Genomic DNA, 230,686 nt, shown 5'->3' with positions numbered 1-230,686 from the left:
CCTTCTTTACCTGGGATTTATCCACAACACTATTTGGGTTGTATTTGACTTCTGAGCAGGTATATGCACTTATTATAATTGGTATTACCACATTATATACCATGAAAGGGGGTATGTATAGTGTTGTTAGTACCGAGGTACTTCAGTTTCTCATCATGACAGTGGCATGCATATCGGTGGGAATAATTGCCTATAACAAGGTTACACCGGAGCAACTTTCTGCTGTGATCCCTGATGGATGGACCGATTTCTGGCCGGAATGGAAGCTCGATTTGGACTGGTCGAAAATTTTCCCAGAATTGAATGATAAAATTGGGGCCGATGGGTATGAAATGTTTGGGATGTTATTAATGATGATGATACTTAAAGGGATATTTGCCAGTTTGGCCGGGCCAGTGCCTAGTTACGATATGCAACGTATTCTTAGTACTCGAACACCAGCTGAGGCGGCAAAGATGAGTGGGTTAACATCGTTGGTCCTTTTTATTCCTCGTTATCTTATGATTGGTGGTTTCGCCGTATTAGGTTTGGTATATCTGAAGCCGGAATTAATGAAGATGGGAGCAGATATTGATTTCGAAATGGTTCTTCCTCTGGCCATCCGGCAATTTGTTCCTGTTGGGATTAAAGGGTTAATGTTGGCGGGTTTATTGGCTGCTTTTATGGGTACTTTCGCAGCATTTATTAATGCTGCCCCGGCCTATTTGGTCAATGATCTATATAAGAAATATTTAAACCCCGGAGCTTCGAATAAAATTTTGGTCAGATATAGTTATTTATCAAGTCTTTTGTTGGTAATTATTGGACTTGTTTTTGGCCTATTTGCCAGTTCTTTGAACAGTCTTACCTTATGGATCACTTCATCGCTTTATGGGGGATATGCTGCTGCCAATGTATTGAAATGGATTTGGTGGCGTTTTAACGGGATGGGTTATTTCTATGGCATGCTTGGAGGCCTTGTGGCTTCAGTTATAGTCCCTCCATTAGTAAGAATGTTTGCCCCGGGAGCCATTGATATTTATATGTATCCGATAGTTTTACTTATATCAATGGGTGCTTCTGTACTGGGTACGCTATTTTCCAAACAGGAAGATATGGAAATCCTTAAGAACTTCTATAAGCAAACAAAACCATGGGGATTTTGGAAACCAGTAAAAGAAGCGGTAATGAAGGAGGATCCAACTTTTCTTCCCAATGAAGATTTCAAGCGGGATATGTTTAATGTTTTAGTTGGGGTTTCTTGGCAAATGTCTATGGTCGTTTTGCCCTTGTTTTTTCTTTCGGGAGCGTATGATAAGGCTTGGATATCACTTGGTGTATTAATGGGGACCTCCGTGTTGTTAAAGTTTTTCTGGTATGATCATATTAAAAATATAAAATAGTCATGGAGAATGTTTTGAAAAATATTATTCAATTAAGAAGGCTCTTTTTGTTGGCGTTTTTTTGTTTCAATTATCTATCAATTTGGGGTCAGGAAGTAAATATTGATACTTCATTTGCAAATAACTATTATTTAAATAAACGTGCGATGCATGAAACTGTATCGGTTAAATCTTGGAATGTCATTTTTTTGGGTAATAGTATTACTGAACGTGGATTTTGGAAGGAGTGGTTTCCTTCAATCCCAATTCTGAATCGAGGAATTGGGGGAGATAACTGTTGGGGAGTCTATGATCGATTAGATTCGATTTTGGCAGGAAAACCTGCGATGATCATTATGATGATTGGCATTAACGATCTTGGTAGGGGGATCCCTGTTCCTCTGATCGCTGACCAATATGAACAAATCATAAAAAGAATTAAAGAGGCCAGCCCATGTACCAAATTGATATTGCAGACAGTGTTACCGATTAATGAAGAAACCATTTGGTATGATTACATGAAGGGTAAAACATCTAAAATTAATGAATTAAATACCTGTGTTCGGGGATTGGGACAGAAGCATAATCTACTGGTGATTGATCTACATAAATTATTTTCTGATGCAAACGACCAGCTGCCAAAAAACTTATGTGTTGATGGACTTCATCTGAATGAAAAGGGATATCAGGTTTGGGTAGATTATTTCAAAACCAACAATATTTTTAATTAGCAGTGAGGACACTTGCTTAAGACGATTTTACAGAAAAAATAGATAATGGGATGAGAATTAAAGGGACATTTTTAGACGAGATTAGCCATGATATACCTCACCAGAATTGGGGTAGAAAGGAGTGGGAAAAAGATTTTCAATTTATGAAGGAGGCAGGGATTGATACTGTTATCCTCATCCGCGCTGGCTACGGGAAGTGGCAGACATTTCATTCTAATGTATTGACTCGGGAAGAAGGTGCTTATCGTCCTCCAGTCGATTTGGTAAATATGTTTCTGGAATTGGCTGACCAATATAATATGGATTTCTATTTTGGGTTGTATGATTCTGGAAAATACTGGATAAAAGGAGATTATCAAAAGGAGGTTGACGTAAACAAAAAATTTATTGATGAAGTTTGGTCAAAATACGGTGAGAAGTCTGCATTTAAAGGTTGGTATATTTGTCAGGAGATTAGTCGAAAAACTGGTCGCATTATTGATCTTTATGCCGACCTTGCTCATCACTGCAAAGCCATCTCCAACGAGTTGCCGGTTCTTATTTCTCCATATATAGATGGGATAAAGAATGTGAGTCAGTATTTAACCGATACTTCCAAGAAAAGTAATGCTATTTCTTTGGATCAACATGAGGCTGAGTGGAATGAAATATTTGATGGGATTAAAAATGTTGTTGATGTGGTGGCTTTTCAGGATGGACATGTGAGTTTTGATGACCTAGAAAGTTTTCTTCGGATTAATAAGTCTTTAGCCGATAAACATGGTCTTGAATGCTGGACAAATTCAGAATCATTTGATAGGGATATGCCTATCAAATTTATGCCTATCAAATGGGAGAAGCTATTATTAAAGCTAAAGTTGGCCTCCTTGGCAGGTATAGATAATGCTATCACCTTTGAATTTTCTCATTTTATGAGTCCTCAATCTGCTTATTTACAGGCAGGTCATTTGTATAACCGTTACATGGAATATTTGGAACAATTAAAAAGCAAAAATAATGGATTTCATAAAGTTGGCTACTCAATATAAGGAAGAGTTATTAACGAATGTAGTTGCTTTTTGGCTCAACAAATCACAAGATTTGGAGTATGGCGGGTATTTTTCTTGTCTTGACCGAAAAGGGAATGTCTATGATACCGATAAATTTGTTTGGTTGCAGGCACGTCAGGTTTGGCTCTTTTCCATGCTCTACAATCGAGTGGCCCAAAAATCTGAGTGGCTTGAATGTGCTCGCCAAGGTGGTGAGTTTTTGAAAAAGTATGGCCATGATGGTAATGGGAATTGGTACTTTAGTTTGACTAGGGAAGGAAAACCGCTCATTCAACCCTATAATATTTTTTCATACACTTTTGCGGCAATGGCTTTTGCGCAATTAGGACTTGCCACAGGGAACGATGAATATACAGATCTGGCTCTCAAAACTTACGATCAAATACTGGAACGTCAGGAAAATCCAAAGGGTAGATACAATAAAAGTGTGGCTGGGACCAGGAAGTTGAAAAATTTTGCCTTACCAATGATTATGTGTAATCTCAATTTTGAGATGGAACACCTTTTGGATAAAGACTTTATTGATGAATCTGCTGGAAAATTAATTGATGAGGTGATGAATGTATTTTATCGCCCTGAGGTGGGATTAATTGTGGAGAATGTGAATTACGATGGTTCTTTTTCCAATACTTTTGATGGAAGATTACTTAATCCAGGGCACGCCATTGAAGCCATGTGGTTTGTAATGGATTTAGCAGAACGTTTGAATAGAAAAGATATCATAGATAAGGCTCAGTCGATAACTTTACAAACCCTAAAACATGGATGGGATCAGGAATTTGGTGGAATATATTATTTTATGGATGTCAAAAATCACCCTCCACAACAACTGGAGTGGGATATGAAGCTATGGTGGGTGCATCTTGAAACTCTTATTTCTTTGCTTAAAGGTTATCGTCTTACAGGTGCGAAAGAGAACTTGGAATGGTTTAAAATGGTTCATGAGTATACTTGGAGTCATTTTAAAGATTCTATGTATCCGGAATGGTTTGGCTACTTGAACAGAAGAGGAGAAGTAACTCATTTCCTGAAAGGGGGGAAATGGAAAGGCTGCTTTCATGTTCCAAGAGGCCTATTCCAGTGTTGGCAAATTCTTGAGCGTATATCTTTAGGAGAATAATCCTTTTTGATAATTGATATGGGTTTGCGGCTCTATTATAATTCTACTTTCTAATTGGATTAAAAAAATTAATGCTTCAATTTTTTTAACAAAAATATTGATCGTTATTTATGAAGAATAATGTTTTTCCCTTTTTGTTTTTATTCGTTTTATTAATCGGATGCAGGGAAATTATAAGCCCTACAGAAAAAGTGGATGTGTTGATTGTAGGAGGAGGTGCCAGTGGCAGTATGGCAGGAATTCAATCGGCCAGAATGGGTGCAACAACATTGATCGTTGAGGAAGGTCCGTGGTTAGGTGGTATGTTAACTTCCTCCGGGGTAAGTGCAATCGATGGGAATTATAATCTCTATTCCGGTTTATGGGACGAATTTAGGCAGAAACTTTATGATTATTATGGGGGGCCAGACTCTGTCAAAACAGGTTGGGTAAGCAATGTTTTGTTTGAACCGTCTGTTGGTGAAAAAATAATCAAGGAGATGGCTTCTGCGGAGTCAAATCTTAGGTTGATTTTTAACACAAGACTGGATACGTTAAGAAAGATTGATGAAGGATGGTTAGTTGAGTTTGTGGGTGCCAATGGGAGACACATCGTCGAAGCATCAGTGGTAATTGATGGAACAGAGCTTGGGGATGTGGCAAAGATGGCCGGTATTCCTTACGATATTGGAATGGACTCGCGTTATGAAACAGGGGAAGATATTGCCCCTGAAAAGAGCAATGATATTATTCAGGATATGACCTATGTAGTCATCCTTCAGGATTTTGGAGAGAACGTAGACAAAACCATTGAGCGACCTTTTCATTATGATCCAACACCTTTTTTATGTACCTGTCAGGGTAAGTGTGATCCTGATACTCTTTCACGCATATTATGGCCATGTGATAAAATGATGGAGTATGGAAGGCTCCCAAATAATAAATTCATGATTAATTGGCCAATTTACGGCAATGATTATTATTTGAATGTTATAGATATGCCACCGTCTGAGAGGGAAAAAGCTTATGAGAAAGCGAAATGGTTTACTCGGTGTTATCTTTATTATTTGCAGACAGAGTTAGGTTTTAAACATTTGGGAATTGCTGAAGGTGAATTCCCCTCAGAGGATGGGTTTCCTCTTATCCCTTATCATCGCGAGTCGAGACGCATCAAGGGGATGGTAAGATTTACTATCAATGATCTGGCACAACCCTATAATCAGGAATTTTCATTGTACAGGACTGGAATTGCTGTTGGAGATTACCCCGTAGATCATCATCATGCTGCCTATCCTGATCAGTCCATGGTGCCAGATTTGCATTTTTATCCGGTTCCGTCATATACTGTTCCTTTGGGTACTCTTATTCCGCAGACGACAAAAGATTTTATAGTAGCTGAAAAATCCATTTCTGTGACCAATATTGTCAACGGAACGACTAGATTGCAACCTGTATGTATTCTTTTAGGACAGGCAGCTGGTACATTGGCCGCTTTGTCTGTTCGAAACAATCAAACTCCGGCAGAGGTGTCGGTGCGTGAAGTTCAAAAGTACCTTTTGCAAGCGAATGCTTATTTGATGCCTTATTCCGATGTAACTCCCAATGATCTTTATTGGGAAGATATCCAGAAGATTGGAGCTGTCGGGATTATTAAGGGAGAAGGAAAAAATGTTGGATGGACGAATGTTACTATGTTTTATCCCGATTCTGTTATGACAGCCAAAGCTCTTAAAAGCGGCATAAATGAAATAGTTCCAAATATGAGTATTGATTTTGAGGATGACAAAATTTTAACTGTCCAGGAAGGACTTGATATTGTCTTGAAATTGGCAAATAGTTTAAGAAACAAACCTTATAATGAGGATATAATTGAAGCAGGAAAACGTCTTTGGGCTCATTTTAATTTTGGGACTTTTGATTCTGCGGCTCCAGTAACAAGAGCTCAAATGGCAGTTTTATTGAATCGGGTAGCCGATCCTTTTTCGATTAATGTGGATATGAATGGGCGGTTTGTGTATGGCCAAGCTGGTTGTAGACATTAGTTTCAAGTGTTAACTTTAAGTAAATTGATATGAAGGAAGGGGCTTTAATTTTTTTATTAGTGTTCATGTTTAGCGCTTGGCATCATAACCAAGTGGAAGTTATTGCTCATCGTGGAGCTTCGGGGGCTGAAACAGAGAATACCCTCAAAGCCGTTAAAAAGGCTATTGAATTAAACAGCGATGCTGTTGAAGTGGATATTTGGAGAACAATAGATGATTCTTTAATCGTTTTTCACGATAGACATACAGCGAGGTTGAGCGATGATTCTCTTATCGTTCCTGAGTCTGTTTTTTCGGATTTGAGGAAAATTACTCTGAAGGAAAATGAACGAATACCAACATTACGAGAGGTCTTAGACATTCTTCCTCCGAATATAAAATTGTTTGTTGAAATTAAATGTTGTTGGGAACAGGGAAAGGCAGGAGAAGTTTTTCCAATGCTTTCAGACCTGTTAAAGGAAACCGGGAAAGCTGATCAGGTTGTAATTATCTCATTTAATCCGGCAAAATTAGTCGAGGCTTCAACTTTTTTACCAGAGGTGCCCAAATATTGGCTCGTTTGGGAAAATAGACCGGTTGATGAATTAATAGAGGCAGCTCTTTCTTATGGAGTTAATGGCCTGAATATAAATTATTCTCTTTTAAGTGACGAACTGTTAGACAAAGCGTCCAAAAATAACCTGGATATTTATATATGGACAGTAAATGATACGGTAATGGCAAATGAAGTACTTGATGAATTTGATGGAATAAAAGGGATTACAACAGATCGTCCCGATTTGATGAAACAGCTTGTCAATCAAAAATGACCAGGTTAAATAGTCGTTTTCAAGCATTAGATTTCCTGAGAGGTTTCGCTATTTTGCTGATGGTCTTTTCCGGGACAATTCCTTTTGGAGGAGTCTTGCCAGGTTGGATGTACCATGCACAGTTACCGCCACCGGAACATGTCTTTAATCCTCAGGTGCCTGGGATTACTTGGGTTGATTTAGTTTTTCCGATGTTCTTGTTTTCAATGGGGACTGCCATCCCTTTTTCAGTAGGAAAACGAATTGAAAAGAGGAAATCAAGATTAAATATTATTGGTTATCTATTCTGGCGTTTTTGGGGGTTAGTGTTGTTTGCTGTTATTGCGCATCATGTTCGACCATGGGGGTTTAATGCCTCCGAAAATGGCAAATGGGCTTTGGCACTAATTGTTATGTTAGGTGTTCTTCTTGCTTTTGCCTCACCTATTTCAGGTTGGTGGTACAGAAAAAAGAAATGGTTTTGCCTGGCCGGTTGGGTGTTACTTTCAGTTTTGTTTTTTCTTTTAGATAAGTCAGGTATACACGAGTTTTCTGTTAGAAAATTTGATGTTATTATAATGGTATTAGCAAATACATCTGTAGGAGGGATTGTTTTATATTTGCTTTATCGAAGATGGAATGATTCGTTATTGGTGGGCTTTGTGTTAATTGCCACTTTTTTTCTTGGGAGTCGGGATGGTAATAATTGGGTTGAAAAAATTTTTAATTGGTCTCCTTGTCCATGGCTAATATCCTGGAATTATTTAAAGTATCTTATAGTTCTTATTCCGGGAATTTATATTGGAAGTTTGGTAAGAGATTCTATAAATCGAGACGAGGATCGATTAAAAAAAAGTAATAACCTGTTTTATTCATTATATGTTTTTTTTGTGTCAGGCTTAGTCGTTACAGTTTCAATAATTGGTTTGTATTTTAGAGAAATGTTGATTTCTTTTCTTGTGGTAATACTATTGTTATGCCTACTTTATTTTTTGTTGAAAAGAGGACGTGTTAAGGCAGATTCGGTTGTATTAAAGGCTTTTTCCCTTGGAACCCTCTTAATTTTAATGGGATTTTTTATTGAACCCTTACAGGGAGGGATAAAAAAAGATCCGGCAACTTTAAGCTACCTGATTTTTACTGCAGGCTTGTCAATTATTTCCTTAATTGGTTTTTGGGTACTTAGTGAGGGGGTGCAACCCAAAGGAGATTGGCCAATTCTTTCCGGAGCAGGCAAAAATCCTATGTTGGCCTATTTGGTTGGAAGTAATATAATTATTCCATTTCTTGGGTTGACAGGTTTAGATTATTGTTTTGCTAATCAAGATTTTCCTGTTGGGTTTGCCTTAGGTAGGGCTGTTCTTATAACTTTGGGTGTTGGATGGATATGCTCCGTTGCAGCGCATAAAAACATTTTTATGAAAGTTTGATTCTTTTATGTGATAGGTTTTATTAATATGAGACTTGTATGATAATTGGATTGTGACGTCCATTTTGTTTTGATTTTGAGGGGGTGGTTAAAATTATTTGAGTGAAAATTTTAAAAATTAAATTAGCTTATGTTGACGACTGTCAGGTTATCTATAATTGTAATGGTTTTGTCCATATCCGGGGATTTGTTTTCGCAGATCCGCAATAACTATTTTTCCGCCTCTCATCCATACTTTAATTATATGGGGCGAGTTGATTCCTCCCAAAGAGAGTATGTCCGTTTTGACTGGCCGGGCGTGAGGGTGCGATTCAGGTTTACCGGCAAGGAGTTAAAGCTTTATTTTAAAGGAGGTCAGCGTAACTATTTCGACTTAATTGTAGATGAAAAAAGGATGGGGGTGTTTTATGCTTCAGGAGATACTGTGGTTGAAATAGAAGGGATTAAAGGGAAGGGGCCACATAGTGTTCAATTCATAAAGCGAACAGAGGGTGAAATGGGAGAAGCTCGTTTTTATGGTGCTGCATTTTACCCTGAAGGGAAACTTCTTCCTTGGATAGGAAATTCAACTCGGCGAATTGAGTTTATAGGGAATTCCATTACTTGTGGTTATGGTTCAGAAGCCTTGGGTAGAGATGAAAAGTTTGATCCTCGTACCGAAAATGTATTGAAATCTTACGCATCCATTGTTGCGAATGCATTTCAAGCCGATTACCATGTTGTGGCACATTCCGGTTTGGGTGTTGTTCGTAATTATGGTGATAATCAACCCGTATCGGTTAATTTGGCTACCATGCCACAGCGATATTCCCGAATACTAGATATGGATGACTCATCGACATGGGATTTTTCAAGTTGGTGTCCCGGTGCTGTAGTGATCAATTTGGGAACTAATGATTTTTCGACAAAGCCACATCCCGACAAAGCGATATTTCAAAGGAAGTATGAGGAGCTTATCCTGAAGGTAAGAAATGTTTATGGCTCAGTACCTGTGTTTTGTCTGGTTGGCCCAATGATTGATGAACCATGTTTCTCTTACGTTAAAGAAATGGTGGAAAATTTTAAACTTGTTTATAATGACTCAAATGTTTATTTTATTGGGATCCCAACAGAATTATTAAATGATAAAGATGATTTGGGCGCTGATTGGCATCCATCCTATATCGGACATCAAAAAATTGCAAATTTTATTTTGCCGGTAATGAGTAATATTCTTAAATGGAACTATTGAGTCAGCCAGTTGCGTTTTTAAATTAGATCATGTTGTTTAAAAACCATGGCAGAAGCTCCTATACTTCCACTATCACCTCCTAGCTCAGAGGTTTTTAAAGTTACGTACTTAAGAGGAAGTGTTAGAGCTGTTTTATTTATTCCAGTTTTAATGCTGTCAGTAAACATATGCCCTGCTTGGGCAAATTTTCCGCCAAGTATAATAAGTTCTGGATTTAAAAGGTTGATGATGTTGCCTAGGCTCATGCCTAAAATTTCACCAGTTTTTTGTAATAGGTTGATGGATAGGCTGTCGCCTGTGTTGGCGGCGTCAAGAATATCTTCATACTGAATATCACCAAGAGATTTTTCTTTAACTAATAGTGACGTTCCGCCCTCTTTAATAGCTTTTTTAAAGTTTTCTTCTAAAGCATGACCGGAAACTTCCATGCCTAAACAGCCACGTTTGCCACAAATGCATAACTTATTTGAATTCGCAAATTGCATGTGACCAAATTCACCAGCAAAGCCCATCCCTCCAGAAATTAGCTTTTTGTTGGCGATAATGGTCATGCCTAAACCTCTACTCACGTTTAATATTAGTGCATTCCGGGAATCTTTAGCTTGCCCCAAGACCTGTTCCGCAAGGCCCATGACATGGGTGTCGTTATCAATAAAAACTTGTTTTTGAAATGTTTCTGCAAGATATTGCCCAACTGGTTTTTCTGTGAAGGTAAAAAAGTTGTATGATTCCCCTGTTAGGCTGTTAACCCGTCCCGTTAATCCAATCCCAATGCCTAAAATATTGTCTTTTGGAATTTTACACTCTTCAAGAGTCTTTTTTATAAAAGAAATAGTTTTTTCCAAACATTCAGGCGTGTTTTCCAATATGAATTTTTTGTCCTGTCGTTTAAATACAATTTTTTGGTCTAAACGGACAACCGAAACACTGATGCGTTTAAATAAAATTTCTACTCCAACTGCAAAGAATTTGTTGATATTTAAAGAATACAACATGGGTTTGCGACCATTATCCGTTTCTTTTTTCCCTTCCTCTTTTACTAAGTTATCGGCTATTAATTCGTTTATTAGCTTGTTCGCAGTTGGTGGACTTATTCGTACTTGTTTTTGAAGTTCAGGAATGGTCAATGCATGTCTTGATTTTGAAAGAGTCCTTATTATTTTGTTTTTTTGTTTGGCTTGACGGCTTTGGTTGCTCACTTCGTCAGAGAAAAACAACACATTTTTTAAGTTCATGAGCGTGATTATTTATATGAGTTATGTCGATGAAAAAAACAGGTTTAAAATCACTTTTAAAAATGAGTAGGTGAATTAAAAAAAAAAAAATAAACTTGGCAAGTTTTTGGTCTTTGCAAAGGGGTTAATTAATGAATTGAATTTTGGTTGGTTGGAATAAATATGTAGACTTACCCTTTATAGGACAGCTAAAAGATAGATTTAAGATTATTAGATGTAAGATTAAAGACATCCCATCCGCTGTGCCCTGTGCCCTGTGCTATTAAACGCAGAGACGCAATGACGCAGAGGAGACGGGGAGTCCAACCCACAACATATTTCTATTTATTTCCACTTATATCCATTTATACCACAAACTTCTAAGCACCATTTTTTCCGCCTTCGGCTTGTGCACTGAACAAAAGATAGTTAGATTTAAGATTATTAGATGTAAGATTTAAGACATCCCATCCGCTATGCCCTGTGCCCTGTGCCCTGTGCTATTAAACGCAGAGACGCAATGACGCAGAGGAGACGGTGAATCCCATGCACAAGATATATCTATTTATTTCCCTTATATCTATTTATATCTAACTTATTACCTCTAGCATCTGGACTCTTGCTTCTGGCCTCTGACCTCCGGCCTCTGGCCTCTGACCTCTGGCTTCTTCTGGCCCCTGGCTTCCTGTTTTGGAGCTTTCCTGTAAAGGGTAAGTCTGCACCATGATTTTTCATGGGCACATCAAGAAGCTGAATGAAGTTCAGCGGGGATTCATCCCTTGGACTACAATGTTTAAAACAATTTCCGGAAATACCAAAATGAACCAACTGTTTCCCATGGTTTAAAGAACCGCCGTTTTCGAGACCTGTACGTACGGTGGTAGGAGAGTAAGAAACGGGAAATAATCCCGTTTCTCCTACTTGATTTTGAAAAAAATATGAAATCAGTCTTTAAAGAATCTTTGTTGACAAACTCTGGGCTGGTTTAAATTTTTGTATCCTTATTAACAATGAGTTAGTTTTGTCGCGGAAATTTAAAACGCTTTAATCTTGACAAAAAGAAGTCTTTTTTTATTACACTCAATAATACTTGCTAAAAAATCACAAAGTCAACGCCAAGGATGAGACTTTTACGATTGAGTTTGTCCAGATAAGTTAAGTCAGGGTGTTTATTTTCATGTTCATAATTGGATCGCTGAAAATTATATCCCAAATATATGTTTAGACCGGTTTTGTCTGAGAATGAAATTTCCTTCCCAATCATCAAGGCATAAACAAAGCCCTTATCTAAATTTTTAGAGAATTCAATTTGCGTACCTACTTCTGCAGAAGCAAAAAAACTGTTTTTGTTGGGTGAAAGATAGTAATTGCTCTGCACCACCAAGGGGGAGGTGTTGGCACTTGTACCCTCATACCTGTCAAGCCCAAATCCAAGATTTAAACTTAGATTTGGCGATGCAAAGTAACCGGCATAAATTCTCAGGCTTTTACCATATTGACCGTCATTTGGAAAGCTGATATCTACTTCATAATCTTCAGGGTTGGGAATCGAAACATCAGTCCATCCCAAATAACGAGTGCCAATTTTGAAGGTCAGTCCTTTTCGGTGTGCGGTGTTCTCCTGTCCGTAGATGGTTACTGCGAAAAATAATGCTGCAAATAGAATTATTGTTCTCATAATAAAAAATTTAAAATTCAAATCTTACTGCTCTCCACTCTTTCCCTTTTCTTGCAGCTCCATATAACTTGGTGCCGTTTTCATAGGTATATTTTGCAGCTGTTCCTTTAAGTTTGAAGTTGCTGATAGCAAAAACGGGGTTGCTAACGGGGGTTGAGTATTCAGCAATTCCACCTAAATCTTTTTTGAAAATATATGTTACTTTATCATCATTCCTGGAGGAAATTTCCAAATTCCGGGCAATTAGGTAAGATGTTCTTCTATCTTTATCAAATTGAATCAATCTAACTGCATAAGAATCCTTTTTGGCCTCCGACTCCAGATCCCATTTTTCGTTGGCTTTTTCTATTAGAAAGTTTAAAGCCGCTATTGCTGCCGGAGCAAGATCTTTGTCAGAAATGTTATGCCTCAAAATGTTAAAAGTCCAGAGAGGATCTTTATTTTACATATTTTCATAGGCTATAGTTTAAGTTGTTAAGGTTTATGAATAATATTAAGATTTGGGTAAAATAAAAAATGCCAAATTAGTTTTGGAAAGATTGTCAAAAATCTGACAAATAAGTAATAATATGAAGTTTTTTATTGAGTTCATCGGTTATTTTAGGTTGTTTTTGGCAAAAATATATATTAAGGTATTATGTAACAAAAAATGGTTTTAATTTTATTTTAAAATGTAATCACTATCATCCGAAAGTTTTTTGAAACAGAGAAACATATAGCTTGTATCCCTTTAGCCATTGATGTACAATGGCTCGTTTTGAGAAAAAAATAGGATGGCAGTGGTCTTTTCATTTACTTACTCTGTTTATTTATTATTTGCACCTTCGCCTATGGTATTGGACACATTTTAAGGTGATAAAAAAACATAGACTCATTTGCATTTTTTCGACAAAATTTGAAAATGCAGGAAGTTTTTTCCCATGGTCCGGTAGACTTACCCTTTATAGGACAGCTAAAAGATAGATTTAAGATTTTTAGATGTAAGATTTAAGACATCCCATCCGCTATGCTCTGTGCTCTGTGCCCTGTGCTATTAAACGCAGAGACGCAATGACGCAGAGGAGGCATTGAATTCCATGCACAACCTATTCCTATTTATTTCCCTTATATCTATCTATATCTAACTTATTACCTCTAGCATCTAGCATCTAGCCTCTAGCTTCTGGCTTCTCTGTAAAGGGTAAGTCTGCACAATGATTTTCCATGAGCACCTCAAGAAGCTGAATGAAGTTCAGCGGGGATTCATCCCTTGGACTACAATGTTTAAAACAATTTCCGGAAATACCAAAATGAACCAACTGTTTCCCTTGGACTAAAGAACCGCCTTATATGCACCTGAGTGAGAAATATCCGGTGAATATCTTTAACCAAAAATGGGAGCGTAGCTCGCGTACGTAGGGTGGTACGATAGGTGCTCCGGGGGGCTAGTGGAGCATAGGGCAGCTACTCGATTAGCAACTTGGTTTTATTTTAGAATGTCTCGTTTAATTGTCTAAACATTTCCATTGTGTTTAAGTATCTTACATTTAATGCAATGCAGGCATCTGGAATTTTAACTTTATTCTTTCTATTTGGCTCACTCGTTTCTTGTGTTACTAAGACTTTATTTGAATAATCATTTAGCACAAATGCAACAATAAAAGCATCTGCTTCATTTGCATCCAGAAATTCATTTAGTGCTTTAGGAAGGAAATGGTCTTTCTTTGAAATTGCCCAGTCAGTTACTTGTTTATATTCTGATAGTGTAGACGATGAATCTTTAAAAAAGTCGTCAGGTAGATTTTCTTTACACCATTTTTCCAATTCATCGTTATGGTCGAAAATTTCATCTTTTACTTTGTCAATACTTATTATTTTCCCTTCATGTGCTAGTTGTTTGACCTTTTGCCAGAAACTATATACTACATCCAAAGGGTAGTATGCTCGGTGAGCTTGAATAAAGAAATTGCTATCAATCACGTAAACACTCATAGATTACATGTGTTTTGTGAAAAAAGTTTGAAATGTATCCCCTTTTAAACTAGTGAGTTTATATGCGTCACGATACAATAATTTTCCAGATCTAACAGCATTGTACACATGAGTTGCAAATGTTATACTCAATCTCTTTTTTGTAGTGGCATAAAAATCACCACCAGAATTTTTATTTTCTTTTTTCTCAAATTCTCGCTGAGTATAATCGTTGTAAAATTCGAAGTATTGTTCTCTAGAGATTTTCCCTGTATCTAATGCTCTGCGAGCAATAACAATCTGACTGACTTTAAAGAATTTTGCTATCTGCTTTATGCTTGGCGTTTTATCCCATAATTTATTAAATATGTCTTCCGGTACAAGGAACTCAGCTGCTACTTTATCACAAATTTTTTCAATTGGGTCATCTGCTGGTTGAAGTTGTCTAAAATCAAATCCAGCGCTATGACCAGTCCAGATATGTGCTAATTCATGCACTATTGTAAACATTTGGGCAGCCTTGCTGTCAGAATTATTGATAAACATGAATGGTGCGACAGAATCTACCAGAATAAAACCTCGACATTCTTGGACCGGAATTTTCCTTCTTGTATTATTTTCAACAACGCCATTAAAAATTGTAATTATGCCAGCATTTTCAATTTGTTCAGATAAATGATTGAGCGCTTCTTGCCATGTTTCAAAATTACTTGCCCAATTTTCAGTTAGATTAAGAGTTTGCCTAATATCTTTAACAATGGGCTTGATATCATTGCAATTAGCAAATTTGCCGACGAAAGGAAGTTCTGGAAATTCATTATCTAATAAATAATCCCTTAACCAATCTTGTCTTTTTTGTAAAAGCAAGATAGTGTCATAAACATTTACACTGACTTTTGTTGCCTGGGGATTGTTTGTTCTAAAAAAAGGGATTGGAAGTTTTTCTTTTGGAGGTTCATTTAAAAATAGATAACCAAAAGGTAAATAAACTTTTTTAGAAAAATCTTCAAGTTGTTTTAATGTCGGTTTTTTTTCTCCGTCCAACCATTTTTGAACATTAGGAACTTTTAAAATAAATTCATGCAAATCAAATCCTGCCCGGTCTATTGCCCAAGTTAGAATGTTTGTATTGATATTTACTTCAGTTCTCATGTTGCAAATCTAATATATAAAATAAACTTAAAGAAAGTTTTTTATGTTATTGAAAAACGAATTAAATGCCTTTTTTAACCTCTTTGCTAACCGATGGCAATATACGGCGGCCGGGGTTTTGAAGCACCAGCCTGGCAAGGAGTTGCAATTTTGAGTAAACGTACAAATGCCCAAATTTCCCACATAACCCGACTTACGTATATTGCGTGTGCATGCCCTTCATGAGCAGCTGCGCACCCACACTCGAAGTTCTAGAAAAAGATTAATAAATACAAATTTTTTCAAGGAGGATTAAAGTGTGGGAGTATTTTTATCTGGATGGTAAAAGTCCCTCGTGCTCGAGGGTTTACTCCTCTGGTTAAGCTGAAACTTCCTGTAAACAGTGAGAAGAGTGGCAAACGTCGTTCTTCCCGGGTACAGATTTTAGCTTATGGCTTTGTCCCGGTTTTTCAAACGCAGAGACGCAATGACGCAGAGAAGACAGCGAGTCCCACTCACAACATATTTCTATTTATTTCCACTTATATCCATTTATATCACAAACTTCTAAGCACCATTTTTTCCGCCTTCGGCCAGTGCACTGAACAAAGGATAATTAGATTTAAGATTTTTAGATGTAAGATTTTAGACATCCCATCCGCTATGCCCTATGCTCTGTGCCCTGTTCTATTAAACGCAGAGATGCAAAAACGCAGAGGAACCGGCGAATCCCACCTGCAACCTATTTCAATTTATTTCCACTTATATCTATCCTCTGACTTCTAGCTTCTAGCTTCTGACTTCTGACTTCTGGCTTCTCTGTAAAGGGTAAGTCTGCACAATGGGTTTCCATGAGCGCATCAAGAAGCTGAATGAAGTTCAGCGCGATTACATCCCTTTGGCTACCATGTTTAAAACGATTTCCGGAAATAAGGAAATAGAACCAACTGTTTCCCATAGTTTAAAGCACCGCCGTATTTGCACCTTAGTGAGAAATATCCGGTGAATATTTTGAACGAAAGGTGGGAGCCTAGCTCGCGTACGTACCGTGGGGGGAGAGGTGCTCTGAGGGGCTAATGGCTCATAGGGCAGCTACTTGATTGTGGCGTCGTTAATTTATGGAGTTATTGGAATAATTCTTATCTGCCCACCAATGGCTCTTAATACTTTCATTATCGTTTCGAATTGGGGTTTTGAACCATCTGATAAGGCTTTATATAAACTTGGTCTGCTCAGTCCCGTCTCTTCAGCAATTTTTGTCATTCCAATCGATTTGGCAATATGTCCAATCGCTGTGATAACATCAGAATTATCTCCTTCCTCCAAAACAGCATTGAGATATTCTGCTATCATTTCTTTATTATCTAAATAATCTGCAATGTCAAATTTTGAAGTTTTCATATCTCTATTTTTTAATTTTTCTCCAAATCTCTTTTGCCTTTTCAATGTCTTTTTGTTGTGTAGATTTATTCCCTCCAATCAGTAAAAGGATTATTTTCTTGTCTTTTTCTTTGAAGTAAACCCTATATCCTTTGGCGTAGTTTATTTTTAACTCAAAAATGCCATCCCCAACAGGTTCGCAATCTCCAAAATGTTCGTCATTTTCAATTTTTTGAATTCGGAATAATATTTTGGCCTTGGCCCTAAAATCTTTAAGTTTCCTAAGCCATTTATCGAACTCTACTGTCTTTTCAATAAAGTACATTAATGACTGTATTCATTTGGATACAAACTTACAAGATATTTTCTAAATCAGAAAAATTTCATCCGTATAAATTTTATCTAAGTTATTGGCTGGATGGAACTCGCATGGCTTAGTCAAATTTATGCATGTACTTTTGTGGCAAAAGTCGCCATGCTCGTTTCATAAGTAATTTGAAGTATTATTTTATAATCTAATTATTGTTTAACGATATCAGTAAGCTATTAATAATACTCCCTTGACGCAGATTTCCAGCCAAAAATTTTGTTGCAATGTAGACTTACCCTTTATAGGACAGCTCTAAAATAGACATTTTTCTTTTTAAAATCATTATGAAAGTCAAAGCTACTAATCATTCTTTAATTGGCTATAACGGTAAATTGTATGGTGTTGTAGCGGATTACGTGAGACTTTTCTTTCAGTAAACTACTGAACACAAGCCAGTGATGATGTTTAATATCAACACTTAACCCGCTATGCACTATATATTATTGTGCTTTCGTACTTTATTTTCATTATTCATTCATTTCATTTTCCACTCGTGCGGTGGGGCATTTTTTTTAATTTATCTTTTACTTGGGTAGGGACTTGGAAGCTCTTTTGCAGGTTTTGGTCTCGCGGTGTCTTTGTGTGACCTGCAAATGTGCTTACAAGTGTGCGTTGGCTATAATATTTTTATTAATTCATCATATTCCATTGAGGTCTTTCTGAATTTTTGCAAAACAAGTTGCTTGTCAATTCTTTCAAGTTTATTATCTCTAATGATTAATCCGCTGTTTCTACATTTTTCATATACTTTTATTGCTGTATGCCTTGAAATCCCAGTATTTTGCAAAGCAATCACAATTCTATTTTGAGTACCATATTCAAGTAGAGTAGCCCAATTTTCACCAGCATTCTCTTCTCCAAGTAGGTTTACAACAATGCTATGATAATGATTAAAATACTTCTCAAACAAAAAGCGTAAAATATATTCAATATCCTCAATCACATTTTCAATCACGTAGTTTATATGTCTTTTGTCTCTAGGATTAAAAACAATTGGATTGTTATAATCATAGTCAAGAATAATTTCTTTGTTTGTATTATTATGGTATTCGATAGATTGTTGAATAATCTGGTTTAAACTAAATCCTTTGACCCACTGGGTCATTATTGTAGCATAATAAGATAGGCTATTAGGGTTATTTAATTTCTTTTCCGCATTTTTCCATTCATATAAATCGAACATATAATCTAAAACTCTTTTACAAACCTGATAAAATTTAGGTTGATTTAACGATGGAAGTTTTATGTTTATACCTTGCCTATGTCTTTTCAATAATTCATTGAAAACCTTATTCTGCACTGAGAGATTGATTGATTGGTTTGAATTAAGAATTGAAACTGGAATTGTAAAATCTTTAACTTTTGATTTCGCCAAATCAATTATGGTTTCTTTATTTTTTTCAATTAATTTTTTAAGTAATGGGCCTGGTTCTTTATTGCCTTCCAACTCCATTGTGCCAACACTAATGATATTTGCAATATATTGCAAAATTTCCTTTTCTGTTTTTGTGCCTGAAATATCCTGTTCATTAAGAATTTTCTCTATCTTTTGGAGATTTCTATCAATCTTATTTAAAACAGTTGGTTTTAACTTAATAGCATTTCTATGCAATATCTCTTTATTTTTCCATTCACAATTAGCATGCTGTACACAGTAAATATTTCCATAAAGCTCTTTTGATAACCTTCCGGCTCTTCCAGACAAATTCCAAAAATCAATTGGTTCTAACTTTGGGCGACCATTTCTATTATCAAGAATAAAGATATTTTGTGTTGGCATATTCACACCTTCAAGAAGAGTAGAAGTACAAAAAACATTTGTAATATCACCATTTAGATAAAGTTCTTCAACTGAATTTCTAATCAACTGTGGCAACCTCCCATGATGATAAGCTATTTTGTACTCTAACAAATTTGCTAAATAATAGTCTGGATGTATATATTCCTTGATTTGACTAATTGTCTTTTTTATATTTTCGCTTTGTTCATTAGCTGGTATTTTGGTTAATGATTTTGAAAAATTAAAAGCATAGTTGATTGTTCTATTCTTACTATTACAGTAAATCAGATTGTTTTTCCCTCGACCAAGTTTCTTTATTAAATCATTAATAGATTTAGTCGTAGAAAAGAAATCTTTAGATTCCATTTCTATATTATCATTTCCAACAACGTATTCAATTTTATTATTTAATAAATCTACAAAAAACAAATTCTGCGAAACAGGAGACTCATTTGTCTTGTACGAATTACCATTGCTGTTTCGATTAAATAATTTCAAAAATATTTCAGGATTGGATACATTGGGGGAGGCAAAATATAATTTAATGTTACCATATTTTTTTAGTGCCTTCTCAATTGCTTCATAGGATGTTACGCTTCGACTATCCTTGTTATTTGCAATTTTATGTGCTTCATCAATAAATAAAAAACCTATGGACGGATTATTCTCTTGAGATAAATAGCTTATCAATCGCTCTGGTGTAAGGACAAAAATATAATTATACTGTTCTTCGGTAATCAAATCACTTATACTAGAGTTTGTTACAACTCTATATTTATATGTTTCCAATACTTCTGTCAATTCTTTTTTTAAGTCAATTGCAAACTGGTTTATTAATGCACGTGTAGGAACAATAACAACTAAATTTTCTGGAGGAACATTTTTAATGACTTTTTTAATGAAAGCTTTTATAATAAATGATTTTCCCATTGATGTTGGTGCGGAAAAACTGTATTCAATTGAATTACTTAAGCTTGAAAACAGTTCAAATTGAACATCGGTAAATGTAAGTTTGTCACTTCCTGGCACTTGCTGTAAAATTTTCTTTGCCTCAACCTCTATTAAACGATTTATAGGGAGTTCTGAGTTGTTTTCGTTATATTTTTCAAGGTATTTGATTGCAGGAAAATTCCCAAGTTTTGAGTATACTGCTTTGGAAACAGTCTTGTATATCGGGTCACTCAAATAGCTTGAGTTTAAAAATGTGATAATTTGATACGCTTTATTTCTTGCTATCGAATTAGTTGAGTTTGAAAGGATATCAGCAAACCTCAAAACATCTTTCAATTCTTTCTCTGAGAGAGTATTGTTATTTAAAATATTGAACTGTTTATATGCAGACAATAAAGAGCTTTTTCTAAAAAGCTGGTTGAAATAATCATCCTTTAAAATGTCCTCTGTAAGTTTTTCAATAATTGTCATACAGTCAGTTCTTTTATAATTTCTTTACGCTTTTTCGCTAAGTCAGAAAAGGGGAGGATATATATGTAAAATTGATATCCGGTGAATTCTTCCTTTCTTATTTGATGATTAAAAGAACTAATACGGTCCAAAACCTCTTGCTTTATTCTTTCTTTAATTTTTTTTCTAAAATCAGAATTAGAAAGCTTCATTTCTTCATCCGTTATTTTTGCTTCAAAGCCCAAGAAAATACCAAATGAATAATCTAAGTAAGTTTCTTCTGCTCTCGCACTAGGCAACAAAATACTTTTCAATTTTTTATATTGATTTTCATCATAAACCTCTTTTATTAGCTGGCTATTGACTAAATCAAATTCGAAGTCAAGCTTTTTATTGTCGTCTTTCAATAATTTTGATATTGACCCAAAGGCATCATATATACCTTGTTTTAAGTCTGCATCTAATTTGGCTTCTCCAAATATTAGCTGATAATTTTCATCATCGAGTTTTAATAAATGAACACCGTCTGCACCTTTTACATAGTCATTGTTTGCTGTTTTTAATTCTAATTTTGTCAAAATTTTGGGAGCTTTCAAATGTGCTTCGAGAAGGCAGTACAGCATTACTTCACCAAGTTCCCCTTCGTTAGATGTGTAATCTCTGAATTTATTTTTTGTTCTTTTAATCAGAGTATCAAACTGATTATTATCTATAAGTTTTTGTATTTCAGTTCTTGAAAGAGCAAAGTAGTATAAATTGTTTCCAAGTAAATTCACCAAGTCATTGTATGCAAATCTGTTATTTCTTATTTTAAGCATAAATACGTTCAGCCTATTGGAATTATCTAATTTATAATCCTCAATTATTTGATGGAATAAATCCAAAAAATTACTATTTATATTTGTTTTAATCATACGGCTATTTCATTTGTTATTTCGGTCTTTTGGATGTTGGTAAAATTTGGCTCTTTTACAAAGTTTAGGATGTGTGGTAGCCTGTGTGACTTTGTAAATGTGTCAAATGTGGGTTGGCAGAGAAATTTTAAAAAATGCGAAGCGAGGGCTTTCTCTTTTTTTTCAGTTTGTCTTGCTTTAATTATACTTCTCATATTTATTTCCTGTCAAGTTACAAGAAAATTGAAGCGGGTTACAACCCTTGAATTTACAACTGTCTCGGCTATTATTTTTATATATTGTTAGGGGTTGGGGTTTATTCACTCTTCTTCCATTCTGATTCATAAAAATTATCGGTATATGAGTAATGAATATTTTGTCCAGCAATATTTTCATTTAGCTCACGAATTTTCAATTTGATATTCTCATAGGTTTTAGTTTCATAATCAGAGTCCTCCAAAATGATAAGTTTATTATACTGCTCTTTTAACCATTTATATTTCTCATAAACATCTGGATTCTCAAAAGTTGTGTCAAGTCCTTTTACAATTACTTTTCGAACTATACTTAAACTTTCAATCAATTTTTCTTTAGTCATTTCTTCCCAACTTTGTATGGCCTGATAATAAATCATTTGATGAAAACCAACGCAACCATCCTCAAATCTGTCAACGTATTGATGATAGGGATAACTATTTCTTTTTGTTTCAATTGGATAATTCAGTTCTTTTAATAGTTTGTCCGATAAAATAATTCTTGGGTATTTAGCACTTTTACTTTCAAGCTTATATGAGTCAATTAGTCCTTGTCCAAATACAATTCCATTTTCAATATGAATTAGATTACCAACAGTAAGACCTCCTCGAAATAGAATTCCTTTTTCCAGTAGAATAGCTCCGATATATGCCAAATGAACAATCAATGTCGAAGCCATTTCATTTATATTATTATCCACTTTCACAGAAACAACAATACTATCAGAAAACGCTGTAATATTTGTTTTTCCTCTTATGTCAAAATTCTCAACACCCCGTTTTTGTGCATCCCCTTCGATTTCAACCAATCTTAAATCCCATTTTTCTTGAGCTTCCCAATTTTTCAAGTAGTCAAGAACTGAATATATTAATTCAATTTTTGAAATATCCTTTTCCGACTGCTTTACAATTTCCTTAAAACCAAGTATATCAATAAATGCAACAAGTCTTTTTTCGTATTTAATCTCAGAATCATTCATGTTCAACTTTTTATTGGTTATTGCTCTGTCCTTCCCTAGCCCCTAACTGATGTCAAAACACACATTATCTTAACATCTATTAAATCGCAATTTGTCTAATTGTTAGTTATTGAGCTTTTTATATTCTATGATTCGGTCTAAAGTGCTTTTTATATTTGCAAGCGATCGTTTGCTTAAATGGCACAACATTTATTTTACGGTGTGGTGCTAACGAGAGGGTTATTTGGGGTTTTACAGGCATCAATTCATGTTTGTGTAAATACAAATATATAAAATATGTTTAAATGCAAGTGCTTGTGAATTAAATTTTTGTGGGGTAATGAAGTTACGCCCTGTCGTTTATTCCATGGGGATTTTCAGGAAAGCGTTCGGTGGTGGCTCTCATTATCTAAAAAAAGTAATGGCAATCCTAAAATGCATGCAAATAGTATGGCTATTTTACCACATAAGGAAAAAAGATACACGAAAGATATTCATCGCGAAAAAAGCAGCATCAATAGAAAATGTAGATTGTTAGATATAAGATTATTAGATATAAGATTTAAGATGCTCCATGCACTATGCCCTTTGCCATTAAACGCAGAGACGCCAAGATTAGATATAAGATAATTAGATTTAAGATTTTTAGATGTAAGATTTAAGACGTCCCATCCGCTATGCCCTGTGCTATTAAACGCAAAGGCGTTAAGTCGCAGAGGTGACGGTGAATCCCATGCACAAGATATATCTATTTATATCTAACTTATTACCTCTAGCCTCTGGCTTCCGTCCTCTGGCTTCTGGCCTCTGACCTCCGGCCTCCGGCTTCCGGCTTCCGGCCTCTGACTTCTGTTATAAAATCACCCTTGAAGGTCCACACAGCGTTTAATCTACTATCATTCTGGCTTTCTGGTAGCCATGATAAAAGCCGGGATCGCTGTGTTTAAAAATAGACATCAGCTTGTCAATTTGGTTATACAATAAATCACTGGCTTGAGAGAGGAGTTGCTCAAGCTCGCTGGTAGCAACGCTCGATTTAATTTGGTAAGCGCGCGGCAGGCCGTTGATTTCGAGCAGCTGGTTGAGGTCGTTCTGGACGTCGGTGATTTGCTCGGCCGAGAGCCCGAAGTCACTCACCAGCACCTCCTGCAATTCAGTGGCTTTGTCGATGATAGCTCTCACTTTAATATAAAAATCATTGTAGGGTAACCGATAGAGATCTGACCGGCTGTCGCTCATTTGGCGTGCCAGTTCGTCATCTCCTTCGGTAAGGGCATACGCTTCAATCACATCGTTAAGGATGTCAGCTTTTGCGGCGATGGCTTTTTTCAGCGCCAGTTTTGTTTTGCCGTAGGAGACCTGTGCTTCGGCCTGAGCCTCGGCAGCACTATTGATGGCCGCGATTAACTGGCTCAATTCCGTTTTAGCAGCAGCAAGTCTGGCTATGTTCTGCCACTTCGACGCATTCTCGTCGAGGTAGTTGTTGACTGCCTCGAGCATGTTCAATCTGTTTATTTGCGACGATTTCATGACTCTTACAGTTTTAAAAAGTTAGCAATTAAGGGTTTAAATTTATTTTTGGACCTTCAGGGTGTTTGTTTGCTTATTATTCAAATCCTTCTGCCTTTTGTGATGAGGTCTCCAACCTTTATGCGAAGGTCTCCGACCCTTATGCGGAGCTTTCCGACCTTTATGCGAAGGTCTCCGACTTTTGTGCAAAGGTTTCCGACCTTTGTGAGAAGCTTTCCGACCTTTATGCGAAGGTCTCCGACCTTTATGCGAAGGTCTCCGACCTTTGTGAGAAGGTTTCCGACCTTTGTGAGAAAGGTTCCGACCTTTATGCAGACTTGTTTGTCCTAAATTAACAAGGTGATCATTTCACCGAAGTTAGGTGGGCGGACCTGTGTTACCGGCCACAAACTGATTGATGAGGTTTCGTGGCTTCATCATATTCAACCGGTCACCCCGCAGCAGGCGGTGAACATCAACGGGTTTAATGAGCAGACTGTTGAGACGATATGTGGTCCTGAATCTCATATTTGATACGGTTTTATCGGCCGCATCGGAAAGATGGCCATGTTGACAATAATGTTTCACAAAGCGCACTATAAATTTAGTAAGAATTTGTATGAAAAAGCAAAACAAAATATTGAGAAATGATAGATGCCATTTGCCTTTCCCCATGCGCTGTGCAATCCTCTTTTAAACGCCTCAACCCGGAAACGCTTTATATCCATTACCAATACCTGCCAAGGCCTTTGAGGTATGACCCGGCGATATTATACAAACGGGCGTGTTTGCCGAATATGTTTTTTCTTCAAGGCTTGTTTCTTTTTTAGCAATACTCCTTTTAGTTTATTCTCAAGCTCTTTTTCGGCAAGCCATTGCTTAGGGGCTAAATTTTGTTATAGTTCTTATTCTATAACTTTTGCACGATGATTTATGGGACTGGTACATCTACCATGTCCGAATATCTGTAATGTGATGTGTGAATCATATCCTAATTCTATGTCTGAAAGGAACATAATTCATTGTTAGCATGGTGTCCTGTAAGTCCATTTTAATGGTAGAAGGTCTCGTTTATATTATCCTCTGATGATAAGCGTTATAATCTTTGATTATGGTGGTGAGGAATTCGATGTCTGACAATTCGCTGGACGTTTTTGTTTTTTGTTCAATGGCTTTACGGGTGTTGACAAGAAGTTGAACGTAATTGTCAGGTCTTCTGCGTGAATCATTTACAATGTTGACCACCTCTTTAATGGTTTGTACATCCTTGTCGGTTAGGCTTTCTACCTCCGGGAAGCGGGGGTGATAATCTTTTTCGATGTCAACCCATAATGTTTGTTGAAGATTATCTTTTTTGGATATTTTGAGGACCGTGGTTTTGGCCGCGATATCTCCGAGTCGCTGACCTTTCCCGTTAATAATAATAATTAACGTTGCCAATGCGCCTGATGTTAGGGAGATATCTGCCAGTCTAAAAATCCATCTAATAAAGCAACTACCCGCAGTTAGGGCGGTCCCATTTGCTTTGAATACCCGTATATGCATTATTCTTTTACCGGGTGTTTGTCCATTGAAGAATAACTCAAATAGCAGATGATAAAAAAGAGGTGGAAGTAATAGAAAAATAAATTCCCAAGTTCCGGCATCGAACCATTGGGCGATGAGAATCGCAGCCAGTATAAAATACAACCCCATAATAACGGCATCGAAGAAGAATGCCAGAATGCGATCGGCGATACTCGCAACGGGAAACTGAAGAGATACGTTTTGAGTAGTGTTTAGTTCAATGGTTTCCATTGGCTTCTGTGGTGTGTTTGGTGAAGCTATATACAAGCATTTTATTAATCCTACTAATTGATCAACAATTTTTATGTTTAGATCTGTACTTTTTATGCGTATAAAACGAATCTAAGTTGTTGGTATGTTGGAATTCGCAACATTTCTTAAATAGCTGGGTTAAGCAGAGAGGGCACACACAAATGATTATAAACAAAAGTTTTCATTAAAAACATTGGCGCTGTATTATGAAAACAAAAGTAATAAAAAAATACTTTGTTTTAATGTAGGGTAAAACGCGGCCGTTAATGATTTTCCAAAAGGGATATTAACATAGCAGTTCTTTTTAAGTTTCAAAATTGAAGAATCGGTTTTCTGAAATCGTGTTTTTTTGTTTAATTTGGTCCATTGGAAAAATGTTTTGCAAATGCGGGAGATATCTTTTATTCAACAGAACCGTGAACGTTGGCAATCTTTTGAAGAAAAAATTGCTAATCCGCATCAGATGAGCCCCGATGAGCTGGCAGATCAATACATTCAGTTGACCGATGATCTGTCTTATGCCAAAACGTTTTATCCCGAGTCTTCGATCGTCGGGTATTTAAATTCGTTGGGTAGTAAAGCGTATTATCTGATTTATCAAAACAAACCTGAAAAGTCGCGTCGTTTTTTCTCTTTTTGGACTCGTGAACTTCCGGTCGATTTATATGAAAGCCGTTATTATTTTTTATTGTCATTTATCGTGTTTGTTGTTTCTGTAATCATTGGATCCGTTTCAGCCGTCAAAAATGATGATTTTGTCAGGTTGGTGCTCGGAAATCAGTATGTTAATATGACACTGGATAACATAGAGAAAGGTGACCCTTTGGCTGTTTACCGCCAGATGGGCGAGGTTCCTATGTTTTTAGTGATAACAGGGAATAATATTTTTGTCTCCTTTGTGGTTTTTGTTTTTGGGTTGCTTAGTCCTTTGGGGACCATGTACCATTTGTTTAGAAATGGTGTCATGATAGGGGCGTTTCAGGCTTTTTTTTATCAGCATTCATTATTGACAGTTTCTTCTCTTGGCATATTTCTCCATGGAACGTTGGAATTGTCAGCGATTGTACTGGCAGGAGGAGCTGGAATTCTTTTGGGAAAAAGTTTCATTTGGCCGGGATCGCTTCCACGAAAAAGTGCTTTTATTAAAGGCGTAAGAAAAGGGACAAAAATCATGTTAGGCCTCGTACCTTTTTTTATGATAGCCGGTTTTATAGAAAGCTTTATTACCCGATATTATAATCAGATCCCTTTAATCGTTAATTTGGTGATTATAATAATATCTTTGGTTTTGATTCTTGGCTATTTTATTTATTACCCCATTTATATCCACAAGCATTACAACTCATAAAAATGGTTCAATATGAACAAACAAGAAATTGAATTAAAAAAGGAGAGGAATTTTTCCGAAGTTTTTAATGCGTCGTTTGAATTTATTACCCAGGAATTGAAAATGTTCAGCCGCGTTATAGGATTATATGCCGGAGTTCCTATAGTTATTGCGGTAATCATGAATGCCTATTTTACGCAGGATACTTTTACCTCGATATTACGAATGGTGCAGGGCAACAATATGGAGAACCCTAGTACTTCCATGGGGCTGATTTTTTTAACGATGTTTTTTGCGGTTTTAGCGCAACTGTTTATTAACGGTCTTGTTCCGGCCTATTTTGGAGAATATGAAGAAAAAGGTAAAGGAAATTTTAGTTCTGTAGACGTTTGGAAAAGATTTATTCGAAATTTTGGTGCAATCATAGGGTATAGCATTGTAGTCGGGATTATATTGGTTTTTGGATTAGTTTTTTTTATTATCCCCGGAATATATCTTTTCGTACCCTTGTCCTTGGTTCTTTATGTAAAAATCATTGAAGGAAAAGAATTTGGAGAAACCATTAGTCGCTGTTTTAAATTGATCAGAAGGAGATGGTGGATTACTTTTGGTATAATGATTATAGCTTATGTTATTGTTTCGATAGTCAGTACATTGTTTTCTTTTCCTGCTATGATTGTGGCAGGGATAGAAGGCTTTCTTGTGGGAGGTGGACATCAGGATGCCGAAAGCAGTAAATCTCTCGTTTTTATTTTAACCACAATTGTGGGCAGCCTTGGACAATATCTGATCTATCCGGCCTTGTATGTGATTATAGCTTTTCAGTATTACAATCTTAGGGAACAAAAGGATCGAGAAGTTTTAATGAGTAAAGTATCAGCGATTAATCCGGATGCCTAATGCTGAAATTCCTGCCTTTGATATTACTTTTATTTCTGACTTCTTTTTCTGCAGAGGGAGAACCAGAAGATTCTTTGTCCATATCTTCTCATAGTGTCGTTCGGGTTTGGGATGAAGGTAAGGTAAATGTCAGGTCTATCCCTCTTGAAAAGATTAATGACTGGTCGAAACAATCCCGATATAAATACGATCGGGATCAGGGACCCAATTTTCTGGAATATATATTAATGCATTTGGTTGGTTGGCTTATTTTAGTCGCCGATGGTCGCCCGTGGTTTTTTTATCTCTTTTTGGCTCTTGGTGGGTTGTTCGTTATCTTTTTATTGCTGAGATTTTTGGATGTTCCATTTAGCAGGTTGTTTATGTTGTCTCGTCGTCAGAATACAGCGACCCTGCAATTTGGGATTGAAGATCAGAAGATTTCTGCGGAAAAACTTCATGAGATGCTACGCTTGTATCGTTCCAATGGGGTTTATAGAGAAGCAGTGAGAGTCTTGTTTCTGTTATATCTTCAGGAGCTTCAAAAGAGAGGTGAGGTCGTTTTACGGAATTACAAAACCAATTTGGACTATTTTCGTGAAATAGGGAATAGGGTGGAGAAAGAGAAATTTCAAAAGTGCAGCCATCTGTTTGAGGTGATTTGGTACGGTCATATTGATATTTCAGGAGAACAGTACGAAATGATTGAAAGCTCATTCAAGGAAAAGAGAGGAGGTGAATTAAAATGAAACCTCTGTCTCGAAAGGAGAAAATCCTGACCCAATTGGTCGGAGCCGGTTTTTTGTTACTTATTGTTGCTGCTGTATTTGCACCCGCTCCCTTGGACTGGAGTTACAGTTTTTCCAGAAGTGATGATATCCCCTTCGGTGACAAATTGGTTTTTGAGTCATTGCCCGATCTTTTTCCCGGAGAGGAAATCGTTACATCCTGGACTGCTCCCCATTTTTTTCTGGATGATAAGATTCCTTTGAATACGAATTTTATATACTTGAACGGGCGTATTAAGATGGAATTAGCCGATGTTGAGGCTTTGCTTAAAACCGCCGAAGCAGGGAGTCATGTATTTATAGCTTCAGAACGCGTGTACGGGGTCTTGGCTGATACTTTTAAGTTGAGCTATAAGCCAGAATTTGTGGGTGATATGGACTTTTTTTCCAAAGATTCGGTGGGCTTTTTTTTCGCCAATAATAAATTGAAATCGGGATTTGGTTATTGGTATCCCAAATGGATGACCCGGTTTTATTTTAATCGTTATGATACTTCACGTGTTACGGTATTGGGACATGATGATAAGGGGAATGTCAACTTTATTAAGACGAAAATAGGGAAAGGCTATTTCTATTTTCATTGTAATCCCCTAGCATTTACTAATTATCATCTTTTATCGCGAAACAATGGGGAGTATATTTGTAAGGCATTATCTTATCTTCCGGTGCAATCTACGGTATGGGACGAATACTACAAGCCGGGTTCAATGCATTCTGAAGGTCTTTTCGATTATGTTTTGAATAATCGATCTCTTCGGTTGGCTTGGTATTCCATTTTATTTGGCGTTTTGTCATTGTTTATTTTCGGAAGTAAACGGGTTCAACGGCCTATTCCTGAGATTAAAAAGCCTAAGAATAGCTCTCTTTCTTTTGTGGATACAATTGCCAAATTGTATTACAGACGACAGGATCATCTGGATATTGCACGCAAAAGATTTACTTATTTTCTTGAATTCCTGAGGACAAAGTATTTTGTTAATACCAGTTCTGACGAAAGCAGGATCATTGCGGAGGTATCACTAAAATCCGGTATTTCTGAACGTTCTGTGGCTTCTCTGTTCCAGATGGGAAACCGATTAGGTGATTTGCATCAGATTTCGCAAGAAGATCTTGAGCATTTTAACAGACAAATTGATTTTTTTTACAATAATTGTAAATAGTTATGGTGTTAGATAATTTACCAGATAATGATGATAAGTCATTGTTCGAGAATCGGCTGAATGTTGAAGAACTGAATCATGCGGCATTCAAGATTCGGAATGAGATTGGAAAAGTGATAGTGGGACAGGAACGTGTCCTGGATTATTTAATGACGGCGTTGCTGGCAAATGGACATGTTCTTTTGGAAGGAGTGCCGGGCATTGCTAAAACCATGATTGCCAAATTACTTTCCAAATGTATTAATACGGGGTTTTCCAGGATACAGTTTACCCCTGACCTGATGCCTTCTGATGTTTTGGGAACCATGGTGTTTCATTCCGGTCGTTCAGAGTTCGAGTTTAAGAAGGGACCGATTTTTTCCAATTTGGTTCTAATTGATGAGGTTAATCGTGCTCCGGCTAAAACTCAGGCAGCCCTATTCGAAGTTATGGAAGAAAGGCAGGTGACTATTGATGGAGTGACGCATCCGATGGTGTCTCCTTTTATCGTCTTAGCCACTCAAAACCCTGTAGAGCATGAAGGGACTTATCGACTTCCTGAAGCTCAATTGGACCGATTTCTCTTTAAAATAAAACTGGATTATCCTTCGGTTGATCAGGAAGTAACTATTTTGCAAAATGCCCAGCAGCGTGGCAGTATAATTGAAACAGAAGAGGTGTCGCCAGTCATCACAGCCAAAGAGATTCTCGATTTTCAGGAGTTGGTCACCAGAGTAAGGGTTGACCATGATATTATTAGTTATATTGCCAAAATAGTAGACAAAACCCGTAACAACAGCGATTTGTTTTTAGGAGCCAGCCCACGAGCTTCCCTTGCTGTGTTGCGATCGGCCAAGGCTTTCGCTGCATTGGAAGGACGGGATTTTGTGACTCCTGAGGATATAAAGGAGATGATAGTCCCAGTTCTGAATCATCGAGTTATTTTAACTCCGGAAAGGGAAATGGAAGGGCTTCATCCCGAAAACGTGATCCGACGAATTGTCGACTCCATTGATGTGCCCCGATAAAGTTATGGGGTTAAGGAAGATTATAATGGTTTGAAATTTAGAAAATCAGTTGAGGTTTAAAGCTATTTTTATTGCATCAATGATTATTAAGTCGATATATCTACGCAAGAATTTTTATTATGGGGTATCCCTTGTTAGTGGGCTTTTTCTGCTGGGACATTTTTGGAACCTTTTTTTCGTTTTGGGGATAGTGGGTGTGTCGGCATTTTTTGCATTGATTATTGTTGATCTGATTATTCTTTATCGAGAGAATCATAATGTTTTAGAAGGTTCACGAAAGCATTCGGATCGATTTAGCTTTGGAGACCCCAATACAGTGGTTATAGAGGTCAGAAATTTGTTGCCACTGCGAATTCGATGTGAAGTAATTGATGAATTGCCACCACAGTTTCAAATCCGGGATTTTTTTCGAAAAGGTTGGCTTCTCCCGGGGGAAGTCTGGTCATTTTCCTATACGTTGCAGCCGTTAGAAAGAGGTGAATATGAATTTGGGAATCTTAATGTTTTCATCTCCACGCCTCAGGGGATGCTGTCTAGAAGAATAAATGCCGCCGGAAAGGCAAAAGTGAAGGTTTACCCTTCTTTTATGCAAATGCGGAAATTTGAGTTAATGGCTTTTTCTAACAGGCTTAGTGATGTGGGAATTAAAAAAGTGAGAAAGTTTGGTCATCAGATGGAGTTTGATCAGATCCGTGAATATATTGAGGGGGACGATATTCGGACTATTAATTGGAAGGCAACCGCAAGAAGAGATCATTTGATGGTCAATCAGTATCAGGATGAAAAATCGCAGCAGGTTTTTTCATTAATTGATATGGGACGGACGATGAAAATGCCTTTTGAAGGAAAATCTTTACTTGATTATGCTATCAACACTTCTCTTGTGCTTTCAAATATTGCAATGTTGAAACATGATAAAGCCGGATTGATTACCTTTAATGAGAAAGTCAGGTGTTTGCTTCCTGCCCAAAGGGACCCCAGACACCTGCAAATAATTATGGAGATGCTTTATAGTCAGCAGACAGGATTTCTTGAACATAACCTCGAGGCATTGTATGCAACTGTTCGGCACAAAATTCCACAACGAAGTCTTTTAGTTCTTTATACCAATTTTGAGAGCTTAAAATCAGCCCATCGAGAAATGCCTTTGCTTAAAAGGTTGGCCGCCAACCATCTATTGGTGGTTGTTTTCTTTGAAAATACAGAAGTCGAAAAATTGATTCACAATAATGCTGAAGATATCGAAGATATTTATCGGCAGACCATCGCTGAAAAATTTATTTTTGATAAAAAATTAATTGTTAAAGAGCTTGAGAGAAACGGAATTCAGGCGATTCTAAGCAAACCTGGAAAACTAACTGTTGCAACCATTAATAAATATCTTGAATTTAAATCCAGAGGGTTAATATAATGGATGCCTGAATGATTTATCTTTAGAAATTGAATCCGAAATTAAAGTACCATCTTAAGCGTTGATCAACATTATTGCTGCCAACGCCCAGTTGAAGGGGCCCCAGAAAGCTGTTGTATGCCATTATGAGTCCATAACCAAAGACTTTTTCCGTTTTGTAGAAATTTATATGCTCTATGACTTGTGGAAGATTTGAATCGGACATCAGAAAGCCACCTACTGCACTAATATGGATTTGTTTCATGTAGTTATAGCGGAGGTTTATTTCTCCTAAAGCAAAATCTTCTGCAATATTTTCCCGAAAGGAATAACCCATAAAATGGACCTCATTGTTTCTGTTGTTGAATGGTAGCCCACCAATAAAGGTCAGCCCGAGTAAGGGTTGAGGACGACTGATGATTTGTCCGGAGGCTCTCATTCCGATTGTTAACCTAGAGGTTAATGGGATAAATTTGCGAATATTCCCATTCAGGGTGAAAAAGTTTTGGTAAGGACATGCCGTGACGGGTGAAACCATTTCCTCCCCTTGTTCAGATCCTTTGTAGAGTTGTTGGGCATCTAGGTTAAATTTATAGCTGAGTTTAATTTCGGATCCTTTAATCGGGAAGTAGCGGCGATCGATAGAACTGTAGATAAAATCAAAATTGGATGATAAAAACTGATTTCCAAATCGTTCAACTCCGGCATTTAATATTTCAAAAAAACCGGTATTATTTTGAAGGGTAGACTTGGAGAGTCTGACGTAAATGTCCGTTTGCCATTTTGTGCCAAGTGCAGTCATAAAACCCAATCGAGCAGAAGAGAAGCTATGCTTAAAGGTTCCATACTTCGATCCATTGTCTAGATAGACAGGAAGTTTGTTCGTTTCGAATTCACCACCCAATTTAATGGCTGTGGATTGCCGTTGTCCCATGAAATTGGTTTGAGAAAAACATATTCTTGGAGACTCCGAAATGTCGGTGGTAAAAGATGTTCTGGATGCCTGTCCAATCAAATTTCTTAGTGTTAGATTTGCCATCAGGCCTGCTTTGTTTTCATTATCAAAATGGATCGAAAATTTCGCCTTCCCTTTAGGGCTCTCTTCCAGATTTAAAGAAAGTAAATAGCCTGACTTCAACGGGGTCAAATCATATGTTACGTTTTCGAAATATCTGGTTCCCATTGATTTCTTGAGCCCTTTGTCTAGTGTTTGGGGGGTAATAGAGTCTCCTGGTTTAATTCCCATATGCCCTATCAAGAATTGACGATTGGAATTTTGCAATCCTTTGATAGAAATTTGGGAAACTTTAATTTTCTTGTTTTTAGGGATGTCTATTTGAGGTCTTTTTTTATGTATTTTAAGTGAATCGGCCAATTGTCGAATTTGTGTGATTTTTTCCCGTGCAGCAATTTCACCCAAATTAATTATTTTGGGAGCATCGAAGAAACTTCCTGAATTAAAATTTTTAAGATCCGGGGAGATGAGCAAATCGGTATGTCGGATGGCTCTGCGGGTCGACACATTTCCTGCAATCGTCGCCGAAGCCATTAATATTTCAGGAAAAGTTTTTAATTCTTCATCAGGACCATCCTGAAAGCCGACATTTACACCGATGATGATGTCTGCCCCCATTTGTCGGCATAATCGGACCGGGAAATTATTCAGTATTCCGCCATCAACTAAAAGAAGCGTGTCAATTTTTACCGGCGAAAAAACGGTTGGGATGGACATGCTGGCACGCATGGCAGTAGCAAGATCTCCGTTACTGAAAATAAATTCCTGCCCACTATTGAGATCGGCAGCAACACATCGAAAAGGAATGGGCAAATGATCAAAATCTTTAATATCTGCAACGTGCCAAGTTAGATTGGAGAAAAGAGCACTAATCTGCTGGCCTTTAATGAGACCTGACGGAATTTCTAGTCCATTTTTGGATATGGAAAACTCGGCCTGGTAGCGATTATAATCTTCTTTTTCATGTGGTGAAATACTGGTAAGTGGCAGTTCATCACTAAGTAAACGCCCCCAGTCAACATGATTGACAATGGAATCAAGTTCACGGGCACTATATCCTGCAGCGTAAAGGCCACCTATGATACTCCCCATGCTGGTCCCTGTAATATAGTCAGGGATAATACCTTCTTCTTCCAGCACTTTGAGTACCCCAATATGGGCAAGCCCTTTGGCACCGCCACCACTTAATACGAGACCTATTTTTGGATCAGATTGTGGGGGTTGGGCAAAAAAATTAACGGTTATTATGCCAAGGGTAACAAAAAGCAAAAAAATTTTCTTTTTCATTGCGTCAGAAGGATTTCTACAAAAGTAAAAGAATCCTATGAGCTTATGGCAATCTGGATTTAATATTTAGTTTAAATACTGTTTCATTCTGGTAAGGAGGCGTTGAAAAGCCTTAAAATGTTAATGTAATTCTAGTGCTTTGGTTACCATGCGAAGTGTATCCGTCGGTGAAAGCGCCGATGTATCAGCAATGATATGTGATTGATGATAATATGGGGAACGTTCCGATAGTCTAGTGTTAATGAATTGTCGGAGCTCAGATTCTTCTTTTTCGGCGATTAGTGGACGTTTACTTCTTGCAGGGAGAAGACGCTTTAATAGATGTTCCGGATCAACTTTAAGATAAATGGTTATTCCATGACGGTTCATGAAAGACATATTGTCGAAAAAACAGGGTGTTCCGCCACCTGTAGCTATAACTACATTTTTCATCTCCCCTGTAGAAAGTAATGCTTTGTGTTCTTTCTTCCTGAACTCATTCTCTCCATATTTAGAGAATAGGGATGATATCGATTCTCCTTCTTGCTTTTCTATGAATAGATCAAGATCAATAAATTCCCGATTGAGGGTTTTTGCCAGCAAACTTCCAAATGTAGATTTGCCGCTACCCATGAAACCTGTTAAATAAATTGGTCTTTTCATTACCACTAATTTAGCGTAGAAATCTATTTCCAAGGATCTCATTCAATAGATGGAAACGTTCAATTTTTTTTTCAATTTTCGAGGAATGCCTCTTTCTGTTCTTCGTTCCTTGTCTTATCAGTAAACGTTCAACAGGCGTGAAAGAGATTTTCTGGATTTTAATGGGGATTAGATATCCTGTTCATAGTGTATAGTTTTTAGAAAATCGACATTTGACCTTTGTCCTCATCCTCCTCAATTTTATTATTATCATCAGAAGGCTCCGGTTTTGAGGGCTCTTTGATAATAGGCTCAAGTTCCATGATTTTTTGAACCTGGAACGTAGTTAGTCTTTTCCCTCGTGCTCTCCAGCCTTTCACATTGATGAATTCGGCGACTTCTACAATCATTTTTTCACGGTTTTTGTCTTCTCCACCAAATTTGATTTCCAAGCGTGGATAACTGACCTGGGTCAGTTTTACCAAGTGGGACTTTGGATTGTCCCCGATAAAGCGTTGTGGTTTGCTAACCGATTCCACCTGGAATCTTTTTACGTAATAATAATTCTGGTCTGCATCAAAGTAAACCGCTGACCAAACTGTGTCTGGATTAAATTTCTCGATGAACAGAATGTTGTCCTCGTAATGATTCGTTAGATCGTAGTTGGTTTGGAAAAAATAGCCGGTTTTGGTAATAATTAAAATTTGATCCCCAGGATGGAATTCTCCAAGATATTTGCCTCTTTCATCCACATTGAGACGCAGGATTTCCGGTTCGAACCAAATTTTTCGTCCGCCTAATGTACTTTCTCCTTTTTTCTTTAAAACGATTTTGTGGATGTCGTATTTAGAGAGAATATTTCCTTGTGCTCCACGCCCTTTTATGGCCTGTTCGGCCATATCAAATTCAAAGATTTGGTTTCTGAGTCTGGGACGAGGTTTAAGGGTTACTTTCAGGACTTCTGCTTCGCCATTTGGGTTGGCGCTAAAATATAGAATTTCAGAGCCGTTTGTTCCCTTGGTCAGATTGTACTCTTTGTCACGAGTGACACTTGTTACGGCAAAACGCTTCACATAAGCGTTCCCTCGTTTCCCATCTCGATAGACCACATTATATATTGTTCGGCTGTCGTTTCGTTTAAATACAGCAATATGAATGATGTTTTTACCAACAAAAGCTTTCTCTTGTACTTTTGTCACCAGATATCTTCCGTCTTTATAGAAGATGATGATATCGTCAATATCTGAACAATTGCAGACAAATTCATCTTTTTTCAGTGCAGTTCCAACAAACCCGTCCTTGCGATTAATGAAAAGTTTTTCATTTTTTACAACTACTTTGGAGGCTTCTATGTTTTCGAAGCTTCTAATTTCTGTCATACGGGGATGTTTGGCACTGTATTTCTTTTTTAATCCCTTGAAATAATCAATAGTATAGGGGATGATGTTTTGAAGGTTATATTCCACTTGTTCCAGCTCTTCCTCCAGGGATGAAATGTATTCATCTGCTTTTTTTGAATCGAAGCGTGAGATTCTTTTGATTTTAATTTCTGTTAGTTTGATGATATCCTCTCGGGTGACTTCTCGTTTTAATAATTTTTTGTAGGGTTCGAGTCCGTGATCAATGGTCTGGATAATCGCTTCATATGTTTCGCATTCTTCTATGCGTTGGTAAATTTTGTGTTCGATAAATATTTTTTCTAAAGAAGAGAGGTGCCATGCTTCTTCGAGTTCGCCCTTTCTGATCTCCAATTCCCTGGTCAGCAAATGAACTGTGTGGTCGGTGTTGGCCTTAAGGATTTCACTGACGGGCAGGAACACCGGTTTGTCATTTTTAATTACGCATGCGTTTGGTGAAATGGAAAGCTCACAATCCGTGAATGCATAGAGTGCGTCGATGGTTTTATCAGGGGAGGTGTTGGCTGGTAGGTGAACGAGTATTTCAACTTTGTCGGCTGTGTTATCGTCTATTTTCTTGATTTTTATTTTTCCTTTCTCATTGGCTTTGAGGATGGATTCAATGAGGGTGGTTGTGTTTTTGCCGAAAGGAATATCAGAAATTACCAGTGTACGGTTGTCGAGCTTGCTGATTTTGGCACGTACTTTTACTGCACCACCTCGCAGTCCATCATTGTAGCGGGAAACATCAATCATTCCTCCTGTTGGAAAGTCGGGGAAAAGTTCAAAGGGCTGACCTTTCAAATAGGCAATAGATGCATCGATAAGCTCTGCAAGGTTGTGTGGCAAAATTTTAGATGCTAATCCAACCGCAATACCTTCTACTCCCTGTGCCAACAGCAGGGGAAACTTGACTGGCAACGCTACGGGTTCCTGATTACGGCCATCATAGGATGGTTTCCATTCCGTTGTTTTGGGATTGAAGACCACCTCCAGTGCAAATTTGGTAAGACGTGCCTCTATGTATCTGGGTGCCGCGGAGCTATCTCCTGTAAAAATATTGCCCCAGTTTCCCTGTGTATCAATGAGCAGATTTTTTTGTCCTAGTTGAACCAATGCGTCCCCGATTGAAGCGTCTCCGTGCGGGTGATACTGCATTGTATAACCAATAATGTTAGCGACTTTGTTGTAGCGACCGTCTTCCATCCGGCGCATGGCATGCAATATACGCCGCTGAACAGGTTTTAATCCGTCATTGATGTGGGGAACTGCACGTTCAAGTATAACATACGATGCATAGTCGAGAAACCATGATCGGTACATCCCCTGAAGGGGGGTTATTTTGACCCCCTGAGTGTCGGATTCATTTTCGGTGTTTTTTCTATCTTGCTCTTCTTCGTTATTATTCTCTCCGTTGTTCTCTTCGGGTATTCCCGGGAATTTATTGTTTTCGTCACTCATTTCTTAAAGCATTTCTTCGTCAACCACCAGGTTATCTATGATGAAATTTTGCCTGTGGGGTGAATTCTTCCCCATATAAAATTCTAAGAGTTCTTTAAATGCATCTTCTTTTTTCATTTTCACCGGTTCTAGGCGAATGTCCTTTCCAATGAAATGTTTGAATTCATCGGGAGAAATTTCCCCTAGCCCTTTAAATCTGGTAATTTCAGCGTTTTTCCCAATTTTTTTTATGGCATTGATGCGTTCCTGCTCTGTATAGCAATAGAATGTTTTTTTGTTGTTTCGTACTCTGAAAAGAGGTGTTTGAAGAATAAACAGGTGCCCGTTTTTTATAAGCTCAGGAAAAAATTGCAGGAAAAATGTGAGCAGCAACAGTCGTATGTGCATGCCGTCCACATCGGCATCCGTAGCTATGATCACCTGATTGTAACGAAGCGCCTCGATTCCTTCTTCAATGTTGAGTGCTGCCTGTAGAAGGTTAAACTCCTCGTTTTCATACACGATTTTTCTGCTAAGACCGTAAGTGTTGAGTGGCTTCCCCTTCAGACTGAATACTGCCTGGGTGGTAACATCACGAGCTTTGGTGATAGATCCGGATGCGGAATCTCCCTCTGTAATGAAAATTGAGGTTTCCATTTTGCGTTCGTGGTTGGTGTTAAAATGAATGCGACAATCACGAAGCTTTTTATTGTGCAAACTCACCTTTTTGGCCCGCTCACGAGCAAGTTTTTGAATGCCGGAGATCGCTTTTCTTTCCTTTTCGGATTCCAGAATTTTTTTATGCAGTATTTCAGCTATTTCAGAATTTTTATGCAGGAAGTTGTCCAGTTTTTCTTTGACAAATTCCATCATATAATTCCGAATAGACACACCGTCGGGCGACATATCTTTGGATCCCAACTTGGTTTTTGTTTGAGATTCAAAAACCGGCTCCTCTATTTTAATACTTACCGCAGCAACAAGTCCAGATCGAATATCTGAAACGTCAAAATTTTTGTTGTAAAATTCCCTTATGGTTTTTACATAAGCCTCACGGAATGCCTGTAAATGGGTTCCCCCCTGGGTCGTATGCTGGCCGTTTACAAAGGTGTAATACTCTTCTCCGTATTGATTGCAGTGAGTTACAGCAATTTCCAGGTCGTCGTCTCTAAGTGAAATTATTGAATAGAGACCGGTTTCAGTCATTTGCTCATCCAAAAGATCAAGCAGTCCATTTTCTGATTTATAGACTTCGTCATTAAAATGAATGGACAGCCCGGCGTTCAGATAGGTGTAATTCTTGAGAAGAGAAATTATATACTCATCTTTGAATTTGAAATTAGTAAAAATGGAACCATCAGGAATAAATTCCACATAAGTACCATTTGATTCTTTCGAGGGTTCAACTGAAGCTTCCTCTATCAGCTCACCTTTACTGAATACTACTCGTTTGGTCTCCCCATCTCGAAAAGCCTGGATGACAAAATGTTCTGAAAGGGCGTTAACCGCCTTGATTCCAACTCCGTTTAGACCTACTGATTTTTTAAATACTTTACTGTCATATTTGGCACCGGTATTCATTTTGCTCGAAACATCCAAGACCTTTCCAAGAGGGATGCCTCTTCCAAAATCTCTCACTGAAACTTTGGTGTCTGAAAGCCGAATTTGAATTTTTTTGCCAAAGCCCATCATAAACTCATCAACAGAGTTGTCCAAGACTTCTTTGAGAAGAACATAAATCCCGTCATCAGCAAAAGTTCCGTCACCGAGCTTGCCGATATACATTCCAGGTCTTTTTCGAATGTGTTCTTTCCAATCGAGTGTGCGTATGGTTTCTTCTGAATAGTTCTGCACCATTTTGCTTCTTGTTTAGGTCTTATCTATAGTAATCAACCTTTTTCTTGTCGATCTGCTTTGCTGCTTTAAAATGCTTTCCGATTCAGACTGTGAATTACCCTGGATTGATTGATAATTGGTTCTGCATTAGACAGAAATATGTCAGGTCAGTCCGTCCGAGGCGAATAATCCTTCCCGGAAAATTCTTCCAAATATAGTTAAAAGGAAAATTCTATCGTAATGAAGTTTGAGGCAAGAAACAATTTATTGGTGCTAATCAGGTCGTTCCAATTTTATTTTATCGTATCAGTTCATGTCTGTTGGTGTCCAGTTTTAGGAAAATAAACAGCAATATCGTGAATCCCCAGAATGAAGAACCTCCGTAACTGAAGAATGGGAGGGGAATCCCGATGACAGGTGCTAACCCGATCGTCATTCCAATGTTAATGGCCATATGCACAAAGAATACTGCCACAACACTATAACCGTAAATCCGACTGAAATCGGAGTGCTGTTGCTCGGCCAGATATATGATTCGAATTAGGAGGCTGAGAAATAAAATAATCACGAATAAAGTTCCTAAAAAGCCCCATTCCTCGCCCACTGTGCAAAAGATAAAATCAGTACTTTGTTCCGGAACAAAATCGAATTTTGTTTGTGTCCCCTGTAAAAAACCTTTCCCCGAAAAACCTCCGGATCCAATGGCTATTTTTGATTGATTAACATTATAACCTATGCCCAAAGGATCGTTTTCCAGGCCTAGTACTACAAGTATTCGGTTCTTTTGATAATCAGATAGTACTGAATGGAATACATAATTTGTAGAATAGGTATAACTGATCATTAACCATAGTAACAAAAGCCCTACTCCCAGGCGCGGTAATCGTTTGAATAGTGACTGTAGGATTAGAAATAAGGATGTTATCCCAATGCTTATTACAAGGGGCCAAATATTATCTATCTCTTTTTTTAATACGATGGAAAGGCCCAGAATGATTAAAAAAGAACTTGCCGTTATTCCAATAGAGATTACTGCAAGTTTTTTCTGAATGGTATAGAAAACAAAAGCGGCAAACACTAAAAATAAAGCCACCAAAATGAAAATGGTGTCGTATAAAAGCGACAAAACAAAAACAATTAACGCCAGAATCCCGAGAACAAGCACTATCGGAGGCATCCCTTCCCGAAAAAACACAAGAAAAAAGGCAAAATAAACCAATGCGGATCCTGTGTCATTTTGAAGTAGGATGATTAATGCCGGTAAAAGAACGACGATTCCCATTTTTAGTAGGTGGCGAACTTTATTCATTTGAAAGTTGTATCGACTCATCACCCTTGCAATGGCAAGACTTGCTGCCACTTTGGTGAGCTCCGCCGGCTGAAAACGAACCATCCCTATTCTGAACCAGGCTTTTGCTCCATTTATTTCTATTCCAAAAAACAGGGCTAACAGTAGAAACAGAATCGAAAGTCCAAAAAAGATGTAAGCAAACTCTACAAAGAATTTGCTGTCGATAAGAAAAAGAATCCCAATAGTTACAATAGACAAACCAATCCATATCAGTTGTTTGAAAGGTTCTGAAGATAAGTGCCATAGATTGTCTGCTTCGGGATCATAATTGGCAGCATAAATGTTTAGCCAGCCGAAGAAAACCAGAAACACGTAGATTAATACTGTTACCCAGTCAATATTTCGATATGGTTTAATTGTTGCGTTCATGTATCAGGTCGGCTTCTATCATTCGTTTTTCTATCCACTTTCTATTATTATGGATTTTTCTTCTAAGGTACTTTTCAATGACCAGACTGGCAATAGGTGCTCCGTAAGTTGATCCAAAGGAGCCGTTTTCAACATAGACAGCAACTGCAATTTGTGGATTGTCTTTTGGCGCGAAGGCAATAAAAATGCTGTGGTCATCTCCATGTGGGTTTTGTGCCGTTCCGGTTTTCCCGCAGATTGAAATGCCGGGAATTTGAGCAATCCGTGCTGTGCTCCCTTCTCCCCCCCATATAGCCAGTTCCATCCCTTTTATTACCGGTTCGAAATAGGTCGAATCGATATTCACAAAATGCGGTTCCAGAAAACGAGATGGAATGGTGTCATTATCTATTTCTTTGGCAACATGAGGAATAAACCAAAATCCTCTGTTTGCGATGGCGGCAGTCATATTGGCCATTTGCAGCGGGGTGGTTAGCAATTCTCCCTGACCAATGGCCAGCGATACTACCGTTAAAGAACCCCAGCGACCATTATATATTTGATCATAGTATTGGCTATTTGGAACAAATCCTCTGGACTCATTGCTTAAATCTGTTTTTAAACGGTATCCAAAACCAAATTGTACCAAATAATCTTTCCAGACATCCATACCCTTTTTAACAGATCCGTATTGGGAATTGTCTAGAATATTTCTAAAAACATGACAATAGTAAGCATTACATGACATCTGTATTGATTGCGGCAGGTTCAAGGGACTAATGTGATTGTGGCAACCCACCGACAATGAGGGTGTGTGATATCCCATTTGGCAATCATATCGCATTTGGGGTGTCAAAACTCGTTCTTGTAAGCCTATCAGGGCATTGATTGTTTTGAAGGTGGACCCTGGTGGATAACCAGATTGAAGTGGTCGGTTAAATAGCGGATATAGGGTATCATTCGCCAGCTTTGGGAAGTTTTCATTTCGTTTTCTTCCTACGAGAATAGACGGATCGTAGGAGGGCGCCGAAACCATTGCAAGGATCTCACCTGTAGCGGGTTCAATGGCCACAATGCTTCCCACCTTATTCTGCATTAACAGCTCTCCGTATTCCTGAAGCTCTTGATCGATGGTTAGTATCAGATCCTTTCCCGATACTGCCGGGACATCGAATTTTCCTTCCCGGAAGGCTCCCTTTTGTCTGCCATGAACATCTACCAAAACATATTTTGCTCCTTTTTGTCCGCGCAAGGCTTTTTCATAAGATTTCTCAACGCCACTTATTCCCCAGTAATCACCCTGACTGTAATAAGATTGTTTTTTGAGTTGTTCCTCGCCTATTTCTCCAAGATAACCTAGGATATTAGCCGCAATGGGAAACTCGTAATTTCGAACAATTCTTTGTTGGGCAAAAAATCCTTTGAATTTGAAAAGCTTTTCTTGAAAGAAACCATATTGTTCGGCAGGCATTTGCTTGTAGAATACGGAAGGCTGAAAGGATGAAATTTTTCTGGTCCTAAGTTGTTTATTCATCCTTTTGAATAAAGATCTTACTTCCGCAATGTCTATTCCCATCGATTGCGCCAATGCAGCTGTATCTATTTTCCCCAATTCATTGGGAACAACCATAATGTCGTATACCGCCTGGTTTGAAACAAGTAGATTTCTGTTTCGATCATAAATGAGCCCCCTTGCCGGGAATTCTGTGATTTTTCTTCTGGCATTACTTTCAGCCGAAAATTTGTAAGAGGGATCGTACACTTGCAGCATGAAAAGCTTTATGGCAAAAACGATGGCCACAAAGATCATGATAAGACTAATTACAATGGTACGGTTGTTTATTTTTCCCACTTAGCTGACTGTTTTTAGTTGTGCCCTGATTTATTGCTGGCAAAAAGCATAGCAATAAAAATAAATATCATTGAAGCTATGGTGCTTAAAATGCTTTTCCATAAAGTAGCGAAAAAATCTTCCCTGCTAAATGACTCTACATAAAATAGAAATAAATGGTGAGTAGCAACCATAATGATAGAATACTTAAAAAACCATCCGAAACCATAATCGGCAGGGACAGGAAGAGTGCCGTTTTCGTAGCCGTCGCGAGGAGAAAAGGAACTGAGAATAAATGGTCGCAGAAAGGCCATAAATAAAGTGGCAGAGGCGTGAATGCCAGGAGTATTCATGAAAATGTCGATGACCATTCCTGTGATAAATCCTAGAACAAGCAATAACCAACGAGGCGTTGAAAAGGGTAAGGTTATTAGGAATAAAATATACAAATAAGGATTCATGAAAGCACTTAACTGAAGATTATTCAGTAGTAATACCTGAATCAGCACAAATGCTACAAAGTTGAATAAATATCGGGGCAACCAGTTAATCATCTTCAAATTGTTTTTCAAGTTCTCGTTGTTCTTTTACATCTGTCTTTTCTACAACATGAACATATTGCAATTGTTTGAAATCTACTGATAATAAAACCCTTATGTTGTAAAAGCTTTCTCCCTGGTCGATAGATATTTCATCAATGGTTCCAATTAATATATCTTCCGGAAATATGGCGGAGAATCCGCTGGTTACGACGGCATCTCCTACGGAAGGCGAAGCATGTGCCGGTATACCACTCAACATGGCGTAACGGTAGTTTAAACCTTGCCAGTTTAAAGATCCGAAGAAGCCCGTTTCTCGGATTCGTGCAGAAATGTGTAGTCGGGTATTTAATAATGAGATAACAGTGGCATAGTTGTCGGAAGCATTAAGAACAACACCCACTAAACCTCGGGAAGAAATAACTCCCATGTCGGGTTTTAATCCGTCTTTTTTCCCTTTGTTTAGTGTTAGGTAATTGAAGTGATTGTTTACTGAGTTGTTGATGACCTTGGCGGAAGTGTAATTATATTTCTGATCTCCAATGCTATCGATGGAAAACCTGGTAGCTGGTGTCGAAATTCTAGCAGTTCTTTCAAGTCGGTTTTTTAGTTCTGCGTTTTCCAACGCCAACTCTTCATTGATCTTTTTTAATTGAAAATATTGTGTTACAGAACTGAACCGCTCATAAAAAAAACCAGAAATACTATTGCATGAACTTAGATAAACACTTCGATGATATCCATTATGATTGAAAATGAATGAAAAGCTGATGATTTCCAGTACAAGAAATAACAGCAAAAAATGATTTCGAATGATGAAACGGAAAAAGTTTCTCATCAGATTAATTTAATTCGGGTCATCTCATTAGGAATGAAAACTTATGTCTGTTTTTTAAAGCAATACCGGTTCCACGGGCAACAGCATGTAATGGGTCTTCGGCTATGTGAAATGGGATATTGATTTTGTCAGTTAGACGTTTGTCAAGGCCTCTGAGCAAAGCGCCACCCCCAGCCAAATAAATACCGTTTTTCACAATATCAGCATATAGTTCAGGAGGCGTTTGTTCCAAGGCACTCAAGATGGCAGTTTCCATTTTTGAGATGGATTTTTCCAGACAATGTGAAATTTCTTGATAGGATACTGGTACTTCTATTGGAAGTGCAGTCATCTGGTTAGGTCCTTGAACGATGTAGTCAGCGGGGGGTTCATCCAGTTCAGGAAGGGCCGACCCCACACGAATTTTGATCTCTTCGGCTGTACGTTCGCCAATTTTGATATTATGCTGACGACGCATATATTCCATAATATCTGCTGTTAGGTCATCTCCTGCAATGCGTATGGATTTATTGGTAACAATACCCCCCAAAGAAATGACTGCAATTTCAGTGGTGCCACCACCTATATCTACGACCATATTTCCTTCAGGAGCTTCAACGTCCAAACCTATTCCCAAGGCTGCAGCCATTGGTTCGTAGATCATGTAAACCTCCCGTCCGCCTGCGTGTTCTCCCGAATCTCTTACTGCTCTTAGTTCAACTTCTGTACTGCCGGATGGAACACAGATGACTATGGTTAGGGATGGGGTAAATATTTGATTTTTAGGAGTAATCATTTTTATCATGCCTCTAATCATTTGTTCCGCGGCATTAAAGTCGGCGATTACTCCGTCTCGCAAAGGTCGAATGGTATATATGTTGTCGTGTGTTTTGCCATGCATTTGACGTGCTTTCTCACCAATGGCTTCCAGTTTGTCAGTGCGGCGGTTCAATGCCACAATACTCGGCTCATCCACCACAATTTTGTCGTTTTGAATGATGATGGTATTGGCCGTTCCCAAATCCATCGCCAATTCTTGAGATAAAAACGAAAATAATCCCATTTTGCTTTTGCTTAAATTTATTAGTGTTTAAAGTGTCGGGTTCCGGTAAAGACCATCGACATTTGATGAGCATTACAGAAATCAATTGAATCTTTATCGCGTATCGATCCTCCAGGTTGTATGACAGCTTTTACTCCTGCTTCGTGAGCAATTTCAACCGAATCGGAAAAGGGGAAAAAAGCATCTGAAGCCATAACGGCTCCTTCCATATCGAATTCAAAAGCCTTGGCTTTGGCAATAGCTTGTTTTAAAGCATCAATACGGGATGTTTGTCCAATTCCGCTTCCTATCAATTGTTTGTTTTTGGCAAGAACAATGGCATTGGACTTGGAATGTTTTACTATTTTATTGGCAAATAAAAGATCTTCAATTTCTTTGTCCGAAGGAGCTGAATTTGTAACAGATTTCAGGTCCTCTTTGGCTTCTGTTTTCACATCTCTTTCCTGCACCAAAATGCCATCCAAAAGTGTGCGTGAAGTGGTCGGGGACAGTGCTGAAGGTTTTTGTACCAGTATTATACGGTTTTTCTTTTGTTGTAAAACCTTAAGCGCTTCCTGTTCGTAACCGGGAGCGATAATTACTTCGAAAAATATTTTGTTGATTTCTTTGGCAACTTCTTCATCTATTTTCCTGTTGGCAATGATGATTCCTCCAAACGCAGAAACTGGATCCCCTGCCAGAGCATCCTTCCATGCATCTATGAGGTTGTCACGAGAAGCCAGTCCACATGCATTATTGTGTTTCAAAACGGCTACTGTCGTTTCGTTGAAATCCGACATTAATGAGACAGCAGCATCTATATCAAGGAGATTGTTATAGGAGATCTCTTTGCCATGTAATTGATCAAACAGCTTATCGAAACTTCCGTAAAAGATTCCTTTTTGGTGGGGATTCTCTCCATAACGTAGTGATTTGCTGTCATCATATGCCTGGCGAAAGGCCTGGATCGTATGATCTTTGCTGAAGTAATTAAAAATAGCGGTGTCGTAGTAGGATGATACTGCAAAAGCTGAGGTGGCAAAGAACTGACGGTCTTCCAGAGAGAATTCCCCCTTTTTGAGGTCCAGAAGTTCCTGCAATTTAGGATATTGCTTTTGGGATGGAACAATAACTACATCCTGATAGTTTTTGGCTGCTGCTCGGATCAAGGATATTCCGCCGATATCTATTTTTTCAATAATCTCTGTTTGTGACGCGCCTGATGCCACCGTTTGCTCAAAAGGATATAAATCGACGATGACCAGATCAATTTCAGGTATATCAAATTTCTCCATTTGACTGAGGTCACTCTTTTCTTCTCTTCTGCCAAGAATTCCTCCAAAAATTTTGGGGTGAAGTGTTTTTACTCTTCCTCCCAGGATGGAGGGATATCCGGTAAGTGTTTCTACTGATGTAACTTCAATTCCCAGTTCCTCTATAAAAGATTGAGTTCCTCCAGTTGAATAAATTTTTACTCCCAGACTATTTAATGTCTTTACTATATTGTCCAGCCCCTCTTTGTGATATACAGAGATTAGAGCCGATTTAATCTTTTTTATTCCTGTCATTATTTTTTTGTTGGTCGTTTGGATTGACGCAAAATTAAGAAAAAGAGAATATTTACCAATAATTGGGTGGTAATTTATAATTAACAAGTGTTATTTTGTTTATAATTTTTAGGGTATTTTTTCCACAATGTAGTTTTCTAAATATCTTAAAGTGGTTATTAAAAAATTATTTCTGTTTTTTGCTTTTTTTTCAAAATAATTCAATTTTTCCCTTTCGACGATGGATCCGTTGATGAAAACTAATTCCGGGGTTTTTAAAGCATTAAGGTCCAGCAGGGGGTTTTCTTTAAGAAGGAGCAAGTTCGCTATTTTACCCTCCTCAACGGTTCCAATGTTGGCCATTAATTGGTGGGTTTTGGATATATTTATCGTTGCAGTTTGGATGACTTCGAAATTGGAAAGTCCAGCCTGTTTGTAAAGAGCCAATTCCTGATGGATGGAAAATCCTGGCACTGTAATCCCAATACCGGCATCGGTACCACAAACAATGTTGACGCCGGCATCATGAAGTTTCTTTAGAACTAAAAGATGAAAGTCGTGTTGCTTTTTTATTCTTTGAATTAGTGTTGAATCCTGTTCCCTTGCTGTTGTCCATCTGTTCTGTTGAACTTTGCTGTCCAACATTTTTATGGCTGGGTTTATATAGGATATCAAGTCTCTTTCCAATATAAGATTGTCGGAGAGCATATTGAATATATTGTAAAATACTATAAGAGTGGGACAGAATGAAGTGTGCGGCGAAGATGAAAAGCTGGCAACCACTTCATCCAGTTTTAAAGTGTCCAATTTGTAGTGGAGGGGCTGTTGAACAATATCCTCTGCGTGTTCTATGGTGATTATTTGTGGGTGAAAATGGAAATGATACGGGACTTTTTGAGAGGGATGAGCCACCACTTCCATATTCTGAATTTGAGCTTCCTTCAGGATCGCAGAATAAATATCTTCCGGCAAACCATTATAAGTTTTTATGAAATCATAGCCTCTTTTTTTATAAGAGCGTACCCTTTCGATTCCCTGTTGCGGGGTGAAATTCTGTAGGTTATCGCCACCAATGTTTTCCGGACCGGTAAGCTTAGGTCCTGTGGTGAAAAACTGCGGTGAATGAAGGTTGATTTTTGATATTTGGTCTTTTAGTCTTAAATGAAAAGGCATCCCCCATACATTACGGATGGTGGTTACTCCATTGAAAAGGTATAGGCCCAGTTCGTAACGGTCCCATAAATGTACATGCATATCCGTGAGTCCCGGTAGCAGGAAACCGTTATGGCCGTCAATTATTTTGAGGTTTCCACTCACCTTATCTCCATTTGTAGCATCGTAGATGGCATGGATCAGACCATTTTTGATGTGTACCATTTTCCCGGTTAATATGGTATCAGCGGTCATCGGTATTAGCCGGATATTTTTTATTACATATGATTTTGGGGTGTTATGTTCGATACGGTTCTTTCTTAAATAAAGGGTATTTATTCGGTCTGTTAATATTATAACGGCTATGCTCACAAGCATTAAGCTGATCAATATCCCGGTTGCTGTTGTGATTCGTTTTATTATTTTCATGTTGGTGAGATTTAAATCCATTTCTACATTTGACACAGGGGAATAAGCATCCTGTGGTTAAAATCCTGAATAAAGGATTTAAGGAACGGTCATGTTATCAAAACCGGAAGTGCTTAATTGGGGATAAATTAACAAAAAAAAATTCTATTATCATTTTTTAGAGGTCTGTATTAAAGAATATTATTTGGGGAGTTGTGGGGATGTTGAGGTGAGATGTTGGCGATCTTGGGTAGTGAAATCCGAAAGTCCTTTGATTGAAAAACCGGGGTTTTGAATTTAAATCGGGTTTTCAAGTGCGTTGATTTAGGTAGTTTAAACCCGAATAATGCATTCGAATTTTGTAGTGAGAATTAAAAGTGCAATCAATCAAGAACTTGTTGAAATGAGGCATAGCACCGCTATGGTGAATGGAAACAAGTTAGCTTGCGACTTGATTGGCAGCAATTTTAATTCGTAATAGATTTTCTATTGCATTTTTCGGGTTAAACAAGCATGAAGAGTAAAATTTGTCATAATAAAAATAATAATAGGAAGGACATAGGTGATCTTTTTTTTCCTGCATCTTTATTTTTAGTTATTGTGGATTGGGCGTTCCTTAATGATATGCATCGCATCGAAGCATGCGATTATGTCGCAATGAAACGAGCATGACCAAAATCGTTGGTCACAATAAGAACATGTATAAAAATTAGGTCATGCGAGCTCCATTCGGCCAATAACTTAGGTGAAATTTATCGAATGAATCATTGTCCAAGACGGGTCGGTTTCTTATTATTCAGATATAAATGAATTGGGGTGTTTTTTGCTCATTTCCCGTGAATGATGGACGATGATTTGCATCCGCCATCTGGCCAGAACAAAAAACAAAATGGTTTGAAACCATAAAATAAGCCACTCATCGCTTGCCTGGTAAAGGGTTGTTCCCATTTGATTGATTTTTAGAAAACCACGCACGGCATGGGTAGAGGGTGCAACCTGTGCCAACCATTTCAGGGCGGTGGGAAAAGATTCCCATGGCCAGGAAAACCCAGCCATAAAAATCAGAGGGATAGAGGTGAAGAGTAGTACGATCATGGAGACTTCTCGGTTTTTAAAAAAAGAAGCCAAAAAAAGACCAAGAAAAGCTGATGCCAATAAAAAGGGAATAATGAAAGACAAAATATGCAGCGGATTGCCGTTTTGTGGAATGTGAAACCAACGTATTACCAACACCAACATATAGAACGCAAGAATGAAGTAGATGCTGACATAAGCGCTTGCTTTTCCGAGTACCACACGCACCGCACCCCCACGCCTTTCGGCAAAGGGTGCCAGATAGTGAAAGGCTTTTCTTTCACGGTCGGTTCCACCTAACATACCAATGCCCATGAGCATTGTTTGTTGTAAGATTAGTATCAGTAGTGCGGGCATAACATAGCTGCCGTATCCGCTTGCAGGATTATACAAAGGATAGCTGTTTAATCGGACCTGTTGAGCCGATTTTATCGCTGCTTCTTCGGGTATTCCTGAGGCCATCAATCGTTTTATTTGTACCCCTGCATTAAGTGTGGCCAAAGAGGTTGCAACACCTTGGTAAACTTGCTTGTAGTGTAAAAAGTAGCTGCCATCGCAAAATACCGACAAATGAGCCTGTTCCCCTCGCATGATTTCTTTGGTGAAGTCTTCTGGAATAACCAAGATGCCTTGTACTTTCCCTTCAAAGAAGGCCTGCCTGGCTTGGTTAAGGTCCTCTTTTATCATTTCAATTTTTATCTCTTGTGTGGCATCTACCATTTGCAAAAAATTACGACTGGTGGAGGATTGATCTTGATCTACCACAGCAATGGGGGTGTCAGAGAGTACTTCGGGAGCATAGGCACCAGCATAGATTAAGGGGTATGCAATGGTTGCACCTAAAAAAAGAAGCATAACCCCAAAGTCCGTGAATATTTTTTCATATTCTTCACGCCATATGTCTAACATTTCACGTATGGCTGAAACTATTTTTTCTGAATATTTTCCCATCTGATCACACATTTATAGTTTTCCCCAAAATTTTTTGTCCTGAGCCATGCGTTTTAAACGTCCTGTTACCAAAAATGGAATCAATAAAAAGAGATTCAACGCAACCAGATTAATGAATGAAGAAGTGAGCGGAGCCCCTTTGAGGGCCTGGTCATTAAAAACTTTTAAGTAATGACTGAAAGGGAAGATTTGGCCTGCCACTACATATGCCTTGTACATGGCCTGGTAGGGAAAGGTTAACCCTGAGAAGGTAAAAGCCAGAGCTCCAAATACCGAACTTATGCTCAACGCCATCCGAACACTAGGAAATATAGAAGTAATTAATATTCCTACCGATATGTAGGCAAGGACGAATAATACAGCATTGTATCCTAAAATTAGGTGACTTCCGTTTAACGGAACGTGAAAGTATTGAAACAAAATAGTATAGGTTAGGGTCATTAACAGTCCGTAAATGAAAAGATAGGGAAGCAATTTGCCTGATAAAGCATGAACCATATTTCCCTGTGCCGTAGTTAACCAATCGGCAGCGGTACCTTCTTTTAGCTCTACACCGATGGCATAAACCACCGTTGACATGATGAAAATTTGAAGCATCACCGGCAGGAAACAGGTAACCAGATAATAAAAATAACTGGTATATGGGTTAAATAAAATGTGTTTATCCAGTCTTACCGGCGATACTTTCACCAATGCTTGCAGCGGTTCTTCTCCTTTTTTAACATGCTTTGAATAACCAACCCCGGCAGCAAAAGTGCGAACGGCAGTGGTGATGTCCTTATTAATGAGTCCCCCGGCCACCAAAAAAGCATTATTATAGTAGCTTTTGACGGTTGGCAGATCACCTCGAATCAGATCTTTTTCAAATCCTTCGGGAATTATCACCATGCCATAGGCATCCAATGTTTCAATGTGGTTTTTCCCTTCTAGTGGGTCCGACACTTGAAATGCAATCTCAACTGATGGGGTTGCGTCGATCATTCTAAGCAGGGTGCGTGAGGTGCTGGTCTGATCACCATCATATACAGCAATTGGGAGATCGCGAGGTACCTGTGGGCTGAATAAGGCAACAAAGAAGGCGATGGATATCAGCGGAAATACCAGGGTTAGGAGCAGGTATAAGCGACGACTACCCATGCGCCGTAATTCTCGAAGAGTTACCTGGTACCAACCCATATGTTGTATTTGCTTTATCATTTTTTCAATTGTTTTTTAGTCAAAACAGTCGTCAGTGTTGTATATGCTATCTCTTGGTCAGCTCATCATAATTCAACAGGACGGACATGCCTGGACGCAGTCCTTCGACGGAATCGACAGGAACCGCCCGCACCTCGAATGTTTTCATATCAAAATCTCCTGATGTCTTGGTGGCATTCCAGGTGGCAAAATCGCCCATGGGATTCAGGTAGCTTACCTCAAACTCTATTTGTTGATTTCCCAGGGCGGGAACAGTGGCCGAAAATCTGGTGCCTTTTGGCATGGCACTTAATAATTCTTCCTTTAAATGGAAGGTTACCCATACATCGTTTAGATCAATGATGCTTATCACCGGGAAGCCGGCTGCGATCAATTCTCCCTGTTCTGCCAATACATTGGCTATCTCGCCGTTGATTGGGGCGACAAGGATACGCTCCCTCATGTATGCTTCCACTTCTGATACGGCACCGTCAGCTTGCTGTACGAGGGCTTGAGCTGCCATTTTGTCTTCCTCCCGGGTCCCAGTCATTGCCATGTCATAATTGGATTTGGCGGCTTGTTCAGTGAGTTGAGCTGCCTTCATTTGTGTCTCAGCCTCGTCTCTTTTTTGGGCCGGAACTACACCTTCATTGTATAAGTTGTTTATCCGTTCAAAAGTCTTTTCCATTAATTCGGCAGCGGCTCTAGCTTTGAGCCAAACGTTTCGGGCTGCACGTATTTGTTCTTCGCGGGCTCCTTTTTCAGCCTTTTGGTTTTGAGCCGATGCGGCACTTCTGGCTGCTCTGGCCTGCTGTAGTTTAGCTTCAACTTCGGGGCTGTAGAGCCAAATTAGGGTATCGCCCCGTTTTACTTCCATTCCTTTGCGAACCAATTTTTTGTCTATTCGTGCCGTTAGTTTCGATGCAACTTTTATCTCCGTAGCTTCTACTTGCCCTTGCAATATCATTGGTTCCGGACGGTAAGTGAACCAACCTATCAGTGTTAATAACGTTAAAAGAACTATCAAGGCAATTAAAACAATGACATTACTCCTCTTCATAAGTTCAGTATTATTAGTTGTTGGATTATTTTTTTAAATTCTCTATTTGTTCGGGTGGGTATTGGTTATTCATTCTGCGGTCATAAATTGATCACTACTTCCTGTAATGGCCAAAAGGCTGGCCCAAGCCAGATCATAATTGTACATGGCTTTTAATTGTTCGGTCTTTACCTTGAACAGATTGAGACGAGCATCCACTACATCTGATGATGATGCAAATCCTTCCCGAAAAGCTTTGTTGCGTACCCGGTAATACTCTTCAGCAAATTTTAATGATGCTTGCGTTGATTGGTATTCTTCCAATGCTTTCTGTAATTCCTGATGCACCTTGGTTACCAGTGTTACGATATCCTGCCGAGCTTTTTCTTCTATGGTTACCACTCTTTGTTTTTGTACTTTGGCGGCACTTACTTTCCGGAATTTGGACATCCCATCAAATAGATTGATTTGAAGCCCGACCCCGAAAAACCAATCGGGAATGTATTCCGAAAGGTCATGTTCGTACAGTTCTTTTGTTCCCATTAATGCAACATTGGGTAAAAAAGCCGCTCGTTCTTTTTTTATGCCTAAATCTGCCAGATTTTTTTTGGCATTGAGCAGCTTTAACTGTGGATTATTGGCCAAGGCTTCCACAATATAGTATTGTCTGTCTTTAATGACAGGAACGATAAAAAGCTCTGAGACAGGAACCACATGTCGGTCGGTCGCCAGCGTGTTGCGAAGAGCGGTTTCCATCAATTCAACATCTTTTAGTGCTTTTTTATACTCTCGTGTCGCTTCAGCGAAGGCCACCTCTGCATGCAGTCTCTCGGCTTCTGCCATCATGCCATTTTCCTTCATTTTATTGGCATCGTTCAGGTGTTGCGCCATGCCATCCATTACTTCTTTGCGCAAGTCTGCAACCTGACGGACCAACTGCAGTCCGTAGTAGCGTTGAACCAATTCCACATGTTGTTGTGACCAGGTGTATTCATATTCGTGGTCGGCTTCCTGCATACCTATTTTGGCTGCTTTGTTAGCCAGACGAATCCTACCACCGGCATACAAAGGCCAGTTAACATTTATATCCGCCATGCCAAATTGATCTCTTTGAATCTCTTTGACCCATTCGCCATTTTGAATTTGTTGAAGCCCATCTGATAACCCTGCTTTAATTGTGGAAGAGTAGGTGGCAGGCTCGAATGTGCCAAATTGACTAAGTGTTTCGTACAGTGGTGTTATGGCATCACGTACAGGTGTTAAGTCGAGTTCCAGTGGATCACTCATTACCGAATAGGTAGCTGAAGCACCAATGCTGGGGAAGTACATTCCCGCAGCAGCTTTTTTCTCCAAGTTGGCCCTTTTTTGGTTTAATCTCGCCGATTCAATCATCTGATTTTGAGACTCCATTAGCTCTACAGAGGCTCTGAAATCCAGATACAACGTGTCCGTACCTTGGTCATCTTCTCCGGGCATCGTTCTGGATTCTGCCAATGCCGGGAGTATCAGGAATAGTATTATCAGGCTGTTTTTTTTCATGGCTCTTTTTTTCATGAATTCCTGGTTAATGATTTTTTGATATTGAAATAGTTTGCAACCGTTGAAAATATCTTGGATGTAGGAGTTGGATTGATTTTTATGCCCGAAAGGTCAGAAAATGTTTCTGGAAGGTCGGGATAATGAGTGTTAAGCATAGTCATTTCTGTATTATTTGTCATAGTCATTTTTCCGTTTTATTCCTTCACTGATCAGTAGTACTATTTCGCGCAGCAGTTCACGTGGGTCGCCAGGTAGATTTTCCAAAAGTTTTTGAGGTATGGTGTCTTTGAAATCAGGCTCTGCAATTCGTTGAGCAGAAATCAAAAAAAACACCATTGCTATTTGCGTGCGTCGGTCGGCATGCAACAACCCCAAGCTTACGCCTTTTTCCAGTTTCTTCATGGTACGCTCGACTATGATTTCCCGTTCTGCTTTCCATAATTGGTCATAAGCTTTTGGGAAGGTTCGTTTTAAGTCGTGCAATAGTAGAGACAGTTTATTGACCCAATTACCTACTACTTCCAATTCGGTAAATACTTCATCACGGTAATCTGAGCGTTGCTCTTGCTCTAAAGCCTCCAACTGGGAGTCTATTTCTTTTTGAAAGTTTTCAATTACCATTGTGAGAAGTTCCTCTTTGCCTTTAAAGTGGTTGTAAACTGTTTTTTTGCTAATGCCCAGCTCGGTGGCGATTTCAACCACTCTGACCCGGCTGTAGCCAAACTGAAGGAACCGTTCTTGCGCTTTTCTTATAATTCGTTCTTTCATAAAACCAAATTACACCTTTTGGGTTTTTAGGGTTTCCACAAAGGTACAAAACTTTGATTTGCAGAAAAGAGGTGATCTCTTTTTTAAGCTTTCTTAATGACTCCAATTATTTATTAAGAGAGATAAACGAAATCTTTAATGGATGGATATTTTATTTGGGATGAAGGTGATATGATTTTATGTCGCTGAAGGGCATAAGTGAAGCTGTCCTTCCTCTGAGGACAGCTTTTATGTTATTTTGTTGAAAACGAAAGGTTAATCTCTTCGTCCCATAAATATCATCACATAGTAGGCCAACGTTGCCAATGCTGAAAGTGCGGCCACTACATAGGTATAGGCGGCCCATTTTAAGGCGTCTTGAGCTTGGTGATGATTACGACCACTGGTAATATTGGCAGAGTGCAACCACGCTAGTGCTCTTCGGGTCGCATTGATTTCCACCGGAAGAGTGATGAATGCAAAGAGGGTGAAAACAGCGTAGCAGGCAATGATTATTTGTAGTGCCAGGTCAAATGTTATGAAATTGGGCAACATAAAGGCCCCAAAAAACATCATGATAAATATCGCATTCAAAATTCTGGAACTTATATTTTGAACCGGAACCAACGCTGAACGTAGTTTGAGGGGCGCATAGCTTTGGGCGTGTTGAACCGCATGACCACATTCATGTGCCGCAACAGCTGCAGCTGCCACATTTCGTCCATTATAAACTGTCTCGCTTAAATTGACTGTTTTGTTGGCCGGATTGTAATGATCCGTTAAATGACCTCTAGCGGATAATACTTTTACATCATAGATCCCGTTGTCATGCAACATTTTTTCCGCTACTTCCCGTCCGGAAAGATTACTGTTCAAAGGCGTCTGGGAATATTTTTTAAATCGTCTCTTAAGCTGTGCACTCACGATTAGGCTCGCAATCATAAAGAACAGGAAAATAACAATCATAGCTCATAAAGTTTAAGTCGAACAATATCAAATTGAAAAAGAATGGATTTATTTTTTTGATCGTATTTTGCCTTATTGGCACCGGCCTCAATTCCTCAAAAATCTTGCCATGACACCGGTTCTGTAAACTGGGTATTCCAACCTGAAAATGGCATTCTGATTCAATTCAATCCTGAATCAGCAATATATTAAAACAATTCGTATGGATATGTATTTTGTCAGGGGGATTCCTTAAAATCTGAAATAGATAAAAGGTACAATGCCGATATTTCTGAAATGAAGCAGGATAACGCCGACAATGGCTGCTAGTGTCACTTTGACAGGCCACGACGCAGTGATGAACCTTCCTCTAATATTTTCTTTCAGAGAGGCCGGAAGCCAGTGAAGAATAAACCCGGAAACCAGCAGAATATATGAAAGAGGGTTGGCCGAAAGGGCCTGAAATATCAATTCGGGTCGAAAAACAATAAAAATCCTTTCTATCATAGTAAAAGCTTTTTGAAGATCAGAAACCCTAAATAATATCCAACCTGCCGCAACAAAATGAAAGGTTATTAAAAAGCCTGCCCATGATGCCATCCATTGAGGAAGTCGGGATGTTATTGGTTTTAACAACTTGTCGATGATTAACCCTGTTCCGTGCCAGATTCCCCAAAGTACAAAACGCCAGGAAGCACCGTGCCAGAAGCCACCTAAGGTCATAGTTATCATGACGTTTAATTGTGTTCGCCACTGGCCTTTCCTGTTTCCTCCCAAAGGAATGTAAAGGTAGTCGCGTAACCAACTGGAAAGGGAAATGTGCCAGCGACGCCAAAAGTCCTCGAGCGAGAGAGCCTTATATGGGCTGTTGAAATTAATTGGTAATCTAAAACCTAAAAGAAGAGCCAGTCCAATCGCCACATCGGTATAGCCGCTAAAGTCACAATAAATTTGAAGGGTATAACCATAAACAGATGACAATATTTCAAAGCCAGAATAGAGATAGGGGGTCTCGAAAATTCTATCCGATAGGTTGATTGCTATGTAATCAGAAAAGACTAATTTTTTTATCAATCCTGAAAGTATTAGAAATACCGCATGCCAGACTTGTTGTTCGGTCAGATTAAAAGAACGATACAATTGTGGAATAAATTCCCGAGCCCGTACTATTGGCCCGGCTACCAATTGAGGGAAAAAAGAAACATAGAAACCAAAGTCAAAAATATTGCGAACAGGCGCCAGCTGACGACGGTAGACATCAATGGTATAGCTGATGGTCTGAAAGGTAAAAAAGGAGATCCCTATTGGTAGAACTATGTCGGTAATATCCAACGAACTTCCCCAAATATTGTTAAAAAATTCTGCCAGCCAGTCTTTCATTTCAATGTTTTGGCCCGATAGGTCTGCCCAGGTGCCGGCAATAAACCAGGCATATTTGAAGTAGCCAAGCATTCCCAGATTGACAGACAGACTGAGGAGTAATAATAGTTTTCTTTTCCACTGTTTGGTGAAATGTTCCATCCCCAAGCCTATCCAATAATCTGTTAGGGTAGAAATTATTAGTATGAAGAAATAATATCCTCCGGCTTTGTAATAAAAAAAGAGACTGGCAAAAAATAAAAAAATACTGCGTAGGGCCCGTTTTCGATATATCAGAGAATGAATAAACAATACGAGTCCAAAAAAAATCCAGAACAGGGATGAGGTGAACATAAATGGTTCTCCCGGGGTGTAAGTTATTATATCGAGCAGCGATTTCATGAAAAATTAGTTACTGTTCATAGATTTTGGTCCGAAGAGCTTCCATTAAGTTCCAAATTTTGATTGCTATTTCGTATGCTCCTTTTCTGCTAAAGTGCATATAATCGGAGGAGATGAGCGGTGGTTTATGGTTGGCCCATAATATTGCGGCATCCACACCTCCCATAGCTTTTTGCAAATCAATAAAGCCCATGTGACATTCCAACGCTGCTGTTCGTTGAGCTTCTGAAATCAGACGGGCCCGTTGGAGTGGCTTTACTTCATTGCCAGATAACCCAGCCGCGGCCTGAACGCCGATCACCAAAACGGGTATGTCAGGGAAGAGTGTGTTAAAAATTTTTAGTTCCTTGACAAAGTGTGAATAATAAAAATGATAATCATCGGAACGGGTCGGTAAAATATTGGTCCCAAATTGAAGGATAAAGAGCCCGATGTTTAATTCGTCCGACATCGACTTTAACAGTTGGTGTTCAGCCAGACGGACCCCTGGCCAAGGACGGCCTCGCATGGCCATATTGTCTACTGCCACCCCATAATCGCCGTCAAGTGTTAATCCATGGAACGCGGGAGAGTGCCCTGATGTAAATTCAAAAGTAACTTTTTTTTCAGGCGGGATTTGGTCAATAGTTAAGGTCTGAATATCGTTCAATGGCGGTAAAACCACTGATGATAATAAGGTTGAATTATCTCTTACACGAATAAATAGGGAGTCTTTTTCAGTGGTCACGAACAACTTGGCTCTGGTGAAGTTCCCCAGCTTTTGGGATTTCCAGACAATGGGAGATACTATAAAACTAGCCGATTCTCCTTTAAACCAGGCTGCTTTGGCCGAAAAGCCAAAATTAAGATTGCCGGGGTAATTGTTTTTTCGATAGCTGTATGACAGCTGCCAATCTCCTTTATTGATTAATCGTACGGTGGCATTGACATGCTGTGGATCAAAAGGGACTATAAAACCCGGGCCACTTCCACCGTAACGGTTTTGGAATTTTTTTCGCAATGTACCTGTAATCCTGTCTGCTTCTATTTGAGAGTCGCCTATGTGCAGAATTCTGACAAGTAATCCCTGTTCTTTTGCCTTTTCCGCCCGATTACAAAAATGGGTAAAGAGTTGTATGAATTGGGGAGGCGCTATTAATGCAGAATCATTGATATAAATCGTTTTTATCCCTTCCGGAACGACAACTGCGTTATCTGTTGATGGTTTTGTCAAAACAGATACAGAATCATTTTCCTCCTTTGTTCCCGGAGGAGAATTAAGCGATATCTGCGCTGTGGGGTCACCGGCTGTGAGTGGGGGGTCCCAAATAGCAGGAACCAGAGAAATGCCCATATGGGACAATCCCCGATCAATAATCATGATCAGCAAAAGGATCAGAAAAAAGTACAGAAATATTTTTATCGGACGTATCATCCGTCATCTCTTAATGCACCGATGCCATTAGGATTTTGGTTTTATTTTTAATTTTTGTCCGGGTTTGATACTACGCGCGTTTTTTATATTATTTAAACGCAGTATGTCGGTATCTGTTACACCCGGATATTTTTTGGCAATGGACCAAACGCTGTCTCCATGGCCAACGGTGTAATAAATGTAGTCTCCATCCTTTCCGGAATCGGCCAGTTGATTGTCGGCCGATGATGAAGAATAGCCGCTCTTTTGTCGTGCTATCTCTTTGTAATAATCCACTTTATCCTTGTCCACATAAATAACCAGCTTTTGCCCAACCCGAATAATGTTTCGACGAATATTGTTCCAATAGCGTAGGCTGGAGGTATATACATCGAACCAGTCGGCAATGAGTCCTACTACGTCACCGGATTTTACCGTATAATATATTTTGGCTTTTCCGGGAGGCGGTGCTGCCGATCCGGCCGTGGTGCTACCCGGTTTTATGACCAGTTGGTTGTTGGGGAAAAATTTTGAGCGGTTGTAATTATAAATGGTGTCTTCCCGGGAGACAAAAAAGGTAGATTGGTGAAACGCTAACCGAAGCGGATACGATTGATTTTGTGCAGGTATTATGTCTCGTCGGTATTGGGGATTCAGCTGTCGAACTATGTCGATGGGTATATTCATCATTTCAGCTACCTGAGAAAAGTGAAGGGGTTTGGATATCATGACCGTATCCGTGGCTACCGGTAGCAGGGTGGGGCGTGGCTTGAGGTTATGTTCTTTATGGTAATGAAATGTATAGGTCGCGGCAATAAAGGCTGGAACATATCCTCTCGTTTCACGAGGTAGGAGGTAAAACAATTCCCAAAAGTTTCTTTTTCCACCACTGCGGCGGATAGCCCGGTTTACATTTCCGGGACCACAATTGTAGGCTGCAATAACCAACTGCCAGTCGCCGTAAATGTCATACAGATCGCTTAGGAATTTTACGGCTGCACGAGTCGATTTATGAGGATCTCTACGCTCATCCACGTAAGAATTGATTTCAAGACCATACTGTTTCCCTGTGTAATACATAAACTGCCACAAGCCGGAAGCTCCCGCCCGCGAAAAGGCCCTTGGGTTTAAGGCCGACTCAATAACCGGAAGGTATTTTAGTTCAAGCGGAAGACCTGCTGCATCCAATTCAGCTTCGAATAACGGAAAATAATAATCCGACAGGCCAAGCATGGTTTCTACCTGTTCTCGGCGTTCCAAGGTATAGAGCTTAATAAAGGATTTAACATGATTGTTGTAGGTGAGAGGAAAGGCTGAAACAATTTTGCCAAGGCGTCTGATAAGAATAGAGTCGTTAAAATCTTTGCTATGAGTGAATGCGTTTTCGTAGATGGTATCTACCACCAATCCGGGCGTGGTCGTGGCGTACCATACATTGACCAAACTGTCCAGCGATCGGGTGAAAACATCAATGTTGGGGGAGGATTTTATTGAAAGGGTGTCGGTTTCCGGCTCTTGGGATGATCCTTGACAAGGGGAAAAAAACAGTATTGCCAACAGGAGCGTGAAGTAACGTTTGTCAATGAATAAAAACCTGAAATGTTTCATCTTTTTTTCTTTTCTGACGGTTTGTGTGTACTAGGAAGCGGTTGGCAATACCGAATGACCCGGTCGGTCTGCCGAATATATCGGTTACGAGGGTAGACCAGAAAGGTTTCATCCGTATAAAAATTGGTTAATCCATTGGTCTGATGGAACTCGCATGGCGTACTTAAATTGTATACACATTCTTTTTTGGCAAGCATTGCCATGATGGTTTTGTTTGCAAAAATCCGGTCTAATTCGCGGATTGTCCTTATCTGTTAACCAATTAGACCCGATTAGTAATCCTACCCCCAAAAAAACATCATTTCGCTCCCAGAATAAGTTTAAAAATTAAAAGACAACTGTATTCCGATATTTTTTTGGGAAAAAGGTGTCGGCTCCATAATTACAGGATGCACTCTCATAGAAAGATCATCACTCACATCAAAATCATAAAAGTGAGCATCTACCGTGGCATCTATCAAGTTTAAAACATAGATGCCGGCCATAATAATGTAGCTTAAGTCTCTGTATCGACGGTAATACTCCTTTTTGTTTTCGAGCGCTTCTTCAAACCATTGGGCATATTGGCCCTCCACCTGTTCAACCGTTAGGGTTGGAGGAATGACCTCTATGTAGGATTTATTCCCCGGATCACCGATCAGGAAATCGCGATAGGCATTTTTGTATTTGGTATAGTTGGTGGTGTTGAAATGGATCGCGTAGGTCATAGAGCCTATAACCCCGTATATGATTGGAATTTTCCAGTATTTTTTGTTGTATGCCTGTCCCAGCCCCGGCAGAATAGCAGAATAAAAAGTCGCCTTATGGGGGGAATGGATCTCTTTTTCCGGAATTGGGAAAACCTCTTGCAGAGAAGTCTCAGCGTTAAAGGCAACGGTATCGGTAGTTACGATTTCCTGAGCCTGAAGCCAGTGCGTCCCGGTCCCTGCCAAAAGCAATATTATTATTATGAGCGTTCTCTCAAACCTCCGCCACAGCATAAAGTCCATCCTCCCCGTTATATTTTATTTTGTATTGGCTTTGTCGAGAACATTGACAATCTTTTCCAACTCATCGTCGTTGCGGAAAGGAATAACGATTTTCCCTTTTCCGTCATTCCCTCTGGAAAACTGAATGTTGGTTTTAAAAAAGTTGGATAATTGCTGTCTCAATTGTTCATATTCGACAGGGAGTTCCTTTTTTGCCTCCTTTTTCTTGGGTTCCTCTCCTTTTGTGGCTTTTCTAACCAGTTCCTCCACCTTCCTGACGCTCAGGTCTTCTTTTATGATCTGATTGAATATTTTCAGCCTTTCTTTTTGGTCTTCTAAATTGATCAGTGCACGGGCATGACCCATGGAGATTTGTTTCTCCCGAAGTCCCAGTTGTATTTCAGCCGGTAATTTAAGGAGTCGCAAATAATTGGATATGGTGGATCGTTTTTTTCCGACTCTTTCCGACATGCTTTCCTGCGTCAGGTTGCACTCTTCCATCAGACGTTGGTAACTTATGGCCACTTCAATGGGATCGAGGTCTTCCCGTTGAATGTTTTCCACCAATGCCATCTCCAGCATGGCATCATCTTCCGCATTACGAACATAGGCCGGAACGGTTTTTAGACCGGCTATTTTAGATGCTCTGAAGCGTCGTTCTCCCGCAATTAGCTGATATTTATCTCCTGTTTTACGGAGGGTCAGAGGTTGAATGATGCCTATTTTGCGGATGGAGGCGGCCAGTTCATTAAGTCTTTCTTCGTCAAATCGGGAACGGGGTTGCCAAGGGTTACCTTCTATTTTTTCTACGGGAATTTCGTTGATGGAGGCTTCCGGTTTTGGGGCACTCCTTGAGTAATCGTCGGGATTGTCAATTAAAGCTCCAAGTCCTCGTCCCAATGCATTTTTTCTTGCCATTGTTTTCTCCTGTATCTTTAGTTGGCTACTTTATTTTTACTGTCAATCTGTGTCATGTTATTTTTCTGTAACAACTCCCGGGCCAGGTTGAGATAGTTCATGGCACCTTTCGATGCAGCATCATACATTACAACCGCTTTCCCGTAACTGGGTGCTTCACTCAGTTTTATGTTGCGCGTGATAAGCGTTTCAAATACCATATCTTGAAAATGCTTCTTCACTTCTTCTACCACCTGGTTCGAAAGTCGAAGTCTGGAATCGTACATGGTAAGGAGGAATCCTTCTATTTCCAATTCCGGATTGAGACGATTCTGAATAATCTTGATGGTATTTAGTAATTTCCCTAATCCTTCCAATGCAAAATATTCACATTGAACGGGAATGATAACCGAATCGGCGGCTGTCAGAGCATTGACAGTGATTAAACCCAATGAAGGAGAACAATCGATCAGAATAAAGTCGAAATCATCAGTGATTTTATTGATGACGTTTTTAAGGACTTTTTCTCTGTCGGGCATATTAAGCATCTCTATTTCGGCTCCTACCAGATCGATGTGAGACGGAAGCAAATACAAGTGATCAATTTCCCCTTCCTGAATGGCTTTCCTGGGGTCTTCTCCATCTACAATGCATTCGTAAATACTTGTCTCTACTTCCCGAAGGTCGAAACCCAGCCCCGAGGTTGCATTGGCCTGCGGATCGGCATCGATGATCAGGACATTGTATTCGAGTACTGCCAGACTGGCAGCAAGGTTGATCGCTGTTGTTGTTTTTCCAACACCACCTTTCTGGTTTGCTAAAGCAATTATTTTAGCCATAGATTTAAATTTTTCAATTTTCCGGGATATGGTAATATACCCATTTTGGGCAACAGCCAAAGTTATACTTTTATCTTAAAAAAATAGCTTTCTTCTTGCTATTTATTTCATTAATAAGCAAAGATTAAGCTCGTTTTAAGGGGGTTAAGCCTTCCTGCAAAGGTATAAAAATCCGTTTACTTTTTGGGGTTATAGAGGATCCACATCTGCATGGATAGAAACATATTTCCAGCGTTGATGACTCAATAAGGTGTTGACAGCGTCGTTGATGATGTTTTTGACACGACCTGGGGAATGGGCTTTTTCAAATTTGATGAGGATACGAGATAAATATTGATTTTGAATGCGGCCCACCGGCGGCTCTTGAGGCCCAAGAACACGGCTCCCCAAAAGGGCTCGCAAATGTTCCGCCAGAGATTGGGCGGCTTTGTCCACTACCGGTTTTTGTTTATGTTTTAATACCAAATAGATCAATCTGAAATAGGGGGGATAATTGAATGCGTGCCTTTCTGTAAGTTGGCTCCGGTACATCTGATAGTAGTTGTTTTCTACCACATATTGGATGATCGGATGCTCCGGAGAGGAAGTTTGTAAAACCACTGTTCCTCTTTTGTTTTTTCGTCCGGCACGTCCACTTACCTGAGCCATCATCTGAAAACCTCTCTCAAAAGCTCTGAAATCGGGCATGTTAAGAAGGTTGTCGGCATTTAGTATTCCCACCATATTTACATTGTCAAAATCGAGGCCTTTGGTGACCATTTGTGTGCCGATCAAAATATCTACGGCGCCCGACTCAAAATCGGAGATTAAGGTTTGATACGACTTTTTGGAACGGGTGGTGTCCAAATCCATTCGGGCAACTTTGGCTTCGGGAAACAGCAATTTTACCTCTTCTTCTATTTTTTCCGTGCCAAAGCCCTGTGTGGAGAGTGCAGGGCTTCCACATGCCTGACAGGTGGTGGGAGTGGTTACGGTATGTCCACAATAATGACAAACCAATTGGTTCATTTTTTTATGGTAGGTCATGCTCACATCGCAAAAATTGCAACGGGGGACCCACGAGCAGACAGTGCATTCCAGAAAAGGTGAAAAGCCCCTTCTGTTTTGAAACAGGATGATCTGTTGCTTGTTGGCCAATGCGTTCTGAATCTCTGTAAATAATTCAGGGGTAAAATGTGATTTCATCTGTTTTTTTCGTCGGGCTTCCTTTAGGTCGGCTACCACGATGCGGGGAAGTTGTATGTCGTCGTAGCGCGTGTGAAGCTCTACCAGCCCATATTTTCCTCTTTCCGCATTATAATAGCTTTCTATGGAAGGGGTTGCCGTGCCCAACAATACCTTGGCACCGTGACGGTGTGCCAGCATTATTCCTGCATCGCGGGCATGATAGCGGGGAGCCGGGTCAAATTGTTTGAATGAATGTTCATGTTCTTCATCAACAATGATGAGTCCCAGATTCCGGAAAGGTAAAAATATGGATGAGCGAACGCCCAAAATGACCTGATAGTTTTTTTCTTCCAGGAGGTCACGGTAAACCTCGACGCGCTCTTCATTACTGAATTTGGAGTGATAGATGCCCAGCTTGTTGCCGAAATGTTTCTTCAACCGATGAGTGATTTGGGTAGTCAAGGCAATTTCCGGTAAGAGGTAGAGGACTTGTTGGCCTGCTTTCAGATATTTTTCAATGAGATGAATATAGAGTTCGGTTTTCCCACTTGAGGTAACTCCATGAAAAAGCACCACGGTATGTTCTTTGAAGGACTCCTCAATATCTTCATAGGCTTTGGCCTGAGCCGGTGAAAAAGTGTTTTTTTCTTTTAGGTTGCCTTGCCACTGTTCCAGGCGTCCCACTTCAATAGCTTGTTGTTCCAGTATCTTTTTTTTGATCAGTTCATTGAGAGCTGTCGTCGAACCAGGGTGTTCTTTAAGAAGTAATTTGCGTGAAATGGTTTTCCCCTGCAGGGCATTACCTGCCCCCCCCACCAACTGAATCAGCCTCATGAGTAATTCCAGTTGCCGTGGTGCTTTCTCAAGGTGGTTGAAAGCTTCATGCAGTTCTGTTTCATTTCTGTACGTTTCTCCTACTCTGAGGAAGTTCTCTTTTTTGGGACGATACCCTTCCTTGATCTGCTCGGTAACAAAAACGGCTTTCTCATCAATCATTTTTTGTAACAGGTTAAAGCTGTTCTTTTGTTCCAGAAAATCATTGATGTCACCGATCGTCGCGACTTTCTTTTCCGATAAGAAGAAGAGCAGCTTCACGGCTTTTTCCGGCAACTCATCGGATTGTTCATAGTCGGGATTAAAGTACACCCGGGTTTCGCTTTCCAGTTTTAATCCGGAGGGGAGAGCTGCCTTGTAGACTTCACCCAGCGTACATTGATAATATTCTGCGATCCATTGCCAGAAGTCCAGTTGTTTGGCGGTGACAACCGGACTTTTGTCGAGGACGGATAGTATGGGCTTGGTATCATAACTTTCCGGACGGTTCCGGTGGAGGCAGTAGATAATCCCGGAATATTGCTTCTTTTTTCCAAAGGGCACTACTACACGAATGCCGGGTTCCAGATGTTTGAATTCCGGCTCAGCAGGCACCTGATAGGTGAAGAGCCGGGGAAGCGGTACGGGTAATATAATGTCGGCATATAAGTCCGGTGTCATGATTGGCTTTTATTAGGGAGCATAAAGTTAGAAAAAGAAAGCGGCATCAAAAATAGACGTTTTATTTGTTCCGTTGTGTACGTGTATCTTGTTGCCCGATTGTCAATGAATTAGAAATATTAAGGTTTTGGTAATGCGTCATTAATGTTTGGATAATATTTGGACTCTTTCTTAGCCATCCCAATTCCAACATTCGGATAGTAATCATCTAAATCAAAAAATTATGGGTATGCTTTCTCTTCCCGGACAAAAGATCGTTTCTGACGATTTAAGCCGGAGCGTTGTCTCCATGTGGACGCAGGACTCCATTCCACCAAACCATTTTTATCGAACCGGTTTCGAGGCGATCTTTTTTAATAGCTCCTCTCTCCAAGCTCTCGACTGTGTGCTTTCGTCGGCAATCCCGCATGGAAAGGAGATGTTAATAACAGGGAAAGGTTTTTTGGGTGACATTGCTGAAAGAGCAGATAAGCTGGATATCTCAGCCATTTGTTTTGAGGCCGCTCCCCAAGAAATTCCTTTGATGAATACGCTTTTGCCACGCTATCCGGAGATCTCACATTTGGTTTTGGTGGTGGCTGACAATAAAGAACCGATAGCGGAATATATCCGTTATTTGTCACCCATTTTAAGGATGAGCGATATAGAACTCATTCTCTATTGCCGAACGCCGGTTCAAAAGGTAAAGGAGCGAACCTGCGGAATGGTCGATTTTATGATTGGCGGTTGGAATAACCTTCCGGATCAATCGTTTGTGGTGGCGCGCCGAAGCAAGCTGGTTCAAACTGAAGGAAATGCCCGTTCCCTGAATTTTGATCTGCATGCCCATTGGCAGGGGACGATCAAAAGTAGGGAATCCAATATTGCCCCCGTAGAGATGTAATATCCGTAAAGTTTTGTTTTCTTTGTTGATCGTTACATTTTTCATGTCAGCAAGGATCATATGAGGATACATTTTATTGCCATAGGGGGAAGTGCCATGCATAATCTGGCCATTGCTCTTCACAAAAAAGGTTATAATGTTTCGGGCTCCGATGATGAGGTGTTTGAACCCAGTCGAAGTCGACTGAAACAATATGGATTATTGCCCGATGTCATGGGGTGGAATTCGGATAAAATTACTTCCGAGATCGATGCCGTTATTTTGGGGATGCATGCCCGACCCGATAATCCCGAACTGTTAAAAGCTCGTGAACTAAATATAAAAGTCTATTCCTATCCTGAATATCTTTTTGAGCAAACCCGCCATAAAACCAGAGTGGTCATAGCCGGAAGTCACGGAAAAACCACCATCACTTCCATGCTCCTTCATGTTCTCAAGACCTTAAACAAAGATTTTGATTTTATGGTGGGGGCCAATATCAAAGGTTTTGATACCATGGTGCGTTTATCTGAGGATGCCCCTTTGGCGATATTCGAAGGCGACGAATATTTGTCGTCCCCCATTGACCGTCGCCCGAAATTTCTTTGGTATAAACCGCATATCGCCTTGGTGTCCGGTATTGCCTGGGATCACATCAATGTTTTCCCGACCATCGAGGCCTATAATCACCAGTTTGAACTTTTCGCACAATCCATCCGCCCCGGTGGAATGCTGTTTTATTATGGGGGTGATCAGGTATTGGCCGGAATTGCCCGGAAATTAAAATCGGCAACGGCAGTCTCCTATGGGGAAGTGGAGGCAACTACCGAAAAGGGTAAAACCTTGGTGAAATGTGGAGAAAGAAAATTTGTCCTGAAAATATTTGGACGACATAATTTGCAAAACTTGTCAGGTGCCTTGTTGGTGGTGCAAAAGATTGGTATTGGGGCGGAAGAATTCTGGGCTGCGATGCAATCTTTTGATGGTGCTGCCCGACGTTTACAAGTTTTGGCAGAAAATGAGGATTCAACCATCTTTTTCGATTTTGCCCATGCCCCGTCCAAAGTGCGGGCTACCGTGTCGGCCGTCAAAGAGCAATACCCTCAGCGGAAGCTGGTGGCGGTGGCAGAGTTGCATACATTCAGTAGCCTGAATCGTGATTTCCTGCCACAATACAAGGATACCTTGTCACAAGCCGATGAGGCAGTCGTCTTTTTCAATCCCGAAGTGGTGGCTCACAAAAAACTGCCCCCCATCACCCCGGAGGAGGTTAAAATGGCTTTTGGGGCACCGCGTCTGAGGGTAATAACTTCCCCCGTTCAGTTGGAGGATTTCTTGAGCGGATTAAGGATTGAAGATACCAATCTATTGGTCATGAGTTCAGGTAATCTGGGGGGTATCGATATTTCAAAAATTGCCTCACGCTTGATTTCCTAAGCAGTTAGATGTAACTTATCATTCTTTTAAGCGTCACATTATTTTGTAATGTCTAAATAGTAAATGATATGAAGCATCTTTTTTTCATTTTTTCTATTATTCTGTGGAGTTTTGTCTGCAGTGTCAATGCCCAACAATTGGTCGATCAGGTCGACGCCCGTTTTCAAAATATTGAAAGAATCCTTGTGGAAGGTTTTTTCTGTGATGTGAATGTGGAACCGGGAGGGGTGGATGAAGTACATCTAAAAGGTGAAATCAGAAGCACTAAAACGACCGGTGATTTAGCAATTAAAACATCGCAAAATGGTAATGAATTAAAGGTTTGGATCGATCATAAAGAGAGTGTTAGAGGAAATGTCCGTGGATTTCTGATGTTTAAAGTGCCCGATCATGTGGCCATTAAGGTGAACAATGTGTCGGGCAATGTGAATGTGACTAACATCGGCAGTGATAACATGAACCTTAAAACAGTTTCCGGCGAAATATTTACCTCTGGCGCAGGGGCCAATACCTATTTGAAAAGTGTGTCGGGAAATATTACCGCCTCAGTGGTGGAAGGGCCCTTAATGGTTCAGACTGTGAGTGGTGATACTAAAATTGAAAAGGTCAAAGGAGCCTTTACCGGCCAGAGTACTTCTGGAAATTTTAATTTAAAAATGATGGAAGGTCGATGCAATGTCGGAACTACATCGGGCGATGTCTCCGGAGAAAGTCTGCTGAACGGTGGGGAATTCAGAGCCACCTCGGGCAATATTCTTATGACCGGGATGAGAGGCAACCTGCTTGCTAAGACCGTTTCAGGCGATGTACGTTTGTCGGATGTCACCGGCTCAGTGGAGCTGTGGACCACCAGTGGCGATCAGAGAGGGCAGAAGATGATGATCCTGAAAACCGGCAGCTTTAATTCTGTTTCCGGGGATATTCTCATGGATCTGGAAAATTCGTTGGACGATCTAAGCTTCCGAATGAAAAGTCAGTCAGGAGATATTGTGGCAGGAGAATCAAAAGGGGAAAAAAGTTTGTTGATTGAAAAAGGTAATGTTTGGATTAAAGCCGCAAGTACATCCGGCGATCTGCTTTTTCAATAATCGGGTGTCGTCTGTTTGTCTGACGCTGGGGTTTTTCCTTCACGCTTACAAGATGTGATCGGTTGAAATCCCTAAAAGAGATTCTTGCCGTCCATTGGTAATGGATGGTGATAAAAAAACAAAACTCTGTGCTGAACCGGACAATGCTTCGTGTAACAGATGTTACGCCAAGCACTGTCCGAAAGCACAGAGTTTTTTATACTACAGCTTTAAAACTCTATTTTTTAGAAACGAAATGGAAATGAGAGCCAAAGCGATCAAAGGCAGCTTTTTCAAGCATTTCCCTATGGTCGGGATGGGCTACCGAAATGATGAGCCGGGCTCTTTCCTGCAACGTTTTACCGTAAAGATTTACGGCTCCATATTCTGTCACCAGCCAGTGCATGTTGGCACGAGTGGTTACAACACCAGAGCCTTCCAACAGGGTGGGTGAAATTTTGGAAATACCTTTCGATGTTACGGATGGCATGGCAATGATGGGCTTCCCGCCTTCAGAATAACCGGCACCTCTGATGAAGTCGATTTGTCCACCTACACCTGAGTAGTGAGTGGTTCCGATTGAGTCGGCGCATACCTGACCGGTAATGTCAACGGCCAATGCTGAGTTGATGGCGGTCACTTTTTTGTTTTTGCGGATAATTTCTACGCTGTTGGTGTGACGTACATCCATCATGGCCACCATCGGGTTGTCGTGAACAAAGTCATACAGTTCTTGAGAACCCATCAGGAATGAAGCCACCATCAGACCTTTGTCAATTTGTTTTTTCTTTCCGTTAACGACCCCTTTTTCTACCAGCGGAAGGATGCCGTCGGAGAACATCTCTGTGTGAACGCCCAAGTCTTTGTGGTTGCCCAGCTCTGCCAAAACAGCGTTGGGAATGCCGCCAATACCCATTTGCAAGCAGGCGCCGTCTTCCACCAGCTCAGCAACGTTATGACCAATTGCCCGGTCCACTTCGGAGAGGGGAGCATTGTTATGGATGAAAAGGGGTTCATCGTGCTCTACAAACAAGTCGATATCGCGCATGTTGATTTGGGCATCACCCCATGTTCTGGGTACATTTTTGTTGATCTGTGCAATGACGGTATCGGCCGTTTCGATGGCGGCAAGAGTGGCATCGACAGAAGTTCCCAAAGATACATATCCATGACGGTCGGGCGGAGAAACCTGTACCATTGCCACGTTAACTTTCAGATACCCTTCGCGAATCAGTTTTTGGGTTTCACTCAAAAAGACAGGGATGTAATCGGCATAGCCGGCCTGAGTCACTTTGCGGACGTTGGCACCTACAAAAAATGATTCAAGTTGAAAGACCCCTTCCAGCTCAGGATCTGCATAGGGGGCAGGTCCTTCTGTGTGGATGTGTTGAACTTTTACGTCCTGAAACTCTCCTCTTCGTCCTCGCTCTACCATGGCCTCAATGAGAGCATGCGGAGTAACGGCAACACTACTCAAATGAATGCGGTCGCCTGATTTGATAACTTTAACAGCCTCTTCGGCAGATACTGTTTTATACTGCATGTCGAAATAAATTTTATAATGATCTGTTAGATGTTTCGAAAAACTGAACAAAAGTAGTTGTTTTCCGCCATTTTTCCCTGATTAGTGTCACTTTCTCAGTTGGTTTACTCTGTATTTAAAATCATTCTTAAGAAATAAAGATTTATTTCTTTATTGCATTCAGCAAGTTGCAGAAATTGAGAATACATTTTACTTATTTTATAATAAAACCTAAATTTTTTTAACTTTTCAAAAAGAATGGGCCGGGTCCGCTTATTCGCATAATTCACTATCTTAGCGGGGGTAACGGTCTGGCAGCAATATTTGTAGAGGAAAACGACAATGCCCAACTCTACTGCGCCTACACCGATTACCTGGGCTCTTTGACAGCTTTGACAGACAAAGACGGCAACATCGTGGAACGCCAGGCATTCGATCCGTGGGGAAACAGGCGTGATCCGGATGACTGGACCAGTCTCATCACCACTCCGGTGAGTCACATCACCGGCCGGGGCTACACGATGCATGAGCATTTGGATGATTTTGCTCACATCAACATGAACGGGCGTGTTTATGACCCGCAGATAGCGCGTTTCCTTAGTCCCGCCCCTTATGTTCAGACACCGGATTTTACGCAGAATTTTAACCGGTATAGTTATTGCCTTAATAACCCACTTATCTATACTGACCCGGATGGGGAGTTCTTTTTTACTGCCTTCTTAGGTCCTGTTGGAGCGATAATTGATGCAGCATGTTGGGGAGCTGTGATAAATGGCGGAATCTATGCTGCATCAACAGCAATAACAGGTCAACAATGGGACTGGGGACAGTTCGGGAAATCATTAGCAGTTGGAGCAATATCAGGAGCTGCAGGGGCAGGTGCTGGAATTTTAACACAAGGGCTTCAGGTCTACGGAGCAATACCAGGTGCATTAATAGAAGGCGGAATGCAAGGAGCCGCAGGAGGACTTGCCGGAGGCTTTGGAAATGTAATCATGGAAGATGATTGGGGGGCTTTCGGAAGTGGCTTTGCTCAAGGCTTTGCAACAGGATTTATTTTAGGTGGAATTTCTGGAGGAGTTGAAGGATATAAAAACGCTCAAAGTGTTGGAGCAAATCCTTGGTCTGGCAAATTATATAGTAATCAAACAACATATTCAGCTACACCTAAAAGTGGTGTTACATTGCAGCCTAATCCAGAAAGGGATTGTTATGGTTATGCTTTAGAGTATGCTGATGATGGTCATGGTAACAGGTCTGCTTCATATTTTTTAGGCAAAGGAAATAATGCTCCAGGAGCTTATGCCGGAGATGTTGCTAGAAAATCTGGGATAAAAGTCAATTGGTCTACTAAAATTAGTGGTGCAGAATGGGATAATGTAGGAGGTTCCTTGATGCAGGGAAAAGAAATATTAGCAACAACCTCCCGAGATGGAGTAAAACACTGGGTTAACATAACTAGAGTTACAACCGCAGATAAATGGAGAGTTGTTGGAGGTGGATGGAAACGAGTATTGCTTTCGACAAGTGTGTGGAATCCAATTAAAGGACACGTTAATAGTGGCCCTACAAATTTTTTTAGTGTACTTTCATTATTCTAATTGATATGAAAAAGATACTTTTTTTGCTAATCTGTTTCTCAAGCTTAATAATACAGGCACAAGAGTGTAGCGAAATATTTATTGAGAATATAGAGAAAGCATTTACAGCTAAAGCTAAAGACTTTACCCAAAAGTCTTGCAAGAATATTACAGGGCGAGATTTTAAACAAATTGTGATAATAAATATTCCTGTAATCTTTGCCACTAAAGAAGGAGTAAAATTATATAGCAAAAAAGAAATAGAAAGAGAAAAGTTGTTGTGCTATTTAAATACTCGCAAATTACTTTTTGATGAATCATTTATTTATTCAGATACAACTATTAAGGCAGTAGTAAGCCGCCGTGCTACTTATGATGGTGTTAAATATGAATTGAGTGAGGATACTACATCTTATGTCAACTTCCTTCGCCCACTTATGATTAAAGTTAAGGACATTGCACCTGATTATATATTTAGGGTGTACAATCTGCCTCAGTGTTACTGGTATTTAAAAAACTGTCAACTTTACGTACTTTATTTCAAGCATGAAGAAACAGTAATGGAGAATTTTGAAACAATACCAGCTACTGATTTTATAAGAGATTATCTTACAGATGATGACTTGGTGTTTTTATATCACAAACGAGTTGAAGTCATTAGCGGAAAATAAAGCAAAAGCCCAGGGAAAATCCGGTGCCTATAAAGTAACGCCACAACCTCGAAATAAAACCAGTATTTATTTTTTCAATTGAAAATAAAAAAGGTGTTTTTTGGTTTTAACAAATAAATAAAGGAAACGTTCTTTGATTTTGGTTGCTCTGCGTATGCAAGGCATCTTGTTTTGGGCTTTATTGGAGTGTATCGGGAAACGCACGACTATATGATCCGGCCCTTGGTCGTTTCCTTAGTCCCGACCCTTATGTTCAGGCACCGGATTTTACGCAGAATTTTAATAGGTATAGTTATGGCCTGAATAATCCATTGCTGTATACTGACCCCAGTGGGGAAATATTCGGTTTGGCTGTAGCAGCTTGGTTATTATTTACAGAATCTGGCTATGAGGTGCAGAAATATGTTTCTCCAGTTGCAGTACATGTAGATGTAAAGTTAGGCACACACCAAACAGGACTTGGTTTTGATGTTTCATTAGGAGTGCCCAAGGCTATGCCAGTCAGTTACCGATACAATTACGGCAAGACCTATTATTCAGAAACTTATGGAGGATGTGGCGGATGGGAAACAAGAAAAGGTGGTGAATGGACATTGTTTGGTTTAGTTAATTATTCTGGCACTACGTTTAGTGGGGTTGGTTATCCAAGAGTACAAACTACTAACACAATTACGCTTGGAGGTCCATTTGTAAACCTGAAATATGAAAACGATACTTACCTTGGAAATTTTAAATTGCCAGGAGTGCCACAAGGAGACCCTAATTCTGACGCTTATCGAACTGCCGGAGCAAGAATAAAAGCAGGTCCGTTTAAAATGGGTATGATACTGCATACCGGAGAGGGAATTGGAGATAAATGGATTGATACGGATGGTGATGGTATTCAAGACACTCGTGCTTTTTATGGAGGAGATGTAGGAGACCCAAGCCAAAGTCATGGTATATTTTATGTTGGATTTGGTCCATTTAGGATGGGTAGGGATACTGAGAATATCAGACAAACCTTCCAAAATGATTTTGCTCATGATGGATTTAATGGAGGTAACCGAGGCAGTGCTTATCCGTGGATTTTAACACTAGACAGAGATCCTCGCTGATTTTTTCAATTTGGTTGGGGAAATGGAAGTACGTTATATTAAAATCTAAACAAATGAGAAAAATGAATTATATAATATTTGTAATGTTCCTTTCCTTTTTATCATGTGAAAAAAGTGAAAAGTGTGATGATAAGGATTTGACCCTTAATAAGGCTGATTTAACAGGAATACAATTACGCTTAGATGGCTTTTATTATGGCAATCCAGAATCAGATTGGGAGAATATCGTACGTTATGAAACGTTTGTATTTTATCAGAATGGAGTTTTACTAAGAACCGGTGGAATGGAGTTTTATAAAATGGAATCTGAAATTGAAGGATTAAGTAAAACTACATTGCCGCAACAGAGTAAAGATGTTTGGGGTATAATTAATATTAGTGGCAGCAATATAACAATAGAGCATTGGCTGCCCGCTCCTTGCTCAAAACCTGTTTTATTGAGATCAGGCGAAATATTAAACGATTCCACATTTGTATTTAACAAGATGGTAAGGCGGGATAGTCAGGGAACTACGGAAACAGATATTAACCAGGAGTTCCATTTTAGGCAGTTTGATATAAAGCCTGACAGTAAGAATAATTTTATAAAGTAAGATAGAAAAGCCTCGGAAGTAAGGCCCTTTTTTAGTGTGCCGTGATGCTAAATAACCTGGTGGTGAAAGTCCACTATGGGGGTTCATAGTCGCCAACCATTAGCCGTAGGCAAGGGGACCCTTCGTGAGGTGGAATCTGAAGGAAGTCAACGGAAAAGTTCTGCCCCGAGGAACACGAATCACATCAGGCACAACCGGTGGAATGAGAATGCAAAACAAGTTTTAAAACCATTGGCCAAACCACCCTCACCTGCTATTACTTCGGCGACTACGAAGAAGAACAAACCGCCGATGGAAAAACACGTAAAATTCATTACCTTAGTGGAGGTAACGGTCTGGCAGCAATATTTGTAGAGGAAAACGGCAATGCCCAACTCTACTACGCCTACACCGATTACCTTGGCTCTTTGACAGCGTTGACAGACCAAGACGGCAACGTTGTGGAACGCCAGGCATTTGATCCGTGGGGAAACAGGCGTGATCCGGATGACTGGACCAGTCTCATCACCACCCCGGGGAATCACATTACCGGCCGAGGCTACACGATGCATGAGCACCTGGATGATTTTGCCCTTATCAACATGAACGGGCGTGTTTATGACCCGCAGATAGCACGTTTCCTGAGTCCCGATCCGCAATTGCAGGCGCCGGGGTATTGGTTGAATTATAATAGGTATGGGTATTGTTTTAATAATCCATTGATTTATACCGATCCAAGTGGGGAGTTTGCTTGGTTGCCTATCTTAGCTATGGCTTATTTTGGAGGGGTACAGGCAAATTTTTTTACTGCCGATAACCCGATGAATCCTGCAGATTGGAACTGGAGCAGTCCAAGTACATATATCGGGATTGGATCAGGTGCATCATCAGGTGCAGGAATGGCCGGGCTAAATGTGCCTACACTTTTTCCTAATTTAGATGGCATGGTCACAAGAGGCGTATTCCAAGTCGGGGTGAATGTTGGGTTAAATGGTATTGGAAATGCAATTAATGGGGACCCGTTTTTTGATAATTGGGGCGGAGCTGCCCTTTCTGGCTTTGTAAATGGAGCGATAACAGGTTACCAATTGGCAGATGTTAACGGAAAGAATTTATGGTGGGGTTCAGAAATAGGGTATAATAGAAATAAATGGTCGCTTTTCAACTGGGATATTCCTGATTATTCGATTGATTTTGGAATGCCTAACGTGGGTTCGTTAGATAATGATTGTGTCCCAACTACATTTGCTGAAATTGAAACTAAAAGAGGAGGGTCAAGAACTTATGATAATTTCAAAGAAATTTCTAATTATCAGGAAAAAGTTGGTGTAGCAACAACGCATAAAGGTTATGAAACATTAGTAAATAAAACATTTAGTAACTCGCAAACATTTTCAAGAACTGACTATCATAATTTGTTTGATGCAAATTATATGCAAAATGCTGCAAACAACAACGAGGTGTTTTCAGTTCATTTTAGAGGTCATGCCGATAACGTTAGAAGTTTAAGAGTATTTACACGTGCACCATATAAAAATACTCTTACATTTCGGCAAAGCAGGTATAATTTTACATCATCTGGCCAAGGTGTAGTAATTTTGAATATTTTCCGGTTTTTCTAATAAACATTTATGAAAACAAATTACTTAGTATTAATGGGATTTGGATTGTTTTTTTGCAATAGTATATATTCGCAAGGTATTGTATACGAGTTAAAACAATTCTATCAAAATGCAGATATGGATTGTTATATTGCTAAAATTCAAAAAAATGTAAATGACTATTTTGTTTTAGATAATAAGATTTGGGGACGTGACAAACATGGCATCCCTCCTCAAAAAATTGAATTACATAAAGAAGAAATAGTTCCCATGTTAACCATTCAATTTATAAATACTGATTCATTCAATCTCAACGATGACATTTACAATTACATAGCTATTGATAGCTCTATTGTATTTACTCTTGCTTGTATTGATAAGAAAATGAATGTTACTGCGTTTGCTCATTTTTTTGAGTGGGCCAGTGGCTATTATGAAATTGATAAAGATCCTTCAATTAAAAATTCCCACGAAAGGATGAAATTTAAACATATAATAAAGAATATCAATAAACAAAAACCTGAAATGATTCTTTACAGTAATGTTTTGTGCGGTTTTCATGATGATAATGGGTTTATGTTTGTGAAGAATGGTAAAATATATGTTTATCGCGTAATTAAAAAAGATATTTATGAATTGAACGACTATATACGTAGATTTTTTAGTTTAGAGAGAATCCGCAAGTTAAATTATACTTATATCCCAATTATATATCAACTTGATCAATCACTCCGGCGTACAGGACATACTCCTGAGGATGAAAAAATGATATGTCCGTAATTCTCCCCCAGCTCGCTCGGATATGTAAATTAATTTCCTGAGTTATTCATGCGGAAATGTTTTCTGTGTAATATAACAATCTAAAAATCATATAAAAGAGTCACAATTTAAAAAGTTGTGGTTCTTTTTTGTGCACCCTGCATGGTAAATAACTAGGTGGTGAAAGTCCGCCATGGGGTTCATAATCGCAACCATTAGCTAAAGGCAAGGGTGTCCATCGCGAGGTGGAATCTGAAGGAAGTCAACGGCAAAATTATGCCCCGAGGAACACGAATCACATCAGACTCAACCGGTGGAATGAGAATGCAAAACAAGTTTTTAAAACCAATGGCCAAACCACCCTCACCCGTTACTACTTCGGCGACTACGAAGAAGAACAAACCGCCGATGGGAAAACACGTAAAATTCATTACCTTAGCGGTGGTAACGGTCTGGTAGCAATATTTGTAGAGGAAAACGACAATGCCCGACTCTACTATGCCTACACTGATTACCTGGGCTCATTGACAGCTTTGACAGACCAAGACGGCAACGTTGTGGAACGCCAGGCATTTGATCCGTGGGGAAACAGGCGTGATCCAGATGACTGGACCAGTCTCATCACCACTCCGGTGAGTCACATTACCGACCGAGGCTACACGATGCATGAGCACCTGGATGATTTTGCCCTTATCAACATGAACGGGCGTGTTTATGACCCGCAGATAGCGCGTTTTCTGAGTCCCGATCCGCAATTACAGGCGCCGGGGTATTGGCTGAATTATAATAGGTATGGGTATTGCCTGAATAATCCACTCATTTATACTGACCCTTCGGGAGAATTTATTGTTGAAGCAATTATTTTAGGGGCTTTTATCAATACATTCATACAAGGTGCAACTGGAAATATTAATAGTTTTGGATATTTTGCATTGGCTATGGGGGTTGGTGCTTTAAGTGGTGCAGCAGGATATGGAGCTGGAGCATTAGTTGGAGGGGCATTATCAACAGCTACTACGTTTGGCGGAGCTGTGTTAAATGGGGCTGCGGTAGGTGCTGCAGGTGGTTTTGCAGGAGGATTTGTTGGAGGAGCAGGAAATGTTTGGGCAGGAGGAGCTTCATTTGGACAAGGTTTCGAACAAGGTTTAATTGGAGGTGGTATTGGTGCTCTTGGAGGTGCTGTTATTGGAGGAATTGCTGGTGGTGTCCAGTATAACAGGCAAATGACCTTGTTTCAACAAGGGTGTGAAACTCTTGGTGTAGAAGGTGGAGATGCAGTACCAGCTTCAGATAAATTTCTTTCAGATGCGCAACAAGCATGGTATAAAGATGCACCTATGGATAAAGTAGGTAAGTTTACAGCGGAAAATGTTCCTGCGGAACTGCAATTAAAGATGGACCACGCAGGAGCTCCTGGAGCTACAAGATATTTACAAAGAGGTGGGGTTTTGACTGGACGTTCTAACGTCTATTTTAATAAGAATTTAGCTTTTTCAAGTGCCAAACAATTATATTTCACAATGGGGCATGAACTTGTTCATGTGTCACAATACGCAGCTTTGGCGGGGCTACCTACAAGTATATTAAAGCAAAGTTTTGTTTATAATGGTCAGATTATCAGATTTAACCATGACATGATGGAGTACCATGCCTATAGTTACCAGAATTCTATAGGAGGGTTAAAGTTAGGAATGGCATCCTTTCCAGAATCACTTGTTAACGCTATGAGGGCGCAATGGCCGAGCTATTTTAATATGCTTGGATATTCAAATTTTGGTTGGACAGGAACAAGTAGTTTTATATATCCTTTTTAGATATGGTGAAACAAATTATATTATTAATGGCAGTGTTTTTTGTCTGTGAATCGTATGGTCAGAAACTTTCGATAGAACTTTCTATCGAATGGAAATACGAAGAGTCTGATGTTTATAATGGATTAAAAATCAATGTTGTGCCATATCTTAAGATTAGGTATAATAATTTAACCAACGACTCTATTTTTCTACCAAAAGTATACAAAAACGCCTTTTTTTTGCCCCAGTTAGCTGCAAGTACTTTAGTGGCTGATTTTAAATTAAGTGACTTTGATAAAATACATCTTCCATCAATAAAGAGGAGTGTTTTTATAGGAGGCATGCCTCCAAATAACATTCAATGGGAAGTATTGCCAGATTCAATTGATTTTTATTCAGAACATGAAGTTGGAGAAATTAATCAATTATTGTCAGATATTTATGAGACTGTTTTTCGTTTTAATGAAAATAATACGTTAAGATATAACCAAAAATCAGATATAAAAGAGTCTCAAATTTTGGGAGAGTTAAGAGAGGATTTTGTTTTTTTGCTACCCTATTCAAAGCATGTTGAATATTATAATCTATTTGGTTTTAAGGTTGTTGGTGGAGATTATTCATTTGCTCTTTCAATTAATGAAATAAATGATTTTTTATTCACATTTTCAGTATGGGATAATGAAAAAGAAAAGTGGGAGTTTAAGGAAGTTAAATTACCTGAGAAAGTAGGTGGTTATCACTTATACAATGGTGATTTTTACACAAATGAAATTAAAATAACATTTTAAGCAAAAAGCCCGGCAAGTCCGGGCTTTTTTTGTGCACCGTGCATGGTAAATAACTAGGTGGTGAAAGTCCGCCATGGGGTTCATAATCGCAACCATTAGCTAAAGACAAGGGGTCCATCGTGAGGTGGGATCTGAAGGAAGTCAACCGAAAAGTTCTGCCCCGAGGAACACGAATCACATCAGGCACAACCGGTGGAATGAGAATGCAAAACAAGTTTTTAAAACCAATGGCCAAACCACCCTCACCCGCTACTACTTCGGCGACTACGAAGAAGAACAAACCGCCGATGGGAAAATACGTAAAATTCATTACCTTAGCGGTGGTAACGGTCTGACAGCAATATTTGTAGAGGGAAACGACAATGCCCGACTCTACTACGCCTACACCGATTACCTGGGCTCATTGACAGCTTTGACAGACCAAGACGGCAACGTTGTGGAACGCCAGGCATTCGATCCGTGGGGAAACAGGCGTGATTCTGACAACTGATCAAACTATTTCGCTATCAGGGCCAATTAACTCCTAACCAAATTACGTATTAGTCAACGCTAAAAATAGGTGTTGTTTTGTAATGGTTTATACTCTTTAACTAAGTCTGATCATTTTTGGAGATTTTTACAATAAAAGGGTGGTAAATTAGGCTGTTAATGGTTGATGATATCTGATGGTGTCTGTCCAAATTCTTCTTTGAATTTTTTAGTAAAGTATGCAGGAGATGTAAAACCTACGTCCAGCGCAATTCCGGATATGTTACACTTTTGGTCTTTCAATTTCTTTAAGGCCTTGTATAACCTAAACTTTCCAATATAGTCGGTGGGAGTATAATTGGTGAGGGCTTTCATTTTCCGATAGAGATGAATTCTGGACAAGCCCATTATAGCACTCAGTTTTTCAACTGAGAAATTAGGATCGGAAAAGTTTTCTTCCAAGGTACGGTGCAATTTGGATAAGAATTTCTGATCTATTGGTGATATACTTTCATTAATTGTACCAATATCAAGATTGATAATATTCTGTTGGTAATATTTTTTGAGCGTTTCTCTCCCTTCAATAAGCTTTTTGATTCTAACCTTAAGGTATTTGGGATCAAAAGGTTTTTCAATGTAGGCATCAGCACCAATTTCAATTCCTTCAGTTTTCTGGTCTTGTTCGACTTTTGCAGTTAGCATGATAATGGGGATATGACTTGTTTCAAGGTTGTTTTTAAGTTGAGAAGTGAGTTCAATGCCATTCATCACAGGCATCATTATGTCCGTTAGAATTAAATCAGGATGTTTTTCACTGATGATTTTGAGTGCTAAATTTCCATTTGAAGCAGTTTTGATATTATAATAAGGAGAGAGAAGACTCAGAAGGTAAGATTTAAGCGGTTCATCATCTTCTACAATTAGAAGAAATGGTTTATTTGTTGAGTTATAAACAACTAAGCTCTTTGTAACTTCATCTTGTTGCGACACAGCAGGTAAGTCGATTTTGTCGAGATTGCGTATTTTTTCTTCTTCATCCAATTTTTTATATTCTTCTCCCTTCGGGAAAATTATGGTAAAAATACTTCCTTTAGGATAATTGTCCCTGACTGTAATTTGTCCTTTATGTAATTTAATAAAGCTTTTTGATAATGATAGTCCTATTCCAGTCCCAGTTGAAAGATGTTCCTTTTGCTGGTAAAATGGCTCAAATATTCGTTGCTTTTTATTGGCAGGGATTCCGCACCCCGTATCTGAAACTTCCACTCTAACATTATTATCCTCTTGAATGTAAGCAGTAATTTTGATTATGCCATTCTCAGAAGTGAATTTAAATGCATTAGAAAGTACATTAAAAAGAACTTTGTCAATTTTATCAACATCCATCCATACTTCCACATTTTGTTGGGAACAATTAAAGGAAAAGTCAATGTTTTTTTGTCGGGCAAGAGGTATAAACGCTTTGTAGATATCTTGAATAAACTGAAATAAGTTAACTTTCGAAATATTAAGTTTCAGTTTACCAGAATCCATCTTTCTGAAATCCATTAATTGATTAATTAATCTTAGCAATCGATCACTATTTTGCTTTACGAGCAGAAGATTGTACTTAATCGCCTGGTTTCTTTCTATTTCAGGGGTAGAAAGAATTTCATTTAAAGGCGCCTGAATAAGAGTTAATGGCGTTCTGAACTCGTGACTTATGTTAGTAAAAAAATTTAGTTTAGCTTGAGAGGCACGTTTTACTTCTAAATTCATTTGACGAATTTGACGATTCTGACTTTGAAGTTGTTTCTTTTGCCGTTCTATGGCAATATTTTTTTGTGAAAGTTCTTCATTTCGTTTATGAAGCATATAATAATAATAAGCCAACCAAAGAGATAGAACAATCAGAAGAAAAAGACTGATTAATGCAACGTGCAGTAAGGAACGCTGATTATCAAATTGTTTTTCCTGCTCTTGAATGCGCTTGGTTTGATGATTCAGAATATCCTGAAAAGCCAGTACCTGATCTGTTTGAAGACGAAGGACGGTAACATTTGAGCTATCAACAACAGAAGTTCCCAAAATATTTTGCTTTTGAAAAGGTTGACCTATCAAAATGTTTCTTGCTATTTCAATTGCTTTTTTCCCGCCTGTAGGATAAATAAAGGATGCATGTAGAATACCTTGTTCAACTAGTTCCATCCCCAAATTTGGTAAAGCATCTATCCCTACTACAAATAGATTTTCAATTGATAACGATTCTGCAACTTTTTTTGCACTTTGAGCCATTACATCATTGTGACCAAATACTATGTCAAAACTGTTATTTTTAAATGCAATTTGGGATTTTTGAGCAGCAACATCTGGCAGCCACATCCCCTCAACACTTTCAGTTATCTTTAATTCAGGGAAATGCTTGAGAATTTCTATGAAACCTCTGTGTCTTTCCAAAGCCGGGCTAGAACCATCCCGCCCTCTTATTTCCAAAATTCTCCCTTTTCCTTTAAAAATATTGGCAATATAGGAAGCAACATCTTTCCCTATCTGATAATTATCAGCTCCTATATAGGCAGTATAAAGATCCGAATTGATTTTTCTATCTATAATTATTGTAGGAATTCCACTTAAGTATGCCTCTTCGGCAATTGGGGTTATTGGTTTTGATTCGTTAGGTGAAATGATTAACAAATCAACCTTTTGGTTGAGAAATTGCCGTATTTGATGCTCTTGACGTTTGGTATTTCCATCCGCATTGAGAATAGTTAATTCAATATCTGGATATAACGATGCCGTCATAACCATTTCCTTATTCATAGTTTCACGCCATTCGTCTTTGGCACATTGTGAAAAGCCAATATGAAATACTTCTTTTCGATTTTGTTTACATCCCGAAAAAATAACTACTGAAAAAAAGGCTATCGAAAGGAGTGGAACCAGAAAATTTTTCATATGGGACATTATTACTGATCGCGAATTTAAAAAATATTAGCATCAGTATGTTAATATTAAAAAAGAAAAATCTTTGCTTTGCCCGCCCTTGTTTTATGACTATCATTCTGGTTACACGTCATGTAACATCATTTATTATCTGACCTTTAAGCACCACATTTGGAACAAGAGTTATAATATTTGTAACAAATGCTATACCACTTAAACGGGCAACAAACATACTTTTGCATCAAAGAACATTTGTTTATTTTTTAAAATTTTCACACAAATGAAAAATAAATTCATTATTCAGCTTCTGATAATTTTTGGTTTACTGCCTTGTTGCGAAAATAACGAAAATATATCAGAAGCTTATCGTAACCCCAAAAACTTCATGAATGAAAAGTGGAGACCGCAAATTCACTTTAGTCCGGTTACTAAATGGATGAATGATCCCAATGGACTGGTTTATTTTAATGGTGAATTTCATTTATTCTACCAGCATAACCCACAGGGTAGTGTGTGGGGACCGATGCATTGGGGACATGCTATAAGTAAAGATTTAGTACACTGGCAACATCTTCCTATAGCCCTTTATCCAGATTCACTTGGAACTATCTTTTCGGGAAGTGCAGTGGCCGATATTTTTAACACAAGTGGCTTTGGGCATGATGGCAAGATACCGCTTGTTGCAATTTATACAAACCACAGTCATAAAAAGGAAAGTCATGGGGATATCGATTTTCAAACACAAAGTATTGCATACAGTTTAGACAATGGTAGAAGCTGGACTAAATATAAAGGTAATCCGGTAATTAAAAATCCAGGCATCAAAGACTTTCGTGATCCCAAAGTAATTTGGTACGAAGCAGAGGAAAAGTGGATTATGGCCTTAGCTGTAAAAGATCGCGTTTCATTTTATTCTTCTCCCGATTTAAAACATTGGACATTTGAAAGTGATTTTGGTAGCGGAATAGATCATGGCGGAGTGGTGGAATGCCCTGATTTATTCCCTATAAAAACAACTGATGGCATAGAAAAATGGGTATTGTTAGTTAGCCTGAACCCGGGAGCACCCAATGGAGGGTCAGGGACAAAATACTATATAGGAGATTTTGATGGGAAAGAATTTGTATCGGATAATCCGGTTGAGAAGGAATTATGGTTAGATTATGGGAAAGACAATTATGCCGGCGTTACTTGGTCCAATGTTCCCGGTAATGGAACCAGCCGTCTTTTTATTGGTTGGATGAGTAATTGGGAATATGCCACATTGGTTCCAACAGAGAAATGGAGGGGTGCTAACACCTTGCCCCGTCAGCTAATATTAGATGGAAGCCAAGAAGACGGTTACTTTTTGGCAGGAACTGTCATTGATTCAATTAATAAAATAGCCGGAAATTGGGAATATATCGATGGAAAATCTCATGTTTTAAAAGCATTTCCCGCTTACCAGCTGAAGATAGATCTTGAATCTTCCGACTCTTCTTCATTTAAGATTCTTCTTTCAAATTCAGTCAATAATCAAGTGGAGATAACCTTTGACCTATCTCAAGGAATGCTTTCATTGGATCGCAGTAAATCGGGTAAAGTAGACTTTCATAAGAGTTTTTCCCAAAGGGTAACTGCACCCTTATATTTTGGCAAAATTCATCGTGTAGAGCTATTTGTTGATCAAACTTCAATAGAACTCTTCGTTAACAATGGGCGGATACAAATGACAAACATAGTATTTCCAGAAACTCTTCTTAACCAAATATCTATATCAAAAACAGATCATATCAAAATTGTTTCCGCAAAAGTTCGAGGCCTGAAATCTATTTGGAATTAAAGACCGTAAATTGAAAAATGGATAGAAACAAAATGAAAATTGAAAAAAAATTAATGCTGGTGGTAATTATTGCTGTGATGGGAAGTTTAATTTTTGGAATTAATATGGCTGCCATCTCAGGCGCAGTATCTTCCCTGAAATCACAGTTTCTTTTAAGTGAGTTTGAAATTGGGATTGTGGTTAGTGCTCTTGTAGCAGGATGTATGATTGGAGCTTTTTCGGCGGGACCATTATCCGAGAAGGTTGGAAGAAAAAAAGTGTTAATTATAACTGCTGTATTGTTCGGCATTTCATCGATTTGGAGTGGATTGGCCAACAACATTGTATCCTTGTCAATAGCAAGAATAATTGGGGGGATAGGTGTAGGCGCAGTGTCAGTAATGGTTCCTACATATATTAGTGAGATATCCCCGGCAAAAGTGAGAGGAACGCTGGGAACCCTTAACCAATTGGGTGTTGTTACGGGCATATTGCTTGCTTATGTGTTCGATTATTATATGATTGAAAAAAATGAAGGATGGAGATGGATGTTAGCCAGTCCGGTTTTTGTTACAATTCCGTTTTTAGCGGCAATGTTGGTGAAATTTCCTGAAAGCCCCAGATGGTTAATAATTAAAGGGCATAAAGAAAAAGCCTTAGCCATTTTAAAGAATGTGGCAGGTCCCGAAAACGCTCTTATGGAGTATAAATCTATACTAACTAACATTGAAAAAAATCAAAACAATACCGTGAAGAAGGTTAACTTCTCTACTCTATTTCACGGAAATCTGCGAAAGGTAATTGTTCTTGGGGTAATGTTGGCTGCTTTTCAACAGATCACAGGTATTAATGCCATAATTGCCTATGCTCCTGTCATATTCGACCAAACCGGTGTAGGTAACGATATCGCTCTTCTCCAATCCATTTTGGTAGGAGTAGTTAATTTTTTATTTACTCTGGTAGCGGTGTGGTTAATTGACCGAATTGGACGAAAGAAACTTCTTTTGTTTGGAACGGGCGGAATGGCACTTTCTCTTATCTATCTGGTTATATCTTTTATAACTGACAGGGCCAACAGCTTGGGCGTAGTGATTTCTATCCTTGGTTATATTGCTTTTTTCGCTGCTTCTCTGGCCCCTGTAATGTGGGTTGTAACCTCTGAAATTTACCCCAATAAAATAAGAAGTGTCGCGATGTCTCTTTCTACCGCCGTAAGTTGGGTGTGCACATTGCTGGTAGTTCAGTTTTTTCCTTGGATGCTGAGCAGATTAGGTGGAGCGATTGCTTTCGGCTTTTTTCTCTTTTTCACTATCTGGGCTTTTTTGTTTATTCTTTTTAGAATTCCCGAAACAAAAGGCAAAGCACTGGAAATCATAGAAGAGGAGCTCAACTTACGTGAGAAGTAAAATAGAAATCAGAAGTAAATTATTGGATTAAAAAGTTGGCATCCTTATGCTTTCGTCGGGATGTCCGGTAATAGTCTTGTTTAATAATTAGGTTATGGGGAAAAAAATAATTGTAGGTATTGGCGAAATTTTATGGGATTTACTCCCAGAAGCGAAAAAACTTGGAGGTGCACCAGCCAATTTTGCATGGCATTGTCAGCAGTTGGGAGCCGCAGGAGCTGTGATCAGTGCTGTGGGGAAGGATTCAAATGGTATTGAAATTCTCAATTTCATCAAAAAAAAGAATCTCCTTAATGGAATTTCAATTAATGAGAAACCAACCGGAACGGTAGAGGTAATGCTGCAAAATGGGATTCCGGAATACCTCATTCATGAAAATGTAGCATGGGATTTTATCGATTTGAATGAAGATGGAGTTGCTCTTCTAAAAAAGGCTGATGCCATATGTTTCGGTACGTTGGCTCAAAGAAATGATGTGTCAAGAAATTCAATCCTTAAAGCCCTGGAAATGGTTCCGGATAATTGCCTCAAAATATTTGATATCAACCTTCGGCAAAATTATTATTCTCCTGAAATAATAACCACTTCTCTGGAAAAATCTGACATCTTTAAAATTAACAGCGAAGAGCTTGAAAAGATAAAAGATATCTATGGCCTTAAGGGCGATAGTCGTTCCGCCGGGAAGATGCTTCTTAAGTCTTTTAATTTGAAATTGTTGGCCATTACCTATGGAGAAAAAGGGAGCCTATTGATGTCTGACCATGAGATCAGCGAATTGGGAACTCCCGAAGTAAAGGTGGCTGATACTATTGGGGCTGGTGATTCTTTTACTGCCGCATTGGCAATGGGTATGTTGACTGGTAAAGAACTGAAAAATATACATAAAAGTGCTGTAGAAATTTCTGCTTTTGTTTGCTCTCAAAACGGTGCTATGCCTGTTTTGCCAGAAAATATTCGAAAAAAAACAGCTTATTAATCAATCTAAATCAATTTATTATGAAAAATCCAGCATTTAAATTCTTGAGAAAATTGCTGTATCTCACTGTCTTATTTTCAATGGCAGTGCAGGTATCAGGACAAGAAATGACGGTTACCGGACAAGTAACCGATCAGAATGGTGAACCCTTACCGGGGGTAACCATTATTCAAAAAGGGGATCCTTCTAAAGGAACTATTACCGACATGGAGGGAAATTACGCGCTTAATGTTCCCTCTGACGCTATCCTGGTGTTTAGTTTTATTGGTATGGAAACTAATGAAGTGCCGGTTTCAGGAAAGTCGGTACTTAATGTTACGCTCGTTAGTACCGTTGTTGATCTTGATCAAATAATTGTTACTGGATATCAATCACAAAGAAAGGCTGACCTGACCGGTGCCGTTAGTGTCGTTGATGTGGAAGAATTGGAAAAAATCCCTTCCACAAATGCGATGAAATCACTGCAGGGAAGAGTCCCAGGAATGATGATTACCTCTGATGGAAGTCCTAAAGGTGGTGCTACAATTAGAATCAGAGGCATTGGAACATTAAACAACAATGATCCGCTTTTCATTATTGACGGCGTTCCTACTAAAATGGGAATGCACGAGCTCAATCCTAATGATATCGAAAGTATCCAGGTATTAAAAGATGCGGCTGCTTCCAGTATTTACGGATCACGGGCTTCAAATGGCGTTATCGTCATTACTACCAAAAATGGGAAACAGGGAAAGATGCAGGTCACTTTTAAAGGATCGCTAACTGCTTCTTGGTACAGCACAAAAATGAGTGTACTAAATACCGAACAATATGGTGAAGCTATGTGGCAGGCTTATGTCAATAGTGGGAGAGATCCTAATAGTAATAATATAGGGTACTCTTATGATTGGGGCTATAACTCAGACGTAACACCGGTCTTAAATGATATTATTTTGCCCGAATTCATTGATGATGGACAAACCATGAGAGTTTCTGATACCGATTGGTTTGACGAAGTTACCAGAACCGGCTTAATGCAATCATATGACTTATCTCTAAGTAATGGTACAGAAAAAGGAAATTATTTTTTCTCCTTAGGATATGTTGATAATGAAGGAATTATAAAATACAGTAATTTCAGCAGGATCTCAGCCCGATTGAACTCGGAATATAAGCTTTGGGATGGAATTATCTCTTTAGGCGAACATTTCACTCTAAATACTACTGAAGAGTTAGAAGCCCCTGGTGGAATTTTAAACGCCGCCTTACAAGCATTACCAATTATCCCTGTTTATACGGAAGATGGAGGCTGGGGTGGCCCTGCCGGAGGTATGAACGACCGTCACAATCCTGTTAGACTTTTGAAATATAACAAAGATAATGCCTATCGATATTGGCGGACTTTCGGAGACGCCTATATTAGTATTAATCCAATAAAAGGATTGAACTTAAAAAGTTCTTTTGGGATAAATTATGGGAATTTTTTTCAAAGAATTTTAACCAAAAGTTATCAGTCGGGGTACTTAAAAAATGATCTTACGGCTGTTAACCTTTCTCAGGGACATTGGTTGAAATGGAATTGGAGTAATACCGTCACCTATAATGCACATTTTGGCAACCATAAGGTTGACCTATTGGGAGGCATGGAAATGTTTAATGAAGACAATATTAATTTTACGGCCTATAAAGAAGGTTTTGAGCTCGAGACAAAGGAATATATGTGGCCGGATGTTGGTACCGGGCAATCCACTACTACCGGCTCTTCAACCGGATACCGTTTACTTTCTTATTTTGGTAAAATTGACTACGATTATGGTGGACGTTATTTGGCATCCTTTACTTTACGCTACGACGGTTCTTCCCGGTTTGGTGACAATAATCAGTTTGGTGTCTTTCCGGCCTTTTCTTTAGGATGGAGATTGAGCGAAGAACCTTTCTTAAGTTCTTTTAATAATTTATCAAATTTGAAACTTCGATTTGGATGGGGACAAACCGGAAATCAGGAAATTAGTAATACAGCTATTTATACAATCTATGTCCCAGATTATGGAATGGCTGATCCCACCTGGACCACAGTTAAGGGAACTGCATATGATATTACAGGACAGGGAGGTAGCACTCTCCCTTCTGGATTCAAATTGGCGCAACGAGGTAATGATGACCTGAAATGGGAGACCACCACTCAAACTAATATTGGTGTTGATTTTGGCTTTTTCAATCAGTCCTTTTACGGATCAGCAGAATATTATATAAAAAAGACCGACGATATTCTGGTTTTGCCCCCTTATTTGGCAGCTATAGGCGAAGGTGGAAATCGTTGGTTAAACGGAGCTTCTATGGAAAACAAGGGGTTTGAAGCTACCCTGGGATACAGGGGAAGGACTGCCTCCGAAGGTTTAACCTATGAAATCAATGCAAATATCTCATCTTACAAAAATAAAGTAACTTATTTGCCGCCAGATGTCCAAAATGCTTATGGAGGGAATGGACAAGACGATAATATTCTGGGACGCCCCCTTAATTCAATGTATGGATATGTGGCTGATGGGTTGTTTAAAACCGAAGAAGAGGTTTTAGCTCATGCCGAACAGGATGGTAAAGGATTGGGAAGGATCCGATACAAAGATCTTAATAATGACGGGGTAATTAATGAAGAAGACCGAACCTGGATTGGAAATCCTCATCCTGATTTTACATATGGAGTAAATATTAACCTGGAATATCATAACTTCGATCTAAGCCTGTTTATTCAGGGTATTCAAAATATGGATGCCAATGTGTATGATGTTAAGGGAAACACAGACTTTTGGAGTGTGCTCGAAACAGGGTCCAATAAGGGAACTCGGTTGTTAAATGCATGGAGTCCATCCAATCCTAATTCTGATATTCCCGCATTGCAAAACACTGACACTAATTGGGAAGCAAGGTTCTCAACCTATTTTGTGGAAGATGTTTCCTATCTGAAAGTCCGAAATATTCAACTTGGATATACCCTCCCTTCCAAAATTAGTGACAAATTAAGAATGGATAATCTCAGAATCTATATTACCGGTCAAAATTTGCTGACCATTTCCGGAAAAAATTTTACAGGAGAAGATCCGGAAACACCGGGATTTGGGTATCCTATCCCCGCTTCTTTTACATTTGGAATTAATGCAGCTTTTTAGAAGTCATTAATATTATGAACATTAAATTTCGAAATCATGAAGAAAAATATAATTGTATTAAGTTTTTTCCTGATGTTATTGGGCGTCAGCTGTGAAGATTTTTTAGATAAAAAACCCAATGCTATCTTGAGTCAGGACGATATAATGGGACCTGAACAGATTGACAAACTGGTTATCGCTGCCTATTCAATGCTGGGAAATGATCATTATACAGAACCTATGAGCTTATGGCCTTACGGAAATGTACGTTCAGACGATGCCTATAAAGGTGGACGTGATGAGGCTGATATTCAGGACTTCCATTTCTTTGAAATCTCTGAAAACATTAATCCTGCTTTTGCTGAGCCCGATGCTTTGTGGTATAATTTATATGTGGGCATTTCCAGAGCAAATGCGGCCCTAGAAGCCTTAAATTCCATCAGTGAAGAAGATTTCGAGGAGAAAAATGCACGGATGGGTGAAATGAGGTTTATTCGTGGCCATTTTTATTTCATGCTTAAAATTTTATTTAAAAATATCCCTTACATTGATGAAACTGTCCCAGAAGAAGAGTATGGAACTATTTCTAATGTTGCGTTAAGCAATGATGAATTATGGGAAAAAATTGCTCAGGATTTTAAGTTTGCTTACGATCATTTGCCGGAAGAACAAGAGGATGTTGGTCGCGCTAATAAGCATGCTGCAGCAGCATATCTGGCAAAAGTTCGGCTGTACCAAGCCTTTGAGCAAGGAGAAAATCATGCTGTTATGGGAATAAATTCAGATTATCTGGAAGACGTACTGAATTATACAGAAGTGGTTATGGGATCACAATACCATTTGGAGGAAGATTTTTCATTTAATTTTCTTCCCGGTGATTTTGAGAATGGTCCTGAAGCCATTTTTTCGGTTCAGTATTCACATGATGATGGAACTTTATACGGACGTTTAAATTTTGGAGATGTTTTAGCAGTTCCCCAAGGGCTAGGATGTTGCGATTTCCATAAGCCTAGCCAGAATTTGGTTAATGCATTTAAAACAGAAAAGGGGTTGCCCATGTTTCAATCCTATAATGATGCTATGTATAATGACGAATCAGATAAGGTTGATCCCCGTTTATTTCATACCGTTGCTATTCCGGGATATCCTTTTAAGTATAATCAGGACTATATTTACAATGAGTCTTGGAACCGAAACCCCGGGGTTTACGGAGTTTATGCCTCTTTAAAGGAGAATGTAGATCCATCCTGTGACTGTTTTGTTAACATTGACCCGTTCTATGGCAATTCAAAAAACAGAATTGTACTGCGCTATGCCGATGTTTTATTGATGAGGGCGGAAGCGTTAATTGAATTAAACAGAGAGAATGAAGCGCTTCCATTAATCAACCAGATTCGTGAAAGGGCAAAAAATAGTACCCTCTTAATTCCTTATGCGACTAATACTGAGGTAGCTTTGTATGAGCCTGGGGTGAATTGTGAATGGACTAATTCATTTGCTAGAGAGGCCCTTCGGTGGGAGCGCCGTTTGGAATTTGCAATGGAGGGAAGTCGATTTTTTGATCTTGTGCGCTGGGGAATTGCAGATGAAGTTCTTAATGAGTTTTATAATGAAGAAAAAGACGTAGCCCCTTATTACCAAGATGCTAAATTTGACAAGAATAAAGATGAGTATTTGCCAATCCCAGAACAACAAATAAATTTTAGCAGAGGATTATACGAACAAAATATCAATTATTAATTTATGAAGTCAATTTATCCTTTTTCCAAATAGAAACACACAAAATTTCAATTAATAGCGAGTAATATGAAACACAATCTGATCAATATATTACTGATGGTCATATATTCTGGCATCATGTTTATATCCTGTAAAGAAGAATGGGAGCCAAGTAATCTTGACTTTAATGCAGATGTAAAAATTAAAAGTTTTAGTATTAATGGTATAGAAGGAGAAATTGATCAATCCACAAGTACGGTTAATTTAAATCTTCCCAAAAATACTGATGAAACTAAATTGGTTCCGGATATTGAAATAGATGAAAATGCAACCATATTTCCTGAACCAGGCACACCGGTTGATTTTAGTACATCCGATAAAATTCCTGTGACTTTCAGGGTAATAAACGGAAATCTTTATCGCGATTATTTAGTAACAGCAAAAGCTATATCTGCGAAAATCACCTCATTTGTTATTGGAGAACGTATTGGAATTATCGATCATAATTCTCAATCCATAACTATTACAGTACCATATGGCACTGATCTGACTAAATTGAGTCCCAACATAGAATTTACTAAAGGAGCTAGAATAGTACCGGCTCCTGGTTCAATTATTGATTTTTCTGTACCTGTTACATATACTTTGTATTTTAAGGGGGAGGAATTCTTTTATCAGGTCCATGTAAAAGAAGGAGAGTTGGAAATTCCTTCACTGGTAATTTATGATGGAGAGGAAAAGGTTCCGCTTTGGTGGACTGTTGGGTCAGCAGGTGATATAGAAAGTAAATATGATAATCCTTTGCCTGATGATATTAACCTAACGCCATATTGTGCATCCATATGGCGCAATCCGCAAGATGATCCTTGGACTGGGGGTGGATTAGGCGGTTTGGAAATCGATCCAGAAAAATATTCCCGTTTTACACTTATGGTATGGAAAGAAACCGGAGGAGATGTTCAGCTAGAAATCCAAGGTGAAGGGGCAGAAAATCAGTATTTAAAGGTCAATTATTCTGCTGAAAAAGCAGGTCAATGGCAAATGTTGGAGTTTTTATTACCAGTGAACCATGGACTATCCAAAATAACTACCATTTTGGTTGCACCTCACATAGATGATACCAGGGAAGATACGTCATTCTTTGGACATCGAATGTTTTGGGATCAATTGATTGCTCATCCAAAATAAAATTATTAACTAATAGCTAGCGAAGTTTACCAGGCGAATGAAAGGATTATTTCTTTTCGCCTGGTTATTTTAATAGTTTTGTTATGAAAAAAACATTTATTAAAACAGCCCTTTTCAGTTTACTTATATTCTGGGTATCCTGCGATAAATCGGAAAAGGAAGATTCGAAGCCGTCAGGAACCGATCCAGATTTGACAACAAATTGTTTTTCTACCTTTGAATCCGGGTGGTATAAGTATTTTTTTCGCCCTCAACATACTTGGGTCGGAGATCCTATACCTTATTTCGAAAACGGAACTTGGTATGTCTTTTTTCTTAATGACGAACGTCCAGCTAGCGATCAATATCATCCTTGGCATTTGGTTGAGACCAATGATGCTGTCTCTTATTGCTATAGAGGACTAGCTATTCCATGTGGTGATACTAATTCTCAGGATATAGCCTTAGGAACTGGATGTGTGATAAAGAAGGATAATTTCTATTATGCATTCTACACTGGTCATAAATGGAATCATTCACCAGACCAACCTAAAGAGGCTGTAATGTTAGCAATTTCTTCCGATTTGCAAAAGTGGAAAAAACAATCAGGATTTCTCCTATTTGCTCCAGTAGGTTATGATCAAAATGAATTTCGAGATCCATATATATTTTATGATAAAGACAAAGAGAAATATATTATGCTGGTAAGTGCCAGAAAAAATAATCGGGCTGTTTTAGCACAATTTGTTTCCAAGGATTTGTTGAACTGGGAACTTATGGAACCCTTTTATTCTGATGATTCCATATTTATGCTTGAGTGTATAGACCTTTTTTGTTTAAATGAGAAATGGTATTTTATTTATTCCAATATTAACGACCGAAGGGTTTATTACCTCGTATCGCACAATCGATATGGACCTTGGAAGGTGCCAGAAAACAACATGTTTGACGGCTCGGCTTATTATGCAGCCAAGTCTGCTGGTGATGAAAACAAACGATTATTGTTTGGCTGGTGTCCTACACGCATCGATGATGAGGACACTAATGAATATAGCTGGGGCGGTTCTCTGGTTGTTCATCAACTGAAGCAAGCACACGATGGCAGATTGTTAACAACAATTCCAGAAACATTGGATTCCTGGTTGGAGGAGGATGCTCCATGGGGAATTATTGAATATAGTGAAGATGTAGTTCCAACGACATCCGGGTTTGTACTTAATGCTAGCCAAAAAAGACAAATTGTCAAAATAAGCCGATTGAATGAGCCATTTAAAATTAGCACTATCGTTAAAGCCGATTCGGAAGCACAAAATTTTGGGTTTGTTTTTGGTGCCTGCGAGACCCTAAATTCGGTTTACGCCTTACATATCGACCTAAATGAAGAGCTTTTGAAACTTGCATATCTTTCAGATTGGAACAGTCCTTCAACAACTTACCAAGTAATTAATTCAATTCCCATTACAATTCCCTCATCCCGAACCTTTGAAATTAAAATAGTGGTTGAAAAATCAGTTTGTGTTATGTATGTTGATGACAAACGGGCGTTCACCAACCGAATCTATAAAATGAGCCGAAATCCATGGATGATTTTTTCGGATACCGGAATTGTTACTTTTGATGATTTTTCTGTAACTGTGGCAAAATCGGAATAAATTATTCTTAAAACTGGTTTAACTAAATTTCAGATAGTGTTTAAATTAGTGTGTCCGAAAAAAGATTTATCTCAGTTTAGTTAGTATTGCAAAGTTAATTTTTTTCTTTTTCCTGATTTGATAAATATTCTTATGAGATTAGGAGTTATTCTGTCAAGGCTCCCGACCGAAGGGAGGGACTTGTATAGCCTTGACAGAATAGTTACTAATCGCTCCCTTTATTTATCAATTCAGGATGCTCCATTTGCTTTCTGGGGAATAATGTTTTATCTCTGTCAATACCCGGTAATTGCCTAAAATATGCACGTTTTTCCATTGCTGTTTTGGCCATCAACACTATAATAGATTCTTCATCGGGCATAGCTCCACGCATACGCAATACCCTTCTGAAGTCTCGTTGTAATCACTCAATCCGGTTGGTGGTATAAATCATTGATTGGATTCGGTAATCATAGTTCAGGTACGTAAAGTAATAACGATATGTTGGGTCATTTTTCATTTTCTTTATCGTTTGATAATCTTTCCCCCATTTTTCGCATAATTGCTGCCAGGCATTCTATGCTTGTTCCGCTGTGTAATACTGATTGCCGGTTTGGAATACTTCCCGTAAATCTTCACTCAATTCTTCTTTATCGCTATGACGCACCTTGTTGAGCATGTTGCGCTTCAAATGCGTAACACCTTTTTGTAGCGGGGTCGTGGGATAAACCCTGGCAAGGGCATCTTCAAGGTATTTTAACCCATCTGCTACAAGCAAGCCTATGGAGTGAACGCCTCTGGATTGCAAACTCTCAAACATTTCCTGCCACCCTCCGGAACTCTCACTAGGGCGGTTGAATATCCCTAATACTTCTCGAGTTTTATCCTCTTTTACCGCTATTGTTACATAAAAGGCTTCGGTCTCTACCCTGTCTTTTCGGTGGACTTTTATGTGAATGGCATCAACAAATACTATTGGATAATTTGTCTCAAGACTATGTGATAACCACTGGTCAACATCTTCTCGAAGGTATTCTATCATACGGCTTATACTGCCTTTACTATAATGGCGTCCGTACACTTCTTCAAATACTTCCCCTACCTCTGATTGGGTAAGCCCTTTACTGTACAAACTACCCGCTAAACGCTCACATTCTATTTCCTGGTCTCGCAGTAAGGCTAATATGGTCGGATGAAAATTACCGTAACGATCCCTTGGTATACGAAACTCTAATTCTCTCCCATTTCCGTAACTCCTGCCCTGACGGTAACCATTCCATTTATTATCCGGTTGGGTATCCAAAAATTCTCGAAGTACACTTCGCATCAGGCTTTCTATCATCAATTCCATTAGGTCTTGTAACCCTTTTCCTTTGGTTAAATGTTTGCTTATTAATTCTGTTAATTGTTACTTTGTGAAATCCATTTGGTCTTCTCTTTTTAGTTATACATTTTGGTTTTTCGTTTGTAAAACTAACCTGAGAAGACCTTTTTTATTCAATTACAGACACACTTTTTTGAACAGTATCATGAGCGACACACTACACCCCCCGGCAGGGCGTTAGAATTTAAGCAGGACGGGTAAAATTCAAGCAGGGAAGCAATAATTTAAGCAGGACGGTCAAAACTTAAGCAGGGACAGCAGAATTTAAGCAGGACGACAAGATTTTAAGCAGGACACTTTCCTTTTAATCAGGAACGATTCATTGCATACAATGAGGGAAATAATCTCTTAAAGACCAATATTATTTCACAGGAGAGGCACGAAAATAGCCCTGCATGCTATTTTTACGGCAAAAAGTTTTTTAAAAGGTGCAATGACAAGGGAAAAATTAAACCAGAGTAAGGACACAAAAGCCGACGCAGTTTTTAATCAAAAAAAACCCCAAACCCGGGATTTAAAGAAATCCCGGATTTGAGGCTGACAAGCACTGTTCAACTCATTTCCAGTAACCACTTACATACCCCCTTTTGCGTTCCGGATTCCTCCAGAAAACGTATTGGCCGTGTGTGCGTATTTCATCCATTGCCTGCTTCAGATAGGTATAGGCTCTGTCGCGCATAATTTTAGACTCGGAGCTGGCATATTTTTCTCCGTTAGCGCGGGCCAGCACATCTGCCAGTTCATCCGACCAATCACGGGCCTTATCAAGCTCACTCCAATCGAATGATATGGCATCCAATAACTCTTTATTAGCTATGCCCAGATGATAAAGATCTTTCAAATCCTGAATCATATCACTATTGCTTCCTCCTTCGTCAATATCCCTCACCTTATTAATAAGATCGGGATTTTTCCGGAAAGCATGATAGAAGTGATGAATCAAAACGTCGCGAAGATCAAAAGCCTCTTTAGATCGTTCTTTCCATTCCTTCTGGGCATCCCTCGTAACCTGAGAATCTCTTCGCCAAATGGCCTGGGCATACCTACAAGCACCGGCACGGGCCGGAAGGTCTTCCACCAATTGCCAGTCTAAACCGGCTTTTACCAGCACTTCCTGGTCAGGCTGACACCAATGGTAAAGGTCCTCAGCCTCCTGTACTGCCACATGAACCGGCAAATTCGGCTCTTTTACCGTATCCGGATCAAGGGCCTCAATGGCTGGTCGTAGTGCTTCAAAATCTTGTTGGCTCATAACAACAACAATTTTAAATTACACATACAACACACCAGACTCTCGGTAACATTAATACCTTTCAAAGAACGATATAAATTTAATAAAACAACTTTTATATGTCAAAATTTTTTTTGCTCAAGTGACTTTTAAACAGTCTAAAAAGTCATCTTATTATCTTAAGTAATAATTTATGTATATCAAAAGTATTTTACTTTTCCTTCTAAAATTATCATACTTTTATAAAGATCCGCTTCTTGTATAGTATGTATCCGATAGCCCAGAAAAAGAAGACGTGGGTTAAAGCATAAAGCAACGAACCGTTCATATTTCCGGCCAGAGGCACAAAAATATTCTCATAAAGCCAGGTGCTGCCCCGCATTACGGTGCCATCGGCGGTCTCAAATTTGATGAGCATGCCCAGTGTGCGGGCCCATACCCCTGAAAGGGCAAAGATAAAGAGCGGATTCATGCCGAAAACCACAAAAAAGGAGGTCCATTTTTTACAGCCTTTGATGTCGATAATATAGATGAGCAGGGCGAATACCAGAGCGGCCAGTCCGGCAGTGTAAAGCACATAAGAGCTGGTCCAAAGCGGCTTGTTGATGGGGAATACCCATCCCCATAATCTTCCGGCAATGGTGGTCAGGAGGCCATAGAGTGCCAGTCGCCCCGGGATTTTGACTTTTTCGGTGGTCTTGATGAATACCCCTGTCAGATAGCCCAACAAAACGGTTACCACTGCCGGAATGGTACTGAGCAACCCTTCCGGATCGAAAGGAATACCAAAACCTTTGTAAAGGTGTTGTTCTCCAAGAATTGCCGCGTCGAAGGGAATGGTTACATTGCCGTTGAGGCTGTATGGGTCATCTCCGCCAAACCATCCCAAAATACCCCAATAAAAGAGCAGTATGGCCATGCCAATCCACGGAACATATTTTCGGGAGACGGAAAGAACAATCAATGAGGCAAAGCCATAAGCCAGGGCAATGCGTTGCAGGACTCCCATGATGCGTAGTGTGCTATAGTCGCGGCCCCATTGGGGAAAGGAATTGAGAAAAAGACCTATGGCAAAGATTAATAATGTTCTTCGTCCCAGACGCTTAAGCGACTCTTTGTTAAGGGTATTGCCATATTTGGCAAAAGAGAAAAACATGGAAACACCTACCACAAACAGGAAAAAGGGAAAAACCAAATCGGTGGGGGTGCAACCGTGCCAACTGGAATGTCGCAGAGGGGCATAAATGTATTTCCAGCTGCCGGGGGTGTTGACCGTGATCATTAAGGCGATGGTCATGCCTCGCAGCACATCCAGTGCCAGATATCTTTCTGATTTTTTCATAGTGTAGCTGATTTTATTGATATGCAAACATTTCTGTGTCAGAGTTTCGCTTGTCTGAAGCTTTTTCCACTTTAACGGAGCTTATTTTCAACTATTTTAGAAACCTTTTGGGAAGCTATCACTCCCACAAAAAAGAGTTATTTCTCTGTGTCTCTGTGTTTCAGCATTTAAACTTTTTTCTTTGAAAAGACCCATAGCCCAAGGAATACAAGCAGCCCGTTCAGTAGCAACAGCTCGAATCCAAACCGGTAACCACCCAGCCACGCTTCGGAGTTACTGCTTATTATATAACACACCACAGGCGACAAAATACTAATATAGGGTACGAAACGGTCTCTGGTCGAACGATTTGTCAGAATGCCGAAAGTGAATAACCCCAGCAACGGACCGTATGTATATCCGGCTGCAGTAAACACCGAGTTGACGACACTCTCATCGTTGATAATTCGGAAAAGGACGATCACCAAAAACATGATGAATGAGAAGGTCAGATGCACCCGTATTCTCTTTTTCTCCGTTGATGGCTGTTTGGGATCCACATTCAGAAAGTCGATGCAAAAGGCGGTGGTAAGAGCCGTCAATGAAGAGTCGGCACTGGAATAGGCCGCAGCGGTTATGCCCAACAGGAAGAAGACGCCAACAGCCGTACCAAAATATTTGATGGCCAGCAGTGGAAACAGATCGTCGGTTCGTTCGGGCAGGGCGATGCCCATCTGTTCGGCGTAGTGATAGAGCAACACGCCCAATCCCAAAAACAACAGATTGGCTGCCACAAACGAAAAACTAAACCAAAAGAGATTCTTCTGGGCTTCTTTCTGATTTTTACATGTCAGGTTCTTTTGCATCATATTCTGGTCCAGACCGGTCATAACGATGGTGATACCAATGCCGGCCAGAAACTGTTTAAAAAAGTTGGTGCCCGACTGCCAGTCCCAATCAAATATTTTACTGTAGGGATGATTCCATACAATGGCGAACAAATCGCTCCCGTCCATATCCAGCTGATTAAGCATAACAATAATGGTTACGATTACCGACATGAGGATAAAGAAGGTTTGCAAGGTATCGGTCCATACCACCGTTTTGATGCCGGCTTTAAAGGTATAGAGCCAGATCAGGGTAATGGTGGTGAGCACCGTCACCCAAAAGGGAACGCCCAGGGCATCAAAGAATGATATTTGCAACACTCCAGCCACCAGGTAGAGACGGAAAGAGGCGCCGATGGTCTGCGACAACAGGAAAAAGAACGAACCGGTTTTATAGGCCCGTAAGCCAAATCTCTGATCCAGATAGGTGTAAATGGAAACCAGGTTGCGACGGTAATAAAGTGGCAACAACACCAGGGCGATGATCCAATAGCCCACAAAGTTGCCAAGGATAAACTGAAAATAGCTCCAGCCACTGCTGCCCACCTCGCCCGGTACGGAGATAAACGTAACGCCGGAAATGGTGGCGCCAATCATGCCAAAAGCCACAAGGTACCAGGGCGACTTGCGGTTGCCGGTGAAAAAGGTTTCACTGTTGCTGCCCCGCGACGAAAACCACGATATCAGAAACAGCGCTGCGAAAAATCCGAGAATAACGATTAATACAAGGGTGGTGCTCATGAATGTGATAAATTTATAGTCATTGGTTCATAGTGGATAGTGGCTAGTTTATGGTGTTTCGTTTTTAGTGGATGTGGGAATCATTTGTTTCTATTCATATTTTTATATCTACTATTTCACTACCGACCATCCACTATCCACTTGTTATCTTCTGTCTCCTGTCTGTCCTCCGAAAAAATATTCAAGTACCGACTCCTGGTTGGTGGGACTCAGCGCCGAAACGACGAAATAGTATTTCCCCGGATTGGTATCACGGGATATTTCTATTGCAATATCATTTTCTCCGGTGACGGTAAAAATATTTTCGGGATTTTCGGCGTTGGCCGGTTTCCCCTTCCGAAATTTATAGATCACAAAAGCCTGGTTGTTACGGCCGGGCATCCAGGAGAGATGAATCGAGTCGCCCGTTATTTCCATGGTTGCTTTTAGAGGTACACCGGGGGTGATTTGCTCGACCCTGGGGTTCACCGGCGGAAGGGCATGGTACCGATAGGGGCCCCTGAGTAATTTTTCTTTCAGCTTTAAGGGGTTGCTCCTGAGCGATTTGGCACTAAAAAACATGCTGCCGTCAATATTGGGGTAAAAACGGTTTAACCGAAGCTGTTTTATGATCTGACGGGAAGAACGCCATTCCCGGTCTTTGGCATCGCGGTTGATACGGTAGAAGGCTTGTCCGGTGTAGAGACGGCATCCGAGAGCGTTTTTGCTCCACCAGTCGGCAATAATGGCATAGTCGGCCACCTCTTTTCCTATGTGCCAGTAGATCTGAGGCGTCACATAATCGATCCAGCCTTCCTCCTGCCATCGCAGGATATTGGCATACAAATCATCGTAGTTGGTCTGACCCGCTTTGGTTGCGGAACCGCGAGGATCGTCCGATTGGTTGCGCCACACTCCGAAGGGACTGATGCCAAAAGCGACAGTGGGGCGTACGGCTTCAATGGTATCATGCAACTGTTTGATGATCAGATCTACATTGTCTCTGCGCCAATCCTCCTTTTGGTCCGGGGTGAACCCGCGCGGATATTTTTCAAATGCTTCCTGGTCGGGGAACTCCTGCCCGGCAATGCGGTAGGGGTAGAAATAATCGTCGAAATGAAGGGCATCCACATCGTATCGACGCAAGAGATCGGCCACCACCGTCGCCACATGGTTGCGGGTCTGGGGTAAACCCGGATTGAAATAACGAGCCTTTCCGTAGGTCACAAACCATTCGGGATGCTGATGGATGGGATGATTTTCCGCTATAGAGGATTTGGCAGTATCGACCACGGCCCGGTAAGGGTTGAGCCACAGATGCAGCTCCAGCCCCCGTTTCCGACATTCGGCAATGGCAAACTGCAGCGGGTCGTATAAAGGGTCCGGGGCTTTCCCTTGTTCTCCCGTGAGCCATTGCGACCAGGGCTCCAGCCCGGACGGGAAGAAGGCATCGGTGGCCGGTCTGACCTGAAAGATTACCGTGTTGAGATGGTATTCTTTGGCGAGATTCAACAATTCAACCATCTCCTCTTGTTGCATGTCAACCGAAAGTCCCGCCCGGGAAGGCCAGTCAATGTTGGCCACGGTGGCGATCCAGATGGCCCGCATCTCCCGCTTGGGATAGTTGCGAGCCTGAAGCCCCAGGGTGATCAAAAGCTCTATTAATATGAGGGTGGCAATACGTATCATATTAAGATTATTAGATGTAAGATTGTTAGATTTAAGAAGTGGAACCGGTTGCTTCTTTAATATGTCAAATGTTTTTAATTACAATGTCAATTACTATTCACTATTTCCCCTTTTCAGCCTTTTTAATGCCAAAATGGGGATCGATCTTCAGAAACTTAATGACAATGAATCCGGGGATGGTACAGATTAATACCCATATAAAGAAATTGTGATAGCCCACAATTTCCTGTATCCATCCCGAAATCATTCCGGGGATCATCATTCCCAGGGCCATCAGACCGGTACAGATGGCATAGTGCGCGGTTTTATGGCTGCCGGCTGCAAAATAGATCATGTAGAGCATATAGGCCGTGAAGCCGAAGCCGTAACCAAACTGTTCTACGGCAACCGACGCCGATATGAGCCACATGTTTTGAGGCATGGCATAAGAAAGATAGACGTATACCAGGTTGGGAAGGTTCATGGCTAAAGCCATGGGCCAGATCCAGTATTTAAGTCCGTTGCGTGAGGCGACCCATCCGCCCAGAATGCCGCCAAGTGTTAATGCCAAAATGCCAATGGTGCCATAGATTAATCCCACATCGCCGGTGGTCAGCCCGAGTCCCCCAATTTCGCGGGCATCCAGCATAAAGGGTGAAGCGAGTTTCACCAGCTGCGATTCTCCAAGCCGGAACAACAACAGAAAGGCCAGTGCCGATCCGATATTCTTTTTTCGGAAGAAGGATTTGAAGGTGATGAAGAATTCCTGAAAGAGCCCTTCGTCATTTTCCTGTACCGCCGGCTTATCGGATGCCGGACGAGGCAATATGAAACGGTGATAAACAAAGAAAACCAGAAAAAGTACGGTCAGGATAACAAAGGTAAGGCTCCATGCCAATGGAATTTTTCCGGATCGACCTTCAAACCAGGCAGTGGAATGACCTTGCAGCTTGGGGTCCAGTTGCACCACCATCCAGGCGGTCTTGTTCCAGTTGGTATGATTCATGACGATGCGTTCCCCCTGGACCAGACTGATACTTTCGTCGCCACGCCGGAAGCCGGTATTTAGGACTACTTCTTCATCTTCGTTGGGTGCTTTGGTGAGTCGAACCCCTATGAGGCCCACATTGCCGGGATGCAAAGCAGGACCTTCTGCTTCGTGTCGGCCAAAGAGGGCTTTAAGTTGCGCTTTCAGAGGCCCCGAAATATGATTGGTCCACCATCCGGTCTCCTTGGTGGTGGTGATTTCCACTGCCGGCATTACGAATCCGTTGGCCAGGTTTTGTTCCGAAGCCCATAATTTTAGGCTGTCGATGGTTTCGGCCGTGGCTTTTTGTGTGGGAATGTGAAGTTCCTCACCGGTCAGGATGAATGCCAACTTACTGCTGTCGGCGGGTTGGTCAAAATCAGAGCGTTCTATACGTGGTGGAAGGTCGGGTTGTGCATGAACCGAAAACGCAACCGGGGGGAGGCCGGTGGAAGTCTCAAAAAAGCCGGCCAGAATGATGAGCAGGCCCTGTCCGGTGATCATGGCAATCCGGTAAAAAGTACTGCGGATACCAATAAATAAGGCCTGTTTGTGTTCGTCCAGTGCCAGCATGTAAAACCCATCGGCAGCAATGTCATGTGTAGCCGAAGAAAAGGCCAACAGCCAAAAAAAGGCCAGTGTGTATCGGAAAAAACCGGGTGCCGGTATGGTTAAGGCGACGCCGGCCAGCCCTGCACCCACCAACAGTTGCATGATGACGATCCACCACCGTTTGGTCTTCAACAGATCGACCACGGGGCTCCATAGCGGTTTTATAACCCACGGCAGGTATAGCCAGCTGGTGTAAAGCGCTATGTCGGCATTGGATATGCCTAAACGTTTGTACATGATCACCGAAACGGTCATGACAATTACATAAGGAATGCCTTGTGCAAAGTAGAGAGTAGGCACCCAACTCCAGGGGGAACGGTTGTTTTTTCCCATAAATACAACTGTTTTATTGAATCCAATCATCCTTGGAAAGGTTAGAGAAGAATAACATGCAGAGATTCTAAATCTTTTTCACCTAAGATGATTGATCATAAATTTATAATTTTTCAAAACGATATCCACGAATTCGTAGCTCATCAATTATTTTTGCAAGGTGCATATATAGTTTGTCTTTGCGGTCGGGATGAACCCCGGGATGCAGGAGGATCACGGCACCGTTTAAGTTGTGTTTCTCCTCAAAATTCCAAAGACGATCAAGCAGTGATTTGCTGCTTTTATAATTACTCATTTGAGGTATGGTGTAGTCGGCATTGGTACCTATGCCCGGAGTGAAGCAGACTACATCCAGGTTCATCTCCTGAGTCCAATGCACGATTTGACGATTGTACCACTCGTAAGGAGGCAAAAACCAACGAATGGAATCTTTGTTAACGCCTGCTTTTTTAAGCGCTTTTAAGTTTTTCTCCAGATCTTTTCGGAAGGTCTTTTTTGAGATCAGCAAAGAATCTCTTTGGTCCCAGTCGGCATACAATAAATGTGCATCGGAATGGGGCCCAAGATAATGATTATCGGTGATGATTCTTTTTATAATGTCTTGATTCTTTTTATTTCTCAGACATCCTCCGGTGAGGAAGAAAGAGGCTTTTACATCTTTTGTCGCCAATACATCCAGGATGTGAGAAGCGCCTTCGAAATGTTCATCCGCAGAAAAAATAAGATAGATTACCGGCGTTGCCTTATCAAAGCGAATGGCTGCACCAAAAGGATCACGACTCAATTCTTTGTGCTTCGAGGGGTAGGTTTCCATTGCCGATAAATAGTAAACCAACGATGCGGTTCCATCCATGGTGGGCTCATTGGTGGAATAATCCCCTATATCGTCATGATAAACGGCTTTTCCGTTCTGGAAAATGGCATATTCATCTTCTTCCAAAAGACCAACACCCCTTAGATTTTCAAAAATAGAACGGTAAACCGGTCCGTCGACAAGGCCTCCGACCGTATTTTTCCCAAGAAGTAAGGGAAAGGCCGAATGAGGATGAGTCGGGGAATCCTGAACGCCCGGCATGCCGCAAATCATTGCTGTTCCCCAAGGGTTGCATCCAAAGAGCCAGTCGCGCATGGATGCTTCTAATGAGAAAAATCTGTCATCGCCGGAAGCTTCGTAATAGAGTCGAGCTTGAGTAAGAGCCGCCGCTACCAGGTTATTGGAGCACCAAATAAAAGGAACTCCAATTCGAAATGGGTCCGATGCAGCTTCTCTTTCCAAAGCCAATAGACCTTCACGCATAAAATCAATATACTTTTCTTTCAGCTCATCATTTCCCAGTTCAGTCATGAGATAATGTCCCACATTAACAAAGGGATAGAACTGATAATGGCGTGCGCCGTGCAACTTCATCCAAGGCGTTACCGGCTCCACTTCACCCCAAAAATCGGCTTTGTCAAGCCATTGGTCCATGCTGTCGGGGGCTGCCAATGCCAATGTTGAGGCGGCCAGTTCCATGTCATCCACGTAGTTTTGTTCTTCATAAAAATAGGGCGACACAAAACATGCCGTTTGGGTAGCACCCGGAAATTGTTCGCCAAAGCGGAATGCCTCCCCTGCTTTTTTTAGCAGCTCTTCCGTCCAATCAGGATAGTCATCTTTCAATACTTTTGCAGCCAACGCAAAAGCAGAGGCAAATTTACCGGCAACGGATGCCACTCCCGTGGTGCGGTTAAGATGAGGTCCCAGACCTTGTCGTTCACCTGTCACATAATAAACAGGTCGCCCGAAAGGAACACCATAATCTACGGAGTCTTTGTTGGGGAGGCGATAACCGGCATGATCACGGTCATCGGCAATTTGGTTGTACATCTCTCCCGGTGCGGGGTTCATACGCATAAGCCATTCCAGTCCCCAAATCGCTTCGTCCAAAACATCGGGGAGCCCATTAGCGCCTGGTTCCCCTCTGGAATCATATTCATCTTTAAATGCACCCGGATTTTTGTGATAGGCAAACAACATTTGAAAAACGGCATTGGCCGAGGTGTTGGTGTACTGTAAATAATCCGAAGCATCATGCCATCCCCCGTGAACATCTATTGGCTGTCCGGAGCGGGTGGGATGATCGACAATTGTTCCATCCTCTACATGACAACTATCTTTCAAAAAAGGATTATAACCACATCGCTGCTGACGCATGTAATGAAGTAAGAAGTCAGCGGTTCCTTGATAGACATCGTTGGCAATCCTAAATTGAGGTGACCGATGCCCGTTAACTTCCAGATAATAATTCCCTGTTGTGTTAAAGGTTGAAAAATCCAGACGAGAAGCCGATTTTAATCCCCATGCTGAGGCATCCTCAATGGAGGCATCTCCTTGAAAAATAATCTTGTCTGTTTCGGCCGAACGAATCAAAAAAGAGGTTGCCGTAACCACTTCGTTGCTGATTAAGACCGCGGTTTTAGATGTTCCGGGAAGATATCCCAGTTGGTTTATCCTGATCCATACTCCGGCACTGGCTGTCGAAACAAAGAGAATACAAAACAGGACGGTGGTTGTTAGCTTTTTCTTTTTCATCCCTATAAAATTTATCTAATTCATTAGCCTGATGGAACTCGCATGACCAAGTTCGGTGTTTTTAATTAGTATCTTTTTTCCAGACGGGCCCCACGAAAATAGTGAAACAGAATATCCTGATACGAATAGCCTTTGGCACCCATGACGGCAGCACCGATTTGGCATAACCCCACACCGTGTCCCCATCCGGCGCCGATGAGGGTGAAGGAGACAGGGATTTTTCCTTCTCCCAGTTCTTTTTCAACCACAAAGGCCGAGCTGTATAAATGTGAATCGGAAAGAGCTTTTCGGATCTCCAGCTCTTTTCCAATGGTCAGTTCGCCTTTTGTCCCGACAATCTTCAGTCGTATCAGACGACCGGATTCACCTCGTTCGATGGGTATCAGATCCAGTATTTCTCCCAAATCGAGATCTATTTTCTTTTTCAACAATTGCTGAATCTTCTCCTGTGTTAGCACGACTTTCCAGCGGTAAAAGTCATCGGTTTCCTGATCGTAATCGTTTAATACCTGCGAAAGAATATGCTGGTCATGAGTATTACAGAATGCCGGCGGGTTGTTCAAAATCCATTTGCGGGCAGCCGCCTCATTGGTTAAGTCCAGGTTATATCCTTGGGGTAACTGATCGTTATCCACAACTTTCGTGAGATAGGGATGATTGATTGGTTCCCATACATTCTCAAAAAGCTCGGAGACGCCTCCGCACGATTTGGAAAAACGGGCATCGCAGATGGCGTCATTGTATACCAGTACCTCCCCAAAGGTGTCGGCAATGGCCGCTTCTACCTCTTGGGTGGATGCCCTGGTAATACCCTGATACCGTTGGCAATGATCATCGGCACAGACGTCGAAATGAAGGTGGTCTTCACGGTCGTACCATTTTATTTTTTCGCCGGGACGTTCTACGGTTGTTTCATAAGATCCCTTCTCTTTCAGCTTTTGTTCTTTCTCCTTTTGTGCGATGAGCCAGCTACGGGAAATGACCGCATGAGCCCTTAACAATTCAGGAGACGAGGTGGCACTCATTTCGGAGGAAATAACACTCACCAAATAATCTTCCAGGGGTAAACGGTTGACGGCGGTCAAATGCTCATCTTCGCGGATGATTCGCAAAGTTCCCTTAAATCGTTGATCTTCTTTTCGCTCCCAATGAAAGTTGATGCCAATGACTACGTCTTTCAATTCGAAGCTGCATTTTTTGTAGTCAACAGGTTCCAGTTCAACCGGGAGTGGTGTTTCCATTTCCTGATTGTTGAGCCAAAGTTTCCATTTTCCTGCTTCAAAGGAAGCCTTTCCTGTGCCTTCAAAAACTTCGCCGGAACTACGAAGTCGATATGGCCCTTCCAGTGTGAACGAAAATTCCGGAGCCATCAATACTCCTACTTCAATATTTGGTTGCATGTGATCAGACATTAAAAATGAGTTTAACCAGGTGCCAGATATCATCGCTCAGAGTGACCTGATTGAAAATATCTTTAACGGTGTCGGAATTTAATTTGTTAAAATCTTCTTCTCTGGGAGTAATCAATACCCCTCCAAAATCAACGGAAGCAGGACTCAATAAGATCTGTTCTTCCCCCCGGGCATAAAATTGTCGTGGTCGATGTTCCCGTCTGGGGAATAGAAAAACTCTCCAGGAGTCAGTTTCCCACGAACAAAGAATGTTAAGCATGGGTTCCGGCTCTTTTGGTTGACATTTGCTAAGAATAGTGAAGACTCTGGAAAACCATAAGTCAATGGCGTTTTCATTGCTGCTTTCAAATATCAACGTTTTTCGGAGATAGTTTTCACAACCGAGAACCCGGATATCCTTTTTCTCCATTAAAACAGTTATGTCGGGCAGGGTAAGGAATTCCTTCTCAATAGGCATAAATCCTTTGTTCCCGGCCTGGAAATGGAAATGATCCGGGGCACTGGCACCGCAACGCGGGCCATTGTAGAAAACCATAAAGTCGGGTAGTGCACGTGCCAGTTGGAGCATGTCGGTCAAACGACCTTCAATTCTCTGATCGGTATGATCTTTATGAGGGATGGTCAAATGCCGGGAAAAAATAGGGAAGGGATTCACTAGGATTTTGTAATCTCCAAAATCGATGCCTCGTTGTTCGGCCGGAAGATTTTCCGAGCACAAAAAGCATTGACGTTCCCGAATCGACTGAGCATCGACTTTTGCGGCCGAAGATCGAATGCGTGCCGGATTAAACTGAATGCGCATTTCAGATGATGGACCGATCTTGAGGGTCCGTGTCTTGACACTTTTGAGACCTTCATAATTATCGCGAGCCAGGGGCCAGTCGATTAGCTGCTCGTCTATCAGACGATGAACGTTTTCTTGTAGTTCCCTGTTTGTAGTTGTTTTATTAATCATGTTTAACGCTTGTTTTTTGCCATGCGTGCCCATAATTCCATGGTTCTCACTCTGTCCTTATACAGGTTGTGTTGATTCATTTTTACAATATCCAGTGAAGCATCCGAGTTGTCTTCCCACCGTCGGCATAAATAGAGGGGTTTGTATATTCTTCCGATCTGATAATCGCGTGAGATGGCCAATCCTACGGCATAATCTTCGCCATAGCTTACATTGGGCACCTTGATTTTTCTCAAAACCGGCGTATAAAAGGCTCGTGGTGCTCCCAGGCCGTTGATGCGTAAGGCATTGTTTCGTCCGTTGTCGGGGGTCCATTCTTTGTGGTCAATGAGTCCCGGAGGTATCTCTTCCAGTTTAAAGTTAACCATTCGGTATGTTCCGACTACCATTGCACAGTTCTGTTCGTAAAAAGCATCTACGATGGTCTGGAGCACGTTTTCATCGGCATAGAGATCATCACTGTCCAGCTGTACGGCAAACTTGCCGCAAGCGTCATGCATGATGGCCATGTTCCAGCAACCTCCAATGCCCAGATCGGTTCGTTGAGGAATGAGATGGATCAAACGTTTGTCTTCCCCGGACAGGTTGCGTAAGATTTCAGTAGTTCCATCGTTCGAATGGTTATCAACAATGATTAAATTGAAATTGAAATTTGTTTTTTGACTAAATACCGATCGAACTGCATCTTCAATGGTTTTAGCCCGGTTTCGAACGGGGATGATAACGGACGCCTCGACAGGGAACTGTGATTCTTCAAATTCGACCTTTTTAAATTGAGGTTCCAGATAGGCATTAATACTTTTCAGGTGTTGGGTGCATGCCTTCTCCATTTCGATTTGAACGTCTCTGTTTTTGGGATCTACATAATCAAAAATCTTTTCACCCGAACGCCGGTTGTCTGTCTCCATTTCTGTATAGAGATATTCTGGTAACCGGAAAAGTTTATAATGCTGGGATACTTTCAGTCGCAGATCGTAAAGACCGGCAAAACGGAACTCTTCATTCATACGTTCCACTGCCTGACCGAGTGCAATAGACGAGAAAAGCAGAAGCGATCCGAAGTTGAAATCGTCGCGCAAACTGCCATCCTGATAATCGATGACCGGATGCTGGGTGATTTTTCCTTCTTTTAAGGCATAATAATCGGAATAGACCATTCCGGCATTCGTCTGTTGAGCCGCCTGGATCATGCGTTCCAGAGAATAGGCCCCTATTTTCAACGGCAACGATTTGGTGTATAATAATACATAATCCACATTGTTGGTTCGTTGGGCAATCTCTTTCACCATAACGGTGGAGTTTATGGCCGGTATCTCGAAAGAATGGACGCCCTCAGGCAATTGGAGATTCTGGTTGTCTGGTGTTACCATTATGTATATTGCGGCAACGGCATCAGTCGCTTTCAATTCTTTAACGGTCCGGTTTAAATCGGCCTCGGGGGCAGCCGGTAAAAAGCATGCAAGTTTGTTCATATTGTTTGTGACGATTATGTTTGCAAATTAATGTTTGGATGAATTATCTGTTTAATCTCTACGGAAAAAATTCAAAATATCTTTTATTAATTGGTTTTGTTCATGGCTCCGGGGCATTGTCTCAATAGGGAACCCAAGAATAACACATTTATAGTTGCCGGAATAGGCTACACCTCCACTCACTTTGCTGTTGGCATATCGGTAAATCCGAAAAGCCCCATCGCCTACCGGTTCAATGCCATCGGGTGCTTCTACCTTGTAAATTCCCGGATGATATCGGGTGTTGTATTGCACCTTCGGAATAAAATAAGGAGATGCCGGGTCGGTTGCCGTTAAAAGACCGCCATTGTCGGCATGATTGGTCATCCAGCGGTAGTGCAAAACATTTTTGGCAAAATCAATTGCCGCACTATCATTGTTTTCCACCAAGTCGGTACCAATATAGGCGCCCGATATCAGAATGTTACCACCCTGTTCGAGATATTCTTGAATCTTTGCACGGGTGGCGGATGTTAGCACTCTAAAGTCTTTTTTCGTTCGGTCATACAAAGCCGGGGTGCCCCTTTCTTCACCATAAATAATATCTATTGCAAAATAAGGATTTACGTCAAAATTTTGATTTCCAAATCGCTCATCGCTTACCGAAACAAAGGAATAACCGGCATTTCGGAGAGCCTGTCCATGCAAAAAAATGAAATCATGATTGTTGCCGGGGATGATTTTTCCTTCCATGTCGGCAAAGCTGGCACCATGTCCGGGACTGTCATCATCGAGCCAGGGTGAAGAACGATGATAATCATATTGTCTTCCGGTATGACTCAAGTCTTTGTTCCATGGTACCCCTTCGTCTTCCCACCAGGCAACCCCTGCCATTTCTCCCTCCACAAAGGCTGGAGGGGCAACCCGATCGAAAGCATTGACCACCAATACCACTTCTTTTGAGTTTTGATCGATGGATACCGAAAGCGTTTCACCAGGGAAACTCTGCCCTCCTTCATTCACAGCTCTAACTTTAAAACTGTAGATGGTACTGTATTCATCCAATTCAACAATCATTGAGGTATCAGAGGTGAAAACACCGTTATCAAAGCCATTGTCTTCCATGCGTTGATAAACTATATATCCTGTTGGAATTGCAGAAGGCTCAACAGGATCTTTTTCAGGGCTCCAGCTGAGCTTTACTTTTTTTCCTTCAACCATTTCCAATGCCATATTTTTGGGTGCGAGCGGTTGGATTACTACCGGACGACTCTCGCGAGTGGCCAGGAATCGGGCCATGCCTTTGTAAATAGCACGAGCAACAGTAAACTGAAAGCGGGGATCCAAACCATATTTCATGTCGGCCAGATTTTGATGAGACAGGAGTTCCAGCAGCATGGTCGGCACATTGGGTCGCCACGCTTCAGAGTATTGTTTGTCCCACATGGCACGGCGAGTCCATCGTTCGTTAAAAGAAAGTCTGATGTCGGAAACAATCTGTGTTTGTATCAGATCTGTAAGGTCTCGGCTGGCCAGCTTGGATGATCCATCGGGAAATTGACCGTTGTTGCGTAGGCTGCTATAGATGCCGAGCGTTCCAATTATTGAGTCATTGGGGGTGGTTCCGGCATCGGTATGGAAGGCGAAGGCCAGATCAATGGGGATGTTGAGTCCCTCAACTTGTCGATTGCCGGTAGGTCCATTGGGATTTCCCATTAAAAAGTTGACCCATTCACCGCGTGACTGGTAATCGTCATTGTAGTCGTTTTTGTTATCGTTAAGGCTATAGACTATTGAGTCGGGTATTCCCGCATATTGTAACCAGTAACGAGCCCCTTCCATCCAACGTGGCTTTCCGCTCAGTTTGTAAGTGTATTGCTCGGTGTTGTGTCGCAATTTTTTCTCCGGAAGGTCCTTGTTGTTGTTGAGAGACCATTTATTCGGGATGTATTCCTGACTCGGTCTTCTGGCCACATTGCCCATGCCGCCTCCAAAGCGAACTGCATCCGCCGAGATGGTACCTGTTGCGTTTTCAGGGGAGGAGAGAACGACAGAGCCTGTTTCCGGATTTAGCCCTTTTTGGAAATGGAAAGTTCCAATATAGATCCATGTTCCGTAGCCCATCTGTTGGTTAAGGGTAAAGCGGGTTTGGCCACCGGAATGATTGACCGTACATGGAACGTTAGTTAGGGCTTCCTCTTCTTTTCCCCAGGAGATGTAAACGGCATACTCTCCACTTTCAGGAATTTCGGGGACGTATTTTAACCTACCTGAAACATCGGGTTTAACTTTCATTTTGAGGTAAGTCCCGAGCAAAAAAGGATTTTCACCTTCGAGGAGGGTGTCCTTTGCGGCAAAACCTCTGGTCGAGTTTTGGGTCCATGCCCCATCACCAGGATTGATGATCAGCTCACTTTTGCCGTAAGAACCATCATTATCCACTATCACCTCGCGGGTTTGCGTATCGCGCTCCCGTGGCAGAAAGACAGTGGCGCCGGCATCTTCGAGCATGGGAACCAAAAAGTTTTGGGTAAAGGAAAATGGATAAATATCTTCAACCGTACCAAATAACCGTGCTCGTTGCCACTCCCAGCGATCAAGCTCTGCATCGTAATAATAGCCATGACTGGGCCATAAAGCGATATGGTTATTGCTTAAACCTTTTGAAAAAATTGGTTCGGAATGATTTGTTACCAATTTTTCTTGGGAAGAAGGTTGTTTTAAGCGGTCGGAGTTCGGTTCCCCATTTTGGTAATAGACCGGAATAAACTCTTTCAGAGGCAGCCCTTTGCAAAAAAGTTGAATGTTATAGTTTCTGAATTTGCGCCTTAACTGATCCCGAATTTGAGTGGTCAGCTGTTCTATCCATAAATATCTTATGGGAATTCTTGTAACATTTTGTGAAAGGTGAATTTTCGCTATTTTATTGTCTGAGTCGATAAAGATGGAGTCGATATCCATTTTTCCTAAATAGTCCCATCCCTGAAACAAGCTGGCAGCAGATATGTCATCCATCGCCTTTTCGGCCAAACGCAACTCTCTGGAATTTACCTGAGACTGAATGCCGGCGAAATGAAAAAAAAGAATCGCTGACATTAAGACTTTGCAGGCTGCTGATTTGATTTTGATAACATTCTTTTTCATAAAAAAAGACTAAAAGAAACAATTCCCAGTAAAATATAATGAGGAAAAGGATTTTCCTAAAACAATTTTATCCTGATAGTTTTCCGGTCAGAAAACTGGAAAATGGGTTTAAAGGGTTGGTGAACAGTTTTTATTGATATAAAAATGTGTTTTTGTTAAAGGCCCGGACTATGTTTTTTGCTGTTCAAAAATAGAAACAATTTTTAAAGAAACAAAAATATGTAATACATGTTATATGATACGAAAAACTAAACAATTTTTAGTATCTTTGCAATCGTCAAAGCAGGAAGTGAATGTTCTTTTTAAAGCAAAACAGCATCTTCCGGATAAAAAAGAAGGGTTGGAAAACCAAAAGTATAATATATAATACATCCTTTGTGTCATGATACTTATTGCCGATAGCGGATCCACAAAAACGACCTGGGGCCTTCTGAATATCGATACCGGTGAAACAGAATATATCCAAACCAAGGGAATAAACCCTTACTACCAGGACGAAGATACCATATTAAAAACGTTAAACGAAGAATTTCGATCTACGCAGCGTCATTTTGAATCCATTTATTTTTATGGAGCAGGATGCGCCAATCCCGAGATAAATCAAACTGCACACAAAGCATTAAGCCGTTTTTTTCAAACAGATCACCTGGAAGTGACCAGCGATTTGATGGCGGCGGCTCATGCCTTATGCGGGAAAGCGGAGGGCATTGTTTGTATTCTGGGTACCGGTTCCAATTCATGTTATTATAATGGTGCCGAGGTGGTGGAAAATGTAGCCCCCTTAGGATTTATCCTGGGAGACGAGGGGAGCGGTGCCGTCATTGGCAGGAAGCTCTTGTCGGACATCCTGAAAAATCAATTGCCCACGGAAGTAATCGATCTGTTTTATCGCTTTTATAATATCGATTCGGTGGAAATACTTCGAAATATTTATAAAGAGCCTTTCCCAAATCGGTATGCGGCAGGTTTTACCCGTTTTATTGCCAAATATATTTCTTATCCATCCTTGCGGTTCTTGGTGAAAACTTCATTCGAAGAATTTTTGACAAGGAATGTATTACAATATGAAAAGGCAGGTACGCTTCCGGTTCATTTCACAGGAAGCATCGCCTTTTATTTTCAGGAAATCTTGAAAGACTGCCTGCAGGAAAGAAAGCTTATCCCCGGTAAAATTATCAAAGAACCTATGTCGGGGTTAATTGACTATCATGCCAATGTTTAATGGTTGATAAAGAGTAGTTCTGTTTTTAATATCATTCAAGTAATAAAGAATAACAATGTCAGAAAAGAATAAATTTACGCTCAGTATTACCGAATCGCCTTCCAGATTTAAGAATTTGGAGAAAATGGAAGTCGCCGATCTGATTAGGAGTATTAATGAAGAGGATGCTAAGGTTCATTTGGCTGTAAGAAAGGCTCTTCCTCAAATTGAGAAGCTGATTGAGCGAGTTGTGGGGCGAATGAAACAAGGGGGACGTGTTTTTTATCTGGGAGCAGGAACCAGTGGCCGATTGGGGGTGTTGGATGCTTCTGAGTTGCCACCAACATTTGGTGTTCCTGATACACTGGTAATAGGGCTGATTGCCGGAGGAGATGTGGCCCTCAGAAAAGCTGTGGAAAATGCTGAAGATGATCCCGAAATGGCATGGCAAGAATTACGCGAGCGAGATATTAATCAATTGGATACAGTAATCGGTATTGCTGCGTCGGGAACTACACCCTATGTGATTGGAGGGATTCGCAAAGCCAGAGAAAACGGACTCCTGACAGGTTGTATAACCTGTAATCCCGGTTCAGAAATAGCAAAGGTGGCAGAATGTCCCATTGAAGCAATTGTAGGACCTGAGTTTATCACGGGAAGTACCCGCTTAAAAGCAGGAACCGCACAAAAAATGATTCTTAACATGATCACCACCACTTTGATGATTAAGCTCGGAAAAGTCAAAGGCAACAAAATGGTCAACATGCAGCTTAATAACCAAAAGCTCATTGACAGAGGAACTCGTATGCTGATGGAAGAGTTAAAAATCGACAGAGAGACTGCCAGAGATTTGTTGATCCGTTATGGTTCCGTGAAAAAAGCTATGGATGAATACCAAAAAAGATAACTATGGTCAGGGCTGCCCGGTTGTTATTTGAAAACTTTTTTCAGATATCTTTCATAAACCTCATGGTTTCTGATGACCAATTTTTCGGTTTCAAGATAAGCCCTGTCTTCATCTTGATCCTCAACGGCCGCAAGAATTTGTTTCTGGGCATTCATGGTAAACTCCTTTTCCCCTTCCACGTTGGCATAAATGAAATTTCGCATGCGGGGCAGAAGAGAATAAATAGGTTCCAGACTAATGATCACAATGGGATTACCAGTAGCTTTTGTCAAATTCATGTGAAAGCGATTGATGGTGTCCACTTCCTGTTGGGTGTTGTCTGGGTCGCATTGTTCAAGATCAGAAATGTTATCCTTCAATATTACAAGGTCTTCTTCTTTGCGGTTACGGGCCGCCAGACGAGAAATTTCAGGTTCGAAAATACGTCGAACTTCAATAATCTGAGATATAAGATTGGAGTCAAAACTCAGGTCGTAGTAAAGATTCAAAGATTTTATGGCATCTTCAATTTTAATCTCAGAGACATACATTCCGCTTCCTTTGCGGATTTCTATGAGGCCCCGGGCATTCAGTCGGCGAAGGGCTTCTCTCAGAGCGGTACGACTTACTCCAAAGAGTTCACAAAGTTCTTTTTCGGAAGGAAGTTTGACGCCTTGCACCAGTTTTTTTTGTCGTATAGCCTCTTCAATCTTCCGCTCTATCTTTTGGCTCAAAGTCTGCGTAGTGCCTATTTTACTGAATATTTCGTCCATCAATCTGTCTTGAAAATTTAAAGAAATAACACACAAATATAGACTTTTTATTCCGTTTATGAAGGTTTTATGTTGAACTTTTATTTTTGCAATACGTCATACATGTTGTCGTGATACTTTTGATTTGAAGAAGAAAACCTCCTTCCGGTGAGAAATGTTTTTCAAATCAATGTGGTTAGTTAATCAAGTTATTAAACGTATAAAACAAATTCATATGACAAGATTAGTAGATTTTTCGAAGCAGTCCATTGAAAAGCTACCGCTTCAGGTTGTTAACAGCAAAGAGGAGGGCGCTAAATTTGTTGCGACCATAATTGCCGATTTGATTAAAGAAAAAGAAGCCCAAGGCAAGAAAACCGTATTGGGACTTGCGACAGGTTCATCACCGATCCTTATTTATAAAGAATTAATAAGGATGCATAAAGAAGAGGGGTTGAGTTTTAAAAATGTAGTGACATTTAATTTGGATGAATATTACCCCATGAGCCCTGAATGCAAACAGAGCTATGTGAAATTCATGCACGAAAACTTATTTGATCATATCGATATTCCCCGTGAAAATGTGCACATCCCCGACGGTACCGTAGAGCTTCCCCAAATGGAAGGGTTTTGTGCCGAATATGAAGAAAAAATTAAGTCGTTTGGTGGTATCGACTTCCAATTGTTGGGTATTGGACGATCGGGGCATATCGGTTTTAATGAACCGGGCTCAGCAATTAATTCAACCACACGCTTGGTAAAACTGGATCCGGTAACAATTGGGGATGCCGCCAAAGATTTCGGAAATAAAGATGCTGTTCCAACCAAAGCTATCACAATGGGGATTAATACCATTCTTAGTGCCAGAAGAATTGTTTTGGCGGCTTGGGGCAAAAACAAGTCTTTAATTGTTAAGAAGATGATTGAAGGACCTGTTTCTTCGGATGTTCCTGCTTCTTTTCTTCAGCTTCACAATGATGTTCTTGTTATTTCCGATCATGATGCGACCGCGGAATTGTCTCGTAATAAAGCACCATGGCTTTATGGTATGGTTAACTGGACTCCCAAAATGATCAAGAGAGCTGTAATATGGCTGAGTCTAAAAACAGGGAAACCAATTTTGAAGCTCACTGATGAAGATTATAAATCGGAAGGATTGACCGATCTGCTGGCCTTCTATGGGAAAGCTTATGATTTAAATATCAAAGTTTTCGGGCAGATTCGTGATACCATTACCGGATGGCCAGGCGGGAAACCGGGTGCTTTTGAAAAAAGCAGACCAGAACGTCCTGAGCCGGCGATCAAAAGGTCGCTCGTTTTTAGTCCTCACCCTGACGATGATGTGATTTCTATGGGAGGAACCTTGCTTCGCTTGGCAGATCAGGGCCATGATGTACATGTGGCTTACCAAACTTCCGGCAATATAGCCGTGGCTGACGATGATGCTCTTCGGTTCTCAACCTTTGCGGTGGATTTGCTGAAAAGCAATGATGAGGAAAGTCGTAAAATTGAGGAAGAGCATCAGAGGCTGATTCAATTCCTGAAAAATAAAAAGCCGGAAGATGTGGATACCCCATTTGTTAAAGATATTAAACGATTGATAAGACAAGGAGAAGCTCAGGCGGCATGTCGTTTCTGTGGAGTGAAAGAAGAGAACGTTCATTTTCTTTACCTGCCGTTTTATGAAACAGGAGAGATCCGGAAGAAACCTATGTCGGAAAAGGATGTACAAATCGTAATAGATCTTCTGAGAAAAATTCAACCACATCAAATATTTGCTGCGGGTGACCTCCAAGATCCACACGGAACTCATGAGGTATGCCTTCAAATCATCCTGGCTGCTCTGCGAAAGATAAAAGATGATGGCGATGAATGGCTGAAGGACTGTTATGTGTGGCTTTATCGCGGAGCTTGGCAAGAATGGGATATTGAAGATATTGAAATGGCCGTACCAATCAGCCCTGATGAATTGATGCGAAAACGCAAGGCGATTTTTAAACATCAGTCACAAAAAGATTTCCCTGTTTTTCCTGGCAAAGACAGACGTGAATTCTGGCAGAGGGCAGAGGATCGTAACCGAGCTACCGCAAGACTCTATGATAAACTGGGATTAACCGAATATGAGGCTATTGAAGCTTTTGTTCGATATCCGATCGATGATGAAGAGTCTTTTTTGAAATAATCAAGGATTTAATGTGTTGTATTTGAGTTGAGTGTAATTGTTTGAAAACTCAGCTATAAGCTTATTGATTAGAGGCTGTCCAAGTGGGCAGCCTTTTTTCTTGATGGATTTTCTTTTTCCCTTTTTGTGGGGCTGTTCGTTTGGCATAAGATATAAAAACGAAGCAGGAATAGTAATTCTTAATATTAACATCTATTTATACAATTCAGGAACAACTTTGGATTAGATTTTATAGTAAACCGCACCTTCGTTTTCTAAAAAAATGTATAGATAGAGGGGGATATTTGTTTATCTAAAAGTGGACAATTCAATACTCTTGCCTAAAAATGCTGTATAGCTCTTTATTTTTAAGCCCTTCTTGTTTTTGGTTATATTTTAAACATCCTTTACAATTTACCTCTGTATCCACTTCTTAGAATCATTCGTCCACTCAAAAATGATAATGCCAGCGTAAATTAGCAATAGAAAACAGTTTTAACCAACTTTTTAGTTCTCATCAAAATAATGAAGAATACGAATCATTCATTTGTCGAAAATAGTGTGACAATTGGCGTATCAAAATTTGAGTACAGCGACTAGAGTGAAAATGTGTGCTCAATTGGTAGTTTATTGTCAGTTCTTATACTGTGTACAATTGCTATTACATTAAAGCAAGAGTCGAAATATTAGTCTACCAAAACCGACGTAAAATACAAACAAGAATAAATAAAAATGATTTATGAAAACAACAAAACTAATGAGTTGTGCCTTGTGCGCAGCGTTAATGGCAGTATTGGGCCTAGTTGGATGCGAGAAATTAGATTCTTATTCAATAGATGCGCCTACTGACCTGCAGAGTAGAATCGATTCCATTGCAGATGCGAAAGCAAGTATAGATACAGGTGACACTACATACATTGACATTGCTAAGGCAATTGTCGGACCAGAAGATAATAGTGCCGCTTGGTGGGCTGAATTCTCTGACTATTTCACCATTCCTACCAACAAGCTTCTGCATTTGGAGTTTGTAAACCACAGCTCTGGTGATAACAATTGGAATAACTGGAGTCTTGCTTTGGTCAATGTAGCAGATCGCGATGCGGATGACTATGCAGAGTATTTTGTTCTTCGCTCGGATGCATACGGATGGGGTAACGATGATTTTGATCTGAGCATGATCTCCCATAACTACCCGGATCTTGATGGAGATGGTGATATCTGGAACGACTTTCGCAGTACCATGCAAGGAGCGTATGTTACTTTGGAAATTGACCATTCTCCTACGGGGATTGCCTTTGTAACCGCCACTGCCATTGGGATAAATGAGGTAGAACTGGTCGAGACCTATCAACAACCGGTTTCCGTCACTGAAGATATCGTGGCTTTTTTAGTTTGTGATGGCAGCCATTTTGAGATGAAAAAAGCATTTCTCCTACCTTCTAAAGTCACTTCTGTAGAAGACGTTAATCCGGTTTCAATCACTGTTGATGGAATGCCTGCATTTGTTGAAATAGGTGATGAAGACTTCTGGGGTGATGCAATAGCTACTGTTACTTTCGAAGACGGTTCTTCTACGCAGGTTGATACTGCCGATTTATCATTCAACGTTATTCCTGATATGACCTCATTGGGTGAAAAGACTGTAATAGTTTCTTATAACTTAACTAAGCAAGGTGAATACACCCAGGCTGTTTCAACCTATTATACGCTGGAAGTAACCAACTACGTATCAAGTATTGAGGTTACTACTTTACCAGACATTTCAACATACTATTTTTTTAATAGTGATTCCATTCTGTTCAACCCTAAAGGTATGGTCGTAACTGGTACTTATTCAGACGAAACAACATCTGTCTTAGCGAATGAAACGCTTGATTTCGGTAAGATTCCTGCTGTAGAAGGTTCTCAGAATGCTGTAATTTCCTATGTTGGGGCTACAAGCACGGTAACTACTACTGTTCCATTGACACTTGTAAAAGGGGTCGGTCAGGTCGGTGCTACTGACTTTTCGACCGCTTGGTGGACGGAATTTTCTGATGACTATTCAGTCGCATCAGGGGAGAGTAAAACTCTTACCATGTATTGTTACTCGGACAACATTGAAAATTGGCACAGCCCCAGCACGATACTTCGCAAAGCTGACATGACTGAATATGGGGTAGTTAGAATGGATAACTTCGGATGGGGAGATGGTTTTAGCACTGCTACCTTAACAAATGATTGGAATTGGGATGTTTTTACCTCAAACATTAATGGGTCTAAGATAGTCATCACCATTACAAACAATGGTGACAATACAGCAGATGTGCTTTATAATGTTACTTACGTATACGGAGAAGCACATTTCCAAAGTTATGAGGGGATTACAGTTGATAGCTCTGATTTAAATTGTGCACTAGTCGTAGAAGGGGCTTATATCGTGTTTGTTGAATAACCACTTGAATAAAAAAAATTAAATCATGAAATATTTCAATTTAATACTATTTGGATTATTGGTAATCTCGCCTACAATCTACGCAGAAGGCAATCACCATGCAAATCAAATATCCGAAATTCAAACAGACAATATTACAGTAAAAGGTATAATTGTTGACGAAAACGGTGAAACGCTTCCGGGTGCAACCGTACAACAAAGTGGCACAACAAATGGTACTATTACCGATATTGATGGGAATTTTTCCCTATCAGTCCCTTCAGATGGTACCCTTTTAATATCTTTTATAGGATATAAAAGTATTGAAGTAAGTGTTGGAGGAAAAAGTGATCTCGGTACCATTACATTGGTTGCGGAGATAAAAGAACTCGATCAGGTGGTGGTTGTCGGTTACGGTACACAACGCAAAGTTGACTTAACCGGTTCAGTGGCTGTTGTAGATGCCGAAGAGATGAAGAAAGTATCACATTCAAACATCTCAACAATGCTACAAGGAAAAGCAGCTGGAGTCCGGATTACAACCGATGGTCAACCAGGAGCTGATCCTGTCGTGCGTATTCGTGGTATCGGTTCATTTGGTAGTACTGACCCTCTTTACGTTGTTGATGGTGTTCCTGTTGGAACAACCATTCGTGATTTCTCGCCAAATAATATTGAAAGCCTTCAGATTCTTAAGGATGCTTCTGCTGCAGCAATTTACGGATCGCGAGCTGCCAACGGTGTTGTGATCATCACTACGAAAAAAGGGAAGAAGAATCAACCCATGAGAATAGACTATAGCGGCTACATTGGTTTCGACCAGGTAGAAGAAGGCGTGTACGATGTTATGGACTCCTACCAATATGGAGAATATGTTACCATGGCTTACAACAACAGTGGCATGGATGTTCCTGCTGGATACGATCCTAACAGTGAAAAATATATCGATCCGGATGAAGTTAATACCAATTGGCATGATGAGGCGTTCAAAACAGGTGTTCGTCAGAATCACAACATCAATCTTTCAGGAGGTGGTGCCAACAATACTTACAACATCTCCCTCGACTACTATACCCAAGAAGGAACGATGCAAGGTGCAGGTCCTAATTTTGAACGTTACACTGCTCGTGCCAACAACACTATGAGCGTTAAATTTGTAGAGATTAAGACTAACTTAGTGTTTAGCCACAGTGATCAAGACAATATGGCTCTGAGTAATGCCAACGAATATGTTCAAGGTTTGTATGGTGCACAATATCCTGTAATGGCTTCGGTCCTGCTTCAACCTCCAACAATCAAAGCGTACGATGAATCGACCTGGGTGCTGGATGACAAAATTTCGGCAGCATCGGAATATACATACGATTCCTATGGTTTTGGCACCTACTACGATGACGTGCATGGAGATTTGCGTGTCACAAACCTTCTGCTTACCAATAGTCTTTTGAAAAGAAACACTATTGTTGATCGTTTCGTCGCTTCTGGTTCGGCAAAGGTTGACCTTTTAGATATGATTGGTAACAAGAGCAGCAATCACACCTTTGATTACAATCTTAACCTTTCGTACAGTAAAACCACTGCAAAGGACTTTACATTTGTACCTGCATTTATACAAAGTACATCCAACTATTTATCAAAAAGCAATGAACGCCTAACTCAGGGATATCGTAGCTATAGTGCGGCGCTTATCGAAAACTATATTAACTATGATGGTAGCTTTGGACGGCATCATATTAATACAGTTGTGGGGCAAACATTTGAACGCAATTTATTTCACACACTTTCTGGTGAAGGTGTTAATCTTCCGGAACCATACTATCTGCAAATTGACAATGCAGAGGACACATCATCAGCAACCGAGGAAACTGAAGAGGTTCTGGCCTCCTATATTGGACGTGTAAACTACAATTTCGATGACAAATACCTTGTATCGTTAATAGGTCGTTATGATGGATCAAGTCGACTTTCTGTAGATAGATGGGTCTTTTTCCCTTCAATATCTGCCGGGTGGCGTGTTGAGCGTGAAAATTTCTTTTCCATACCTAAATCGACAATCAGTCTGTTCAAGATTAGGGGGAGCTATGGCGAGCTTGGGAATGATACGAACTTAGGTCCCTACGACTACATGGATACGATGCGGAGAGGTGACTATACATATAGCTTTGGAAATAATAAGGTTACAGGTTCTGCCATATCCAACTATGTTAACGAAGTCCTTCGATGGGAAAAAAAGAAGTCCATAGATGTTGGTCTTGACCTCGCGATGTTTAACAATAAGTTAGAATTCTCTTTCGATTGGTATAAGTCAATTTCAGAAGACCTTCATACTGATGTACAGGTTCCGGTGAGTGCAGGTGCAACCAATGCAACAGTAAAGATGAACGCAGCAACTATGGAAAACTCAGGTCTTGAGTTCTTGCTTTCCTATCGTAATCATCAACATCCTGTTAAGTATGAAATTTCTGCAAACGTTTCTACTCTCAACAACGAGGTAACAAAGCTGGGCGTTTCAAACGAACCTCAGACCAATGGTTACTGCCGTACTGAGGTTGGACGTGAAGTTGGTCAATTCTATGGCTATGTATACGAAGGGATCTTTCAGTCGCAAGAAGAGATAGATACTCGTGTTAACGCAGAAGGCGAGTACATCAATCAACCAGGAGCACAACCCGGAGATGTGGCTTATGCCGACATTAACAATGATGGAGAAATTACCAACGAAGATCAACAATTTCTGGGAAGTGGTTTGCCAGACGTTAATTTCGGTCTGAATGCCCGTCTTGAATGGAAAGGTTTTGATCTAAGCATTGCCACATTTGGCGCGGCAGGTTTTAAAGCTGTGGATTTTGTTGACGTGACATTGCGCAGCTCATATGGTTCACTCAATAAGAGCGTTGATCTGTTGAATGCTTGGACTCCGGAAAACACAAACACCAATGTCCCACGCGTTGCCTACAAGTCAACGGGCTCCATCACCAACGATATGTTCAGCGATCGTTTCATTCAGGATGCATCATATCTGAAAATTGCCAACATAGAATTTGGCTATAACTTCCCTAACAGATGGTTTGGTGGCTATGTTCGCGGAGTGCGTGTTTATGTGTCCGGTCAGAATCTGGCTACATTTTCGAAATACCGAGGTTATAATGTAGACTTTGCCGGAGGTACCTTCACCCCCGGTTACAACTATGCTTCATATCCAACGCCACGAAGTGTAATGTTTGGTGTAAACATGTCATTCTAGAAACAAAATCAAAAACAGATAATTAAAATGAAAAGGTTTAAGATAATACTGATAATATTGACGCTCATTGGCGGCATGATGGCCTGCAATGACCAGCTCGATGTCACGAACCCGAACAGTCAGACTACATACGATTTTGGTGATTCAGAACCCGAACTTGAGGAGGCTATCATTGCCTGCTACAACCGTATTCGGCTAGAAGGTACATTTGCCCGTGTGGGATACACTTTAGATGCGGTACGTGGCGACGAAGTATGGAACTCCTCACAACAGTGGTATCTGGAGTACGACAACCTCAATTCTCCTGGTACCATTGAAATAGGTGATTTGTGGCCATGGCGCGACTTGTATCATGTCGTAAACCGAACAAACTTTGTTTTGTCGAAAGTTGATAATGTTGATATGTCTGAAGAATCCTATAATCAGATATCCGGACAAGCGCTCTTCCTTAGAGCTCTGGCATATTATCACCTGGCTACCTATTATCAGACTGTTCCATTGATTACAGATTATGCAGCTTATTCAGATATCAACACGATGTATGCCTCCAATAATACTCAGGATGAGGTGTTTGATCAAATAGAGGCTGACCTGAACAAAGCTATGCAAATGCTTCCGTCACGTGATGAAGGAGGCGAATGGGCTAAGGGGCGTGCCACATGTGGTGCCGCTGCTGGATACTTGGCTCGTGCTCTTATGTTTCGTCATAAATATGAAGAGGCTTATACTATATTAAAAGATATCATTGCCGGGGAGTACGGACATTATGAATTGATGGATGATTACGGTGCTAACTTCAGAGAAGATACGGAAAACAACGCTGAAAGTCTCTTCGAAGTTCAGTATATGAACTATGGAACAGGAGGTACCGATGAAGAGTGGACGCCGGTAAATATAAGCTCGGAAGCAACACAGGGGCATGCTATTGAAAGTAATTATGCCTCTCAGGAATTGGGTAGCTGGGGCGACCTGGCCGGATCAGTTTGGTTATATAACCTGTTCAAAAAAGAGACCTGTACGGATGGTCGTCTGGATCCTCGTTTATACTGGACCCTTGTTACCTACGAGGAGGAGTATAATACTTACACCGATCAAAATACGGCAGCATATCCCGATGGAGATCCACGTAATAATGTTGTTTATCGGCAAGAGATAAGTGAAACTCCACTGTCGAACAGTTCACAGGGTGGCATATCAATAGCGAAGTTTACCAATGCAAGGTCCAACTTATACAGCTCTATAACGAATGGATTGCATTGTGGTGTTAACCTGCGTCTTATGCGTTATAGTGACGTTTTATTGCGAGCCGCAGAATGCGAAAACGAAATCAATGGTCCCACTCAAACTGCGATCAATTACATTAACGAAGTCCGTCGTCGTGTTGCTCTTGAAGATCTCCAACTCTCCGACTTCCCTACGGCAGATCATCTGTTCGAACAAATTGCTAATGTTGAACGTCCTAAAGAATTCGGATGTGAAAATGGACGTGGTATTGATCTCATCAGGTGGGGATTCTTTTATGATGAATCACGTCTTAATCAATTGGTTGAACATGGATATTACAAGTTGGCACCTAAAAACGAAAATGACGAAATCATTGTCAATACCGATGAACTTAGCGCCGAAACCGCCAGCGCTTCGTCATTCCAGTACTTCTATAAGGGACATGAATATTTTCCAATCTATCAATCTACGCTTAATGCCAACCCAAAGCTTGAAGGAAACTCCGCAAATAAGAATGAAGATAACGGGCCTGCTTTCAGAGAAAAATGGAATATTCGTCCTGTTGTTGAGCTAGAGTAGTAGATATTTGCGTAATTTAAAGACTTCCTTATCGATGCACTTCTAAATATTGATAAGGTAGTTTTAATAAAAATATCAGACATGAGAATAAAACATATACTGGTTTTATCTATAAGCCTATTGCCTCTGTCGATCGTTGGGTGTAAAGATGATGATATTGAACCTGAAAGAGATGATTCTGAAGAGGAAACCGGCTTTACCATTCCAACTTACGCCGACGACTATTCCTCGATAGCATCGTGGGCAAACAGAAATGAGTGGAATCTTGCCAATGTGCACGATCCATCGGTCGCATACTACAATGGATATTACTATATGTATGGGACCGATGCTTCGTATGGAAATGAGCATGAAGGACATGGTCATTTCCAGGGTAAACGTTCAACCGATTTGGTGAATTGGGAATGGGTAGGAGGTCCTTTTTATGAGCCGCCCTCATGGGTGGCCGATTCTCTTAATGCCATTAGGTTGCGCATGGGGCTTGAAGTTATCTCCGAAAACGATATACGTTACGGGTTCTGGGCTCCGGTCGTAAGACGGGTCAATGTTGGGGGGCAAGATATTCTCCGGATGTATTACAGCATAGTTATTGATAACTACATTAAAACCGGGAAAGCCAACACGCCAAATAACTTCGATGGAAGTTGGACCGAACGGGCCTTTATCGGCATGTGCGAATCGATCGATCCCGCCGGGGCGGTCTGGACTGACAAAGGTTTCGTTACCACTTCATCTTCTGATCGTGGGTTAGACTACAGTCGGTCAAGTTTATCTGATTGGGAGGCCTATTTTTATTATAATGCCATCGATCCTACTTACATTGTTACCCCGGAAGGAAAGCATTATCTTATACATGGCTCATGGCATAGCGGCTTTGCATTATTGCAGGTAGATCCGGAGTCCGGTAAGCCTCTTAACACACTCGGAGAACCTTATGCTAACAGCGTAAGTGAGCTAACAGCCCGTTATGGTGTGAGAATTGGAACAAGAACATCTTCGTCGCGTTGGCAAGGAAGTGAAGCGCCTGAAATAATATATAAAGATGGTTACTACTATTTATTTTTGGCCTACGATGGCTTGGATATACCATACAACACGCGAGTGGTAAGAAGCACAAACATCGAAGGTCCATACTACGATATCTCCGGACGTAACTTTACTAATGGAAGAGGTGACTGCTATCCAATTGTGACCCATCCATACAAATTCAATCTTAGTTACGGATGGGTAGGCATATCACACTGCAGTATTTCCCAAAAGGAAGATACCGATGAATGGTTTTACATATCGCAAGGACGGTTGCCTCCCAACGTAAATGGCAATCCATATTCAAATGCCATAATGATGGGACATGTACGACGCATAGTATGGTGTCCGGCCTCACAAGATGAACCAGACAATCTATGGCCGATAGCATTGCCCGAACGGTATGCCGCTGTCCCTGATTACGGAACCATAACCAAAGATTCGCTTGTAGGAACATGGGAGCATATTACCCTTCGATACACTTATGGGGTACAAAATCAAGCTTCGTCCCTTACACTAAAAGCGAATGGTACTATGTCAGGGGCATTATCCGGAAATTGGAGTTACGATGCCACAAAAAAACAACTTACATTAGGAAATGTTGTGGTTTGTGTCGAGCGCGAAGTCGACTGGGAAGCAAACCCACGTAGGGTAACATTTGTTTATGCCGGAACGGAAAAAAATCTTAATGCAACATATTGGGGCAAAATGAAAAAATAGCTAAAGTTGCAGGTATTAATAGTTTTTTAGGGTAATTTCCGACGAAGAACCATTCTGGACAAAAAAAAGATGGCGTTTAATTTAGTGTGTCCGAGCACCTAACCTGAGATATAATTCAGGCTGAAAATGGGGTATGGCTCTGGAGAATAATTCTCATGCTAAAGCCCGCGAAATGAAGATGGTACATTTTCGCGGGCTTTTCTGGTAAAAATGGTTTCTTTATTATTCTTGAAAACTCCTCATTTATTTATACCAGCCAATTAAAAAAGAAGGTGCCAATGGTTAAATAAATGCCCATGCCGATGATGTCATTAAGGGTGGTAACAAAAGGTCCCGTAGCAACGGCTGGGTCTATTTTTATTTTATTTAGGAAGAGCGGAACAATGGCGCCAAATAGAGAGGCAAAGATGATAACGGAAAACATGGCCCCGGAGACGGTCAGCGTAAGTGCTTCCTGAGATCCTATAAGGGTGTTGTAAACAAATGCCAGACCAGCGAGTACCGAAGCATTTAAAATAGCTACACTTAATTCTTTCATCAACTTTTTAACGGGGGAAGCAAGTCCCATCGTGCCGGCGGCGATGGATTGGACCACAATTGCAGACGACTGAATCCCAACGTTACCACCCATAGCAGCAATTAGCGGCATAAAAAATGCAAGTTGTGGATATACATCAAGAATGCCTCCAAAGCTACCTACCACCCTTGATCCAAACAAGCCACCAATCAGCCCGATGAAAAGCCAAGGTATTCTAGCCCTGGTCAGTAGCCAAATGCTGTCCGAGGCCTCCACATCACCGGTAATACCGGAAGCCAGTGCGTAATCTTTTCCGGCCTCTTCACGCATGAAATCCACGACGTCGTCAATGGTGATACGGCCTGCCAAGCGACCGACGGGATCTACCACAGGAAGCGCTACCAGTCCATATTTGTCCATGATATTACTCACCTCTTCGGCCGGCGTGTCTACTCCCACCGATATGACATCCGGATTGTAGATGTCGCTGACCAAGGTGCCGGAAGTGCTTAACAGCATTTTTTTCAGAGAAAGCGTCCCCTTCAGGGTTCCATTGTTGTCGACAACATATACATAATAGACTTCGTCGATGTTTTCGGCCTGACGTCGCATGCTTCTTAAGCAGGTGGGAATACTCCAGTTCTCTTTCACTTTTATCAGCTCTTTGGCCATTAGGCCTCCGGCCGTATTCTCATCATAATTAAGAAGATCAACGATATCGCCTGCAACATTAACATCTTCAATATAGGAGAGGACTTCTTGCTGTCTGGAAGGCTCAAATTCAGAGATGACGTCCGCCGCATCATCGGAGTTCATCTTGTCGATGAATCGTCGGGCAATGACTTCGCTGGGAAGGGAATCTAGAAATTGCAGACGGTCATTCTCATCCAGCTCAATCAGAACATCGGCTGCTTTGTCATCGTCAAGTAAAAAATAGATGTATTTAGCCTCGTCGATGCTTATTTCTTCGAACAATTCGGCAATATCTGCCGGGTGAAGATCTTCAAGAATCCTGGAGACCGCTTCTTTATCCTGATTCTCTATCAGGGTCTTCAGTTCCTCTACAAATTTTCTGGTAAGTTCAAAATTGGCCATACCTCAGGATTTTTATTCCACAAACAAAAAATTGTCTTACATCGACCTCTCTATTATGTTGGTTAGTTTGACAAACTCTTCCACGCCAAGTTGTTCCGGCCTTTTCTGAAACAACTCACTGTTGGCAGCAACCTGATCCCCTATATCAAAACTTTTTAGGCTGTTTCGCAATGTTTTTCGCCGTTGGTTAAAAGCGGTTTTTACCACCCGTAAAAACAGTTTTTCATCACAGTCAAGTGCTTCCACATCATTTCTGGTAAAGCGAATCACCGCCGACTTTACCTTTGGGGGAGGCGAAAAAACATGTTCATCCACCGTAAACAGATATTCCGGATGATACCACGCCTGCATTAATACACTTAAAATTCCGTAATCTCTGCTGCCCGGACCTGATGTGATGCGGCGTCCCACCTCCCGTTGTACCATCCCGGTGACATATTTTACCTGATCTCGGTTTTCAAGAACTTTGAAAAATATTTGACTGGAAATGTTATAGGGGAAGTTGCCAATGATGGAGAGTTGGCCGCTAAAAAGTTCTGAAAGATTAAGTTTTAGAAAATCGGCAGAAATGGTTTTATCTCTGAGCTCCGGAAAATGTTGGTTGAGGTACGCAATGGATTCGGCGTCTACTTCAACCAGCGAAAGATCAATGTTTTCTATTTTGGAAAGATATTGAGTGAGCACACCCATCCCTGGCCCTACTTCAAGCACCTGATTGGGTGGAAGGGGCAAGGCCTCGACGATCTTGGCAGCAATGTGTTGATCGTTGAGAAAATGCTGTCCTAGGTATTTTTTGGGTTTGACTCTCCTCATCTTCCATGGTGGGGATCTATTAATGTATAACAAAACTTTTTGCCATAAGAACCGTATTTCGTAAAATTGCATCTTATTGGCGCTGCAAAGGTAAGACTTTTTATGAGGGAAAGAGTCACCACGCCCAAACAATTTGTCTTTACTGATCAAAATAGAGAAGGGAAAAGTTGTTCCCGGATTAATCGTTGCATCGGCGCAAAATAGATAAACACCAAACAAGATGACTAAAGCAATTAGCAAAGGCCTCCGGATTTTTATATTTCTCGCTCTAGGATTGACCATTTTATGGTGGCTCTACAAAGACCAGGATCCGCAGACACTAACCAATATCATGAAAAAAGATGTTAGCTATGGGTGGATATTTCTTTCCCTGGTATTGGGTCTTCTCAGTCATATCAGTCGAACCATCCGCTGGCAAATGCTTATCGAACCCGTAGAAAAACGCCCCGGTTTGTTAAATACTTTTTTGGCAGTCATGATTGGATACCTGGCGAATCTGGCCATCCCCCGAATGGGCGAAATATCCCGGTGTGCCGTCTTGAGCCGCTATGAAAACGCTTCCTTTTCCCGACTGGTGGGGACGGTGGTAACCGAACGGGTGATTGATCTCATTATGCTTCTCTTATCATTGGTTTTGGTGGTGGTGATACAATACAATGTTTTTGCCGAGGTGGTTCAAAACAAAATGGAACTGGCCGGAGTTAAAGGGTTTTTTTCATCTTGGGGGTTTTATGTTTCTGCTTTGTTGCTTTTGGGGATGATCATACAATTCAGAAAAAGGATCTTGGCCTGGAAAATTTTTAGCAAGATAAGGGAATTGTGGCACAAGTTTAAAGAAGGCCTCTTCTCGTTTCGGGATGTAAAAAACAAACCCGCATTTATTTTTCATACGATATTTATCTATGTCCTATATTTCTTGATGATATATGTGTGTTTCTGGGGGTTTCCTTTTACTCGGCACCTGGGGCCCGGCGAAGGATTCGCTGTGTTTGTGCTGGGTAGCTTTGGAATGGTGGCTCCGGTACAAGGAGGAATTGGTCCTTGGCATTTTTTGGTAATCTCCACCTTGTTGTTTTTTGGTGTTGAGTCGCCCCAGGCTTCTGCCTTTGCCCTTTTGGTACATGGTTCTCTCAACGGAATGATCGTTGTGACAGGCCTGCTTTCCCTGATTGCAATTCCGATAGTAAATAAAAGCAACCCCACGAAATGAAACGATCCGCTCAAGGAAGAAGATTGTTGTTAGTCGGCATTGCGCTGGCTTCCTTTTCTTGGGTGGTTTATAAAATGTGGACCTTTAATGAGTGGCCACAGTTTTTTGACTGTTTTAAACAAAACACCGCCCAATTTTTCTTGGTATTGTTTTTTGTGTTTTTGTTGATGGTTGTCAATATCGGACTGGAGATCAGACGATGGCAGTTGCTGGTCAGGCCGGTTGCTTCCATTGCTTTCTGGGAATCCATGCAACAGGTTATTAAAGGCCTTCAATTGGGACTGATCACACCGGTGCGTTCGGGCGATCCGATTGGTAAGGCTTTATTTTTCGACGCTTCCATGCGTCGGGATGTTGTTTTGCTATCCCTTGTGGGGAGTATTATTCAAACAACAGTAATTTTTTGTTTTACGTTGATTGCATTTGCTTTTGCCGGAGCTCCCGGAAGGCGATTGTTAAGCCTTTTTCGGGACCACTTTTGGGCGGTTGATAACTATCTTGTTTATTTGGGGGTGTTGCTCCTGCTTTCGGGAGGCTTTATATCATTTCGTATTTTAAAAAATAAGTATGGTAGTATTATTGGCCAGTTAAATTTACTTAATTGGTTTTCAGTGTTACAGACAATTCATATTGGTGTTTTGACGGTGATTCGATATTTGGTGTTTTCATTGCAGCTTTTAATCTTGTTGCGTTTTTTTGAAGCATCAACCGCCACCACAGGATTTCTTTCTGTGTTTCTGTTTTACGGGGCCATTACCTTTTTTCCATCGATGGGAGCAGGCGACCTGGGGATTCGGTCGGCGGTTGCGTTGTTGGTTTTTGGCGAGACGGCGGTTTCGGGACCGGGGATTATTCTCTCAACCATGATTGTTTGGTTCATTAATATCGCGTTACCTGCTCTGGTGCCGGTTTTTACAGGTCATTTTGTCGAAAAAAAAATGGTTGTTGGTGATCCCAAACCAGAAGCAGCAAGAAGGCTGAAGGCGTAATGGTAATTGACCCCAAGTCCGAATTTGTCAAAACAATTTTCTATATTTGTTATTCGCAGAGCGATTTGTGAAAGAAGTAATTCTTTATATATGGACAAATCAAAAATTAAACTAAACATATTAGGATTATCCTATTCCCAAACACAATCGGGGGCTTATGCCTTGGTCCTTGCCGAAGAGGAAGGTGAAAGACGAATACCCATCATTATTGGTGCGGTGGAGGCCCAGTCTATAGCCATAAAGCTGGAAGGGTTGGAACCTCCTCGCCCGCTTACTCATGATTTGTTTCTGAATTTTTCACGAGCTTTTAAAATAGAGATCCTTGAGGTCGTGATTTACAAATTGGAAGAAGGAATATTTTTCTCAGAGTTGGTATGTTTGCACAATGATGAAATCGTGAGAATTGATTCCCGTACATCCGATGCAGTATCTCTGGCCCTTCGTTTTAATTGCCCCATTTACACCTACGAAGAGATTCTTGAAAAAGCCGGTATTGTGTTGGATGTTGGAGATCAGGATGAAGTTGCATCCGAAAAGTCAGAGCCATCTGCTCCCAAGAGTTCTAAGCCTGCCCCAAGGCCATTGGCCGATAAAAGTGTACAGGAGTTGAAGAAAATGTTGGATGAGGCCATTGCTAAAGAAAACTATGAAATCGCCTCGGAAATAAGGGATGAAATAAAGAGGCGAAAAACGTAGGTCGCTCATTTTTGAAATAGTGTTGGGAGTTTGGGTGTTTAAAGTGGAAGGTTCCCGGGTTGGGCTTTGTGCAATAGTTTTAACACCCGGAAGTATTCGTTCTTTTATATTACCCATTATAAGATAATTAATGTGTTTAAGGAAAACACGATCTAATGACCAATAAAAATCCACAAGCATGAACCCATCAAAACTCAGGATCTTATCAGCTCTGGGTGTTTTTTTTGTTTTTCCGGTTGCCCTTTGTGCTAATTCTAATTCTGTTGTTTCCTCCGGCGGAGGAATTTCTGTTGAAAGTGTCTTTCGAGGGCTTTTAGGCATGTTGTTTATCATGCTGATCGCCTGGTTTTTTAGTTCCAATCGTAAGGCGATTTCGTGGCGAGTGGTTATTACAGGGCTGATTATTCAGCTGTCACTGGCTCTGGCCATTCTTTATGTGCCCTTTGTGGAATCAATGTTCGATGTTCTGGGCAAAATATTTGTGAAGATCTTGAGTTTTTCCGATGCGGGCGCCAAATTTCTTTTTAAAAGCTTTTCGTCTGGGGAGATAGAAGAACCGCTGCTCAACTTTGCGATTACCATCCTTCCGACCATTATCTTCTTTTCCGGGCTTACCAGCATTTTGTTTTATTATGGAATCATTCAAAAAATTGTTTACTGGTTGGCCTATGGTATGACCCGTCTGTTGAAAATTTCGGGGGCCGAAAGTCTTTCGGTGGCCGGTAACATCTTTTTGGGACAAACCGAATCCCCGCTGATGATTAAAGCTTATCTGGAAAAGATGAATCGTTCAGAGATCATGCTGGTTATGTCGGGTGGTATGGCAACCCTGGCCGGTGGGGTGCTCGCTGTTTATATTAAAGTGTTGGGAGCCGGCGATCCCGTACAGGAATTAATGTATGCCAAACATCTTTTGGCAGCCTCTATTATGGCCGCTCCCGGAGTTATTGTCATCTCAAAGATGCTGGTTCCTCAAACCGAAACCATTGATAAGGAGGTGGCCATCCCCAAAGAAAAAATAGGAAAAAACGTGCTGGATGCCATCTCAAATGGGACTACTGAAGGGATCAAGCTGGCCGTGAATGTGGCCGGCATGCTGCTGGTGTTTATTGCATTAATTGCGATGGTCAACTTTATTTTTGTCAAGATTGGTGACTGGACCAGTTTGAATAACCTTATAGCTTCCGTTACCGGGGGGGAATATACGCAACTCTCTTTGGAGTTTATTTTAGGGTATTTGTTTGCCCCTTTCATGTGGTTGCTGGGGGTGGCCGCCGATGATATTGATCTGGTGGGACGAGTGCTGGGAGAAAAACTTATTATGACTGAATTTATTGGTTATGTGAGTTTGGGCGACCTGAAAGAAGCAGGGGCTTTTATGCATGAAAAATCGATTATCATGGCCACCTACGTCTTGGCAGGGTTTGCCAATTTTGCTTCCATTGGCATTCAGATTGGCGGCATCGGGGCCTTGGCGCCGGGGAAAAGAGTGCTTCTTTCACAATTGGGAATGAGGGCTCTGTTGGCCGGCACATTAGCATCTTTGCTTTCGGCGACCATTGTGGGGATGATTTTGGGGTGAGAATGAATCTTTTTTATTGGCGGCGGATAGCTGCGCCAATTAGAAGGCGGCTACGAAATATTTCACCTTCGAAAGAAATAGCTAAGGAGAAACGTATCTTCTATCTGGAATTTTTATCATTAAGTTCCAGTTGAAGGGCCACCTTTATGGCATTTACCTGCAATAATCCCTGCTTTTGCAAGTTGAGCAGGGCGGCATTGAGCTCTGATTGGTCTGCGGGTTTTAATTCCGTTTTGTCAGTATTCTTCCATTCCAAGTATTCCGGATGATTATTTCTAATGAGCACGCATCCATGATTATTCATAAAACATGATTGTCCGTAAATGGCATATGGTTCCGTCAATGAAGATGAAAGAAGGTTGTTGCCTGTCTTAAGGTATTTTGCACCCGAAAGCGAGGCGTGAAACAAGGTGGGGAATATATCTTTGTGGGATCCAAAATGGGTGGTGTTTACATTCTCGTATCCCAAGGCACGTTTATATTTTTCAGGTACGTACAAAAGGAATGAAACGCCGTATTTTTGCAACAGTTGAGAGTCTGAATAATTAAATATTTTCCGCACATTATGGTCGCCGGTAACGGCAATAATGGTATTCTCACCCAAGGGTGATGTTCGAATTTGGTGAATAAATCTTCCCAGCTGATCGTTGGCATATTGATATGCGGTAAAATTTTTAAGTAAATACTCTTCCGTTGCGCCCGAATACTTTAGGATATAATCCGGAAGGTGTAACGGGTACTTTTCATAGTGCGATGGTACCGAATGGGGTGTATGATTGGTAACGGTCAGAGCAAAAACAAATTGGGGCTTTGGGGCGGTGTTTAACTTTTTGATTATGGCGTGATAGAGATATTCGTCGTACGATCCATATTGATGAAACTCGTTCTGAGGTATTTCTTTCTTTAACATGGCCAATCCTATCACCTCATCAAAATATTGGTTTTTCAGGTAGGAGCCGGACTTTCTCCAGCTTAATTCACCACCTGTCATAAAGGCGGTTTCATAGCCTGCGTTTTGGTATGGAAAAGCCACCGATGTGGTGAGGGGAACATTCATATAGGGCGATTGGGCCAGTGGACTTTGAACATTATTCACGGCCAGATATTCCAGACTGCCGATGGTTGAAGGCGTCGAACCCAGAAAATGGTCGAATACAAAGCAATACTCTAATTCATCTTCAAGAGATCCCAGAAGATTAAAGGTGTCGCGGTCGTGAAAGGTAAGGGGATAGGCGCCCATGCTTTCGGCCAAAACAAAAATAATATTGGGTGGATTTTCTTCAAGAAAAGGGTTTTGCCCGGTTTGAGTCATAAAGCAATGTAAGAGAGATGAGGAGTCCTGATCATGAAAGGTGTGACCTCTCATGTATTCTTGTGCCAGATCATCAATGCTCTCATATCCTGCGTCTTTTAGTGTTGCCCGGTAGTCGGTCGAAATATTGGCGTCATTAAACTCCTCAATGGCATCTTTTAACGCAAACACGCCATTGCATGCCAGTGAGTTAATAAAGGGGTCTTCGGTGATGGCGGTATTATCCATCCTTAACGGATAGCCCGATACAGAACCGCGCATTCCAATAAAGTAAATGCCCAAAACAGTTAGTACATAGGCCGCTTTGAAACGTTTTCGACGAACCGGAAACTTTGGCTCACGGGCTCCAATGTTTTTTGTCAATAATGAGAACAAGGCTATGATAATGAACAACCCGGTGGCAATCAGAATAACCGGATAATCGGTCCAAAAGGTATGAAGCAAGGCGGTGGTGTCATCTTCTATAAATGCAAATATTAAAACATTGATGTGGACATGAAAAAACTGATAAAAGAAGATGTCTACTACCAAAAAGAAGGAGTAGAGAAAGGCCAGAAATACGGAATAGATCCGGAAAAATGATCGATAAAACCTTCGACTTTGCAAATCAATAAAAAGACCTGTCAGCGAAAGCAACATTAAGGGCATCAATCCATAGAAGATCACCATGGTATCAAAGCGACCTCCGGTTAAAAAGGCTTTCAGAATATCGCTGAATGCCACATGCGATGTTTCTACGGCGTCGCCATTGAAATAAAAATGGGTAATCCGGTAGATGAAAAACAAGATTAAAAATCCGATGTATAACAATAGGTGTTGAAAAGTGCTGCGCTTGAAAAATTCAAAACGTCCCGAATAGGGAGGATTAAATTTATTGCTGGTCTTAAGCATAATTATTTTCCGTATTTTATGCGGGCAAAAATAACTATTAAATGCAAATAGTTAATAGTTTGACGCAAGTAAAACAGCTGATGGATAAACAAGAGTCGTACGGAAAACTTAGAAGTCTGATAACAAAAGAGTTTGCGTATTATTTGGGGACGTTCATTTCTTCTTTTTTGCTGTTTGTCAATAAAAGATGTATTGTTTGTCAATTTTGGTTTTGGGGTTCATTATTTTTCTTGATTTGAATCGATTTCCTATTTAATTTTACTATCACGAATCAGAAATATACTGTAAACCAAAAGACGTAGAAACATGAATAGCAGGATAGGTATCCCGAAACAATCTATTGGTTGTGGAAGTTGCCATTCGTATCATGAATCTGATTATAATATGCTTTTCGATGGCAACACTCCCTTATTTTTAATGTCATCACGTTTTTACCCATTTGGAATATTGAGAAGAATAAAAAAAACTGCATTAAACCCTGCGGTGAGCAAAATGCAAAGGATATGACGCTTGATTAGTTCCTAGATGTCTCTTTTTCTGTGTGTTTTTTTCTTTTTTTTTTTGACCGTTTGAATTGTTAAACTTTAAACTTCAATGTTATGACAGTGAAATATCGAGTCATTCAAAGAGGCCAACCCGGCGTGGTTGGTGGAGGTGAGAAAAAGTATTATGCAATTCCTGTGTCGAGTGGAAAGCTATCCACAACGGATATGATTAAGTCCATTGAAAAGATCAGTACGGTGAGCGGTGCCGATGTTCAGGGATCTGTTTATGGGATGGTAGATGTGTCGATTGATGGATTGTTGGCAGGTCGGAAAGTGGAGTTGGGAGATTTGGGGAGTTTTCGCATCGGTTTCAGCTCCGAAGGAAAGGAAAATGAGGAAGATGTGACGGCTTCTGACATTAAACGTGTGAAGATTATCTTTACACCGGGCCCTCGGTTAAAAGAGGCTTTGAAGAATGTGAAATTTGAAAAGGAATAGTTGGAAATTCGATGCGCATCAAATTTTTTTTGATGCGCATGAAAAGTAAAAATGATGCGCATGATTTTTTTTTTGATGCGCATCATTTTGTTTATCGATGCGCATTCGTCGGTCAACGGATGCGCATTCATCATTGAATAGATGCTCAGATAAGAAGTCGGCAAAAAGTGCATCATATTTTAATGACTTTACCGGAGTGTTATCCCATGAGTCTCCTTCCTTAATACATTAATGTTATTGGTGGCACCTCATTAAAATCAGTTGATCATGATTCTATTTGACAAAACCGCTTCAGAACGCTTAATGGACTTTTTAGTGTTAAGATTTAAGAGGGTGAAGGTCCAAAAAGTTTTCGAATTTTAAGACGTCTGTAAAGATTGAGGTGTCTTTTTGCAGGAATGCCATTGTTGTTTATGTAGGATTCAACTGCTTGAATCATTCTAAGCGAGGATTTTCCATCGTTATATGGATGGTAGGCCTCAATAATTTGTTTTCTTTTAATCTGAAACGGGTCGTGAAGTAATGATTCTGTTATCTTTTCATGTAATTGATTTTTGTTGCCAAAATCGTCCCATAAGATTGCTTTAGAGCTTGAATTAAAAGTGATTACCGGCTTGTCGAGGAGCAAAAATTCATACACAACAGAAGAAGTGTCGCTAACCATAATATCTGAAACAACGAGATACTTCAGAATGTTAGGGTCGTCCACAATCACGGCATTCGCATATGGCTTTAACTGGTCTTTGTATTTTTGTTTCCACCCCTGATCCATTAAATCGTGAAATTTGATAAATACAAGGTAATCGGGATTTTTGTCAAGAATTTCTTTCCACTGATTCAGCAGAAATGGTGCAGAGGTAAGCGACGGGGAAAATGTAGGTGCATAGAGGATGATTTTTTGGGCATTATACTTTTCCAGGTTGTTCTTCCTGAAATTAGCAAAAAGGTCTTTTTGGCCGAAAAGAGGATCTAATTTGCACCAACCTGTTTCAACCACCTTGAAATTTTTGTGCTTTTGGGCCAGTTCATAAAACTTTCGGGTGAAATAAGGACCCTGTGTAAGGTAAAGATCGAAGTAATCTCGTATTCTGAAATGCCCTTTCTTCTCACCTGCTAAACCATGAAAAACCTGAACTTTTACGCCTCTGAGATAATGGGGAATTTCATTTCCGGGAACAAAAATGGCATCCGGAGCATACTCCTGAACTTTTTTAATGGAAGAGGTCCATTCAACCTTTTCTCTATGCGCAAACTGATCTGCAATCGACGCTCTAATATACCAGATGGTTTGGTGGTTATGCTCGGTAAGCGCATCATTCAAAGGTTTAAGGATCCCAAATGCATAAGGGTGGTAACAAAATAAAACAGCCTTCATTCAATAAATTTTATAGCATTTTATTGGCATTGTCCAGATCTTCTTTGAAATCCACTTCCATGCAGTTAAAGGCAGAGATGTCAACCGGTAAAATATTTACCTTATCTTTTTTTATCATGAGTTCAATCCCGGCCTCAAAATAGTCGTTGTCATCAACTTCTTCAAGTCGACGGATGAACGTTGGAATATCAGAAGATGAGATGAAGTTAATGCCAACCGCTTCTCCTTCACCGTCTTTTACTGTTTTGGATAAGGCGGTGACAAAACCGTTGTTATCTGTCCGGTATTTTACTTCTTCATCGCCACATTCTTCATTGTTTACACAGATGAAAGATGTGTTGTTTTTTATATGAGGTAAGATGGCGTCGAACAATTTTGCATCAAATACTACATCGCCATTCATCCATAACACAGATTCATTTTTTGCTTTTTTTAAGGCAATAAGCAAACTCTTGGAGGTGTTGGTCTGATCATATTGAGGATTGTAGACATATAACGAAGTGGGGAAGGTTTCCATTACCACTTCTTTTTTAAAACCAACAACGGTAATGATGTCATTTATGTCAAAACAAGCGGAGATATTGTCGATTTGAAGTTGCATGATTGATTTCCCATTTTTCAGGGTTGTTAAAGGTTTTGGTAATGGATTACCCAACCTGGAACCAAGTCCTGCCGCTAATATTACAATTTTCATGAGTCTATAAATTGATTGATTTAATGAAAGTGGATCCAATACTATTGAATCACGTTACGATATCTTTAAGTTGGCATTTTCTGTAAAGGGCAACTTCACTTTGTCTGAATGCTTTTATGAGATTTAGTAATAACCACTACCATCCCGGTTTGAAAATACGGAATTATTGAAAGGACCACAAAAATCAACAAGTTTGCGATCATTTCTTCTTTCACAAAAGTACAAAATAATATTAATTTAATTGGCGGAAAGAGGGGGTTTATCGGGGTATGTAATTATCTTTGCAAGATATGAATACATAATAAATAATGGCAAAAACTGGTTTTGATTTTAGAAACAAAAAAAATCATCGCACGGCGTTATTGTTTTTTTTAAAATTGGTGGACGTTTTGGATCATTTTGATGTCCCTTATTTTTTGGAAGGCGGAACGTTGCTTGGAGTTGTAAGGGATAGAAATTTACTTCCCTGGGATCATGACATTGATTTCTCTATTAATCATTCTGAATTGAAAAAATTAAGGGAGTTACGATGGCATTTTTTTTTGAAGGGCTATAAACTTTCGGTGAGAAAAAGTAGAAAGAATATTGGTCCTTTTAAAAAGGGGGATGTTACCGTTATTAAAGTGAAACCTATTTTGCCCTATTTAGCCAAGGAATGGATCTTTTTTGGGAAAAGGGACCATGTCGTCTGTGATATCTTTGTAAAACAATCCGATGGTGAGTATCATTATTGGCAGGCCAAAGAAAAGATAATGAGAGTTTCCAACAAATATCACGACCGGTATGACAGTATAGAATATTTGGGGCGTGATATTATGGTGCCGTCAAATTATAAGGACTATCTTACCGAAAAGTTTGGTGATTGGTCGGTCCCCGTTAAGGAATGGGATTGCGCTAAAAATGAAAAAACAATTGTTGACTTAGCCGAATAGCCCTGAATCAGCGTTGGTTCGTAATGATCTTATCCAGCTTCTCCACCATCGTTTGTACTGAGAAATTTTGCAAAACAAGTTGTCCACTTTGACGGCTGTTGTTTTTGATTTCTTCCATGTTATTGATTACATATTCCATGGTTTTTGCCAGCTGAGGGACATCGGCGGGTGCTACGGTGTATCCGTTGATGCCGTTTTGAATCAATTCCGAAATGCCGTTGACATTGGTCGATACCACGGGCAATCCATGAGCCATCGCCTCAAGGATGGCGTTGGGCATGCCCTCATACAGGGATGAAAAAACAAAGAGGTCGGCATTTTTCAGCAGGGGGTGGATATTCTCGAAGAATCCCAATAAGATAAAATTCCTACTAATGCCCAGTTGATTAATTTGCTGCTTAAGCTTTGCTTCTAATTTTCCCTGTCCGGCCAGAAAGAAATAGACATGAGGATGGCGCTTTATTATTTGTGCCGCAGCAGAAATAAGGTACTTAAAACCTTTTTGTTTGGCCAGCCGACCGGTGGATAAGACAATCAACGGATTCTTTTCGTCGGGAGGCAGGTGTTTTGAATAATCAAAAGGGGGAATGTTTTGGGGAATTTCTTCCACACCGTTATAGACGACTTTAACAAATCCTGGCTCTACAGGCAGAAATGAGTCATAATACTCTTTGATGGTATTGGTGTTGGTAATAATGCCGTGACAAAATGTTTTTATTGTCCACTTATACCACCAGCTGTTTTTAAGGAGCTGAAGGCCCTGCCGGGAATAGACTTTTGCATTTGAACCGATAAGTTTCAGGGCAAAAGAGGCGACTCTCCAGTCTTTATTTTGGCAACCAATGACCACATCCGGTTTGTAGGCTTTAAAGAAGCGACAAAACTGAATGCATGTCATGACGTCCAAATCGGAATTGGCCGCAATTTCCTTAACGGGAATATTTTGTTGGCGGGCTTTTTGAGCCAGTAGGGACTTTTTTCGACAAATGGTAACGACGTTATGTCCCCGGGATAGGAGGCCTGAGGCAGCCATTACCATCCATTTTTCGCCACCACCCCATTTGTTTTTACCAATAGAATTGATTAATACAATGTTCATTGGGGTGATACAATTTTATTGGTGACTTTTTTCAGAATTAATTGGGGTGTAATGCGCATCATGCAGGCAAAATCACCTCTGTGGCAAGGCTTGTTTCCGAAAACCGAGCAAGGCCGGCACTCCAAGTCTGTTTGAACCGCATCTTCGAGCTCTTGTCCAATACCGTAAAATCCTGCATAGGGGTGGGTGGCACCCCAGATACTAACAACCCGTGTTCCGGCCAATGATGCCAGATGCATGTTCGCAGAATCCATGGATATCATTACGTCAAGTTTTGCCATTAATCGTAATTCTTCGCCCAGACTCAGTTGCCCGGCAAAAGTAGTTCCTTTTTTCAATTGAGCAGCCCACTCCTCCAGCTTATTTTGTTCTTCCCCTCTGCCACCAAATAGAATAATTTGGTTGTTTCCGTTGTCTAAGCGGCTGATGAGGTCCCACATTTTGTCTAAGGGCCACATCTTCCATTGGTGTCGTGCAAAAGGGGCAATGCCTATAGTAAGGTCTTTTTCCGAACCGGTGAACAAAGCGGCGATCTCTTTAGTCCGATTGTCAGACGCATTATTTGAAATTAGTTGCTCACTATCGTAAAGTTTTTTTCCGGGAAAAGAAACCATCTCGAATACAAACCCCGCTTTTTGAAACGTCGCTTGATATCTTGATACGGTCGAGGGAAGAGGCTTGAATATTTTATTGTTCTTCCGTGTTAATGCCTCTTTTTCTTTTCGACCTTTATTTATTTGTGCCGTTTTGACTCCCGAAAGTCGAAACAGAAGGGTTAGGATGTGGGTTCTGAGGACCCCGTGAAGATCGACCACTGCTTCGAATCCTCCACTTTTTTTCAGTTCACGGAAAAGGCGAAAAAGCCCCCTAAGACCATTGTGGCGATCTTTTAAATCGATGGGGAAAAACCGGATGTTGGGAATTGGTTCTACCAAGTCTTTTGCAAAGGGGCGGGAAACAAACCATATCTCATAATCAGAATAGTGCCTTGAGAATGACCAAAGAACAGGGATTGTCATGGCTACATCGCCCAAGGCGCTAAAACGAAACACAAGAATTCTTTTATTTTGAGTCACAGGCTGCGGCATTAACGGGTTTAAGGGGTTACTTTTTGGTTTTATAAAGAACGGGATTAAGGGAAGGATCGTTGTACATTTTCATCTGTTTGTAGGTCTTCATGTATTTACGTCCGGCTTCAATATCGGCGATGAGCTGGTCGATGGCAGCACTGAGATCTTCTCTTTGCTGAAGCAACACAGAAAGTTTTAAATTACACTTTTGCAAATGCTCGGGTGAGGCATCGGTGCGCTCCACTTCCTGCTGCATGTGATAGATTTTGAGGGCCAGAATGGAGAGGCGATCAATGGCCCATGCGGGGCTTTCGGTGTTGATGGTAGCATCGGAAGCTACTTTTACATCTTTATACTTATCCATGAAGAAGTCATCAATCGATTCCACCAAGTCTGTGCGGTCTTGATTTGAGTGGTCAATGCGGCGTTTGATTTTCAAGGCTTCACCGGGTTGAATTTCCGGATCGCGAATGATGTCTTCAAGGTGCCATTGTACCGCATCGATCCAGTTTTTTTTGAAAAGCAGATAATCAATAGTGCCCTCTTTATATGGGTTTTGAGGAATGGCATCCACGTTGTCAAACTCGTGATAATGTTGCGTGGTCTCGTTAAAGATTTTGTTACAGATAGCGCTAAATGTCATGTCCATTGAGTTTTATGAAAATGCTTCGGCCATTATTGTTTTTTTTAAGCCATGCACTTCCCGGTTATTTACTGATCACATTTTACAAAAATAGGGAAACTGGGGACAAATAACAGGAAAGTGCAGGGAAAATTATTTTGCAAGACAGTCCTTGCACTCGAAAGAGATAATGTTCCGGGAATGGGATAACGAGTCTCGGCAAGAGTCATCATAAGTTACAGCATTGTGAATGGCGGCTTCAGCATTTCATGGCACCATGTGTGAAAGCGAATTCAGTCTGCTGATTGGGGGGTAGAAATTCATGAAAGCTGTGTAATCTTTGTTTTGTAGCAATAATGGTTTGATTTAGTGTGTGGAGGGGAATGATGAGTTTCGTCTGTCTCTTTTGTTCCGCTTATTCAATTTGAGAATTAATTGGCGAAATTCTTGTTTTTGGTGCTCATCGCAAAGTTGGTAAATGGAACGAAAGTGCAACCAGTTGGCCTTTTGTATTTTACTGTTTATTTGTCCCATTTCATAAAAAATAGAATCGGCTTTGTGAGTATCAAAGTCAGTACTAACGGCCAGGGTCACATAGTCATCTCTGAGCAATTTATATTGTTGTTCATATTTGCGCAATTGGGCAAAATGCTTCTTCTGCATTTTTTGAAATTCTTGTACCTGAAGATCGTTAAACCCCAATTTCCGGGTCAGAAAATTGCCGGTTCTGGAGAAGGACGCTTCGTTCCGGGGTGTGGAGACCTCCTTTTTTTGCGGGGAATCACTATGCCATAACAATCCCCATGAGAAGATATTCAACACAATGAGCACAATGACAGCAACTAAAATATATTTTTCTTTATTTTTCATTTGCAAATGTTGTTTCTAATTCATCCACTGTGAAATAAGTTTGCCAGTCGGAAGACGAAGTTAAACTGTAGTTTTCCAAAAAGAAATCGATATCCTGACTTTCTGCCGAAACGGATAGATCCTTATAAACGAACAGAGAGATGTTTATTAACAACATCACTATTGCCGCCCATCCAGCAATATTCTGAACATAAGGCGAGATGATCAAGCTGTTTTCCTGTTGGATGGTTTTTAAGATTCGTTCATCCAGTTGATCGGTTCCGCCATAAAAAGGGGGGTGGTTGAGATGGTGCATTATCTCTTCTACTTTTTGGTTTGTTTTTTCTTTTGGCTTCATGACCGGCTATTGTAATAATTGTTGAGTAATTCTCTTAAACGTCGGTTGGCACGGCTTATGAGTGATTCGACGGCGGATTCGGTCGAGTTTAAAACTTTACCAATTTCGGCGTTGGAAAGGCCTTCGTTTCGTGATAGGATAAAGGCTTTTTGTTGTCGTTCCGGCAATCGGGCAATAACCGTTGCCAGTAATTGCGCAAGCTCTTTGGTCTCCATCTGTTGCGAAGCATCCGAATCGCCAGACAACTGCCAGTGGTTATCATCGTCTAAGAATAGATTTTTCAGTCCCGACCATCGTTTTTTCCTTGTTTTTGTTCGGATAAAATCGATGCTCCTTTGCGTGGAGAGTCTATAGAGCCAGACCTTTAAAGGAACTTCGCCGTTAAATTTATCAATGGTTCGGTATACTTCCAAAAAAACTTCCTGAGCAATTTCTTCGGCATCCTGTTCGTTGCGCACAAATCCAAAGCAAATATTAACCACCCTCCTGCGGTAATGGTTCAGGAGGGTGGCAAAGGCCTGTTCTTTCTTCTCCCTAAGCTTTTTTATAATAATATCATCATTCAAAAACAGTCGGCTTTAAAGAATTAAGAACAGGGGTTTATTCTTCTGTATTTTCCGGAACAGATCGTGGTTGTCTGAGTCTTTGATCTTCTGATGGCGCATGGCGTTGCCGAAACTTTGACCTGGCCTCTTTTTGAAAGCGTTTGCGGGCATTCTCTTTCATTTCTTCATAGGCCTTAAGCTGTTCTTCATTTAGAGAAGATTTAATGTCTTCATCCAAGGCTTCTCTATTATTCTTCATTTTTTCCCGGTGCTGTTTCATTATTTCCTGAAACGCTTTGTTATCTTCATCCATGATTTGTTGATGTTTTTCCATCAGGGCTTTTATTTCGGCACTTTGTTCTTCTGTCAGGTTCAGTTTTTCGGTCATCCTATCCACTTTTTGCTGAATGATTTCTTCGGAGGAGGGTCTCTCTTTTTGAACAGGTCGCCTGGAAGTTTGTTTTTGAGCCATTAATGCGGTTGATCCCATTAAGGCCATCACCAATAATAACGAAATTTTTTTTGAAATGGTTCGGTTCAGCATCCCAATTATGTGCCAGCCTTTACATATAGCGATTTCGTTTGGCCGCGCAGAAGCAGTAATTACTTTTTTCATCATGTTATGTTTTAGTTAAACATTACTAATTGCAGTTCTCTACAGTTAGTATCGATAAAAAATCAAGGAACCTGCGCTTGTAAACCATTTTTTCTAAAAAAAAATAACTCAGCTGAGTTTGTTCGGAGGGTCTTTCTTTGCCACTAACCCGTTAATCCATGAATGTTTTTATGAAAAATGTTCAATGCGTTTTCTGAGGAAAACGAATAAGCTGCAAGGGGTAAAGTGGTGGAAGACGATTTGGAGCAGACAAATGGTTAATTATGAGTTCATCGAAAATTGCTAGGCACTCAGTGCCAATCCTGACCAGCAGATAGGGAACAGGAAATCTATGAAGGATTGGATTGAAGCTGTGCCGGGAAGTGTATTCTTTGGTAAAAGCTGGAACGATGTTGGTCTTGATGGAATGATTTTGCTTTTTTTAAGCCGAATGGCTAATTACAAATCGGCTTTATTTTCATCCGGCATCTCGTTCATGAGTATTACCGCGTGGTTGTCGTGGCATTCAATAACTCCTTCTTTGCAAGAGAACTGATGATCGTAGCCATCTTTCCCAATCACCCTGATCATTCCTCTGACCAACGTCGAAATGATGGGGGCATGGTCGCGCAGCAATACAAATCGCCCTTTGGCGCCGGGCACCTCAACCAATCCAACGGGACCATCATAGAGAATTTTCTCAGGAGTGATTATTTCAAGATAGAGATCGTCCATTGTTCATAATTTATTATTTGGCTTCTTTTAACATGCGTTCTCCTTTCTCAATGGCCTGTTCAATGGTTCCTACCAGGTTGAAGGCTGCTTCGGGATACTGGTCGGTTTCGCCGTCCATAATCATATTGAAACCTTTGATGGTATCTTCGATAGATACCAATTCTCCTTTAATACCTGTAAATTGTTCGGCCACGTGGAACGGTTGAGAAAGGAAGCGTTGGACACGTCGTGCTCTTGCGACAACCAGTTTATCTTCTTCCGAGAGTTCTTCCATCCCCAGGATGGCGATGATATCTTGTAATTCTTTGTACTTCTGCAGTATCTCTTTAACTCTCTGAGTTGTTTTGTAATGTTTATCGCCAACAATGTCCGGGGTAAGTATCCGTGATGAGGAATCCAAAGGATCGACCGCCGGATAAATGCCGAGTTCAGCGATCTTCCGGCTTAAGACTGTTGTGGCATCCAGGTGCGTAAAGGTCGTAGCCGGGGCCGGGTCTGTCAAGTCATCGGCAGGTACGTATACCGCTTGTACCGATGTAATGGACCCTGTGTTGGTGGAGGTAATTCGTTCCTGAAGGGCACCCATTTCCGAGGAAAGGGTTGGCTGATACCCTACTGCGGAAGGCATACGTCCCAAGAGGGCCGAAACTTCGGAACCGGCCTGCGTGAATCGGAATATGTTATCGATGAAGAGCAGTACATCATTGCCGCCCCCCTCTTTTTGACCACTGTCTCTAAAGGTTTCGGCGATGGTAAGTGCTGAAAGGGCCACCCGAGCACGAGCTCCGGGCGATTCGTTCATCTGACCGAAGACCATCGATACCTGGGATTGCTTTAAGGCTTCAGGATCTACTTTGTTAAGATCCCAATGACCGGCCTCCATGCTCTTTTTAAATTCATCCCCGTAATTAACAATGCCTGCTTCAATCATTTCGCGCAGAAGGTCATTCCCTTCGCGGGTACGCTCGCCCACGCCGCCAAAAACAGAAAAACCGCTGTAACCTTTGGCGATGTTATTGATTAACTCCTGTATGAGAACGGTTTTTCCAACACCGGCACCACCAAACAGCCCGATTTTCCCTCCCTTGGCATAAGGTTCAATAAGGTCGATCACTTTTATGCCGGTAAAAAGAATTTCGGTTTCGGTAGAGAGAGTATCATAGTCAGGAGCCGGTTTATGGATAGGACTTCGCATCTCGGTTTGGATGTCCGGCAGTCCGTCGATGGGGCGACCCACCACATTTAACAACCGTCCTTTAACATTTTCACCCACCGGCATGCTGATGGGATGGCCCGTGGCAATCACTTCCATTCCTCGGGTCAGACCATCTGTGGAGTCCATGGAAATACATCGAATGGTGTGTTCGCCAATATGTTGCTCACACTCGAGGATTAAGACACTATTATTATCCCTATGTACTTCGAGGGCTTCGTTGATTTTTGGAAGATGATCGTCTTTCAGATCAAAACTAACGTCAACAACAGGTCCAATAACCTGCGCGATTGTGCCTTTTATCTGAGCCATGATAAATTTTTTTTGTCTTGAATATAAACAATTCCGAGTTATCTTGACCGTGCCATCAATTTGTGTGCGAAGTTTTCTATTTCCTGCTTAATTTCCCGGTCTCCGTTTATCTTTTCAAAGTTTTCCAATGAGCGGGCAAAGTAATCGTCTCTCTTTTGGATAACAATTTCTGAGACCCCTGCTTCGTTAAAAAGACGAGTCACGGCAGATATTTTTTCATCTGCATCATACTCCTTACGTTGCATCCAGTCCAAAAGTTCCTTTTTTAATTCTTTTTCAAGCCTGTTAAGGGCCGAGATTAAAAGGAATGTTTTTTTATTATTCAGAATATCACTGCCAATTTTTTTTCCAAATGTTTCCTGATTGCCAAACACATCCAACCAGTCATCCTGCAGTTGAAAAGCCATGCCTATATCCTGCCCGAATTTATATAAGAGTCCGCAATCACGCAGGCTCCCTCCTCCCAGGATGCCTCCAATCTTCATGCTTCCCCCAATTAGAACCGCTGTCTTGAGGCGGATCATATCCAGATAGCCAGCTTCTGTTACATCCGTGCTTTTTTCAAATTCCATGTCAAATTGCTGGCCTTCACAAACCTCAATGGCTGTTTTGTTAAAAACTTCCAATACTTGTGGCAGTACACCAACCGGACTTTTACTGATCAATTCATAGGCTTTAATCAACATCACGTCACCGGAGAGTATGGCCGTGTTGTTGTCCCATTTTTTATGCACGGTAGCATGGTTACGCCTCACATCCGACTGATCCATTATATCGTCATGAAGGAGGGTGAAGTTGTGAAAAACCTCAATGCCGAGAGCAGGCATTAATGCCGAGGTATAATCGCCAAACAGAGAGGCGGATGCCAGGCAGAGGACAGGTCTAAGACGTTTTCCTCCCAATGAAAGGATATACCTTACCGGGTCGTAAAGCCCTTCCGGTCTTTTCATCCCGCCCATCATCTGAAGCTGATCTTCAACGATCTGCCGATAATCTTCAATTTTCAACATGAGCTTCCAATTTTATTTCCGGCTCTTTGATGTCTTCTTTTTTTATTTCCGGTTTCTGGATTTTCAACTCTTCCATATCAATATCTTCCTCTTCGTTATAAATGGTCAGCATCGGTTCCTTGAATGATTCATTGGTGATGAGCCTTTCAAGTCCCAGAAGTAAGGCGGGTAACAATATTAAATTGGAAAAGAGAGCCACCAGAAGTGTTAATGCCACCAGGGCGCCCAAAGCTACCGTGCCTCCAAAGCTTGACACTGTAAATATACCAAATCCAAAGAAAAGAATCACAGAAGTGTAGATCATACTTCGGCCGGTTTCTTTTAAAGCCAGTACCGTTGCGGCTCGTATGCTCCAGTTGGTGGCCACAAGTTCCTGGCGGTATTTGGAAAGAAAATGGATGGTGTCGTCTACTGAGATGCCAAAAGCGATACTAAAGACCAATATTGTGGAAGGCTTTATGGGGATGTTAAATATGCCCATAAGTGCAGCGGTGGTAATCAACGGTACCAGATTGGGGAAAAGAGAGACCAAAACCATTCTCTTGGAACGAAACATCCAAGCCATGAAAGAGGCTATGAGCAGTATGGCTAATCCAAGACTAACAAATAGATTTCGAACAAGGTAATCGGTTCCTTTAAAAAAGACAACACTCGAACCGGTTATGGCAGTTTCGTATTTGGGTGAAGGAAAGATGGAATCGACCACTGCGCTGATCTTTTTATTCAATAAGTGCATTTTGGTGGTTCCCACATCTTCCATCCTAAAACTAATGCGTGCTTTCCGGCCGATAGAATCAACAAATGAAGTGACAACACCGGGCGTTGTTTTGTTGGTTTTCGGTAGATAAGACATTATGAAATTGTGTTCCATGGAACTGGGAATCGAAAAATAGTTGGGATTGCCCTTGTAAAATGCCTGTCGGGCAAATTTTACAACTTGCACCATGGACAGACCCTGCGATATCTCCGGAAGCTTTCTCAACTGTTCCTGCAACAGATCCATCTTTTTCAGGTTCTGGGGACGCATCACGCCTTTGGGCTTTTGGGTGTCAATTACCACTTCCAGGGGCATTAATCCGCTGAAATGCTTTTCAAAAAAATGGAGGTCTTTATACAGCGTATGGTTGTGCGGAATATCATCGAGCATGAATCCGGTGGTTTTCATCTGTGAGATGCCGTATCCGCCAAAAACTATTAGACCGACCGTGCCTAAATAAACTATCTTTTTGCGGTAAAGAGATATATGCACCAGCTTGTTGATGATCCCTTGAAAAAAACGATTGTTCAGATGGCGAACATGTCTCTCCTTGGGATCAGGGAGGAAACTAAATATGATTGGGATGAGTAGCAACGAAAGAATAAAGACTACCATGATGTTGAGGGCCGCCATAACTCCAAACTCGATCAACAGTTTACTGCTGGTAAATATGAAGGTGGCAAAGCCGCTGGCTGTGGTCAGGTTGGTCAGAAAGGTGGCATTTCCGATTTTCTGTATAACACGTTGTAGCGATTTTATTTTATTGCCATGATTGCGATACTCATAGTGAAATTTGTTCAGAAAGAAGACTGAATTAGGGATGCCGATAACGATGATGAGCGGTGGAATCATGCCCGTTAATATCGTTACCTTATAGCCTATAATGGCTTGCAGTCCCAATGCCCAAATCACAGCCATCCCTACCACCAACATGGAGAATAGCACCACCTTGAACGATTTGAAAAACAAAAAGATGATGATTGCCGTTATCCCCAGTGCCAGCCAGATGAACATGTTTAGTTCTTTTTTGATCATCTCCGCAGTTTCAACTCGGATGTAGGGGAGTCCCGAAATATGAACCTCATTACCTGTTGCGGAAGAGTATTTGTCGGCACAATTTTTTATGTCTCGAATCAATGGCACCCGGGCCTCACTTTCCAGTACTTTCCGGTCGAGGGTGATCGCCATGAGGTAGGTGTTGGTCTCAGGGTTATAAACAAGCCCCTTGTAAAAACTTAGGTCATTGAATTTTTGGCGGAGTGAATCGAGATGTGATTGGTCGGGAACCTTTTCAAAGACTGGTGAAAGCTCGAATTTCTTTGTTTGATTGTTACGTGTAAGATTGTATGCTTCGGTCGCAGAAAATACAGATGTAATACCATTTATCTTTTTGAGATCACGGGTCAATTGTTGCCACGCACCAAAGTGTTGATACTCAAAAAAAGTACGATCCTGAATCCCTAGTACAATGAGGTTTCCTTCATTTCCAAATTCCTCTATGAAATTGTCATATTCCAAATTAGCGGGGTCATCCTCCGGTAATAAAGGAGCATATTGATAAGACATCTCTATTTTGCGTGACTGAATCCCCATGAATGCAGTTATCAGGACCAGAACAATCAGAATAGGGAGCCTGTTTCGAAGAATAAAGCTGGCAGTACGAATCCACATAAATCAACAGGTTACCTCAAAATTTCAAACAAAACGGTGCGAATTTAGGAAAATTTCAGGAGTTAATGGCCGATTTAGAACATCTGTTGTTTGAAGAGTCCTCGTTGGCGTCCTTGTTTCCTTCCAAAGTAGTAAGACACATCCAGAAAAGGGAGAATATTTATATGCCGGTTCCCTATATTCCCTATACCTACTATGTACCCCCCAGAGACTGACAATTTTGTGTAAGGGAAGTATTCAATCAATGCTTGATGTTCAACAGTTATTCCCGTTGAAAAGTTTCCACTTAGCATTCTGATTTCTCCCCGCCCGTATAATTGTTGCATAATTTGCCAGTCGGCTCGTACCGAGAAAGTGCTCATCCAGCCTTTACCGGCATACGACATACTTCGGGGTATTTTAAACAAATTCTCTTCAACATAGATCTCTTCATTGTTGAACGGAATACCAACATCGACAGACAGGGATGCTGATAAAATTAAGTAGGGTTGAGATGGATTGCAGGCCATATTATTATAAAATGGCCGGCTTACAATAAGTTGGTTGTGTAGGGATAAGACCAGCGGGTCGCCCGTAACAGAGTCGGCCAAAAAGTTGTCTTTTCCCCCTGCAACTTCATTTAGTCCCGGCCACGAAGAGTAAACTCCATGGAGAGAAGAAACCCATAGCTTTTTTCTTGCTATTTCATTCTTTATAAACAGGTTCGGTACCCAGTAATCCAGCCCGAGCCAAGTGGATAGTTCAAGTCCACTTGTTAACCCAAAACGTGAAGGTGTCGTTATACTGATGTTTCCTGCATTCGCATATGAAGTGGCGGCAGTACCGGCCGACCAAATCTGATCATCCCGTATGTAATTGACGGATGACCCGGTGGGCTGGAAAGGATTGAACAGATTGCCTTCCCCCGCATCTGCCTTTCTTTTTTCCAGGTCTTTCGTGGCTTTTTCTACCTGACTCTTTTTTTTAAAGGGCCATACTTGTGCTTCGGCAGTAGTGGCATAGCCGGTCAAAAGGAGAAACAATATGGTTAAAACTCGGTGTGGCATGTTAGTCGTCAAGCATAAATATTTCCCGGGTTTCTTCTTCGAAAACATTTTAGAGGATCTCTTTACTTTCGTTAATGACAGCAGAAAAAGATCTCTAAATATAATGTTAAAAACATGTTGTAACAATTTTTCCCTTAATATTTACAACGCATAACAGGGGTGGAATATTCCATTGTATCAACAATATATTTTTATTGGTGTTCTCTTATAGTGGTTCGGATCTCTTGACTTTTCTTTCTTTAGATTCAGGACGGCGAGGAAAATGTGTCATTTTCGATTTGGTGATGGATGATTTTGTTCAGTTATGAAGAATTATAATGATGTATATAAAACAATTCCCTTGATCTCTTACTGTCATTTACCGTTGTTTTTCGTTCGTTCGGCGGAAACTCGGGAAACTTTTGGGGTGAATTTAGTTTTGAGCCTTTTATCCCGTTAACTTTGCAACAATCTGGTCGAAAAAGGTACTCGAACACAGAATTTAAGTGAATTATTTTGCCTTTCCCGCATTAGTAGGATGTCAATTTATGCCTTTGCTAATATGGGGTTGAGTGTTGCAAATAAAAGCTAAAACGGAATGATGGTGGTGGCGGCTTCCGATTTCGGTATAAGACAGGAAGACAAGTCTTTACTTTTGGTTCTTATTAAGGTATTTTTAGCGAGGAAAGCCGACGTCCCGTTCGTTCTGCCCTTGAATAAACAAATTTGAAAAAGATTGATGATGAAGCTTAGAAATTTATTGTTGTTTTTTATTGCTGCATTTTGGGGTGCAGGAGTCGTTGCGCAGACCAATGCCGATACGCTTTCTTTTTCTTTGGAAGAGGCGATGAGTTATGCATCGAAGCATGCTTATCAGAAGATTAGTTCGGAGTTTGATATAAAGTCGGCAAAAAAGAAGATATGGGAGACTATCGCATCCGGATTACCGCAAATCGATTTTTCTGCAGGATACAATCACTCTATTGATGTTCCGGTAAGTCTCTTGCCGGCGGAAATCATTCCTGAAGATATGCGTCCCCCCGGAATAGGTCCCGGCGATAAGGTCCCGGTATCTTTTTCCACGGCGTATGATGGCAACTATTCTATTTCTGCTTCACAGATGATCTTTAGAGGCTCCTATTTTGTAGGGCTTAAAGCGACCAAGGTTTTCCTTGATCTGACTCGTCATCAGGATGAAAAAACGGAAATAGAAATCCGTAATGCCGTGGCGAAAGCTTACTTTCTGGTGCTGTCTGCAAGAGATAATTATAACGCATTTCAGGAAAACCTTGAAATAAACAGGGGAACCCTGAGGGAAACCGAGGCCATGTTTGAAAATGGGTTTCGCGAATCGATGGACGTCTCACAGATTAAGCTAATGGTGAGAGAAGCCGAAAAGCAAATTGTGGAGATGAAACGAAATGAAGAGGTGGCAATGGCCGTTTTGCGGTTTTCCATGGGGCTGGATGAAGATCAACCCATGGTTCTTACCGATGAACTGGTGACGCTTTCCGAGCAAATGGTTGCCGATGACACACCTGATGGTTGGAGTCCGTTGGAACATATCGAATACAAGATTGCCAATACCAATGCCGAGAGCCAAAAACTGCTGCTTAAGAATGCCAAGGTGCAGTACCTGCCAGAAATCAGTGCTTTCTATACTTTCCAGAAAACCGGGTATGGGGATGAGTGGAATATTTTTAACGATGAGTGGTATAAAGCCCAGTTTGTGGGGCTTACCATTACCATGCCTATTTTCTCATCAGGGATGCGACATGCGCAGGTACAGCAGCAAAAACTTGCCTGGCAAAAGAGTTTGAATCAACGGCAACAAGCATTAAGGAATATACAAACTGAAAGTTTAACCGCCCTAACCAATTATTACAGTGCCATTGATCAACTCGAAATTGCGAAAGAAAGCAGAACGTTGGCAAAGGATATATACGATAAGACCAGGGTCAAATTTGCCAATGGCATTATAGGAAGCTTTGAACTCAATCAACAGCAGGGACAGTATGTCCAGGCACAGATTAATTATGTCAACGCCGTGGTGAACCTGCTTAATGCCAGGATTGATTACCTCAAAGCCATAGGCATGCTGTGATGATTGATATTGTATATGTTGTGGTTATGATGGGAATCTTAAGAAATGATTTCAGGGTGTTGCGGAATAATTGTGATGAGAAATAGTATGTATGGTGAATAAGGATTTAGTCCTGTATAATAGTGTGATGTTATTGACAGATTGGGTAGACTGTTTGGCTGTTTAGCCGTCAGAGAAAGCTTTAAGGGAATAATTTAATTTGAGAATTTATATAATCTGTTTGTTATGAAGTGTTTAGTGTTTGTTTTTATACTTGTGGCTGCGGTGTTTTTCGGTGTTGGATGCAGTGCGGACATTCCGACAGATGACCGGCAAATAAAAATGGAGCAGTTGGAAGCCTACCAAAAACAATTAAAAGAAATCCAGGCCAAGATCGAAGTTTTGGAAGCCGAACTGGGGAATAACGACGAAGCCTTAAACCGGGTTAATGTGGAGGTGGCCCCTTTGAAACCCGTGTTGTTCGAGCAATTCATCGAAGCAACAGGTAATGTCTCTACCGACAAGAATATTATTGTCAGCCCCGAAACCGCCGGTGTTATTCAGGAAATAGCGGTTAAAGAAGGTGAGTATGTTCAGAAAGGGCAGGTCCTTGGACGATTAAATACCGACATCATCGAGCAGTCTATCGATGAAGTTAAAGTCAATCTTCAAATGGCGAAGACTCTTTATCAGAGGAGAAAAAATCTCTGGGACCAGAACATAGGAAGCGAAGTTGAATTCCTGCAGGCAGAATCCAATATGAAAGCATTGGAAAAACGACTTCAGGGATTAGAGGCCCAGTTGGAGATGGCCGTTGTAAAAGCCCCCATTAACGGCGTGCTGGACGATCTTATCCAGAAGCAGGGCGAAATGGCGGGCCCGGCAATCCCCTTTGCAAGAATTGTTAATCTGGATGATGTCTATATGACTGCTGATGTCTCGGAGCAATACCTGGGGAAAATTCATGCCGGGGATACGGTCTTGGTTTCTTTTCCCGTTTTGGGCATCCGTAAAGAGGCTACGATATTTCGTACTTCATCAATGATTGATCCCGACAGTCGAACCTTTTCTGTCAGAGTCAACCTGACCAATCCCGACCAGCGGCTGCAACCCAACTTAATGGGAGAACTGAAAATACGTGTCGCTGTTGTTCCCGATGCCTTGGTGGTGCCCTCTCTTTACGTTAAAAAGGACTTTAAAGGGGAGTTTATTTTTGTGGTCAGGGACGACGAAAATAACCCGGTAGCAGAGAAAAGATATGTCACCACCAGTCTACGCGATAACAACAGGTCGGTCATTGCCGATGGACTGGAACCGGGAAGCCGGATTATCACCAGTGGCTTTGCGCAGGTTGCCGACGGAATCCCATTGAAGATTAATAACTGACTTTTTTAAAAGAGTTTATTTCGTCTTTTAATTGCAAAATCAATACACAGCATAACACTGCTTTCCATTTGGCTGTGTATTACGAAAATCATGTCCAATGCAAGAATATTCCGAAAATAATCAGCAGAAATTGGTTCAAAGGAAGTTCCGGCCTACCGTGGCCGCTCTTAAAAACAAGAATACCATTTTTGTTCTGACCATATTCCTCTTTATTGCAGGTCTGGTATCTTACAATAGCATGCAGCGGGAATTGTTCCCCGAAATCGTGGTGCCATATATTATGGTATCGACCCCATATCCGGGAAACAGTCCTTTGGATATCGAGAATCTGATTACCCGTCCCATTGAGAAAGAGCTGAAAGATCTGACCGGTGTGAAACGTCTCTCTTCTGCTTCTTTCCAGGATATGAGTCTTATCCTTGTGGAGTTTGAAACCGACGTGGAGGTTCAAAAAGCCCTTCAGGATACTAAAGATCAGGTGGACAAAGCTAAAAGTGAATTGCCCGAGGACCTTGAAACCGATCCTATCACCGAAGATCTGGACTTCTCCGAATTTCCTGTTTTGAATATTAATTTGTCGGGCGATTACAGTATTTATGAATTGAAGAATTTTGCCGAAGATCTGCAAGAGGATTTCGAATCGCTGCGCGAAGTCAGAGAAGCCGATATCAAAGGGGTGGATGAAAGGGAAATAAAAGTTCATGTGGATCCCCGAAAGCTTGAAAATGCTAACCTGGAATTTAGTGATATAGAATTTGCCCTGTTGTCGGAAAATGTGACTATTGGCGCAGGTGAGATTATTGTTGACGGTACGCGGCGGTCGGTGAGAACCGATGCCGATTATAAAAATATGGACGAGATCCGCAATACCATCGTCAAGAGTGAAAACGGGAAGGTGGTATATCTGAGAGATGTGGCTGAAGTTATCGACGGTTTCGAAGAGCGTTCTTCCATTTCGCGCCTCAACAAACAGCCGGTGGTTACCTTGTCGATTGTGAAAAAAAGCGGCGAAAACCTGCTTGATGCTACCGATAAAATATTTTCTATCATTAACGAAAAGCAGGCTTCTCATTCTCTTCCACCCGACTTGAATATTACCATTACCGACGATCAATCGGTATATATCCGCGATCAGATTAGTAATCTGGAGAACTCCATCATTATGGGGATGCTTTTTGTAATGGTGGTGTTATATCTCTTCATGGGTCTACGTAATGCCCTTTTCACCGGGTTGGCCATCCCCATGTCGATGTTCATCTCATTCCTGGTGCTGGGAGAACTGGACTATACCATCAATACCATGATTCTCTTTGGCCTGTTGATGGCTCTGGGGATGCTGGTAGATAATGCCATTGTTGCGGTGGAGAACACATATCGCCATTTTGAAGAGGGCTACCCCCGCTTTCTGGCTGTACAGAAAGGGGTGAGCGAAATAGCCGTGCCCATAATCAGTTCAACGGCCACCACGTTAGCCGCCTTTTTTCCGTTGTTGTTCTGGCCGGGTATTATGGGTGAGTTTATGAAATATCTCCCCATTACCCTGATCATTGTGTTGACATCTTCACTGTTTGTGGCATTGATTCTTAATCCTGTTTTTGCACTTCAATTTATGAAGCATGATAAAGTGCAAAACGAGAAAAAGAGCCATGGTCGACTTTTAATGATCTGTGGCAGCCTGGCGGTTGTGGGAATCATTAGTTATCTGCTGGGGAATATTCTTTGGGGCAACCTGTTGGTATTGCCATTACTGATCACCCTTTTGAATTTGTATGTTCTGAAACCCTGGGCAATCCATTTTCAGCATAGATTGCTTCCCTGGCTCGAGAATGCCTACGAATTAACCCTGCAAAAAGCATTGGGACGACGCACCTCCAAGTGGTTGTTTGGCGGGATGATCGGTTTGCTCTTCTTCTCGGTGATGTTTTTCGGTATGACCAATCCCTATGTTGTGTTCTTCCCCGAGAATGAACCTAAAACCATCTTTGTTACCATGGAGTTGCCGCTGGGTACCGATATTGAAAAAACCAACGAAATATCTCTTGAAGCCGAAAAGATTATTGATGGTGCATTGGAACCCTATCGTCACATCGTTCAGTCGGTCGTGGTAAATGTGGGAAATGGAAAAGGTGGCTTCTTCGAGTCGAACCGTAGTCCCAATAAATCATTAACCACTATCACGTTTCTCGATTATCAGTATCGCGAAGGGATAAGTACCTCGGAGATTATGAAGGCTTTAAGTGATTCTCTCCGGACCTTTACGGGAGCAAAATTCTTTGTGGAGAAGGAAGAGAACGGGCCTCCTGTGGGCAAACCCGTTAATATAGAAGTTTCGGGGGACGATTTTGAGAATCTGGTGGAGCTGGCATCTCAGATAAAATTGGCCATCGACAACAGTCAGATTAGGGGGATCGAAAATTTGGAGATGGACATTAATATGGATAAACCCGAGATGGAGATTCGCATTGACCGAGATAAGGTGCGACGCATGGGGCTTTCCACACAGATGGTCGCCGGGGCGCTGCGTACGGCCCTCTATGGTACCAAGGCCGATACCTATAAAGACGGAGAGGACGAATACGATATTATGGTACGTTTGGGCGATCGTTTTCGTCACGATGTCTCATCATTGATGAACTTTAAAATTAAAGTGGAGAAGAACGGTGAGAGCTACCATATTCCCATTTCTGCGGTGGCAGATTATTCATACGGTTCTACCTATGAGGATATTAAACGTAAAGATAATACACGTGTGATTACCCTCTCATCCAACCTGATCGAAGGATATAACGGGAACCTGGTGAATGCCGAGATTCGGAAACTGCTGACTGACTATGAAATGCCTGCCGGTTATCGTTGGGAAATGACCGGTGAACAGGAAGATCAAAAAGAGACTTCCGACTTTTTGGTCAAAGCTCTGTTAATAGCCATTTCGCTGATCTCCATGATCCTGATTACGCAGTTCAATTCGGCGGCTAAACCGGCCATTATTCTTATGACCGTGGTTCTTAGTACCATCGGTGTTTTTATGGGGCTTGGCACTTTCGGGATGGACTTTGTCATCCTCATGACGGGTGTGGGGATCGTTTCCCTGGCGGGAATTGTGGTGAATAACGGTATTGTGCTGATCGATTATATTGATATTACCCGGCAAGAAAAGAAGATGGAGCTGAATCTGGGCGAAGGTGCTGTGCTGTCTCGACAAGATGAGATTGATAGCGTTATCAAAGCGGGGAAAACGCGTCTGCGTCCCGTGTTGTTAACTGCCATAACCACCGTTTTGGGGCTGTTGCCTTTAGCTACCGGTATGAATTTCGACTTCTTCGGGCTATTTACCCGCCTTGATCCGAACATCTATTTCGGTGGTGATAATGCCGACTTTTGGGGACCGATGGCCTGGACCATTATCTTTGGTCTCACCACTGCTACCTTTCTTACGCTGGTGATGGTCCCGGTAATGTATAATCTGGCGGTTAGAATACGAAATCGGTTCAGTAAGAAGAAGTAATTCCGAAGGAGGCACCAGGGCTGAGCGGAAAGCATCGACCCGAAAGTGAAAATACCTACAACCGTGTAGGGAATTTGTTTCCCAGGGAAAGAGCGCGGAAACTATATTTTACGGATGGATTGATTTGTGTAATATCAACTATACCCAAAAAGAAAAACGTCCCCGGAATCATCACTCCGGGGACGTTTCAGTTTATATCCTTCAAATAAAAACGTTACAATCTTTTCTTGATGGCTTCGGTTTCTTTTTCGAATCCCGGTTTTCCCAGCAGGGCAAACATATTTTTCTTATAGGCTTCCACTCCCGGCTGATCGAAGGGGTTCACGCCCAGGATATAACCGCTGATACCACACGCTTTCTCGAAAAAGTAGATCAACTGACCCAGGCAGAATTCATTCAACTCTGGGAGTTCAATACGAATGTTGGGCACTCCACCATCGGTGTGTGCGATACGGGTTCCCAGTTCAGCCATCTTGTTCACCTCGTCGATGCGTTTTCCTGCCAGGTAATTCAAATTATCCAGGTTTTCTTCATCGCGGGGGATCAGGACGCGATGGCGTGCTGCACCAATGCTTAGCACGGTTTCGAAGATGGTTCGTTCACCCTCTTGTATCCATTGTCCCATACTGTGCAGGTCGGTGGTGAAATCGACGGCTGCCGGGAAAATACCTTTGTTTTCTTTTCCTTCACTCTCACCGTACAATTGTTTCCACCATTCGGCAAAGAAGTGCAATTTGGGATGATAGTTGACCAGTATTTCTGTTTTTTTCCCGTTTTGGTAAAGCAGGTTGCGCGTAGCTGCATAAATGGATGCCGGGTTTTTGTCGAAGGGCACATCGGTTCCGGTGAGTTCTCTCATCGTTTTTGCACCTCTCACCAGTTCGCTGATGCTGAAACCTGCCACCGCAATAGGCAGAAGACCCACCGGCGTTAATACGGAGTAGCGGCCTCCCACATCATCGGGTATCACAAAGGTCTCGTAGCCTTCCTGAGTGGCCAGGGTGCGTAAAGCGCCTTTGGAAGCGTCGGTAATGGCAACGATGCGCTCTTTTACCTCACTCTTGTCGTATTTGGTTTCCAGTAACTCTTTCAATACCCGAAATGCAATGGCCGGCTCAGTGGTGGTTCCCGACTTGGAGATGACGATGATGCCAAAGGATTTGTCTTTCAACAGATCCAGCAATTCATAGGTGTAGTCTTCTCCGATATTATGACCGGCATACAATATTACCGGGTTCTTGCGATCACTTTTCAGATGGTCAAAGGAATCGTTCAGCGCATCGATAACGGCACGGGCTCCCAAATAGCTGCCGCCAATACCCGTAACCACTACGTAATCCACCTTCTCGCGCAGCCGGTTGGCGGTTGCTTCGATCGAATTCAACTGATCGGGCGTTATCTCTACGGGCAGGTCCAGCCAGCCAAGAAAATCGTTTCCTTTTCCGGTTTTGGCCGTGAGTGTTTCCAGTTGTTTCTGAACCTTCTCCTTTTCTGCGTTGATCTGGTCAATGGTTACCTCCGGGGCAACATTCGACACGTCAATGGTAAGGTTTTTCATAGTCTTATGTCGTTTTATATGGTTGACAATTATTTGTTCGTTGTTCCGTTGGGTTGGCATCGGCAACTGCCATGAGGCAAATGGTAGAAGTCTGAAGCAATAAGGTCAAAGAGTCCGTTTAAGCGCCTGTGTCTTTATAATGAGCAACCCTATTTTTCCTTCTGCTTTCCAAATAATAATCCTTCATTTGCATTTCTATCCATTTAATCATGAAGTTTTATTGCCTTTTGCTTTCGTTCTTTCACATGATCACCTAATTCTTTACCTCAACTGATCCGTCAAAATTTTTATCTCTATGGAAGGGGAGACCTTTTCATAGATGATTCGGTAAACGGCTTCCGAGATGGGAATGTTGACCTTAAACTTATTGTTGATTTCTATGATGCTTTTTACGGCATAATACCCTTCGGCGATCATGAGCATTTCGAGCTGTGCACTTTTTACCGAATAACCTTTCCCCAGCATATTGCCGAAGGTGCGGTTACGTGAGAACTGAGAATAGGCGGTTACCAACAAATCGCCCAAATAGGCCGAGCTTTTAATATCCCGGCTGATGGGGTGGATGGTATCCACAAATCGTTTGATCTCTTGTATGCCGTTGGAGATCAGTACTGCCTGAAAATTGTCGCCATATCCCAGTCCGTGACAAATACCGGCGGCTATGGCCATTACGTTCTTCATCACAGCCGAATATTCGGTGCCGTAGATGTCATCAATGACGGTGGTTTTAATGTATGAACAGGCCAGCCGGGAAGCAAAGGCGCGTCCTTTTTTCATGTCCTGACAGGCTATGGTCAGATAGGACAATCGCTCCAGGGCCACCTCCTCAGCATGACAGGGGCCCGAGATCACCGCTATCGACTCTATGGGTACCTGATAGTATTTGTGGAAGAAATTGCCTATGATGAGGTTTTCGTCCGGAATGAGACCTTTGATGGCGGAAACGATGAATTTGTCTTTTAACGGAACATTCAGCGGTTCCAATGCCTCCTTCAGAAAGGCCGAAGGAATGGCAAAGATCAGAATATCCGATTTTTCAACAATCTCATTGAGATCGGTCGAAAAGAAGATCTGATCAGGGTTGAAATCCACTGCGGTCAGGTAATTGGGATTGTGTCCAACTTCTTTGAAGCGTTTAATGTGTTCTTCATTGCGAAAGTACCAGTTTAACCGGTTTGTGTTATCCAATACCATTTTTGCAATGGCGGTCGCCCAACTTCCACTGCCGATGATTCCAATGGTCGAAGACTCATCCATACCTGTAACTTTTTATTTTGTGCTAAATTAGAAAGATTTACCTGCCAAGGCAACGATATTTATCATTGCCTCGACCGGTGAAGTATTATTTTGCGCACCAGGCTTTTACCTCGTCCTGTTTGGGGTTTTGCAAGCCCAGCTTATGTTTTTTGTTGAGTCCGCATAATTCCTGATGCAGTTTGTTGGGATTGGCATCTTTCAGGTCGGCAGTTTTCAGATAGCCGGCTTTGTAGATTACCGGTACCCACTCGGCGGGAATCCCTAATGCTGTAAATGCTTCCTCACTGTCGCGTTCCGGTTTTTTCTCGGGACGCATCTGGGGGAAGAAGATCACCTCCTGAATGGTGCTTTGGTCGGTCATCAACATGGTCAGCCGGTCGATGCCAATACCCATTCCTGAGGTGGGGGGCATCCCGTATTCCAGAGCTCGCACAAAATCCATATCAATAAACATGGCTTCATCATCTCCTTTTTCCGAAAGACGTAACTGCTCTTTAAAACGTTCCAGCTGATCGATGGGATCGTTCAGCTCCGAATAGGCGTTGGCAATCTCTTTTCCGTTGACCATTAGCTCGAAACGTTCGGTCAACTCCGGATTGTTGCGATGCTTTTTACAAAGGGGTGACATCTCAACCGGGTAATCGGTGATGAAGGTTGGTTGTATGTATGACCCTTCACACTTTTCGCCAAAGATCTCATCAATGAGTTTTCCTTTACCCATCGACTCATCGTGTTCGATGTTAAGGTCGTCACACACTTTGTGCAATTGAGTTTCGTCCATGCCCGAAATGTCGATACCGGTATGCTCTTTGATGGCGTCCAGCATGCTGATTCGTTTAAAGGGACGCTTGAAGTCGATGGTTTGATCGCCCACTTTTATTTGGGTGGTTCCATGGAGGTCCAGCGCTACTTTTTCAATCATCCTTTCGGTGAATTCCATCATCCACTCGTAGTCTTTATAGGCCACATAAATTTCCATGACGGTAAATTCGGGGTTGTGGCTACGGTCCATCCCTTCGTTACGGAAATCTTTGCCAAACTCATAAACGCCATCAAAGCCGCCCACGATGAGTCGCTTCAGATAGAGCTCGTTGGCGATACGAAGGTACAATGGCATGTCGAGCGTATTGTGATGCGTGATGAAGGGGCGTGCTGCCGCTCCACCGGGGATTGGCTGAAGAATGGGGGTCTCCACTTCGAGATATCCCTTTTCGTTGAAGAACTCCCTCATCGAGTTGATGATTTGAGTTCTTTTGCGGAAAGTGTCGCGCACCTTGTCGTTGACAATAAGGTCCACATAGCGCTGACGGTATCTTTGTTCCGGGTCGGAGAAAGCGTCGTAAACTTTACCGTCCTTTTCCTTCACAACGGGCAGTGGACGCAGCGATTTGGCCAGAACCTTGAGCGAAGTAACGTGTACCGATATCTCTCCCATTTGGGTTTTGAACACAAACCCTTTGATGCCGATGATGTCGCCAATGTCGAGCAGTTTTTTGAATACTCTATTGTAGAGGGTTTTATCTTCGTCCGGGCAGAGATCGTCACGGCGCAGATAGATCTGTATCCGTCCCTGCTTGTCTTTGATCTCGGCAAACGAAGCACTTCCCATAATGCGCCGCCCCATAATACGGCCGGCCAGACTAACCTCCTTGAAGGCATCCGGATTGCTTTCGAATTCCTTTTTGATATCCTGCGAGTAGTGACTCACCGGAAACGCTTCGGGAGGGAAGGGATTAATCCCTAAGTTTTGTAGCTCTTTCAGGCTTTCGCGTCGAATAATTTCCTGTTCGCTCAATTCCAGTTGGCTCATAAATATTCTATTGTTGATGTATTTATAGGTTTGTAATATCCGTCAATAGTAATAGCGCGACTTGTTCTGTTATAAATGGTTACGATCGTATGCCCGGGCATAATAACCGGGGTCTGCGGTTTGGTTGGGGGCAACTTTTGGGTAATCACTTTTTTCAAAAACAGTACAAAGATAATGATTACCTGTGAAAACCAATTTTCTGCCTTTATTGTTATTTAAAATCATTTTAATTAAACTTGCAGTTCCACCCTTTTTTCTTAATGATAATAAACAAGCAGGAGATATAAATGGACATATTATCAGAACGAAAACGAAAACCGGCCTGGTTAAAAATTCAACTTCCCGGGACCGGTGAATATCACTGGATGAATAAAACCATTCGCGATCATAAACTGCACACCATTTGCACCAGCGGTAAATGTCCCAATGCAGCGGAATGTTGGGGCAATGGAACTGCTACCTTTATGATTCTGGGCGATATTTGCACCCGTTCCTGCAAATTTTGCAACGTAAAAACCGGAAAACCCGATGCGCTCGACCTTAAAGAACCACTGAGAATCGCACGGTCCATCCAAATTATGAAACTCAAACATGCCGTTATTACCTCGGTCGATCGCGACGATCTGGAAGATGGCGGTGCAGCCGTGTGGGCCGAAACCATCCGTAAAGTGAAAGAATTGAACCCCGGCATCACGCAAGAGGTCCTCATCCCTGACTTCAATGGGCTGAAACATCTTATCCGGCAGGTGATCGATGCCGGTCCCGAAGTGGTGAGTCATAACCTGGAGACGGTACGTCGTCTGACGCCGCAAATACGCAGCAAAGCCAAATACGACTTGAGTCTTAAGGTGCTTCAATACATTTCCTCGGCCGGTGTGGTTGCCAAGTCGGGAATCATGGTCGGATTGGGTGAAAAACCGGAAGAGGTGCTGCAAACCATGGACGATCTGATTGCTGCCGGCGTTAACGTGCTGACCATCGGCCAGTATCTTCAGCCCTCTCCCAAACACTGGCCGGTGTATGAATATGTTACCCCCGAACAGTTTGAAATCTATCGTCAGGAAGGCCTGAAAAAGGGATTCAAATATGTGGAAAGCGGCCCACTGGTGCGTTCGTCCTATCATGCCGAAAAGCATATTCATGCCCTGTCCGAATCATCGGATCGTTAAATCTTTTTGATGTAGTATCATCCTTGCTGAGGGGGTCTTGGGCATCGTGAGTAGAATTGATGTTAGAGGAGGAATACCCTGATGACAAGGTGTATGTAATAGTTTAACAGCGTTTTTAGAATGACCAGTTTCGATACCATTTTTGAAGATCTTGGATTAATTGATTACAAAAAAGCCTGGGATTATCAAGAAGATAACTTTCAACAGATCGTCGATGTCAAACTCTTTAATCGCGAACACCCCGACGACCAAAAGCCCGTTATCCATCGGTTGATATTTTGTGAACACCCTCATGTATATACGCTTGGCAGAAGTGGGGAGGCGGGAAACCTTCTCATCACCGACGAGTTTTTGAAAAAGATTGACGCTTCCTTCTACAAAATCAATAGAGGTGGGGATATCACGTATCACGGACCGGGACAGATAGTGGGGTATCCCATTTTCGACCTGGAACAACTGAAGTTGGGGGTAAAGGAATACATTCACCTTTTGGAGGAGGCGATTATTCTTACCTTGTCGGCCTTTGATATAAAAAGTGAACGTCTGGACGGAGCTACGGGTGTGTGGCTCGACACCGGCACTCCCCATGCCCGGAAAATATGCGCCATCGGAGTTAGAGCCAGTCGCTTTGTTTCGATGCACGGCTTTGCGCTCAATGTGAATACCAACCTGGACTATTTTAACTACATTAACCCTTGTGGATTTGTGGACAAAGGGGTAACCTCTTTCCGGAAAGAAAAGGGAGAAGCCATGGATCTGTCGCAGGTGAAGAGGGTTCTGAAAAATAATCTGCAAACGGTTTTCGGGTTGAATTTTGTATAAACCCAGTTGATTTTGTTAAATACAAGAGTTCAGTAAGTTAGCAATGGTTCGTTTGCAGGTGTTGAAAACTTTTTAAGTTTAAAACGTTCTTAATTGTTTGAAAACAGGTATCTTTTGGGAAATTTAAGATCTCAGGAGTGAGAAATACAGAATGGAAAAACGATGGAGCATTAAAGAGAATCCCGATTCTGATATAGAAGCGGAACTATCCGCTTTTGAAAATGCAGGAACGATTATCGGGCGACTGTTAGCCGGACGCGGCATCAGAAACCAGGACGAAGCACGGGCGTTTTTTTATCCCCATATAGAACATCTTCACGATCCTTTTCTGATGAAGGACATGTCTGCGGCCGTAGATCGCATCTTGCTGGCTCTGTCCCGTGATGAGAAGATCCTGGTTTATGGGGATTATGATGTGGACGGTACTACCAGCGTTGCGTTGGTCTATTCCTTTCTGCGGGAATTTCATTCAAGGATTGACTATTATATCCCGGATCGAAATGATGAGGGATACGGGATCTCCTATAAGAGTATAGACTTGGCGGAAGAACGAAAGGTTTCACTGGTGATCGCCTTGGATTGCGGCATTAAAGCCGTTGAAAAAATTGCCTATGCCAAAGATAAGGGCATAGATTTTATCATCTGTGATCACCATACCCCCGGGCATGTTCTTCCCCATGCGGTGGCATGCCTCGACCCCAAGCGGGCCGACTGTGCATACCCCGAAAAGAATCTGTCGGGATGCGGGGTGGGCTTTAAGTTCATGCAGGCCTTTGCCATGCGGAAAGGAATCTCCCCCGAACGGCTCATGCAATATGTCGATTTGGTGGTGGTTAGCATCGCCTCCGATGTGGTACCTGTCATCGGCGAAAACCGAACCCTGGCAATATCGGGCCTTAAAAAACTCAATGAAAATCCATGCACCGGGTTGAAGAGCATTATTGACGTGGCCGGAATTGGGGAGCGTCATCTCAAGGTCAGTGATATCGTTTTTAAGATTGGTCCGCGACTGAATGCTGCGGGACGAATTGAATCGGGAAACGATGCCGTCAGGTTGTTGATCAGCACCGATGAAGCCGCTGCCCGCCGTATGAGTCGATCCATCAACGAATGCAATGAGACACGAAAGGATCTGGACCGCAACATCACACGCGAAGCCCTTAGTATCATTGCTGCCGATCCCGAACTGAAAAACCGTAAGTCGACCGTTCTGTACCGGCCGGAATGGCATCAGGGGGTGATTGGCATTGTAGCGTCGCGGCTGACGTCTATTTTTTGCCGACCTGCCGTGGTGATGACCCGCACCAATGGATTCATTACGGGCTCTGCACGTTCGGTCGACGGGTATAATGTTTATCAGGCCATTGAAGCTTGTCAGGATTTGCTGGAAAACTTTGGGGGGCATACCTATGCGGCCGGACTAACCCTCAGACCCGAGAATGTGGCTGCTTTTTCCGAAAGGTTTGAACAGGTGGTGGCCAACACCATTCAACCCGGACAACTTATCCCTCAAATTGAAGTGGATGCCGAGATCGGGCTGAAGGATATTACCCCCGACTTCTTCAGGCACCTTAAGAGGTTCCGCCCGCACGGACCGGGAAATCCCAAACCCGTTTTTGTGACCCGCCATGTTTATGATTTCGGAACCAGCAAAGTGGTGGGAAAAAATAAAGAGCATCTCATGCTCGAACTCATCGAAAGCGATTCCCCAAAGATTATTAAAGGGATTGCTTTTGGTAAAGGGCATCTGCTCGCTAAAATCAAGAAATCTCAACCTTTCGATATTTGTTATACCATCGAAGAAAGTGTATACGACAAACACCTCCCCTTGCAGTTGATGGTGACGGATATTCAATTCGGCAATGAATCTCTTTAGTCGTTGATGCCGAGTGTATAAAAGGTGAAAAACAGGACAAAATTTTCTGTCGAAAAGGGTTGTATTTTTTTTAGGGTTGTATTATTTTAGTACCAATGTTAATCACAAAAAGTTATTTGTTATGGGTACACTTCATGCAATTAAGGCCCGCTTGTATGATAATCCTTTAACAGAAAATCCAAATGACTTTATTGCGCGGGTCGACTCAGAAAGAACCCTGAATACCAGGGAAGTTTGTGAATCAGCAGTGACACGTGGTGGTGCCGACACCACAGCTGACCGTATGGAACACGACGTAGGATTGTTCTTTAAGGAGATGAGCTATCGTCTCTGTGACGGTTTCTTCATCAATACGGGTTATTTTTCTGCCGGCACAGGGATTCGGGGCGTCTTTAATAGTCCTCATGAGACCTTTAATCCTGACAAGCACTCCCTGTTTATTAATTTTAATCAAGGCGCTTTGTTACGTCAGGAGCTTTCCAATATCCAAGTGGAAATTATTGGTCTTGGGGATACGGATGCCAAAATACTGGAAGTGGAGGATGTGAAGACGGGGTCGGTAAATGACGTTATAACTCCCAGTCGAAATTTGCGTATAAGAGGTTCCAGGATTAAACTGGCGGGCGACAATGAGCAAGTGGGAGTAAGCTTTGTCAGCGAATCCACAGGTGAGGTAATAAAGGTTGATTCGGCAGATGTTGTGGTTAACAAGCCCGCTGAGCTGATTATTTTAACGCCCGATTTGCCTGCCGGAGCTTATCGGCTGCAAATTGTTACGCAGTACGGTAAAAACGTATTACTAAAAGAACCACGGACTGCCCTCTTCGATGAGGTGCTGACGGTGGTGAGTTAAGCCCTCTTCTTTTTTTTATATAAAAACTTCCAACGATGAGACGAAACTTCTCACGTTGGAAGTTTTTTTTTGGGAAAAGCTGTTTCTCTTCCATGGGAAAGCGATTCCCACGGTAATGGGAAAGCGATTCCCACGGTAATGGGAAGGTGATTCCCCCGGTAATGGGAAAGCGATTCCCATGGTAATGGGAAAGTGATTCCCCTGAACTTGAAAATAAATATTCATTGTATAACATGGCGTTGTTCCAGGCACTTGTCTATTAATTTTGAACTCAGGTTTTTTGGTGCTATTTTGATGGCCTAATGCCTTTAATTTTCGCATTAATGATTTATATTTGTAGAAACAAAAAATAAACTGATTACCTATGAGAATTCTACAAAAACGGACACTGGTATTAATGTTTTTGTCAGTGGCAATGGTATTTCCCGCATGCCAGTCAGGAAAGAAAAAAGATAAAGGTGGTAAAGAAGAACCGACAGCCACCAAGCCCCGGATAGAAAAAGAAGAGTTGGAAAAGGATGTGAAAGAGTTTGTATACCCTCTGCCCACCTCGTTTGAAGTCACCGAAATGTTGAACCGCATCGGAGCAGCCTATATTCTGACGCTGTCCAATTCGACGGAAAATGTGGATAAATATCTGACCGAGAAAAAACAAGCCCTCAACCTTGGGGTGTATGGTGCCGACCTGAGTTATGCCAGCACTTACAATCAGAAGCAGCAAACCATGGATTTCATGGAAGTGTCGAAGAAGCTGATTGATGCCTTAAATATCTCCGGTGCACTACCGGCCGATATCGTTGATCAGATAGAACAAAATGAAGATAATAAGGATCAGTTGGTGCGGATCATTACCAATACCTTTTACGACACTTATGAGTATCTGAATGCCAACGGACGGGGAGCCGTTAGTATGTTGGTTCTTGCCGGTAGCTGGGTAGAAGCGTTGTATATCACCACCAACATTTCGGAAAATACCTATCAGAATAAGGAAATGGTGAAGATCGTGATGAAGCAAAAAGCCTCGCTCAACAAGTTGTTGGAACTGATGAATATCCACAAGGATGATCCCAATGTTCAGGAAGTGATACAACAGTTATCACCACTGGCAAAAGTCTATAACATGGTAGAGGAAAACGCTATTTCGGAAGATCAAATGGACATTATCATTGAAGAGACCCGAAAAGTGCGCTCCTCGTTTGTTGAGTAGTTTCAACTTACCATAGCATTATTTCGACCAAAGGACCAACCTTTTCAGGTGGTCCTTTTTTGTGATCGTTTGGTCAATAAAAATCACCGCTTGTTTCCTTTTTTTTTCAGAAGTTTTGTGCTTTTGAGGAGGACGAATCGAAACGAGAGGGGGTGAATCGTTAGAGTGAAGGGATATTTTTTTTATCTTCACTCGAAGAAAAAGCAATTTCACTAAAACCGTGCAAGTCATGGAACAAACAATGAGCGAAGCACTTCTGGAATCATTGATGAAACTGTTTGCCCTGCTTACCGATTTGAAGAAGGAGAGTAAAACCGGACGCGCACGTTTTTTGGTGGAGGACTTTCTGGGGCGTCATTTCAATACCGAGTACGTACAGAAGTATCTGGTTAAGTTCGATGAATTTCTGAATCGATATCATTCTCATGTATACAGCAACGATCAGGAACTGATAGAAAAGCAATCGTCGGACAACCGGACGCGCATTCTCAATATCTGCGATCAGATCAATCAGGAGTTGGAGCAGGAGCCAAAGATTATTCTTTTTGTTCAGTTGCTCGACTTTTTGCGAAAAGAGGATACCATCAGCGAAGAGGAGCATTACTTTGTGGATATTTTGGCCGAGAACCTAAAGATAGACCCTCAGGATTACGACAACCTTAAAACCTTCATCCTGGAATCGGCGGAAAATGTTACGGATAAAAGTTCTCTGCTGTTGATCAGCAGTGATAAGGCTCCTTCCGATGCGCGCATCAAGCATATTTACAATCCACGCCAGCAGGTGGTGGTGTGGGTGTTGCGGGTTCGAAGCACCAAAACGTTTATTTTTCGATATGCCGGGTCCCGAAACCTCTATTTGAATGGTCATAAAGTAGAGCAAAACAGGCCTTATGCCTTGGCTGTGGGCGCGGTAATAAAGACCTCGCGCATGGCACCGGTATATTATGGTCGGATCGCCGAAAAATTCATTCATCGTATCGAGAAGGAAAGAATCATCTATCGGGCGGTGGATGTGTCTTATAAGTTTAATAACAATCAGATTGGGATTCACCGTTTCAGCTTTACGGGCCGATCGGGGCAACTGGTGGGGATATTGGGAGGAAGTGGAACGGGGAAGTCCACCCTGCTGAATGTGTTGAATGGCAATTATCGTTTGAATAGCGGAAAAATAACCATAAACGGTCACGATTTACATCTTGATAAAGAGAGTCTTGAAGGGGTGATAGGATATGTTCCGCAGGACGACCTGTTGAAAGAGGAACTAACGGTATTTGAAAACTTGTATTTTAATGCCCGTTTATGCTTTAGTAATCAGAGCCAGGATGAGATTGTTCGGCGTGTGGATAATGCCCTTCAGGATTTTGATCTGGTAGAGGCGCGCGACCTGGTGGTAGGGAATCCGTTGAATAAGATCTTAAGCGGAGGGCAACGGAAACGACTGAATATTGCTCTGGAGCTCATCCGGGAGCCCTCGGTGTTGTTTGTGGATGAGCCCACGTCGGGGTTGTCGTCGATGGATTCGGAAAAGGTCATGTCGCTGTTGAAGCGTCAGGTTTTGAAAGGGAAACTGGTTATCATTAACATCCACCAGCCTTCCTCCGACCTGTATAAGATGTTGGATAAGCTTCTTATCATTGACAAGGGTGGATACATCATCTTTAACGGGAATCCCATGGATGCCATTGTCTATTTTAAGAAGAAGGCCAATTACGTAAATCCGGAGGAACGGGAGTGTTACGTTTGTGGAAATGTTAAGACCGAGCAGGTGCTGCGTATTGTGGAAGCCCGTATGGTGAACCCTTATGGTAAGCTCATCCGCAAGCGGAAAGTGAAGCCTGAAGAGTGGTATCGATCTTACCTGGAGAATTTTGAAAGCAAATTTCAGTGGAAGGTGAAACGGAGGATCGACCGTAAGGAGCCCCTTCCGGAGAACCTTTACAACATACCTAATCGTCGGAAACAGTTCTGGATCTATACACTTCGTGATGGCCTTTCCAAGTTGAAGGACAAGCAATACATGCTGATCAATATTCTAGAGGCGCCGGTGTTGGCGTTGATATTGGGTTTTTTCACGAAATATCTTGCCGGGTCGGGGGGCGATTCCTTTGCGTATGTGTTTTCCGAGAATGTGAATATTCCGGCCTATCTGTTTATGAGTGTGGTGGTGGCCTTGTTTATCGGGCTGAATGTGAGTGCGGAGGAGATCATAAAGGACCGTAAGTTGCTTCAACGAGAATCGTTTCTGAATCTTAGTCGATTTAGCTTTTTAAACAGTAAGGTGTTGATATTGTTTGCGATTTCGGCCATTCAAACCCTTATGTTTGTGTTGATAGGGAACAGCATTCTTGAGATTCGGGGGATGACGTTTAGTTACTGGCTTATTTTGTTCTCAACGGCCTGTTTTGCCAATATGCTGGGACTCAATATCAGTAGTGGATTGAATTCGGTGGTAGCCATCTATGTTCTGATACCGTTGATACTGGTTCCCCATCTGTTGTTTAGCGGGACTATTGTGAGTTTCGATAAGTTGCACAAATCCATATCGTCGGAGGCGTTTGTGCCGCGTATTGGGGATGCCATGGTGTCGCGGTGGTCGTATGAGGCACTTGCGATGAATCAGTTTATGAATAATGATTTCGATTCCCGTTTTTTCAAGGAGGAGCAATCCATGAGCAATGCCTCCTATTACGGCACTACGTTAATCCCGGAGCTACGAAACTATGTGGAGGCGGCGCGATGGTCGTGGTCGCATGGTGATGTTTCGCAACAGCAGTATTACGGGCAACGTCTAAGGGATGCATTGAGGCAGCTGGGGGAAGAATATCCGAATCTTTTTGCTGAAAACACAGGGGTTACGAACGGGAATGAAATATCGGAAACGACCCTTTTAAAGATTGACAGCGTGTTGTTGAGTGCAAAAGAATATTTTAACAGCCGATATTTGTATTGGAAAGGCCTGCGGGATCAAAAGATGGAGGCATTGATAGAGGAGATGGGTTCGTCGTCGGCTGTGGCAGCGTTGAAAAAGAGATATCACAATGAAGCCCTTTGGGAAATAGTGTTGAACAAGAAGAGTGTTGAACAATTTGTATATACGGGCGATAAGTATATCCGGAAGCGAGATCCGGGTTACAAGATGCCCACGGGAAAATGGGGGAGAGCGCATTTTTATGCACCGGAGAAGCGATTCGGGTTGATCAGTTTGCCTACGCCGGCCTTTAACGTGATAGTGATGTGGCTTGGCACGGCTCTGTTGTATGTCACCTTGTATCTGGATCTGTTGAGAAAGTTGATACGATACTTTGAGACATTCCGGTTGCGGCGCTTGCACCGTCAGCTTCAGAAAGTGGGAACCTGATGAAATGCCAAAAAAGAGAGCCACCCTTTTGGGGTAGCTCTCTTTAAATTTTGTGCTTAATGTATTATGGTATTGAAATATATATTCTAAACCAACTTAACATCTACAGCATTAAGACCTTTTCTGCCTTCGACGAGTTCGAAAGTTACTTCATCGTCTTCTTTGATTCTGTCGATAAGACCGGATGCGTGAACAAAGAATTCTTTTTCCGACTCATCTTCTTTAATAAATCCAAATCCTTTTGATTCATTAAAGAATTTTACTTTACCTGTTTTCATTTTAAATTAAATTTGTTTGTTAATCGTTTCATGCTTCGGATATGCATTGTCTGATTTTTCAATCAATCAATATCATACCATCTACATGAGTAAAATATTTAGTATACAAATAAAAGAACATTATTTGGATTTAGCATTATAAAAGAGCACAAAATGTCAGATATTTTTGACGACGGGTACCAAAAGTTGTTTGTAATGGGTTGGAATATGATTTAATTAATTTATTTATAGAGAAATGCGTTGTTTTTCGATTCTTTGTGGAATTGGTGTTCAGAATAACCTTCAAGGGTGTGTATGAAAGTTTTTTAATACATATTTTGTCAAATTATTTCAATTTGTGCAGAAGAAGGAGGTTGGAGGAGGATTCTGAAGTACCAAATTGTTGTGAGCTAAATATTAATATCTTTGTTTTTTAGCAATCTGAATGGATTGGTCAATTCGTATCGAATAGGGAATTAAAATAATAATATGGAAAGTAAAAAGCTGGGTACCTTTGGCGGTGTGTTTACGCCTTCGTTGTTGACGATATTGGGGGTCATCATGTACTTGCGATTCGGTTGGGTTGTAGGGAATGTTGGTTTGATGGGTACCATGTTGATTGTGAGTCTCTCGACCATGATCACTTTTTTGACGTCGCTGTCGATAGCTTCGATCGCCACCAATACACAGGTAAAAGCGGGTGGCGCCTATTATATGATCAGTCGATCGTTGGGTGTAGAGATTGGAGGTGCGTTGGGAATTCCTCTCTATTTGGCTCAGACGCTGTCGGTGGCCCTCTATGTGATGGGTTTTTCAGAGAGTATGGTGGCCATCTTTCCTTTTTTGAATATCAAGGCAGTTGGTTTGGTAACGACCATGGTGTTGGGGGGCTTGGCCTTCTATTCGACCCAGGCGGCGATCCGGGCTCAATATGTTATACTGGCAGTTATCGGATTGTCTATTCTTTCTCTGTTGGGAGGAAAGCCACTGGATTCGACAGATGTAGAGATGGCCGGTATTGCTGCTTCGGATTCGGTGGGTTTTTGGCAGGTTTTTGCCGTCTTTTTTCCGGCCGTAACAGGCATTATGGCGGGCGTCAACATGTCGGGCGATTTGAAGAACCCGTCGAAGTCGATACCGTATGGTACATTTCTGGCCGTGGGGACGGGGTATTTCATCTATATGTTGTTACCGATCGTCTTGTCGAGTCGTGCCGATGTGGCAAGTTTGGTTTCCGATCCTCTGATAATGATGCGGATTTCGTTTTGGGGAGGCGCCATCGTGTTGGGGATTTGGGGAGCCTCTCTTTCCAGTGCGGTGGGTAGTTTGCTTGGAGCGCCGCGTGTGTTGCAAGCCTTGACCAGGGATAATGTTGTGCCTCGGAGGTTTTCATTTCTTTCTAAGGGTTATGGACAGGAGAACATTCCCAAAGGGAGTACCATACTAACCATCGCCATTACGCTGGTATGCGTCATTGCGGGCGATCTGAATACCATAGCGCCAATATTGACCATGTTTTTTCTGGCCACGTATGGGATTTTGAATGTAACAGCAGGTATTGAGCGATTTTTAAAAAGTCCTTCATTTCGACCCAAGTTTAAGGTTCATTGGGGATTTTCGTTGATCGGTGCATTGGGGTGTGTTGCGGTGATGTTTTTGATTCATGCGGTGGCCACGGTGCTTGCAGTGGTTTTTATTTTGATCGTTTTGGGCTGGCTACGTCGACGTCGGTTGAAAACCACCTGGGGGGATGTCCGCAACGGGATGTTATTGCAGGTAGTGCGCTTTGTGATGTTGCGGTTAACGTCGATGGAAGATCCCCGGAGCTGGCGTCCCAATATATTGGTGTTTTCAGGTGCTCCAGTAAAGCGGTGGCATTTGATCGATTTTGCCAATGGGCTGGCACAAGAGAAAGGGCTATTTACAGTTGCAACGATACTGCCCGAAAAGGGTGTTTCGCAGGAAAAGATATATCAGTACGAAAAGCAGATACGAGAATATCTTTTAGAGAAAAATATTCGCTCTCTGGTTCGGGTGATGCGTGCCGAAAATCCCTTTATTGGAGCCCGGCATCTGAGTAATGCCTATGGGTTGGGTTCGGTAGTTCCCAATACGATACTGTTGGGCGATACCACCGATGAATCGCATCATGAAGCCTATGCAGAAATGATTTCACATTTTTATAAGTCACGGAAAAATGTGATCATCCTTCGTGACGAAAATCCGATGACAGGTCGTCAGGTGCTTAAGGTTGACTTGTGGTGGGGTGGCCTGAAGGGTAATGGCGGCCTGATGATGGTATTGGCCTATATGATGCAAAACAGTCCGCACTGGCAACAGGTGTCGGTAACGATAAAGATGGTGGTTGCCTCAAGAAAGGCTGCCGCAGAGGCAGAAAAGAATTTGGAAAACCTGTTGTCGTCGATTCGAGTGGAATTTGATCGCAAGATTCTGGTGGGCGCCAAAGATGAGATCTTCAGTTTGTTGACATCCGATTCGATGGATGCCGATCTGGTGATGCTGGGATTGAAGAGTCCTGATGATACGTTTGAATCTTACTACAATGATTTGAAAACAAAAACTGCTGCTATACCCAGGAGGTTATTTGTCGTGGCCTCGCACGATATTGCGTTTAAAGAAATTTTGAGTTGATAGAACATTTTGTGTGCAATGGCTCTTTTACTTTTGAATCGGAAGCAATAAGTGTATTTATAAATCTGGTTTTTATGGACGGATTCGCCGGTTTTAGTGAGTGAAAGTGAAAAAGTGTAAGTAGATAATTGTTTTAATTGAGGGGTAGGTGCGTAAATGGCTGAAAATCAGCACAGGTGTTTACTATCGTTTGCGTGGTTGTCCAAATTTCCGTATATTTGTCCCAAATCCTTATTTATTCCGACCCTTTGAGGATTCCTCCTTGCGGCAATACCAATTGCCTTCTATTGTTTAAGAACGTACTGGCACCCGAAGCATATCTTGATCTTAGAGAAGGATGTGTTGGTGTATCGAAAGAGAAAAAATAATAAACAAAATAAACTTTGGATGCCTATGAAATATCAGATTTATTCTTTACACAATTATCGCAAAATTCCGCAGATTGATCGGTTAAATGAACAGGATTTAAGGAATATTGATGTGGTCGGTCATGTTCTGCCCTTTAAAACCAACAACTATGTAGTAAATGAACTTATTGACTGGGATAATTTTCATGAAGATCCGATTTTTATCCTGAACTTTCCTCAAAGGGATATGTTGAAAACGGAGGATTTTCAGCGTATGGCCACCGCCTTGGATGCGGGGAAAGACAAAGTGACCCTAAAAAAAGTGGCGAATGAGATCCGCCACGAATTAAATCCTCACCCTGCCGGGCAGGCGCATAATGTTCCCGAGTTGAACGGTCAGAAGTTGCCGGGTATTCAGCACAAGTATGATGAGACGATGCTGTTTTTCCCGACCCAGGGACAGACATGTCATGCCTATTGTACCTTTTGTTTCCGTTGGCCTCAGTTTACCGGGATGGATGATCTGAAATTTGCCATGAATCAGATTGACTACGTCATAGACTATCTGAAAGCGCATCCCGAAATTTCCGACATACTATTTACGGGTGGTGATCCGATGGTGATGAAAGCCTCCATCCTTGATCACTATATTACCCGACTGCTAGAAGCAGACATTCCCCACTTGCAAAATATTCGAATAGGTAGTAAATCGCTTACCTTCTGGCCCTATCGATATCTGACGGATAGTGATGCCGATGATGTATTACGCGTATTTGAGAAAGTAACCAAAGCCGGAAAGTCATTGGCTTTTATGGCTCATTTTAACCACTATCGGGAACTGGAAACCGAAGCGGTAGCCAAGGCCATATCACGTATCCGAAGCACGGGAGCGCAAATTAGAACGCAGTCGCCATTGCTTAATCACATCAATGCCAAAGGAGATGTCTGGAGCACCATGTGGAAAAAGCAGGTGAATATGGGCTTGATCCCTTATTATATGTTTGTAGCCCGAGATACGGGAGCACAGGAGTATTTTGGGGTATCGCTGGCAAGGGCCTGGGAGATATTCCGGAATGCCTATACCAAAGTAAGTGGTATTTCGCGTACGGTAAGAGGTCCCAGCATGTCCTGTACCCCCGGAAAAGTAAGAATCATTGGAGTGAGTGAAGTAAAAGGTGAAAAGGTGTTTGTGTGCGAATTTATCCAGGGTCGCAATAGCGACTGGGTAGGACGCCCCTTCTTTGCGAAATATGATCCTCGCGCCTTGTGGATGGATGATTTGAAACCGGCATTTGGACAGGAAGAGTTTTTCTTTGAAGAAGACCTGGCCCGAATGTTACTCTAGTTTTATTTCAAGGTTTAAAGCCAAAATGCTTCGCACAGAAGGATAAAGAAATGCTTTGAAATAGAGGTTTGAACATAGGAAGAGACCAATCGCTTCGGTATTGCCGAAGCGTTTTTTTTTCAAATTATTGTACTTTTGAGCTCTTAACTCAGTGGACAGCATATAAAAATAGTCGATGAAGAAGAGCAATCGCCCCGTGAAAACATTAAAACTGATCGCTAAGATTTTAATTAGTGTCGGTGTTCTATGGTATATTACCACCAAAATTGATTTATCGGAAATCGGTAGTGCTATCACCAGGGCCAATCTGTGGTTTCTGTTTTTATCGCTTCTGATCTATATGATCTCTCAAGTGGCGTCTTCATTTCGACTCAATATACTGTTTCGATTAATTCCGGTGCAACTATCAGAGAAGACCAACCTGAAACTATATTGGCTGGGCTTGTTTTACAATCTTTTTCTTCCGGGGGGCGTTGGAGGAGACGGCTTTAAAATTTACTTGCTCAACCATTATTTAAAGGTGCCGGTGAAAAGGTCGCTGGGGGCCATTTTTGCGGATCGTTTGTCGGGGCTGACGGTGATCATGACTTTTATTTTGATGCTGCTCTATTATATCGATTATTCCATTCCTTATAAAGCGTGGATGGTAGTATTGATACCATTCCCTCTTCTTGCACTAAATGTTTTTTTGAGATGGGTATTGCCACATTTTCTCCGAGCATTTGCTCGTATTAGTATATGGTCGGTAGTGGTGCAGGGTGTGCAAATGATCTCGGCAGTATGCCTGCTCTATGCCTTGGGTGTAAAGGACTTTGGCAGATATGACGACTATTTGTTTCTATTTTTTCTTTCGTCCATTATGGCATCTGTTCCTGTGACTTTAGGAGGCATTGGTGCACGCGAATTTACGTTTCTGATGGGTGCCGAGTATCTGGATCTTCAGGTTGATACTGCCGTTGCCTTGAGTTTGTTATTTTTTATGGTATCAGTGGTTTGTGCACTTCCGGGGTTAAGGTATACCCTGAAGCCCCGGAAATTATTGATGAATATTAAAGATTAAGAATTTCAAGCCTGGGATAAATCTCTTCTCTGAATTTCTGCAAAAGTCTGTCGCGAGCTTCTGTTAATGCGTAGTCGTAACTACCCGGTCGCATTCCTTTGATGCCGGTCACGGTTTCACTGAATACTTCTGTGCCTTGATCCCTGGATGTGATGGAGAAATTAAGGTCGGCAAAAACCAGATAGACTTCATAGCCTTTTCCTTTTTTAATTTCGCCTTTTCTGAAATAAACGGAAACTTCTACGATGTATGCTGCAGATTCCGGGGAGTGAGTAAAGTTGAAAAAGGTTTCGTTTAGATCCGATTTCAGAATATTTGCAAATGGTTGTCGTATTTGGGGGACATCAAAGATTGTTTCGGTTGCGGAGAACCAAGCGTCCGACTTCTGTAGTTCAATATCGAAGGTTGCCACAGGAGCAATTCCTTCGGGAAGGAAGAATCTCACAAGAGGGCTATTAATGTTTTCATCTTGGAGCAGGGCAGTATGGTCAAAAGTGGCGGTGACCTGTTGTTTTTTAAAAGAAGATTCAAGCTTTTGGATATAACTTTCCACTTCTCCTCCGGGATTAGAAATGGCTTTTTCTTGTATAATTCCTTCGCCCTGAGAAAATTGAAACTTTACCGGGAAATTTCTTACGGGCACCCTTCTTCCTTGGGGGGCGAAATATTCCACTTTGGCCGTTAGCGGAGCATCCATTGTTTTGGAGAATGAAACCTGATATTCAGGATTGATCGGTGTAATGGAAATTTTGGAGAATAGTTGTCTAAGGTCGTTCAATATATCGGTTCCAAAGTTAATATTTCCGTCAACAGAGCGGTATGTCAAGTCTTCTTTAAGATGGTCTTCAAGGGATTCGATGGCCTTGAAATAGGCGGCCAAAGCAGGCGTGATGTCCAACTTATCGACGAGCTTTCGAGCTTCGTAGAGGTAGGAAGCCGCTTTCTTTTTCGCCATTTCGAGGTCGAGTTGTTTACGCCGTCGAAATAGCTCTTTGTTCAGGCGCATCATTACCCAGTATTCCTTTTTGTTTTCCCATGTTTGCACTTCATAGCCAGTTAGGTTTTCCTCGGCCGATGTGGCAATTTTAGATTCAAAAGTTTCTTTGAAAGCATAGTTGTTTTCAAATTGATGGAGCAGGGAATTGGAAGATACTGTGACTTCAATTTCGGAGGCCATTTCTCTTAGGGCATCGGCTCTTGCCTTTTTGGCATAATCCAGACCTGCGTTTCCGGATTTGAAGGCCATTCCAATGCCGATATAGTATTCGTTTTCGGAGGGTCGTTTTTTGACCCATTTAGGTTTTCCGGCTTGTGCTTGAAAATTAGAGAAAACCAGCATTGCAGCAATTACGAGGAGGTAGAATTTGCTCATATTGAAAAGTCGTTTTTTATTTTTTTAACAATAATTGTTCCACAACCGGGATGATCACGTCCATTTCGAAACCTTTTGATGTGGCATTTCTGATGAGGGCGGCTTTTTGTTTTTGAATGTCGCGGTTTTGGATTTGTTTCAGTTTGGATTTTATGAGAGAGGTAAGAGTCTGTTTGTATTCTTCTTCTTCAATCTGCGTCAGTGCATTGTTAATAATTTCATCAGGTATAGCTTTCTGTTTCAGTTGCCATCTGATTTTATGCCGACCCCATTTGTTAAAGCGGAATTTATCGCGAACATAGGCCATTGCAAATCTGGATTCGTCGATAAATTTTTCCTGAATCAGGACTGAAATAATCTTTTCCTGTTGCGAGGAAGTGACTTCCCAATTTTCGAGTTTTTTTTTGATTTCGGAGCAACAGAATTCTTGCCTGGAACAAAGAGATGAAGCTTTACGCAGGGCTGTGTTATAATCCATAGAACAACGTTGAACAATGAAGATACGAAATTAAAGATTTTTAGAATTAAAATAGGTTTTTGAATGTTGATAATAATGAGTAGGATATGTATTTCAATTAATAAACTTCTTTGGCAATATCATAAACACTTTGTGTAGCCATCATGGAGTAGAAGTGTAATAAGTTGAATCCCCTGGATAGTAGTTCTTTGCACTGCATGGTGGCCCACTCTGTTCCAACAAGTGATGTTTCTTCATTATTCTTGCATTTTCGGAGTTCGTGCGCCAGTGGTTCTGGTATTTCGGTGTGGAATACTTTTGGCAGTATGGTAAGTTGATTTTTAATGTTTATGGGTTTAATTCCCGGGACAATAGGAACTGTAATGCCAGCTTGGCGACATTTGTTTACAAAAGAGAAAAACTTTTCGTTGTCGAAGAACATTTGAGTGATGACATATTCTGCCCCTGCCTCAACTTTTTGTTTTAGCCAATAGATGTCCGACTCTTGGTTGGGTGCTTCTTCATGCTTTTCGGGATAGCCGGCAACACCATAGCTGAAAGGGGTTTCAAAAGGTTCCATGAATGTGCCGTCGAGGAACTGTCCTTTGTTAAGGTTGTTGACTTGATGGATGAGGTCAATGGCATAAGTGTTTTCTTCTTGTCCGGATTTACAAAATTCATGTCGAGAAGAATTGTCTCCACGCAGCAAGAGTAAGTCGTGAATGCCCAGGAAATTAAGGTCTATGAGTGCATACTCGGTTTCGCTTTTGGAGAAACCACTGCATATCATGTGAGGCACTACCGGAATCTGATATCTGTTTTGTATGGACGCCGCCACGGCTACTGTTCCCGGTCTTTTTCGGAATACGCGCCGTTCAGTAATTCCCTTTTCATTGGTTTTGTAAACAATTTCATCCCGGTGAGAGGTGATGTTTATGTAGAGAGGATTGAATTCTTTTAGTCGGTCAATGGTGTTAAAGACTTTCTGGATGCTATTACCTTTTAATGGGGGAAGCAATTCAAAAGAAAAAGAAGGTTTGTCTGTGTTTCGTATTAGTTCTGCTACAGTGGTCATTTTCAGTAATAAGGATTAGAATATTGACAAAAGGAATTGTTTTGTTTTTTCTGAAAACACAATAAAAGTTGTTTTTGGTGTCCAGAAGGAAATGTTGGAGGTCAAGATTGTTACATTATAAAACTATGTAAGATCTGTCACATTGTTTCCTGCGGGCAATGGTTTAATTTAATAAAGCTTGTGGTTCTCAACGTAAAAGAAAAAAATAGGATGACCATCTCAAATAGCAAGTTTATTCATCAGCGATGTTAGAAGGGAACCATTTAGTGATTTCCTTGGCATTGAGTTTTTTTCTTCTGGCAAGATCTTCCACCTGATCGTTTTTTATTTTTCCTACACCGAAATAGATGGCATCAGGATGAGCGAGGTAAAGTCCGCTAACCGATGCATTGGGATACATGCTAAAATGTTCGGTCAATTGGATGCCTGCATTTTCTTCGGCTTTAAGAAGATCGAACAGGATTCTTTTTTCACTATGATCGGGGCATGCGGGGTATCCCAAAGCAGGCCGGATCCCTCTGTATCTTTCCCGAATCAGGTCGTCGTAATTAAAGGTCTCATGGGGATTATATCCCCAGAATTCTTTACGTACGCGGAAGTGCATCAATTCAGCAAAAGCTTCGGCCAGTCTGTCGGCAAGAGATTTTAGCAGGATGGCGTTGTAATCGTCATGTTGCTCTTCGTAATGCTTAATCCATTGTTCAATTCCTTCGCCGGCGCTAACAGCAAAACCACCGATATAATCTTTGGTGCCGGATGCTTTTGGTGCCACGAAGTCTGCCAGGGAATAGTAAGTTTCCTTTCCTTTCTTTTTTTGTTGTTCTCTTAGGAAGTGAAATGTAGCTATCACTTCCGAGCGTTCATCATTTTTATAAACTTCAATATCGTCACCGATGCTGTTGGCAGGGAAAATACCGATAACAGCGTTGGGTTTAAGTAATTTCTCCGTATGAATTTTGCGTAGCATATCTTGAGCATCATTCCAAAGTTTTAGCGCTTCAACCGCTTTTTCTTTCGAGGTATCGGATGCGAAGTTGTTGATCCATTCTTGTTCTGACGCTTTATCCGTAACCTTCTCAATCCCTCTGTAATTGCCGGTTAGACGCCAGGCTTGGAAGAAGAAAGTCCAGTCAATAAATGGGACAATTTCATTAACAGGATAATCATTGAAAACCTGGATGCCTGAAATGTTGGGTTTCTTGATGGGAGCTTGTTCCCAGTTGGTGGTCCACTTTCTTTTTCGGGCTTCTTCAATGCTTAAGTATTCTTTGATTTTTTTGGATTTATTGTCGGCACGAAGTTTTTCGTACTCTTTTTCTAACGAAGAAATAAAATTGCTTTTTTCTTTGTTCGAGAGCAGAGCTCCTACTACTTGAGCACTTCTTGAGGCATCTTTTACATAAACCACAGGTCCATTATAGAACGGGTCAATTTTAACAGCTGTATGAATTTTCGAGGTTGTGGCCCCACCTATTAAAAGTGGCTGTTTCATATTTCTAAGCTCCATCTCTTTTGCCACATTGCTCATCTCTTCTAGAGACGGAGTGATGAGTCCACTCAGCCCAATGATATCAGCATTCTGTTTCACGGCTTCGCTGAGTATTTTTTCCGCGGGAACCATCACCCCCAAGTCAATCACATCATAATTGTTGCAGGCGAGAATCACACCAACGATATTTTTTCCGATATCATGGACGTCACCTTTGACGGTTGCCATAAGAATTTTAGCTTTTTTGGAAGGTGTTTTTTGGTCTTGGCGTTTTTCTTCTTCGATAAAAGGTTCGAGCCATGCGACGGCTTTTTTCATGACGCGGGCTGTTTTCACAACCTGCGGAAGAAACATTTTTCCAGCACCAAAAAGTTCTCCTACGATATTCATCCCATCCATGAGGGGTTGTTCAATAATGTCGAGGGCATAATCATATTTTTGCCGGGCTTCTTGCAGGTCTTCTTCCAAAAAATCAGAAATACCTTTGATCAGACAATGGTGGAGTCTTTTTTCGAGTGGCAGCTCACGCCAGGCATTTTTTTGTGTTTGATTTTCTTTACTTCCTTTATCTTTAAGCCGTTCTGCAGCTTCAATAAGCCGTTCGGTGGCATCCGATCTTCTGTTGAGAATCACATCTTCTACCAGCTCCAACAGATCAGGCTGTATTTGGTCGTAGATTTGGAGCATTCCTGGATTGACGATTCCCATATCCATACCCGCATTAATGGCGTGGTAAAGAAATGCTGAATGCATGGCCTCGCGTACCAGGTTGTTGCCTCTGAAAGAGAAGGAAAGATTGCTTACTCCGCCACTTACTTTTGCATAAGGTAGATTTTCTTTGATCCATGTGGTGGCCTTGATGTATTCAACAGCATAATTGTTATGCTCTTCAATGCCTGTCCCAATGGCAAGGATATTCGGATCAAAGATGATATCTTCAGGAGGGAAGTTTACCTTTTGAGTGAGCAAGCGGTAAGCTCTTTCGCAAATTTCGATACGTCTTTCAAAAGTATCGGCCTGTCCCTTTTCATCAAAAGCCATAACGACTACTGCAGCCCCATATTCCTTGATGGTTGAGGCTTGATTGACGAAAGATTCTTCTCCTTCTTTAAGACTTATGGAATTGACAATGGCTTTACCCTGAAGACATTTAAGTCCTGCCTCCAAAACTTCCCATTTAGAAGAATCCACCATAATTGGGAGAGAAGCAATATCCGGTTCTGAGGCCATCAGATTAAGGAATGTAACCATTTCCTTTTTGGCGTCAAGCATGGCGTCATCCATGTTGACATCAATGATTTGGGCACCTCCTTCTACCTGTTGTTGTGCTACGGAAAGAGCCTCTTCATATTTTTCTTCCCGAATGAGTCGGGCAAATTTTTTGGAACCAGCCACGTTTGTTCGCTCACCGATATTTACAAAATTGGTATTTTTATCAATGACCAAAGGTTCGAGTCCACTTAGCCGAGTTTTTCTTTCTATTTGGGGAGGAACATGAGGTTTCGCATCTTTAAGGTATTGACCGAAGGCCTTAATGTGTTCGGGAGTTGTTCCGCAGCACCCTCCAATGATGTTGACCAAACCTTGTTTCAGGTAGTCAAAAATTTTTGGCGCCATTTGGTCGGGAGTTTCGTCATATTCTCCAAACTGATTTGGCAAACCCGCATTAGGATAGGCGCTGATGAAGAGTGAAGACTTTTCTCCAATTTGTTTAACGTAAGATCTTAAATCCTCTGCACCAAAAGAGCAGTTCAGCCCTATGGAAAATAGTGGAAAATGTGAAACTGAAATTAAGAAGGCGTCTAAAGTCTGCCCTGAAAGAGTTCTTCCACTGGCATCGGCCACTGTAACCGAAACCATGACAGGGAAATCGGTAAGGTTTCTTTTTTTTAACTCTTTCCTAATTCCGTAGAGAGCTGCTTTGGCATTCAGTGTGTCAAAAATGGTTTCGAGAAGTAAGATGTCTACTCCTCCGTCAAGGAGCCCTGATGCCTGTTCGGCATATACTTCTACCAAATCGTCGAAGGTGACGGCTCTATATCCCGGATTATTAACATCTGGGCTTAATGAAGCGGTTTTGTTGGTAGGCCCCATGGATCCAGCAACGAATCTTGGTTTGTCTTCAGAGCTATATTGTTTGGCTGCTTTTGAGGCTAGAATAGCCGACTGTTTATTGAGATTATAGACTTCCTTTTCCAGATTGTAGTCGGCTTGAGAGATTCGGTTTGAGTTGAATGTATTGGTTTCAATGATGTCGGCTCCGGCCTCAAGATATTGTTCATGAATTTGATGAATAATCTCCGGTTGTGTCAGAGATAGTAAATCATTGTTGCCTTTAAGAGAAGTGGGATGGTTTTTAAACCTTTCTCCTCTGAAATCGTCTTCAGTCAGTTTGTGCTGTTGAATAAGACTTCCCATTGCTCCATCGAGGAGTAAAACCCTCTTACTTACCAACTCTTTTAAAATCTCTGTTTTGCTCATAATTAAAGTAATGTTGTATTAGAGGCGGAAGTGATACCCCTATTTTATTTATGCACAAATGTGCGGTCATAAAAAACAAAAACAATGCACTGAAAGGCAAAGTTAACGAAATATGTGATAACGTAATAAGAAGGGTTTTCAAAGAAAGAATGTTCACCCAAACATAAAAAATGGATGAAAGATGTGACAAAGTTTGGAGGAAGTTGTTCTGAATTTGCGAAAAAAGTGGTCTATTGCCGTCCTCTGAGTTTGTTCAATTCGTTAAGGTGTTGACGGGCTATTCTTTTTTCTTTTTCCAAGACTCTTTGACGATGAGCTTCGAATTCTTTTTCCAGATCTGAGTATTTTTCCTGCATTTGTTTGGTTGTATAATTGGATCTTTTGAAAAGCAGGAAAAGGAAAGCTGCACCGGCAATCAGAATAAATACCAGACTCCACATAATGGTGTTGTATTTTTCTTTTTGGATTTCAGCGCCCATAAAAGGGATACTGTTTTTGGAGCGAACCGTATCATCCAATTTTTTCTGGGTCGTTTCTAAATTATCCTTAAGATCAGCAATGTGATTATTTAATGAATCAATGGTTGTTTCAAGAGTATATGTTTTGTCGTGGAGAAGTTTGAGTGAATCAAGAACATTGTTTTTTAATTTATAAAGCCACGCTGTTCTGACGACCCTGTATTCTTCGTATTTGCTTGATTTAGTAATGGTGTAATCGAACTGGCCAGAGATGTCTCCATTATCCAAAGTTGCTTCTTCTTTGTTTTGGGCAATTGAAGAGTTGATCCACAAAAATGTGGTAAAAAGAATTATAAAGAAGGAGTAAGTTTTCATGACCTGTTAATTTTCCCAATTTTCGAAACAATACTTTACTGCTTATAGTCGAACAAAGATGTAACGATAAAACAATAATAAAATTGTACCTGAAGAAATTAAATTTTATTGGCACAAAGTTAAAAAAACACTTTGGGAAAAACGGTAGTATGAGAGAAAAACATTTGGGAAAACATGAGTTAGATAAGGAAATGACCTCAATGTAGGTCGCCGCTTTTATAAATAAACAAACCGTCTCGTTTTGCGAGACGGTTTGTTGCATTTTTATATTGAAAAAATTAATCGAGAGAACCGGTCATTTTTGACGGATCTACCCATTTGTTAAATTCGTCTTCAGTGAGGTATCCCAACTCAAGAGCAGCTTCTTTTAGAGTCGTACCTTCTTTATGAGCTTTTTTAGCAATTTCCGCTGATTTATAATACCCGATGTGCGGGTTAAGGGCAGTCACCAGCATCAGGGAATTATCGAGATGCATTTTTATGCGTTTGTGATTTGGTTTGATTCCAATGACGCATTTGTCGTTGAAAGCAACGCAAGCATCGCCCAGCAGTTCAGCACTTTGAAGGAAATTGTAGATCATGACAGGTTTGAAAACATTCAGTTCAAAGTGTCCGTTAGATCCAGCAACTGAAATCGTAGTGTCATTTCCCATTACCTGAGCACAAACCATTGTCATTGCTTCGGCCTGGGTAGGATTTACTTTTCCTGGCATGATGGATGAACCTGGTTCATTTTCAGGGATTAATATTTCTCCGATTCCGGATCGTGGACCTGAAGCCAATAGTCGGATGTCGTTAGCGATTTTCATAAGACTAACGGCGATTTGTTTCAACGCACCATGGCTTTCGACAATAGCATCGTGAGCTGCCAATGCTTCGAATTTATTTTCGGCTGTTTTGAAAGGCATGCCGGTGAATTTGGCAATGTATTTGGCAACAGTAACATCGAACCCTTTGGGGGTGTTTAGGCCTGTACCGACAGCAGTTCCACCCAATGCCAGTTCAGAAAGGTGCTCTAAGGTGGTTTTCAGCGCTTTCAGGCCATGCGTGAGTTGAGATGCGTAACCTGAAAATTCTTGTCCCAAAGTAAGCGGGGTAGCATCCATTAAATGGGTTCTTCCAATTTTAACTACCTCCATCATTTCCTTGGCTTTGGCTTGGAGGGTGTCTCTCAGTTTTTCGATGCCGGGAATGGTTTTTTCGATCAGCATTTTATAGGCCGCGATATGCATCGCAGTGGGGAAGGTGTCATTGGACGATTGAGATTTGTTGACATCGTCATTGGGGTGTATGGGGCGTTCTCCTTCACCAAGTTTTCCACCATTGATGACATGGGCCCGATTGGCTATAACCTCGTTGCAGTTCATGTTGGATTGAGTTCCACTACCGGTTTGCCAAATGACCAAAGGAAATTGATCATCTAATTTTCCGTCAATAATTTCATTACAGGCTTTCTCGATCAATTCTCTTTTTTCTTTAGGAAGAATGCCATGTTCTTCATTGGCATAAGCCGCAGCTTTTTTTAGAAATCCAAAAGCCCGGATGATTTGGATGGGCATGGACGCAGAAGGTCCAATTGGGAAATTCATTACTGAACGTTGGGTTTGAGCAGCCCAGTATTTGTCTGCGGGCACCTTTACTTCGCCCATGGTGTCTTTTTCTATGCGGTATTCCATTTTTATTAGGTTTAAAAGTGGTTGAAACGATTAATTCTTTTTAAAGATTTCTTCTCCTCCAAACTGCATCAAATATGCCTTGATGAAATCGTCTATTTCACCATCAAGAACAGCCTGAACGTTGCTGGTTTCATGATTGGTTCGGATATCCTTGACTAGTTTGTATGGCTGAAGCACGTATGATCTGATTTGTGAGCCCCATTCAATTTTCTTTTTCTGTGCTTCAATTTTATTTTGTTCTTCTTGTTTTTTTCTGATTTCCAATTCGTAGATCTGTGATTTCAGGATGCGTAAAGCATTTTCTTTGTTTCCTCCCTGTGATCTTGATTCGGTATTTTCAATTACAATTCCAGTGGGGGCATGTCTTAACCTTACACCGGTTTCTACTTTGTTGACATTTTGACCGCCGGCACCGCTCGATCGGAAAGTTTCCCAAGTAATGTCTGCCGGGTTTATTTCCACTTCGATGGTGTCGTCAATCAATGGAATAACAAATACTGACGTAAAGGAAGTCATCCTTTTATTGGCCGCATTAAACGGTGAAAGGCGTACTAACCTGTGAACGCCATTTTCACTTTTAAGATAACCGTAGGCATAATCTCCTTCGAATTGAAGGGTGACGGTTTTAATTCCGGCTTCATCTCCTTCTAAAAAGTTGGTCTCTGTCACTTTATATCCTCGGCGCTCTCCCCACCGGACATACATTCTCATGAGCATTTCTGCCCAATCTTGACTTTCAGTTCCTCCTGCCCCGGCATTTATTTTAAGAATGGCACCCAACTTGTCTTCTTCCTTGCGAAGCATGTTTCTCAGCTCCAGGTCTTCGACGAGTTTGACTGTTTTCTTGTACTGATGGATTACATCGGTTTCATCCGCTTCACCTTCTTTGTGAAATTCTATCAGGACAGAGACTTCCTCGATAGCAGTCTTAATTTCCTGATATGCATTAACCCAGCTTTTAAGGTCTTTTATTTTTTTCATGATTTTTTCGGCTTTTTGGGGATCGTTCCAAAAATCCGGGGCCTGGGTTCTCATTTCTTCTTCTTCTATTTCAATTTTTTTTCGGTCGATGTCAAAGATACCTCCTTAACGCGATCTCGCGTCCGGTAAGTTCTTTCATCATTTCAGATGTTACCATGATTTTATTCTTTAGATTTTCATGCAAAGGTAATAATTTAATTTTCGAAAGTCTTGCAGAATGTCAAAATTAAAGATATATTTCTTTATTGGATGTTAATGCCAAAAAAAAAGCGAACAACTCGTGTTAAGCTGTTCGCTTTAAGGGTGAAAGACCGGATTCGAACCGGCGACCTCCAGAGCCACAATCTGGCGCTCTAACCAACTGAGCTACAATCACCGTTTAATGTGGGTGCAAAGGTAAAATTTTTTCCATTAGTTTTGCAAATGTTTTTTTAAAAAATGCGTCTATTATTGCTTCATAAGTGTCAAGTGAAACGAAATCAGTAATATTCTTTATTGCGATTTGAGAAGATCGGAGAATGTAGGAAATGAGTGAGGTTAATTTTTTCTGAGGTTCCTGAATTAATAATGATATAAAATAGTTTTGTATAACTGAGATTAAAGATGTTTTAGATGAAATTTTTTCCTTTGAATGAAGAGATAGATCGTCAAGTTGAGATTATATTGGGCAAAATTCGCCATCTGAAAAATGGAGAAACTGCAGAATTGATAAATAATTCAGGTGCCCGTTATCGTCTTAATTACGGGGTTTCTATTATTTATCTTAGAAAAATGGCCAAAGAACTGGAGGCTGATAATGAGCTTGCTCGAAGATTGTGGTATCGAGAGGTGAGGGAAACGATGATTATGGCGACCATGGTGTCAGATGCAAAAGGTATTGAACGTTCCGAACTTGAGGCTTGGGGGAAGAAGCTGAATACTTTAGAGCTGTCCGAGCAGATGGGGAGAAATCTTCTTTCACAGTTGGGTATAGGGGAGGAAATCCTATTGGATTGGTTAGATAGTGAAAATATGTTTCAACGGTATGCCTCTGCAATGGCAATCGGCTGGAGACTTAGGGAAAAAGGGCATGAGGGATTTAAACGGATGAAAGAATTGATGCCGTCCTTTAAACATTTGATTGAAGAGAAGCAAATGCATCGAGCCGTGGGATTTGCGATGAAGATGGGAGGTCGATTTTGTGAAGAGTATAGAGGCCTAATAGAGGATACGATAAATCTATGGCTAAAGGAAGGGAGTGAGAATGAAATGCTAGTGGCCGAAGAAGTTAGGTATGAATTGGAGGCCTTTTGAAGGGTTCTTTGAAGTTTTTCGTATTGATGATTGAGTTGCTATCTAGGAAGTTTATCCAAATTAATTAACTTTGATCGCGTTGTTATATCGTGAATTTTTTAAGAAAATTAATTTTGTTTTTATGCATATTGTTGAAGTAAAATCAGCTAAAGAAAAAAGACAATTTTTAGATGTTGTTGATAGAATTTACAAGAATGACACGGCTTATGTTCGTCCATTAGATATGATGGTAGAGGAGGTTTTTGATCCGTCTATTAACGATTTTTTTCAGCATGGAGAAGCCACGCGTTTTCTTCTAATGGATGAAAATAAGCCAATCGGCAGGGTTGCGGCATATGTGAATGAGAAGAAAGCCTATGGGTTTCAGCAGCCTACTGGTGGTATGGGATTCTTTGAGTGCATAGATAATAAGGAGGCAGCTTTTATGCTGTTTGATGCTGCCAAGAGGTGGCTTTCTGAAAGAGGGATGGAAGCAATGGATGGCCCTATCAATTTCGGGGAGAATGATAATTTTTGGGGTTTGTTGGTTGAAGGATTTACTCAACCTTCATTTGGGATGCAGTATAATCCATCATATTATCGTGATTTTTTTGAAGCGTATGGTTTTGAGAATTACTTTGAACAAGTAACAAACATCCTTGACCTTCAAAAACCATTTCCGGAAAGGTTCTGGAAAATTGCTGGCTGGGTTGGCAGAAAACCAGGATATCATTTTCGGCACTTTAGGTGGAAAGAAAGTGAAAAATTTATTGAGGACTTTATTGAAGTGTATAATGATGCCTGGCAATTTCATGAGAATTTTACACCAATGAAGGCAGATACGCTTCGTAAGTCTTTACATGAGGCAAAAGATTTTATGGATGAAGAGTTGATCTGGTTCGCTTATCATGAAGATACGCCAATAGGGTTCTTTGTTCAGTTTCCTGATGTAAATCAAATTCTGAAATATTTTCATGGTAAGATGAATTTTATCAACAAGTTAAAGTTTGTTTATCTGAAGTGGCGGAAGGTAATGACTAGAACCAGAGTGGTTATAATGGGGATTAGGCCTCGTTGGCAGAGGAATGGAATAGAATCCGGTATTTTTTGGCATCTGCGGAAAAAAGTTGCAAAGAAGCCATGGATAAAAGAAATGGAACTTTCTTGGGTGGGTGATTTTAATCCTAAAATGAGGGCTCTTCATGAATCGGTAGGGGCCGAGTTTGGTAAAAGGCATATCACGTATCGTTACTTGTTTGATGAGAAGAAACGCAAAGAAAGTCAAAGAGCATCATCAATTCCTGTGGATACAAAAGAAAAGTTGTTGTCTTGAAAATAAAGTTTTGATTGTATTTGGTAGACGTGATACATAGTGCTTCTTTTTAAGATGTAACTTCATACTGAGAAGGAAAGGAAAATATTTTAAAAGAAATTTTTGGTGATTGTTGTGGGATTGATTAATTTTGCGGACCGTTTAGAGTGAATGTAATCGGAATGCCATTTATGGCAATGAGAGAATAATTGATATTGAGGTAAAGAAAAATATTTGAACAATGAAAAAGGGAATTCATCCGGAGAATTATCGCATGGTTGCATTTAAAGATATGTCCAATGGCGATACATTTATAACCCGTTCTACAATTAATACTCGTGACACAATTGAAGTTGACGGGACTGAATATCCATTAGTAAAACTTGAAATATCAAGTTCTTCGCATCCATTTTATACTGGAAAAATGAAGCTTGTTGATACGGCAGGACGTGTCGATAAGTTCCGGAATAGGTATAAAAAGCATCTTGAAGCCAAGAAAAAATAGCTTGTTAAAAATATTATATTAATTCTTGCCCCGGAAGTATCCGGGGTTTTTTGTTTTCGGGGTTGCGATAAAAATTTGAGTGGTAATGCTGTTTTCTTGCTTATATATGTTGACCATATAGCAAGGACATGTATTGTAACATTATAGTTGGTATGCATATTGCTATTTTATGGAGCTATAAGAAAGATTGGTCTTTGATCAGCTTTTAGCAGGATCTAAGTTTGTTGTAGAAAACGTTTAATTTAAAGCGCTTTATGCTTTCTAAAAAATGGGAATGCGAGGCAGGGGATGCAGATATAAATATTTGTGATTTGGAAAGCATTGCCGATAGTAAATGTTACGAAAAAGAAACGACAGAAAATAGACTGTCAGAATAGCAGTCAGAAAGTGCTAAAGTTTGAGAGAATTAAAATATGGATGAATTAAAGAAATCGAAGAATTCCTTTTGGATGAGCGAATTTGAGGATGGAAATGCTGAGTATATTCCTATTATAGGTGAGGAGATTGAACAGGATACTGATGAAATTCCTGTTCCCGATGAGTTGCCGGTGTTGCCATTGCGAAATACTATATTGTTTCCGGGGGTAATTGTTCCCATTGCTATTGGTCGTGAAAAATCTCATCGCCTTATTAATGATGTAAAAGAGTCAAATGGCTATTTTGGCACCTTGACACAAATTGATTTTAAGGTGGATGATCCTGGCATTGATGATTTGTATAAAACCGGGACAGTAGCCAGAATCGTAAAAATCCTTCAAATGCCAGATAATTCCACTACGGTTATTATTCAAGGTAAGAAACGCTTTGAATTGGTGGAGATGGTGAGTGAGGATCCTTATTTTATTGGTCGGATTCATGTACTTCCGGATGCAGAGCCTCAAGGGGATAAGACAAGAGAATTCGAAGCGGTCGTATCTTCATTAAAGGATTTGTCTTTAACCTTAATAAAACAAAGTCCCAATGTTCCTCCGGAAGCTTCGTTTGCCATCCGTAATATTGAAAATCCTGCTTTTCTGATAAATTATGTTTCATCCAATACGGATATTCCTGTAAAAGAAAAGCAACGACTGCTTGAGATTCATGACCTGAAAGAGCGGGGAATGCGGCTGGTTGAGTTTTTGGTTCGTGAGGTCCAGCTGATGGAGATAAAAAATGACATTCAGTCGAAAGTAAAGCAGGATATTGACCAGCAACAACGGGAGTATTTGCTTCAACAGCAAATGAAGACCATTCAGGATGAGCTGGGGTCAAGTCCATTAGAACAAGAAATTAAAGAACTTGAAAAGCAAGCTTCTAAGAAAAAGTGGTCAGGAGAGATAGCTGATCTTTTTTCGAAGGAGGTTGAAAAATTACATCGTTTAAATCCTGCGTCTGGTGAATATTCCATTCAATATAATTATCTGCAAACTTTGTTGGACCTTCCATGGAATGAGTATACTGAAGATAATTTTGATTTAAAGCGTGCCCGGCGGATCTTAGACAGAGATCATTATGGATTGGAGAAGGTGAAGGAACGGATCATGGAGCATCTTGCGGTTTTAAAATTGAAAAGAGATTTAAAATCACCTATTATATGTTTGTATGGCCCTCCCGGCGTAGGCAAAACTTCATTGGGAAAATCGGTTGCAGAAGCATTAGGGCGTAAGTATGTCAGAATGTCATTGGGGGGACTTCATGATGAAGCTGAAATTAGAGGCCATAGAAAAACTTATATAGGAGCCATGCCAGGTAGAATCATTCAGAATCTTCGAAAAGCCGGGTCGTCAAATCCTGTATTTATATTGGATGAAATAGATAAGATTAGCAATAGTTTTCATGGAGATCCTGCATCTGCATTGTTGGAAGTTTTAGATCCTGAACAGAACAACGCTTTTCATGATAATTTTCTTGAGGTGGATTTTGACCTTTCGAAGGTTATTTTTATTGCTACGGCAAATACTTTAAATACCATTTCTCAACCCTTACTAGATCGGATGGAATTGATAGATGTTAGTGGGTATGTTCTTGAAGAAAAAGTAGAGATTGCTAAACGTCATCTACTGCCTCAACAGATGGAAAATCATGGTATTCCCAAAGGGAAGATTTCTTTGCCAAAGCGCACATTGACATATATTATCGATCATTATACCCGAGAATCCGGTGTTCGAGAGTTGAACAAAACGTTGGCTCGTTTATTTCGGAAAATAGCATTGAAACTGGCAACTGATGAAGAAGTGAAAAAAAGTATTGCGGTTTCCGATGTTAGGGAGTTTCTTGGTATTGAAAAATATTCCAAAGATACTTGGCAGGATAATAAGTTTGTTGGGGTTGTTACCGGCCTGGCATGGACTGCTGCGGGAGGGGAAATTCTTTTTGTGGAAAGCAGTTTAAGTAAGGGGAAAGGTCAATTGACACTTACAGGAAATTTAGGTGATGTTATGAAAGAGTCTGCCATCCTTGCCCTTGAATATTTGAAGTCGCATGCGGAGATACTCAATATAGAAGAAAAGGTTTTTGATGAGCATAATGTCCATGTTCATATTCCTGAAGGTGCCATTCCTAAGGATGGTCCATCGGCAGGCATAACGATGGTAACGTCTTTGGCGTCATCATTTACAGGACGTAAGGTGAAGGCTCGGATCGCCATGACCGGGGAAATAACACTTCGTGGCAAGGTGCTTCCGGTAGGGGGTATAAAAGAAAAAATATTGGCTGCTAAACGTGCCGGAATTCGTGAAATCGTTTTGCCCGCAGACAATAAAAAAGATATTGAAGAAATTAAGTCCATATACATAGAAGGATTGATTTTTCACTATGTGGAAAATATCAATGAGGTGTTGGAACTTTCCCTTGTTGATTAAAAAGTATTATTGCAATATGTCTTTAATTTAAAACTTTTCTGTTTTCAGTGGAATGAGAAAGGAATTTTTCCTCAAAAGCATTCATTATTGTTTGCATTTCAGGAGTAAGCCGAGATAGAGCTTTGCGAATGATTGATTTGGGGATATGTTCGAAATAGGCTTCTGCTAATCCGCCTGCTATTGATGCTATGGTATTACTTGGACCACCTATAGAAATAGCAAGGCGGATGGCTTCTTCAAAGTCAGATGCTTCCAGAAATGCTGCGAATGCAGGTTGTACCGGAGATATGTCACTGTCTGGTGAAATTTTTATGGACTTCCAGTTTTGTACCGTTATTGAGAGATCATAGTCAAAAGCCTGGCCGATGAATGTTTTTATCTCTTTCTTTGTCCCCGTTTTTCTGCACATATGTATGGCTGCCGCAACGGCTTTGGCAGCTTTGATGCGTTCAGGAATATTGTGGGTAATTTTTGTGCTTATCTCTGCCTCGGATAAAGCCTCATCGATGTTTCTGGCGGCAAAGCCGATAGGACTGATTCTTCTTGCAGCTCCGTCTCCTTTACTGATGTATGGCGTTGTGTCGTCTGATAGGGCCCATTCCAGAAACAGGGGACGATAACCTGCTTTAGGGAAATTCCGCACCCATTTTTTGAGTGTTTTCTCGTATGTTGTCCGATTAATTATGGCATCTGCTGTGGCGAGTGTTAAAATGGTATCATCTGTAAATGCGGATGAGGGTTTGAATAGTTGAAATTCGGTATTTGAAGCATTGTCGGTCTTAAATGCAGATCCTATAATGTCTCCAATGATGGCACCTTTCATAGTCTGGCTTAGGTTTAAAATGGTTTCTTATGAAAATAGTACACTAATATGATAAGTTTCGAGGTAAAAACAAAGTTTTTTTTAATATATTATCGGCAGTATTGATTCCCTTTTTTTGTAAAAGATCTGAAGTGTATTTGTTAACTATTAATTTGTATATTTGAGTAATTCTGTTGTTTTTATGGAAATGCCTGTGTTGTAGAATTGAAATGATTGGATAGATTAAAAAATAATGATATTTCGGTCTAGTGTTCAAGTGAAAGGTTGAATTATGAAATCTGGTAAAAAAAGAATAGAGGATTTTCTAATGGTTCTTGCTTGAGATTAAATATGATGGTTGGTTGTCTGTTGTAAAATAAAAAGGGTTTATCCTTTTGATGAACGTATATATATTGAAAAAAGAAAAATTTTTGTTCTGAATTCATGAAACAGGTCCTTAAATATTTATTCTTTACAATTGCCATTTTTGGTAGTTTTTTCCTGTTATGGTATTTTCGTTCAATAGTTGTTTTTGTGGGGGTTTCAGCAGTTATTTCATTGGTTACTCGACCAATGTTCGATCTTTATTGTCGCATTCAGATAGGGCGATTTTTTGTGGGAAAGACGCTGTCTGCATTGCTGACGGTTTTAACTTTATGGGTCGTAATTGTTTTGTTTTTCCGTTTTACGGTTCCTTTAATTGCTTCTGAAATCCAATTCTTTTCAAGAATAGATGTTCCGGTTGCTTTGGACAAAATCGGGAAATTACTCTCTGATACTTTTGCGCCACTCAAACATTCGGAGATTGGACGCACCATAATGAGTGGCTTTGAAAGGCAGTTTGAGGATGCATTGCTGACATTTTTGGATTTTGAGCAGGTACGTCAGTTTTTTGCTTCATTGGCTGGCTTTTTGGGCGGTGTTTTTATTGCAGCATTTTCGATATCTTTTATAACTTTCTTTTTTTTAAAAGAAGAGGGATTACTCATAGGCGGTATTTTGCTTTTTGTTCCTCAGAGGCATGAGACCGGAATTCGGCATGCTTTGCTCTCCATTCGATATTTGTTGAGAAGATATTTTTTGGGGATACTTATCCAAACGATGTTGGTTGGCACTATTGTAACCAGTGGTTTTTCAATATTAGGAATCGGATTTAATCATGCGGCTATTATAGGGATTATAAGTGGTTTGATGAATATTATTCCTTATCTGGGGCCTCTGTTTGGTGCATTTTTTGGCATTAGTGTAGGTACTTTGGTCTACTTGCAACTCCCGTTACCATATTCTTTTTTTTCCTTTTTTGGAGGAATGGTGTTGGTTTATGTTATTGTTCAATTAATGGATAATATATTGTTTCAGCCACTTATTTTTTCCAGTAGTGTAAAAGCCCATCCTTTGGAAATTTTTATTGTTATATTGGGCGGAGGTTATTTGGCAGGAGTCTTGGGAATGTTTTTTGCAATTCCGGTTTATACCATCATTCGAGTTATTGCCAGAGAGTTTTTTAACAATAATGAAGTGGTTAAAAAGCTTACAGACCGGATGTGAATTCAAACGAATTACTTTTTTGTTCTTTGTTGCAGAGCTTCTCGAATGTTAATTCTTTTTTCTCCTTGCATAGCAGTAATGTATGCTTCCTGAAACCCTATCTGTTTTACCAAGTCACGAAATTCAACCGCTTCTTCATATGAGGTGAAAATTCCTAGCGTAAACTGGTTTATATCATCATAGTCAATTTGACGAAGCGAAACCATATTTTGTTTGAATTTGTCCATGTCTATTCCCATGTAGGCTCCCACCTGAACGCTGAAAAAAATTCCGTCGTCTGGAATTCGGAATCTTATTGTATCCGATACTGGGGTTATTAAGATTAACTGATCTATATTTGAGGATAATTCTGAACCTAGAGGAGTCTTATGGGTTATTTTTTCTTGATTTAGTTTTGCCTTTTCATGTGGCTTTTGTCTGGGATTTGAAGGATTGTATTGTGTTAATATAAAAATACAAGACAAAATCAGCAAAGCAGTCACACTGAATAGTCCTGTTTTCATTTTTTTAAGGTATCGGTTTTTTGTTATGTTTTCTTTTTGGAGTCGTGAAAGCTCTTTTTCTAATGCTTCACGCCGAGTTTCCTCTTTCCATTGTTTAAAAGCTTCTTCGTGATCGCTCATTTGGATTTTTTTTGAAATTACAAATCCTTTTTAATCAGATTAAAAATTTCTTTAATAGATGGGTAGGTGTTATTGGTAAATTGTTCAGTTTGGTCCAAATTTACCCAGTTAACTTCTGTTATATCTTCTTCTTGTTGAGGGGTGGGTTTTTTTTGCCCGTAATAGATCATTTCGAACCATTTGGTTTCTTTTAAAACAGGGATGTTTTTAATGTAATAAGTATGGAACGTTGAAGTGATGGGGTTAAGTATTTTGAGGTTGTCAATATTACATTCTTCTTCTACTTCCCTAATAGCTGCGTCTTCAAAGGTTTCTCCGGGTTCAAGTTTGCCTTTGGGTAGATCGTTTTGACCTCTGCGTGCCATGCCCAGAAAGTGTTCTTTTTTTGGGTCCCAGACAAGTCCACCGGCAGCGGGGATATTTTTAAAGTTTTTTTTGAAACGCAAGAAAAGCTCATGTTCATTGTGATGATAGATGTAAGCTTCTTTTCTGTCTTTATTGTGTTCAAAATTTCGGATAAACTTTCTTAATTCTCCTTCACTTCCTAATTTATGTATGGCACTAAATTCTGGAGTAAGAACCGAATCGATTTTGTTCGTTAAAAAGATGACTCTATCTTTAAAAAATATCTTGTACATTTGCGACATGGAAAATTTGAAAGAAAAAATAGCCCTTCAGCTATTGCAAATAAAAGCAATAAAACTACAACCTGCAAACCCTTTTACATGGGCTTCAGGATGGGTTGCCCCCATATATTGTGACAACCGCCAAACGCTTTCTTATCCAAATATTCGTAATTTTATTAAGATTGAGTTTGCGAGGCGCATTTTGGAACGATGGTCTTCTGTAGACGTTATTGCAGGTGTTGCAACAGGTGCGATTGCACAAGGGGCAATGGTTGCTGATTTGTTGGGAAAACCATTTGTTTATGTTCGGTCCAGTCCTAAAGGGCATGGGTTGGAAAATTTAATTGAAGGCGATCTCAAACCTGGACAAAAAGTGGTTGTAATAGAAGATCTGATTTCTACAGGCGGAAGCAGTCTTAAGGCGGTTGAGGCTTTACGAAATAACGGAGCTGAAGTTTTGGGTATGTTTGCTATTTTCTCTTATGGGTTTAAGATCGCTGAGGAAAACTTTTCCCAAGCAAACGTGGAGTGTGAAACCTTGAGTGATTATCAGACCTTAATACGAATCGCTGCTGAAGGCGGATATGTTTCGTCTGATGATTTGAATGCTTTGGCAAAATGGAGAGATGATCCTGCCAATTGGAAGAAATAGTTATGACAAGATTTGAAAGTGATATAAAAGCAGTTAATCAACCTGCTTCCAAGATTTACAGTAAATTATCGGACTTCGACAATTTTGAGGATCTTCTTCCTTCAGATAAGATTAAGGATTGGAAAAGTTTTGGCGATAGCTGTCGTTTTGAAGTTGTTGGAATAGGGCAGGTTGGGTTAAAAATTATTGACAAGGAACCTGCCAAAATGATCAAATACACAGCTGATGGATCTGTTCCTTTTCACTTTTTTCTTTGGATTCAATTAAAAGAAACGGATACTGCTACAACAAAAGTTAAAGTAACCTTGGATGCCGAATTGAATCCCATGCTTAAGATGGTGGCTTCCGGTCCATTGCAGAGGTTCGTTGGGCTTTTAGGAGATGCCATAGCATCTCATTCCTATTAAAGGATAAATTCTACTTCCTTAAAAGCATATTTCGATATGGCGCCGTTGCTCCGAGTCAAATAGAGGTGACCGGCTGGTCCGATTTTATTTATTGAAGCCAGAAATTCTCCCGTTTTGTCACGGTATTTGAAAAAACCTGTCTTCCTATATAGAAAAGAAAGATACTTTTCTTCAATATCATTTGTGTTTTCTTCCTTTAGATTTTCATAATGTTCGAGAATGGACTGGTATAACTGGAGAAAAACATTTTTCAAATCCCAGCTCTTTCCACTGATTAATTTCATAGATGTGGGGTTGGGAATAGTAGAAGAAAAATTGATTTGGTTGATATTTATTCCGATTCCCACGACGGATTGACTTATAAGGTTTCCATTCAAAGAATTCTCGATCAGTATTCCTCCAAGTTTTTTATTGTTATAATAGATGTCATTGGGCCATTTGATTTCAATAGGTGATATTAACTTCCCGAGAGCAACAGCCAATGCTACGGAGATGGTTTTTGAAATGATGAATTGGTGGGCAGGGGCTACCATGTCGGGGTATAATACGATTGAGAAAGAGAGATTCTTTCCAGGGGCTGATTCCCATGAATTTCCTGGTTGGCCTCTTCCGGCTGTTTGATTGTTGGTGATAACCACCGAACATTCTGTCAGGGTTTGTTGTTTCAGTAGCTCTTTCAAATGGGTGCTCGTGGAAGGGATGCTATTTAATTGAATAATTTCAGGGACTGATTTCATTTGTCTGGAATTTAAGGTCATTTTGTCACTCCGAGTGGTGAGTGTTGACAAAAATAGCTATATATGTTCTATTAAAGTATTATCTTTGAAGTCAAAATTAATTATGGCATTGTTTTTTCAGGAAAATTAAGTTGTCTGGTTGGTAGAATTGGATTTTAGTAAAATTTCATGGTGTGATTTTTTGATTGAATTCAGTTGGTTAGACCTATTGCGCAGAGCCTGGCAACAATTGCAATGAAAAGAAAATGCATAAAGAAACGCGAGGCTATTTGTGTGCCATTCAGCCAATAGTTTGAGTAAGATTTATACAAATGAATAAAATGCAGTAGTGAATGATTGGAAATAGTAATGATGTTGTATCATCCGAAAAGTTGGTAGAAGCGATAGTCGAAGGAATTCAGGAAAAAAAAGGGAATAACATTACCATTCTTGATCTTAGAAACATTGAAAATAGTATTGCAGAGTATTTTGTTATATGTGAAGGTGATAGTAATATTCATGTTGATGCAGTTTCTGAATCCATAGAAGAGATAGTTTTAAATCATGCCGGTGAAAAACCGTTTCATGTTGAAGGGAAACAAAATGCCGAATGGGTATTAATGGATTATCTGAATGTAGTTGCACATGTTTTTCAAAAAGAAATAAGGCAATTTTATAATCTTGAAGAGCTATGGGCCGATGCTGCCAGAACTGATATAGAGAATTTATTTTAACTGGACTTTTACTTTTAGTAAATATATATGACAGAAAACAATTTAAAAAATCACAAAGGTCAAAAACAAGAGCCGGAAAAATCACAAAGCGACCGGAATAATTCCAATCAATTTTTGAAGAATCAAGGAGGGGGAACTGACGGAGGGGATAAACCCCAGGGACCCAAAATGCCTAAATTTAATGTTTATTGGATTTACGGGCTTATTTTGCTTGCCCTTATTGTCGTGAGTACCTTTAATTTAGGGCAAGGACCCCAAAGCCTATCCTACAGCCTGTTTGAGGATCAGCTTTTGCCAAGTGGGGACATCAGAAAAATAATCGTTGTTACCAATGAAGGAGTAGCAGAGGTAACTCTGACAGAAGATGCGTTGGATAAGCATAGCGAGTTATTTCGTAATGGTTATACCCCTACTAAAATAGGTCCTCATTTTGCCGTAAAGATACCAACCATTGATAGATTTGAGGAAGCTCGTAAAGATGCTGAGAATGAAAATAATATTAAAATACCGGTAGAATATGAAGAAAGGGTGAATTTCTTCAGAGATTTCATAGGTATGGTATGGCCCCTCCTGCTGGTGATTATTATTTGGGTCTTTATTTTTCGACGAATGAGTTCTCAAGGTGGTGGAGGCGGTGCTAGTAACATATTTAGTGTTGGAAAATCTAAGGCTAAGATGTTTGATCGTGAGTCCAACATTAAGGTTAATTTTGATGATGTTGCAGGTCTTGAGGAGGCGAAGCAGGAGGTTGAAGAGATTGTGGAATTTTTGAAAAAACCTGAGAAATTTACAGAGCTAGGTGGTAAAATTCCTAAGGGAGCTTTGTTAATAGGACCTCCCGGGACGGGGAAAACTTTATTGGCAAAAGCTGTGGCAGGAGAAGCCAATGTGCCGTTTTTTAGCATGTCAGGATCAGATTTTGTGGAGATGTTTGTGGGGGTTGGAGCCTCCCGCGTTCGTGATCTATTTCGAAAAGCTAAAGAAAAAGCACCTTGTATTATATTTATTGATGAGATAGATGCAATAGGTCGGGCACGTGGCAAAAATGCTGGTTTCAGTAGTAATGATGAAAGAGAGAATACCCTCAATCAGTTACTTACCGAGATGGATGGCTTTGCCTCTAACAGTGGCGTTATAATTCTTGCCGCTACCAACCGGGCAGATATTTTAGACAGAGCTTTAATGCGTGCCGGTCGATTCGATCGTCAGATTACTGTTGAATTGCCTGATTTGAATGAACGTAAGGATATTTTTAAAGTACATTTACGTCCTTTAAGACTTAAAGAGGATGTAGATCCAGATTTTCTGGCTAAACAAACGCCTGGTTTCTCAGGTGCCGATATTGCAAATGTTTGTAATGAAGCTGCATTGATTGCTGCCAGACGAAATAAAAAGCTGGTTGAAAGGGAAGATTTTATTGATGCGGTTGATCGGATAGTTGGGGGGCTGGAAAAGAAAAACAAAATTATTAGTAAAGATGAAAAACGACGGATCGCCTATCATGAAGCCGGACATGCCGTCATTAGCTGGTTGCTGGAGCATGCCCATCCCTTGGTAAAGGTAACCATAGTACCTAGGGGAAAAGCGTTGGGAGCGGCTTGGTATCTTCCGGAAGAACGACAATTGACAACAACGGAACAAATGCTTGACGAAATGTGTTCTGCCCTGGGAGGACGTGCTGCTGAAGAGTTGATGTTTAATAGGATTTCTACCGGGGCATTGAATGACCTGGAAAAAGTAACCCGTCAGGCCTATGCGATGGTTAGTTATTTTGGAATGAGTCCGAAATTGGGAAATATCAGCTTTTTCGATTCTTCTGGTCAAAGTGAGTATTCTTTTCACAGACCTTATAGTGAGAAAACAGCAGAGCTTATCGATCGCGAGGCTGCAGCCATTATTGAAGAACAGTATGCCAGGGCGAAAAAAATATTAACAGAAAATAAAGAAAAACACGCTCACCTTGCGGAGTTATTGTTGGAGAAAGAAGTTATTTTTAGCGAAGATTTGGAGCGAATATTTGGAAAGAGAAAAGGACCGCAGCACTTTATTTCGTCGAATGGGAATAATGATAGTCCAGAACTGACGGGGGAAAAAGATATAGTTAATTCGGATCAACAGAATGTATCTGACGATAAGAGCATAGATCAAGATAAGGATAAAAATGAAGGATCCGATAAATAATAGTAATTCTAAGGAAATTATTCTCTCCAAGTTGAGGAATTCAAAACCTCGGTCGTGGGAAATGAAATGGCAGGATGAAGTTCCTGACGGAGAAGTGTTTGAAAGGTTGTTGGATCCACTCTCTTCTTTTATAGAGGAATTGGAAGGATTGGGCGGACAGGTATTCATTGAAAAGAATGAAGAAGATGCCTGGCTGAAGCTCAAATTACTTTTACGGGAAAGAGGTTGGGAATACTTTGTGGTGGAAGATGGTACCATAAAAGATAAATGTTTGGGAAATGATATTCCCATCGCAGAATCTTTTTCTGAGTCAGATGATTCGGAAGTCGGATTGACAGGGTGTGAGGCATTGGTTGCCTTGACAGGCAGCGTTATGGTGAGTAGTTCCGCGTCAGGTCGAAAAATGAATATTTTTCCATCAATTCATGTAGTATTGGCCGCTAAAGATCAATTGGTACATTCCATTAAGGATGGATTTGAGCGGATAGAAGCAAAATATGGACACCGACCTTCCCAAATATCCTTGATTTCAGGTCCTAGCCGTACGGCAGATATTGAAAAAACCCTTGTTATGGGTGCTCATGGTCCCCGCGAATTAATTGTTGTAATATATAATTGATCTTCAATAGATGCATCATTTAATCCAAGGATGATCTTCAGATCTATTGATGAGTGTGTTTTTTGTGACGATAATTTCTTTTTGCATGAATAATTTTTGGCAACGTACCATAACAGGTTTTCTTTTTGTTGTAGCTATTATCTTAGGATTATGGTGGAATCCTTTGGCATACATGAGCATTTTTGCCGTAGTAATTTTGCTTGGGATGCACGAATTTATGAGAATGATGCAGGGAATGGATGTGAAGGTCCGATATTTTTGGTCACAAACAATAGGGATTTTTTTGTATGTTGGATCATTCTTATTTTTTTATTCGCATATACAAGCGCGTTGGTTGGTGATCATTGTGCCACTTGCTGGAGGGGCTTTCCTTTCGGAATTGTATTTTAAAAATAAAAATTCTCTTCTAAATATTGCAACCACCTTAATCACACCATTGTATGTTGCGCTACCATTTGCTTTTTTGCATCATTTAGCTTTTTACGGTGGTGAATATAACCCAAAATTGTTGTTGGGTTTTTTTCTGTTAGTATGGGCGAATGATTCAGGCGCTTACATTATGGGTTCTCTCTTTGGCAAACACAAATTGTTTCCTAGTGTTTCACCGGCTAAAAGCTGGGAAGGAGCTATCGGCGGCATTTTCTTTACAATTCTAATAAGTATTGGTTGTTTTTATTATTTTGGTATTTTAAGCGTTATTGATTGGATTGTGGTTGCTGGTCTGGTGGGCGTGTTGGGAACCTATGGCGATCTTATTGAGTCGATGTTAAAGCGCAGTGTCAACATTAAAGATTCTGGAAGAGTCTTTCCTGGGCATGGAGGCATTCTTGACCGATTCGATGGAGTCTTTTTCTCAGCTCCCGTTGTAAGTTGCTATCTTTTGTTTTGTTAACTTTGCATGTCTTTTAAAATTTGAAAATCTATGACAATTCACAAGGAAGGTTTTGCCATTTTGACAATTGTATTTTTGATTTTGGTAGGATTAAACATTGCCATTTATTTTTCTGTTAGTTCGCCTGCCCCTGTGCTTAAATGGACTATACTGTTGTCTTTTTTCTTGTTTCTCTTTTTTGTTGCCTTTTTTCGCAGCCCCAAACGAAGTGTTTTTTTGCAGGATAAAGCCATCATTTCCCCTGCAGATGGAAAAATCGTGGTGATAGAAGAGACTGAAGAGAATGAGTTTTTAAAAGAGAAGTGTATTCAGGTTTCTGTATTTATGTCAGTATTCAACGTGCATATTAATTGGTTTCCCGTATCTGGGATTGTACGCTATGTAAAACACCATTCTGGACGTTTTAAAGCTGCTTATCTGCCAAAAGCTTCTTTTGAAAATGAACGAACCACCATAGCCTTAGAAACAAAAGGGGGAGCAACCATACTTGTACGGCAAATTGCTGGGGCACTGGCCCGACGTATCGTTTGCTATGCAAAAGAAGGGGATTCTATGAGACAGGGACAACAAATGGGGTTTATCAAATTTGGTTCGCGAGTGGATATTTTTTTGCCACTGGGGAGTCGTATTGATGTAAAACCTGGCCAGCGGGTGAAAGGGAAACAAACCATTATCGGATGGGTCGATTGAGTTGAGAGGGGAAAGGCCCTTCCTAAAGCTTTATTCCCATAAATATTACGTCATCAACCTGATCCAAGTCTCCCTTCCATTGATGGAAATGGTGTTTAACAGCTTTATATTGTTTATCCATGGGGAGATGATGGATTTTTTCCAACATGTTTTTGATGCCCACCTTCATGAATTTCTTTTCTTTGGGGCCCCCAAACTGATCCGAAAAACCATCTGAGAATAAGTAAATAAGGTCATTGGGGTTGCATTGGTATTCCATGTTAACAAACGGGGTATCTCCATCGACTAGGGAATCTCCAATACTTCGACGATTTCCTTTGTAAATAACCAGTTCATCATTGAGGTATAGATAGACTGGACGCTTAGCAGAGGCGATCCTTACTTTATTGGTTTCTATTTCAATTTCGAGAACGGAAATATCCATGCCGTCATGGGTGTTTTCTTTGTTTTTGCTGTTTTGAAGTAATACTTTTATTTCCATGTCTAATCGTTCCAGTAAAGATGCTGGTGAGTTGACATTTTTCCGTTTGACAATATCATTAAGCAAAGTGCTACCGATCATGGACATGAAAGCTCCCGGGACACCATGACCTGTGCAGTCGGCACAGCCCAGGATAAAGTATTTCTTAGTTTTGTGAAACCAATAAAAATCACCACTAACGATGTCTCTAGGTTCAAAGAAAACAAAGGATTCCGGGTAATTGGATTTTAATACATTAAGAGGTGGCAGGATGGAGGATTGGATCGTTTTTGCATAGTTAATGCTATCGGTAATGTCTCGGTTTTTCCTCTCAATTTCTGCTTTTTGTTCTCTAAGCAAAATGGTTTGTTGGTCAACAGCTTTTTGCAATTGTTCCTTCTGACGTTTTAAATTTTTTTCCCGAATAATGATTATCAGATAAACAACATATATGATAAGGGCTGTCAAAGTCAGATAGAACCATGGTTCTTTCCAAAAGGGGGACGCAATGGAGAAGGAAACAGAAACAGGTCCCGAGGCGACTCCGTCAGCATTAAAGGCTCGAACTCTCAGCGTGTAATGGCCGCTGGGTAAAAAGTCATATTCTCGAAAGTTTGTGGTTCCCAGGTTGATCCATTCTGAATTTTCTGCTCCTGAGCTTTGAGATAATTGATACTGATAGGTTACCTGATTGGTTTTTTTAAAACTGATTCCGATAAAGTTAAAGCGGAACTGATAATTTTTTCTGTAAGGGTATGGAAGTCTTATACGGTCGCCTGGCTGGTAATTTTTACCTGATATTGATATGTCGGTGAAATTGAGTGCAGGAGGAATAACATTTCTTGAGTGTTTTTCAGGGAAGTAATGGATTGCCCCTTGGGTGCCAGCAAACCATAATGTTTCATCTGAATCTTTTACGATTTGATAAAAGTCTGAGCTAATACCTGCCTCATGGTCATAAACTTCAATTTTTCCGGTCCTGCTATCAATCATGCTCAATCCCGGATGGTGGGCAATCCATAGACGGTCTTTTTTGTCCACAGAGATACTGTAACAAAAATTTTTTGCCAGGCCATTTAATGTGCTAAATCTGTGAATAGAATCGTTCCCGTATTGGATTACACCTTGCCCTCGTGTGGCAAGCCAGATGGTTTTGTCAGATGTTTGGACCATGCCATTAACATCTATCGGGGAATCGGATATTTTGTGTAGCTCGATGCGCGTATCATTAATTTGGCATATGCCACTGTTTTTGGGACCGATCCATAGTTTGTTTTCCTTGTCAATATAGACAAAATTAATGCTGTTGTGTGGGAGGCCTCTTTCTGTGGTAAGATGTTCCGTTTCTCCGGTTTTTGTATGGATGGAAAAGAAACCTCCATAGGTTGCCAAATAAATTATATCTCCTTTCCCAGAAAGATCTCTTATTTTCAGGCATGGTTGCTTGTTCGAGTAAGCCCATTTTCTGAAATTTAAATTTCCTGGTTGACGGAAATAAAGACCATTGTTTCCGGTGGCAGCAAAGAGTGTCCCGTTAGGGAGCTGATACAATCCTGTTATTTCATCGTTTGGAATACCCAACTCTGTATCGTAATATTCGAAATTGGTTAAGCAATAGGGATCGGTTTTTATTAGTCCTTTATCCAACCCCAGCCAGAGCGTGCTATCGTGTCGCAACACTGATAACACTTTGTTCTTTTCAAATCCGATGTTTTTCAGATTGTAGAATACATAATATTTGTTAGTCAGAAGCGAGGTGCCTCCTCCATAGGTAGCCATCCAATAGTTTCCTTCTCGATCACACAATATATCTCTGACATAATTATTACTTAATCCATTTTCCATTGAAAAATGGTAAGAATCCACATAGGTTTGTGTGTCTGGGTGGTATATCAACTTAATAATTCCGTCTCCCCATGTGGCTAAAAGTAGGTTGCCATTGGGTTCCTCTTCTATGTCTTTAATGTTTTCCCATTGAATGTCGAAGGTTAGGCAAAGCGAGTTGTCAACAATGTGTTGAGCAGTTCCCGCTGATCGTGAAAATAAGTAGAAGCCGTTGTCTTCTGTCCCGATCCAATAGTCGCCAATGATCCCTTTTCTTGGGACGATACAGGAAATTTTGGTAAGTGGAACTTGAGCTATTCTTGTTGCGGATATTATGGAATCGCTTTTGGACAAAATCACCCTATATAATCCTTCGGAAGTTCCGGATAATATAGTATCTCCGTTGACACCAAATGAAAAAATAAGCTTTTGTTTTAAAGAAACATGGTTTAGCAGTTTGTAATCTAAAGTGTTTTTGTTGATAATGATGAAACCTTCATTTTGGCAGGAAAGGAGGATTTTATCTTTATTGAGGTTTCTGATTGCTGTGACTGGACTTTGGGTATTGGCAATTCTTATGGGGATGAAGTGATTTTTTTTATATAAGGTAATGTCTCCGTTGTTATGGCCGATCCATAAAAGGCCGTCGGAAGTCAGATGAAGGGCAGTTATAAAATCGTCAGCGAGTGAGTCGTTTCTGTTATAGTTGTTGAATTCTATGCCATTATACTTCACTAGTCCTTCGCCTGTCCCCATCCAAATGTAACCGTCCTGGTCTTGTTCCAGTGCATAGACAAAGTTCTGCGGTAATCCTACGTTGGAATCAAAAGTTTTAAATCTGAAAGATTGTGCCTCCAGAAAGGATGGATACAATAATAGCGGAATAACAAGCAGCAGTGTATTTTTCCAAAATCGATTGCCAAAATCCATAAGTCTATTGTTTCGGTTTGATGCCTATGCTGTATTTATACTTTGGAATGCCTCCAATGGGGATACTGTAAAATGGCATAAGCTCTCCATATTGGTTTTCCAGAAAGATGACAACATTGTTATCTTTTACGATGGGGGATTTCCGCTTGATCATCTGAATATCCAAAGAACTATTGTGTTCTTCTTTTGATATTGTATGTCGACTTTCCACCCAATCATCGTCGCCCGAGGCGGCTAGAATCTCTCCATTTTTAGCAGGCGAAATGATGCGAATAAAACCGTCATTATCCCAATCGAAATTACTCTGCTTAATGGCTACTACATCTGATGTTATATAGGGATAAATATGTGAAACTTCATTGGCGTCGTTGTATAACCTGAATTTATATTTGAAATAGAATGCAAAGGCTCCTTCTACCGGGCGATTTTCATTTCCTTCCGTGGATAGAAACAATTTGTAGAGATTCCCATCGTCCCCAGAAACGCCTTCAATGATCAGTTTAAATACATAACCTCCGTAGTCTGGAAGTAATTCTCCTTCGGTCGGATTAAACGGACCAAAGGTGTACCAATTGTTATTGTATCTCGTATTAGAGTTAAAGATTTTTGAAGCCAACAGATTGCCACTATTATAATTTCCTTTCAGGTTAGAACGTCGGGCGTCTTCTTCAGAGCAGGCGCCTTTTCCCCCATATACAGAGTAACGCATCACCGTATTCCATTCTCCTTTCAATTCATCAATATCTTCAGATATTTCAGGGTCGAAAACACGAATGAAAACGGGATGTTCGTATGTTTTCGGGATTGAAAAAAAGATGATTTGGCAAAAATCGTCATCTCCCCATGCGGAGTCTCCCTCCCCTCCAAAGGTCACCAAATAAGGAATGTTTTCGTCAATAGCAGGAACCGGTTGGGCCGAGATATAAGAAACATTTATAAATGTGGTTATAATGATCAAAAAATAAGTTGCTGTTGATGGTTTCATGTGCTCAATATTGAGAATTCGTAACTTTTATTTCTCTGTAAAAACAAATTCTTCGGTTATTTTGTATTTGAGTTGAACAGATGATCCTGTATCTGCCTGCCTCACGATAAATATAAGAAACTTTTTCCCCTATTCTGGTGTCTCCGGTTCCAAAATCCCATGTCAGCAATGTGTGGTTAGGCGCTTCATCAAAGCCCTGAAAGATTGCTTCTAATTTAAGCACTGTGCCTGTCTTTATGGTATCTGGAACTTGGAACCATATCTGTTTTTTTGGTTCCAGTTTTAGATTATACGAAGCTACGGAAAAAAGTTCCTTATTTAATAAGGTGTCGATCACATTGAGTTGGATGTGATATTCTCCGGGCCCTGAAAAACAGTGGTCGGTTTCCAACCCTTCTGCTTCATGACCATCCCCGAAATTCCATCGGTAAACATAGGGGAGTGTGTCTGTTTGGAAGGGACCATTTTCGAAGAAGGTAAAGCAAAAATGGTTCTCCTCGATTGGTTGTGGGTCCTTACAAACAATTTCGGGAATGGTAAACGAAAATATATCATCATTTCCGTCTCTGTCTGATGCAAAAAAGCCTTGATTTTCATCGAACCCGGCATAAAACGAAAAATCATTGTAAATGCTGTTTATAGGTGCCGGTAACGGAACCGGTTCACTGTCGCGATGATCTAAATCAATAAAATAAATATCAAGGTTCCCTTCTCCGCCATGTCCGTCAGAAGTAAAATAGAGCTTGCCGGATGGATGAATAAAGGGAAATAATTCTTTTCCGGGAGTGTTAATTCTTTCACCCATGTTTTGGGGAGAACTCCAGCCATCCTTATTTTTTTGCGATACATAAATATCTGTTTCTCCATATCCACCTTCCATGTTGGAAACAAAAAACAATTGCGTTCCATCGGCCGAAAGAGATGGATGACCGGCTGAAGCCCGCGGAGGAATTTGAATTTTCAGTTTTTTAAAGTCTCTCCAGACAGCCCCTTCTTTTTGGGCGCTGTAAAGGGTTAAAGAGTTGGAGCGGTTTTGTCTACGCTTTTTGGTGGGGCGCAATGATCGGTTATGAGTGGCAATGAGACTGGAACCATTGCCGGAGAATGTTATTGGTCCTGCATTAAAACGAGGCTGCCCCGAAGGTGAAAAGAGTTTTATCTTGCCGGTGTTCCCGTTTGAAAATAAGGGCGCATTAAATATGCTGTAAAGAATATTTCGGTTTTGATCAAAATAAGTTACCAACAGGTTGGCTCTGCGGTTAGAGACAAAGAAGAGTACGGAATCCTTAACAATAGGGGCATATTCACTGGTTGCCGGCGTACTAATATTTAATTTTTCAATTTTGATTTCTTGCCCGGAGAGGTTGACTATGGCGATTAACCAAAAAAATATGCAAGTACAAAAAAAATGTCTGCAGTTTGTGGTCGTCATTTTTAAAAGAATTTGGGATTGGGAGTATTTACTGTGTAGCCAAAATCATATTGTAAGGATATTTCATATCCTCCATTGTTGAAGTTACCTATTCCATTTAAAGAATGTTGATAAGAGTAGGCCATTCTTAGTTGAGGAAGAATTTGCCATCCGAGGTGAAAAACTAGTTCATCTAATGTTCGGTAAGTGGCTCCTCCCCAAATCATATTTTTATAGATGAATGAGCCGGACAAGTCTGTCCAGTTGCCCGTTGTTTGATTAATTTTTAATAGGAATGAAGGTTGAAAACTAAGGACCGAAGATAGATCTAACAGATAACCACCCGTGAATAAATAATCCATTCGTCCCGGGTCCAGTTGAGGGCCATCTAACTTTTCAAAATCATGAGTAAAGAATTCCGGCACAGAAATTCCTCCGAAAAAGCGATGGTTATATATGCTCCAGCCAAATCCTGCTTGGGGACCGGATGAAGCCTCTCTGGTACTAAATACTTCGTCTTCGATGTTTTCTAACGTAACTTCATTCCAGTTGATGGAGTAGCTGGTAAAGCCCCCGGATAAACTGAAGGCCATCCAGGTTGATGGATTCACATGTAATCGATAAGTATAGGACAAAGAGACCCCCATATTCCTTTTAATGGCAAATGTTTCATTAAATATTTGCAGCCCTACAGCCATTTCAGGACGCCGCAGTGGCATATGGCCGGTGAAATATTGCGCCTGTGGGGATTGCGGAAGGCCTGCCCATTGCTTTCGGAAAGATCCAAAAACCGAAAGAACTTCCCTGGATCCTGCAAATGCACTATTTATCGCGAAGCGGTTGTGCATATATTGACTTAAGGTCATCGCTTTTTGGCCGGTTAAGGGCAATGTTATGATGAAAAATATGATAATGGCAGGAATTCTCATCGATAGGAGGTTTTGTTAGCTAATTAAGGTGATCAAGTCATGAAACGGGGCTGCCCAATTTTTTGTATTCTCTGTGATTGTTGGAAATGAGTTGTGCTGACATATTGATGATTATTGTCTTTTAATAATAATATAATCCTGAACCGGTTCGATTCCTTTCCCTTTAAAAATAAAATAATAGATGCCGCTATTTAATGGTTTTCCGTCCAAGGCAGTTCCATTCCACCCTTTGTAATCTTCAGGATTTCTTTGAAAATTATTCTTACGATAAACGATCTGGCCGTTTTGGTCAAAAACAATGAATTCATTCTCCTCAATATCTTCTGCGCCTCTCAAAAAGAAATAGTCATTCCGCCCATCTTGATTGGGAGATATGCCCGTGAAATAGGAGATCTTGCTCAGGTAGATGGCTATTTGGTCCGATTCTTCAGGGCAAACGCCGTTGGTGACTTGCCATTCAATAATCACCGGATCATCTGTCACCTGGGTGATCAGGGTGACAGTGTCGTTCGGACTGGCTATGTTGGCACTTCCGGAGGTGACGCTCCATTGCCCATGCCACGCACCTTTTGAAGGAAATTCAAGAGGCGTGGCTGCTTGCAGCGTGGTGTGATAAATCTGATAAAGCGTGTCTTTTTCACCAGTTAAGATTTTTGTGATGGGTGGTTCATCAAATCTGATGATGCGACTATCGCTGGCCGTGCACTTACTATTAGACTCTTCCCAGGTTACGATATGCTCCCCCCATTCATCTGCCTGAAAAATTTTGGTGTTCGCACTGCCGCTGTCGGTGATAACCCCGGATTCAGCAATCCAGTGGCCACTTTGCGCCTTGGGCGATAACGATGACTCCAGAACAATGCTTCTAATTCCACAAATAGCGGTGTCATTGCCGGCATTGGGCGAGGGTAGCAGATCCTTTACTGCTGCTGTGGCTGCAATGTCTTCGGGTAAAGCGAAACAGCCATTTTGATCTCGAACCCACGAAAAAGAAAACGTTGTTTCCCCGTTAACCGTGACTGTTTCGGTGGTGGTTGCTGTCGACGTGTTATTGGTTATGACTGTCGATTCACCATTGGTAATACCGTAATCCCACGGTCCATTTTCGTCTTCAAAAGTTAAATTAAGTACAGCTGTTTGATCATCAGTGCCACAAACCTCTGAATTGGTGGTTATTTTTGCGGAGGGTGAACCACGGAGGATTACCGATACATCATCTGAGGCAGAACATGCTCCGTTTTCCTGATGAAATACAAGGGTGTAATTGCCGGTATTCGGGGCGGTAAATGTGGGATTGGCCTCATTGAGATCGGAAATAGTACCCTGCGATGGTAGCTCCCAATAATAGGTGTTTGATATGGGGTCCGGAATGGCTCCTAAAGTAGCATTCAACCCACAGGAGTCTATATCAGTTCCTGCATTGAGTTTTGGGATGCCCCAGTTGGTGAAGGTGACTATTTCGTCTGACAGGTTCTTCCACGTCCCTCCGTTTGAGCTGTCAAAAACTTCTAAAATTTCAAAGGTTCCTGTCCTATTCGATGTGCCATTGGGAACAGAAAAGGTGAAACTGTATTCTTCCGTGAAAACGCCGTCTACCAGGTCTTCTTCATATATCGGTTTACTATTGAAGAATTCTGTCCCGTTTGGATCTTTTATTTTGAATCCAAAATATGCATCCCCATAAAATCGGATTTTCAACTCAACCGTAATTTTCCCTACAGCACAAACATCTATTTGGTTGATTACAAATTCGGCATTTGGAGATTGAGCTCGGGTATTAAAGAATAATCCCAGAAACAGTATAAAAGGGAGCAACCCTGATATTGGATATTTGATGCTTGTTTTCAACTCTTATGATTGATTGCGAATAACAGAAACGCCCATCCATTTATGAGGATGGGTGAAACACTATTAAATAAAAACTTTTGTTTTGTCGGAATTGTTCAGTGTTCAACATGCTGAAATTAGCAAATAAACGACGAACTTGTTAGAAAAATACATAAAAGTTGCTGGTTTTTACACGATTTATGAGTTTTTTCTGATTATTGTGGTGAAAAAAAGCAACTTTATAAGGTGATTCGGGAGGAATAGCCCCTTGGGGGACATTATTTTACGCTACCATCCCAATGGACTATTCGTATTCTTGGGTTGTTTTCTCAACCGTTCACGACGATAATTTTTGTATTCACTAACAAATGCGTCATGAAAATTTTCACCCGGTGCAGGGGCTGGAGACATTACCAGTTTCCCTTCCGGACTGATAAGGTAATACAATGGAACCGCCTGAACATTATAGTTGTTGATGAGATTTCCTTGCATGGCAAAATATAAAAATTGCCAATCCATGTTGTCTTGATTTTCTTTTAAATAGCTGGCTGCCTTGTCAAAATCTTCGTCTATTATTATGGAGACAATTTCCAGATCTCGGTTAAAAGTATCGTGTATTTTTTTCAGTAGTTTTAGGTCTTTCCGGCAGGCAAAATTGTCAGTGTGCATAAAATTCAGATAAACAAATTTGCCGGTGAAATCGAGTAATGACTTTTCATTGCCTGCAAAATCAGGCAGTCTAAACTCAGGGGCTTTTTCGCCTTCCATTAATATTTTTATCCTGTTATATAGGGCCTGTGCAATTTCGCCAATCGGCTTAAGATGGGTTTGTTCTGTCGATTGATCTAATAATTCAAGTGCCATCCTTTTGGAAATCAATTTTTCATGATAGCTCTCATAGATAATCCATAGCGCAAGGACCTCTGCCAAATCGTGTCGCTGAAAGATCTCTTTGGTTTGGAGAGAATCGACAATGGCGCGGTAGCTTAAGGGCGACTGAAATTTATATTCACTGAAAAAGGGGTGACAAAAACCGCTGAAAACTTCTTCGAAGGAAATCCAGTATGCCGGCATGTTGAATGCAACCGGACGATCAGAAAAGTATTTTTTTATGACATCTCGTTCTTTATGGCGACTCGACAGTAAGGCCAAGCTAGCATAACTAAAATGTTTGTGTGCTTGAAAAAAGGTTGATTCGGATGTGAATTCCGTTTCAAGAGAGTCAATGATATTCTGAGATAGTATTTGGTTTTTTGTGGTAATCAGTTTTATGGCATGTTGACGTAGTTTGTCTCCGAAAGCTTGATCAAAGTCCCGAATGTATGCGTTTAAACTTTTTGAATCTTCGTTTAATATTCCGATAACCACAGGTTCCGGCTGAAAAAAGGGGTTGAGTTGTTGCGCCTGTGAAAGGGGACGGAATGGTGGAAGTTTAATGTGATATTCCTGACCTGGACTCAGATAAATGAAGCCTCTAAACTGGCCGATGTCGGAAAATGCATAAGTCGTCGCTTCCAATGGAAACGAAAAATCGAAGGTGCCGTGGTCGTCTATCTTGATGGTAAATAGTTCTTTTTGCGCCCTGTTTATAAAGTTTTGAAAATGCTTAAAAACAAGTGCATAGTCGCTGTATTCAGGTGCCGAACCATAGATCCGGACAGTTTGTGATTGGCCGCTTAACGTTAAGGTTATTAACCAACTAAAGACAATTGACAGAATTGCTTGTTGATATTTCATAATGGCTTGTTATGTACAAGATATTTTAAGCTTTGATCCCCAAAAACTTCTTCAGCTACCGTTGTCGGCTGACACGGGCTACCTGGATTTTTATTTTATCCGGAATAAATCTTGATGCATCTCCTCCATGCTTCAGGATGTCCCGTACAATGGAAGAGTTAACAGGGGTATGTTCCGGTGAAGTTAGCAGAAAAACAGTGTCGATCCCTGACATGGCTTTGTTGACCTGAGCAATGGCACGCTCATATTCAAAGTCAGCTGCTGTGCGGATCCCCCGCAAAATGAAATTACACCCCAGTTCCTTGGCATAGTCTACCGTCAACCCATCATAAGAGACTACCTCTATACGGGGTTCGTCCTGAAAAACCGACTTTATCCAGTCGATGCGTTGATCGACAGGGAAAAAATCTTTTTTGTTGGCATTGTAGCCTATGGCAATAAAAACTTTATCAAATAGGCTTAATCCTCTGCGAACAATGTTTTCGTGTCCAACGGTAAATGGATCGAACGATCCGGGAAAAATTGCTGTTTTTTGCATGCCTGCCGTTTTTCTATGATCTTACTAATTGGTTAAATGAATAGGATTGGCGGGTAATGGAATTTTTGTATTGTTGGTTTTATGCTCTGCCGGATCAGAGTTTATTATGAATCGCTTTTTTATTAGGTTGTTTTGTTGATGAATCCATAAAAGACCGATACTTAATTAAAGTAATGTTGATCCGGCTGACGTCGTAAAAATCTAAAAAATAAGTCAGATCACCAATTCAAGGCTTCAATATTTTATCTTCCCGTGTTTCTATGGGTATACTTTTTCTTCAGGTAGAACTAATATTCTCCCTCTTTGCTCGGTCGATGAGCCTGTTTGAGGTTGCTTTAATGTTGATTGCCTATTACCAGAATTTTATTTTAGCGGCAGCAAAGGTGGCCATTTTAAGCAGGATAAATCCGTGAGAAAAACGACTTATATTGGTGCTGCCGTAGGTTCTTTCCCGGTATCTTACCGGGAGGTCAATTATTTTTAAGTTTAATTTATAGGCGCCAAATAGTAAATCGAAATCGCCAAAAGGATCAAATTCTCCAAAAAACGGACGATTTTGAGCCAATCGATGATAGTCTGACCGATACATCACCTTTGTTCCGCACAAAGTGTCTTTAACGGGTTGTTCCAGAAGCCAGGAAAATAATAAACTGAAAAAATAATTGCCAATGGTATTCAGCGGACGCATCGCGTTTTTCTCCATGGGATATACCAGCCTTACTCCATTGATGAACTCTCCTTTTCTGCCGGCAATGGCTTTGTAAAATTTTGGTAAATCTTCAGGAGGCACCGTCAGGTCGGCGTCCAGTATCATCAAAATATCTCCCGTAGCCTGTTTAAATCCTTCCCGGACAGCATCTCCTTTCCCTTTGCCGGGCTGGCGAATGGCTTTTATATCGTGCGTGTGTTGATATTTATTTTTTGTTTGGTTGATAACTTCCCAGGTGTCATCGGTTGAGTTTCCCTCCACAAAAATTATTTCTACATGTTTGCCAAACTGGGGAATTCTTTTCACCGCGTTTTCTATGTTTCCCGATTCATTACGGGCAGGGATAATAACAGAAACCGATAATGGGGCGGCAACATGATGGGGTATGGGGGCAGGTCTGGCAAAAATATAATTGTTCAGGCTTAAGTGCCGAATTAAGGGCAGGCGAGACAATATGCGGTTAAATAACCAGGAGATTACCGGAACATAAAAGGGAATCAGCATATTTTTGTTGACCCTGTAGGTTTCAAAGCCGGCAAGATACAGGAGATTTTTCAGATCGGTAGTAGACAGCCAGTTTTGTAGGGGGGAAGGGCGTTTTATGTGCAGCCATTCCGCCATTTTCAAAAACGGCTCCCATAACCGGTTATAATAGGTGACGATGATCCGGCTGCGTGAATGGGTTATGTTTTTTAGTTGGGAAAAAGCCTGTTCTACATCAGGGAGTACCCCTACTAAGTTAGACATTATAATGGTGTCGTATTTTTCCTCAAGAGTTATTGCTTCTGCAGGCATAACTTCAAAGTTAATGTTGGGCCATTTTTGCTTGGCTCGCCGGATCATTTCGGGACTAAAATCAATCCCCGTTTTATCGGTTGCATCAAGTCCTGCTAGTAGTTCTCCGGTAGCACAACCAATTTCCAACACTTTGTGGTCAGGTGGTATAAAATAATTACAATGGCGGGTGATGTGATTCCAGTAATAGGCCTTCTTTCTACGGTAACGAGACCATGTTTTAGCAGCATGATTAAAATAGTTTAAGATATGCTCCATCGCTTTTGTCTTGGTTTTATCGGGACGTGGTTGATGATGTTTTTTTCTTTTGTTGCCAAAGATCGTAATTGATTTCGAACAACCATGCAGGTTCTTCTCGCCCTATTTGTTTGCGAAGTAGGAAGGTGCCGGGATACGCTTCTTCAATATACTTCATGTATCGATGAATGGTGTTGATTACCTGGCCGTTTCTAATTCTTGGATTTTTTCGCAAAGACGCCACGATAATATGAGTAACACCACGTTCATATATTTGAGATATGAGGGTATCCGCATTTTGTGAGTCGAACCTGTAAATGCCATAAAATTTTTTCCCGCCTGCCATAAGGCGCGCCATGTTGGGCTTGCGACAAGCCACATAACTTGTTATCGGCAATTCTTCGGAGGTGTATTCTGCCATCTTAAGATAGTTTTGCCAATCTGGTGTATATCCGTAAAATCGATCGCCCGATAGATTTCGGAAAATAGCTTGAAAATCGGTTTGTTTGACCGTTTGGGTAGTCGATAAAACAACGACTAATGACAGTAGAACGACAGGAAGTATTTGTTTATTTACCGAAGGGCTGTTTCGGGTCAACGTAATCAGGGTTTCTGCCAAGAAGATTAGTATTAGCGGGTAGAAAGGAATGATTAGCCTCTCCTGATCCCACAATGGTTGCAGAGCAATAAACGTAGTCCCCAACGTAAAGACCAAATAGAGGCCAATAAAAAAAAGATATGGATGATGCCGGTAAAAACGATATAATCCTGTGAAAAACCATAGGTATAGGATAATGGTAATAAAAGGCTGCTTGGATAATGATAAGGCCGCTTTAAATCCGGTAAAAATGGCAAAGTGCTTGGATAAATAAATGTTAGAATTTTGAATGAATCGGAGAAGAAAGCCGCCTAGGGATTCTTTCCCTTGGGAGGAGTCGTACGGATGGCGCATCAACAACGATTGAAGCTGGGCATTGTCGCTGCCGGTACTTCCCCAGATAAGTTCTTTTAATCCTATATAGATAGCCAACAGAATGGCAAAATTTAACAATACTAGAAAAGCAGACTTGTTTTGTTTTTTAAGCAATAAAAATAGAACCAAGGCCGGAAGTGCTGCCAGAGCGATTGTACGAGTGAGAAATAGAGCCAGCAGAATGCCTGACAGGGTTAAGGTGGAGCGGTACGAAAGATGGATATCCCCGGATTGTGCTAGCAGCCTGAATAAATAGAGAAAGAAAAGACTCTGAAGTGCCATGAAAAAGGCCTCGGAGTAGGTCTGGCTGCCAAAATATAAAATGTGATAATTGACGATGATGGCCAATAAAACGCCCCAATAGGTGAATTGTGAGATCTTTTTTGAAACCGCCTTACCCAATAAGACGATCGCAAGGGTAAGAAATAACCATGAACCCAGTTTTAAGATGGCCAGATTTGTCCCAAAAATGGCGACCAACCCCGATAATATTAAAGGATATACCGGCCCCTGATAGCTTGGAAACTTGCCATCCTCAAGGAACGACAACGCACGAATGATATAGGTGCTGTCATCGCCCCCTTCACTTATTCTCAAACTAAATGTGAAAAAACTAAAGAAGACATAAGTGAAAATGGCAATACCCGTCAATAGAGACCGGTTGGAGGCGCACCATCGGTCTATTCTTTCGACCCCGGATAATTGTTTGCTTTTTTGCTTGGTTCTTTTTGCCATGACACTCACATTTAATGTGATTGGTTTGTCAAAAATAAAAACTTCTTTTTTATTAAATAGGCGTTGGCTAAGAATCTTTGAAACTATCTGATAGAGGAGTCGGTTTAAGATGCCCCTGGCTCTGTGCCCTATGCTCCCTCGTTCCCTTGCCTCTCAATTACCGGAAGATGGCCGTGACATCCGGTATGTGCAGGACCTTTTGGAACACCGGAACATTAAAACAACAGAACGATACACTCATATTTTTAGCGATGGGCTGTCAACTGTAACTGTCGCCTTCCCTTTTTTAGGACAATGCTAAAGTTGCATATTTCATTATTTTTCGAAACCTATTTCTAAACGTTTTTCAGGGCGTGTTCCGAACCTGTCAAGGGTATATAAACGGCTTCGTGCCTCAGCCGCCCTTGACAGAACCAACTTGCGCACTGAATATGCATTTAGAATTTTGGTTTCAGAAAAAGAAAAATGTCTATTTTAGAGCTGTCCTATAAAGGGTTAGTTTACAAAATTAGTTACTTAAACACGCCACTAATCATGCACAAAACCGTTATATCCCCTTTGCCAAATGACAATTACAGATAAAGAAAAACAAATTGATTACAAAAAACGAATCAACCGAGTTTTTGAGTTTATTGACCAAAACCTGGAATCGGATTTATCTTTGAACACTGTTTCGGAAATTGCTTTTTTCTCACCCTTTCATTTTCATCGGGTATTCAAATTTGTTACAGGAGAAACTCTAAACAAATACGTAACAAGACGGAGAATTGAAAAATCAGCATCTGATTTATTACATAAAAACATCACAACAACAGAAATAGCACACAAATACGGATTTAGCGATAATTCTTCCTTTTCAAGAGCTTTCAAAAAGTATTTTGAAGTAAGCCCAACTGAATTTAAAAAGCAAAACCATGATTTGGGAAGCTTACAAAACTTATTAAACCTTTTGGAGATTTATAAATCAAAAGTTGTATAAGTCAAATTAGAGATATAAGCTTAAAAAAATATAAATGATAACCAGAACATTACTCTTACTTTTGGTAATAATGACAGTTAGTTGTTCTAAAGAAAATAGTATTTCTCCAAATGAGGAAGCATCTACTTTACTCCCTCCAATGCAAAAAGGAATAATTTCTACTGGAACTAAAGGTATTCCTATACCCCAGGAAGTGATAGATAATCAATTTGTTGATGGATATATGATATTGGATGATTGGAGTAATGTCGAAATTAAGGAAAATACTTATGATTGGAGTTTTATAGATTCCGAAGTGAATAGAGCATCTTCTGGAAACAAAAAAGTTAGAATAGCAATTCATACAGGTGGAGAAGGCATACCAAGTTGGGTCATGCAGAACTATCCATCAATAAAAGAAATATTTGTATATGACAAACAAACCTTGCAAAAAAGATATCATCCAGCGTACTGGGACGAAACATTTATTAGAATAAAATCAAATTTTTATAAAGCACTTGCAGATAGGTATAAAAATAATGAAACGGTTTTTGCAATTTCAATTTCAATGGTAGATCCAAATACGGGTGACTGGGATTTTAGAATTAATGACGATTTGCAAAAACAATCATTTTTAGATGCTGGCTTTACTGAAGAGGTGTTTGTAAATGCTTATAAAACGCTGATTGATAATGCTATGGAAAATATTAAAAATAAGTATTTAATTACTGCCGTAGGACCCATTTCATCTGCACTTGTAAGTAATGAATATTCAGCTCTGTATGAAGTTCTTAATTATTCATTTAATACCTATGGTGATCAATTAATAATCGCCAAAGGTTCTTTAAATGCGAATACTCCAAATCCCAATTTAACATCTGATTTAATCACCTGGCAAATAATGTGGGATTTTAAACCTCATTGTGCTGGCCAATTTGTTTGGTCAGTAACAAATGACCCTGATTTTAAAATGAACGGGAGAAAACCGTATTCAAACAAAGATTCAATTTTCGCTGCTGCATTTGATATAGGAATTATATATGGATTAAACTGGATTGAACCATGGAAAGCTGATATTTTAAACCCTGACTTACAAGATGAATTAGAAAATGCCCGCAATATATTAATTCAATAACGCTATTAGCAGAATAAAATAACTACCGGTGCAAAAAATATAAGTAATACCAGTTTTTGTGCTTATTCCAAAACTAGCTGCTTATTATTGAGTTTAGTTGTAAATTTAAAAGTTAGCAATAGAGAATCCGATACTACTCATATTCAGGAATTGATAAAAAAGGAATTATCGTCCAATATCGTAAATGCTGTTAACCAATCTATAGAGGCAATTAACTCATTCTCCGGTTCGAAAAAGGATTTATTGAAACAAATGGAAAAAGAGCAATCCAAAATACTGGAATTGATCGGTGAAGAGCTAAAACTAGCACCCAAATACTATTATCCCAAAATGGGTATGGTTATTGGAATGGGTCGCTTTGCTGTATTTTCAGGACCAGTGTTTGGAATAAGTTGAAGAATGGGAATGACAGTAGTACTGGGAATGCTTATTGGTTTTGTTATTGGTGCCCTATTAGATAAAAAGGCCAAAGAAAATGGAAAACAGATGGACCTGGAAATTAATACCAAGCTCAACACACACTCTCATAAATAATTGCAGAGTCTGTGGTCACTCAAGGGCTTTTATCTCGAAAAAATGCGATAAAACCTGAAAGTCAATCATTCCGAAACCGGCAACTATTCATAACATAAAACCATAGCATCCCTTTCATGATTAAATACTAATAAGTACCATTAAGACCAGATATATAATCCGATATGAGGAAGTTTAACACAGTAAAAGCTTTCTAATTTATTTTGGGGGAGATGGAGATAAGTTGGGGGAGGGGTGTATTTATAAATTGGATGTCCTGCTGAGTGACGAGCTGCAAAAAAGCAATATTTGGAAACGGAATCCTAATGTTAAGCTTTATTTTGCGAAAAAATGAAGAATGACCAATAAGTACTATATAGAACGAATTAATAAAGTTATTGATTACATTGAAATCAATTTGGATTCAAAGCTTTTACTGGCCGAGCTTGCAGAGGTTGCAATGTTTTCAAAATATCATTTTCACAGGATTTTTAAGACAGTAACCGGTGAAAACCTCAATGAGTTTATAAAAAGAATACGGATGATCAAAGCATACCGTTTTCTGCAAGTAGACAAAACCATTGAAATCAAAGACCTTGCAATTAAAGTAGGATATAATTCTACAGCAAATTTTTCCAGAGATTTCAAAGAATATCATGGCATCTCTCCATCACAGGCACGGCAATCAGATAAAGTTTTGGAAGAAAGGGTGATAAATATCAAAAACACAGAATTGGACATTACTTTCAAAGGTATAGTGAACTTACCAGAGAGATATGTTTTATTTAAAAAAATAACATCGGGATATGATAATGAGTTGATTCCCCAAACTGCTAATGAACTATATAAGCTTGCAATTGATTATCATTTTAAAATAGAGCAGTTTATAGGCGTTGGATATGATGACCCTGATTACACCCCGGCCGACAAATGCAGATATGATATTTGTATTGCTGTAAATCCCAAAGACTTACCTGAAAGAATTCCATGCGATTCCAAAATAATATATGGTGGGAAGTTTGCCGTTTTTAATTATCAGGGACATAAAAACAATATTGCAAATGCATGGGATTATATGTTTAAAGAGTGGTTGTTAAACTCACAGTATTTGCCCGATGACCGACCCCATCTTGAAATGTATCTGTATTCAGAAAAATATGAACTGGGATATTTCAATGTCAATCTTTGTCTGCCTATTAAACTAATAAATTAATAAATATGAAAATTGCATTAATTATTATCGGAGTTACTTTGGCTTTAATGGCGATTGTTTTCATTTATTACGGTGGTTTAACAAAAGTAAATTGTCGGATTGACACTCAGGGTGGAGAAACTTTGGTTTTCAAAGATATGACCGGAGATTATGCCAAGAGTGGAAAACTGGCAGACGAAATCTATTATGCCTTACTGAATGATTACGGAATTGAAACCTTCAAAGGATTTGGTATATATTACGACAACCCCAAAGAGGTTGAAAAAAACAAATTGCGATCAGAGATTGGCTGTATCGTGGAACAAAAAGATATTTCAAAACTATCTCAATTAAAGGGGGAATTTAAAACAAAAACATACCCTAGAAAATCGTATATAGTCGCCGAATTCCCGTTCAAAGGGAAATTATCTGTTATTTTGGGAATCATGAAAGTATATCCCTCAATTGAAAAGTTTGTTAAAGACAAAGGGTACAATAATGTCGGTGCGGTAATGGAAATCTACGATGTGCCAAATAAAAAGATTATTTATCGTAAAGAAATTAAGGAGAAATAAAGCACCAACGCCCGGCACTTTATGTTTGCAAAATTGCCGGGGTAATCATAAATTCAACGATTGTAGCCCGCTTCAGTTTTTCAACTGTTCGATAAGTTTGAGGTGTGAAATCACCTGCTTTGCATATAATAACCATTTGCAGCAATCAGAAAAAAACAAGAGACCTGTAACATTATAAAAATTAATCGACTTTTAATAAAAAGAAATCGTAAAGGATGGATAAGGAAAAAAAAATAGTTTTAGGTGCCGCTTTTGGTGCTGCAATCGGAAGTGCGATAGGTGTTTTGACAGACAATGTAGCTCTGTGTATTAGTCTTGGAGTAGCTTTTGGCGTTTTGATTGGAATAGTTTTAACCAAAAAACAGGGGAAAAATAATAACGACAAAAACTGATTGCGTAAAAAGCGTTAGGAATATTTGTTGAATTCCGCGGTGATTAAATAACTAAAAATAAGGAAATTGCTTGAATCACAAAGCATCATCTTTAATATTGGAACAAGTCTGGCAAACAAGGACGAAGACCGTCGAAAAAGACTTTGACAATTGATGGTTCTAAACAGTTGGAAGTTTCCAATGAAGAGGTTGTAAACGATATTTACGCCATTTCTGAAGATCCTGATGCAGATTATGGCTGTGGCAATGCCCTATGCTTTAATGATCGTTGGCTGCCAAATCCATCCTAAAAAGGTTTAGCGGTTAATGAAAGAGATTAAGCTACTTAAGGAAGAATATATTCGGCAACCACGGGCGTTTGTATAATATCGCCGGGTAATACCTCAGGGGCCATGGCAGGTATTGGAAATGGATATAAAGCTTGTCCGAAGTGAGGAATTCAATATTACTAAATTTAAAGTGCGCTTTGTGAAACATTATTGTTAGCATGGCATCTTTCCGATGCGGCCATTTAAACCGTATTCTATATGAGTTTCAGGCACACAAATCTTCTCAACGATCGACGCATCGCACCCGTTGATGTGCATCGCATGATTAGGAATGGTGACATCAACGAAAAAACAGCGGCTGGCGTCGGCTGGTGCCAACAGTTCAATCAATCTGCAATTAATTGATTAACGGTGTTGATTCTGATGAAGCTACGAAACGTCATACCGCTGTTTGTCGCCGGAAAAACAGGTCCGCCTCCTTAACCCCGGCAAAAAAGTCCGTTACGATAATTTAGGACAAACAAGTCTGCATAAAGGTCTTAAGGTTAATCATAAACCCCTTAAGGTCGATCATAAGCCTCTTAAGGTTAATCATAAACCCCTTAAGGTCGATCATAAACCCCTTAGGGTCGATCATAAACCTCTTAAGGTTAATCATAAACCCCTTAAGGTCGATCATAAGCCTCTTAAGGTTAATCATAAACCCCTTAAGGTCGATCATAAACCTCTTGAGGTCGATCATAAACCTCTCAAGGTTGATCATAAACCTCTTGAGGTCGATCATAAACCTCTCAAGGTTGATCATAAACCCCTTAAGGTTAATCACAAGCCCCTTAAGACCGATCATAAGAGTATTCACGAAATTGTGTCTCTTTTATATATTGAGAAAGATATAATGCATATACACTCTTGAAGGCCGTTTTATTTGGTGTTAAGTCTCTTTATTTGTAACCAAATTAAAATTATCTGCCATGAATACCATTCAAACCAATCATCTCAATATGTTCGAGGCAGTCAATGGCTACCTTGACCAAAATGCGGCGAAATGGCAGAGCATTTCTCGCCTGGCTGCCGCAAAGGCCGAGCTGAGCCAATTAATTACGACCATCAGGGCTGCTTCTGAAGCACAGGCCAGCGCTCAGGTCTCCTACGGCAAGACTAAGTTGGCCCTAAAAAAAGACATTGCCGCTAAAGCCGACATCCTAAACGATGTGATTGAAGCATATGCCCTCATCGAAGGGGATGACGAACTGGCACGCCAAATGAGCGACACCCAGACGGATCTCTTCCGGTTGCCCTACAATGATTTTTACATCAAAGTAGAAGCCATCATCAACAAAGCATTAGAACTGCAGGAAGTATTGGTGAGTGACTTCGGACTGTCGGCCCAACAAATCACCGACGTCCAAAACGACCTCAACCAGCTGCTCCAAATCGATGGTCTGCCCCGTGCATTCCAAATTAAATCGAGCGTGGCTACCAACCAAATCGATCTGCTCTTATCGGACGCCAACAAACTGCTGAAAAACCGGATAGACAAGCTGATGTCCATTTTTAAACACAGCGACCCCAACTTTTATCATGGCTACCAAAAAGCCAGAATGATTGTGGATTAATTGCTGCATGGGCCTTCAAGAGTGTTTTTATAACAGAGGTCAGAAGCCGGAAGCCAGAGGCTGGAAGTCAGAAGCCGGAAGGTTAGACTAGCGCTCAGGATAGCATAGTGCATGAAGCATCTGATATCTTAAATCTAACTATCTTATATCTAATCTTTGCGTTTCTGCGTTTGATGGCAAATGGCACAGGAGCAAGGGGCATAGCGAATGCGATGTCTTAAATCTTACATCTAACAATCTAATGGGTTGGGTGGCTAAAACGGTTCAAAATGTGCCACCGATTTCGGAGTACTTGTGCCAGACATTTCGGTTTAAAATGTGCCAGACATAGCGCATAAGCAAAAAAAGCTTTCGGTTCGACTTGTGCCAGGATTTTCGGTTCGACTTGTGCCAGTTTGAGAGATCAGGAAAAAACCGCTATATCGCCCCCAAAAAGCGATATGGCCAATAAACTTGATCTTATGGATTTAAAACAGATATTGACATTACATTTAGATGGTATAAGCAACCGAAAAATAGGAGAAATATTGGGTATTCACAGGAATACCATCAACAATTACGTTCATCTATTTAATTCCAGTAAATACAGCAAAGAAGAACTTGTTTCATTAGATAATAGTGAATTACTCAAGCTTTTTCCAATCCATACCACCATCAAAAATGCCCGTTATGATGAGCTAATGCGCTATTTTGAGAAGATGAACGCGCAACGTGACCATCCGGGCTTTACATTTTTATACCACTACAGAGAATACCGGCAGGCATCAAAAAATCCATACAGTTACACTCAGTTCATGGAACATTACCACCGGAAGCACCCCAAGGTAAAAGGTTCTATGAAGCTGGAGCACAAGGCCGGGAATGAGGTTTATATTGACTTTACAGGCAAGAAACTACACATCACAAACCGGGAAACAGGGGAAATCATTCCTGTAGAAGTATTCGTTGCGATATTGCCCAAAAGTCAATACACCTATGCAGAAGCCTGTTTGAGTCAAAAACGGGAAGATTTAATAAGTTGTATGTCCAATGCTTTGTCTTATTATGGAGGCGTACCGAAAGCCATCGTATCAGACAATTTAAAATCGGCGGTAACAAGAGCCAGTAAATACGAACCACAAATAAATCGCGCCTTTAAGGATTTTGCTCATCATTACAACTGCGTAATTAATCCCACACGTAGTTATTCACCTCAAGACAAAGCATTAGTAGAGAATGCTGTAAATCTCGTTTATCAGCGCATATTCTACCCCTTACGCCAAATGAGATTCTTCTCTGTGGAAGCTCTCAATAGAGAAATAAAAAGGCTTTTAACCCCCTATAATGATCTTTTGCTGCAACACCGACAAGCCAGTCGCAGAGAGTTGTTTCAGTCTATAGAGCGGGAATATCTTAAACCTCTTCCTGAGACCCTTTATGAGTTAAAAGACTATCGACGGGCAAAAGTGCAAAAGATCGGGTATGTTTATTTCTCTCCTGACAAGCACTATTACAGCGTTCCTTATCGCTTTATTGGAAAACAGACACAGATCCAATACACAAAATCAACCGTTGAGATTTTTTACAATCATGAGCGTATAGCTTCTCATAAACGAAATCCCTCACCCGGCATTTATACCACCAATGAGAACCACCTATGTAGCACTCATAAAGCTTATAGTCAATGGAGTCCTGATTATTTTAAGAAGAAGGCCATCAGGCACGGTGAGCATGTATTAACTCTTATTGAGGCGCTTCTAAATAAAAATGATTATCCGGAAACGGCCTACAAACGAGCAATGGGCATCATCCAGCTATATCGCGATTACGGTTCTGAACGATTAAATACTGCCTGTCAAATAGCCCTCAACGTGGGAACATACTCTTACAAAAGAATAAAGAATATACTCAAGAATAATCAGGATAAAAACTTTGACACTCTTGAGGATCACAGGCAAACACATATCCCTATTCATCGCAATATACGGGGCGCTTCAGCCTATAAATAAAAATACAAACAAGTAAAAAAAATGTCATGAACAACAATCAAACAATCGAAAAACTCAGAAAAATGCGGATTAATGCAATGGCCGATTTGCACCTGCAGCAAATGAAAAACAATCAGTTGACAGATGTCACCCCCGATGAATATCTGGCATTGCTTACCGATCATGAATGGGAAGACAGACAAAACAAGAAAATACAGCGATTACTTAAGCAAGCCGGTTTTCGCCAAACAGCATCCATCGGTGATGTAAATTATCAGGCTGACAGAAAACTGGATAAAAACATGTTTCAAAGACTTTGTTCTCTTGATTTTATTAAAAGAAACGAAAACCTGATTTTCACAGGACCCTCCGGCGTTGGTAAAAGCTATCTGGCCCAGGCTATAGGGCACCATGCCTGTATGATGGAATATAGAGTGTATTATGCTATTACTTCACGATTATTTAAGCGCTTTAAACTCTCTAAAGTGGATGGCACTTACATGAAAGAACTTAACAAACTATCAAAAGTGGATCTTTTAATCCTTGATGACTTCGGATTGCAATCCCTTGATAAACACGATCGTGAAACGCTAATGGATGTTATAGATGACCGATATAGTCATAAATCTACAATTGTCTCGTCACAAATCCCCGTGTCTGTATGGTATGATATTATTGGTGAAGGAACAATCGCCGACGCAATACTCGACCGACTGGTAAATTCTTCCCATCGAATCGATCTAAACGGACCCTCTTTAAGAAGAGATATTTTGAAAACTGAATAAACTTTTTTTTGTACTATTGCACCTTCTCTCACACTGGCACATTTTGACCGAAATCACTGGCACATTTTGACCGAAATCACTGGCACAATCAGACCGAAATAACCACTTGTGGCCGGCTTAACGATTCTTTTTCGCGAGCCGGCAATCTTCGTTTTCGCTTTCGTCTTAGATTTAAATTCATT

General features: G+C 40.7%; 178 protein-coding genes, 1 tRNA gene and 1 pseudogene (1 of these 180 cut by a window edge). 84 read left to right on the top strand and 96 right to left on the bottom strand.

Features of this window, described 5'->3' with window-relative positions:
* The 8 genes from ACT29H_RS06915 to ACT29H_RS06880 all read left to right on the top strand — a co-directional run.
* Positions 1-1,382, top strand: the 3' portion of a protein-coding gene (locus ACT29H_RS06915; protein ID WP_444820880.1) for a sodium:solute symporter family protein. Its footprint begins 457 nt before the window's first position; only the last 1,382 of its 1,839 coding nucleotides appear in the window; its start codon lies off the left edge, out of view; its stop codon occupies positions 1,380-1,382.
* A gap of 2 nt (positions 1,383-1,384) precedes the next feature.
* Complete coding sequence (locus ACT29H_RS06910) at positions 1,385-2,092, top strand: GDSL-type esterase/lipase family protein (protein WP_444820879.1); 708 nt, start codon at positions 1,385-1,387, stop codon at positions 2,090-2,092.
* A 50-nt stretch (positions 2,093-2,142) separates the two neighbouring features.
* Positions 2,143-3,120, top strand: a complete 978-nt coding sequence (locus ACT29H_RS06905; RefSeq protein ID WP_444820878.1) for a DUF4434 domain-containing protein — start codon at positions 2,143-2,145, stop codon at positions 3,118-3,120.
* Entirely contained in the window at positions 3,089-4,261 is a 1,173-nt protein-coding gene (locus ACT29H_RS06900; RefSeq protein ID WP_444820877.1) for an AGE family epimerase/isomerase, read from the top strand. Before ACT29H_RS06905 ends, ACT29H_RS06900 begins: the two co-directional genes overlap by 32 nt.
* Before the next feature lie 110 nt (positions 4,262-4,371).
* Positions 4,372-6,282, top strand: coding sequence for an FAD-dependent oxidoreductase (locus ACT29H_RS06895; RefSeq protein ID WP_444820876.1), 1,911 nt, complete (start codon positions 4,372-4,374; stop codon positions 6,280-6,282).
* Between the two features lie 29 nt (positions 6,283-6,311).
* A complete protein-coding gene (locus tag ACT29H_RS06890) occupies positions 6,312-7,091 on the top strand; it encodes a glycerophosphodiester phosphodiesterase (protein ID WP_444820875.1) in 780 nt (259 codons plus the stop codon).
* Positions 7,088-8,500, top strand: coding sequence for a DUF5009 domain-containing protein (locus ACT29H_RS06885; protein WP_444820874.1), 1,413 nt, complete (start codon positions 7,088-7,090; stop codon positions 8,498-8,500). Before ACT29H_RS06890 ends, ACT29H_RS06885 begins: the two co-directional genes overlap by 4 nt.
* Positions 8,501-8,629: 129 nt before the next feature.
* The gene (locus tag ACT29H_RS06880) at positions 8,630-9,730 is read left to right on the top strand and encodes an SGNH/GDSL hydrolase family protein (protein ID WP_444820873.1); all 1,101 of its coding nucleotides are present in this window, start codon (positions 8,630-8,632) and stop codon (positions 9,728-9,730) included.
* Positions 9,731-9,747: 17 nt separating this feature from the next.
* On the opposite strand, the gene ACT29H_RS06875 is transcribed toward ACT29H_RS06880, so the two are convergent.
* The 12 genes from ACT29H_RS06875 to ACT29H_RS06820 form a co-directional block, all read right to left on the bottom strand.
* Positions 9,748-10,965, bottom strand: a complete 1,218-nt coding sequence (locus ACT29H_RS06875) for an ROK family transcriptional regulator (RefSeq protein WP_444820872.1) — start codon at positions 10,963-10,965, stop codon at positions 9,748-9,750.
* Positions 10,966-12,037: 1,072 nt separating this feature from the next.
* The gene (locus ACT29H_RS06870; RefSeq protein ID WP_444820871.1) at positions 12,038-12,622 is read right to left on the bottom strand and encodes a hypothetical protein; all 585 of its coding nucleotides are present in this window, start codon (positions 12,620-12,622) and stop codon (positions 12,038-12,040) included.
* A 10-nt stretch (positions 12,623-12,632) separates the two neighbouring features.
* Positions 12,633-13,034 carry a hypothetical protein gene (locus ACT29H_RS06865; protein ID WP_444820870.1) on the bottom strand — a complete coding sequence of 134 codons (402 nt, stop codon included), beginning with the start codon at positions 13,032-13,034 and terminating at the stop codon, positions 12,633-12,635.
* Positions 13,035-14,092: 1,058 nt separating this feature from the next.
* Complete coding sequence (locus ACT29H_RS06860; protein WP_444820869.1) at positions 14,093-14,593, bottom strand: DUF4411 family protein; 501 nt, start codon at positions 14,591-14,593, stop codon at positions 14,093-14,095.
* A gap of 3 nt (positions 14,594-14,596) precedes the next feature.
* Positions 14,597-15,724 (bottom strand): ImmA/IrrE family metallo-endopeptidase, encoded by a 1,128-nt coding sequence (locus ACT29H_RS06855; RefSeq protein ID WP_444820868.1) that lies wholly within the window; start codon positions 15,722-15,724, stop codon positions 14,597-14,599.
* A 721-nt stretch (positions 15,725-16,445) separates the two neighbouring features.
* Positions 16,446-16,661 (bottom strand): hypothetical protein, encoded by a 216-nt coding sequence (locus ACT29H_RS06850; protein WP_444820867.1) that lies wholly within the window; start codon positions 16,659-16,661, stop codon positions 16,446-16,448.
* 158 nt (positions 16,662-16,819) lie between these two features.
* Entirely contained in the window at positions 16,820-17,104 is a 285-nt protein-coding gene (locus tag ACT29H_RS06845) for an addiction module antidote protein (protein WP_444820866.1), read from the bottom strand.
* A 4-nt stretch (positions 17,105-17,108) separates the two neighbouring features.
* On the bottom strand, positions 17,109-17,408 hold the full coding sequence (locus tag ACT29H_RS06840) for a type II toxin-antitoxin system RelE/ParE family toxin (RefSeq protein ID WP_444820865.1): 300 nt from the start codon (positions 17,406-17,408) through the stop codon (positions 17,109-17,111).
* Between the two features lie 661 nt (positions 17,409-18,069).
* Complete coding sequence (locus ACT29H_RS06835) at positions 18,070-20,655, bottom strand: DEAD/DEAH box helicase (protein WP_444820864.1); 2,586 nt, start codon at positions 20,653-20,655, stop codon at positions 18,070-18,072.
* The gene (locus ACT29H_RS06830; protein WP_444820863.1) at positions 20,652-21,548 is read right to left on the bottom strand and encodes a HamA C-terminal domain-containing protein; all 897 of its coding nucleotides are present in this window, start codon (positions 21,546-21,548) and stop codon (positions 20,652-20,654) included. The genes ACT29H_RS06835 and ACT29H_RS06830 overlap by 4 nt, the downstream gene beginning before the upstream one ends.
* Before the next feature lie 295 nt (positions 21,549-21,843).
* A complete protein-coding gene (locus tag ACT29H_RS06825; RefSeq protein ID WP_444820862.1) occupies positions 21,844-22,761 on the bottom strand; it encodes a hypothetical protein in 918 nt (305 codons plus the stop codon).
* Between the two features lie 864 nt (positions 22,762-23,625).
* Positions 23,626-24,240, bottom strand: coding sequence for a hypothetical protein (locus ACT29H_RS06820; protein ID WP_444820861.1), 615 nt, complete (start codon positions 24,238-24,240; stop codon positions 23,626-23,628).
* 95 nt (positions 24,241-24,335) lie between these two features.
* Here ACT29H_RS06820 and ACT29H_RS06815 point away from each other — a divergent pair, with 95 nt between their 5' ends.
* The gene (locus tag ACT29H_RS06815; protein WP_444820860.1) at positions 24,336-24,605 is read left to right on the top strand and encodes a hypothetical protein; all 270 of its coding nucleotides are present in this window, start codon (positions 24,336-24,338) and stop codon (positions 24,603-24,605) included.
* Positions 24,606-24,627: 22 nt separating this feature from the next.
* Here the strand turns inward: ACT29H_RS06815 and ACT29H_RS06810 are convergent, their stop codons facing one another.
* On the bottom strand, positions 24,628-24,777 hold the full coding sequence (locus ACT29H_RS06810) for a hypothetical protein (RefSeq protein WP_444820859.1): 150 nt from the start codon (positions 24,775-24,777) through the stop codon (positions 24,628-24,630).
* A 543-nt stretch (positions 24,778-25,320) separates the two neighbouring features.
* Positions 25,321-26,046, bottom strand: a complete 726-nt coding sequence (locus tag ACT29H_RS06805) for an RDD family protein (protein WP_444820858.1) — start codon at positions 26,044-26,046, stop codon at positions 25,321-25,323.
* A 406-nt stretch (positions 26,047-26,452) separates the two neighbouring features.
* On the opposite strand from ACT29H_RS06805, the gene ACT29H_RS06800 reads away from it, so the two are divergent.
* The 6 genes from ACT29H_RS06800 (at position 26,453) to ACT29H_RS06775 (ending at position 32,639) form a co-directional block, all read left to right on the top strand.
* Positions 26,453-27,415 (top strand): stage II sporulation protein M, encoded by a 963-nt coding sequence (locus ACT29H_RS06800; RefSeq protein WP_444820857.1) that lies wholly within the window; start codon positions 26,453-26,455, stop codon positions 27,413-27,415.
* 12 nt (positions 27,416-27,427) lie between these two features.
* Entirely contained in the window at positions 27,428-28,294 is an 867-nt protein-coding gene (locus tag ACT29H_RS06795) for a hypothetical protein (RefSeq protein ID WP_444820856.1), read from the top strand.
* On the top strand, positions 28,294-29,022 hold the full coding sequence (locus ACT29H_RS06790; protein WP_444820855.1) for a hypothetical protein: 729 nt from the start codon (positions 28,294-28,296) through the stop codon (positions 29,020-29,022). Before ACT29H_RS06795 ends, ACT29H_RS06790 begins: the two co-directional genes overlap by 1 nt.
* Positions 29,019-30,221: a DUF4350 domain-containing protein gene (locus tag ACT29H_RS06785; RefSeq protein ID WP_444820854.1), complete on the top strand. Its 1,203-nt coding sequence runs from the start codon at positions 29,019-29,021 to the stop codon at positions 30,219-30,221. The genes ACT29H_RS06790 and ACT29H_RS06785 overlap by 4 nt, the downstream gene beginning before the upstream one ends.
* Positions 30,222-30,223: 2 nt before the next feature.
* A complete protein-coding gene (locus tag ACT29H_RS06780; RefSeq protein WP_444820853.1) occupies positions 30,224-31,228 on the top strand; it encodes an AAA family ATPase in 1,005 nt (334 codons plus the stop codon).
* A 79-nt stretch (positions 31,229-31,307) separates the two neighbouring features.
* Positions 31,308-32,639, top strand: coding sequence for a DUF58 domain-containing protein (locus ACT29H_RS06775; protein WP_444820852.1), 1,332 nt, complete (start codon positions 31,308-31,310; stop codon positions 32,637-32,639).
* 22 nt (positions 32,640-32,661) lie between these two features.
* Here ACT29H_RS06775 and ACT29H_RS06770 read toward each other — a convergent pair whose 3' ends face one another.
* The 24 genes from ACT29H_RS06770 to priA all read right to left on the bottom strand — a co-directional run bounded on the left by ACT29H_RS06770 (position 32,662) and on the right by priA (position 66,847).
* A complete protein-coding gene (locus ACT29H_RS06770; protein WP_444820851.1) occupies positions 32,662-34,920 on the bottom strand; it encodes a patatin-like phospholipase family protein in 2,259 nt (752 codons plus the stop codon).
* A gap of 120 nt (positions 34,921-35,040) precedes the next feature.
* Positions 35,041-35,562, bottom strand: coding sequence for a shikimate kinase (locus ACT29H_RS06765; RefSeq protein ID WP_444820850.1), 522 nt, complete (start codon positions 35,560-35,562; stop codon positions 35,041-35,043).
* Positions 35,563-35,759: 197 nt separating this feature from the next.
* Complete coding sequence (locus tag ACT29H_RS06760; RefSeq protein ID WP_444820849.1) at positions 35,760-38,399, bottom strand: DNA gyrase/topoisomerase IV subunit A; 2,640 nt, start codon at positions 38,397-38,399, stop codon at positions 35,760-35,762.
* 3 nt (positions 38,400-38,402) lie between these two features.
* Entirely contained in the window at positions 38,403-40,235 is a 1,833-nt protein-coding gene (locus tag ACT29H_RS06755) for a DNA topoisomerase IV subunit B (protein ID WP_444820848.1), read from the bottom strand.
* A 277-nt stretch (positions 40,236-40,512) separates the two neighbouring features.
* Positions 40,513-41,934, bottom strand: coding sequence for a rod shape-determining protein RodA (gene rodA, locus ACT29H_RS06750; protein WP_444820847.1), 1,422 nt, complete (start codon positions 41,932-41,934; stop codon positions 40,513-40,515).
* Positions 41,918-43,765, bottom strand: a complete 1,848-nt coding sequence (gene mrdA, locus ACT29H_RS06745) for a penicillin-binding protein 2 (RefSeq protein WP_444820846.1) — start codon at positions 43,763-43,765, stop codon at positions 41,918-41,920. The genes rodA and mrdA overlap by 17 nt, the downstream gene beginning before the upstream one ends.
* Positions 43,766-43,779: 14 nt before the next feature.
* Positions 43,780-44,298: a rod shape-determining protein MreD gene (gene mreD, locus ACT29H_RS06740; protein WP_444820845.1), complete on the bottom strand. Its 519-nt coding sequence runs from the start codon at positions 44,296-44,298 to the stop codon at positions 43,780-43,782.
* The gene (gene mreC / locus ACT29H_RS06735; RefSeq protein ID WP_444820844.1) at positions 44,291-45,121 is read right to left on the bottom strand and encodes a rod shape-determining protein MreC; all 831 of its coding nucleotides are present in this window, start codon (positions 45,119-45,121) and stop codon (positions 44,291-44,293) included. Before mreC ends, mreD begins: the two co-directional genes overlap by 8 nt.
* Positions 45,122-45,140: 19 nt before the next feature.
* Positions 45,141-46,163 (bottom strand): rod shape-determining protein, encoded by a 1,023-nt coding sequence (locus ACT29H_RS06730; protein WP_444820843.1) that lies wholly within the window; start codon positions 46,161-46,163, stop codon positions 45,141-45,143.
* A gap of 20 nt (positions 46,164-46,183) precedes the next feature.
* Positions 46,184-47,710 carry a bifunctional phosphoribosylaminoimidazolecarboxamide formyltransferase/IMP cyclohydrolase gene (purH, locus tag ACT29H_RS06725; RefSeq protein WP_444820842.1) on the bottom strand — a complete coding sequence of 509 codons (1,527 nt, stop codon included), beginning with the start codon at positions 47,708-47,710 and terminating at the stop codon, positions 46,184-46,186.
* Between the two features lie 108 nt (positions 47,711-47,818).
* Positions 47,819-49,270, bottom strand: coding sequence for an amidohydrolase family protein (locus ACT29H_RS06720; RefSeq protein ID WP_444820841.1), 1,452 nt, complete (start codon positions 49,268-49,270; stop codon positions 47,819-47,821).
* Positions 49,271-50,041: 771 nt separating this feature from the next.
* Positions 50,042-51,274 carry an ABC transporter permease gene (locus tag ACT29H_RS06715; RefSeq protein ID WP_444820840.1) on the bottom strand — a complete coding sequence of 411 codons (1,233 nt, stop codon included), beginning with the start codon at positions 51,272-51,274 and terminating at the stop codon, positions 50,042-50,044.
* Positions 51,275-51,286: 12 nt separating this feature from the next.
* Positions 51,287-52,471, bottom strand: coding sequence for an ABC transporter permease (locus tag ACT29H_RS06710; RefSeq protein ID WP_444820839.1), 1,185 nt, complete (start codon positions 52,469-52,471; stop codon positions 51,287-51,289).
* Positions 52,472-52,517: 46 nt separating this feature from the next.
* Positions 52,518-53,510: an HlyD family secretion protein gene (locus tag ACT29H_RS06705; protein WP_444820838.1), complete on the bottom strand. Its 993-nt coding sequence runs from the start codon at positions 53,508-53,510 to the stop codon at positions 52,518-52,520.
* A gap of 69 nt (positions 53,511-53,579) precedes the next feature.
* Entirely contained in the window at positions 53,580-55,028 is a 1,449-nt protein-coding gene (locus ACT29H_RS06700; protein WP_444820837.1) for a TolC family protein, read from the bottom strand.
* Positions 55,029-55,196: 168 nt separating this feature from the next.
* Positions 55,197-55,796, bottom strand: a complete 600-nt coding sequence (locus ACT29H_RS06695; protein WP_444820836.1) for a TetR/AcrR family transcriptional regulator — start codon at positions 55,794-55,796, stop codon at positions 55,197-55,199.
* A 255-nt stretch (positions 55,797-56,051) separates the two neighbouring features.
* The gene (locus tag ACT29H_RS06690) at positions 56,052-56,741 is read right to left on the bottom strand and encodes a zinc metallopeptidase (RefSeq protein WP_444820835.1); all 690 of its coding nucleotides are present in this window, start codon (positions 56,739-56,741) and stop codon (positions 56,052-56,054) included.
* 231 nt (positions 56,742-56,972) lie between these two features.
* Positions 56,973-58,481 (bottom strand): MBOAT family O-acyltransferase, encoded by a 1,509-nt coding sequence (locus tag ACT29H_RS06685; protein ID WP_444820834.1) that lies wholly within the window; start codon positions 58,479-58,481, stop codon positions 56,973-56,975.
* A 10-nt stretch (positions 58,482-58,491) separates the two neighbouring features.
* Complete coding sequence (locus ACT29H_RS06680; protein WP_444820833.1) at positions 58,492-59,895, bottom strand: hypothetical protein; 1,404 nt, start codon at positions 59,893-59,895, stop codon at positions 58,492-58,494.
* 27 nt (positions 59,896-59,922) lie between these two features.
* The gene (locus ACT29H_RS06675; protein ID WP_444820832.1) at positions 59,923-61,482 is read right to left on the bottom strand and encodes a transglycosylase SLT domain-containing protein; all 1,560 of its coding nucleotides are present in this window, start codon (positions 61,480-61,482) and stop codon (positions 59,923-59,925) included.
* A 320-nt stretch (positions 61,483-61,802) separates the two neighbouring features.
* Complete coding sequence (locus ACT29H_RS06670; protein ID WP_444820831.1) at positions 61,803-62,471, bottom strand: DUF5683 domain-containing protein; 669 nt, start codon at positions 62,469-62,471, stop codon at positions 61,803-61,805.
* Between the two features lie 15 nt (positions 62,472-62,486).
* Positions 62,487-63,368 (bottom strand): ParB/RepB/Spo0J family partition protein, encoded by an 882-nt coding sequence (locus ACT29H_RS06665; RefSeq protein WP_444820830.1) that lies wholly within the window; start codon positions 63,366-63,368, stop codon positions 62,487-62,489.
* A gap of 17 nt (positions 63,369-63,385) precedes the next feature.
* Positions 63,386-64,186 carry a ParA family protein gene (locus tag ACT29H_RS06660; protein ID WP_444820829.1) on the bottom strand — a complete coding sequence of 267 codons (801 nt, stop codon included), beginning with the start codon at positions 64,184-64,186 and terminating at the stop codon, positions 63,386-63,388.
* Between the two features lie 189 nt (positions 64,187-64,375).
* Positions 64,376-66,847 (bottom strand): replication restart helicase PriA, encoded by a 2,472-nt coding sequence (gene priA, locus ACT29H_RS06655; RefSeq protein WP_444820828.1) that lies wholly within the window; start codon positions 66,845-66,847, stop codon positions 64,376-64,378.
* A gap of 223 nt (positions 66,848-67,070) precedes the next feature.
* On the opposite strand from priA, the gene ACT29H_RS06650 reads away from it, so the two are divergent.
* The 3 genes from ACT29H_RS06650 to ACT29H_RS06640 all read left to right on the top strand — a co-directional run bounded on the left by ACT29H_RS06650 (position 67,071) and on the right by ACT29H_RS06640 (position 70,234).
* On the top strand, positions 67,071-67,730 hold the full coding sequence (locus ACT29H_RS06650) for a 2-aminoethylphosphonate--pyruvate aminotransferase (RefSeq protein WP_444820827.1): 660 nt from the start codon (positions 67,071-67,073) through the stop codon (positions 67,728-67,730).
* Positions 67,731-67,790: 60 nt separating this feature from the next.
* Entirely contained in the window at positions 67,791-69,146 is a 1,356-nt protein-coding gene (locus tag ACT29H_RS06645) for a UDP-N-acetylmuramate--L-alanine ligase (protein ID WP_444820826.1), read from the top strand.
* 68 nt (positions 69,147-69,214) lie between these two features.
* Entirely contained in the window at positions 69,215-70,234 is a 1,020-nt protein-coding gene (locus ACT29H_RS06640) for a DUF4097 family beta strand repeat-containing protein (RefSeq protein WP_444820825.1), read from the top strand.
* A 217-nt stretch (positions 70,235-70,451) separates the two neighbouring features.
* On the opposite strand, the gene ACT29H_RS06635 is transcribed toward ACT29H_RS06640, so the two are convergent.
* The gene (locus ACT29H_RS06635) at positions 70,452-71,756 is read right to left on the bottom strand and encodes an acetyl-CoA hydrolase/transferase family protein (protein WP_444820824.1); all 1,305 of its coding nucleotides are present in this window, start codon (positions 71,754-71,756) and stop codon (positions 70,452-70,454) included.
* Positions 71,757-72,151: 395 nt separating this feature from the next.
* Between ACT29H_RS06635 and ACT29H_RS06630 the strand changes: the two genes are divergently transcribed.
* The 11 genes and pseudogenes from ACT29H_RS06630 to ACT29H_RS06580 all read left to right on the top strand — a co-directional run bounded on the left by ACT29H_RS06630 (position 72,152) and on the right by ACT29H_RS06580 (position 81,086).
* On the top strand, positions 72,152-73,336 hold the full coding sequence (locus ACT29H_RS06630; protein WP_444820823.1) for an RHS repeat-associated core domain-containing protein: 1,185 nt from the start codon (positions 72,152-72,154) through the stop codon (positions 73,334-73,336).
* 5 nt (positions 73,337-73,341) lie between these two features.
* Positions 73,342-73,986 carry a hypothetical protein gene (locus ACT29H_RS06625; protein WP_444820822.1) on the top strand — a complete coding sequence of 215 codons (645 nt, stop codon included), beginning with the start codon at positions 73,342-73,344 and terminating at the stop codon, positions 73,984-73,986.
* 143 nt (positions 73,987-74,129) lie between these two features.
* A pseudogene (locus ACT29H_RS06620) lies at positions 74,130-74,309 on the top strand (RHS repeat-associated core domain-containing protein); the annotation flags it as partial.
* 24 nt (positions 74,310-74,333) lie between these two features.
* A complete protein-coding gene (locus ACT29H_RS06615) occupies positions 74,334-75,083 on the top strand; it encodes a polymorphic toxin type 23 domain-containing protein (RefSeq protein WP_444820959.1) in 750 nt (249 codons plus the stop codon).
* 53 nt (positions 75,084-75,136) lie between these two features.
* On the top strand, positions 75,137-75,676 hold the full coding sequence (locus tag ACT29H_RS06610) for a hypothetical protein (protein ID WP_444820821.1): 540 nt from the start codon (positions 75,137-75,139) through the stop codon (positions 75,674-75,676).
* A 75-nt stretch (positions 75,677-75,751) separates the two neighbouring features.
* The gene (locus ACT29H_RS06605; RefSeq protein ID WP_444820820.1) at positions 75,752-76,030 is read left to right on the top strand and encodes a hypothetical protein; all 279 of its coding nucleotides are present in this window, start codon (positions 75,752-75,754) and stop codon (positions 76,028-76,030) included.
* A gap of 86 nt (positions 76,031-76,116) precedes the next feature.
* Entirely contained in the window at positions 76,117-77,277 is a 1,161-nt protein-coding gene (locus tag ACT29H_RS06600) for an RHS repeat-associated core domain-containing protein (protein WP_444820819.1), read from the top strand.
* A 9-nt stretch (positions 77,278-77,286) separates the two neighbouring features.
* A complete protein-coding gene (locus tag ACT29H_RS06595; RefSeq protein WP_444820818.1) occupies positions 77,287-78,036 on the top strand; it encodes a hypothetical protein in 750 nt (249 codons plus the stop codon).
* A gap of 224 nt (positions 78,037-78,260) precedes the next feature.
* Positions 78,261-79,829 (top strand): RHS repeat domain-containing protein, encoded by a 1,569-nt coding sequence (locus tag ACT29H_RS06590; protein ID WP_444820817.1) that lies wholly within the window; start codon positions 78,261-78,263, stop codon positions 79,827-79,829.
* Between the two features lie 2 nt (positions 79,830-79,831).
* Complete coding sequence (locus ACT29H_RS06585) at positions 79,832-80,596, top strand: hypothetical protein (protein ID WP_444820816.1); 765 nt, start codon at positions 79,832-79,834, stop codon at positions 80,594-80,596.
* Positions 80,597-80,720: 124 nt separating this feature from the next.
* Positions 80,721-81,086 carry a hypothetical protein gene (locus tag ACT29H_RS06580; RefSeq protein WP_444820815.1) on the top strand — a complete coding sequence of 122 codons (366 nt, stop codon included), beginning with the start codon at positions 80,721-80,723 and terminating at the stop codon, positions 81,084-81,086.
* Positions 81,087-81,241: 155 nt separating this feature from the next.
* Here ACT29H_RS06580 and ACT29H_RS06575 read toward each other — a convergent pair whose 3' ends face one another.
* Positions 81,242-83,998 carry a hybrid sensor histidine kinase/response regulator transcription factor gene (locus tag ACT29H_RS06575; RefSeq protein WP_444820814.1) on the bottom strand — a complete coding sequence of 919 codons (2,757 nt, stop codon included), beginning with the start codon at positions 83,996-83,998 and terminating at the stop codon, positions 81,242-81,244.
* 268 nt (positions 83,999-84,266) lie between these two features.
* Here ACT29H_RS06575 and ACT29H_RS06570 point away from each other — a divergent pair, with 268 nt between their 5' ends.
* From ACT29H_RS06570 to ACT29H_RS06540, 7 genes are all read left to right on the top strand, one after another.
* Entirely contained in the window at positions 84,267-85,808 is a 1,542-nt protein-coding gene (locus ACT29H_RS06570; RefSeq protein WP_444820813.1) for a glycoside hydrolase family 32 protein, read from the top strand.
* A 32-nt stretch (positions 85,809-85,840) separates the two neighbouring features.
* Complete coding sequence (locus ACT29H_RS06565) at positions 85,841-87,193, top strand: sugar porter family MFS transporter (protein WP_444820812.1); 1,353 nt, start codon at positions 85,841-85,843, stop codon at positions 87,191-87,193.
* Positions 87,194-87,287: 94 nt separating this feature from the next.
* Entirely contained in the window at positions 87,288-88,169 is an 882-nt protein-coding gene (locus tag ACT29H_RS06560) for a carbohydrate kinase family protein (protein ID WP_444820811.1), read from the top strand.
* 20 nt (positions 88,170-88,189) lie between these two features.
* Positions 88,190-91,315, top strand: coding sequence for a SusC/RagA family TonB-linked outer membrane protein (locus tag ACT29H_RS06555; protein ID WP_444820810.1), 3,126 nt, complete (start codon positions 88,190-88,192; stop codon positions 91,313-91,315).
* 36 nt (positions 91,316-91,351) lie between these two features.
* Entirely contained in the window at positions 91,352-93,034 is a 1,683-nt protein-coding gene (locus ACT29H_RS06550) for a RagB/SusD family nutrient uptake outer membrane protein (protein WP_444820809.1), read from the top strand.
* Between the two features lie 66 nt (positions 93,035-93,100).
* Complete coding sequence (locus ACT29H_RS06545; protein WP_444820808.1) at positions 93,101-94,201, top strand: hypothetical protein; 1,101 nt, start codon at positions 93,101-93,103, stop codon at positions 94,199-94,201.
* A gap of 83 nt (positions 94,202-94,284) precedes the next feature.
* Positions 94,285-95,832, top strand: a complete 1,548-nt coding sequence (locus ACT29H_RS06540; protein ID WP_444820807.1) for a glycoside hydrolase domain-containing protein — start codon at positions 94,285-94,287, stop codon at positions 95,830-95,832.
* A 205-nt stretch (positions 95,833-96,037) separates the two neighbouring features.
* Here the strand turns inward: ACT29H_RS06540 and ACT29H_RS06535 are convergent, their stop codons facing one another.
* The 12 genes from ACT29H_RS06535 to ACT29H_RS06480 all read right to left on the bottom strand — a co-directional run bounded on the left by ACT29H_RS06535 (position 96,038) and on the right by ACT29H_RS06480 (position 114,528).
* Positions 96,038-96,205: a hypothetical protein gene (locus ACT29H_RS06535; RefSeq protein ID WP_444820806.1), complete on the bottom strand. Its 168-nt coding sequence runs from the start codon at positions 96,203-96,205 to the stop codon at positions 96,038-96,040.
* 183 nt (positions 96,206-96,388) lie between these two features.
* On the bottom strand, positions 96,389-97,204 hold the full coding sequence (locus ACT29H_RS06530; protein ID WP_444820958.1) for an IS256 family transposase: 816 nt from the start codon (positions 97,202-97,204) through the stop codon (positions 96,389-96,391).
* A gap of 547 nt (positions 97,205-97,751) precedes the next feature.
* Positions 97,752-98,447 (bottom strand): hypothetical protein, encoded by a 696-nt coding sequence (locus ACT29H_RS06525; RefSeq protein ID WP_444820805.1) that lies wholly within the window; start codon positions 98,445-98,447, stop codon positions 97,752-97,754.
* Positions 98,448-98,658: 211 nt separating this feature from the next.
* Positions 98,659-99,768, bottom strand: coding sequence for an acyltransferase family protein (locus ACT29H_RS06520; protein ID WP_444820804.1), 1,110 nt, complete (start codon positions 99,766-99,768; stop codon positions 98,659-98,661).
* A 167-nt stretch (positions 99,769-99,935) separates the two neighbouring features.
* Positions 99,936-101,375 carry a sodium:solute symporter gene (locus ACT29H_RS06515; protein ID WP_444820803.1) on the bottom strand — a complete coding sequence of 480 codons (1,440 nt, stop codon included), beginning with the start codon at positions 101,373-101,375 and terminating at the stop codon, positions 99,936-99,938.
* Between the two features lie 144 nt (positions 101,376-101,519).
* Entirely contained in the window at positions 101,520-103,043 is a 1,524-nt protein-coding gene (locus ACT29H_RS06510) for a glycoside hydrolase family 10 protein (RefSeq protein WP_444820802.1), read from the bottom strand.
* A 100-nt stretch (positions 103,044-103,143) separates the two neighbouring features.
* Entirely contained in the window at positions 103,144-104,994 is a 1,851-nt protein-coding gene (locus ACT29H_RS06505) for an MFS transporter (RefSeq protein ID WP_444820801.1), read from the bottom strand.
* A 103-nt stretch (positions 104,995-105,097) separates the two neighbouring features.
* A complete protein-coding gene (locus ACT29H_RS06500; protein ID WP_444820800.1) occupies positions 105,098-107,566 on the bottom strand; it encodes a glycoside hydrolase family 9 protein in 2,469 nt (822 codons plus the stop codon).
* A 65-nt stretch (positions 107,567-107,631) separates the two neighbouring features.
* Positions 107,632-108,966, bottom strand: coding sequence for a SpoIID/LytB domain-containing protein (locus ACT29H_RS06495; protein WP_444820799.1), 1,335 nt, complete (start codon positions 108,964-108,966; stop codon positions 107,632-107,634).
* A 4-nt stretch (positions 108,967-108,970) separates the two neighbouring features.
* Positions 108,971-109,933 (bottom strand): DUF4922 domain-containing protein, encoded by a 963-nt coding sequence (locus tag ACT29H_RS06490; protein WP_444820798.1) that lies wholly within the window; start codon positions 109,931-109,933, stop codon positions 108,971-108,973.
* Between the two features lie 2 nt (positions 109,934-109,935).
* The gene (locus ACT29H_RS06485; RefSeq protein WP_444820797.1) at positions 109,936-111,405 is read right to left on the bottom strand and encodes a glycosyltransferase family 2 protein; all 1,470 of its coding nucleotides are present in this window, start codon (positions 111,403-111,405) and stop codon (positions 109,936-109,938) included.
* 51 nt (positions 111,406-111,456) lie between these two features.
* A complete protein-coding gene (locus tag ACT29H_RS06480; RefSeq protein ID WP_444820796.1) occupies positions 111,457-114,528 on the bottom strand; it encodes a golvesin C-terminal-like domain-containing protein in 3,072 nt (1,023 codons plus the stop codon).
* Positions 114,529-114,910: 382 nt separating this feature from the next.
* On the opposite strand from ACT29H_RS06480, the gene ACT29H_RS06475 reads away from it, so the two are divergent.
* Together ACT29H_RS06475 and murQ are read left to right on the top strand one after the other, a co-directional pair.
* Positions 114,911-115,750: an ATPase gene (locus ACT29H_RS06475; RefSeq protein ID WP_444820795.1), complete on the top strand. Its 840-nt coding sequence runs from the start codon at positions 114,911-114,913 to the stop codon at positions 115,748-115,750.
* 55 nt (positions 115,751-115,805) lie between these two features.
* On the top strand, positions 115,806-116,636 hold the full coding sequence (gene murQ, locus ACT29H_RS06470) for an N-acetylmuramic acid 6-phosphate etherase (protein WP_444820794.1): 831 nt from the start codon (positions 115,806-115,808) through the stop codon (positions 116,634-116,636).
* Between the two features lie 23 nt (positions 116,637-116,659).
* Here the strand turns inward: murQ and ACT29H_RS06465 are convergent, their stop codons facing one another.
* The gene (locus ACT29H_RS06465) at positions 116,660-117,388 is read right to left on the bottom strand and encodes a FadR/GntR family transcriptional regulator (RefSeq protein ID WP_444820793.1); all 729 of its coding nucleotides are present in this window, start codon (positions 117,386-117,388) and stop codon (positions 116,660-116,662) included.
* Positions 117,389-117,542: 154 nt separating this feature from the next.
* Between ACT29H_RS06465 and nagB the strand changes: the two genes are divergently transcribed.
* From nagB to ACT29H_RS06440, 5 genes are all read left to right on the top strand, one after another.
* Positions 117,543-119,549: a glucosamine-6-phosphate deaminase gene (gene nagB / locus ACT29H_RS06460; protein ID WP_444820792.1), complete on the top strand. Its 2,007-nt coding sequence runs from the start codon at positions 117,543-117,545 to the stop codon at positions 119,547-119,549.
* Between the two features lie 718 nt (positions 119,550-120,267).
* Positions 120,268-121,962 carry a hypothetical protein gene (locus ACT29H_RS06455; protein WP_444820791.1) on the top strand — a complete coding sequence of 565 codons (1,695 nt, stop codon included), beginning with the start codon at positions 120,268-120,270 and terminating at the stop codon, positions 121,960-121,962.
* 25 nt (positions 121,963-121,987) lie between these two features.
* Positions 121,988-125,185: a SusC/RagA family TonB-linked outer membrane protein gene (locus ACT29H_RS06450; protein ID WP_444820790.1), complete on the top strand. Its 3,198-nt coding sequence runs from the start codon at positions 121,988-121,990 to the stop codon at positions 125,183-125,185.
* Positions 125,186-125,212: 27 nt separating this feature from the next.
* Positions 125,213-126,988: a RagB/SusD family nutrient uptake outer membrane protein gene (locus tag ACT29H_RS06445; RefSeq protein WP_444820789.1), complete on the top strand. Its 1,776-nt coding sequence runs from the start codon at positions 125,213-125,215 to the stop codon at positions 126,986-126,988.
* Positions 126,989-127,069: 81 nt separating this feature from the next.
* Positions 127,070-128,734 (top strand): arabinan endo-1,5-alpha-L-arabinosidase, encoded by a 1,665-nt coding sequence (locus ACT29H_RS06440; protein ID WP_444820788.1) that lies wholly within the window; start codon positions 127,070-127,072, stop codon positions 128,732-128,734.
* Positions 128,735-128,981: 247 nt separating this feature from the next.
* On the opposite strand, the gene mgtE is transcribed toward ACT29H_RS06440, so the two are convergent.
* The gene (gene mgtE / locus ACT29H_RS06435; protein WP_444820787.1) at positions 128,982-130,346 is read right to left on the bottom strand and encodes a magnesium transporter; all 1,365 of its coding nucleotides are present in this window, start codon (positions 130,344-130,346) and stop codon (positions 128,982-128,984) included.
* A gap of 36 nt (positions 130,347-130,382) precedes the next feature.
* A complete protein-coding gene (rsmA, locus tag ACT29H_RS06430; RefSeq protein WP_444820786.1) occupies positions 130,383-131,159 on the bottom strand; it encodes a 16S rRNA (adenine(1518)-N(6)/adenine(1519)-N(6))-dimethyltransferase RsmA in 777 nt (258 codons plus the stop codon).
* 220 nt (positions 131,160-131,379) lie between these two features.
* Between rsmA and ACT29H_RS06425 the strand changes: the two genes are divergently transcribed.
* The 4 genes from ACT29H_RS06425 (at position 131,380) to ACT29H_RS06410 (ending at position 135,636) form a co-directional block, all read left to right on the top strand.
* Positions 131,380-132,369 (top strand): lysylphosphatidylglycerol synthase transmembrane domain-containing protein, encoded by a 990-nt coding sequence (locus ACT29H_RS06425; RefSeq protein WP_444820785.1) that lies wholly within the window; start codon positions 131,380-131,382, stop codon positions 132,367-132,369.
* On the top strand, positions 132,366-133,358 hold the full coding sequence (locus ACT29H_RS06420; protein ID WP_444820784.1) for a hypothetical protein: 993 nt from the start codon (positions 132,366-132,368) through the stop codon (positions 133,356-133,358). The genes ACT29H_RS06425 and ACT29H_RS06420 overlap by 4 nt, the downstream gene beginning before the upstream one ends.
* A 90-nt stretch (positions 133,359-133,448) precedes the next feature.
* Complete coding sequence (locus ACT29H_RS06415) at positions 133,449-134,054, top strand: bifunctional nuclease domain-containing protein (protein WP_444820783.1); 606 nt, start codon at positions 133,449-133,451, stop codon at positions 134,052-134,054.
* 178 nt (positions 134,055-134,232) lie between these two features.
* Positions 134,233-135,636: a NupC/NupG family nucleoside CNT transporter gene (locus ACT29H_RS06410; RefSeq protein WP_444820782.1), complete on the top strand. Its 1,404-nt coding sequence runs from the start codon at positions 134,233-134,235 to the stop codon at positions 135,634-135,636.
* A gap of 100 nt (positions 135,637-135,736) precedes the next feature.
* Here ACT29H_RS06410 and ACT29H_RS06405 read toward each other — a convergent pair whose 3' ends face one another.
* Positions 135,737-137,839 (bottom strand): LTA synthase family protein, encoded by a 2,103-nt coding sequence (locus ACT29H_RS06405; RefSeq protein WP_444820781.1) that lies wholly within the window; start codon positions 137,837-137,839, stop codon positions 135,737-135,739.
* Between the two features lie 599 nt (positions 137,840-138,438).
* Between ACT29H_RS06405 and ACT29H_RS06400 the strand changes: the two genes are divergently transcribed.
* Positions 138,439-138,822, top strand: a complete 384-nt coding sequence (locus tag ACT29H_RS06400; protein WP_444820780.1) for an HU family DNA-binding protein — start codon at positions 138,439-138,441, stop codon at positions 138,820-138,822.
* Positions 138,823-139,147: 325 nt separating this feature from the next.
* Here the strand turns inward: ACT29H_RS06400 and ACT29H_RS06395 are convergent, their stop codons facing one another.
* Complete coding sequence (locus ACT29H_RS06395; protein WP_444820779.1) at positions 139,148-140,197, bottom strand: CDP-glycerol glycerophosphotransferase family protein; 1,050 nt, start codon at positions 140,195-140,197, stop codon at positions 139,148-139,150.
* A gap of 10 nt (positions 140,198-140,207) precedes the next feature.
* The gene (locus ACT29H_RS06390) at positions 140,208-140,891 is read right to left on the bottom strand and encodes a phosphocholine cytidylyltransferase family protein (RefSeq protein WP_444820778.1); all 684 of its coding nucleotides are present in this window, start codon (positions 140,889-140,891) and stop codon (positions 140,208-140,210) included.
* A gap of 308 nt (positions 140,892-141,199) precedes the next feature.
* Between ACT29H_RS06390 and ACT29H_RS06385 the strand changes: the two genes are divergently transcribed.
* The gene (locus ACT29H_RS06385) at positions 141,200-141,823 is read left to right on the top strand and encodes a LicD family protein (RefSeq protein ID WP_444820777.1); all 624 of its coding nucleotides are present in this window, start codon (positions 141,200-141,202) and stop codon (positions 141,821-141,823) included.
* 7 nt (positions 141,824-141,830) lie between these two features.
* Here the strand turns inward: ACT29H_RS06385 and ACT29H_RS06380 are convergent, their stop codons facing one another.
* From ACT29H_RS06380 to ACT29H_RS06325, 12 genes are all read right to left on the bottom strand, one after another.
* Positions 141,831-142,922, bottom strand: a complete 1,092-nt coding sequence (locus ACT29H_RS06380) for a glycosyltransferase (RefSeq protein ID WP_444820776.1) — start codon at positions 142,920-142,922, stop codon at positions 141,831-141,833.
* Positions 142,919-143,998: a glycosyltransferase family 9 protein gene (locus ACT29H_RS06375; RefSeq protein ID WP_444820775.1), complete on the bottom strand. Its 1,080-nt coding sequence runs from the start codon at positions 143,996-143,998 to the stop codon at positions 142,919-142,921. The genes ACT29H_RS06380 and ACT29H_RS06375 overlap by 4 nt, the downstream gene beginning before the upstream one ends.
* A gap of 28 nt (positions 143,999-144,026) precedes the next feature.
* Entirely contained in the window at positions 144,027-144,635 is a 609-nt protein-coding gene (locus ACT29H_RS06370; RefSeq protein ID WP_444820774.1) for a DUF4254 domain-containing protein, read from the bottom strand.
* Positions 144,636-144,980: 345 nt separating this feature from the next.
* Positions 144,981-145,484 carry a Spy/CpxP family protein refolding chaperone gene (locus ACT29H_RS06365; protein WP_444820773.1) on the bottom strand — a complete coding sequence of 168 codons (504 nt, stop codon included), beginning with the start codon at positions 145,482-145,484 and terminating at the stop codon, positions 144,981-144,983.
* Positions 145,474-145,821, bottom strand: coding sequence for a hypothetical protein (locus ACT29H_RS06360; RefSeq protein WP_444820772.1), 348 nt, complete (start codon positions 145,819-145,821; stop codon positions 145,474-145,476). Before ACT29H_RS06360 ends, ACT29H_RS06365 begins: the two co-directional genes overlap by 11 nt.
* A complete protein-coding gene (locus tag ACT29H_RS06355; RefSeq protein WP_444820771.1) occupies positions 145,818-146,387 on the bottom strand; it encodes an RNA polymerase sigma factor in 570 nt (189 codons plus the stop codon). The genes ACT29H_RS06360 and ACT29H_RS06355 overlap by 4 nt, the downstream gene beginning before the upstream one ends.
* Before the next feature lie 34 nt (positions 146,388-146,421).
* Positions 146,422-146,985, bottom strand: coding sequence for a hypothetical protein (locus ACT29H_RS06350; protein ID WP_444820770.1), 564 nt, complete (start codon positions 146,983-146,985; stop codon positions 146,422-146,424).
* A gap of 435 nt (positions 146,986-147,420) precedes the next feature.
* Positions 147,421-147,696, bottom strand: coding sequence for a FoF1 ATP synthase subunit delta/epsilon (locus ACT29H_RS06345; RefSeq protein WP_444820769.1), 276 nt, complete (start codon positions 147,694-147,696; stop codon positions 147,421-147,423).
* A 13-nt stretch (positions 147,697-147,709) separates the two neighbouring features.
* The gene (gene atpD, locus ACT29H_RS06340; RefSeq protein ID WP_444820768.1) at positions 147,710-149,221 is read right to left on the bottom strand and encodes a F0F1 ATP synthase subunit beta; all 1,512 of its coding nucleotides are present in this window, start codon (positions 149,219-149,221) and stop codon (positions 147,710-147,712) included.
* A 38-nt stretch (positions 149,222-149,259) separates the two neighbouring features.
* The gene (locus ACT29H_RS06335; protein WP_444820767.1) at positions 149,260-150,231 is read right to left on the bottom strand and encodes a polyprenyl synthetase family protein; all 972 of its coding nucleotides are present in this window, start codon (positions 150,229-150,231) and stop codon (positions 149,260-149,262) included.
* Entirely contained in the window at positions 150,218-152,659 is a 2,442-nt protein-coding gene (locus ACT29H_RS06330) for an efflux RND transporter permease subunit (protein WP_444820766.1), read from the bottom strand. The genes ACT29H_RS06335 and ACT29H_RS06330 overlap by 14 nt, the downstream gene beginning before the upstream one ends.
* A 74-nt stretch (positions 152,660-152,733) precedes the next feature.
* A complete protein-coding gene (locus ACT29H_RS06325; protein ID WP_444820765.1) occupies positions 152,734-153,705 on the bottom strand; it encodes a hypothetical protein in 972 nt (323 codons plus the stop codon).
* A 721-nt stretch (positions 153,706-154,426) separates the two neighbouring features.
* Between ACT29H_RS06325 and ACT29H_RS06320 the strand changes: the two genes are divergently transcribed.
* The 3 genes from ACT29H_RS06320 (at position 154,427) to ACT29H_RS06310 (ending at position 160,658) form a co-directional block, all read left to right on the top strand.
* Positions 154,427-155,788: a TolC family protein gene (locus ACT29H_RS06320; protein WP_444820764.1), complete on the top strand. Its 1,362-nt coding sequence runs from the start codon at positions 154,427-154,429 to the stop codon at positions 155,786-155,788.
* 225 nt (positions 155,789-156,013) lie between these two features.
* Positions 156,014-157,153, top strand: a complete 1,140-nt coding sequence (locus tag ACT29H_RS06315; protein ID WP_444820763.1) for an efflux RND transporter periplasmic adaptor subunit — start codon at positions 156,014-156,016, stop codon at positions 157,151-157,153.
* 97 nt (positions 157,154-157,250) lie between these two features.
* Entirely contained in the window at positions 157,251-160,658 is a 3,408-nt protein-coding gene (locus tag ACT29H_RS06310) for an efflux RND transporter permease subunit (RefSeq protein ID WP_444820762.1), read from the top strand.
* A gap of 214 nt (positions 160,659-160,872) precedes the next feature.
* On the opposite strand, the gene ACT29H_RS06305 is transcribed toward ACT29H_RS06310, so the two are convergent.
* From ACT29H_RS06305 to lysS, 3 genes are all read right to left on the bottom strand, one after another.
* Positions 160,873-162,216: a glucose-6-phosphate isomerase gene (locus ACT29H_RS06305; RefSeq protein WP_444820761.1), complete on the bottom strand. Its 1,344-nt coding sequence runs from the start codon at positions 162,214-162,216 to the stop codon at positions 160,873-160,875.
* A 261-nt stretch (positions 162,217-162,477) separates the two neighbouring features.
* A complete protein-coding gene (locus ACT29H_RS06300) occupies positions 162,478-163,473 on the bottom strand; it encodes an NAD(P)H-dependent glycerol-3-phosphate dehydrogenase (RefSeq protein WP_444820760.1) in 996 nt (331 codons plus the stop codon).
* Positions 163,474-163,558: 85 nt separating this feature from the next.
* Positions 163,559-165,283: a lysine--tRNA ligase gene (gene lysS / locus ACT29H_RS06295; RefSeq protein ID WP_444820759.1), complete on the bottom strand. Its 1,725-nt coding sequence runs from the start codon at positions 165,281-165,283 to the stop codon at positions 163,559-163,561.
* 287 nt (positions 165,284-165,570) lie between these two features.
* On the opposite strand from lysS, the gene lipA reads away from it, so the two are divergent.
* The 6 genes from lipA (at position 165,571) to ACT29H_RS06265 (ending at position 174,568) form a co-directional block, all read left to right on the top strand.
* A complete protein-coding gene (lipA, locus tag ACT29H_RS06290) occupies positions 165,571-166,452 on the top strand; it encodes a lipoyl synthase (RefSeq protein ID WP_444820758.1) in 882 nt (293 codons plus the stop codon).
* A 120-nt stretch (positions 166,453-166,572) separates the two neighbouring features.
* On the top strand, positions 166,573-167,274 hold the full coding sequence (gene lipB / locus ACT29H_RS06285) for a lipoyl(octanoyl) transferase LipB (RefSeq protein ID WP_444820757.1): 702 nt from the start codon (positions 166,573-166,575) through the stop codon (positions 167,272-167,274).
* A gap of 151 nt (positions 167,275-167,425) precedes the next feature.
* Positions 167,426-169,150 carry a single-stranded-DNA-specific exonuclease RecJ gene (gene recJ / locus ACT29H_RS06280; RefSeq protein ID WP_444820756.1) on the top strand — a complete coding sequence of 575 codons (1,725 nt, stop codon included), beginning with the start codon at positions 167,426-167,428 and terminating at the stop codon, positions 169,148-169,150.
* 121 nt (positions 169,151-169,271) lie between these two features.
* Positions 169,272-170,003, top strand: a complete 732-nt coding sequence (locus ACT29H_RS06275) for a DNA-binding domain-containing protein (RefSeq protein WP_444820755.1) — start codon at positions 169,272-169,274, stop codon at positions 170,001-170,003.
* A gap of 364 nt (positions 170,004-170,367) precedes the next feature.
* A complete protein-coding gene (locus ACT29H_RS06270; protein ID WP_444820754.1) occupies positions 170,368-171,210 on the top strand; it encodes a hypothetical protein in 843 nt (280 codons plus the stop codon).
* 229 nt (positions 171,211-171,439) lie between these two features.
* On the top strand, positions 171,440-174,568 hold the full coding sequence (locus ACT29H_RS06265) for an ATP-binding cassette domain-containing protein (RefSeq protein WP_444820753.1): 3,129 nt from the start codon (positions 171,440-171,442) through the stop codon (positions 174,566-174,568).
* Positions 174,569-174,654: 86 nt separating this feature from the next.
* On the opposite strand, the gene ACT29H_RS06260 is transcribed toward ACT29H_RS06265, so the two are convergent.
* A complete protein-coding gene (locus ACT29H_RS06260; protein WP_029626520.1) occupies positions 174,655-174,846 on the bottom strand; it encodes a cold-shock protein in 192 nt (63 codons plus the stop codon).
* 468 nt (positions 174,847-175,314) lie between these two features.
* Between ACT29H_RS06260 and ACT29H_RS06255 the strand changes: the two genes are divergently transcribed.
* The 3 genes from ACT29H_RS06255 to ACT29H_RS06245 all read left to right on the top strand — a co-directional run bounded on the left by ACT29H_RS06255 (position 175,315) and on the right by ACT29H_RS06245 (position 180,229).
* Positions 175,315-177,477, top strand: coding sequence for a Na-K-Cl cotransporter (locus ACT29H_RS06255; protein ID WP_444820752.1), 2,163 nt, complete (start codon positions 175,315-175,317; stop codon positions 177,475-177,477).
* Positions 177,478-177,870: 393 nt separating this feature from the next.
* The gene (locus ACT29H_RS06250) at positions 177,871-179,169 is read left to right on the top strand and encodes a KamA family radical SAM protein (RefSeq protein WP_444820751.1); all 1,299 of its coding nucleotides are present in this window, start codon (positions 177,871-177,873) and stop codon (positions 179,167-179,169) included.
* Between the two features lie 175 nt (positions 179,170-179,344).
* Positions 179,345-180,229, top strand: a complete 885-nt coding sequence (locus tag ACT29H_RS06245) for a lysylphosphatidylglycerol synthase transmembrane domain-containing protein (RefSeq protein WP_444820750.1) — start codon at positions 179,345-179,347, stop codon at positions 180,227-180,229.
* Here ACT29H_RS06245 and ACT29H_RS06240 read toward each other — a convergent pair.
* The 8 genes from ACT29H_RS06240 to ACT29H_RS06205 form a co-directional block, all read right to left on the bottom strand.
* The gene (locus ACT29H_RS06240) at positions 180,219-181,601 is read right to left on the bottom strand and encodes an LPP20 family lipoprotein (RefSeq protein ID WP_444820749.1); all 1,383 of its coding nucleotides are present in this window, start codon (positions 181,599-181,601) and stop codon (positions 180,219-180,221) included. The two genes, ACT29H_RS06245 and ACT29H_RS06240, sit on opposite strands and share 11 nt — an antisense overlap.
* A gap of 16 nt (positions 181,602-181,617) precedes the next feature.
* Positions 181,618-182,079, bottom strand: coding sequence for a regulatory protein RecX (locus ACT29H_RS06235; RefSeq protein ID WP_444820748.1), 462 nt, complete (start codon positions 182,077-182,079; stop codon positions 181,618-181,620).
* Between the two features lie 97 nt (positions 182,080-182,176).
* Positions 182,177-183,133, bottom strand: a complete 957-nt coding sequence (metF, locus tag ACT29H_RS06230; protein ID WP_444820747.1) for a methylenetetrahydrofolate reductase [NAD(P)H] — start codon at positions 183,131-183,133, stop codon at positions 182,177-182,179.
* A gap of 232 nt (positions 183,134-183,365) precedes the next feature.
* Positions 183,366-187,103 carry a methionine synthase gene (gene metH / locus ACT29H_RS06225; RefSeq protein WP_444820746.1) on the bottom strand — a complete coding sequence of 1,246 codons (3,738 nt, stop codon included), beginning with the start codon at positions 187,101-187,103 and terminating at the stop codon, positions 183,366-183,368.
* A 230-nt stretch (positions 187,104-187,333) separates the two neighbouring features.
* Positions 187,334-187,936, bottom strand: coding sequence for a tRNA (guanine-N1)-methyltransferase (locus tag ACT29H_RS06220; RefSeq protein ID WP_444820745.1), 603 nt, complete (start codon positions 187,934-187,936; stop codon positions 187,334-187,336).
* A gap of 278 nt (positions 187,937-188,214) precedes the next feature.
* Positions 188,215-189,612, bottom strand: a complete 1,398-nt coding sequence (gene fumC, locus ACT29H_RS06215; protein WP_444820744.1) for a class II fumarate hydratase — start codon at positions 189,610-189,612, stop codon at positions 188,215-188,217.
* 30 nt (positions 189,613-189,642) lie between these two features.
* A protein-coding gene (gene prfB / locus ACT29H_RS06210; protein ID WP_444820743.1) for a peptide chain release factor 2 occupies positions 189,643-190,750 on the bottom strand; the annotation gives its coding sequence in 2 pieces (ribosomal slippage) (positions 189,643-190,686 and positions 190,688-190,750; 1,107 coding nt in all).
* A gap of 144 nt (positions 190,751-190,894) precedes the next feature.
* Positions 190,895-190,970, bottom strand: a tRNA-His gene (locus ACT29H_RS06205).
* A 235-nt stretch (positions 190,971-191,205) separates the two neighbouring features.
* Here ACT29H_RS06205 and ACT29H_RS06200 point away from each other — a divergent pair.
* The 4 genes from ACT29H_RS06200 to lon all read left to right on the top strand — a co-directional run bounded on the left by ACT29H_RS06200 (position 191,206) and on the right by lon (position 196,522).
* The gene (locus ACT29H_RS06200; RefSeq protein WP_444820742.1) at positions 191,206-191,886 is read left to right on the top strand and encodes a DNA alkylation repair protein; all 681 of its coding nucleotides are present in this window, start codon (positions 191,206-191,208) and stop codon (positions 191,884-191,886) included.
* Between the two features lie 121 nt (positions 191,887-192,007).
* A complete protein-coding gene (locus ACT29H_RS06195) occupies positions 192,008-193,198 on the top strand; it encodes a GNAT family N-acetyltransferase (RefSeq protein ID WP_444820741.1) in 1,191 nt (396 codons plus the stop codon).
* Between the two features lie 220 nt (positions 193,199-193,418).
* Positions 193,419-193,682: a type B 50S ribosomal protein L31 gene (locus tag ACT29H_RS06190; protein ID WP_444820740.1), complete on the top strand. Its 264-nt coding sequence runs from the start codon at positions 193,419-193,421 to the stop codon at positions 193,680-193,682.
* A gap of 413 nt (positions 193,683-194,095) precedes the next feature.
* Complete coding sequence (gene lon, locus ACT29H_RS06185) at positions 194,096-196,522, top strand: endopeptidase La (protein ID WP_444820739.1); 2,427 nt, start codon at positions 194,096-194,098, stop codon at positions 196,520-196,522.
* 22 nt (positions 196,523-196,544) lie between these two features.
* On the opposite strand, the gene ACT29H_RS06180 is transcribed toward lon, so the two are convergent.
* Complete coding sequence (locus ACT29H_RS06180; protein ID WP_444820738.1) at positions 196,545-197,345, bottom strand: ADP-ribosylglycohydrolase family protein; 801 nt, start codon at positions 197,343-197,345, stop codon at positions 196,545-196,547.
* 423 nt (positions 197,346-197,768) lie between these two features.
* Here ACT29H_RS06180 and ACT29H_RS06175 point away from each other — a divergent pair, with 423 nt between their 5' ends.
* Complete coding sequence (locus ACT29H_RS06175) at positions 197,769-198,872, top strand: AI-2E family transporter (RefSeq protein WP_444820737.1); 1,104 nt, start codon at positions 197,769-197,771, stop codon at positions 198,870-198,872.
* 11 nt (positions 198,873-198,883) lie between these two features.
* Here ACT29H_RS06175 and ACT29H_RS06170 read toward each other — a convergent pair whose 3' ends face one another.
* Both ACT29H_RS06170 and ACT29H_RS06165 read right to left on the bottom strand, forming a co-directional pair.
* On the bottom strand, positions 198,884-199,495 hold the full coding sequence (locus tag ACT29H_RS06170) for a hypothetical protein (RefSeq protein ID WP_444820736.1): 612 nt from the start codon (positions 199,493-199,495) through the stop codon (positions 198,884-198,886).
* A 17-nt stretch (positions 199,496-199,512) separates the two neighbouring features.
* Positions 199,513-200,133: an NUDIX hydrolase gene (locus tag ACT29H_RS06165; RefSeq protein WP_444820735.1), complete on the bottom strand. Its 621-nt coding sequence runs from the start codon at positions 200,131-200,133 to the stop codon at positions 199,513-199,515.
* A gap of 7 nt (positions 200,134-200,140) precedes the next feature.
* Here ACT29H_RS06165 and pyrE point away from each other — a divergent pair, with 7 nt between their 5' ends.
* Positions 200,141-200,773: an orotate phosphoribosyltransferase gene (gene pyrE, locus ACT29H_RS06160; protein ID WP_444820734.1), complete on the top strand. Its 633-nt coding sequence runs from the start codon at positions 200,141-200,143 to the stop codon at positions 200,771-200,773.
* 2 nt (positions 200,774-200,775) lie between these two features.
* On the top strand, positions 200,776-201,180 hold the full coding sequence (locus ACT29H_RS06155; protein WP_444820733.1) for an SRPBCC family protein: 405 nt from the start codon (positions 200,776-200,778) through the stop codon (positions 201,178-201,180).
* Here ACT29H_RS06155 and ACT29H_RS06150 read toward each other — a convergent pair.
* Positions 201,177-201,917 carry a biotin--[acetyl-CoA-carboxylase] ligase gene (locus tag ACT29H_RS06150; RefSeq protein WP_444820732.1) on the bottom strand — a complete coding sequence of 247 codons (741 nt, stop codon included), beginning with the start codon at positions 201,915-201,917 and terminating at the stop codon, positions 201,177-201,179. The two genes, ACT29H_RS06155 and ACT29H_RS06150, sit on opposite strands and share 4 nt — an antisense overlap.
* A 332-nt stretch (positions 201,918-202,249) precedes the next feature.
* On the opposite strand from ACT29H_RS06150, the gene rsfS reads away from it, so the two are divergent.
* The 5 genes from rsfS to ACT29H_RS06125 all read left to right on the top strand — a co-directional run bounded on the left by rsfS (position 202,250) and on the right by ACT29H_RS06125 (position 207,012).
* Positions 202,250-202,630 (top strand): ribosome silencing factor, encoded by a 381-nt coding sequence (gene rsfS / locus ACT29H_RS06145; RefSeq protein ID WP_444820731.1) that lies wholly within the window; start codon positions 202,250-202,252, stop codon positions 202,628-202,630.
* A 27-nt stretch (positions 202,631-202,657) separates the two neighbouring features.
* Complete coding sequence (ftsH, locus tag ACT29H_RS06140; protein WP_444820730.1) at positions 202,658-204,811, top strand: ATP-dependent zinc metalloprotease FtsH; 2,154 nt, start codon at positions 202,658-202,660, stop codon at positions 204,809-204,811.
* Positions 204,792-205,430 carry a LutC/YkgG family protein gene (locus ACT29H_RS06135; protein WP_444820729.1) on the top strand — a complete coding sequence of 213 codons (639 nt, stop codon included), beginning with the start codon at positions 204,792-204,794 and terminating at the stop codon, positions 205,428-205,430. Before ftsH ends, ACT29H_RS06135 begins: the two co-directional genes overlap by 20 nt.
* A gap of 85 nt (positions 205,431-205,515) precedes the next feature.
* Positions 205,516-206,322: a phosphatidate cytidylyltransferase gene (locus tag ACT29H_RS06130; protein WP_444820728.1), complete on the top strand. Its 807-nt coding sequence runs from the start codon at positions 205,516-205,518 to the stop codon at positions 206,320-206,322.
* A 30-nt stretch (positions 206,323-206,352) separates the two neighbouring features.
* Entirely contained in the window at positions 206,353-207,012 is a 660-nt protein-coding gene (locus ACT29H_RS06125; protein ID WP_444820727.1) for a phosphatidylserine decarboxylase family protein, read from the top strand.
* A gap of 22 nt (positions 207,013-207,034) precedes the next feature.
* Here ACT29H_RS06125 and ACT29H_RS06120 read toward each other — a convergent pair whose 3' ends face one another.
* The 9 genes from ACT29H_RS06120 to ACT29H_RS06080 form a co-directional block, all read right to left on the bottom strand.
* Positions 207,035-210,226, bottom strand: coding sequence for a ligand-binding sensor domain-containing protein (locus ACT29H_RS06120; protein ID WP_444820726.1), 3,192 nt, complete (start codon positions 210,224-210,226; stop codon positions 207,035-207,037).
* A gap of 4 nt (positions 210,227-210,230) precedes the next feature.
* Positions 210,231-211,211 carry a hypothetical protein gene (locus tag ACT29H_RS06115; protein WP_444820725.1) on the bottom strand — a complete coding sequence of 327 codons (981 nt, stop codon included), beginning with the start codon at positions 211,209-211,211 and terminating at the stop codon, positions 210,231-210,233.
* A 4-nt stretch (positions 211,212-211,215) separates the two neighbouring features.
* A complete protein-coding gene (locus tag ACT29H_RS06110; RefSeq protein ID WP_444820724.1) occupies positions 211,216-212,643 on the bottom strand; it encodes a PKD domain-containing protein in 1,428 nt (475 codons plus the stop codon).
* Positions 212,644-212,645: 2 nt separating this feature from the next.
* Positions 212,646-213,551 carry a PorP/SprF family type IX secretion system membrane protein gene (locus ACT29H_RS06105; RefSeq protein WP_444820723.1) on the bottom strand — a complete coding sequence of 302 codons (906 nt, stop codon included), beginning with the start codon at positions 213,549-213,551 and terminating at the stop codon, positions 212,646-212,648.
* Positions 213,552-213,662: 111 nt separating this feature from the next.
* Entirely contained in the window at positions 213,663-215,399 is a 1,737-nt protein-coding gene (locus ACT29H_RS06100) for a T9SS type B sorting domain-containing protein (RefSeq protein WP_444820722.1), read from the bottom strand.
* Positions 215,400-215,666: 267 nt separating this feature from the next.
* Positions 215,667-217,115 carry a TlpA family protein disulfide reductase gene (locus ACT29H_RS06095; RefSeq protein WP_444820721.1) on the bottom strand — a complete coding sequence of 483 codons (1,449 nt, stop codon included), beginning with the start codon at positions 217,113-217,115 and terminating at the stop codon, positions 215,667-215,669.
* Positions 217,116-217,170: 55 nt separating this feature from the next.
* Entirely contained in the window at positions 217,171-217,653 is a 483-nt protein-coding gene (gene coaD, locus ACT29H_RS06090) for a pantetheine-phosphate adenylyltransferase (RefSeq protein ID WP_444820720.1), read from the bottom strand.
* 352 nt (positions 217,654-218,005) lie between these two features.
* Positions 218,006-219,415 carry a glycosyltransferase gene (locus ACT29H_RS06085; protein ID WP_444820719.1) on the bottom strand — a complete coding sequence of 470 codons (1,410 nt, stop codon included), beginning with the start codon at positions 219,413-219,415 and terminating at the stop codon, positions 218,006-218,008.
* A 16-nt stretch (positions 219,416-219,431) separates the two neighbouring features.
* Positions 219,432-221,102, bottom strand: coding sequence for a hypothetical protein (locus tag ACT29H_RS06080; RefSeq protein ID WP_444820718.1), 1,671 nt, complete (start codon positions 221,100-221,102; stop codon positions 219,432-219,434).
* Positions 221,103-221,211: 109 nt separating this feature from the next.
* Between ACT29H_RS06080 and ACT29H_RS06075 the strand changes: the two genes are divergently transcribed.
* From ACT29H_RS06075 to ACT29H_RS06040, 8 genes are all read left to right on the top strand, one after another.
* Positions 221,212-221,403 carry a tyrosine-type recombinase/integrase gene (locus ACT29H_RS06075; protein WP_444820717.1) on the top strand — a complete coding sequence of 64 codons (192 nt, stop codon included), beginning with the start codon at positions 221,212-221,214 and terminating at the stop codon, positions 221,401-221,403.
* Between the two features lie 264 nt (positions 221,404-221,667).
* On the top strand, positions 221,668-222,081 hold the full coding sequence (locus ACT29H_RS06070; RefSeq protein WP_444820716.1) for a helix-turn-helix transcriptional regulator: 414 nt from the start codon (positions 221,668-221,670) through the stop codon (positions 222,079-222,081).
* Between the two features lie 34 nt (positions 222,082-222,115).
* A complete protein-coding gene (locus ACT29H_RS06065; RefSeq protein ID WP_444820715.1) occupies positions 222,116-223,195 on the top strand; it encodes a beta-galactosidase in 1,080 nt (359 codons plus the stop codon).
* Between the two features lie 87 nt (positions 223,196-223,282).
* Complete coding sequence (locus ACT29H_RS06060; protein ID WP_444820714.1) at positions 223,283-223,591, top strand: hypothetical protein; 309 nt, start codon at positions 223,283-223,285, stop codon at positions 223,589-223,591.
* 9 nt (positions 223,592-223,600) lie between these two features.
* Complete coding sequence (locus ACT29H_RS06055; RefSeq protein ID WP_444820713.1) at positions 223,601-223,729, top strand: hypothetical protein; 129 nt, start codon at positions 223,601-223,603, stop codon at positions 223,727-223,729.
* 337 nt (positions 223,730-224,066) lie between these two features.
* Positions 224,067-224,921, top strand: coding sequence for an AraC family transcriptional regulator (locus tag ACT29H_RS06050; RefSeq protein ID WP_444820712.1), 855 nt, complete (start codon positions 224,067-224,069; stop codon positions 224,919-224,921).
* 5 nt (positions 224,922-224,926) lie between these two features.
* Positions 224,927-225,475 (top strand): GyrI-like domain-containing protein, encoded by a 549-nt coding sequence (locus ACT29H_RS06045; RefSeq protein WP_444820711.1) that lies wholly within the window; start codon positions 224,927-224,929, stop codon positions 225,473-225,475.
* A gap of 215 nt (positions 225,476-225,690) precedes the next feature.
* On the top strand, positions 225,691-225,867 hold the full coding sequence (locus ACT29H_RS06040) for a hypothetical protein (RefSeq protein WP_444820710.1): 177 nt from the start codon (positions 225,691-225,693) through the stop codon (positions 225,865-225,867).
* A 780-nt stretch (positions 225,868-226,647) separates the two neighbouring features.
* On the opposite strand, the gene ACT29H_RS06035 is transcribed toward ACT29H_RS06040, so the two are convergent.
* Positions 226,648-226,995: a hypothetical protein gene (locus tag ACT29H_RS06035; protein WP_444820709.1), complete on the bottom strand. Its 348-nt coding sequence runs from the start codon at positions 226,993-226,995 to the stop codon at positions 226,648-226,650.
* A gap of 112 nt (positions 226,996-227,107) precedes the next feature.
* Between ACT29H_RS06035 and ACT29H_RS06030 the strand changes: the two genes are divergently transcribed.
* The 3 genes from ACT29H_RS06030 to istB all read left to right on the top strand — a co-directional run bounded on the left by ACT29H_RS06030 (position 227,108) and on the right by istB (position 230,504).
* Complete coding sequence (locus tag ACT29H_RS06030; RefSeq protein WP_444820708.1) at positions 227,108-227,752, top strand: hypothetical protein; 645 nt, start codon at positions 227,108-227,110, stop codon at positions 227,750-227,752.
* A 440-nt stretch (positions 227,753-228,192) separates the two neighbouring features.
* The gene (istA, locus tag ACT29H_RS06025; RefSeq protein ID WP_444820707.1) at positions 228,193-229,740 is read left to right on the top strand and encodes an IS21 family transposase; all 1,548 of its coding nucleotides are present in this window, start codon (positions 228,193-228,195) and stop codon (positions 229,738-229,740) included.
* 26 nt (positions 229,741-229,766) lie between these two features.
* The gene (istB, locus tag ACT29H_RS06020; protein WP_444820706.1) at positions 229,767-230,504 is read left to right on the top strand and encodes an IS21-like element helper ATPase IstB; all 738 of its coding nucleotides are present in this window, start codon (positions 229,767-229,769) and stop codon (positions 230,502-230,504) included.
* Positions 230,505-230,686: the final 182 nt, after the last annotated feature.

The organism is Thermophagus sp. OGC60D27, assembly GCF_052400625.1.
Classification (GTDB): domain Bacteria; phylum Bacteroidota; class Bacteroidia; order Bacteroidales; family Marinilabiliaceae; genus Thermophagus.
Note: the sequence above shows the minus strand (reverse complement) of the source record. Positions and strands in the feature narration are given on the sequence as shown.

What these genes read in the sequence shown, in the direction of transcription:
- ACT29H_RS06910 (WP_444820879.1), top strand. Translation starts at nt 1,385, where the DNA reads ATGGAGAATGTTTTGAAAAATATTATTCAATTAAGAAGGCTCTTTTTG.
- ACT29H_RS06905 (WP_444820878.1), top strand. Translation starts at nt 2,143, where the DNA reads ATGAGAATTAAAGGGACATTTTTAGACGAGATTAGCCATGATATACCT.
- ACT29H_RS06900 (WP_444820877.1), top strand. Translation starts at nt 3,089, where the DNA reads ATGGATTTCATAAAGTTGGCTACTCAATATAAGGAAGAGTTATTAACG.
- ACT29H_RS06895 (WP_444820876.1), top strand. Translation starts at nt 4,372, where the DNA reads ATGAAGAATAATGTTTTTCCCTTTTTGTTTTTATTCGTTTTATTAATC.
- ACT29H_RS06890 (WP_444820875.1), top strand. Translation starts at nt 6,312, where the DNA reads ATGAAGGAAGGGGCTTTAATTTTTTTATTAGTGTTCATGTTTAGCGCT.
- ACT29H_RS06885 (WP_444820874.1), top strand. Translation starts at nt 7,088, where the DNA reads ATGACCAGGTTAAATAGTCGTTTTCAAGCATTAGATTTCCTGAGAGGT.
- ACT29H_RS06880 (WP_444820873.1), top strand. Translation starts at nt 8,630, where the DNA reads ATGTTGACGACTGTCAGGTTATCTATAATTGTAATGGTTTTGTCCATA.
- ACT29H_RS06875 (WP_444820872.1), bottom strand. Translation starts at nt 10,965, where the DNA reads ATGAACTTAAAAAATGTGTTGTTTTTCTCTGACGAAGTGAGCAACCAA.
- ACT29H_RS06870 (WP_444820871.1), bottom strand. Translation starts at nt 12,622, where the DNA reads ATGAGAACAATAATTCTATTTGCAGCATTATTTTTCGCAGTAACCATC.
- ACT29H_RS06860 (WP_444820869.1), bottom strand. Translation starts at nt 14,593, where the DNA reads ATGAGTGTTTACGTGATTGATAGCAATTTCTTTATTCAAGCTCACCGA.
- ACT29H_RS06855 (WP_444820868.1), bottom strand. Translation starts at nt 15,724, where the DNA reads ATGAGAACTGAAGTAAATATCAATACAAACATTCTAACTTGGGCAATA.
- ACT29H_RS06850 (WP_444820867.1), bottom strand. Translation starts at nt 16,661, where the DNA reads ATGGGAAACAGTTGGTTCTATTTCCTTATTTCCGGAAATCGTTTTAAA.
- ACT29H_RS06845 (WP_444820866.1), bottom strand. Translation starts at nt 17,104, where the DNA reads ATGAAAACTTCAAAATTTGACATTGCAGATTATTTAGATAATAAAGAA.
- ACT29H_RS06840 (WP_444820865.1), bottom strand. Translation starts at nt 17,408, where the DNA reads ATGTACTTTATTGAAAAGACAGTAGAGTTCGATAAATGGCTTAGGAAA.
- ACT29H_RS06835 (WP_444820864.1), bottom strand. Translation starts at nt 20,655, where the DNA reads ATGACAATTATTGAAAAACTTACAGAGGACATTTTAAAGGATGATTAT.
- ACT29H_RS06830 (WP_444820863.1), bottom strand. Translation starts at nt 21,548, where the DNA reads ATGATTAAAACAAATATAAATAGTAATTTTTTGGATTTATTCCATCAA.
- ACT29H_RS06825 (WP_444820862.1), bottom strand. Translation starts at nt 22,761, where the DNA reads ATGAATGATTCTGAGATTAAATACGAAAAAAGACTTGTTGCATTTATT.
- ACT29H_RS06820 (WP_444820861.1), bottom strand. Translation starts at nt 24,240, where the DNA reads ATGCTCGAGGCAGTCAACAACTACCTCGACGAGAATGCGTCGAAGTGG.
- ACT29H_RS06810 (WP_444820859.1), bottom strand. Translation starts at nt 24,777, where the DNA reads ATGAGATTCAGGACCACATATCGTCTCAACAGTCTGCTCATTAAACCC.
- ACT29H_RS06805 (WP_444820858.1), bottom strand. Translation starts at nt 26,046, where the DNA reads ATGGAAACCATTGAACTAAACACTACTCAAAACGTATCTCTTCAGTTT.
- ACT29H_RS06800 (WP_444820857.1), top strand. Translation starts at nt 26,453, where the DNA reads ATGCGGGAGATATCTTTTATTCAACAGAACCGTGAACGTTGGCAATCT.
- ACT29H_RS06795 (WP_444820856.1), top strand. Translation starts at nt 27,428, where the DNA reads ATGAACAAACAAGAAATTGAATTAAAAAAGGAGAGGAATTTTTCCGAA.
- ACT29H_RS06790 (WP_444820855.1), top strand. Translation starts at nt 28,294, where the DNA reads ATGCTGAAATTCCTGCCTTTGATATTACTTTTATTTCTGACTTCTTTT.
- ACT29H_RS06785 (WP_444820854.1), top strand. Translation starts at nt 29,019, where the DNA reads ATGAAACCTCTGTCTCGAAAGGAGAAAATCCTGACCCAATTGGTCGGA.
- ACT29H_RS06780 (WP_444820853.1), top strand. Translation starts at nt 30,224, where the DNA reads ATGGTGTTAGATAATTTACCAGATAATGATGATAAGTCATTGTTCGAG.
- ACT29H_RS06775 (WP_444820852.1), top strand. Translation starts at nt 31,308, where the DNA reads ATGATTATTAAGTCGATATATCTACGCAAGAATTTTTATTATGGGGTA.
- ACT29H_RS06770 (WP_444820851.1), bottom strand. Translation starts at nt 34,920, where the DNA reads ATGAAAAAGAAAATTTTTTTGCTTTTTGTTACCCTTGGCATAATAACC.
- ACT29H_RS06765 (WP_444820850.1), bottom strand. Translation starts at nt 35,562, where the DNA reads ATGAAAAGACCAATTTATTTAACAGGTTTCATGGGTAGCGGCAAATCT.
- ACT29H_RS06760 (WP_444820849.1), bottom strand. Translation starts at nt 38,399, where the DNA reads ATGAGTGACGAAAACAATAAATTCCCGGGAATACCCGAAGAGAACAAC.
- ACT29H_RS06755 (WP_444820848.1), bottom strand. Translation starts at nt 40,235, where the DNA reads ATGGTGCAGAACTATTCAGAAGAAACCATACGCACACTCGATTGGAAA.
- rodA (WP_444820847.1), bottom strand. Translation starts at nt 41,934, where the DNA reads ATGAACGCAACAATTAAACCATATCGAAATATTGACTGGGTAACAGTA.
- mreD (WP_444820845.1), bottom strand. Translation starts at nt 44,298, where the DNA reads ATGATTAACTGGTTGCCCCGATATTTATTCAACTTTGTAGCATTTGTG.
- mreC (WP_444820844.1), bottom strand. Translation starts at nt 45,121, where the DNA reads ATGAGAAACTTTTTCCGTTTCATCATTCGAAATCATTTTTTGCTGTTA.
- ACT29H_RS06730 (WP_444820843.1), bottom strand. Translation starts at nt 46,163, where the DNA reads ATGGGATTATTTTCGTTTTTATCTCAAGAATTGGCGATGGATTTGGGA.
- purH (WP_444820842.1), bottom strand. Translation starts at nt 47,710, where the DNA reads ATGACAGGAATAAAAAAGATTAAATCGGCTCTAATCTCTGTATATCAC.
- ACT29H_RS06720 (WP_444820841.1), bottom strand. Translation starts at nt 49,270, where the DNA reads ATGAAAATAATAAAACGAATCACAACAGCAACCGGGATATTGATCAGC.
- ACT29H_RS06715 (WP_444820840.1), bottom strand. Translation starts at nt 51,274, where the DNA reads ATGGGAAAATATTCAGAAAAAATAGTTTCAGCCATACGTGAAATGTTA.
- ACT29H_RS06710 (WP_444820839.1), bottom strand. Translation starts at nt 52,471, where the DNA reads ATGATAAAGCAAATACAACATATGGGTTGGTACCAGGTAACTCTTCGA.
- ACT29H_RS06705 (WP_444820838.1), bottom strand. Translation starts at nt 53,510, where the DNA reads ATGAAGAGGAGTAATGTCATTGTTTTAATTGCCTTGATAGTTCTTTTA.
- ACT29H_RS06700 (WP_444820837.1), bottom strand. Translation starts at nt 55,028, where the DNA reads ATGAAAAAAAACAGCCTGATAATACTATTCCTGATACTCCCGGCATTG.
- ACT29H_RS06695 (WP_444820836.1), bottom strand. Translation starts at nt 55,796, where the DNA reads ATGAAAGAACGAATTATAAGAAAAGCGCAAGAACGGTTCCTTCAGTTT.
- ACT29H_RS06690 (WP_444820835.1), bottom strand. Translation starts at nt 56,741, where the DNA reads ATGATTGTTATTTTCCTGTTCTTTATGATTGCGAGCCTAATCGTGAGT.
- ACT29H_RS06685 (WP_444820834.1), bottom strand. Translation starts at nt 58,481, where the DNA reads ATGAAATCGCTGCTCGATATAATAACTTACACCCCGGGAGAACCATTT.
- ACT29H_RS06680 (WP_444820833.1), bottom strand. Translation starts at nt 59,895, where the DNA reads ATGATACGTCCGATAAAAATATTTCTGTACTTTTTTCTGATCCTTTTG.
- ACT29H_RS06675 (WP_444820832.1), bottom strand. Translation starts at nt 61,482, where the DNA reads ATGAAACATTTCAGGTTTTTATTCATTGACAAACGTTACTTCACGCTC.
- ACT29H_RS06670 (WP_444820831.1), bottom strand. Translation starts at nt 62,471, where the DNA reads ATGGACTTTATGCTGTGGCGGAGGTTTGAGAGAACGCTCATAATAATA.
- ACT29H_RS06665 (WP_444820830.1), bottom strand. Translation starts at nt 63,368, where the DNA reads ATGGCAAGAAAAAATGCATTGGGACGAGGACTTGGAGCTTTAATTGAC.
- ACT29H_RS06660 (WP_444820829.1), bottom strand. Translation starts at nt 64,186, where the DNA reads ATGGCTAAAATAATTGCTTTAGCAAACCAGAAAGGTGGTGTTGGAAAA.
- priA (WP_444820828.1), bottom strand. Translation starts at nt 66,847, where the DNA reads ATGACACCGGACTTATATGCCGACATTATATTACCCGTACCGCTTCCC.
- ACT29H_RS06650 (WP_444820827.1), top strand. Translation starts at nt 67,071, where the DNA reads ATGGGTATGCTTTCTCTTCCCGGACAAAAGATCGTTTCTGACGATTTA.
- ACT29H_RS06645 (WP_444820826.1), top strand. Translation starts at nt 67,791, where the DNA reads ATGAGGATACATTTTATTGCCATAGGGGGAAGTGCCATGCATAATCTG.
- ACT29H_RS06640 (WP_444820825.1), top strand. Translation starts at nt 69,215, where the DNA reads ATGAAGCATCTTTTTTTCATTTTTTCTATTATTCTGTGGAGTTTTGTC.
- ACT29H_RS06635 (WP_444820824.1), bottom strand. Translation starts at nt 71,756, where the DNA reads ATGCAGTATAAAACAGTATCTGCCGAAGAGGCTGTTAAAGTTATCAAA.
- ACT29H_RS06625 (WP_444820822.1), top strand. Translation starts at nt 73,342, where the DNA reads ATGAAAAAGATACTTTTTTTGCTAATCTGTTTCTCAAGCTTAATAATA.
- ACT29H_RS06610 (WP_444820821.1), top strand. Translation starts at nt 75,137, where the DNA reads ATGAGAAAAATGAATTATATAATATTTGTAATGTTCCTTTCCTTTTTA.
- ACT29H_RS06605 (WP_444820820.1), top strand. Translation starts at nt 75,752, where the DNA reads ATGGGGGTTCATAGTCGCCAACCATTAGCCGTAGGCAAGGGGACCCTT.
- ACT29H_RS06595 (WP_444820818.1), top strand. Translation starts at nt 77,287, where the DNA reads ATGAAAACAAATTACTTAGTATTAATGGGATTTGGATTGTTTTTTTGC.
- ACT29H_RS06585 (WP_444820816.1), top strand. Translation starts at nt 79,832, where the DNA reads ATGGTGAAACAAATTATATTATTAATGGCAGTGTTTTTTGTCTGTGAA.
- ACT29H_RS06575 (WP_444820814.1), bottom strand. Translation starts at nt 83,998, where the DNA reads ATGAAAAATTTTCTGGTTCCACTCCTTTCGATAGCCTTTTTTTCAGTA.
- ACT29H_RS06570 (WP_444820813.1), top strand. Translation starts at nt 84,267, where the DNA reads ATGAAAAATAAATTCATTATTCAGCTTCTGATAATTTTTGGTTTACTG.
- ACT29H_RS06565 (WP_444820812.1), top strand. Translation starts at nt 85,841, where the DNA reads ATGAAAATTGAAAAAAAATTAATGCTGGTGGTAATTATTGCTGTGATG.
- ACT29H_RS06560 (WP_444820811.1), top strand. Translation starts at nt 87,288, where the DNA reads ATGGGGAAAAAAATAATTGTAGGTATTGGCGAAATTTTATGGGATTTA.
- ACT29H_RS06555 (WP_444820810.1), top strand. Translation starts at nt 88,190, where the DNA reads ATGAAAAATCCAGCATTTAAATTCTTGAGAAAATTGCTGTATCTCACT.
- ACT29H_RS06550 (WP_444820809.1), top strand. Translation starts at nt 91,352, where the DNA reads ATGAAGAAAAATATAATTGTATTAAGTTTTTTCCTGATGTTATTGGGC.
- ACT29H_RS06545 (WP_444820808.1), top strand. Translation starts at nt 93,101, where the DNA reads ATGAAACACAATCTGATCAATATATTACTGATGGTCATATATTCTGGC.
- ACT29H_RS06540 (WP_444820807.1), top strand. Translation starts at nt 94,285, where the DNA reads ATGAAAAAAACATTTATTAAAACAGCCCTTTTCAGTTTACTTATATTC.
- ACT29H_RS06535 (WP_444820806.1), bottom strand. Translation starts at nt 96,205, where the DNA reads ATGCGTGGAGCTATGCCCGATGAAGAATCTATTATAGTGTTGATGGCC.
- ACT29H_RS06525 (WP_444820805.1), bottom strand. Translation starts at nt 98,447, where the DNA reads ATGAGCCAACAAGATTTTGAAGCACTACGACCAGCCATTGAGGCCCTT.
- ACT29H_RS06520 (WP_444820804.1), bottom strand. Translation starts at nt 99,768, where the DNA reads ATGAAAAAATCAGAAAGATATCTGGCACTGGATGTGCTGCGAGGCATG.
- ACT29H_RS06515 (WP_444820803.1), bottom strand. Translation starts at nt 101,375, where the DNA reads ATGAGCACCACCCTTGTATTAATCGTTATTCTCGGATTTTTCGCAGCG.
- ACT29H_RS06510 (WP_444820802.1), bottom strand. Translation starts at nt 103,043, where the DNA reads ATGATACGTATTGCCACCCTCATATTAATAGAGCTTTTGATCACCCTG.
- ACT29H_RS06505 (WP_444820801.1), bottom strand. Translation starts at nt 104,994, where the DNA reads ATGGGAAAAAACAACCGTTCCCCCTGGAGTTGGGTGCCTACTCTCTAC.
- ACT29H_RS06500 (WP_444820800.1), bottom strand. Translation starts at nt 107,566, where the DNA reads ATGAAAAAGAAAAAGCTAACAACCACCGTCCTGTTTTGTATTCTCTTT.
- ACT29H_RS06495 (WP_444820799.1), bottom strand. Translation starts at nt 108,966, where the DNA reads ATGCAACCAAATATTGAAGTAGGAGTATTGATGGCTCCGGAATTTTCG.
- ACT29H_RS06490 (WP_444820798.1), bottom strand. Translation starts at nt 109,933, where the DNA reads ATGATTAATAAAACAACTACAAACAGGGAACTACAAGAAAACGTTCAT.
- ACT29H_RS06485 (WP_444820797.1), bottom strand. Translation starts at nt 111,405, where the DNA reads ATGAACAAACTTGCATGCTTTTTACCGGCTGCCCCCGAGGCCGATTTA.
- ACT29H_RS06480 (WP_444820796.1), bottom strand. Translation starts at nt 114,528, where the DNA reads ATGAAAAAGAATGTTATCAAAATCAAATCAGCAGCCTGCAAAGTCTTA.
- ACT29H_RS06475 (WP_444820795.1), top strand. Translation starts at nt 114,911, where the DNA reads ATGATACTTATTGCCGATAGCGGATCCACAAAAACGACCTGGGGCCTT.
- murQ (WP_444820794.1), top strand. Translation starts at nt 115,806, where the DNA reads ATGTCAGAAAAGAATAAATTTACGCTCAGTATTACCGAATCGCCTTCC.
- ACT29H_RS06465 (WP_444820793.1), bottom strand. Translation starts at nt 117,388, where the DNA reads ATGGACGAAATATTCAGTAAAATAGGCACTACGCAGACTTTGAGCCAA.
- nagB (WP_444820792.1), top strand. Translation starts at nt 117,543, where the DNA reads ATGTTTTTCAAATCAATGTGGTTAGTTAATCAAGTTATTAAACGTATA.
- ACT29H_RS06455 (WP_444820791.1), top strand. Translation starts at nt 120,268, where the DNA reads ATGAAAACAACAAAACTAATGAGTTGTGCCTTGTGCGCAGCGTTAATG.
- ACT29H_RS06450 (WP_444820790.1), top strand. Translation starts at nt 121,988, where the DNA reads ATGAAATATTTCAATTTAATACTATTTGGATTATTGGTAATCTCGCCT.
- ACT29H_RS06445 (WP_444820789.1), top strand. Translation starts at nt 125,213, where the DNA reads ATGAAAAGGTTTAAGATAATACTGATAATATTGACGCTCATTGGCGGC.
- ACT29H_RS06440 (WP_444820788.1), top strand. Translation starts at nt 127,070, where the DNA reads ATGAGAATAAAACATATACTGGTTTTATCTATAAGCCTATTGCCTCTG.
- mgtE (WP_444820787.1), bottom strand. Translation starts at nt 130,346, where the DNA reads ATGGCCAATTTTGAACTTACCAGAAAATTTGTAGAGGAACTGAAGACC.
- rsmA (WP_444820786.1), bottom strand. Translation starts at nt 131,159, where the DNA reads ATGAGGAGAGTCAAACCCAAAAAATACCTAGGACAGCATTTTCTCAAC.
- ACT29H_RS06425 (WP_444820785.1), top strand. Translation starts at nt 131,380, where the DNA reads ATGACTAAAGCAATTAGCAAAGGCCTCCGGATTTTTATATTTCTCGCT.
- ACT29H_RS06420 (WP_444820784.1), top strand. Translation starts at nt 132,366, where the DNA reads ATGAAACGATCCGCTCAAGGAAGAAGATTGTTGTTAGTCGGCATTGCG.
- ACT29H_RS06415 (WP_444820783.1), top strand. Translation starts at nt 133,449, where the DNA reads ATGGACAAATCAAAAATTAAACTAAACATATTAGGATTATCCTATTCC.
- ACT29H_RS06410 (WP_444820782.1), top strand. Translation starts at nt 134,233, where the DNA reads ATGAACCCATCAAAACTCAGGATCTTATCAGCTCTGGGTGTTTTTTTT.
- ACT29H_RS06405 (WP_444820781.1), bottom strand. Translation starts at nt 137,839, where the DNA reads ATGCTTAAGACCAGCAATAAATTTAATCCTCCCTATTCGGGACGTTTT.
- ACT29H_RS06400 (WP_444820780.1), top strand. Translation starts at nt 138,439, where the DNA reads ATGACAGTGAAATATCGAGTCATTCAAAGAGGCCAACCCGGCGTGGTT.
- ACT29H_RS06395 (WP_444820779.1), bottom strand. Translation starts at nt 140,197, where the DNA reads ATGAAGGCTGTTTTATTTTGTTACCACCCTTATGCATTTGGGATCCTT.
- ACT29H_RS06390 (WP_444820778.1), bottom strand. Translation starts at nt 140,891, where the DNA reads ATGAAAATTGTAATATTAGCGGCAGGACTTGGTTCCAGGTTGGGTAAT.
- ACT29H_RS06385 (WP_444820777.1), top strand. Translation starts at nt 141,200, where the DNA reads ATGGCAAAAACTGGTTTTGATTTTAGAAACAAAAAAAATCATCGCACG.
- ACT29H_RS06380 (WP_444820776.1), bottom strand. Translation starts at nt 142,922, where the DNA reads ATGAACATTGTATTAATCAATTCTATTGGTAAAAACAAATGGGGTGGT.
- ACT29H_RS06370 (WP_444820774.1), bottom strand. Translation starts at nt 144,635, where the DNA reads ATGACATTTAGCGCTATCTGTAACAAAATCTTTAACGAGACCACGCAA.
- ACT29H_RS06365 (WP_444820773.1), bottom strand. Translation starts at nt 145,484, where the DNA reads ATGAAAAATAAAGAAAAATATATTTTAGTTGCTGTCATTGTGCTCATT.
- ACT29H_RS06360 (WP_444820772.1), bottom strand. Translation starts at nt 145,821, where the DNA reads ATGAAGCCAAAAGAAAAAACAAACCAAAAAGTAGAAGAGATAATGCAC.
- ACT29H_RS06350 (WP_444820770.1), bottom strand. Translation starts at nt 146,985, where the DNA reads ATGATGAAAAAAGTAATTACTGCTTCTGCGCGGCCAAACGAAATCGCT.
- ACT29H_RS06345 (WP_444820769.1), bottom strand. Translation starts at nt 147,696, where the DNA reads ATGGACGATCTCTATCTTGAAATAATCACTCCTGAGAAAATTCTCTAT.
- atpD (WP_444820768.1), bottom strand. Translation starts at nt 149,221, where the DNA reads ATGGCTCAGATAAAAGGCACAATCGCGCAGGTTATTGGACCTGTTGTT.
- ACT29H_RS06335 (WP_444820767.1), bottom strand. Translation starts at nt 150,231, where the DNA reads ATGTTGAAAATTGAAGATTATCGGCAGATCGTTGAAGATCAGCTTCAG.
- ACT29H_RS06330 (WP_444820766.1), bottom strand. Translation starts at nt 152,659, where the DNA reads ATGTGGATTCGTACTGCCAGCTTTATTCTTCGAAACAGGCTCCCTATT.
- ACT29H_RS06325 (WP_444820765.1), bottom strand. Translation starts at nt 153,705, where the DNA reads ATGCCACACCGAGTTTTAACCATATTGTTTCTCCTTTTGACCGGCTAT.
- ACT29H_RS06320 (WP_444820764.1), top strand. Translation starts at nt 154,427, where the DNA reads ATGAAGCTTAGAAATTTATTGTTGTTTTTTATTGCTGCATTTTGGGGT.
- ACT29H_RS06315 (WP_444820763.1), top strand. Translation starts at nt 156,014, where the DNA reads ATGAAGTGTTTAGTGTTTGTTTTTATACTTGTGGCTGCGGTGTTTTTC.
- ACT29H_RS06310 (WP_444820762.1), top strand. Translation starts at nt 157,251, where the DNA reads ATGCAAGAATATTCCGAAAATAATCAGCAGAAATTGGTTCAAAGGAAG.
- ACT29H_RS06305 (WP_444820761.1), bottom strand. Translation starts at nt 162,216, where the DNA reads ATGAAAAACCTTACCATTGACGTGTCGAATGTTGCCCCGGAGGTAACC.
- ACT29H_RS06300 (WP_444820760.1), bottom strand. Translation starts at nt 163,473, where the DNA reads ATGGATGAGTCTTCGACCATTGGAATCATCGGCAGTGGAAGTTGGGCG.
- lysS (WP_444820759.1), bottom strand. Translation starts at nt 165,283, where the DNA reads ATGAGCCAACTGGAATTGAGCGAACAGGAAATTATTCGACGCGAAAGC.
- lipA (WP_444820758.1), top strand. Translation starts at nt 165,571, where the DNA reads ATGGACATATTATCAGAACGAAAACGAAAACCGGCCTGGTTAAAAATT.
- lipB (WP_444820757.1), top strand. Translation starts at nt 166,573, where the DNA reads ATGACCAGTTTCGATACCATTTTTGAAGATCTTGGATTAATTGATTAC.
- recJ (WP_444820756.1), top strand. Translation starts at nt 167,426, where the DNA reads ATGGAAAAACGATGGAGCATTAAAGAGAATCCCGATTCTGATATAGAA.
- ACT29H_RS06275 (WP_444820755.1), top strand. Translation starts at nt 169,272, where the DNA reads ATGGGTACACTTCATGCAATTAAGGCCCGCTTGTATGATAATCCTTTA.
- ACT29H_RS06270 (WP_444820754.1), top strand. Translation starts at nt 170,368, where the DNA reads ATGAGAATTCTACAAAAACGGACACTGGTATTAATGTTTTTGTCAGTG.
- ACT29H_RS06265 (WP_444820753.1), top strand. Translation starts at nt 171,440, where the DNA reads ATGGAACAAACAATGAGCGAAGCACTTCTGGAATCATTGATGAAACTG.
- ACT29H_RS06260 (WP_029626520.1), bottom strand. Translation starts at nt 174,846, where the DNA reads ATGAAAACAGGTAAAGTAAAATTCTTTAATGAATCAAAAGGATTTGGA.
- ACT29H_RS06255 (WP_444820752.1), top strand. Translation starts at nt 175,315, where the DNA reads ATGGAAAGTAAAAAGCTGGGTACCTTTGGCGGTGTGTTTACGCCTTCG.
- ACT29H_RS06250 (WP_444820751.1), top strand. Translation starts at nt 177,871, where the DNA reads ATGAAATATCAGATTTATTCTTTACACAATTATCGCAAAATTCCGCAG.
- ACT29H_RS06245 (WP_444820750.1), top strand. Translation starts at nt 179,345, where the DNA reads ATGAAGAAGAGCAATCGCCCCGTGAAAACATTAAAACTGATCGCTAAG.
- ACT29H_RS06240 (WP_444820749.1), bottom strand. Translation starts at nt 181,601, where the DNA reads ATGAGCAAATTCTACCTCCTCGTAATTGCTGCAATGCTGGTTTTCTCT.
- ACT29H_RS06235 (WP_444820748.1), bottom strand. Translation starts at nt 182,079, where the DNA reads ATGGATTATAACACAGCCCTGCGTAAAGCTTCATCTCTTTGTTCCAGG.
- metF (WP_444820747.1), bottom strand. Translation starts at nt 183,133, where the DNA reads ATGACCACTGTAGCAGAACTAATACGAAACACAGACAAACCTTCTTTT.
- metH (WP_444820746.1), bottom strand. Translation starts at nt 187,103, where the DNA reads ATGAGCAAAACAGAGATTTTAAAAGAGTTGGTAAGTAAGAGGGTTTTA.
- ACT29H_RS06220 (WP_444820745.1), bottom strand. Translation starts at nt 187,936, where the DNA reads ATGAAAACTTACTCCTTCTTTATAATTCTTTTTACCACATTTTTGTGG.
- fumC (WP_444820744.1), bottom strand. Translation starts at nt 189,612, where the DNA reads ATGGAATACCGCATAGAAAAAGACACCATGGGCGAAGTAAAGGTGCCC.
- ACT29H_RS06200 (WP_444820742.1), top strand. Translation starts at nt 191,206, where the DNA reads ATGAAATTTTTTCCTTTGAATGAAGAGATAGATCGTCAAGTTGAGATT.
- ACT29H_RS06195 (WP_444820741.1), top strand. Translation starts at nt 192,008, where the DNA reads ATGCATATTGTTGAAGTAAAATCAGCTAAAGAAAAAAGACAATTTTTA.
- ACT29H_RS06190 (WP_444820740.1), top strand. Translation starts at nt 193,419, where the DNA reads ATGAAAAAGGGAATTCATCCGGAGAATTATCGCATGGTTGCATTTAAA.
- lon (WP_444820739.1), top strand. Translation starts at nt 194,096, where the DNA reads ATGGATGAATTAAAGAAATCGAAGAATTCCTTTTGGATGAGCGAATTT.
- ACT29H_RS06180 (WP_444820738.1), bottom strand. Translation starts at nt 197,345, where the DNA reads ATGAAAGGTGCCATCATTGGAGACATTATAGGATCTGCATTTAAGACC.
- ACT29H_RS06175 (WP_444820737.1), top strand. Translation starts at nt 197,769, where the DNA reads ATGAAACAGGTCCTTAAATATTTATTCTTTACAATTGCCATTTTTGGT.
- ACT29H_RS06170 (WP_444820736.1), bottom strand. Translation starts at nt 199,495, where the DNA reads ATGAGCGATCACGAAGAAGCTTTTAAACAATGGAAAGAGGAAACTCGG.
- ACT29H_RS06165 (WP_444820735.1), bottom strand. Translation starts at nt 200,133, where the DNA reads ATGTACAAGATATTTTTTAAAGATAGAGTCATCTTTTTAACGAACAAA.
- pyrE (WP_444820734.1), top strand. Translation starts at nt 200,141, where the DNA reads ATGGAAAATTTGAAAGAAAAAATAGCCCTTCAGCTATTGCAAATAAAA.
- ACT29H_RS06155 (WP_444820733.1), top strand. Translation starts at nt 200,776, where the DNA reads ATGACAAGATTTGAAAGTGATATAAAAGCAGTTAATCAACCTGCTTCC.
- ACT29H_RS06150 (WP_444820732.1), bottom strand. Translation starts at nt 201,917, where the DNA reads ATGAAATCAGTCCCTGAAATTATTCAATTAAATAGCATCCCTTCCACG.
- rsfS (WP_444820731.1), top strand. Translation starts at nt 202,250, where the DNA reads ATGATTGGAAATAGTAATGATGTTGTATCATCCGAAAAGTTGGTAGAA.
- ftsH (WP_444820730.1), top strand. Translation starts at nt 202,658, where the DNA reads ATGACAGAAAACAATTTAAAAAATCACAAAGGTCAAAAACAAGAGCCG.
- ACT29H_RS06135 (WP_444820729.1), top strand. Translation starts at nt 204,792, where the DNA reads ATGAAGGATCCGATAAATAATAGTAATTCTAAGGAAATTATTCTCTCC.
- ACT29H_RS06130 (WP_444820728.1), top strand. Translation starts at nt 205,516, where the DNA reads ATGAATAATTTTTGGCAACGTACCATAACAGGTTTTCTTTTTGTTGTA.
- ACT29H_RS06125 (WP_444820727.1), top strand. Translation starts at nt 206,353, where the DNA reads ATGACAATTCACAAGGAAGGTTTTGCCATTTTGACAATTGTATTTTTG.
- ACT29H_RS06120 (WP_444820726.1), bottom strand. Translation starts at nt 210,226, where the DNA reads ATGGATTTTGGCAATCGATTTTGGAAAAATACACTGCTGCTTGTTATT.
- ACT29H_RS06115 (WP_444820725.1), bottom strand. Translation starts at nt 211,211, where the DNA reads ATGAAACCATCAACAGCAACTTATTTTTTGATCATTATAACCACATTT.
- ACT29H_RS06110 (WP_444820724.1), bottom strand. Translation starts at nt 212,643, where the DNA reads ATGACGACCACAAACTGCAGACATTTTTTTTGTACTTGCATATTTTTT.
- ACT29H_RS06105 (WP_444820723.1), bottom strand. Translation starts at nt 213,551, where the DNA reads ATGAGAATTCCTGCCATTATCATATTTTTCATCATAACATTGCCCTTA.
- ACT29H_RS06095 (WP_444820721.1), bottom strand. Translation starts at nt 217,115, where the DNA reads ATGAAATATCAACAAGCAATTCTGTCAATTGTCTTTAGTTGGTTAATA.
- coaD (WP_444820720.1), bottom strand. Translation starts at nt 217,653, where the DNA reads ATGCAAAAAACAGCAATTTTTCCCGGATCGTTCGATCCATTTACCGTT.
- ACT29H_RS06085 (WP_444820719.1), bottom strand. Translation starts at nt 219,415, where the DNA reads ATGGAGCATATCTTAAACTATTTTAATCATGCTGCTAAAACATGGTCT.
- ACT29H_RS06080 (WP_444820718.1), bottom strand. Translation starts at nt 221,102, where the DNA reads ATGGCAAAAAGAACCAAGCAAAAAAGCAAACAATTATCCGGGGTCGAA.
- ACT29H_RS06075 (WP_444820717.1), top strand. Translation starts at nt 221,212, where the DNA reads ATGCCCCTGGCTCTGTGCCCTATGCTCCCTCGTTCCCTTGCCTCTCAA.
- ACT29H_RS06070 (WP_444820716.1), top strand. Translation starts at nt 221,668, where the DNA reads ATGACAATTACAGATAAAGAAAAACAAATTGATTACAAAAAACGAATC.
- ACT29H_RS06065 (WP_444820715.1), top strand. Translation starts at nt 222,116, where the DNA reads ATGATAACCAGAACATTACTCTTACTTTTGGTAATAATGACAGTTAGT.
- ACT29H_RS06055 (WP_444820713.1), top strand. Translation starts at nt 223,601, where the DNA reads ATGACAGTAGTACTGGGAATGCTTATTGGTTTTGTTATTGGTGCCCTA.
- ACT29H_RS06050 (WP_444820712.1), top strand. Translation starts at nt 224,067, where the DNA reads ATGACCAATAAGTACTATATAGAACGAATTAATAAAGTTATTGATTAC.
- ACT29H_RS06045 (WP_444820711.1), top strand. Translation starts at nt 224,927, where the DNA reads ATGAAAATTGCATTAATTATTATCGGAGTTACTTTGGCTTTAATGGCG.
- ACT29H_RS06040 (WP_444820710.1), top strand. Translation starts at nt 225,691, where the DNA reads ATGGATAAGGAAAAAAAAATAGTTTTAGGTGCCGCTTTTGGTGCTGCA.
- ACT29H_RS06030 (WP_444820708.1), top strand. Translation starts at nt 227,108, where the DNA reads ATGAATACCATTCAAACCAATCATCTCAATATGTTCGAGGCAGTCAAT.
- istA (WP_444820707.1), top strand. Translation starts at nt 228,193, where the DNA reads ATGGCCAATAAACTTGATCTTATGGATTTAAAACAGATATTGACATTA.
- istB (WP_444820706.1), top strand. Translation starts at nt 229,767, where the DNA reads ATGAACAACAATCAAACAATCGAAAAACTCAGAAAAATGCGGATTAAT.